205 protein-coding genes, 9 tRNA genes, 1 other RNA gene, 9 pseudogenes and 1 riboswitch (2 of these 225 running past the window's edge) are annotated in these 230686 nt (G+C 42.3%); of the genes and pseudogenes, 104 read left to right on the top strand and 120 right to left on the bottom strand.

The features are described from left to right. Window positions 1-307: the 3' portion of a CBS domain-containing protein gene (locus tag LZP46_RS02010; RefSeq protein WP_236094520.1), read on the top strand. 533 nt of this gene lie to the left of the window's left edge; the window shows 307 of its 840 coding nt (coding positions 534-840); the start codon falls outside the window, past its left edge; its stop codon occupies window positions 305-307. After that, window positions 304-1860: an apolipoprotein N-acyltransferase gene (gene lnt, locus LZP46_RS02005; RefSeq protein ID WP_236094519.1), complete on the top strand. Its 1557-nt coding sequence runs from the start codon at window positions 304-306 to the stop codon at window positions 1858-1860. Before LZP46_RS02010 ends, lnt begins: the two co-directional genes overlap by 4 nt. A gap of 112 nt (window positions 1861-1972) precedes the next feature. On the opposite strand, the gene gspG is transcribed toward lnt, so the two are convergent. Further along, a complete protein-coding gene (gene gspG, locus LZP46_RS02000) occupies window positions 1973-2407 on the bottom strand; it encodes a type II secretion system major pseudopilin GspG (RefSeq protein ID WP_236094518.1) in 435 nt (144 codons plus the stop codon). A gap of 76 nt (window positions 2408-2483) precedes the next feature. Next, a complete protein-coding gene (gene gspF / locus LZP46_RS01995) occupies window positions 2484-3689 on the bottom strand; it encodes a type II secretion system inner membrane protein GspF (RefSeq protein ID WP_236094517.1) in 1206 nt (401 codons plus the stop codon). A gap of 151 nt (window positions 3690-3840) precedes the next feature. Between gspF and LZP46_RS01990 the strand changes: the two genes are divergently transcribed. The 7 genes from LZP46_RS01990 to LZP46_RS01960 all read left to right on the top strand — a co-directional run bounded on the left by LZP46_RS01990 (window position 3841) and on the right by LZP46_RS01960 (window position 11392). Further along, window positions 3841-6063: a primosomal protein N' gene (locus tag LZP46_RS01990; RefSeq protein WP_236094516.1), complete on the top strand. Its 2223-nt coding sequence runs from the start codon at window positions 3841-3843 to the stop codon at window positions 6061-6063. Between the two features lie 72 nt (window positions 6064-6135). Then, complete coding sequence (locus tag LZP46_RS01985) at window positions 6136-7977, top strand: monovalent cation:proton antiporter-2 (CPA2) family protein (RefSeq protein ID WP_236094515.1); 1842 nt, start codon at window positions 6136-6138, stop codon at window positions 7975-7977. A gap of 50 nt (window positions 7978-8027) precedes the next feature. Next, the gene (gene hslO, locus LZP46_RS01980; protein WP_236094514.1) at window positions 8028-8903 is read left to right on the top strand and encodes an Hsp33 family molecular chaperone HslO; all 876 of its coding nucleotides are present in this window, start codon (window positions 8028-8030) and stop codon (window positions 8901-8903) included. Between the two features lie 234 nt (window positions 8904-9137). Next, a complete protein-coding gene (locus LZP46_RS01975; RefSeq protein WP_236094513.1) occupies window positions 9138-9602 on the top strand; it encodes a DUF2147 domain-containing protein in 465 nt (154 codons plus the stop codon). Window positions 9603-9858: 256 nt separating this feature from the next. Then, window positions 9859-10320, top strand: a complete 462-nt coding sequence (locus LZP46_RS01970; RefSeq protein WP_236094512.1) for a DUF2147 domain-containing protein — start codon at window positions 9859-9861, stop codon at window positions 10318-10320. A 382-nt stretch (window positions 10321-10702) separates the two neighbouring features. Continuing rightward, a complete protein-coding gene (locus LZP46_RS01965) occupies window positions 10703-11038 on the top strand; it encodes a chaperone modulator CbpM (RefSeq protein ID WP_236094511.1) in 336 nt (111 codons plus the stop codon). Between the two features lie 90 nt (window positions 11039-11128). After that, a complete protein-coding gene (locus LZP46_RS01960) occupies window positions 11129-11392 on the top strand; it encodes a YdcH family protein (RefSeq protein ID WP_236094510.1) in 264 nt (87 codons plus the stop codon). Window positions 11393-11679: 287 nt separating this feature from the next. On the opposite strand, the gene LZP46_RS01955 is transcribed toward LZP46_RS01960, so the two are convergent. The 7 genes from LZP46_RS01955 to LZP46_RS01925 all read right to left on the bottom strand — a co-directional run bounded on the left by LZP46_RS01955 (window position 11680) and on the right by LZP46_RS01925 (window position 27147). Next, window positions 11680-12918, bottom strand: a complete 1239-nt coding sequence (locus tag LZP46_RS01955; protein WP_236094509.1) for a magnesium transporter CorA family protein — start codon at window positions 12916-12918, stop codon at window positions 11680-11682. Window positions 12919-13141: 223 nt separating this feature from the next. Further along, a complete protein-coding gene (pnp, locus tag LZP46_RS01950; protein ID WP_171066628.1) occupies window positions 13142-15229 on the bottom strand; it encodes a polyribonucleotide nucleotidyltransferase in 2088 nt (695 codons plus the stop codon). A 261-nt stretch (window positions 15230-15490) separates the two neighbouring features. After that, window positions 15491-15760 (bottom strand): 30S ribosomal protein S15, encoded by a 270-nt coding sequence (gene rpsO, locus LZP46_RS01945; protein WP_004975922.1) that lies wholly within the window; start codon window positions 15758-15760, stop codon window positions 15491-15493. Window positions 15761-15981: 221 nt separating this feature from the next. Continuing rightward, the gene (locus tag LZP46_RS01940; RefSeq protein WP_236094508.1) at window positions 15982-17040 is read right to left on the bottom strand and encodes an RNA-guided endonuclease InsQ/TnpB family protein; all 1059 of its coding nucleotides are present in this window, start codon (window positions 17038-17040) and stop codon (window positions 15982-15984) included. A gap of 750 nt (window positions 17041-17790) precedes the next feature. Next, window positions 17791-19575, bottom strand: a complete 1785-nt coding sequence (gene recD, locus LZP46_RS01935; RefSeq protein WP_236094507.1) for an exodeoxyribonuclease V subunit alpha — start codon at window positions 19573-19575, stop codon at window positions 17791-17793. A 67-nt stretch (window positions 19576-19642) separates the two neighbouring features. Continuing rightward, entirely contained in the window at window positions 19643-23362 is a 3720-nt protein-coding gene (locus LZP46_RS01930; protein ID WP_236095156.1) for a UvrD-helicase domain-containing protein, read from the bottom strand. Between the two features lie 44 nt (window positions 23363-23406). After that, the gene (locus tag LZP46_RS01925; protein ID WP_236094506.1) at window positions 23407-27147 is read right to left on the bottom strand and encodes an exodeoxyribonuclease V subunit gamma; all 3741 of its coding nucleotides are present in this window, start codon (window positions 27145-27147) and stop codon (window positions 23407-23409) included. Window positions 27148-27383: 236 nt separating this feature from the next. Between LZP46_RS01925 and LZP46_RS01920 the strand changes: the two genes are divergently transcribed. Beyond that, a complete protein-coding gene (locus LZP46_RS01920; protein WP_374706589.1) occupies window positions 27384-27893 on the top strand; it encodes a hypothetical protein in 510 nt (169 codons plus the stop codon). A gap of 65 nt (window positions 27894-27958) precedes the next feature. On the opposite strand, the gene pap is transcribed toward LZP46_RS01920, so the two are convergent. Next, a complete protein-coding gene (pap, locus tag LZP46_RS01915) occupies window positions 27959-29377 on the bottom strand; it encodes a polyphosphate:AMP phosphotransferase (RefSeq protein ID WP_236094505.1) in 1419 nt (472 codons plus the stop codon). 246 nt (window positions 29378-29623) lie between these two features. On the opposite strand from pap, the gene LZP46_RS01910 reads away from it, so the two are divergent. The 14 genes and pseudogenes from LZP46_RS01910 (at window position 29624) to LZP46_RS01845 (ending at window position 45746) form a co-directional block, all read left to right on the top strand. After that, window positions 29624-30325 (top strand): FFLEELY motif protein, encoded by a 702-nt coding sequence (locus tag LZP46_RS01910; protein WP_236094504.1) that lies wholly within the window; start codon window positions 29624-29626, stop codon window positions 30323-30325. Between the two features lie 171 nt (window positions 30326-30496). Beyond that, window positions 30497-31441: a bifunctional demethylmenaquinone methyltransferase/2-methoxy-6-polyprenyl-1,4-benzoquinol methylase UbiE gene (gene ubiE / locus LZP46_RS01905; protein ID WP_236094503.1), complete on the top strand. Its 945-nt coding sequence runs from the start codon at window positions 30497-30499 to the stop codon at window positions 31439-31441. 11 nt (window positions 31442-31452) lie between these two features. Further along, entirely contained in the window at window positions 31453-32166 is a 714-nt protein-coding gene (locus tag LZP46_RS01900) for a ubiquinone biosynthesis accessory factor UbiJ (RefSeq protein ID WP_236094502.1), read from the top strand. Between the two features lie 13 nt (window positions 32167-32179). Continuing rightward, the gene (locus tag LZP46_RS01895) at window positions 32180-33799 is read left to right on the top strand and encodes an ABC1 kinase family protein (RefSeq protein WP_236094501.1); all 1620 of its coding nucleotides are present in this window, start codon (window positions 32180-32182) and stop codon (window positions 33797-33799) included. A 208-nt stretch (window positions 33800-34007) separates the two neighbouring features. After that, complete coding sequence (locus tag LZP46_RS01890; RefSeq protein WP_236094500.1) at window positions 34008-35087, top strand: patatin-like phospholipase family protein; 1080 nt, start codon at window positions 34008-34010, stop codon at window positions 35085-35087. Window positions 35088-35212: 125 nt separating this feature from the next. After that, entirely contained in the window at window positions 35213-35995 is a 783-nt protein-coding gene (gene hisIE, locus LZP46_RS01885; RefSeq protein WP_236094499.1) for a bifunctional phosphoribosyl-AMP cyclohydrolase/phosphoribosyl-ATP diphosphatase HisIE, read from the top strand. A 22-nt stretch (window positions 35996-36017) separates the two neighbouring features. After that, the gene (locus LZP46_RS01880) at window positions 36018-37520 is read left to right on the top strand and encodes a UvrD-helicase domain-containing protein (RefSeq protein ID WP_236094498.1); all 1503 of its coding nucleotides are present in this window, start codon (window positions 36018-36020) and stop codon (window positions 37518-37520) included. A gap of 16 nt (window positions 37521-37536) precedes the next feature. Next, window positions 37537-38909 (top strand): annotated as a pseudogene (locus tag LZP46_RS01875) (AAA family ATPase). 603 nt (window positions 38910-39512) lie between these two features. Beyond that, window positions 39513-42350, top strand: a complete 2838-nt coding sequence (locus tag LZP46_RS01870; RefSeq protein WP_236094497.1) for a monovalent cation/H+ antiporter subunit A — start codon at window positions 39513-39515, stop codon at window positions 42348-42350. Window positions 42351-42354: 4 nt separating this feature from the next. Then, entirely contained in the window at window positions 42355-42720 is a 366-nt protein-coding gene (locus tag LZP46_RS01865) for a Na+/H+ antiporter subunit C (protein ID WP_236094496.1), read from the top strand. Beyond that, window positions 42720-44528, top strand: coding sequence for a monovalent cation/H+ antiporter subunit D (locus LZP46_RS01860; protein WP_236094495.1), 1809 nt, complete (start codon window positions 42720-42722; stop codon window positions 44526-44528). Before LZP46_RS01865 ends, LZP46_RS01860 begins: the two co-directional genes overlap by 1 nt. 2 nt (window positions 44529-44530) lie before the next feature. Continuing rightward, entirely contained in the window at window positions 44531-45064 is a 534-nt protein-coding gene (locus LZP46_RS01855) for a Na+/H+ antiporter subunit E (protein ID WP_236094494.1), read from the top strand. After that, complete coding sequence (locus LZP46_RS01850; protein WP_236094493.1) at window positions 45061-45336, top strand: monovalent cation/H+ antiporter subunit F; 276 nt, start codon at window positions 45061-45063, stop codon at window positions 45334-45336. Before LZP46_RS01855 ends, LZP46_RS01850 begins: the two co-directional genes overlap by 4 nt. 11 nt (window positions 45337-45347) lie before the next feature. Then, on the top strand, window positions 45348-45746 hold the full coding sequence (locus LZP46_RS01845; protein WP_070154369.1) for a Na+/H+ antiporter subunit G: 399 nt from the start codon (window positions 45348-45350) through the stop codon (window positions 45744-45746). Between the two features lie 118 nt (window positions 45747-45864). Here the strand turns inward: LZP46_RS01845 and LZP46_RS01840 are convergent, their stop codons facing one another. The 10 genes from LZP46_RS01840 to tpiA all read right to left on the bottom strand — a co-directional run bounded on the left by LZP46_RS01840 (window position 45865) and on the right by tpiA (window position 53351). Further along, window positions 45865-46269, bottom strand: coding sequence for a ribosome-binding factor A (locus LZP46_RS01840; protein ID WP_180005814.1), 405 nt, complete (start codon window positions 46267-46269; stop codon window positions 45865-45867). After that, window positions 46269-48995 carry a translation initiation factor IF-2 gene (infB, locus tag LZP46_RS01835; protein WP_236094492.1) on the bottom strand — a complete coding sequence of 909 codons (2727 nt, stop codon included), beginning with the start codon at window positions 48993-48995 and terminating at the stop codon, window positions 46269-46271. The genes LZP46_RS01840 and infB overlap by 1 nt, the downstream gene beginning before the upstream one ends. 10 nt (window positions 48996-49005) lie before the next feature. Further along, window positions 49006-50490 carry a transcription termination factor NusA gene (nusA, locus tag LZP46_RS01830; RefSeq protein WP_236094491.1) on the bottom strand — a complete coding sequence of 495 codons (1485 nt, stop codon included), beginning with the start codon at window positions 50488-50490 and terminating at the stop codon, window positions 49006-49008. A 35-nt stretch (window positions 50491-50525) separates the two neighbouring features. Then, entirely contained in the window at window positions 50526-51050 is a 525-nt protein-coding gene (gene rimP / locus LZP46_RS01825; RefSeq protein ID WP_019836080.1) for a ribosome maturation factor RimP, read from the bottom strand. Window positions 51051-51372: 322 nt separating this feature from the next. Then, window positions 51373-51449: transfer RNA gene (locus LZP46_RS01820), tRNA-Met, on the bottom strand. Window positions 51450-51690: 241 nt separating this feature from the next. Next, window positions 51691-51767, bottom strand: a tRNA-Met gene (locus LZP46_RS01815). A gap of 185 nt (window positions 51768-51952) precedes the next feature. Continuing rightward, window positions 51953-52029, bottom strand: a tRNA-Met gene (locus tag LZP46_RS01810). A gap of 49 nt (window positions 52030-52078) precedes the next feature. After that, window positions 52079-52163: transfer RNA gene (locus LZP46_RS01805), tRNA-Leu, on the bottom strand. A gap of 53 nt (window positions 52164-52216) precedes the next feature. Further along, window positions 52217-52546 carry a preprotein translocase subunit SecG gene (secG, locus tag LZP46_RS01800; protein WP_004975868.1) on the bottom strand — a complete coding sequence of 110 codons (330 nt, stop codon included), beginning with the start codon at window positions 52544-52546 and terminating at the stop codon, window positions 52217-52219. Window positions 52547-52559: 13 nt separating this feature from the next. Next, window positions 52560-53351 carry a triose-phosphate isomerase gene (tpiA, locus tag LZP46_RS01795; RefSeq protein ID WP_236094490.1) on the bottom strand — a complete coding sequence of 264 codons (792 nt, stop codon included), beginning with the start codon at window positions 53349-53351 and terminating at the stop codon, window positions 52560-52562. Between the two features lie 278 nt (window positions 53352-53629). On the opposite strand from tpiA, the gene pilB reads away from it, so the two are divergent. Genes pilB through coaE form a run of 4 tightly spaced genes read left to right on the top strand, consistent with a single transcriptional unit; the run spans window position 53630 to window position 58077 of the window. After that, window positions 53630-55342 (top strand): type IV-A pilus assembly ATPase PilB, encoded by a 1713-nt coding sequence (pilB, locus tag LZP46_RS01790; RefSeq protein WP_236094489.1) that lies wholly within the window; start codon window positions 53630-53632, stop codon window positions 55340-55342. A gap of 30 nt (window positions 55343-55372) precedes the next feature. Next, window positions 55373-56599, top strand: coding sequence for a type II secretion system F family protein (locus LZP46_RS01785; RefSeq protein ID WP_236094488.1), 1227 nt, complete (start codon window positions 55373-55375; stop codon window positions 56597-56599). Continuing rightward, a complete protein-coding gene (locus tag LZP46_RS16285) occupies window positions 56599-57459 on the top strand; it encodes a prepilin peptidase (protein WP_268920074.1) in 861 nt (286 codons plus the stop codon). The genes LZP46_RS01785 and LZP46_RS16285 overlap by 1 nt, the downstream gene beginning before the upstream one ends. A 9-nt stretch (window positions 57460-57468) precedes the next feature. Continuing rightward, a complete protein-coding gene (coaE, locus tag LZP46_RS01770; protein ID WP_236094487.1) occupies window positions 57469-58077 on the top strand; it encodes a dephospho-CoA kinase in 609 nt (202 codons plus the stop codon). Here coaE and LZP46_RS01765 read toward each other — a convergent pair. The 3 genes from LZP46_RS01765 to ppnP form a co-directional block, all read right to left on the bottom strand. After that, window positions 58074-58952, bottom strand: coding sequence for a DMT family transporter (locus LZP46_RS01765; protein ID WP_236094486.1), 879 nt, complete (start codon window positions 58950-58952; stop codon window positions 58074-58076). The two genes, coaE and LZP46_RS01765, sit on opposite strands and share 4 nt — an antisense overlap. 94 nt (window positions 58953-59046) lie before the next feature. Continuing rightward, window positions 59047-59796 carry a 23S rRNA (guanosine(2251)-2'-O)-methyltransferase RlmB gene (rlmB, locus tag LZP46_RS01760; RefSeq protein ID WP_236094485.1) on the bottom strand — a complete coding sequence of 250 codons (750 nt, stop codon included), beginning with the start codon at window positions 59794-59796 and terminating at the stop codon, window positions 59047-59049. 189 nt (window positions 59797-59985) lie between these two features. Next, window positions 59986-60309, bottom strand: a complete 324-nt coding sequence (gene ppnP, locus LZP46_RS01755; protein WP_019836086.1) for a pyrimidine/purine nucleoside phosphorylase — start codon at window positions 60307-60309, stop codon at window positions 59986-59988. Window positions 60310-60801: 492 nt separating this feature from the next. On the opposite strand from ppnP, the gene recN reads away from it, so the two are divergent. The 4 genes and pseudogenes from recN to LZP46_RS01735 all read left to right on the top strand — a co-directional run bounded on the left by recN (window position 60802) and on the right by LZP46_RS01735 (window position 64498). After that, on the top strand, window positions 60802-62463 hold the full coding sequence (gene recN / locus LZP46_RS01750; RefSeq protein ID WP_236094484.1) for a DNA repair protein RecN: 1662 nt from the start codon (window positions 60802-60804) through the stop codon (window positions 62461-62463). Between the two features lie 111 nt (window positions 62464-62574). Next, window positions 62575-63129, top strand: coding sequence for a YqgE/AlgH family protein (locus LZP46_RS01745; RefSeq protein ID WP_026437983.1), 555 nt, complete (start codon window positions 62575-62577; stop codon window positions 63127-63129). Beyond that, a complete protein-coding gene (gene ruvX / locus LZP46_RS01740) occupies window positions 63122-63565 on the top strand; it encodes a Holliday junction resolvase RuvX (protein ID WP_019836093.1) in 444 nt (147 codons plus the stop codon). Before LZP46_RS01745 ends, ruvX begins: the two co-directional genes overlap by 8 nt. 150 nt (window positions 63566-63715) lie before the next feature. Beyond that, a pseudogene (locus tag LZP46_RS01735) lies at window positions 63716-64498 on the top strand (IclR family transcriptional regulator). Between the two features lie 89 nt (window positions 64499-64587). On the opposite strand, the gene LZP46_RS01730 reads toward LZP46_RS01735, so the two are convergent. Beyond that, the gene (locus LZP46_RS01730; RefSeq protein WP_236094483.1) at window positions 64588-65205 is read right to left on the bottom strand and encodes an alpha-ketoglutarate-dependent dioxygenase AlkB family protein; all 618 of its coding nucleotides are present in this window, start codon (window positions 65203-65205) and stop codon (window positions 64588-64590) included. Between the two features lie 142 nt (window positions 65206-65347). Between LZP46_RS01730 and LZP46_RS01725 the strand changes: the two genes are divergently transcribed. Then, window positions 65348-67150, top strand: coding sequence for an ABC transporter ATP-binding protein (locus LZP46_RS01725; RefSeq protein ID WP_236094482.1), 1803 nt, complete (start codon window positions 65348-65350; stop codon window positions 67148-67150). Window positions 67151-67199: 49 nt separating this feature from the next. Here LZP46_RS01725 and pgsA read toward each other — a convergent pair whose 3' ends face one another. From pgsA to uvrC, 3 genes are all read right to left on the bottom strand, one after another. After that, window positions 67200-67787 (bottom strand): CDP-diacylglycerol--glycerol-3-phosphate 3-phosphatidyltransferase, encoded by a 588-nt coding sequence (pgsA, locus tag LZP46_RS01720; protein ID WP_236095154.1) that lies wholly within the window; start codon window positions 67785-67787, stop codon window positions 67200-67202. Window positions 67788-67892: 105 nt separating this feature from the next. After that, entirely contained in the window at window positions 67893-68687 is a 795-nt protein-coding gene (locus LZP46_RS01715; RefSeq protein ID WP_236094481.1) for a thioesterase family protein, read from the bottom strand. A 224-nt stretch (window positions 68688-68911) separates the two neighbouring features. Continuing rightward, window positions 68912-70711, bottom strand: coding sequence for an excinuclease ABC subunit UvrC (gene uvrC / locus LZP46_RS01710; RefSeq protein ID WP_236094480.1), 1800 nt, complete (start codon window positions 70709-70711; stop codon window positions 68912-68914). 185 nt (window positions 70712-70896) lie between these two features. Here uvrC and LZP46_RS16345 point away from each other — a divergent pair, with 185 nt between their 5' ends. Beyond that, window positions 70897-71148, top strand: a complete 252-nt coding sequence (locus tag LZP46_RS16345) for a hypothetical protein (RefSeq protein ID WP_329608988.1) — start codon at window positions 70897-70899, stop codon at window positions 71146-71148. Next, window positions 71149-71961, top strand: a pseudogene (locus LZP46_RS01705) (AAA family ATPase). It abuts the gene before it with no gap. Between the two features lie 90 nt (window positions 71962-72051). Here the strand turns inward: LZP46_RS01705 and LZP46_RS01700 are convergent. Together LZP46_RS01700 and lpxO are read right to left on the bottom strand one after the other, a co-directional pair. Beyond that, on the bottom strand, window positions 72052-72468 hold the full coding sequence (locus LZP46_RS01700; protein WP_019836100.1) for a PH domain-containing protein: 417 nt from the start codon (window positions 72466-72468) through the stop codon (window positions 72052-72054). A gap of 114 nt (window positions 72469-72582) precedes the next feature. Then, complete coding sequence (lpxO, locus tag LZP46_RS01695) at window positions 72583-73497, bottom strand: lipid A hydroxylase LpxO (RefSeq protein ID WP_236094479.1); 915 nt, start codon at window positions 73495-73497, stop codon at window positions 72583-72585. 485 nt (window positions 73498-73982) lie between these two features. Between lpxO and fadB the strand changes: the two genes are divergently transcribed. Together fadB and fadA are read left to right on the top strand one after the other, a co-directional pair. Next, window positions 73983-76136, top strand: a complete 2154-nt coding sequence (gene fadB, locus LZP46_RS01690; protein ID WP_236094478.1) for a fatty acid oxidation complex subunit alpha FadB — start codon at window positions 73983-73985, stop codon at window positions 76134-76136. A 12-nt stretch (window positions 76137-76148) separates the two neighbouring features. Further along, entirely contained in the window at window positions 76149-77321 is a 1173-nt protein-coding gene (gene fadA / locus LZP46_RS01685; RefSeq protein ID WP_004975824.1) for an acetyl-CoA C-acyltransferase FadA, read from the top strand. Between the two features lie 145 nt (window positions 77322-77466). On the opposite strand, the gene LZP46_RS01680 is transcribed toward fadA, so the two are convergent. After that, window positions 77467-77739, bottom strand: coding sequence for a hypothetical protein (locus LZP46_RS01680; protein WP_070155466.1), 273 nt, complete (start codon window positions 77737-77739; stop codon window positions 77467-77469). 108 nt (window positions 77740-77847) lie between these two features. Further along, window positions 77848-78597, bottom strand: a pseudogene (locus tag LZP46_RS01675) (hypothetical protein). Window positions 78598-78850: 253 nt separating this feature from the next. Between LZP46_RS01675 and LZP46_RS01670 the strand changes: the two are divergent. Continuing rightward, complete coding sequence (locus tag LZP46_RS01670; protein ID WP_236094477.1) at window positions 78851-79552, top strand: DsbA family oxidoreductase; 702 nt, start codon at window positions 78851-78853, stop codon at window positions 79550-79552. 171 nt (window positions 79553-79723) lie between these two features. Here LZP46_RS01670 and LZP46_RS01665 read toward each other — a convergent pair. Then, window positions 79724-79924, bottom strand: a pseudogene (locus LZP46_RS01665) (dodecin family protein). A gap of 373 nt (window positions 79925-80297) precedes the next feature. Between LZP46_RS01665 and LZP46_RS01660 the strand changes: the two are divergent. From LZP46_RS01660 to LZP46_RS01645, 4 genes are all read left to right on the top strand, one after another. After that, on the top strand, window positions 80298-80462 hold the full coding sequence (locus tag LZP46_RS01660; protein WP_236094476.1) for a hypothetical protein: 165 nt from the start codon (window positions 80298-80300) through the stop codon (window positions 80460-80462). A 317-nt stretch (window positions 80463-80779) separates the two neighbouring features. Continuing rightward, complete coding sequence (locus LZP46_RS01655; protein WP_019836108.1) at window positions 80780-80959, top strand: hypothetical protein; 180 nt, start codon at window positions 80780-80782, stop codon at window positions 80957-80959. A gap of 10 nt (window positions 80960-80969) precedes the next feature. Next, window positions 80970-82466: a hypothetical protein gene (locus LZP46_RS01650; protein WP_236094475.1), complete on the top strand. Its 1497-nt coding sequence runs from the start codon at window positions 80970-80972 to the stop codon at window positions 82464-82466. 94 nt (window positions 82467-82560) lie between these two features. Further along, window positions 82561-83706, top strand: coding sequence for a hypothetical protein (locus tag LZP46_RS01645; protein WP_236094474.1), 1146 nt, complete (start codon window positions 82561-82563; stop codon window positions 83704-83706). A gap of 140 nt (window positions 83707-83846) precedes the next feature. On the opposite strand, the gene htpG is transcribed toward LZP46_RS01645, so the two are convergent. The 5 genes from htpG to LZP46_RS01620 form a co-directional block, all read right to left on the bottom strand. Next, a complete protein-coding gene (htpG, locus tag LZP46_RS01640; protein WP_236094473.1) occupies window positions 83847-85763 on the bottom strand; it encodes a molecular chaperone HtpG in 1917 nt (638 codons plus the stop codon). A gap of 94 nt (window positions 85764-85857) precedes the next feature. Then, on the bottom strand, window positions 85858-86202 hold the full coding sequence (locus LZP46_RS01635; protein ID WP_236094472.1) for a lysozyme inhibitor LprI family protein: 345 nt from the start codon (window positions 86200-86202) through the stop codon (window positions 85858-85860). A gap of 173 nt (window positions 86203-86375) precedes the next feature. Beyond that, a complete protein-coding gene (locus LZP46_RS01630) occupies window positions 86376-86981 on the bottom strand; it encodes an OmpW/AlkL family protein (protein WP_236094471.1) in 606 nt (201 codons plus the stop codon). A 572-nt stretch (window positions 86982-87553) separates the two neighbouring features. Continuing rightward, complete coding sequence (locus tag LZP46_RS01625; RefSeq protein WP_236094470.1) at window positions 87554-88930, bottom strand: Na+/H+ antiporter family protein; 1377 nt, start codon at window positions 88928-88930, stop codon at window positions 87554-87556. 90 nt (window positions 88931-89020) lie between these two features. Next, entirely contained in the window at window positions 89021-89911 is an 891-nt protein-coding gene (locus LZP46_RS01620; protein ID WP_236094469.1) for an alpha/beta fold hydrolase, read from the bottom strand. Window positions 89912-90032: 121 nt separating this feature from the next. Between LZP46_RS01620 and LZP46_RS01615 the strand changes: the two genes are divergently transcribed. Both LZP46_RS01615 and LZP46_RS01610 read left to right on the top strand, forming a co-directional pair. Continuing rightward, window positions 90033-90518 (top strand): DUF4442 domain-containing protein, encoded by a 486-nt coding sequence (locus LZP46_RS01615; protein WP_178318326.1) that lies wholly within the window; start codon window positions 90033-90035, stop codon window positions 90516-90518. A gap of 209 nt (window positions 90519-90727) precedes the next feature. Further along, complete coding sequence (locus LZP46_RS01610) at window positions 90728-91579, top strand: alpha/beta hydrolase (RefSeq protein WP_236094468.1); 852 nt, start codon at window positions 90728-90730, stop codon at window positions 91577-91579. A 102-nt stretch (window positions 91580-91681) separates the two neighbouring features. On the opposite strand, the gene LZP46_RS01605 is transcribed toward LZP46_RS01610, so the two are convergent. The 30 genes from LZP46_RS01605 to LZP46_RS01460 all read right to left on the bottom strand — a co-directional run bounded on the left by LZP46_RS01605 (window position 91682) and on the right by LZP46_RS01460 (window position 121063). Beyond that, window positions 91682-92038 (bottom strand): hypothetical protein, encoded by a 357-nt coding sequence (locus LZP46_RS01605; RefSeq protein WP_004975789.1) that lies wholly within the window; start codon window positions 92036-92038, stop codon window positions 91682-91684. Between the two features lie 109 nt (window positions 92039-92147). Continuing rightward, window positions 92148-92708, bottom strand: coding sequence for a hypothetical protein (locus tag LZP46_RS01600; RefSeq protein WP_154321134.1), 561 nt, complete (start codon window positions 92706-92708; stop codon window positions 92148-92150). Window positions 92709-92859: 151 nt separating this feature from the next. Next, window positions 92860-97059: a DNA-directed RNA polymerase subunit beta' gene (gene rpoC, locus LZP46_RS01595; RefSeq protein ID WP_236094467.1), complete on the bottom strand. Its 4200-nt coding sequence runs from the start codon at window positions 97057-97059 to the stop codon at window positions 92860-92862. Between the two features lie 157 nt (window positions 97060-97216). Beyond that, complete coding sequence (gene rpoB, locus LZP46_RS01590; protein ID WP_236094466.1) at window positions 97217-101305, bottom strand: DNA-directed RNA polymerase subunit beta; 4089 nt, start codon at window positions 101303-101305, stop codon at window positions 97217-97219. 308 nt (window positions 101306-101613) lie between these two features. Continuing rightward, complete coding sequence (rplL, locus tag LZP46_RS01585; protein WP_004975779.1) at window positions 101614-101985, bottom strand: 50S ribosomal protein L7/L12; 372 nt, start codon at window positions 101983-101985, stop codon at window positions 101614-101616. A gap of 48 nt (window positions 101986-102033) precedes the next feature. After that, the gene (gene rplJ / locus LZP46_RS01580) at window positions 102034-102540 is read right to left on the bottom strand and encodes a 50S ribosomal protein L10 (protein WP_236094465.1); all 507 of its coding nucleotides are present in this window, start codon (window positions 102538-102540) and stop codon (window positions 102034-102036) included. Between the two features lie 321 nt (window positions 102541-102861). Then, entirely contained in the window at window positions 102862-103557 is a 696-nt protein-coding gene (gene rplA, locus LZP46_RS01575) for a 50S ribosomal protein L1 (protein ID WP_236094464.1), read from the bottom strand. 3 nt (window positions 103558-103560) lie between these two features. Next, complete coding sequence (gene rplK / locus LZP46_RS01570) at window positions 103561-103989, bottom strand: 50S ribosomal protein L11 (protein ID WP_004975771.1); 429 nt, start codon at window positions 103987-103989, stop codon at window positions 103561-103563. A gap of 116 nt (window positions 103990-104105) precedes the next feature. Then, a complete protein-coding gene (gene nusG, locus LZP46_RS01565) occupies window positions 104106-104639 on the bottom strand; it encodes a transcription termination/antitermination protein NusG (protein WP_004975770.1) in 534 nt (177 codons plus the stop codon). A 7-nt stretch (window positions 104640-104646) separates the two neighbouring features. Next, window positions 104647-105087: a preprotein translocase subunit SecE gene (gene secE / locus LZP46_RS01560; protein ID WP_004975769.1), complete on the bottom strand. Its 441-nt coding sequence runs from the start codon at window positions 105085-105087 to the stop codon at window positions 104647-104649. A 73-nt stretch (window positions 105088-105160) separates the two neighbouring features. Further along, window positions 105161-105236: transfer RNA gene (locus LZP46_RS01555), tRNA-Trp, on the bottom strand. A 51-nt stretch (window positions 105237-105287) separates the two neighbouring features. Next, complete coding sequence (tuf, locus tag LZP46_RS01550; RefSeq protein WP_236094463.1) at window positions 105288-106478, bottom strand: elongation factor Tu; 1191 nt, start codon at window positions 106476-106478, stop codon at window positions 105288-105290. 150 nt (window positions 106479-106628) lie between these two features. Further along, window positions 106629-106703, bottom strand: a tRNA-Thr gene (locus LZP46_RS01545). Window positions 106704-106717: 14 nt separating this feature from the next. Further along, window positions 106718-106793, bottom strand: a tRNA-Gly gene (locus LZP46_RS01540). A gap of 36 nt (window positions 106794-106829) precedes the next feature. Beyond that, window positions 106830-106913 (bottom strand) — tRNA-Tyr (locus LZP46_RS01535). Window positions 106914-106968: 55 nt separating this feature from the next. Beyond that, window positions 106969-107044: transfer RNA gene (locus tag LZP46_RS01530), tRNA-Thr, on the bottom strand. A 98-nt stretch (window positions 107045-107142) separates the two neighbouring features. Continuing rightward, a complete protein-coding gene (gene trpE, locus LZP46_RS01525) occupies window positions 107143-108636 on the bottom strand; it encodes an anthranilate synthase component I (RefSeq protein WP_236094462.1) in 1494 nt (497 codons plus the stop codon). 166 nt (window positions 108637-108802) lie between these two features. Next, the gene (locus LZP46_RS01520) at window positions 108803-109474 is read right to left on the bottom strand and encodes a phosphoglycolate phosphatase (protein ID WP_236094461.1); all 672 of its coding nucleotides are present in this window, start codon (window positions 109472-109474) and stop codon (window positions 108803-108805) included. Window positions 109475-109536: 62 nt separating this feature from the next. After that, window positions 109537-110187 (bottom strand): FHA domain-containing protein, encoded by a 651-nt coding sequence (locus LZP46_RS01515; protein ID WP_236094460.1) that lies wholly within the window; start codon window positions 110185-110187, stop codon window positions 109537-109539. A gap of 69 nt (window positions 110188-110256) precedes the next feature. Further along, window positions 110257-112512 (bottom strand): type II secretion system secretin GspD, encoded by a 2256-nt coding sequence (gspD, locus tag LZP46_RS01510; protein ID WP_236094459.1) that lies wholly within the window; start codon window positions 112510-112512, stop codon window positions 110257-110259. A 60-nt stretch (window positions 112513-112572) separates the two neighbouring features. Then, the gene (locus LZP46_RS01505) at window positions 112573-113412 is read right to left on the bottom strand and encodes a type II secretion system protein N (protein ID WP_236094458.1); all 840 of its coding nucleotides are present in this window, start codon (window positions 113410-113412) and stop codon (window positions 112573-112575) included. After that, entirely contained in the window at window positions 113412-114152 is a 741-nt protein-coding gene (gene gspN, locus LZP46_RS01500) for a type II secretion system protein N (protein ID WP_179997326.1), read from the bottom strand. The genes LZP46_RS01505 and gspN overlap by 1 nt, the downstream gene beginning before the upstream one ends. Window positions 114153-114313: 161 nt before the next feature. After that, window positions 114314-114640, bottom strand: coding sequence for an H-NS histone family protein (locus tag LZP46_RS01495; RefSeq protein WP_236094457.1), 327 nt, complete (start codon window positions 114638-114640; stop codon window positions 114314-114316). A 160-nt stretch (window positions 114641-114800) separates the two neighbouring features. Further along, window positions 114801-115217: an acyl-CoA thioesterase gene (locus LZP46_RS01490; RefSeq protein WP_236094456.1), complete on the bottom strand. Its 417-nt coding sequence runs from the start codon at window positions 115215-115217 to the stop codon at window positions 114801-114803. Window positions 115218-115226: 9 nt separating this feature from the next. Then, the gene (locus LZP46_RS01485; RefSeq protein ID WP_236094455.1) at window positions 115227-116420 is read right to left on the bottom strand and encodes a heme biosynthesis protein HemY; all 1194 of its coding nucleotides are present in this window, start codon (window positions 116418-116420) and stop codon (window positions 115227-115229) included. Next, window positions 116421-117257 (bottom strand): hypothetical protein, encoded by an 837-nt coding sequence (locus LZP46_RS01480; RefSeq protein ID WP_236094454.1) that lies wholly within the window; start codon window positions 117255-117257, stop codon window positions 116421-116423. Beyond that, window positions 117254-118033, bottom strand: a complete 780-nt coding sequence (locus LZP46_RS01475) for a uroporphyrinogen-III synthase (protein ID WP_236094453.1) — start codon at window positions 118031-118033, stop codon at window positions 117254-117256. Before LZP46_RS01475 ends, LZP46_RS01480 begins: the two co-directional genes overlap by 4 nt. Window positions 118034-118054: 21 nt before the next feature. After that, window positions 118055-118975 (bottom strand): hydroxymethylbilane synthase, encoded by a 921-nt coding sequence (hemC, locus tag LZP46_RS01470; RefSeq protein WP_236094452.1) that lies wholly within the window; start codon window positions 118973-118975, stop codon window positions 118055-118057. Between the two features lie 122 nt (window positions 118976-119097). Further along, entirely contained in the window at window positions 119098-119838 is a 741-nt protein-coding gene (locus LZP46_RS01465; RefSeq protein WP_236094451.1) for a LytR/AlgR family response regulator transcription factor, read from the bottom strand. A 70-nt stretch (window positions 119839-119908) separates the two neighbouring features. Beyond that, a complete protein-coding gene (locus LZP46_RS01460; RefSeq protein WP_236094450.1) occupies window positions 119909-121063 on the bottom strand; it encodes a sensor histidine kinase in 1155 nt (384 codons plus the stop codon). Here LZP46_RS01460 and argH point away from each other — a divergent pair. Together argH and LZP46_RS01450 are read left to right on the top strand one after the other, a co-directional pair. Beyond that, window positions 121054-122484: an argininosuccinate lyase gene (gene argH, locus LZP46_RS01455; RefSeq protein WP_236094449.1), complete on the top strand. Its 1431-nt coding sequence runs from the start codon at window positions 121054-121056 to the stop codon at window positions 122482-122484. The genes LZP46_RS01460 and argH overlap by 10 nt on opposite strands. A gap of 14 nt (window positions 122485-122498) precedes the next feature. Then, on the top strand, window positions 122499-122771 hold the full coding sequence (locus tag LZP46_RS01450; RefSeq protein WP_004975738.1) for an oxidative damage protection protein: 273 nt from the start codon (window positions 122499-122501) through the stop codon (window positions 122769-122771). A gap of 567 nt (window positions 122772-123338) precedes the next feature. Here LZP46_RS01450 and phoU read toward each other — a convergent pair. Both phoU and LZP46_RS01440 read right to left on the bottom strand, forming a co-directional pair. After that, complete coding sequence (gene phoU / locus LZP46_RS01445) at window positions 123339-124061, bottom strand: phosphate signaling complex protein PhoU (RefSeq protein WP_019838121.1); 723 nt, start codon at window positions 124059-124061, stop codon at window positions 123339-123341. Window positions 124062-124511: 450 nt separating this feature from the next. Further along, entirely contained in the window at window positions 124512-125849 is a 1338-nt protein-coding gene (locus LZP46_RS01440) for a TolC family outer membrane protein (protein WP_236094448.1), read from the bottom strand. Between the two features lie 433 nt (window positions 125850-126282). On the opposite strand from LZP46_RS01440, the gene LZP46_RS01435 reads away from it, so the two are divergent. The 7 genes from LZP46_RS01435 to LZP46_RS01405 all read left to right on the top strand — a co-directional run bounded on the left by LZP46_RS01435 (window position 126283) and on the right by LZP46_RS01405 (window position 133065). Then, window positions 126283-127347, top strand: a complete 1065-nt coding sequence (locus tag LZP46_RS01435) for a hypothetical protein (RefSeq protein WP_236094447.1) — start codon at window positions 126283-126285, stop codon at window positions 127345-127347. A gap of 99 nt (window positions 127348-127446) precedes the next feature. Further along, window positions 127447-127594, top strand: a riboswitch (TPP riboswitch). A gap of 97 nt (window positions 127595-127691) precedes the next feature. Beyond that, window positions 127692-129587 (top strand): phosphomethylpyrimidine synthase ThiC, encoded by a 1896-nt coding sequence (gene thiC, locus LZP46_RS01430; protein WP_236094446.1) that lies wholly within the window; start codon window positions 127692-127694, stop codon window positions 129585-129587. Window positions 129588-129664: 77 nt separating this feature from the next. Further along, window positions 129665-130285, top strand: coding sequence for an NUDIX domain-containing protein (locus LZP46_RS01425; RefSeq protein WP_019838126.1), 621 nt, complete (start codon window positions 129665-129667; stop codon window positions 130283-130285). A gap of 10 nt (window positions 130286-130295) precedes the next feature. Then, window positions 130296-131102 carry a 3',5'-cyclic-AMP phosphodiesterase gene (gene cpdA / locus LZP46_RS01420; RefSeq protein ID WP_236094445.1) on the top strand — a complete coding sequence of 269 codons (807 nt, stop codon included), beginning with the start codon at window positions 130296-130298 and terminating at the stop codon, window positions 131100-131102. Between the two features lie 211 nt (window positions 131103-131313). Then, window positions 131314-131841: an RNA polymerase-binding protein DksA gene (dksA, locus tag LZP46_RS01415; protein ID WP_019838128.1), complete on the top strand. Its 528-nt coding sequence runs from the start codon at window positions 131314-131316 to the stop codon at window positions 131839-131841. A 2-nt stretch (window positions 131842-131843) separates the two neighbouring features. Next, window positions 131844-132773 carry a tRNA glutamyl-Q(34) synthetase GluQRS gene (gene gluQRS, locus LZP46_RS01410; protein ID WP_236094444.1) on the top strand — a complete coding sequence of 310 codons (930 nt, stop codon included), beginning with the start codon at window positions 131844-131846 and terminating at the stop codon, window positions 132771-132773. Between the two features lie 52 nt (window positions 132774-132825). Further along, complete coding sequence (locus LZP46_RS01405; protein ID WP_236094443.1) at window positions 132826-133065, top strand: zinc-ribbon domain-containing protein; 240 nt, start codon at window positions 132826-132828, stop codon at window positions 133063-133065. An 11-nt stretch (window positions 133066-133076) separates the two neighbouring features. On the opposite strand, the gene ftsW is transcribed toward LZP46_RS01405, so the two are convergent. From ftsW to LZP46_RS01380, 5 genes are all read right to left on the bottom strand, one after another. Beyond that, window positions 133077-134273 carry a putative lipid II flippase FtsW gene (gene ftsW / locus LZP46_RS01400; RefSeq protein ID WP_236094442.1) on the bottom strand — a complete coding sequence of 399 codons (1197 nt, stop codon included), beginning with the start codon at window positions 134271-134273 and terminating at the stop codon, window positions 133077-133079. A gap of 19 nt (window positions 134274-134292) precedes the next feature. After that, window positions 134293-135639, bottom strand: a complete 1347-nt coding sequence (gene murD / locus LZP46_RS01395) for a UDP-N-acetylmuramoyl-L-alanine--D-glutamate ligase (RefSeq protein WP_236094441.1) — start codon at window positions 135637-135639, stop codon at window positions 134293-134295. 171 nt (window positions 135640-135810) lie between these two features. Further along, entirely contained in the window at window positions 135811-136062 is a 252-nt protein-coding gene (locus LZP46_RS01390) for a DUF6587 family protein (RefSeq protein WP_236094440.1), read from the bottom strand. A 32-nt stretch (window positions 136063-136094) separates the two neighbouring features. Continuing rightward, the gene (gene feoB, locus LZP46_RS01385) at window positions 136095-137951 is read right to left on the bottom strand and encodes a ferrous iron transporter B (protein WP_236094439.1); all 1857 of its coding nucleotides are present in this window, start codon (window positions 137949-137951) and stop codon (window positions 136095-136097) included. Then, window positions 137948-138208, bottom strand: a complete 261-nt coding sequence (locus LZP46_RS01380; RefSeq protein ID WP_236094438.1) for a FeoA family protein — start codon at window positions 138206-138208, stop codon at window positions 137948-137950. Before LZP46_RS01380 ends, feoB begins: the two co-directional genes overlap by 4 nt. Before the next feature lie 185 nt (window positions 138209-138393). On the opposite strand from LZP46_RS01380, the gene xerD reads away from it, so the two are divergent. From xerD to thrC, 4 genes are all read left to right on the top strand, one after another. Continuing rightward, window positions 138394-139311 carry a site-specific tyrosine recombinase XerD gene (xerD, locus tag LZP46_RS01375; protein WP_236094437.1) on the top strand — a complete coding sequence of 306 codons (918 nt, stop codon included), beginning with the start codon at window positions 138394-138396 and terminating at the stop codon, window positions 139309-139311. A gap of 148 nt (window positions 139312-139459) precedes the next feature. Next, a complete protein-coding gene (locus LZP46_RS01370) occupies window positions 139460-140275 on the top strand; it encodes a DsbC family protein (protein ID WP_236094436.1) in 816 nt (271 codons plus the stop codon). Between the two features lie 199 nt (window positions 140276-140474). Continuing rightward, on the top strand, window positions 140475-141779 hold the full coding sequence (locus tag LZP46_RS01365) for a homoserine dehydrogenase (RefSeq protein ID WP_236094435.1): 1305 nt from the start codon (window positions 140475-140477) through the stop codon (window positions 141777-141779). 57 nt (window positions 141780-141836) lie between these two features. Further along, window positions 141837-142976 (top strand): threonine synthase, encoded by a 1140-nt coding sequence (gene thrC, locus LZP46_RS01360; RefSeq protein WP_236094434.1) that lies wholly within the window; start codon window positions 141837-141839, stop codon window positions 142974-142976. 120 nt (window positions 142977-143096) lie between these two features. Here thrC and LZP46_RS01355 read toward each other — a convergent pair whose 3' ends face one another. Further along, window positions 143097-144188 (bottom strand): serine hydrolase, encoded by a 1092-nt coding sequence (locus LZP46_RS01355; protein WP_236094433.1) that lies wholly within the window; start codon window positions 144186-144188, stop codon window positions 143097-143099. 215 nt (window positions 144189-144403) lie between these two features. On the opposite strand from LZP46_RS01355, the gene gacA reads away from it, so the two are divergent. From gacA to LZP46_RS01340, 3 genes are all read left to right on the top strand, one after another. Then, entirely contained in the window at window positions 144404-145039 is a 636-nt protein-coding gene (gene gacA / locus LZP46_RS01350) for a response regulator transcription factor GacA (protein WP_004975702.1), read from the top strand. Window positions 145040-145089: 50 nt separating this feature from the next. Further along, window positions 145090-146652, top strand: coding sequence for a sensor histidine kinase (locus LZP46_RS01345; protein ID WP_236094432.1), 1563 nt, complete (start codon window positions 145090-145092; stop codon window positions 146650-146652). Window positions 146653-146719: 67 nt separating this feature from the next. Then, window positions 146720-148153, top strand: a complete 1434-nt coding sequence (locus tag LZP46_RS01340) for a sigma-54-dependent transcriptional regulator (protein ID WP_236094431.1) — start codon at window positions 146720-146722, stop codon at window positions 148151-148153. A gap of 49 nt (window positions 148154-148202) precedes the next feature. Here the strand turns inward: LZP46_RS01340 and LZP46_RS01335 are convergent, their stop codons facing one another. From LZP46_RS01335 to lptF, 4 genes are all read right to left on the bottom strand, one after another. Further along, window positions 148203-149366 (bottom strand): S41 family peptidase, encoded by a 1164-nt coding sequence (locus tag LZP46_RS01335; protein WP_236094430.1) that lies wholly within the window; start codon window positions 149364-149366, stop codon window positions 148203-148205. Window positions 149367-149390: 24 nt separating this feature from the next. Further along, complete coding sequence (gpmI, locus tag LZP46_RS01330; RefSeq protein ID WP_236094429.1) at window positions 149391-150938, bottom strand: 2,3-bisphosphoglycerate-independent phosphoglycerate mutase; 1548 nt, start codon at window positions 150936-150938, stop codon at window positions 149391-149393. 145 nt (window positions 150939-151083) lie between these two features. Further along, window positions 151084-152154 (bottom strand): LPS export ABC transporter permease LptG, encoded by a 1071-nt coding sequence (gene lptG / locus LZP46_RS01325; protein WP_236094428.1) that lies wholly within the window; start codon window positions 152152-152154, stop codon window positions 151084-151086. A 1-nt stretch (window position 152155) separates the two neighbouring features. After that, on the bottom strand, window positions 152156-153256 hold the full coding sequence (gene lptF / locus LZP46_RS01320; RefSeq protein WP_236094427.1) for an LPS export ABC transporter permease LptF: 1101 nt from the start codon (window positions 153254-153256) through the stop codon (window positions 152156-152158). Between the two features lie 158 nt (window positions 153257-153414). On the opposite strand from lptF, the gene LZP46_RS01315 reads away from it, so the two are divergent. From LZP46_RS01315 to LZP46_RS01300, 4 genes are all read left to right on the top strand, one after another. After that, window positions 153415-154863 (top strand): leucyl aminopeptidase, encoded by a 1449-nt coding sequence (locus LZP46_RS01315; RefSeq protein WP_236095153.1) that lies wholly within the window; start codon window positions 153415-153417, stop codon window positions 154861-154863. After that, entirely contained in the window at window positions 154856-155263 is a 408-nt protein-coding gene (locus LZP46_RS01310) for a DNA polymerase III subunit chi (protein ID WP_236094426.1), read from the top strand. Before LZP46_RS01315 ends, LZP46_RS01310 begins: the two co-directional genes overlap by 8 nt. A gap of 46 nt (window positions 155264-155309) precedes the next feature. Further along, on the top strand, window positions 155310-155930 hold the full coding sequence (blhA, locus tag LZP46_RS01305; RefSeq protein ID WP_236094425.1) for a cell division protein BlhA: 621 nt from the start codon (window positions 155310-155312) through the stop codon (window positions 155928-155930). Between the two features lie 143 nt (window positions 155931-156073). After that, complete coding sequence (locus tag LZP46_RS01300; RefSeq protein ID WP_026438238.1) at window positions 156074-156292, top strand: hypothetical protein; 219 nt, start codon at window positions 156074-156076, stop codon at window positions 156290-156292. Window positions 156293-156399: 107 nt separating this feature from the next. Here the strand turns inward: LZP46_RS01300 and LZP46_RS01295 are convergent, their stop codons facing one another. The 7 genes from LZP46_RS01295 to glnK form a co-directional block, all read right to left on the bottom strand. After that, entirely contained in the window at window positions 156400-156945 is a 546-nt protein-coding gene (locus tag LZP46_RS01295; protein WP_019838149.1) for a VTT domain-containing protein, read from the bottom strand. 123 nt (window positions 156946-157068) lie between these two features. Beyond that, window positions 157069-157728, bottom strand: a complete 660-nt coding sequence (locus tag LZP46_RS01290; protein ID WP_019838150.1) for a riboflavin synthase — start codon at window positions 157726-157728, stop codon at window positions 157069-157071. 34 nt (window positions 157729-157762) lie between these two features. Continuing rightward, complete coding sequence (locus LZP46_RS01285; RefSeq protein ID WP_236094424.1) at window positions 157763-159055, bottom strand: DNA adenine methylase; 1293 nt, start codon at window positions 159053-159055, stop codon at window positions 157763-157765. Further along, entirely contained in the window at window positions 159052-160155 is a 1104-nt protein-coding gene (ribD, locus tag LZP46_RS01280; RefSeq protein WP_236095152.1) for a bifunctional diaminohydroxyphosphoribosylaminopyrimidine deaminase/5-amino-6-(5-phosphoribosylamino)uracil reductase RibD, read from the bottom strand. Before ribD ends, LZP46_RS01285 begins: the two co-directional genes overlap by 4 nt. Window positions 160156-160191: 36 nt before the next feature. Beyond that, window positions 160192-160650 (bottom strand): transcriptional regulator NrdR, encoded by a 459-nt coding sequence (gene nrdR / locus LZP46_RS01275; RefSeq protein ID WP_179991343.1) that lies wholly within the window; start codon window positions 160648-160650, stop codon window positions 160192-160194. Window positions 160651-160789: 139 nt separating this feature from the next. Further along, window positions 160790-162199 (bottom strand): ammonium transporter, encoded by a 1410-nt coding sequence (locus LZP46_RS01270; RefSeq protein ID WP_236094423.1) that lies wholly within the window; start codon window positions 162197-162199, stop codon window positions 160790-160792. A 62-nt stretch (window positions 162200-162261) separates the two neighbouring features. Beyond that, entirely contained in the window at window positions 162262-162600 is a 339-nt protein-coding gene (glnK, locus tag LZP46_RS01265; RefSeq protein ID WP_004650081.1) for a P-II family nitrogen regulator, read from the bottom strand. Between the two features lie 275 nt (window positions 162601-162875). On the opposite strand from glnK, the gene LZP46_RS01260 reads away from it, so the two are divergent. After that, complete coding sequence (locus LZP46_RS01260) at window positions 162876-163103, top strand: accessory factor UbiK family protein (protein ID WP_236094422.1); 228 nt, start codon at window positions 162876-162878, stop codon at window positions 163101-163103. A 69-nt stretch (window positions 163104-163172) separates the two neighbouring features. Next, a pseudogene (locus LZP46_RS01255) lies at window positions 163173-164033 on the top strand (YifB family Mg chelatase-like AAA ATPase); the annotation flags it as partial. A gap of 127 nt (window positions 164034-164160) precedes the next feature. Here the strand turns inward: LZP46_RS01255 and LZP46_RS01250 are convergent. From LZP46_RS01250 to LZP46_RS01175, 16 genes are all read right to left on the bottom strand, one after another. Next, a complete protein-coding gene (locus LZP46_RS01250) occupies window positions 164161-164529 on the bottom strand; it encodes a Mor transcription activator family protein (protein ID WP_236094421.1) in 369 nt (122 codons plus the stop codon). A 21-nt stretch (window positions 164530-164550) separates the two neighbouring features. Next, window positions 164551-164997 (bottom strand): gp16 family protein, encoded by a 447-nt coding sequence (locus LZP46_RS01245; protein WP_236094420.1) that lies wholly within the window; start codon window positions 164995-164997, stop codon window positions 164551-164553. 1 nt (window position 164998) lies between these two features. Continuing rightward, entirely contained in the window at window positions 164999-165220 is a 222-nt protein-coding gene (locus LZP46_RS01240; RefSeq protein WP_236094419.1) for a hypothetical protein, read from the bottom strand. Further along, entirely contained in the window at window positions 165217-165942 is a 726-nt protein-coding gene (locus tag LZP46_RS01235) for a DUF2786 domain-containing protein (RefSeq protein ID WP_236094418.1), read from the bottom strand. Before LZP46_RS01235 ends, LZP46_RS01240 begins: the two co-directional genes overlap by 4 nt. 72 nt (window positions 165943-166014) lie before the next feature. Beyond that, window positions 166015-166083, bottom strand: an RNA gene (locus tag LZP46_RS01230) — hammerhead ribozyme type II. Continuing rightward, window positions 166082-166405: an Acb2/Tad1 domain-containing protein gene (locus LZP46_RS01225; protein ID WP_236094417.1), complete on the bottom strand. Its 324-nt coding sequence runs from the start codon at window positions 166403-166405 to the stop codon at window positions 166082-166084. The genes LZP46_RS01230 and LZP46_RS01225 overlap by 2 nt, the downstream gene beginning before the upstream one ends. Then, window positions 166405-166677, bottom strand: coding sequence for an HU family DNA-binding protein (locus LZP46_RS01220; RefSeq protein WP_236094416.1), 273 nt, complete (start codon window positions 166675-166677; stop codon window positions 166405-166407). Before LZP46_RS01220 ends, LZP46_RS01225 begins: the two co-directional genes overlap by 1 nt. Window positions 166678-166690: 13 nt before the next feature. Next, window positions 166691-167311 (bottom strand): DUF3164 family protein, encoded by a 621-nt coding sequence (locus tag LZP46_RS01215; protein ID WP_236094415.1) that lies wholly within the window; start codon window positions 167309-167311, stop codon window positions 166691-166693. Then, window positions 167308-167988 (bottom strand): DUF2752 domain-containing protein, encoded by a 681-nt coding sequence (locus LZP46_RS01210; RefSeq protein WP_236094414.1) that lies wholly within the window; start codon window positions 167986-167988, stop codon window positions 167308-167310. Before LZP46_RS01210 ends, LZP46_RS01215 begins: the two co-directional genes overlap by 4 nt. Beyond that, window positions 167985-168266 (bottom strand): hypothetical protein, encoded by a 282-nt coding sequence (locus LZP46_RS01205; protein WP_236094413.1) that lies wholly within the window; start codon window positions 168264-168266, stop codon window positions 167985-167987. Before LZP46_RS01205 ends, LZP46_RS01210 begins: the two co-directional genes overlap by 4 nt. Before the next feature lie 9 nt (window positions 168267-168275). Next, window positions 168276-168485, bottom strand: a complete 210-nt coding sequence (locus tag LZP46_RS01200; protein ID WP_442863518.1) for a TraR/DksA family transcriptional regulator — start codon at window positions 168483-168485, stop codon at window positions 168276-168278. Between the two features lie 90 nt (window positions 168486-168575). Then, entirely contained in the window at window positions 168576-169751 is a 1176-nt protein-coding gene (locus LZP46_RS01195) for an AAA family ATPase (protein WP_236094412.1), read from the bottom strand. Window positions 169752-169754: 3 nt separating this feature from the next. Beyond that, a complete protein-coding gene (locus LZP46_RS01190; RefSeq protein ID WP_236094411.1) occupies window positions 169755-171497 on the bottom strand; it encodes a transposase in 1743 nt (580 codons plus the stop codon). Between the two features lie 2 nt (window positions 171498-171499). Further along, complete coding sequence (locus tag LZP46_RS01185) at window positions 171500-172381, bottom strand: DUF3102 domain-containing protein (RefSeq protein ID WP_236094410.1); 882 nt, start codon at window positions 172379-172381, stop codon at window positions 171500-171502. A 12-nt stretch (window positions 172382-172393) separates the two neighbouring features. Then, window positions 172394-172687, bottom strand: coding sequence for a MarR family transcriptional regulator (locus tag LZP46_RS01180; RefSeq protein WP_236094409.1), 294 nt, complete (start codon window positions 172685-172687; stop codon window positions 172394-172396). 175 nt (window positions 172688-172862) lie between these two features. Then, window positions 172863-173057 carry a DNA-binding protein gene (locus tag LZP46_RS01175; protein WP_236094408.1) on the bottom strand — a complete coding sequence of 65 codons (195 nt, stop codon included), beginning with the start codon at window positions 173055-173057 and terminating at the stop codon, window positions 172863-172865. A gap of 94 nt (window positions 173058-173151) precedes the next feature. On the opposite strand from LZP46_RS01175, the gene LZP46_RS01170 reads away from it, so the two are divergent. The 30 genes and pseudogenes from LZP46_RS01170 to LZP46_RS01025 form a co-directional block, all read left to right on the top strand. Continuing rightward, entirely contained in the window at window positions 173152-173622 is a 471-nt protein-coding gene (locus LZP46_RS01170; protein ID WP_236094407.1) for a helix-turn-helix domain-containing protein, read from the top strand. 14 nt (window positions 173623-173636) lie between these two features. Continuing rightward, on the top strand, window positions 173637-174002 hold the full coding sequence (locus LZP46_RS01165) for a hypothetical protein (RefSeq protein ID WP_236094406.1): 366 nt from the start codon (window positions 173637-173639) through the stop codon (window positions 174000-174002). Between the two features lie 80 nt (window positions 174003-174082). After that, on the top strand, window positions 174083-174580 hold the full coding sequence (locus LZP46_RS01160; protein ID WP_236094405.1) for a hypothetical protein: 498 nt from the start codon (window positions 174083-174085) through the stop codon (window positions 174578-174580). Window positions 174581-174658: 78 nt separating this feature from the next. After that, window positions 174659-175159: a glycoside hydrolase family 108 protein gene (locus LZP46_RS01155; protein ID WP_236094404.1), complete on the top strand. Its 501-nt coding sequence runs from the start codon at window positions 174659-174661 to the stop codon at window positions 175157-175159. After that, the gene (locus LZP46_RS01150) at window positions 175156-175578 is read left to right on the top strand and encodes a DUF7940 domain-containing protein (protein WP_236094403.1); all 423 of its coding nucleotides are present in this window, start codon (window positions 175156-175158) and stop codon (window positions 175576-175578) included. Before LZP46_RS01155 ends, LZP46_RS01150 begins: the two co-directional genes overlap by 4 nt. Continuing rightward, window positions 175571-175873 carry a DUF2730 domain-containing protein gene (locus LZP46_RS01145; protein ID WP_236094402.1) on the top strand — a complete coding sequence of 101 codons (303 nt, stop codon included), beginning with the start codon at window positions 175571-175573 and terminating at the stop codon, window positions 175871-175873. Before LZP46_RS01150 ends, LZP46_RS01145 begins: the two co-directional genes overlap by 8 nt. A gap of 6 nt (window positions 175874-175879) precedes the next feature. Then, window positions 175880-176170, top strand: coding sequence for a VpaChn25_0724 family phage protein (locus tag LZP46_RS01140; RefSeq protein WP_236094401.1), 291 nt, complete (start codon window positions 175880-175882; stop codon window positions 176168-176170). Between the two features lie 9 nt (window positions 176171-176179). Further along, a complete protein-coding gene (locus LZP46_RS01135; RefSeq protein ID WP_236094400.1) occupies window positions 176180-176746 on the top strand; it encodes a phage protein Gp27 family protein in 567 nt (188 codons plus the stop codon). Continuing rightward, window positions 176746-178389, top strand: coding sequence for a hypothetical protein (locus LZP46_RS01130; RefSeq protein WP_236094399.1), 1644 nt, complete (start codon window positions 176746-176748; stop codon window positions 178387-178389). The genes LZP46_RS01135 and LZP46_RS01130 overlap by 1 nt, the downstream gene beginning before the upstream one ends. Next, window positions 178389-179870 carry a DUF935 domain-containing protein gene (locus LZP46_RS01125; protein ID WP_236094398.1) on the top strand — a complete coding sequence of 494 codons (1482 nt, stop codon included), beginning with the start codon at window positions 178389-178391 and terminating at the stop codon, window positions 179868-179870. The genes LZP46_RS01130 and LZP46_RS01125 overlap by 1 nt, the downstream gene beginning before the upstream one ends. Then, window positions 179863-180027 carry a hypothetical protein gene (locus LZP46_RS01120; RefSeq protein WP_236094397.1) on the top strand — a complete coding sequence of 55 codons (165 nt, stop codon included), beginning with the start codon at window positions 179863-179865 and terminating at the stop codon, window positions 180025-180027. The genes LZP46_RS01125 and LZP46_RS01120 overlap by 8 nt, the downstream gene beginning before the upstream one ends. Next, entirely contained in the window at window positions 180020-181204 is a 1185-nt protein-coding gene (locus LZP46_RS01115) for a phage head morphogenesis protein (RefSeq protein WP_236094396.1), read from the top strand. The genes LZP46_RS01120 and LZP46_RS01115 overlap by 8 nt, the downstream gene beginning before the upstream one ends. A 120-nt stretch (window positions 181205-181324) precedes the next feature. Beyond that, the gene (locus LZP46_RS01110; protein WP_236094395.1) at window positions 181325-181828 is read left to right on the top strand and encodes a phage virion morphogenesis protein; all 504 of its coding nucleotides are present in this window, start codon (window positions 181325-181327) and stop codon (window positions 181826-181828) included. Window positions 181829-182070: 242 nt separating this feature from the next. Next, entirely contained in the window at window positions 182071-183096 is a 1026-nt protein-coding gene (locus tag LZP46_RS01105) for a hypothetical protein (protein WP_236094394.1), read from the top strand. Between the two features lie 8 nt (window positions 183097-183104). Continuing rightward, window positions 183105-183479 carry a head decoration protein gene (locus tag LZP46_RS01100; protein WP_236094393.1) on the top strand — a complete coding sequence of 125 codons (375 nt, stop codon included), beginning with the start codon at window positions 183105-183107 and terminating at the stop codon, window positions 183477-183479. Window positions 183480-183506: 27 nt separating this feature from the next. Continuing rightward, on the top strand, window positions 183507-184505 hold the full coding sequence (locus tag LZP46_RS01095; RefSeq protein ID WP_236094392.1) for a major capsid protein: 999 nt from the start codon (window positions 183507-183509) through the stop codon (window positions 184503-184505). 14 nt (window positions 184506-184519) lie between these two features. Beyond that, on the top strand, window positions 184520-184945 hold the full coding sequence (locus tag LZP46_RS01090; RefSeq protein WP_236094391.1) for a gp436 family protein: 426 nt from the start codon (window positions 184520-184522) through the stop codon (window positions 184943-184945). Further along, window positions 184945-185385 (top strand): Gp37 family protein, encoded by a 441-nt coding sequence (locus tag LZP46_RS01085; protein ID WP_236094390.1) that lies wholly within the window; start codon window positions 184945-184947, stop codon window positions 185383-185385. Before LZP46_RS01090 ends, LZP46_RS01085 begins: the two co-directional genes overlap by 1 nt. A gap of 2 nt (window positions 185386-185387) precedes the next feature. Then, window positions 185388-185576 carry a DUF7210 family protein gene (locus tag LZP46_RS01080; RefSeq protein ID WP_236094389.1) on the top strand — a complete coding sequence of 63 codons (189 nt, stop codon included), beginning with the start codon at window positions 185388-185390 and terminating at the stop codon, window positions 185574-185576. 2 nt (window positions 185577-185578) lie between these two features. Then, window positions 185579-186349 carry a hypothetical protein gene (locus LZP46_RS01075; protein WP_236094388.1) on the top strand — a complete coding sequence of 257 codons (771 nt, stop codon included), beginning with the start codon at window positions 185579-185581 and terminating at the stop codon, window positions 186347-186349. Continuing rightward, window positions 186349-186795 (top strand): DUF6631 family protein, encoded by a 447-nt coding sequence (locus tag LZP46_RS01070; protein WP_236094387.1) that lies wholly within the window; start codon window positions 186349-186351, stop codon window positions 186793-186795. The genes LZP46_RS01075 and LZP46_RS01070 overlap by 1 nt, the downstream gene beginning before the upstream one ends. Further along, a complete protein-coding gene (locus tag LZP46_RS01065) occupies window positions 186792-186980 on the top strand; it encodes a hypothetical protein (RefSeq protein ID WP_236094386.1) in 189 nt (62 codons plus the stop codon). Before LZP46_RS01070 ends, LZP46_RS01065 begins: the two co-directional genes overlap by 4 nt. 2 nt (window positions 186981-186982) lie before the next feature. After that, window positions 186983-190741, top strand: coding sequence for a phage tail tape measure C-terminal domain-containing protein (locus tag LZP46_RS01060; protein WP_236094385.1), 3759 nt, complete (start codon window positions 186983-186985; stop codon window positions 190739-190741). A gap of 79 nt (window positions 190742-190820) precedes the next feature. Next, entirely contained in the window at window positions 190821-191654 is an 834-nt protein-coding gene (locus LZP46_RS01055; protein WP_236094384.1) for a hypothetical protein, read from the top strand. Window positions 191655-191665: 11 nt separating this feature from the next. Continuing rightward, entirely contained in the window at window positions 191666-192559 is an 894-nt protein-coding gene (locus tag LZP46_RS01050) for a hypothetical protein (protein WP_236094383.1), read from the top strand. A gap of 11 nt (window positions 192560-192570) precedes the next feature. Then, complete coding sequence (locus LZP46_RS01045) at window positions 192571-194265, top strand: hypothetical protein (protein WP_236094382.1); 1695 nt, start codon at window positions 192571-192573, stop codon at window positions 194263-194265. Next, window positions 194262-195080 (top strand): phage BR0599 family protein, encoded by an 819-nt coding sequence (locus LZP46_RS01040; RefSeq protein ID WP_236094381.1) that lies wholly within the window; start codon window positions 194262-194264, stop codon window positions 195078-195080. The genes LZP46_RS01045 and LZP46_RS01040 overlap by 4 nt, the downstream gene beginning before the upstream one ends. 12 nt (window positions 195081-195092) lie before the next feature. Then, window positions 195093-198815, top strand: coding sequence for a hypothetical protein (locus tag LZP46_RS01035; RefSeq protein ID WP_236094380.1), 3723 nt, complete (start codon window positions 195093-195095; stop codon window positions 198813-198815). Between the two features lie 264 nt (window positions 198816-199079). After that, window positions 199080-199850 carry a DNA adenine methylase gene (locus LZP46_RS01030; RefSeq protein WP_236094379.1) on the top strand — a complete coding sequence of 257 codons (771 nt, stop codon included), beginning with the start codon at window positions 199080-199082 and terminating at the stop codon, window positions 199848-199850. A gap of 83 nt (window positions 199851-199933) precedes the next feature. After that, window positions 199934-200566: pseudogene (locus LZP46_RS01025) on the top strand (ATP-binding protein); the annotation flags it as partial. A gap of 118 nt (window positions 200567-200684) precedes the next feature. Here the strand turns inward: LZP46_RS01025 and LZP46_RS01020 are convergent. Then, entirely contained in the window at window positions 200685-201437 is a 753-nt protein-coding gene (locus LZP46_RS01020; protein WP_026438393.1) for a TorF family putative porin, read from the bottom strand. A 1140-nt stretch (window positions 201438-202577) separates the two neighbouring features. Between LZP46_RS01020 and LZP46_RS01015 the strand changes: the two genes are divergently transcribed. Further along, complete coding sequence (locus LZP46_RS01015; RefSeq protein WP_236094378.1) at window positions 202578-203888, top strand: OprD family outer membrane porin; 1311 nt, start codon at window positions 202578-202580, stop codon at window positions 203886-203888. A 99-nt stretch (window positions 203889-203987) separates the two neighbouring features. Here the strand turns inward: LZP46_RS01015 and ppa are convergent, their stop codons facing one another. Beyond that, window positions 203988-204524, bottom strand: a complete 537-nt coding sequence (gene ppa, locus LZP46_RS01010) for an inorganic diphosphatase (protein WP_019838157.1) — start codon at window positions 204522-204524, stop codon at window positions 203988-203990. Window positions 204525-204648: 124 nt separating this feature from the next. Beyond that, window positions 204649-205047, bottom strand: coding sequence for an MAPEG family protein (locus tag LZP46_RS01005; RefSeq protein WP_019838158.1), 399 nt, complete (start codon window positions 205045-205047; stop codon window positions 204649-204651). A gap of 104 nt (window positions 205048-205151) precedes the next feature. On the opposite strand from LZP46_RS01005, the gene LZP46_RS01000 reads away from it, so the two are divergent. After that, on the top strand, window positions 205152-205532 hold the full coding sequence (locus tag LZP46_RS01000; RefSeq protein ID WP_104852905.1) for a hypothetical protein: 381 nt from the start codon (window positions 205152-205154) through the stop codon (window positions 205530-205532). A 107-nt stretch (window positions 205533-205639) separates the two neighbouring features. Here the strand turns inward: LZP46_RS01000 and LZP46_RS00995 are convergent, their stop codons facing one another. The 7 genes from LZP46_RS00995 to LZP46_RS00965 all read right to left on the bottom strand — a co-directional run bounded on the left by LZP46_RS00995 (window position 205640) and on the right by LZP46_RS00965 (window position 214450). Continuing rightward, window positions 205640-207316, bottom strand: a complete 1677-nt coding sequence (locus tag LZP46_RS00995) for an AMP-binding protein (protein ID WP_236094377.1) — start codon at window positions 207314-207316, stop codon at window positions 205640-205642. 148 nt (window positions 207317-207464) lie between these two features. Next, on the bottom strand, window positions 207465-209684 hold the full coding sequence (gene parC, locus LZP46_RS00990) for a DNA topoisomerase IV subunit A (protein WP_236094376.1): 2220 nt from the start codon (window positions 209682-209684) through the stop codon (window positions 207465-207467). Window positions 209685-209858: 174 nt separating this feature from the next. Then, entirely contained in the window at window positions 209859-211178 is a 1320-nt protein-coding gene (gene niaP / locus LZP46_RS00985; protein WP_236094375.1) for a niacin transporter NiaP, read from the bottom strand. A 160-nt stretch (window positions 211179-211338) separates the two neighbouring features. Continuing rightward, window positions 211339-211983, bottom strand: a complete 645-nt coding sequence (locus LZP46_RS00980) for a trimeric intracellular cation channel family protein (protein ID WP_236094374.1) — start codon at window positions 211981-211983, stop codon at window positions 211339-211341. A gap of 65 nt (window positions 211984-212048) precedes the next feature. Further along, window positions 212049-212516, bottom strand: coding sequence for a YchJ family protein (locus LZP46_RS00975; protein WP_236094373.1), 468 nt, complete (start codon window positions 212514-212516; stop codon window positions 212049-212051). 141 nt (window positions 212517-212657) lie between these two features. Then, complete coding sequence (locus tag LZP46_RS00970; RefSeq protein WP_236094372.1) at window positions 212658-214241, bottom strand: TerC family protein; 1584 nt, start codon at window positions 214239-214241, stop codon at window positions 212658-212660. After that, window positions 214238-214450: a hypothetical protein gene (locus tag LZP46_RS00965; protein WP_236094371.1), complete on the bottom strand. Its 213-nt coding sequence runs from the start codon at window positions 214448-214450 to the stop codon at window positions 214238-214240. Before LZP46_RS00965 ends, LZP46_RS00970 begins: the two co-directional genes overlap by 4 nt. 124 nt (window positions 214451-214574) lie before the next feature. On the opposite strand from LZP46_RS00965, the gene LZP46_RS00960 reads away from it, so the two are divergent. Further along, window positions 214575-215195, top strand: coding sequence for a TIGR00730 family Rossman fold protein (locus LZP46_RS00960; RefSeq protein WP_236094370.1), 621 nt, complete (start codon window positions 214575-214577; stop codon window positions 215193-215195). 151 nt (window positions 215196-215346) lie between these two features. On the opposite strand, the gene LZP46_RS00955 is transcribed toward LZP46_RS00960, so the two are convergent. After that, the gene (locus tag LZP46_RS00955; protein WP_236094369.1) at window positions 215347-217233 is read right to left on the bottom strand and encodes a choice-of-anchor I family protein; all 1887 of its coding nucleotides are present in this window, start codon (window positions 217231-217233) and stop codon (window positions 215347-215349) included. 183 nt (window positions 217234-217416) lie between these two features. Here LZP46_RS00955 and mdtD point away from each other — a divergent pair, with 183 nt between their 5' ends. From mdtD to LZP46_RS00930, 5 genes are all read left to right on the top strand, one after another. Next, on the top strand, window positions 217417-218808 hold the full coding sequence (mdtD, locus tag LZP46_RS00950; RefSeq protein ID WP_236094368.1) for a multidrug transporter subunit MdtD: 1392 nt from the start codon (window positions 217417-217419) through the stop codon (window positions 218806-218808). 79 nt (window positions 218809-218887) lie between these two features. Then, a complete protein-coding gene (locus LZP46_RS00945; protein ID WP_442863517.1) occupies window positions 218888-219679 on the top strand; it encodes a glycoside hydrolase family 25 protein in 792 nt (263 codons plus the stop codon). A gap of 34 nt (window positions 219680-219713) precedes the next feature. Further along, a complete protein-coding gene (locus tag LZP46_RS00940) occupies window positions 219714-220691 on the top strand; it encodes an MBL fold metallo-hydrolase (RefSeq protein WP_236094367.1) in 978 nt (325 codons plus the stop codon). Between the two features lie 78 nt (window positions 220692-220769). Further along, window positions 220770-221825, top strand: coding sequence for a DNA polymerase IV (dinB, locus tag LZP46_RS00935; protein ID WP_236094366.1), 1056 nt, complete (start codon window positions 220770-220772; stop codon window positions 221823-221825). A gap of 463 nt (window positions 221826-222288) precedes the next feature. Beyond that, window positions 222289-222645, top strand: a complete 357-nt coding sequence (locus LZP46_RS00930; protein ID WP_070154775.1) for a RidA family protein — start codon at window positions 222289-222291, stop codon at window positions 222643-222645. A gap of 117 nt (window positions 222646-222762) precedes the next feature. Here the strand turns inward: LZP46_RS00930 and LZP46_RS00925 are convergent, their stop codons facing one another. The 7 genes and pseudogenes from LZP46_RS00925 to LZP46_RS00895 form a co-directional block, all read right to left on the bottom strand. After that, on the bottom strand, window positions 222763-223305 hold the full coding sequence (locus LZP46_RS00925) for a DUF2726 domain-containing protein (protein ID WP_167845692.1): 543 nt from the start codon (window positions 223303-223305) through the stop codon (window positions 222763-222765). Between the two features lie 344 nt (window positions 223306-223649). Beyond that, a complete protein-coding gene (locus LZP46_RS00920; RefSeq protein WP_236094365.1) occupies window positions 223650-226022 on the bottom strand; it encodes a YgiQ family radical SAM protein in 2373 nt (790 codons plus the stop codon). A gap of 194 nt (window positions 226023-226216) precedes the next feature. Next, a complete protein-coding gene (locus tag LZP46_RS00915; protein WP_236094364.1) occupies window positions 226217-227425 on the bottom strand; it encodes an MFS transporter in 1209 nt (402 codons plus the stop codon). A gap of 423 nt (window positions 227426-227848) precedes the next feature. Further along, window positions 227849-228655: pseudogene (locus tag LZP46_RS00910) on the bottom strand (MFS transporter); the annotation flags it as partial. Window positions 228656-228728: 73 nt separating this feature from the next. Continuing rightward, on the bottom strand, window positions 228729-229502 hold the full coding sequence (istB, locus tag LZP46_RS00905; protein ID WP_236093995.1) for an IS21-like element ISAba8 family helper ATPase IstB: 774 nt from the start codon (window positions 229500-229502) through the stop codon (window positions 228729-228731). Continuing rightward, the gene (gene istA, locus LZP46_RS00900; protein ID WP_004669933.1) at window positions 229502-230521 is read right to left on the bottom strand and encodes an IS21-like element ISAba8 family transposase; all 1020 of its coding nucleotides are present in this window, start codon (window positions 230519-230521) and stop codon (window positions 229502-229504) included. Before istA ends, istB begins: the two co-directional genes overlap by 1 nt. A gap of 87 nt (window positions 230522-230608) precedes the next feature. Then, window positions 230609-230686, bottom strand: a pseudogene (locus tag LZP46_RS00895) (MFS transporter) (its annotated part continues 471 nt past the right edge of the window); the annotation flags it as partial.

Raw genomic sequence — 230686 nt, 5'->3', positions numbered from 1 at the left:
TGTCGGTGAAATTGAAGATGAGCACGACAATATTGACGAAGAAGCAGAATACATCATCCCCGATAATGACCCAAAAACTGCAAATACTTGGTTAGTACAAGCACTTACACCAATCGAACATTTTAATAATGTTTTAGATGCAGATTTTTCTGACGATGAAGTAGAAACTGTGGGTGGTTTATTGCTTCAGAAAATTGGTTTGGTGAGTGATTTACAAGGGCAAGTGATTGTGATTGGCAATTGGGAATTCACCATTCTTGAAGCAGATGCCCGCACTATTCATCTGATTCGAGCCGTACGTCAATGAGGACTTTTTTTTCCAAGCTGTCTAATCCTGCAGAACATCAACAACTACCCTTAATTTATCCATTAATCATTGCTCTATTGGCTGGTGCAGTGTTTAGTTTTGCACTTGCTCCCTATCATTATTGGTGGATTGCCTTACTTTCTCCCGCTTTACTGTATGCGACCTTAAGCAAACGCACCCCGAAACAGGCCTTTTTGATTGGTTGGTCTTATGGGATCGGACTGTGGTTTGTCGGGGCTTTTTGGCTCTACACCTCTATTCATGTCTATGGCGACACCAATGCCTTTTTAAGCGTACTGATGATTGTCATTATGGCGCTGTTAATGGGATTATTTACTGCCATACAAACTTGGTTGTATCGTCGGTTTTTCCCTGAAACACCACTGACTTTTGTACCGCTCTGGGTGTTGTTTGAATGGGCAAAAACTTGGGTCTTTACAGGTTTCCCGTGGCTGTTTGCAGGTTATGCTTTCACTGAACGCTTTTTGGATAGCTATGCACCACTGTTTGGTATTTTCGGCGTGTCTTTTGCGGTCATCTTGCTGGCCTGTGCGTTGGTTGAGGTCCTTAAAAAACGCATCTTCTGGCTGATTCCATCGGCAATTTTACTCTTGGGTGCATGGGGGGCAGCACAACTCAGTTTTGTGACTGCAAAATCTGAAAAGCCACTATCGGTTTCTCTGATTCAAGGCAATATTCCACAAGACTTAAAGTGGCTCACCGAATACCAAATCAAGACCTTGGAAATTTATACCCGCTTAACCCGAACTGAATGGGGACGCGATATTATTGTCTGGCCTGAATCGTCCATTCCAATGTTCCAGACCGATATTGAACCGTTTTTGGATGCCATGAAAACACAGGCTGAAAAAACAGGCAGTTCGTGGGTGACTGGTATTCCGTATTGGGACTTGCCTGAATCACAAGTGCAGCAACATCCCATGTATTACAACAGCATTATGGCAACGGGAGATGCGGCAGAAGGATTATATAAAAAGCAACGTCTGGTGCCTTTTGGCGAATATATTCCGCTTTCAGGTTTACTCAGCTGGGTATTACCTGCGATGCAAAATGACCCATCCATGAGTGGCTTCTCACGTGGTGCATCTGAGCAAAAACCACTCGCAATTAAGCAGCATCATTTGGGGGCAGCCATTTGTTATGAAGTGGCTTATCCAAACCTGACCCGTCGCAATGCCAGCAAAAGTGACTTTTTGGTAACGGTATCCAATGATGCGTGGTTTACGGGTACTGCAGGGCCGTTGCAACATTTACAAATGGTACAAATGCGTGCCAAAGAAAATGGACGTTGGTTTATTCGTGCCACCAACACAGGGGTGACCGCATTTATTGACCATCATGGACATATTGTCAAACAAGCGCCAATGGATCAGGAGTTTGTGCTGCGTGGAGATCTGCCTGCCATGCAAGGTCAAACGCTGTACACTCAACTCAGCGATTGGCCTGTGCTGATTTTCTCATTGCTGTTGTTAATTATGGGGTGGATTTATCGACCACGTCAGGTAGATGTGTCGTTTAAATCACGTCGTTAATAGTACTGTTCAATAGCGGCTAGAAACGACCATTCATAAAAAAACCGAGCATTAAGCGCTCGGTTTTTTGTGGAGTTCACTAAATCAATATATAGACTCAGTTTATCTTCTATTAAGGCTGATAATAAATATCGGCATCGGTGCCTTCACCACCTTGCTGACCATCTGCACCAAAAGAATACAAGTCAAACGGACGACCTTCTGAACCTGGAATGACATATTGAATGTCATTGTCCCAACTGTCTTTCGGATAGCCTCCTTTCACATAACCGCCTAGTAACCAGTTTTTAGCCGAAGCAGGCTGATTCACTAAGGCATCTAAACCCCCATCTTGCATAGAGGGATATTTTTGATTATCGAGTTTGTATTGATCGAGTGCACCAGCCACACCTTTTAAGGTAATTACCGTGGTATCGACTTTGGCTTTTTCACCACGTCCCATTACGTTCGGTACGATTAAAGCCGCCAACACACCTAAAATTACAATCACCACCATGACTTCAATCAGGGTAAAACCTGACTGTTTGCTCGGTTGCTTCTGTTTCATTCAATCTCTCTCATTTATTGATATCAATTCGACATTTATTTTAGATTCTGTTTGAAGAACGATGCTTCAAAACGATTTAAATCATATTGTTCATATTCACAATTGGCAGCATGACCGCAATCACAATCACCAGTACAATACTCGCCATCAGTACCAACATCAACGGTTCCAATAGTGCCAAAAGGGTGGAAATAAGCGTGGTCACTTCACGGTCTTGCATTTCTGAAGCACGTGACAGCATACGGTCTAACTCGCCCGAAGCTTCACCACTTTTGATCATTTGTACCATCATCGGTGGGAAATAACCACTACGCTCCAATTGCGTCGCCAAGTTACCACCTTCGGTGACTTTTTCTGCCGCCAAATTGACTGCATCACGAATGACCCAGTTATTGCTGACCGCGGCACCAATATTTAGCGCATCCACCAAAGGCACACCCGACTGAGTCAAAATAGACAAGGTGCTGGCAAAACGCGCAGCATTAATCCCACGTGATAATTTTGCAAATAGCGGCAACTTTAAGGTTAAACGGTCAAAGGCATAATGCCCTGCGGTGGTGCGTAAAAAACGCGCCAACAACAATACTCCGACCACAGAAACCACCAGTAAAAACGGCCATGCAACACGAATAAAGTCACTGGCTTTCATTAATGCCACAGTGATCCACGGCAAGGCGTCTTTACTTTGATCAAAGGTTTTAACGATGTCAGGCACGACATAGGTCATTAGACCCATCACAATCGCAAAAGACATCAGCATTAAAATAATGGGATAAATCATCGCCCCTTGAATTTTTTTCTGCATGGCAAAACGGTTTTCGGTGTAATCTGCCAATTGTTCCAAAATTAAATCCAAATGCCCCGAACGCTCGCCTGCGGCAATGGTGGCAATATATAAATCTGGAAAACGCCCCGATTGTTGTAAAGCATTAGCCAATGAATAACCTTCCAATACTTTGGAACGTACCGACATCAGCAAATTTTGCACATGGGCTTTTTCACTTTGTTTACCCACAGCACGAACGGCTTCTTCTAAAGGAATCGCAGCAGCCACCAAAACCGATAACTGACGGGTAAGCAAAGCCAAATCATAAGCGGTGATTTTTCTCTTAAACCGCTGTTTACCACTGTGTTTATCTTTTTGTTCAACGGCATCGACACTGACAGGAATCCATTCTTTGTCGCGTAATTGCTGACGGATTTGTCGTGCAGAATCACCCTCTAAAACACCTTTTTGCTGCTTCCCTGAAGCGTCAATGGCCGTAAATTGATATGCTGGCATTGTAATGCTCTAATTTTCCAAAATTTCTTGCAACGCGGTTGCGTCTGACCACTAAAATCATTCATATTCTTAGATATAAATTCTGTGCTCACTCTAACACATGCCAAAGTCGAGCACGAAGCCATTTTCACAGGACGATACGACTTTTTCTATGCCAGATTCAACTTTAGACCGACAGCCTGTTTATCGTATTCGAGTGGCTGTGCCTGTGTATCTTTACGACTGCTTCGATTATATGCTCAGTGCAGTTCAATATCAGCAAGCAGAAGTGGGCGCGCGGGTCTTGGTTTCTTTTGGTCGGCAAAACTTGGTCGGGATTATTGTCGAAAAACTAGCACTCGATACTCCAATTGATCCACGTTTTAAACTCAAAGCCATTAGCGAACTGTTAGATGGGCAAGCGATTTTAGACCCTAAAGTTTTAACTTTGTTGACATGGTCGGCACAATATTATCAATTCCCGATTGGTGAGGTGATGCAAAGCGCCTTGCCAAGTTTATTGCGCCAAGCCAAACCCTATAATTTATTGGCACGCACTTGGAAATTATTGGATGCACATGCCGAAGCTAAAATTACACGTTCGGAAAAACAACAACAAGCCTATAAAATTTTAAAGTTGCACCCTTCGGGAACTTCTGAAAATATTTTAAATTTGGCAGGCATTGAAACCGCAACCCTAAAAGCCTTGGCAAATAAAGAAATTTGCGCATGTGTTTTGGAAGCCCAAGATTTTAGCCCGATGCCAGTGACTTTGGCACAAATGCCTTTAATCCCTAATCCAGATCAGAAAAAAGCAATTGACAGCGTACTTAAAGTACGACAGCAATATAAAGCCTTTTTGCTAGATGGTTTAACGGGCAGCGGCAAAACTGAAGTGTACTTACACATCATGCATGAGGTACTGAAACAGGGCAAACAAGTGTTGGTATTAGTACCTGAAATTGGTCTAACACCGCAAACCATTAGCCGTTTCCAGTCACGTTTTCACTGCCACATTGCCCTCTTACATTCAGGTCTAAATGATTCCAAGCGCTTGCAGGCGTGGCAAGCTGCACAAACGGGTAAAGCCTCAATTATTTTAGGTACACGCTCAGCCATTTATACCCCATTGCCAAATTTAGGCTTGATTATTTTAGATGAAGAACACGACCTGTCTTTTAAACAGCAGGAAGGTTTTCGCTACCATGCTCGTGATGTTGCACTGTATCGTGCCCATCTGGAAAATTGCCCCGTTATTTTAGGTTCGGCGACTCCAAGCGTTGACAGCTATGCACTAGTCGATCAAGGTAAAATGCAATGTCTAGAGTTAAATCAACGTGCGGGCACGGCACTCATGCCCAAAATCCACCTGATTGATTTAAAAATTGCCAAAAAACAGCACGGTATTAGCCAACAATTGATTGATGAAATCAAAAAACGTTTGGCTAAAAAAGAACAAGTTTTGGTGTTTTTAAACCGACGCGGCTATGCACCTGTATTGATTTGTGAGAGCTGTGCATGGCAAGCCAAATGCCCAAATTGTGATGCCAACTTTACCTTGCATCATCAACCTTATACACATTTGCATTGCCACCACTGCGGTACGATTCATCGTAAACCTGAGCAATGCCCAGCCTGCAACCATGCAGAACTCAAACCAATTGGCATGGGCACTGCCAAAGTCGAAGACAGTTTAAATGAGCTGTTCCCCAATGTAGATGTCATTCGGGCAGACCGTGACTCAACCAGTCGTGTCGGCAGTTGGCAAAAAATTTATGACCGTATTCAACGCAGTGAACCACTGATTTTATTGGGTACGCAAATGCTGGCCAAAGGGCATCATTTTCCGTATGTGACGTTGGTTGCAATTTTAGATATTGATTCAGGCTTACTTAGTGTGGATATTCGCGCACCTGAACGCACTGCTCAACTGATTGTGCAAGTGGCCGGACGTGCAGGGCGTGGTGAGCATAAAGGTGATGTTTATTTGCAAAGTGTGCGTCCCGATCATCCACTTCTCACCACGTTGGTCGAGGGAGATTACCGCAAGTTTGCCCAACAAAGTTTAAAAGAACGCAAAGCTGCACAATTACCGCCTTATCGTTACAGTGCGTTGATTCGCTGTGAATCTAAAAGTCAGGAATTAAACCAACAATTTTTACAACAACATGCACAATGGCTTAGAGAACATTCAGAACAATTAATTGAAATTTGGGGGCCGATTCCTGCGCCAATGGAGCGTAAAGCAGGACGTTTCCATGCACATATGGTGTTGTTGTCTAAAGATCGGGCACGCTTACATTTTTATATCAGGAACTGGTGGCAAAATATGTTGCATGAAAAGCCATCCAGCATGAAACTAAGTTTAGATATAGATCCGCAAGAATTTAGCTAACACCCTAAATTGAAACTGAGCTGCATCAGCACTTATTACAATAATCCACCGCTTTAAACTTTGGATGACCGCATGTCCTTATTGTTACAAATAACCATTTTTCTAGGCGCTTCATTGGTTTTGGTTCCCTTACTAAAACGCTTTGGTATTGCGACTGTTTTGGGCTATTTGTTTACAGGCATCTTGCTAGGGCCGAGCGTATTCAATATTGCCAGTGACCCCGATGCCATTCAGGATTTGGCAGAATATGGTGTGGTGTTTCTCATGTTTATTATTGGCTTGGAACTGCGTCCACAACGGCTGTGGGAAATGCGCAAACCTATTTTTATTTTGGGTAGTTTACAGGTCGGCATTACAGGCGTTTTACTGGCTGTGTTGGCATTTTTTGCCTTACAGCAAGGCATTGCTGCAAGCGTGGTAATTGGTTTTGCATTAGCGCTGTCCTCCACCGCATTTGTGCTGCAAATGCTGCAAGAAAAGCAACAACTCAATAGCAGTTATGGGCAGCAATCCTTTTCAATCTTACTGTTTCAAGATATCGCCGCAATTCCTTTAATTGCCATGATTCCCATGCTGGCAGGTGCTGAATCTACCCACCATGGTATTGCCTACTTTGCAGCCATTATTGCCACCTTTAGCGGACTGTTTTTATTTAGCCGTTATCTAATGCGTCCCTTCTTCCGTTTTGTGGCCAAAAGTGGTGCACATGAACTGATCACGGCAGTAGGTCTATTCATTGTGCTCGGCGTGGTCAGCATTATGGATGTGCTGGGCATTAGCACCACTTTAGGCGCATTTTTAACGGGTGTCTTGTTGGCCGACTCTGAATTTCGTCATGAACTCGAAGCCAGCATTGCACCCTTTAAGGGTCTGTTACTGGGCCTATTCTTTATGACTGTAGGTATGAGCACCCAGCTTTCCTTGTTGGTGGAACAGCCATGGTTGATTATTGGCGGTGCGTTGGGCTTAATGCTCATCAAACTGCTAACCCTAACGGCCATTGCACGTTATTTTGAATATTCTTGGCGCAATAGTTTGCTCTTGGCAACGTGCTTGGCTCAAGGCGGTGAGTTTGCCTTTGTGGTCCTCAGCGTTGCGCAAAGTGAAAGTGTGCTCAGCCAAGCCATACTGCAACCCCTGACCTTAATTGTGACTTTATCGATGGTACTGACCCCAATTTTATATTGGTTGATGAGCAGTCAAATTATTCCTCGCTTAGAACGTGAAAAATCGCCTGAATATGACGAAATTCCCGATACACATCACCCCATGATTATTGCGGGTTTTGGCCGTTTTGGACAAATCATTGCCCGTGTGGCGTACTTACAGCATCAGCACTTTACCGCAATTGACAGTAATATCGACAAAATTGATTTTGTGCGTAATTATGGCGGCAAAGTCTATTATGGCGATGCCACCCAACCTGAAATTTTACGTGCCGCAGGCATCGAGCATGCCCAAATTTTTATTTTAGCCATTGATGATATTGAAGATTCAATGAACGTGGCACGACATATTCGCCTGAATTATCCAGCGCTAAAATTATTGGTACGTGCCCGTGACCGCCATCACGTGCATTTATTACGTGATTTAGGCGTGACCCATATTTGGCGGGAAACCTATTTATCCTCCTTGGGCATGGCCTATCAGGCTTTGCGTGATTTGGGTATTAATGAAGATGATGCCTATAAAAGTATTGAATTGTTCCGTGATTATGATGAACAACTATTGGCACAGCAGCAGCACATTTATACCGATGAACAAAAAATTTATGAAACCCATCGTAATGCCTTGGCCGAATTAGAACACCTGTTTGAAAGTGATGCACAAAACCGTGAAATGCCCTTGGGTGTCGATTTAAAACGTGGCTTACATAGTGGTCATATTGATGTAACACGTGATGCAGCAAACTGACTTGTGTTTTACAATAATGCCACCATTAAAACAGGGTTATGGAGAATTTTATGTCTGATTTACGCCAACGCTTTTTTATTGAAGATAGCCCTGTTCGTGGTGAGGTAGTTCATCTCGAAGAAGCTTTGCAAACCATTTTGAAACAACGTGATTATGTGCCTGCAGTACAAGTGTTGTTGGGAGAAATGCTTTGTGCCACTGCCCTGCTGGCCAGTACCCTAAAAATTAAAGGGCGTATTAGCTTACAAATTCAGGCATCTGGCACATTTAAATGGGCCATGGCGGAATGTAACCACTTGGGTGAAGTTCGTGCGTTGGCAGAGTATGAAGAAGACCCACGCTTTTTACGTGCTGAAGACAGCAGCACCGTCCTGAAAAGTTTGGTCAGTCCTGTACTGTTTATTAATATCGAACCTGAATTTGGTGAGCGTTATCAAGGTATTGTGCCTTTGGACAAAGCCAATTTAGCTGAATGTTTAATGCAGTATTATGACTTATCGGCACAAATTCCAACCCGTATTGTGTTGGCAAGCAATGCCGAACGTGCGGGAGGTCTGCTCATTCAATTGTTACCGCGTAACAGTGAAGAAGAACAACAACGGGTCGATGAAGATTTATGGCCGCGCGTGACCATGCTCACTGAAACCTTAAAAGCGGAAGAATTGACAGATTTAGATGTCAATGAAATTTTGTACCGTTTGTACAATGAAGAACAAGTCCGTTTGCCAGAAGTTGAAGCCTTGCGTTTTGGTTGCACTTGCTCCAAAGAACGTTGTGCCAATGCATTAATTCAAATTGGCGTTTCTGCGGTACGGGAAACTTTGGAACATCAGAATCCAATTACTATGGATTGCCAATTCTGCAGCACACAATATAACTTTAGTGCCGAAGAAGCCTTGGGGTTATTTGGAGAACACCTAAGCTAATTTAGTGATCTAAACCAAGAAAACCATAAAAAATGAGCAGCCTTGACTGCTCATTTTTTATTTCTGCTTTAAGCATCGTTAAAAGCTATCATCCCTTTATTTTTCATGTGATTAATTTCACAAAACTTTCATACAATTACTAGAAAATACCACGGAAATTGGGTATAAATAATCCCATATTTTTTTTATGCCTTTATATGTTTTAGGCTGCTTCTTCTCTGGGATATTGATTTTATGAACACCCAGTTCTTCTCTCGTTTAACATTCATCAGTGCGATTTGTTATTCAAGTTTAGCTTATGCCGCCAATGCAGACCCACTTTTAGGCAAGTGGAAAACATTAGACTACCGCACGGGTTTTTCATTGTCTGACGTGGTCATGCGTAAAGACAAACAAGGCGCGTATGCCGCTACAATTATAGAACTCCGTGCAGTTCCTGGCGCGCCGCGTTTGGAAAATTGCACACTCTGCACGGGTAAAAATAAAGATAAGCCACTGTTAGGTTTTGTTCCATTAACTCACTTAAAAGCTACGCCAAGCTATCAAATTGAATTTTATGAAGGTGATTATTTAGACCCACGTACTGGTAAGCAATATAAAACTCGCGCTCGCTTAAGCAACAACGGCAGACATTTGACCCTCTACAATGTAGATATTTCTACCAATGCCAGCCGTAAAATGACTTGGATTAAATACTAAACGCTGTTCTTACCCCATCTCTTTTTAAGCGATAAGAGTCTGAAATGATTGATATATCCTAAATCGGACTTTTATCGCACTCATCAAAAAAATAGCTTCAAAAGCAAACTACAGTTTTAATTTTCACGTTTTTCTTGCGTATTTCTCTCTAAATTTAGCATGAGCAATTTGCGTCATCAGTATTTTCTTACTATAAAGCTCAAAATAGAACTTTTACTCTATTTTTAAGATTTTTAACGCATTTGAGGACACATTGATGAAAAAAAATTATAAAGGGATTTTTACAGGTCTGATTTTAGCCACACTTTCTAGTTTAAGTTTTGCTGAAAGTGATCCTCTAATTGGCAAATGGAAAACCATTGATGACCGTACAGGGTATTCACGTGCGGATGTAGAAATTCGCAAAAAAGCAGATGGTACCTATGAAGGTATTATTGTTGAAACCCGCAATGTTCCTGGCGCAGAAAAAATGGTGATTTGCAGCAATTGCCCAGGTAAGTTAAAGAACACACCTTTTATTGGCTTGCCGTTTATTTGGGGTTTTAAACATGATGCTAAAAACCCACGTGAATTTATCCAAGGCCATGTTTTAGACCCAATTGGCGGTAAAGTTTATAAAGGTAAAGCTCGTTTAAACGCTAACGGTAAGCGCCTCACCTTACGTGGCTATTTAGGTGTTTCGGTGATTGGCCGCAGTGTGGCTTGGGAAAAATACTAATTCCAAAAACTAAGATTTTGATTTACAGGGTTCTTATTAAAGAACCCTTTTTATTGCTAAATTTTGAAACAATCATTTTTAACACCGTACGACCGTTCAATCCAAAAAATTGAAATAAAGGGTGGCATTGAACAAAAAATAGACTAATATCTATAAGACATTTATACGCATAAGCCAAATTGACACATCAATATAACAGACATGAGCACAGCAAAGGATTGACTGAATTTCACCAAAGGAATACAAATAACAGATTCTATTACAGCGCATACAGGCTAAATTAAACAGAAGCGCTTATTAGATATCTACCAATTATTGATGTAAAGCAATCCCTCATTTCATACGAGCCAACTCGTTAGAATTCGATCAGAAGGAGTATGCCATGACCACTATTTTATATCGTGAAATCACTTCAGACGGACAACACACAGAAATTATTGAAGAATTTAGTCAGTTAGATTTAAAAAAATTTGCCGAAGCTTGCGGGCAAAGCCCTGAATGGGTCTTACAACTTTTAGAATATGACATCCTGCCTTCCCGCCCTGCCGAACGTATCCACCAATTTTTTGGTGAAGATGTCAGTCGTGCACGCCAAGCTTATCGGTTGCAACGTGATTTCGACGCTAGTTTTTCAGCTGTTGCTATGATGCTTGACCTGATTGATGAAGTGCAAAAATTACGCAAACAAGTTAAACATCTGAATTTTCAACATAGTTAATCCTCACGCTCTAGCTCTGTGCTTCATCACCTTGCTGGAGCGTTTTTCTTTTTATGCCCGTAAATTTATTTGATGAGAATGATCGATACAATGAAAACCAAAGACTGCAACAAGAAGATTAAAAATATGTTTCCTGAGTTTCGTGATTTAATTCAGGGTTTACGCGACAGCAATCCACATTTTTCAAAAATTTTTGAAGATCACGAACAGCTTGACCGTGAAATCAGCCAGTTAGAGCTTGATCCTGTGCATCAAATTAATGATGACATTGAAGCACTGAAACGCAAAAAATTAAGACTGAAAGATGAAATGTATCATTTGCTGCGTCATGCACAAAATGATCAATTGGCTTAAAAATACATACAGGTCTGAACTGCAAATCCTCATAAGATCAAATACAGGACACAGCAAGAAAAAACAAAAAGCAAAACAAGATGGCGTATTCAAGTCTGAAAACAGCATTCAAAAAACTGCCATCTTGAGCTAAGTGTCTGCCTATCTGGTTCAATCTGTGGATAAGCTTATCAGCCCTATGGATAACTCTTGAGCTCTGTGGACAACTTTTATCAACGAATTATCTTGTGACATATATTGGATGTGGAACTCAATTTATCACCACATCTGCAAGTCTATCTTCTGAATTATTTAAGTTTAGTCAGTTTTTCGACTTCTTTAATGGTGCCTTTCACGGTTTGCTTAATGGGTTCATAGTCTAAAAACCAAAATAAGCTCATGGTTTGGTCATTATGTTGTTGCGCCAACATATCAATCACACTTTTTTCACCCCGACCGACAAGGTGCCTACGATAGAAATAATACAGCAACAGTAAAGTGGTCATGATCATTACCCCAAGCATAATCCAAAAGGCCTGTGCATGTTTCAGTCCTGGCATAAACTCAAAGTTCATACCATAAACCCCTGTGAATAAAGTCAAAGGTGCAAAAACTGCAGTAATGATGGCTAAAATCCGCATGTTTTCATTGGTTTGATTGGCAATGGCAGAAAAATGTAGATCAATTGCTGTTTGCACTGCAGAGCGTAAGCGAATGGTATGCTTTTGAATTCGTTCAATATGACTGGTCAAATCATCCAAACGTACCAAAATAATATCCTGTCGTTCATTACGTTTTTTTCCACGTAAATGTGGGTAGTTATCGACAATTTCATCACGCAGTTCCTGCAAGGCTTCAATTTGCTCTTCACATAAATTTTCAACTTGCTGAAACGCCATATTTTCTTGCAGCAATTGATGCCAACGGGTAAAACGACGATGCCCCTGCAACAACTCTTGTTGCCAATATTCCACACGGCGGGTCAGTGGCATACGAATATCCAAATAATCATCCGCCACCAAATTTAGTAAACGCAAGGTTAAGTCTAACGGTGATGCTGCCAGTTTACGTGCTTTATTCTGTTCTTCAATCGGACGTTGTATTGCAGCTTCCACACGTGACAAATAGCTTTCTATAACTTTATTGCCTTGTTCCCGCACACTAATCAAAATCTGCGGTGTCATAATAAAGCTCATCGGCGTAGTAGCCAATCCAAAAACCCGTTCATTTTTCTCCCCGACTTGCTGCTCTGTTGCAATACGGTCTTCAGGTGTGATCAGTTTTCGAAAAATCAATAAGTCATAATCATCTAAAGTATCAAACGCACAAGGATGCTCTATATTTAAAATATCGCGCACATGATATTCATTAAGTGGTAATTGACTGTGCTGAAAAATCTCGTGTTGCCACTGTTCTGCACGATTAAGCACATCATCACGAGTGCAATCAATCCAGATAAATTCAGGTTCAAGCCCTTCAGTTGGCTGTTTTTGCACATAAATATTAGTTTTATGATTGGTATGCAGATAAAAATAATAACTTTGCATAGAACAGGCACTCTATTTTCAGTTTTTTTGTACGGTTTTTTGAGATTTTAAGATGTGCTCAGTTTAAGCATGGATTAGGCTTCTTTACAAATACATGCAGTAATTTATGCCGCTTTTCATACAACAAAGATGGTTTGTACGGTGCAACAAAATTTTTATCATAAAAAAACCCGCATTCAGATTGAATACGGGTTTTTGACCATTTCAGATCATCAACACAGCATTACGCTTGTTCGATGTCTTTCATGGTTAATTTGATACGACCACGGTTGTCTACATCGGCAACCTGTACTTTCACTTCCTGACCTTCTTTCAACACGTCTGCAACGTTGGCAATACGCTCATTTGAAATTTGAGAAATGTGAAGTAAACCGTCAGTACCTGGCAGGATATTGACGAACGCACCGAATTCCACAATACGGATCACTTTGCCTGTGTAAATTGTACCTGGCTCGATTTCAGCAGTTAAAGCCTGAATTTTTGCAACAGCAGCTTGCGCAGCAGCTTTGGTTTCACCAAATACGCGCACTGTACCGTTATCTTCAATATCAATTGCCGCTTTCGTTTCTTCAGTAATTTGGCGGATGGTTGCACCACCTTTACCAATCACATCACGAATCTTATCAGGGTTGATGTTAATCACTTGGAAAGTTGGCGCATGCATTGAAATTTCTGGACGCGCACGTGAAATCACTTGGTTCATTGCATTTAAGATATGCATACGACCTGCATAAGCTTGGTTTAATGCAACTTCCATGATTTCTTCAGTGATGCCTTCGATCTTGATGTCCATTTGCAGTGCAGTAATACCGTTGGCAGAACCTGCAACTTTAAAGTCCATGTCGCCAAGGTGGTCTTCATCACCCAAAATGTCAGAAAGTACAGCGAAACGCTCGCCTTCTTTCACTAAGCCCATTGCGATACCCGCAACTGGTGCTTTCAATGGAACACCTGCATCCATAAGTGATAACGATGCACCACAAACAGACGCCATAGAAGATGAACCGTTAGACTCAGTGATGTCCGATACAATACGAATCACATACGGGAAACGATCTGCCGCAGGAAGAACTGCTTGCACACCACGACGTGCCAAACGACCATGACCAATTTCACGACGTTTAGGGCCAGATTCACGACCCGTTTCACCTACAGAGTATGCAGGGAAGTTATAGTGCAACATGAAGTTGTCGGTTTTAGTACCCGATAAAGTATCGACCATTAAGGCATCACGTGTGTTACCTAAAGTCGTGGTAACTAAAGCTTGAGTTTCACCACGAGTAAACAATGCAGAACCGTGTGCACGCTCTAGAACGCCAACCTGTACATCTAGGGCACGAACGGTTTTGGTGTCACGACCATCAATACGAGGTTTACCAGACAAGATGTTGTCACGTACCGTACGGTATTTAAGATCTTCAAAGAGTTCATTCAAGTCATCTGCAATGCCAGTTTCATCATTTTCAGGCACAAATTGTGCAACCGCTTCTGCTTGAAGTGCATCTAATGCCGCATAACGGTCTTGTTTGATGGCAATGGTATAAGCTTCAGAAATTTTTGCTTCAAACGCTTCTTTTAATTTTGCACGAAGGTCTTCGTTTTTCTCTGGAGCTGTCCACGTTGACTCAGTTGCGCCTGCCGCTGCTGCAAATTCTTTGATCGCTTGAATTGCAATTTGCATTTCGTCATGACCGTAAAGCACTGCGCCTAACATTTGGTCTTCTGAAAGTTCTTTCGCTTCAGATTCAACCATCAATACAGCAGATTCTGTACCCGCAACCACAAGGTCAAGGTCAGATTGCGCCATTTGTTCAAAGTTCGGGTTCAGCACGTATTCGCCGTTAATTAAACCCACACGCGCCGCACCAATTGGACCACGGAACGGTGTACCTGCAATCGCAAGTGCAGCAGAGGTACCCAACATTGCAGCAATGTCAGCTTCCATCGTTTTGTCAGAAGATACAACTGTCGCAGTGACTTGAATTTCGTTGTAGTAACCTTCTGGGAACAACGGACGAATTGGACGGTCAATTAAACGTGAAATTAAAGTTTCTGCTTCAGAAGCACGACCTTCACGCTTACCATAACCACCAGGGATACGACCTGCAGCATATTGTTTTTCTTGATAGTTAACAGTCAGTGGGAAGAAATCTTGACCTGCTTTAGCAGTGGGTTGAGCAACAACAGCAACTAATACAGTCACGCCGCCCATGGTAATCATCACCGTGTTGGCTTGACGCGCTACACGACCAGTTTCCAGTACAACTTGGTGCTGACCAAATTGGAATTCTTTACGAATAATATTAAACATCGACATGTTTTATTTTTTCCTAGTTCTTGTGAACAATTATTCTCGTGGAGACCCCTAAGGTTTGGCATTCACAATACAATTGTTTAGGTAAATGACAAAGCTTAGAAGCCGACCTCACTCGAATGAAACACGAATTTTAAACACAAAGAAGGAGCGAATCATTCGCCCCTTCCACTGATCTAGCCACGGCTAGATATACTTTAGTTTTCAGTAATACAGCATTCAACATGCAATAGTCCGAAAATAAAAGCTTAAATCGAATTAACGACGTAAACCTAAAGCAGCAATCAATGCGCTGTAACGAGTCACATCTTTGCCTTTAAGGTAGTCAAGTAACTTACGACGTTGGTTAACCATACGGATTAAACCGCGACGGCTATGGTGGTCGTGTTTGTGCTCTTTGAAGTGACCTTGTAAGTCATTGATTTGAGCAGTTAAAAGCGCTACTTGAACTTCTGGTGAACCAGTGTCGTTTTCAGCACGAGCAAATTTAGCAATGATCTCTGCGCGATCTGCATTTGTTAAAGCCATTCGATTTCTCCGAGATGCTTAATAAAAGATTTGATACCGATCAATTGATTGCTCAATTGACTGCCGTGCATCACTACAGCAAGGGCATTATTTTAAGGTAAAAACGTTCCGATTGCAAAACAGAAAGACAAACACGCGCTTTTAATTTTGAGATGTCCCAATAAAAGTATGATTTATGCTAAGGGCATACACATCATGTTAGGTTTGACATCCTCCCCGACCTAAAGGACGTAGATTCCTACTGCTAGACGCTCATGCCCGAGCGCAAGAATATTCAGTGCGGAATTTACATCCCGATCATGGAGCGTACCGCACTCCATACACTGCCATTCTCTTATTCCAAGTCCTGCTCTACCTTTCGGACTACTACAGCGTGAGCCGCAGCACGAGCAAGTTTGGGTGGTATAGGCTTCATTGACTTCTTCATACCATACTCCTGCGTTCTCGCATTTATACTTGAGCATGGTTCTTAGTGTTGTCCAACTCGCATCTAATACAGACTTGGCTAGTTTAGTCTGTGCTAATGCTTTGGCATTCACATTACCAACGAAGATTGCTGCATGTTCATTCACTAACTTATGACTGAATTGATGCAGCATATTTTGACGTATATTTTTAATCTTGGCATGAATTGCTTTTACACGCTTTTTATTCCTAGCTCGTTGTGCAATTCCTAATTTCTGTTCATATTGACGATATATTTTAGGGGCTTTGAGCTTTACACCATCGGAACAGGTCGCAAGGTCTTTTAAGCCTAAATCTATACCGATTGATGTTTTTGCGGTCGTTTTTTCTGTTTTAACTGAATCAACGACTAGGCACACATACCAACGTCCACGACTATCCTCTACGAATGTGCCTGTTTTGATATTGTATTGACTTAATCCGTAGCTATCCCACAATCTGAATTGATGCTTGCCATATTGAACATAGCCATCAGCATATTTGATTGCAACTTTTTTGAATGGTATCCAACCTAGTGAACGTCTAGCTGATTTTTTGTTGCTGACACGCCATTTCAGTTTAGCTTTTTTGAATTGCTTACGTCTTGTGATCAATTCTTCTGTTATGGCTTGAACTGTTTGACTATGCAAATTACATTCTTTCGATGTGCCTTTCGTATATTTAGCAATATCGTAAGCTGAAAAGAATTGTTGTTTGCGTTGTAGATGTTTGAAACACAAGTCATTGACATAGTTCCAGACAAAGTTCACTTCTAACGCTAGTTGGTCTAGCACCTTGCAATGTTTGTCTTTTATGCGTAATTTGAGTGTCTTCATCCAATTATTTTAACAGTATTTTTCTTAATAGTGACTATAGTACAAGTATTTAAAACGACATTTCGTGTCGTTCATATGGTTTACTCCAGTCGCTTATATCCTCGTGCTGAACCACGAGGTTTTACGCTCCAGTGGATAAAGTATCCAAGGAAAATAAATATACAATTGTATATCATTGATAATATGTCACATTTTGCCAACTACTTTTCATCTACTGGAATATTTTGCCCTTAAAATAAAACAGCCCGAGCAGAGCTCGGGCTGTTTTTGCGCTGTAGTTTCTTGTCTTGTTATTCTTATTGTTTTGTTTATTGTAGTTATTTGCGCGTTTTCGCGTCTTTTTCTCTGAACATTCCTGTTCTGGGTTTCACTTCCTTGTGTGGTAGATTTTGCCATAATACAAAAGTCAAAGAAGTCGTATTTCTCGTATCTGTTTGTAAGCTTTTTCTTACAACAGCTAAGCATTGTCTGCATTTTGCAAGTCACCCAAGCTTACAGACATAAAAAAGCCCTGTAGTCTCTCCCAAAACTACAAGGCTTAGCGGCTGTAAGTTTCCTCTTTTCACTCACGTCCTGTAAGTTCGCTGTCGTTCGACAATTATCATTATTATTCTGCGATTGTGCTCAACTATCCTTATTGAGCTTTTTGTGTGAATTCATCTTCTCAAAAAGATCTTGAAATCTCTATGCGCAAATTTCTCGAATCGATGTAAGCTATTTCGTACAAAACTACCTCATGTTTAGTTTTTCTTAACAATTTAAAACGTCATCAATTCTGGCTAACAAACCACTGCTACGACGGGTGCGAATAGTCAAAGCTTGCTGCAAAGCTTGCGCATCGGCCAACAAACTCACCACTTTTTTAGCACGAGTAATAGCAGTATAAATGAGCTCCTTGCTCAGCAAGTTTTTTGCCGAAGCATCTAACACCACAGCGGTATGAGTAAATTCAGAACCTTGCGATTTATGAATGGTAAGCGCAAATGCAGTTTCAATATTCTTAGGCAGGCGAGTTGCAGGTACCCATTTGTTTAAGCTTGGAAAATACACTTCAAACTGGCGCTGATCATGCTGCGCTCGCATAAAACAGATGCCAATATCACCATTCGACAACCCCAGTTGATAATCGTTATAGGTCATCATGACCGGGCGTCCTGCATACCAGTCACCATGTTTTGTTTGTTTTAACTGTTGCAACAAACGTTTTTCAATTTGCACATTCAGTTGTTGTAAACCTAAATGTCCATGACGAATTGCGGTTAAAATACGGTAATCATCAAATACATTCACGACATTCTCAACATACGCTTGAAATGTTGTACTGGATTGTTCTAAGCCCAAGGTATGTGCTTTTAATACCGCCACATAAGCCTCATAACCATACATCAGCTGATCATAATAATGCGCTAAATTTTCCGCTGAAATTTGCCCATTTTGCTGAGGTAAATATTGCAGTTGTAGGGCATCTATTTCGACTTGCTTAAATTGAATTGGCTTTAATTCACCTGCTGCCACGACTTGCTGTTCAAACTCAGCCAAAACCTGTGCAGGAGAATGCTCTTGCTGAATGAATTTGGCCATTGCGCCAATTTTAGCCCCTTCGGTAAAACGGCGTGTAGTGACTAAATTGACACGGTTATTTGCGAGTTCAGGCACTTGCTGTAAATCAGCCAATACTGTACCAACATCGACTGAAGCCAATTGATTGGCATCACCCAACAGAATTAAACGCGCCTGCGCAGGAATAGCGGCCAATAACATCTGTGAAAGGCTTAAATCCAACATCGAAGCTTCATCGACCACAACCACATCATAAGGTAAAGGCTGTTTGGCGTGAAAGCGTGGCTTGCCTGTATTGCCCAAGCCCAATAAACGATGCAAGGTCATAGGTTGTAATTGACGCAAGGCATCGACATTAAACGCTTGTAAAGCTTGACTATTTAAAGCATTTTGCAAGGCTTCATCCATCCGCTGTGCCGCCTTGCCTGTCGGTGCCGCCATCGCAATTCGAATATTGGGTAAAGCTTGATTGAGCACCGCAATAATATGCGCCAAAGTATAGGTTTTTCCTGTACCTGGCCCGCCTGTAATAATGCTCAAACTTTGAGTTGCCGCAGTCTGTAACGCTTTTTGCTGCTGTGGATCTTGCAATAAATTAAGCTGATCGGCTTGTAATTCAAATGACAATGGCGGCTGCGCCTGAATCCGTAAAATATCGCTGGCGACCTGATGTTCTAGTTTCCAGTAGCGATACAAATACAAACGCTGCCCGTCAAATACAAATGGCGCAATTTGTGGATCAGGATTTAAAGCGCTACGCTGCAAGTTCATGTGCAAATGCTGCAATGCCGCCACTTGTTCTGCAGTTGCAGGAATACAGCTATCGCCTTGCTCAATGGCATCGAGTACCTGTTGCATCAAAATTTGTGCTGAAGCATCAAAAGCGACATTGCTAAACGGCTGCTGACACAGGTAATTCATCCACGCCTGCATTGGGGTTTGCTCTGAATTTAAGTGAATATGCTTGTTTTCCACACAGTTATCCTCAAAGTTATCCACAGGATAAGCAATTGTTTTATTAAGTCGATAAGCTGACTTAGCGTTATTTTTTAAGTTCAAAGTAACCCAATATCTGATCTAATTGCAGAATAAATTCCGCATCAGGCTGCCAATGACAAACCCCTTGCCCTGTTTGCCCTTGCATACCACGTAAATACAAATAGCTGGCTCCACCTAAATGTTGCCGAATATCATAATTTTGCAAACGACTGCCTAAATAACGGTGCAATGCCACCAAGTACAAGGCCGCTTGTAACCAATAACTTGATTGGGTCATGTTACGTTCAAGATTGGTTTTTTCATAATCGCGCTGATCGGCGCCCAAATAATTACTCTTATAGTCGGCAATGTGATAACGCTGTCCATCAAAATAAACCAAGTCGATTGAGCCTGTCAGATAACGCGCGGTGGCGGCTTCATTTAAATCTTGAATAGGATGTCCCGCATCTTCAAACAACTGTTGAATCGCTTGAATAAATAAGCGCTGATCTGCCAAGGCCAAATAGAATGGAAATTCAGATAAATAATGTGCAGTAGATAAGGCTGAAAGCTGGAAAGTATCGTGCAAAGGAGTATTCAACACATCCATCAGCCACTCGGTCATGTGCGTAAAAACATCTGTTTCATGCACAGTCGCGCTGCCTTTGGCAGTGTCGAGTTTTGCCAGCAAGTCTGCCAATAACACATCTGAATTAAACTCTTTATCGTTATGAAAACGGCGTTTAACTTCTTCTAAAATGTCGTCATGACTGGCTTGAAAGTCGATATATTCAAAGAGTTTATGTAAAAAACTTCCCGCTTGAGTACCACGCTGAAAATTAGCTTTGATCCATGCAATCGGCTGAGCCACCTGTACAACTTCCTGTTCCGTTTCAACAGGTTCCTGATTGATTTCATCGGCAGCGGCAGCCTGCTCCTCGCTGGCCAATGCCAAAGTGTCGCTACGCATGGCGGCAGGTAAATGTTGCGCCAAGCCACTAAAACTGGTTTTGGTCCATGGATAAAAGCGACGCTGCGGAAAATCTGCAGCTTCAATCTTAATTTCTTGCACTTGTTCAAGTTGTAATGCTGCCGCCAATTGTGTCAGAGGTGCTTCATCACAGCTCCACGCTGCAGCAATTTCTGCTGAATTTGGCGCTTGTAAACGCCAAACATTTAAACCAGCAGATTTTGGTGCAGCCTCTTTTTTACCTTCTTTTGCAGGCGTAGGCTGTTTTAGCATTGCATAGACCCGATAACTGGCGCGGGTGAGTGCCACATACCAAAGCCGATTCAACTCTGCCAAACGGCGCTCACTGTGCTGCTGCATTGCTGTGGCATCGATGTCTTTATGTTTAATGGCAATGATACGTTGTTCAATGCCTTGCGCTTCCTGTGTTGCAAACACCAAAGCAGACTTGTCAGATTTGGGCGGCTGATCTGCCGACATCAAAAACACGACTTTAAATTCTAAGCCTTTGGACTGGTGAATGGTCATCAGTTTCACGCCTGCCGCATTGGAAAGCTTTCGCTCAATTTCCCAGTCGCGTTTAGCAGGAGATTCGACTTGCTGTAAATACCAGTAATACAGCATATAAGCCCCTTGATGACGCTCACTTTGACGACTCAGTAATTCGGTTAAATGGCGTAAATTCACCACATGCCGTTCATTGTCAAAACTGCGTTTTGCCACCAAGTTTTCCCAAACTTTAAATAAGTTCAGACAGTAATTCCATGCGGTTAAAAAGCCTTTATTGACCCACATTTCACGAATGCAATCGAAGTCATAAATAAACTGACCCAAACCTTGTTGCTCAAGCTCAATCAACTGTTGCAGGTTATAGCCCAACAAACGTGTCAGCAAGGCACGCTTGACCTTGGCTTCATCATAAGGATGTAAAATTGCAGTTAAAATTGCCGCCACATCTTTGGCTAAAAAGCCTGTAAAAACACTGCGCTGACTACTTCTATTAACCTGAATTCCAATCCGTTCAAGCTCGTATTGGGCTTGGTCAAGCTTTTTATGACTGGTCGATAAAATGGCAACATCATCGGCTTGCAAAGCAACTTTGCCTGCAGCATGATCAAAATATAAATCACCTGCAATACCTTGATTTAATAACGCGCGAATTTTCCATGCAATTTGAATGGATTCATCCTGATCATGTTCCACCGTCACCCAACGCAGCGGTGCAGGATTGACCTGTTGCCGATCCATTAAAGCAGGATGAGGACGTGAACCTGCAATCACAGGTTCATAAATCACCTTCTCACCAAAAGCGGGTTGGCGTTGAAATAGCTCGTCCACCACACTAACCAGCTCTTTCACTGAACGATGATTTTGTCTGAGTGAGTAAATGCGACCTTGTTTTTTCAGCACGTCATCACGGGCATTGTTATAGGTCAGCATATCGCCACCGCGAAAACCATAAATCGCCTGCTTAGGATCGCCCACCATAATCATACAACCGCGCACATACCACTTCGGATTACGCCAAATTTGCGCCAGCATGTCGTCTTGGTCTTGGTTGGTGTCCTGAAATTCATCCACCAAAATCAGTGGATAACGGGTATGCACAAACTGTGCAAAACGCTGCCCGCGCTCTCCCTGCAAAGCTTCGGCTAAACTGCGAATTTGTTGGGCAAAAGTGGTTTCTCCTTTTTGCTGTAAAAGTTGCGGTAAACGCTGTTTGACGTGTTGTACCAAATAGAATTTTAAATTGGTATCCACCAATTCAATTTGACGCTCAAAATTAAGTTTGGCATCCACCACTGCTTTAATTTTACGGATCACAGGATGATCAAAAAAAGCATCTTGCACCTCTTGCGTACATGGTGCTTTCACTTTGTTAAAAATTGATTTTCTGAGCTTACCGTCTTGATTCAAATATATTGCAAAGACCGCATTAAACAATGCAGCAAGGTGTGAATTAAAATAATTTTCTAAAGGATTATGCTTAATTTTTTCAATCAGTTTCGGCAAAGTCACTGTAAATAGTGGCTGCAACCCCTTCTTGTCACTCCCCGCGACATAATGGGAAAAATTAAAGCTATATTCACCATCATAATATTCTTTTAATTCTTCAATTTGTGGGATGGTGATACTGGTTAAATTCTGCAACGCCTCTGCTAAATCTTGTACCTCCAATTGTGCCTGATCTATGCCCTGAATCTCTGCCGATGCAAAATTCAAACTGGTATTGACCAGACCCTCATAGTCTGCTGCAGATTTCAACCGCCCACATAACAGCATATAGTCCACAACATGCTGAGGCTGTGCCTGAATCCATTCACGCAGCACATCATGCAGCAATTGTTCGGTATAGACCGATGCTTGGTCGGTAATATTGGCACGCTCAATTTTGCCACTTTCAAAGGAAAATTCACGCAATAATTTTTGGCTAAAGCTATCCAATGTTCCTACAAACAACTCATCGAGTTGTGCAATCACCAACTTCAAACGTGAACTGGCATAGTCCAGTTTTAAGCAATATTCTTGCACAACATGTTTGAGTAAAGGGTCTTGTAGTTGTGCAATTTTCTCTGCAAGGGCGCGCTGATCTAAAGACTGGTTTAAACACAGGTCGATATATTGTTGGGTTTCAAGCAAGCGTGCACGAATACGACTTTTTAGCTCGGCTGCGGCGGCACGGGTAAATGTGGTTGCAATCACTTGATTAGGCAAATAATCTTTCAAAAAAATCCGCACCATCAAACTCGATAAAGTATAGGTTTTGCCTGTACCTGCCGATGCTTCAATCCAATGCAAACCTTTAAATTGCATCTCTTGAATTGGGTCATAACAAATTGGGAATGGGCTAGATGAGTTCACGCAGATTCCCCTTGTTTTTGAAGATTTTTTGCAGACTCATAATTTTCAATGATGGGCTGATACAGTCGATGGCTATATTGCTTAAACGCCTCAATCAACAACGGTTCAGTTTCACTGTCTTGAAAAATAAATGCCCAGTCTGGGTGGTTTTTCTCACTTTCATCAATAAAACCTCCCCAAGCACCGTCATGCCAATGTTTTACGAAGCTTTCCATATTCAAAACCTGATCGGACTGAGCTTCATCCCATTGGATTTCAAATTCTTTTTTATCTTTCATTTTTAAAACTAAAGCCGCAGGCAATAACACAGGATATTGCTGTGCATGTTTCCAGAACTCAAACCACTGGGCTAAATACTCGTGTGCTTGCTGTGCATTGATATTGGCAAAATGAATCACCGTATCTTTACACACCACAATCCGCTCTAAATCTTGTTGTTCTGTGTTCTGATAAGCCACCCAGAACAGATATTCCAACCACACTTCGGCATATTTTTTTGGCCTGGCACTTGCTGCCACCACACTACACCAAAGCTTTGTCGACTGTTCAGGCACTTGAATACGGATATGCAGATGAGGATTCATTTTCCAAAGCTGTTGCGTTGTTGTGGTTGCCTCGTCTGCAAACTGCTGCAGTGTGTCACGTAAATATTGCTGTTCTTGCAGTCCCGTTTGAAACGTGGCATTTAAGGTTTTGCCCACAGGCAAGGTATCTTGCAACAAGCTTTCTGCATCTTGCTCGCCATGTTGCAGTAAAAAATCACGCACACTATATTTTTCCAAGCCATTTAAAATTAGCGGCTCGTGGTTCATTGCAGCAGTGTCGGATTGTAAATTTTCGACCCCAATCGCTTTTAAATAGGCACGCGCAGGGAAACACACATCTCGAATCCATTGCATACTGTCGAGTACCACCACGTCTTGCGGCAATAATGGATACTCACCAAACCATGCTTCACGTGGTGTGGTTTCTTGCTGCATTTGTTTAGCAACCCGATACCATTGATCTTTAAAGCGAACTTCACGGCTTTCGGCAAAACGCAGCTGATCGAAAGGTTGCAAACTATGTAAATAATAAAGAGATTTCAATTGCGCAGGAATTTCGACACCATTCAAGTTTAAGCGTGAATCGCTAGCGCCATCAGGATCTTTCACAATCAACTCCAAATGCTGCACAAATTCCTGCACCACCACGGATGGATCACGTACCTCACCATCGCTGACATCAAAACCGTTATAAAATAGCCAAACACTGTCTTGCGCCAACAATAAACTGTCTAAAAACGCCCCTTGATCATCCTCAATACGTGAACGATCTCCCAGTTGTGGTTTTAATAATTGCATCAAATCAAAAGCCAATTGCTGATCACGACTTGGGAACACGCCATTATCCAAATTCAACATCACAATCAGCTTATATGGCAGTGGACGAATTGCACCAATTTGGCTAAAGGTAATGGCGCCCGATGGGCTGGCTTGTTCGAGTTGGGTTTCGAGCTGAGCAGAAATTTCCTGCAGAATATAATCGAGCGGTAAGCTTAATTGACGCAAATCTTGACCCGATTGCGCATCAAAATAACTGGCTAAGGTCAACATACGGTCATGTTTTTGCACCAAACTAAACACCGATGCCAACACCTCTACCCCAGCATCCTGAAACTCACTCAAGTCTTGCATCAGTTGCTTGAGCCAATATTCCACCGTTTTGGCTTGCCCCAATTCATGCTGAATCAGCCAATCACGGCGCTGTGCAAAATCCTGATAAATTTGAATCAGTTTAAAGATCAACTCAAAATCGCTGCTTTGCACATCAGCATAACTTAAAGTGTGTTGAACCACGCAATGCTCAGGCACCGCAACACCTAAAGCCAAACGATCTAAAGCAAACTTTAAGCTAAACCGATAATCTTGATCATCTGCACTCAGACTACGTTTTAAATGCTCGGCATCCAAACCACGTTTAAAACCCGCATTGGCCAACAACTCATTCATGCGCTCAATATTATTTAAATTCAATGCATAACGCTGTTGTGTCGCAGCCAAACTCAACCAGTCGCCAAACTCTTCAAAGCTAAAACGTCCTTGTACCAACGCTATACGCCCAACCACTGCTCGCCATGCATTATGAATATCTAAAGAGCTGATGCCTGCAATTTGAATAGGCAAATACACACTGTCTTGACTGAGTTGATGCCCTAAAGTGGCTTGATTTTGCTGTGCTTTTTGTTGTCCTTTCTGATAAAGATCACGTTCACTTGGCGGTGCAGCAAATACGCTGCGAATTAAAGACTCTTGTTCTTTGAGTTTCGGACTCAATACCAAAATATCACTGGCTTGGCGGCTGTCATCTTGTCCAAGCCATGCAATTAAACGATCTTTAAGTACCTCAAGCTGACGTAAACTTGAATGGCACACATGAATCTGCAGTGACTCATCGGCAGGGTCTAAGTCATACGCCTGCGCGGCTGGCTCAACCAAATTCAACACATCCGATTGAATTTTACCCAGTAAATGTTGCGGCTCTTCTTCAGGGAAAAGATCGTACCACTCGCCTTCGTCACCACTCGATAACGCCGCCAACAAAGAAAAGTGATCCCGCGCCTGTTTGCCAAAACGTGTTAGCAAGGGATGATGTGACTCACGCATATCAGCATTAAATTCACCATTATATTTTTTGATATACGCGGTAATATCATCATCACTTACCGTTTTATTTTGACTTTCCATCTCACGAATAAAACGACTTTTGATTCGCGCATCCATGTTTAATTTCCATTTAGGATCGACCATGTCTGCCCAATATTCTTGCGATGGGTTGTAATGCAGAATAAAAATATCCATATACTGTGCCAAACGGCGAATAAACCACAATTGACTTGGCGGCAAGTCTAATAAGGTAAAAATCACCAACTGTTTGGGTAATTTGTTCATACACGGATTTGGATTTTCAGGATCGCCCAAGGCTTGCCAAAATTGCTGGTCAATCTCCTGCATTTTTTCGAAATCGGCATGAAAAATATGCGACCATAACCAACTTTGCCATTGCTCTAATTCTTCGGCTTGCGCTTGAGTAAATGCGGCTATTTCTAATGCTGCTTGTTTTTCTTCTTCACTCGCAAAGTTTTGAGGGGTATAAATTTGCTGCTTTAAATTCAGACGTTTCTGCTGCCCCCAAACCGCCAACCAATTACTTTGGCATTGGCAGACACCCTCGCAGCCTTTTTGACAAAAACCACGATAAACCATGTAATTGCTAAATAAACGTGAAACTTTATCTGCCACCCAATACAGCATATTTTGCTTTTTAAGCTGCTTTTCTAAACCTTGTGACAATTGCTCTGCACTGTCATAAATTCGTTGGATCAAACGATGTAAAGCATGCTCGGCAGGAAGTGGATTTTGTTCATGTTGTATCCACGGTTGCAAGTTATAAAACACACGCCATTGCATCACAATACGTGGAATATTTGCCTGACGAACCCGATCTTTATCATCTAAAACTGCCTGATAAGCCGCCCATTGAAAGGCACGAATACGATGATGAAATTCTGTATTGGCACTAATGCCTTTTTGTTCAGCTGTTTTTTCCGTTAGCCACTTTTCTACAGCCACTGAAGGTACAATAAAATGCTGAGTTTGAAGGACCTGAAGCGGATTTGATGTCGGTTGACGTATGGTTTTCAACATTTCATTGACTAAAACTTCTATACGTTGACTTTGTATGACATGAATCGCCATCAGGTATCCTTTAATTTATTTTGAATAAGAATGTATTAAATGTACGAGAAGGCAGTTGATCTGTCACTCGCCTCAAGTACAACAAAAGAATAAAGATTATTGGCTATACACTTACAATGGTATATGCCACTTTACAAGCATACTTTTATTGCCTACTTTTTTCAAAAAGTGCTTTGAACAAAGTAGTTTAATTTAGCATACAGCATACAATTATCCGCCAATTTAAGGTTGTACCTATGATAAAAAGAGAGACAATTCCAGACAGCATTGATCCAAACCTAGACTTGGAAAAGATTCGTGCAGAATGCTTAGAACTGGTTAAAAAACGTGCCTATTTTTCAGCAGGGGCAGCAGTCATTCCTGTACCATTTTTGGACGTTGTCATTGATGTGGGCATTTTGTCGCAACTGGTTCCAGAAATTAATGCACGTTTTGGCTTATCTCCTGAGCAAATCAGTGTGTACGATCCTGAAACCCGAAAAGTCCACTGGAGCGAATTGCGTAAACGCGGTGTAGAATTTTCAGGTTTAGTCGTAGCGCGCACTGCAGTAAAAAAATCCCTGAATAATGTCGCAGCCAAATACATCGCCAAACAAGTCACCAAGTTTATTCCATTGGGTGGTCAAATGGTGGCTGCAGGGTTAGGTTATTTTATTATGAAAAAAATTGCCGAAACGCATGTTGAAGAAAGCTACAAACTAGCAAAAAGCATTCAGCTTAAACAAGCCAAAGTTGTGAATGCTTAATTTTTAAACTAAACAGACTCAAATTCAGCTGACTCAACACACAGACCTTACAGCCTCAAGGCAGATTATTCTGCCTTGAGTTGTTTTAAGATAGTTCTTAAAATTTCCAAACGTGCTGCATTTTTGTCATTACTTGGAATGATGTGCCACGGTGCATATTCAGTACTGGTACGTTGCAGCATATCTGCCGCAGCCACCAAATAATCATCCCAGCGGCTACGGTTACGCCAATCTTCATCTGTAATTTTAAAACGCTTATGTGGGGTTTCCTGACGTGCTTTAAAACGCAGCTCTTGCTCATCTTTACTAATGGCTAACCAAAATTTAATCACGACAGTTTGATGGTCATTTAAGTCTTGTTCAAAGCGGTTGATTTCGTCATAGGCACGCTGCCATTCCAGTGGACTAATCAAACTTTCTACACGTTCCACCAATACCCGCCCATACCAAGAACGGTCAAAAATATTGATTTTTTCTTCAGGCAGAATTTTCGTCCAAAAACGCCACAAATAAGGACGGCTGATTTCAAAGGCTTCAGGGGCGCTAATGGTATAAATTTCGTATTCACGCGGATCCAGCTTTTTTACAATCCGCTTAATCGCGCCACCTTTGCCTGCTGCGTCCATACCTTCAAAAACAAGGCTGACATTACGGTTATCAAAACGCAGTGCATCTGCCACTTTTTTAGTGAGTTTCTTTAACTCTGCTTTATAGTCATCATCACTGACCGATTCAGATACAGGGTTAAGTAAAACTTCAGGAATTTCTGCAGCTTGCCAAGTAATCCCCGAACTGGTTGGATGCACAGGACAATGCTGTAATGCACGTAAAATATGCTGTGCAAATTGCTGATCGCGGATGGTTTCATCTTCGCAATCAATCATAATCCAATCATCGGTAAAGCGTTGGCGCAGCTTCTGTAAGCTGTCATATTGTTTTTTATTGCGCCAATCCAAACCGTGCAATTTATGCCAATGCACTTCGCTCGGCTCCATATCATCCAGTCGTTTCTGTAATGATTTCCACGATAAATCGAACCAGATTTTAATGACATCCACATGGTTGTTTTTTAAGTCTTCTTCGTAAGCACGCATTTTTTCGACATAATTATCAAACATCGTGTCATCAATTTGTTTGGACACATGCATGGCTGTGCTTAATAAGTCACTATACCAATTGCCAAACATCAACATGATTTGACCTTCGGCAGGAATAAAACGGGCATAAGGCTGCCAAAATGTCTGTTTGGGATTAAACGGGTGTGGAGCATCGGCTTTTACCCTTAAATAACGCGGATCGACCCATTCTCTTAATTGTTTAACCGCCTCACCTTTCCCTGCCAACTCAATGCCACTTACTAAAATCAGCAAGCTTTTGGCATTTTTTTCACCTTTGGTATTTTTTAAAGCATATTGAGCTTCAATGAGCTTGACTGAAAGTTGTTCTTCTTCCATGAGTTTAAATTCAGTATTTGCTTTTGACATCATCTACCCTATTGTTGTGTTATTTAAGCTCTGCTGATCATTCATCTATATTTACGATATTAGAATGAGCGACAGACTTTGATCAGTATACGAATTTCGACCCATTTTTTAACAACTTTTGGCTTATTTTTGTAGATTCATCTCACACACTGACCTCTGCCATTAGGAATTCTGTGCAATTTGTCATAGCGACGAGACCAAACTCACATTAAGATTTGCCCATTCAACTCAATCATGAGACACCCTATGTCTAAACTTGCTGCTTTAGATGAGCTATTAGAACTGTATTATCAATTTAAATATCATAAAAATCCTGTGCTTTTTCAACGCCTAAAAGATGTACAAGCATGGCAAAAGCAGCGTATGCAACGCACCCATGCCACACAGTTTGCCGAAAAGCACAATGTCTTAATGGCTGAATATTTTTTAAATCGCTTATATGGCGGCCCTGATTTTGACGCTTTGGCAGATCAAATTGCCCGCCTACTGAAATATGCACATAAAGCTGAAAAAATCATTCCTGAAAATGCAATCAAAACAGGGACATCAGGAGTGAGTCTAGCGATTTTAGCGGTGCAGTTAGATGAACAAGTCGCGATCCAATTGCTGCAGGACTATCCTGAAAATATGCCTTTAAATGATGAGATGATGCGTCTGACTTATTTAAAGCTCGATCAAGGCGAAGCGCGCTTACAGCAATTAAATATGTTAGATGAATTGGGTAAAAACCTAGATAAATATATGCGCTCTTTTGTGGTCTATACCGCTTTCAAAATGTGTAAAGGCGCAGCGCAAAAATACAGTTTTCAAATTATGTATGAGTTTATGCAAGATGGTTTTTTAGCCATGAAACCATTAAAGTCTGCAGAGAAATTTGTGAAACAATTTACTACTACAGAACGTGAAATTATTGCCAAAGTGCATGCGGGTGATTTGCATCCATTTTAATAATCCAAATGTGTGAAATAACCAACACTTATGCCGCACACTTACGCAATCTTTGGTTTTTTCTGTATATTATTCATAACAATTGCATGATGATTACTGTACAAGTGCTTAGAATCTGTCATCATGCATACACTGCAGCCTTAAGCCTTTTTATCCTGAGGAGTGACTCCAATGTCGAATGAAAATCAAACGCCTACCGCTACTCCCGAGTCGGCACAAACAACAGACAAAGTGAGTCCATTCTTAACCGAAGCTCTACCACAAGGCGCTCCACAAGGTCAGCAACAATCTTTAGAACAAAAATTAACGGATACACCTGTCACGGGTTCAGTACCAAAATATAATTTGCCGCGCGGTGCTAATACAGGCAATGTCGGTGCAACCACACACTTCGGTTATCAAACCGTTAGCAGTGAAGATAAAGCCCACAAAGTCGCTGAAGTCTTCCATTCGGTTGCAAGCAAATACGACATTATGAATGACTTAATGTCATTTGGCATTCACCGTTTATGGAAGCGTTTTGCAATTAATATGTCAGGTGTACGCCGTGGTCAGCGTGTACTGGATATTGCGGGTGGCACAGGTGACTTAGCTAAAGTGTTTAGCCGTGAAGTTGGCCCTACAGGTCATGTCGTACTCTCAGATATTAACGAATCTATGCTGAATGTGGGTCGTGACCGTCTCATTGATGCAGGCTGTACCAATGTCGATTTCGTGTTGGCCAATGCCGAAACTTTAGAACCCTTTGAAGACAACAGCTTTGACTTGCTGACCATTTCATTTGGCTTGCGCAACGTGACCGATAAAGATGCAGCTTTGGCAGCGATGTATCGTGTACTTAAGCCAGGTGGTCGCTTATTGATTTTAGAATTTTCAAAACCTGTCTTTGAGCCATTCTCTAAGCTATACGATTTATATTCATTCACGGCATTACCACTCATGGGTAAAATTGTCGCAAACGACTCAGAAAGCTATAAATACTTAGCAGAGTCTATTCGCATGCACCCAGACCAACGCACCTTAAAAGGTATGATGGAACAAGCAGGTTTCCAAAACTGTGATTACCACAACCTGACTGGTGGTATTGTTGCCGTTCACCGTGGTTTTAAACTCTAAGGCGTACCGCAATGTGGTCAATTCTCGCCCTTGGTGCAGTTGAGAAACTGATTCATCATGTTATTGATTTGGATGCGATTACTCGCATCCAGCTCAACCAACTACACGGCAAAATGTTGCGTGTGGTGCTCGATTCGCCACAGCTTTCTGTAGATGTCTTTTTTGACGACAACAAAGTTCGTTTAGAACCTACTGCAACAGGTCACAGCGAGCAGCCTTCTATTTTTGAGCATGAGAAGCGCTCTAGCTTCGCAAGGTTTGATCAAGCGCAAAATATCAGCCCCGCAACGGCCACTTTGCATGTTAAAAATGTGGTGCAATTGCTCAAACTGTTGCTATCCGATGAAGTGGGCAATATTCCCCTACAAGGTGATTATCATCTTTTGCAAGATATACAGCGTATTATGCAGCAAGCTGAACCAGACTTGGCCGCACACTTAAGCCCGTGGATTGGCCCTGCTTTGGCGCATGAAATTGGCAAAATCCAGCTTGCACCCAAGCATTTAAAACGCAGTCTACACAGTCATTTGTTCTTTGCTAAAGATGTCCTTAAAGAAGACAGTGGTCTATTTGCCCCACGCTGGCAAATGGATGATTTGCAGCAGGATACCCGCATTTTTCAACAAAATTTAGATCGTACCGAAGCCAAAATTCGACAGCTACAAGCGCAGCTTGATGCACAGCCAGATACCGCTTCTGACACCTTAAATTCAACTCAATCCTAGGGAATAAGTCTTTATGATTCCGCATGTTTCACGTTTACTCGAACTTTGGCGCATTGCCGCGCACTATAGACTCGATACGTTGTTTCCTGCGGAAGAACTACCAGAAAAAGCACGTCATGCGCTCAGTTTTATTCGCATGCACCCTGCCGCTTGGTCAAGTAAAGAACGTAAAAACCCGCTGAAGCTCAAAGAGGCTTTAGAGGAAATGGGACCATTGGCGATTAAGCTCGGGCAATTGCTGTCTACGCGTCGCGACCTGATTCCACCTGAGGTTTTACAGCAATTGGTGTTGCTACAAGACCGTGTCAAACCATTCGGGTCTGACGTGGCACAAATGCGAATTCAGCAATCGCTCAAGGCAGACATCAACACCCTGTTTGCGCGTTTTGATGAGCAACCCTTAGCAGCAGCCTCTATTGCGCAAGTCCATACCGCGGCTTTGCATGATGGTCGTGAAGTCGTAGTTAAAGTCACCCGACCCGATATTCGCCAGCAAATTCTGCAAGATTTCGAAATTCTGGAATGGCTTGGCGCAGCACTTGAAAAACGTCTAGAAGCAGCACGCGCTCTACATTTATCTGAAATTATTCAGGACTATCGTCAAATTATTCTTAACGAACTCGATTTAACCTTAGAAGCCGACAACACCCGCCGCATGCGTCACTACTTTACGGGCTCAAGCATGATGTACGTGCCTGAAGTCTATTTGGACAGTAAAGATGTGATGGTGGCAGAACGCATTACAGGTGTGCCGATTTCCGACACGGCAACCTTTGATCGTTTGGGAATGGATCGCGCCGATTTGGCTGAAAAAGGTCTGACCATTTTCTTTACCCAAGTGTTCCGTGACAACTTTTTCCATGCCGACATGCACCCAGGTAACGTCTTTGTGGAAACCATTAATCCGAATAATCCGCGTTTTATTGCGCTAGATTGTGCGATTATGGGCGAGCTATCTAAGCATGACCAAATGACCGTAGCACGTATGTTGTTGGCGGTGATGAACAGCAACTTTATGCAGCTGATTCAAGTGGTGCACCAAGCGGGTTGGATTCCACCTGGCACGGATCAAGATGCCCTCGCCCGCGAAATGCGTCGCACTGTCGGGCCAATGGTGTCTAAACCGATGCACGAATTGGACTTTGCAGGCATCCTGATTCAAGTCATGGATATTGCACGCCGTTTCCATTTAGAAATTCCACCGCAATTGATGCTACTCCTGAAAACCTTGGTGCATGTTGAGGGCTTAGGCACAGACTTATACCCTGAACTGGATATTTGGAAACTGGCAAAACCAATTTTGACCGACTGGATTAAAGCCAATATGAATCCTGTCAAAAATGTCAAAGAAATTGGTCAGCAAATTCCTGACCTGTTACTAGGTGCGCAAGACTTGCCAAGTTTAATGATTGACAGTTTAAATGGTTTAAAAAACCAGTCAGCGTGGCATTCTAAACAATTGCATGAATTACAAAGCATGCGCTTGCAAATGGAACATCAGCAAAAACGCAGTTGGATTTTTGGCAGCATCATGGCCATTTTCCTATCCATTGCAATTATTGCACCGTGGTATGTGTCTATTGTTTTAATCGCGTTGGCAAGTTTCTTGGCGATTTGGCGTATAGCCAAATAAAGCTACATTGCTTGATAACAAACTGATTAAACGATAAAAAAATTAGAAAGCCTGTTTTAAAGCAGGCTTTTTTATCACGCTGATTTCCCCTAACTCATCCTAAAAAACCATAGTATGACTGATCAGTCACCAAGTGATGCCTCTCGCCATTGCTGCAAAAATCCCCACGCCTACAATTAATGCACATTTGTAGCGTTATAGATTAAGCATGACTCAGATTTTGCATAAACGTGCCCCTGCCCTCAGTATCCGTGCAGGACATTTGGCCCGCCAACTGATTGAACAAGAAGGTTTACACGCCCAACAGGTTGATATTATTCCTGGTGCAGCAGGTGGCCCCAAAGGCATTGGCATACAGGGCTTAGATCAAGCAATTTTTGGTGAGTTTTTTGCCCAAGCCCCAAAGCGCCGTACTGTGGTCGGTTCTTCCATTGGCAGTTGGCGCTTTGCCAGTATTTTGGCTTGGGGCGCAAAACAAGGTACTGAGCGCCTGTCCGATTTATACACCAACCTATATTTTCATAAAAAAATGTCACGCCAAGAGGTGGCTGAGATTTGTCAGAACATGCTGTTTGAACTGATTCAAGGACAGCAACAGCAACTGATTCAGCACACTGACTATCACCTAACGGTCATTTCAGTCAAAGCTCAGCATATTTTCCAAAGTGACCAAGCCTTACCTTTGCTCGCTTCTGTGGCAGGAATTATTGGTAGCAATGCCATTGCACGTAAACACAACCGCTTGTTTATGCAACGGGTCATCAGCCAACCTGCGCAAGGGCAACAGTTTATGGTTGAGGATGATTTTGTCACCCATTACCAGGCCCTAAATGAACACAATGTCGCACCGTGGCTACTCGCCTCAGCGTCTATTCCAGGGGTCATGTCTGCAATTCGTGACATTCCTGATGCGCCAGTGGGCAGTTATCGGGATGGTGGCTTAATTGACTACCATTTAGACTTACCTTACCAAAGTCAAGGTATTGTGCTGTATCCACACTTTACTGACAGCATTACCCCAGGTTGGTTCGATAAAATGTTGAAGCATCGTAAAGCCAATCCTGAAAATCAGGCCCGTACCCTCTTGCTGTCACCTTCGGCAGAATATTTAAGCAGCTTGCCTTTAGGTCGTTTGCCCGATCGTAAAGACTTCACTTTAAAAGGTTTAGATCAGGCACAGAGAATTCGCTTATGGAAACAGTCCGTAGCAGAAAGCCAGCGTTTGGGCGATGAATTTCTGGAAATGGTGGAAAAACAAAACTTCCCTCAATTGATACAACCGCTTTGACAGTACAAATCTGGCAAGATAATTTAGGTAAATTGTCCTGAATCACGTACACTATAGGGACGATGCAAAATCATGCGCTCAGAAATAGCATCCATACAATTTAAATTAATTTTGGTGAACAACTCATGAATAACTTGCAATGGCTCGATGAAGTAAAATTTAACGAACAAGGATTAGTGCCTGCCATTGCACAGCATCATCAAACAGGACGTGTATTGATGGTGGCGTGGATGAACCGTGAAGCATTAGCACTGACTGCCGAAAAAAATCAGGCGGTGTATTTTTCACGCTCACGCAATAAATTGTGGCACAAAGGCGAAGAGTCTGGACACTTTCAAACCGTGCATGAGATTCGTCTGGACTGCGATGCCGATGTGATTATCCTGCAAATTGAACAACATGGTGGAATTGCTTGCCACACAGGGCGTGAATCTTGTTTCTATCGCAAACTCACCGCCAATGGTTGGGAAATTGTAGATGCACAACTGAAAGACCCGAATCAAATTTATAGTGAACAAACCGCCAATGCTCACACCTTAGCCATGAGCCAATCAAAGGCACAAGCCGAACAGGTCGAAGTTTTGGCTTATTTAGGGCAAATGATGAGCGAGCGCAAAACCGCTAATCCAGACTCGTCTTATGTAGCCAAGCTATACCATAAAGGCTTGAATAAAATTTTGGAAAAAGTCGGTGAAGAAACCGTGGAGGCGATTATTGCCGCCAAAGATTTCAACACCGAAGCCAATGCCAACAACAAAAATGACCTGATTTATGAAGTGGCCGATTTATGGTTCCATAGCATTGTCATGTTGGGTTATTTCGATATTGAACCGCAAGTGGTGTTGAATGAATTGGCTCGTCGTCAAGGTTTATCAGGCTTGGTTGAAAAAGCCAACCGTAGCCACTGACGTAAAAAGCCAACTCTGATCTGTGTCTGTAATCACCAAGCCTCGCCCGACCTATGAGCAAGCCACTGCTATAGATAATGCACGTCTGGGCAAATCTTTTAAAGTGATTGCCTATGCAGGCACAGGTAAAACCACGACCTTACAAATGATCAGCGATGCTATGCCAGAACGGCGTGGCATGTACTTGGCATTTAACAAAGCCATTGCCGCAGAAGCACAAAGTAAATTTCATCGTCAGGTCGATTGTCGCACTTTCCACTCGCTTGCTTACCGCAGCGTTCCACGTGGAGTCACCGACAAATTACGTCTGCCACGCTTAAGCCCTAGCTTTATTGCCAAAGAGTACCGTTTAGAGCCAATTACCCTTAGACGGATGATGGGCGGACGTTATGAAAAATATGTGCTGATGCCAAGTCGATTAGCAAGCTTGGTCGCAAATGCAGTCAGTTATTTTTGCTCGACCAGTTCACAATACCCTGCCCCACGGCATTTACAAGCACCTAGTTGGTTGCACCCAGACGACATCGACACTTTACAAAAACATCTTTACCCTGCGGTAGAGCGACGCTGGCTGGAGTCGATTGACCCCAATCATCAGGCTGGTATTGGGCACGATATTTATCTGAAACTTTGGGCTTTGTCTGAACCGAACATTCCTGCCGATTATGTCCTGTTTGATGAAGCTCAAGATGCTGACCCGCTCATGTTGGGTATTTTACTCAAGCAACGCAATACGCAGGTGATTTATGTGGGCGATGCACACCAGCAAATTTACGCATGGCGTGGAGCAGTCAATGCCATGCAACAACTGCCCTTGCCTGAATCACGCCTGACCACATCTTTCCGTTTTGGTGAAGAAATTGCGCTGACTGCCAATGCCATTTTAGGCGGACTGAATGAAACCGTGCCACTCTTGGGCAATCCAGAACTACATTCAAAAGTAGTGAACAAGCCACACACCAAAATGCGTGATGCAATTTTATGCCGTACTAATGCACGCGCAATGGAATTACTACTGGCAGGTTTGGTGCATGGTGATAAAGTCAGTCTGCAAGCCGACCATGTGCGCTTAAACCGTTTTGTGGATGCTGCCGCAATGCTCAAACAAGGCAAACGTGTAACTGACGTTCCCGAACTGGCATGGTTTAACTCTTGGCATGATGTACATGAATATTGTGAAACCAACGATGGCAGCGATATTAAGCCTTTAGTCAAACTGGTGGATGATCATGGTACTGATCCACTCAAAAAGGCGCTGGCAAAAATCACCCCAATTGACCAAGCCGACTATATTATTTCGACAGCGCATAAAGCCAAAGGTTTAGAATGGAATCGGGTACAGATTGAAGACGATTACCAATTTAAACTGAACGACAAAGAACATAAAATTAGTGATGAAGAATTAAGACTGCTGTACGTGGCATGCACACGTGCTAAAGTCAGCTTAAATATTCATCATATTTACGATTTGGTACAACAACTGAAAATAAGAATGCCGACATCGTTACGCAAAGCGGTGGGGTAATAGCAGCAGGTGCGCTATGAAAATTGCATCGGTTCATTTCAGACACATCACCTATTTTACAGATCTAAAACTCGAACTCAATTATCACGACTTGCCCATTACGCTTATTTTAGCCGATCAAAGTGCAGGTAAAACCTCGCTGTTACGGTTTAGTTATCAAGCACTGACTTGGTTTGCTGCTCGCTATAAAGACTTACGCACTGCGGGTTTGGTCATGCAAGATCAAGATATTTTATTCAATCGCTTGCAAGCTAAAATTGATGTTTGTGTGGAAATTCCAGCAGAAATAGGCAGTTTGGCAGAATCAAGCAACACGCAAATTGAAAGCACCCAACATTGTGACTGGCAATTATATAAAACCCTGAATAGTAGCGGCGTAGGAGTAAGCAAAGCAGAAACCGCCAAGCTTGAAAAAATGGTGCAGCTCTATCAACACGCCATTAAACATGACCCGATGCAAGGTCTACCGCTGATTGCCTACTACCCTGCAGAACGCTTCGTGAATGAAGTTAATTTACTCAATAAAAATAATCCGCTGATTTTACAACCTGGACATGCCTACGAAATTGCTGCGATTCCATTCACGACATTTACTCGTTTTTTTGAATGGTTGCGGGAAATTTCCGATATTGAAAATGCCCAAAGTGCGCAGCTTTTACACAAGCTATATCAGCAACAACAAAGCGAACTCGCACAAACCCTGAATCAGTCCTTATTGCATGCCTATACCCAAATGCATGCACCGAGTTTACAAGCACTGAAAGATGCCTTACAAATCGTGCTGCCTGAAATTGAAGACCTATATCTACAACATCTGCCTAAATTACAACTCATGGTGCGCTGTCAGGGCAAAGATATGCTGTATCAGCAATTGTCGAACAGTCAGCGCAACTGGATTGCTCTGGTAGGCGATATTGTACGTCGCCTCTGTTTGCTAAACCCAAACAGTTTGTATCCGTGTCGCGAGGGAAATGGCATTTTGGTGATTGACTAAATGGATCATCAACTCGATCAACAACAGGCCGCACAAATACTGACCCGTCTATATCAAGCTTTTCCGCGCTTACAAATTATTGCCACAGGCAACCACAGCGAACCTCTGGAACAAGCGGAACGCTTTCAATGTTTAAAACTGGAACATCAACAGTGCATCCCATCGCATGGCAAAGTTTACAACCGCAATTTGCAGAAGTTTATGCCGATGTGCTAGAAACCACTCAAAGGGCAGAAAAAGTTAGCCTACAAGAACAAAATCAAACTCAATTAGGGACGGCTGAAATTTGGCAACAGATTCAACACCATTTAACTGCCGAACAAAAACAGGAGTTGCTACAACGCTTACAGCAATTGGATAGTGTGCCAGCGCCTGATCAATTGCCTGAATCTTAATTGCCGAAGTCTTTCAACGCATACTTGGGTAAAAAGCAAGGAAATACTTTATCCCGCCTATATCGGACGGTATATAATGACTTTGCTGTATGAAAAAAAATTGATGTTGTTTTATTCATGTAATAAAATCAGATTAATTTTGAACTTTTATAGTAAAATCCGATTTTGCTGTAGTGTCTAAAGTTGCGCAATACAACTTTTTATATCTTGAATAGTGTCTAATGACCTTTCAAACATGGTGAATGCTGTAAAAATGCAGCAGGTGTAGATCAACTTCATCCATAGTTCAACTAGGTTGTAAATTGACACATCTCAATATTTTTAACACAGCTTTAACCTAACCCAGCACAACCTAATTCGCTGCATCGTCAGTGAAAGATCAGCATATTTTTGCTGCTTGAGCCACCTAGCCATGTAAAATTATTTTTGCATGATCTTGTTTTGAGTTTAAGTTGCGACAATACGCTCATCAAAACAATTGACTACGTGTTGACTGACACGACTGATTGGCTTTCAAGATTGAATCTTTTGGATGGTGTGTTGCTGTCCTGTAATCCTTGGAAGATAAGATTCATCCTTTAGGTTTTCAACCTATTCACGACAATGGATATGAGTGTGCTACCGATTATTATATTGTTACCGTTAGTACTGGGCACAACCCTTGTCTCGTGGCTGAAACAATTTTCACGCGGGGTAACGGCTTTAGGGGCGATTGGCGTCAGTCTGAGTAGTCTTATTCTGCTCCTGACTCAAGCAAAAGCAGTCTTTAATGGCAAAACGATCATTCAAACATGGTCTTGGCTGCCACAATTGGGGATTGATTTAAGCTTTCGTCTAGATGCGCTTGGTTTATTATTCTCCTTGCTGATCACAGGAATCGGCACACTCATCTTTATTTATGCCTATTATTATTTAAGTCCGCAAAACTCGCTCAGTAAAATCTATGTTCTCCTCATGCTGTTTATGGCTGCCATGTTGGGAATCTCGCTCTCCAATAACCTGATTTTGTTGCTGACGTTTTGGGAACTGACCAGTATTTCCTCTTTCTTATTGGTGGGTTATTGGAGCAATTACGAAGCGGCACAACGCGGCTCACGTATGGCACTGACCATTACAGGCATGGGGGGACTCGCCATGCTCGGTGGTTTTGTGTTATTGGCGCAAATTACAGGCACCTATCAAATTGACCAAATTTTAATGATGACTGAACAAATTCAAAGCCATCATTTATTTGTGCCAACCTTATTGCTGATTTTACTGGGTGCATTTACCAAAAGTGCGCAATTTCCATTTCACTTCTGGCTGCCCAATGCCATGGCTGCACCCACGCCTGTTTCTGCCTATCTGCATTCCGCAACAATGGTCAAAGCAGGAATTTTCTTGCTAGCACGCTTATTGCCAATTTTTGCAGGCGCCGCGTTATATCACAACATAGTCACCTTTATTGGTTTGTTTACCCTGTGTATGGCGGCATTCTTTGCCATTTTCAAAGAAGATTTAAAAGGCTTATTGGCGTATTCCACCATAAGTCATTTAGGTCTGATCATGTGCTTACTGGGCATTGGTTCACCGTTGGCAGTGGCTGCAGCAATTTTCCACATCATCAACCACGCCACATTTAAAGCGGCACTGTTTATGATTGCGGGAATTATCGACCACGAATCAGGCACACGTGATTTACGTAAACTTAGTGGCTTATGGCAACTGCTACCCTTTACCGCCACCCTCACCATGATTACCGCGGCCTCTATGGCAGGCGTACCGTTAACCAATGGCTTTTTGTCCAAAGAAATGTTCTTTAACGAACTGATAACAAACTTATCTGGCCCTGTACTGTTGGTTTCTGCAATTGTTGCCACACTGGCGGGTATTTTTGCAGTGGTCTATTCAATACGTTTGGTACACGGCGTTTTCTTTGACGGCCCAATTGGTAAAGATGTACCCAATAAAGAAGCTCACGAACCCCCGTTTGGCATGCGTGCACCCGCAACTTTATTGGCGGTTTTATGTATTTTAGTCGGCTTGATGCCTGCCTTATTGGTCGAGCATATTGTCAATAGCACAACTCGTGCCAGTACCCAACTGTTACAGTTTGAAGGCACTCATTTAGCAATTTGGCATGGCTTTAACCTTCCTTTGCTAATGAGTGCAATTGCTTTGCTTGGCGGGATCATCTTCTATTTCTCGCTCGCCAAAGGTGGAAAAATCCGTGACATTGACCTCGATCCACATTTAGGTCAATTCCAAGGCAAACTGCTGTTTGAATTATTCTTAAAACATTTACTACAAGTTTCTCGCAAAATTAAACGCAAAACCGAAAACGGTTCACTTCAAAGCTATTTGGTGTGGATCATTGTTTTTACAGTTTTCATGGTCGCGCTACCATTATTCAATCAGGGCTTAACAACTGGTACACGTGAACTCACACATGCCCCTATGATTGCCATTGTTTTATGGTTGTTGCTGTTCTCTGCCTGTTGGATGATGCTGTGGTTCCACCATGAGCGCATCAAAGCCGTCTTAATCAGTGGTGCAGTTGGCTTGGTCGTCACCATGGTTTTTGTCGGACTGTCTGCTCCCGACTTGGCGCAAACTCAAATCACGGTTGATGTTGTCACCACTGTTTTATTGCTCATGAGTCTATCCTTGCTCCCACAATTGACCCCGTATGAGTCAAGCCGTTCACGTCGCTGGCGAGATGCCTTCATTGCGATTGGTGGCGGTATCGGTATCGGCTGGATTGCGTGGCTGGTGATGACCCGCGACCATAATTCAATTTCATGGTTCTTTAATCAGCAATCCATTCCACTCGGTGGCGGAACCAACGTGGTCAACGTGATTTTGGTAGACTTTCGTGGTTTCGATACTTTTGGTGAAATTACCGTCTTGGGCATTGCCGCAATTGGTACGCTGTGTTTAATGGATGGTATGCGTGCCCACGGCACCATCATGACCCAAGGTTTAACCTATCGCTTTAATCCTTCGCCGTTAATGCTACGGATTACCGCCTCATGGATTTTACCGATCGCCCTTGTGGTCAGTCTGTATATTTTCTTGCGTGGTCACAACTTACCGGGTGGTGGCTTTATTGCTGGCTTAATTACCTCAATGGCATTAATCATCCAATACATTGCGCTTGGTCAAGACCAGACCGAACAAATGCTCAAAGCAAAATCTGGACGTTTATACGAAATCTGGATTGGAGTGGGTTTAAGCATTGCAGGTCTGACAGGACTTGCTGCATGGTTCTGGGGACGTCCTTTCCTCACTAGCGCACATATTTATGTCAATCCTCCAATCATTGGTGAAATGCACCTCGCTTCAGCTGCCTTATTTGATGTGGGCGTGTATGTTACGGTGGTTGGCGCGGTCATGTTGATGATTTCGGTCCTGGGCGACTCCCGTCACTCAGGCATGTCTGGCCCACTTCCAAAGGAATAATGCAATGATTAGTATTGAGTTTTTAATTGCGTCTGCCATTGGAATGTTAGTCGCGACAGGAATCTATTTAATTTTACGTGCCCGTACCTTTCCGGTTGTTTTGGGCTTGGCCATGATTGGTTATGCAGTCAATATTTTCTTATTCAGCATGGGGCGTATTCAGACCAATGCGCCTGCAATTTTGACTGAAGCCACGAAAGTCACTGACCCATTACCACAAGCCTTAGTGTTAACTGCAATTGTGATTGGCTTTGCCACCACTGCATTTATTGTGCAATTGGCGCTGCGTAGCCGTTATGAAACAGGGACAGACCACGTCGATGCCAAAGAAGAACATCCACTGCTTGACCCACGTGAGGATGAGCCATAATGAATGATTTCCTCCAATTTTGGCTACAGCATTCACCGATCTTTAGCATCCTGATTCCAACCTTTACCGCATTTATTTTGGTGCTATTAGGCAATCCGGGCTTTGGTTCACTCTCACATGACTGGCGTCAGCCATGGCGTCGTGGAATTAGTCAGCTCTCTGCTACGCTAGGTTTAGTCACTGCGATCAGCTATTTAATTCAAGTCAGCAGCGGACAAATTATTATATATAATTTGAGCGAATGGGCGGCACCATTTGGCATTATTTTAGTGCTAGATCAACTGTCTGCCCTCATGTTGGTACTGACTTATTCACTTGCCTTGCCATTGCTTTGGTTTTCCAGCAAGAAATGGGATGAGCGTGGTCGCTATTTTCACACCATGGTGCATTTCCTGCTCATGGGACTTTGCGGTGCATTCCTCACAGGTGACTTGTTTAACCTGTTCGTTTTCTTTGAGGTATTACTCCTTGCTTCTTATGTGTTGTTATTGCACGGTCAAGGCAAAGCACGTTTTCAACTCGGGATTCATTACGTCACCATCAACCTATTAGCCTCTGCCCTCTTCCTAATTGGCTTAGGGATGATTTACGGTAGTGTCGGCAGTTTAAACATGACCGATGTGGCTCACCTAATTCCCCTACTCGATGCTGATGCACATAAAATTGCGGTGGCAGGTGGCTTACTGCTATTTGTGGTGTTTGGTATTAAAGCTGCCATGCTTCCTGTCGGTTTTTGGTTACCTAAAACCTATGCCGTGGCAACAACTCCTGTAGCAGCCTTGTTCACCATCATGACCAAAGTCGGTGTGTATGCTATTTTGCGAGTCAATGGAACCGTATTTGATGATGAGCTGAGCCATAAAATCTTACAAGACTGCTTACTGACGATTGGTTTGATTACTTCCCTGTATGGAGTCATTGGCGCGATTGGTGCTGAGCGCTTACGTCGCTTTGTCGGTTTTATGATGCTGTCTTCAATTGGTACCATCCTCATTGCTATTTCAATGCTGAACACACAGGCATGGTCAGCTGCACTGTATTACTTGATACACAGTACCTTAATTGCAGCGGCTTTCTATTTGCTGTGCGGTTGGATTACTTCTCAACGTGGTGCATTTAAAGATCACTTCAACATTGCCCCACAAATGAAGCAACATAAAGTACTGGCTATCACGTACTTCATGATTGCATTAATGATGGCGGGCTTACCACCATTTAGTGGATTTTTGGGCAAGGTCTTTATTTTGCAAGCTACTGCCAATATGGCACATCAAGGCTGGATTATTGGCATCATTCTCTTGGTCAGCTTGCTTAGTATTATTGCGTTCACCCGTGTCGGCTTTATTTTATTTTGGCGCGCGACCAAACCTGAAGATGATATACGCACTGAAGCCTATGATGAATATCAGAGATTACCTGCAATTGCTCCGCCCCGAAATGACCGTGTCATTTATTTACTTTTGACGGGTTTGGTACTGTACGTAGTATTTGCTAATCCAATTCAGCAATATATGCTGAACACTGCACAGCAAATTCAACATAATGCGGCCTATGAAGCTCTGATTCTGAAAAAAGACCGTACTGGAAATGTGATTAGCGTACAACCTTATGATCCATTGTACTTACCAGAAACCAAGTACGGTGGCGAAGCAATCGATGCCAACGCACATTTAATTCCATACGTGATTCATCCAAATACCTTGGAAGGCGAGCATATTTCTGACTATAAACAACGTCAGATTCAACAGCAAAATCGTGAGGAAGCGCAGCAACCTAGCGATACTCAACTCAAACCTGCGGAGCCCTAAACATGCAAAAAACGAGACCGAAAACTTCGTTTTGGGACAACCTGCTGCCACACCCGTTTGTATCTGTATTGGTGGCACTGAGTTGGCTGATGTTGGCGCATAGTGTTTCTGCAGGAAATCTGTTGATGGCACTGGTTTTGGCACTATTAATTCCCAAATTGATCCAGCCCTTTATCACACGTACACCAGATATCAACTGGACTGCAGCCATTCGCTTATTCTTTGTGGTGGTCTGGGATATTATGATTAGTAATATTCGTGTCGCAAAACTGGTGCTTGGCCCAACAGATCGCATGCAGCCAAAATGGTTCCGTGTCCCTCTCGAAACACAGCACGAACAGGTCAACAGTATTTTGGCGATGATCATTACCACCACACCAGGCACGGTCACGGCTGGTATTGACCAAGATCGTGGTGATATTTTGGTACATGCCTTAAACACTGAAGATGAAAGTGTAGATATTCAAGACATCAAAAATCGTTATGAAAAACCACTGATTGAAATTTTTGATGCGCAGTCAGGAGAAAAGCAATGATGATTCTGCCTTATGCACTTGGAATCTGCATGGTTGCGATCACGCTTTCCATGTTTATGTGCCTATACCGTCTGATTATTGGCCCTTCAATTGTGGACCGCCTGTTAGCCTTGGATACCTTATTTTTAAATGCAACCTGCTTGGTGGTAGTTTTGGGTATCTTTTGGACCAGTACCTCCTTTTTTGAAGGTGCATTATTGGTGGCGATGCTAGGGTTTGTATCTACTGCTGCACTGGCGCGTTATTTCACCAGCGGTCATGTGATTGATTAAGGAGAATGAACATGCAATTATTCATGGAAATTTTAGTGTCATTCTTTTTAATCATTGGCGCCTTTTTCATGTTGGTGGGCGGCATCGGCATGGTTCGCCTGCCCGACTTATTTATGCGACTACATGCCCCTACAAAATCCAGCACTTTAGGACTAGGCAGTTTCTTAATTGCAGCCATTATTTATGCGGCATTTGAAGGACGATTTGGCTTTCCAGAAGTCTTAATCACCCTATTTGCATTTATTACCGCACCTGTTTCTGCCAATTTAATGGCGCAGGCCGCACTACATTTACGTTTACGTTCGATGAGTGGCAATGTGCCTGAAACCTTAGATCGTCCATTACCGTGGCAACGCCAACGTCGTAATTTACGTCGATATGAAAAAAAATCTAATGATGATTTGGTCTAGAATATTAGTCAGGCATTAAAAAAAGCATCATATCCGATATAATCTTGATTACATTGCAAAAGCTCAAACATGATAGACAAAAAAATGCCACCCGAAGGTGGCATTTTTTATCACTGACTTATTCTTCATCTTGCTTAGGTGCTGCAGGAGGTAAATCTTTTACCGCTTCTGCAATCAAACCAAACATATAGTTACCATAGGCATTGGTTTTATCGTAGTGAAAACGTAAACGTGGGGTAATACGTGTCTTAATACGACGGCTTAACTCATGGCGCAAGAAGCCCGATGCTTTATTCAACACATCCAAGGTTTCTTTATTTGCCACTTCGCTTTGCTCATCGCCTAATTCACGTCCCATGACGGTCACGTACACTTCGGCATATCCTAAGTCTGGGCTCACCTTCACCGCAGAGATGGTCACCAGACCACCTAGGCGTGGATCTTTCAGCTCTTGGCGAATCAGTTCTGACAGCTCGCGCTGTACTGTATCCGCCATACGCTTCAGACGTTGACTACCCGCCATTAAAGACTCCGTTTAATCAATTGAACATCATACACTTCAATCTTATCAAGTGGTTTGATGTCTTTATAGCCTTTCACTGCAAGACCACATTCCATACCTGCGCGAACTTCTTCGACCACTTCTTTATAACGACGAAGTGACTCAAGCTCACCTTGGAACACCACCACATCATCACGCAATACGCGAATTGGTTTGTTACGGTGAAGTACGCCTTCAAGTACCATACAACCTGCGGCTGCCCCAAACTTACTCGAGTGGAACACTTCACGCACTTCTGCAACACCCAAAATAGTTTCACGATGTTCAGGTGCAAGCTTACCGCTCATTGCATCTTTCACATCATCAATTAATTGATAGATGATACTGTAGTAACGAATGTCAATGCCATCCGCATCGGCTTTTTGACGCGCAGTATTGTCGGCACGTACGTTAAAGCCCAGTAATACAGCTTCTGAAGATTCTGCAAGCGTAACGTCAGACTCGGTGATTGCACCTACGCCTGAACCAATCACACGTACACGTACTTCATCGGTAGACAACTCGCCCAACGCAACAATCAAGGCTTCCAAAGTACCACGCACATCTGTCTTCAAGACCACATTGACAAATGGAACATCTTTTTTGCCCATAGATGCCATGATGTTTTCAAGACGCATTGCGCTTTGACGCTCAAGACGTTTTTGACGCTCACGATCCATACGCGCATCGGCAACTTCACGTGCTTTCTTCTCGTCATTTACAACAAGAACTTCATCACCCGCCATTGGCGCTTCAGGTAAACCTAAAATTTCAACTGGAATTGAAGGGCCTGCAGATTTAATACGCTTACCGTTTTCATCAGTCATGGCACGAACGCGGCCATAAGATGAGCCTGCAAGTACCAAGTCACCTACATTCAAAGTACCGTTTTGTACCAGAATTGAAGTCACTGCACCACGACCTTTATCTACACGCGCTTCAATCACCACACCTTGCGCTGCACCTTCTTCAGATGCTTTCAATTCCATCATTTCTGCTTGAATTGAAATTAAGTCAAGAAGTTCATCAATACCTTGACCTGAATGCGCTGAAACCATTGCGACAGGTACGTCACCGCCCCATTGTTCAGGTACGATTTGTTTAGTGGTCAATTCATTCAATACGCGGTCTGGATCAGCTGACTCTTTGTCCATTTTGTTAATGGCAACAATGATTGGCGTACCCGCTGCACGCGCATGGTCAATGGCTTCTGCAGTTTGTGGCATCACACCATCATCTGCAGCAACTACCAATACCACGATATCTGTTGCTTTCGCACCACGTGAACGCATTGCGGTAAACGCTGCGTGTCCCGGTGTATCCAAGAAAGTGATAATACCTTTCTCGGTTTGCACGTGGTATGCACCAATGTGCTGGGTAATACCACCCGCTTCGCCTGCAGCCACTTTGGCACGACGAATACGGTCAAGTAACGACGTCTTACCATGGTCAACGTGACCCATGATGGTCACCACTGGTGGACGTGTTGTTTGAACACCACGTGCCTCTTCAGCTGCTTCAAGTAAGTTATCTTCAGCTTGCGTATCCGATACTAAAACTGGGTTATGACCCATTTCTTCAACCACAAGTGCCGCAACTTCTTGCTCAATCGCTTGATTTTGTGTAACTAACTCACCCATTTTCATGAGTGATTTAATCACCTCACGGACTTTAACTGCCATTTTTGCAGCCAAGTCAGCAACCACAATCGTTGCACCAATTTCAACATCATACACTTGTTTTTTAACTGGTTTTTCAAAGCCGTGCTTGTTGGCTTGGCTCGTTTTCAAACCGCGTTTATGTGAGTTTTGGCTGAAAGATTGCTCTTCCTGACCACGACGACCACCTTTTTTCGGTGAACGTGTATTAGTGGTACTGGTACCACGCTTAATTTCGCGGTCTTCTTTGGCAAATGAATCTTCATATGCCTGACCCACAAGACCAGCCGCCAATGGAGAATCATCTACAACACGAATGGTCGCGGTTGCATCTTCATTGGAGTATTTAGATGCCATCTGACGCATTTGCTCAAGCGTACGTTGCTGCGCTTCTTCAGCCGCTTTACGACGTGCGGCTTCTTCAGTCGCTTTCAACTGAGCTGCTTGCGCTTCACGCGCTTTCTTTTGCTCAGGTGTTTCAGTGACTTTTACTGCTTGCTTCACAATTGGCTTGTTGGTTGACTTACGTTTCACCACAACCGCAGCTTTCGCAACTTCTTGCTTAGCTGTTTCTTGCTTCGCTGCTGCACGCATTGCATCTAAAGCTTGTTTTGCTTTTACAGCACCTGCTTGAGGCGCATCTGCTTTCACTTTGCTCTTTTCTGTCACGGCACGAGCTTGCTGTTCTGCTTGCGCTTTTTCAGCTGCTTCTGCCTGTGCTTTTGCCAGTGCTTCCGCTTTAATCTGTTCAGGATCAGGCTTTGTAAATGTATGCTTTTTGCGAACTTGTACATTAATCGTTTTCGCTTTGCCCGAAGTACTTGCCACTTTAGCGGTACTGGTGGTTTTACGTTTCAACGTGATTTGTCCTGCTTTACCCTCTTGACCGTGAACCTTTTTTAAATGGTTCACTAGGGTACTTTGTTGTTCCGTGGAAATAATATCGTCAGCATTACGCTGTGGTAAACCTGCGTCACGAACCTGTTCCAGGAGTTTCTCAACTGGACGACCTACACTGAGCGCTAACTCTTTAATCGACTTGTCCGTCATATATTACCTCCTAGTTAAACCATGATTCGCGCGCTTTCATAATCAATTGACCCGCTTTTTCTGTACCTAAACCTTCAATATCTTCGATATCGTCAGTCGCTTGGTCAGCTAAATCATCAACTGTAATGACACCACGAGCGGCAAGCGCATAAGCGATCTCTTGTGTCATGCCTTCCATTGCTAGAAGTTCTTCACTCGGATCTTGGATATTTTCTTGCTGTTGCAATGCATCTGCCAAAGCCACTTCTTTGGCACGACTTTGTAACATTTCAACAAGTTCTTCATCTAAATCAATTTCGTCAAATGTTTCCGCAGGAACATACGCAATTTCTTCTAATGAAGTGAAGCCCATTTCTACCAATGCCATCGCTAAATCTTCAGCAATGTCTAGACGTGAAACAAACAAGTCCAAGTATTGTTGCGCTTCATTTTGCTGACGTGCGTGATACTCTTCTTCAAGCATCATGTTCAGCTTGTAACCTGTGAGTTCAGAGGCTAAACGTACGTTTTGACCTTGTGAACCAATGGCACGCGCTAACTGATCGCTAGTGGCGAAAATAATATCAGCAGTACGTTCTTCTTCATCGATCACAATACCCGATACATCGGCTGGCTCTAAAGCACTGGCGATATATTGTGCAGGATCATCAGACCACACCACAACATCAATACGCTCACCATTTAACTCTTGCTGTACCGCTTGGATACGTGTACCACGCATACCAATACATGCACCTACAGGGTCAATACGGTGGTCGTTGGTTTTTACTGCAATTTTTGCACGTACACCAGGCTGACGCGCTGCCGCTTTAATCTCGATGATTTCTTCAGAAATTTCTGGAATTTCTTTTTTCATCAAAGCAATCAGCATTTCAGGCTTAGCACGTGACAACAACAATTGAGCACCACGACCTTCACGGTTCACACTGTACAAAATTGCATTCACACGCTGCTTAGGACGCAAAATTTCTTTGGCAATCATTTCTTCACGCGCCAAATATGCTTCTGCATTGTCGCCTAAATCAATAATAAAGCCATCTTTGGTTTGCTTTTTCACTTCACCGTAAATCAGCTCGCCTACTTTAGCTTCATAAGCATCTGCAACCAACGCGCGTTCTGCTTCACGAATTTTTTGCACAATCACTTGCTTGGCAATTTGCGCAGCAATACGACCGAAGTCAATTGACTCAACTTCAAGTTCGCGAATATCACCAATTGACCACTTTGCAGGATCTACATCAGAAATTGCATCTTGGCATGCAGGCATTTCATGATCTTCATCTGCCACCACTTCCCACTGACGGAAAGTTCTGTAGTCACCTGTTTTACGATCAATTTCCACACGTAAGCGTGCTTCTTCTGAGTTTGTGCCTTCGTAGAATTTCTTTTTCGTCGCAGCAACAAGAGCCTGTTCAAGCGCCTCAAAAATTGCCTCACGACTTACACCTTTTTCGTTACTAACCGTTTCAACGACGGTAAGAATTTCACGTGCCATAAGTCACCTATTCGTTCAGATTCTTATTAATTTGATTAATCTTGGTAAATCAGGTTTGCTTTATCAATATTGTGACTGTCAATCTCCAATACCTGCTGTTTTTCCACTTCGACCTGAATGGTTTCATTTTCCAGATCTACAGCAACCAATTTCGCTTGAAATTTACGACGGTTTTCTACAGCACTGATTAAACGTAACGCAATGGTATGCCCAATATACGCAGGCAATTGCTCTAATTGGAAAAATGGACGATCCCAACCAGGTGATGACACTTCAAGCGCATATTCACCTGAAATTGGATCATGCACATCAAGCATTGCACCAACTTGCTGGGTTACACGTACACAATCTTGTACACCAATACCGCGACCTTGCTCTAATTCGCCATCTTCATTTAAGACAGGTTCTGCATTTTCATCGACAGCTTTGTCGATATAAATACGTAACAAAGAACGCTTACCTTGTGGAATAAACTCGATTCCCCAAAGATCCACATCACATGCTTGCACTGCTGGCGCAATTAAGTCCTGAAGTGCTTGAGTTTTATTTGATAGCTTCATTTACTCTCGTCATTCTGCTGCGGTTCAATGGCCTTATTTGACCACTACACATTCATACAAACTATAGTAGTAGTGAAACATGACACTTTGACTTTAGGCCGCACACGGCTTGTATCGACACTACACGATAGCCAATAAAAAAGGGCGTAATCGCCCCTATTCTTGCACAGTAAAACCAATATCCACTGTGCAAAAAGGCCCACCTAGTTGTGAGCCTCTTTAGAAACTTGGTTGCGGGGATTAGACTAAATCTAACCATCTTTGCTAGTTTATTGTGCTGAGTTAAATCAACTAAAACTAACGTACCACACCATTAGAAACTTGGTAGCGGGAGCTGGATTTGAACCAACGACCTTCGGGTTATGAGCCCGACGAGCTACCAGACTGCTCCATCCCGCATCAACGTGCATAAAATTATATACAAAAATGAATAAGTTTTCAATCAAACTTCTCATATTTGCCTGACTTAAGTTGCACCTTAGTCAGTATAAAGCGTAAAACTCATATTAGAGCATAATCACACTTTTAAAATATTGGTAGCGGAAGCTAGATTTAGCCAACCACCTTCGCCAAGTTATCAAGAGTTGAGCCCGACGGACAATCAACTAATCAAAACAGGCATTACCAAACCATTAAAAAATGGTAGCGGGAGCTGGATTTGAACCAACGACCTTCGGGTTATGAGCCCGACGAGCTACCAGACTGCTCCATCCCGCAACAACATGTAAATACTTATCTCAACCCTAAAAAAATTTAAGTCGCCTACGCTTAATTTACCAAAAGCTTAGGATTGATTGGTAGCGGGAGCTGGATTTGAACCAACGACCTTCGCCAAGTGATAAAGAGTTGAGCCCGACGGACAATCAACTAATCAAAACAGGCATTACCAAACCATTAAAAAATGGTAGCGGGAGCTGGATTTGAACCAACGACCTTCGGGTTATGAGCCCGACGAGCTACCAGACTGCTCCATCCCGCATCAACAGATTTGCTGCTTAACACCAACTTATGTTTTCTGGATTATAAGTTGGTGCGGAAGGGGGGACTTGAACCCCCACGCCCGAAAGCACTACCACCTCAAGGTAGCGTGTCTACCAATTCCACCACCACCGCAACTGTGACGCATTCTAGTCGCATCATGCGAAAAAAGAAAGTGCTAAATAAAATTATTCAGCGCTTTTAGGCGCAGTTGGTGAAGTTTCAGGCGATACTGGCTGTGCAGGAGCAGTCGTTTGCACAGTCTGCAAACTATATGCACCTGTGGTTTGTTTCTTGGCAAACACCGCTAAAGTTAAACTCGTTGCAAAAAACAACGCTGTCAAAATTGCAGTTAAACGCGTTAAAAAGTTGCCTGAGCCTGACGCACCAAATACGGTTGCCGCACCACCGCCACCAAAAGAAGCGCCTGCATCTGCACCTTTACCATGCTGAACCAAAATTAGTCCAATCATTAAAATGGCTAAGATAATATGTACTACCAGCACAAATGTTTGCATGCTGAACTCCTCATTATTGTGTATTTGCAAAGGCTTGCGCAATTTGATGGAACGATGCTGCATTTAAAGATGCACCACCGACCAAAGCACCATTAATGTCTGGGCAGGCTGCTAACTCTACGGCATTTTCTGGTTTTACACTACCACCATATAAAATCGGTAGAGTCACAGCATAAGCGGTGATTTGACTTAAACCTTCACGAATTTTTGCATGCATGGTTTGCGCATCTTCAGGTGATGCGGTCTTGCCTGTGCCAATTGCCCAAATAGGTTCATAGGCAATCACAATCTGTTGCCATTGCTTAGTCTCCACCACGGCAGCAATATCACAAATTTGTTGCAAAACAACTTGCTCTGCCTGACCACTTTCACGTTGTTGCAGACTTTCACCCACACAATAAATAACAGTCAAACCAGCCTGCAAGGCATTTTTAACTTTTTCATTCAAAATACTTGGTGTGTCTGCGAAAAGTTCACGACGTTCTGAATGCCCAACCAATACATAATTAATTTGACTGTCTTTTAGCAATTCTGCACTGACTTCGCCCGTATATGCACCCAAACCCGCAATACGAGACAGGTCTTGTGCAACGGTATAGATAGGACGTACTGCTTCACTCAATGCAGCTTGAATTTGTGTCAAAGCCAAAGTAACAGGTGCAATCCCCAAATGACACTTTTCAGCCTCTACAGGGCTGTCTTGTAATAATTTTTTAAATTCAGAAATAAGTTGCTGAGCATCGGCACGCATCGGATTCATCTTCCAATTGCCAACCACCCAAGGCTTAATCGTCGTAGCCGACATAGAATAACCTGCAAAAACAATTCATTTAATCGCGCACATTCTACACGCAAATCACATTTCTGCTGAGTTTTTTGTGCAAGCTTTGCATCAAACTGCTGCATGAAGTATCTTTTCATGGCAGGACTTACAATTTTTTTAGCAGATTAATGTAACTGGTTCATGCTTTTAGGCGATACTTAGGTGGTGACAGCACTTTCAGATATGGTATTTTTGTGCAACAAAAGTATAATTTTAAAGATACCAATTATAAACAATCTTGATTTTGAGGACGTTGGGGAATGTCAGTACAACAAGCTACACCTAAATTCACAGGTTTTATTCGACGTTTGGTCGAAGACGGGCTCGTTTCTGCTGAGACTATGCAAACCGCCATTAAAGCCGCACAAAAAGATAATGTAGATATTGTTCCCTATCTAATTCAGAACTTAAATATCGCGCCTTTAATCATTGCTGAAAAAATTTCCAATGAGTTTGGTGAACCTATTTTTGACTTAAGCGTGTATGATTCTGCGCTCATTGTGCGTGAAGGCATCGATGAAAAGCTTTTCAGCAAATATTGCATACTGCCTATTTTTAAGCGTAATCACCTGCTTTACGTTGCGACTAGTAACCCGACCAATATCGAAGCAATGGATGCAATTCGTTTCAACAGTAAAATGAATGTTGAAGCCATTGTGGTCGAACACGATAAATTGGTAAAACTGATTGAACAGAACTTTGCAAGTGAGTCTGCTTTTGAATTTGAAGATGATGACTTCGATCTCAACTTTGAAGATGGCAATAGCGAACCAGAACAAGCTGCAGAAGATGAACCGCAGAGTGATGAATCCCCAATTGTTAAATACATCAACAAATTACTGATTGATGCAATTCGCATGGGCGCTTCGGACTTACATTTTGAACCGTATGAAAAAACCTATCGAGTGCGTTACCGTGTCGATGGTGTATTACGTCAAATAGCCACCCCACCCTTACAGTTAGCCAACCGCTTGGCATCACGTTTAAAAGTGATGTCCCAAATGGACATTTCTGAAAAACGTGTCCCGCAAGATGGTCGTATTAAATTAAAACTATCTAAAAACAAGTCCATCGATTTCCGTGTGAACTCGTTACCAACCTTGTTCGGTGAAAAAATTGTACTGCGTATTCTTGACCCATCTAGCGCGATGCTTGGGATTGACGCTTTGGGTTATGAACCAGAACAAAAAGAATTGTTCATGGAAGCTTTAGAGAAGCCGCAAGGCATGTTGTTGATTACAGGTCCAACAGGTTCGGGTAAAACGGTATCGCTGTATACAGGCTTAAACATCTTAAACAGAGAAGATACCAACATTTCCACCGCCGAAGACCCTGTGGAAATTAACTTAGAAGGTATTAATCAGGTTAACGTTAACAACAAAGTTGGCTTAACTTTTGCTGCCGCCCTGAAATCTTTCTTACGTCAAGACCCTGATATTGTCATGGTAGGTGAGATTCGTGACCTTGAAACTGCAGAAATTGCAATTAAAGCAGCCCAAACAGGTCACATGGTTTTATCTACCCTACACACCAACAGTGCACCAGAAACTTTAACGCGTTTACGCAACATGGGGGTTCCCTCCTTTAACATTGCAACTTCGGTAAACCTCGTCATTGCGCAGCGTTTGGCACGACGCCTATGCCCGCATTGCAAAGCCCCTTCTGACATTCCAAGACAAAGCTTATTAGAAATGGGCTTCACTGAGGCCGATTTGAGCAATCCAGAATTTCAGGTCTATCAACCTGTAGGCTGTTCTGAATGCCGTGAAGGTTATAAAGGACGTGTTGGTGTTTATGAGGTGATGAAGGTCACACCAGAAATTTCTAGAATTATTATGGAGGATGGTAATGCCATCCAAATTGCTGATGCGTCAGCAAAATCGGGGTTTAACAATCTGCGTCGTTCGGGGTTACTTAAGGTCATGCAGGGGGTGACTTCATTGCAAGAAGTCAATCGTGTGACCAGTGAATAGTTGTAAAATTTAAAATAAGGATAAATACGCATGGCTGTCAAAAAAGCACAGATGATGCCCACCTTCGTTTATGAAGGGATTGACCGCAAAGGGGCTAAGTTAAAAGGGGAAATTCCAGCGCGTAATATGGCTTTAGCCAAGGTCACATTGCGTAAACAAGGGATTACCATCAAGACGATTCGCCAAAAGAAAAAGAACATTCTTGAAGGCTTAATGAAAAAACGGGTGTCGACCTTAGACATCACCATTTTCACGCGTCAGCTTGCCACCATGATGAAAGCAGGTGTGCCTTTGGTACAAAGCTTTGAGATTGTTGCCGAAGGTCTTGAAAACCCCGCCATGCGTGAAGTGGTTTTAGGTATTAAAGGTGAAGTGGAAGGCGGGAATACCTTTGCTGGCGCATTGCGTAAATATCCTCAATATTTTGACAATCTGTTCTGCTCTTTGGTTGAGTCTGGTGAACAATCGGGTGCCCTTGAAACCATGCTGGATCGCGTTGCGATCTATAAAGAAAAGAGTGAGTTACTCAAACAAAAAATCAAAAAAGCCATGAAATACCCTGCCACGGTCATTGTGGTGGCCGTGATTGTGACCATTATTTTGATGGTAAAAGTTGTACCCGTATTTGAAGAGTTGTTTAGCTCTTTTGGTGCAGACTTACCTGCCTTCACTAAAATGGTGGTGAACATGTCACAATGGATGCAGAAATACTGGTTTATTCTGATTATTGTGATTGGGGTCATCATCGCAGGTTTCTTAGAAGCTAAAAAACGCAGTAAAAAATTCCGCGATTTCTTAGACAAAGCGGCACTGAAAGCGCCTATTTTTGGTGACTTGGTCTATAAAGCCATTATTGCGCGTTATAGCCGTACTTTGGCCACTACTTTTGCTGCAGGTGTACCCTTAATTGATGCTTTGGAGTCTACAGCAGGGGCAACCAATAACGTGGTCTATGAAGAAGCCGTGATGAAAATCCGTGAGGATGTCGCAACAGGTCAGCAGCTACAATTTGCCATGCGTGTCACCAATAAATTCCCGTCTATGGCGGTACAAATGGTGGCCATTGGTGAAGAATCAGGTGCGCTAGATGCCATGTTAGATAAAGTCGCAACCCACTATGAAAACGAAGTCGACAACGCAGTAGATGGCTTAACCTCAATGATGGAGCCATTAATTATGGCTGTCTTGGGTATTTTAGTGGGTGGGTTAGTTGTCGCCATGTACCTTCCAATCTTCCAAATGGGTTCTGTGGTTTAATGCAAGAATTAATCGCGTACTTTATTCAAAATCCAACTGCGCTCTATATCGCAGTTGGACTTTTTAGTTTATGTATTGGCAGTTTTTTGAATGTGGTAATTTATCGCACCCCAAAAATGATGGAGCAGGAATGGCGTAATGACTGTCAAATGTTGTTACATCCTGAACAAGCCATTATTGATGAAAGTAAAATCACCCTGAGTAAACCTGCATCGACCTGCCCCAAATGTCATCACCCAATTCGTTGGTATCAAAATATTCCTGTGCTGAGTTGGTTGGTATTACGCGGTAAATGTGGCAACTGCCAAAACCCGATCAGCATACGTTATCCACTGGTTGAAGTATTAACCGCTGTTTGTGCCCTGATTGTACTTGCAGTATTTGGCCCAACCGTACAAATGCTGTTTGGTTTGCTGCTCACTTACACCTTGATTGCACTCACCTTCATTGATTTCGATACACAACTGTTGCCAGACCGTTATACCTTGCCTTTGGCTGCACTAGGTTTAGCGGTCAACAGTTATGCCATTTATACTTCGCCGACGTCGGCAATTTGGGGCTATGTAATTGGCTTCCTGTGTCTTTGGGTGGTGTATTACCTGTTTAAAATCGTCACAGGTAAAGAAGGCATGGGCTATGGTGACTTCAAGCTCCTAGCCGCTTTAGGTGCATGGATGGGGCCAATAATGTTGCCTCTGATTGTGCTGCTATCGTCCTTAGTCGGGGCGATTATTGGCATAATTCTGTTAAAAGTGCGTAAAGAAAACCAACCCTTTGCGTTTGGTCCGTATATCGCGATTGCGGGCTGGATTGCCTTTTTATGGGGCGAGCCAATCATGAAAGTATATTTGGGACAATAAGGACAGCACATGCGTTTTGTTTTGGGTCTAACAGGAGGAATTGGCAGTGGCAAGTCTGCAGCTAGTGCATGGTTCGAGACCCAAGGCATTGTTGTAGTCGATGCAGATGTTGTTGCACGCGAAGTGGTCGAAAAAGGACAATCTACCTTAAAGCAAATTCAACAACACTTTGGCGATTGGGTTTTACTTGAAAATGGTGAACTAGATCGTCGCGCCCTACGTGAATATATTTTCAAAGAACCAAGTGCACGACAAGCACTTGAAAAAATCACCCACCCTGCAATTCGTGAATCGATTATCCAACAATTAAATGCTGCCAACAGCCCCTACGTGGTTTTGGTTTCACCACTCTTGTTTGAAACCAATCAACATCAATTGACCCAACATACATTATTGATTGATGCCACTGAAGCACTTCAAATTCACCGTGCCTCACAACGTGACGGTCAAACGGTTGAACAAATTCATAAAATTATTCAGGCACAAATGCCACGTGCTGAAAAACAACGCCTGGCCAATGATATTGTGCTGAACGATGGGCATTTAGATCATTTGTATAGCAAACTTGAAGTATTGCATCAGCAGTATTTAAAGCGAGCGATGCAGCAAGCCAATTAATCTGACTTTTGTTTTTGCTGTTCAAGTTGGGCTTTTAAGGTGTCAGCTCGTGACCACCAACGCCAAGGTTGCAAAGCGCCAAACCCCATACCTATCAAGCCACATACAATTGCTAGACTCAACGGCTCACCTAATAATGGAACAGCAAAAACCGCAGCGATAAACGGCGCCAAGGTCACAATACTGCCAGTCTTGAATGCCCCCAAACGCTTAATTGCCTCAACATAGCTAAGGGTTGCAATGATCACCACAAATACCCCATGAAAAATAGTTTGCAGCAATAAATGAATCGGTTCGGGTGTGCTGAGTTGTTTCGGGAAAAACAGCAAGTAAATCGGGACATACACGATTGCCGACCAAATGGCGACACCCGCCATTGCATGCCAAGCAGAGAGCTTCCATTGTCTTAATAAAACCGTAAACACGCCCCACCAAATAGCACTGATAAAAAACAGTCCATCTCCAAGTCCAAAAGCAACGCCTGTTTCTTGGTACATTAGCGCACTCATACCCCCAATGGCGGTCAGCATAATTACAATACTGATCCAGGTATGGCGGTCAAAAGGCACTCGAAATAATACCCAAGCCGCAATGGCGGTACAAACAGGAATACAACCATTCAGAAAAATGGCAGCATGCGCAGCGGGTACATAATGAAAAGCACTATACGCAGTCAGGCAATAGCCTACTCCGCCAATCATTGCCAAAATAAAAGGCTCTTTTTTCCATAAAAATGCCGTATCTTTTTTCCAGATAAGAATCGGCATTAAAATACAAAAAGCCAAAGCAAAACGTAATGCGGTAATATCCCAAGCGCTGATCTGCCATTGTGCATTCAGCCGAGCAGTTAGGGTAAAACCACCCCATATGCACATGGTAACAAACACCAAGGCATAACCTTGCTTTTGGGGAGACAGACTAATCACTGTGTTGAAGACATCAATAGAATAGTAAATACAAAATTAGCAATTAAATCTGACGCTGACGGCAAGCTTCATACAATGCCATGCCTGTTGCAACACTAACATTCAGACTTTGCAGATTTCCTGCCATTGGAATAAATACTGTTTGATCACATTGTGACTGGGTAATTGGGCGTAAACCTGTATCTTCTGCGCCCATCACCACGCATACTGCTGTGCCTGTAAAATCAAATTGCTGAATTGGTAAAGCTTTTTCATCCAGCATTGTCCCTACCACGCGCACATTAAATTCTTGTTTCAAATGTGCCAAAGTACGTGCCAAATTAGTGACTTGGATAAATTTGACTTTTTCAGCGCCACCTGCAGCCACTTTGCGTGCAGTTGGAGTTAAACTTGCTGAACGATCACGCGGCACAATCACAGCAGCAACACCCATGGCAGCAGCAGTACGAATACACGCGCCTAAATTATGCGGGTCAGTGACTTGGTCTAGCGCCAAAAGTAAAGGCTTACTATCGGCCTGCAACAAGGTGTCCAAGTCTTTTTCATTCAGGGTTGGATGGGGGCGCACTGCAGCCACTACCCCTTGATGAAACGGCAAACCTGCCAGTTTTTCCAAGCTGTCACGACTGGCTTTTTGCACACTAATGCCAAATGGTTCGGCAAGTTCTAAAATTTTTTGTAAACGCTGATCATCACGTCCTTTTAAAGTAAAAAGAGTTAAAACTCGCTCTGGCTCAAGCTCCAATAATGACTCCACCGAATGAACGCCATAATAATATTCAGGTTTTGCCATGAACGACCTCTAATTAATTGCACCTATAAACCAGCGAAAACGAAAAATCCTGCAAAGCTGACTTCACAGGATTTCAATCAGATCTAGTTTAACCGATTCAGGTGAAAATTTGTTAATTCAATTCCGCTTGATTGGGTGCTCAAGCAGGAGAAAAATGAAATCTTAATTCAATACCCTATTATCGGCTGATTAACCTTCTAAATGGCACACGTAATCAAGCACTTCGTCGGTTTCGATGCTAAAACGGCTATTGCCAGGCACATAGAATGACTGACCAGCGCGGAATAATTCACTTTCTTCGCTATCGGCAATTTTGACACGACATTCACCTGAAATAATTTCCATACGTTCAGGCACATGCGTTTCGAAAATCAAGGCTTGTTCGGTCGGTAAAATTACCCCTAAGGTTTTTTTGGTACCGTCTTCAAATTGCACCGTATGACTGATGCATTGCCCACCAAAATAGACATTCGACTTTTTTACAACAGATACATGATCAAACTGAGCTGACATGCGTATTCTCCAGGTAACGCGTTTTTATATTTTTGACTGATGTAGTTTAATTCTGTCCTCAGAACTAATCAATCTGTGTTTACAGTGGGCTTTGTGTAAATTGAACAATGTTTCAATACGCAGTATGCAACACGCTAACAGCATAGTCTAAGCCAATGCCAAAGGCATTCAAAGCACTCTGCTCTAGATTCATCCCCACTAAAGTGCTAAATCTGAATGTGAAACAAATCACAAATAGTATGTGTATCATTTAAGTTTCACCCTATCAAGCAGCACCGAAAACTCCCCAAGCGAATATACTGCAATTTGATGACTATCAAATGAAATGGTCAACGAATCTTGCGTTTTATATAGGATGCTTATCGGGTACATTTTTTGTTGTTTGTGCTGCAATTTAAGCTAGAATTAAACAGACGAAAATAACAGCCTTGTTATGGCATTTCCAAAACTTAACTCTCTTTCACTGACACTTTTCGCAGCTTGGATGCGTTTATGCTGACTCATTTAACACTGATTAACTTTGCCCTTGCCGACCACTTAGCACTGGATATTGAAACAGGTTTTAACGTTCTAACAGGGGAAACAGGTGCAGGTAAATCCTTACTATTAGATGCACTCTCTGCCTGTTTAGGTGAACGTACCGATACCAATTATGTGCGTTTTGGCTCAGATAAAGCCGATGTGACTGCGAGTTTCAGTTATCAGGACAATAGCCCTGAAGCACAATGGCTAAAAGAACATGAATTAGATGATGAGTCTGGTGAAATCCATTTACGTCGGGTAATTTTTGCTACAGGACGCAGCAAAGCATGGATTAATGGACGCCCAAGCAGTTTGTCAGAGCTGAAAGAAATTGGACGCTTGCTAGTACAGCTATATAGCCAGCACAGCCAACAACAATTGTTGGAACCGCCTTATCCAAAGCACTGGCTTGATCGTTATTATAATTTTTATACCCCTGCCCAAGCAGTACGTGATGCTTATAGTACCTGGCAAAAAAATATCCGACAGCATGAGGCGGCGCTGGATGCACAGGCAACTCGCAAGCAGCGCATCGAAACTCTAAACTTACAGCTCGAAGAACTCGAAGAACTGGTACAAATCGATTATAAGGAGATTGAACAAGAGTTTGATCGCCTAAGCCATCATGAACATATCATGCAGGACTGCAGTTATAGCTTAAATGCCTTAGACGAAGCCGAGCAAAACATCACTCAGGAAATTGCTTCGATTATTCGCCGCTTGGAATCGCATGCGGGACGAAGTGAACAATTATTAGAAATTTATAACTCATTGTTAAATGCGCAAAGTGAATTAGATGATGCGACAGCCAATTTACGTCAGTTTATTGATCGTCAAAGCTTTGACCCTGAACGCATGGAAGAACTGAATCAAAAATTAGAAGTCTTTCATCGTTTAGCACGTAAATACCGCACACAACCTGAATTATTAAAACAAGAATTTGATACTTGGCAAACTGAGCTCACTGCTTTACATGAACTTGAAGACCCTGAAACTTTGGCAGAACAAGTCGAAGTGGCACATCAGGACTTTTTAGCCAAAGCACAACATTTAGATGACATCCGTCGTGAAGCAGCCGCACCACTTGCCAAACAACTGACCGAGCAAGTCAAACAGTTGGCACTGCCTGAGGCACATTTTGAATTTAAGTTTGAACCTTTAGAGCAGGTTTCTGCGGAGGGGTTAAGTTTTATTCAACTACTGTTTACTGCCAACAAAGGTATTCCTGCTCAGCCATTAGCACGTGTGGCTTCTGGTGGCGAATTATCGCGGATTGCCTTGGTCATGCAAGTCATGAATGCCGAAAAAACCGAAGCTGAAGTTTTGGTTTTTGATGAAATTGATGTCGGGATTAGTGGTGGTACTGCTGAAATTGTGGGGCGCTTGCTCGCAGGTTTGGCGCAACACGTTCAAATTTTATGTATTACCCACCAAGCACAAGTGGCTGCACAGTCTGATCAGCACCTTTTGGTGAAAAAGCGTCAGACCGACCCTGCCAGCAGTACCATTGTTGAATTAGAAGAAGATGCGCGTATTTTAGAATTAGCGCGTATGACTGGCGGTGTTGAAATTAACGACACCACCCTGCAACACGCCAAACAATTACGCCAATTGAAGTTTCAACAGGCTTAAAAACCAACGCTGTCACAAAAAGAGCTTGGTGAAATCACAAAGCTCAAGTAACGTGTATCCTAAAGGAATAGGTTTTTCTAGAAGCAACTGTTTTTAAGGAGAATTGCTTAGGTGACTAAACAATATCTGACGCATCGCTGTCTCATAGCCCCGCCCGATATGAATGATGAGTTTTTTGCAAACACTGTCATCTATTTGGCACGTCATGATGAAGACGGTGCGCAAGGCATTATTCTCAACCGTCCATCGGGTATCCAAATCAAAGAATTGCTCAATGATTTAGATATAGATGCAGATAATGTGCATCCTCACGAAGTTCTACAAGGTGGTCCATTACGACCTGAGGCAGGTTTTGTTTTACACACAGGGCAGCCAACTTGGCATTCATCTATCGCAGTGGGTGAAAATGTCTGTATCACCACCTCTAAAGATATTTTAGATGCGATTGCCCACAACGAAGGCGTTGGACGCTACCAAATTGCCTTGGGCTATGCCAGTTGGGGCAAACAGCAACTGGAACAAGAAATTGCCCGTGGCGATTGGCTCATTTGTGAATCGGACATGGATTTGATTTTCAATTTACCTTATGACGACCGTTGGGATGCCGCATATCGCAAAATGGGCGTAGATCCAACTTGGTTATCTTCAGAGATTGGTCATGCCTGAAACAACTCAAGCCCAAACCATTATGGCATTTGACTTTGGCACCCAAAAAATGGGCATGGCTGTGGGACAGGCACTGATTGAAAGTGCAACCCCACTCGCACTTTTCCCCATGAAAGATGGCATTCCGCAATGGGAAAACTTGCTAAAAATTATCAAGCAACATCAGCCGCAATTATTTCTAGTGGGCTTGCCTTTAAATATGGATGATAGTGAGTCGGAACTATCTACCCGTGCGCGTAAGTTTGCTAAACGCTTACGCCATCAAAGCAATATCCATACCCTAATGGTCGATGAACGCCTAACTACACGTGAAGCACGTGATGAGCTTGATCATTATCAAGCTCAAGGCCGTGGCAAAAAGCTCGCTGCCGACAGTCTTGCCGCAGCACTATTGATTGAAAGCTGGTATCGTGACCCTCACGGCGTTCAACCTTAAATCCTGTTTCTAAATAGATAACATCGACAAACGAAAGAATTGGGATATTGATCGTTAGAATGCCTAAGATCATCTTTAAAAAGTCTATTGGTCTGGCGATTTTTTGATATAAAGTGACATCATCCTTTTGGTGTGAATGGGTAAATCCGTATAGCACTGTCTAGCTTTGGCAAGATTCTCACAGTCTTAGACTTATATTCAACCGCACGTGCTGTCATTAATGTAGATACGATGAGTAAGTAACGCGGTTTATCTAAACCTACGAGTTACCGCTATTTAAAAGAGTTGGTTTCAGCAGAGTTGTTGCAGCGCATGAGTGGCACATCGGGAGATTACACCCTTGGGCCAAAAATTGCGGTATTGGATTTTATCTCTCGCACGACCGATCCTTTGGTCACCATCAGTATTCCGTTTATGAAAAAAATTGCAGAACGTACAGAATTTTGCTGTTTATTGACCCAACTCAATCAAGATTCCTGCATTGATGTGCATCACGAAATCTTTAAAGATACGCCTTTGCTGTCTTATGGTCGCGGCTGCCCACGTCCTGTTTATGTCGGCTCATCGCCAAAAATTATTATGGCGCATCTGCCTAAAGCTAAAATTTTAGACTATTACCAGCGTTTTTCTACCGAATTGGCACAAGTCAATTTTGCACAAGATGAAGATGACTTTTTGCAGCAAATGCGCAAAATCAAAAAACAAGGCTATTATTTTTCTAACGGCGAACTTGATGCAGAAATTGCAGGTTTATCTGTACCGATTCGTTTTTCATCGAAAGATGCGCCTTATGCCTTGACGCTGTTGGCATCTAAAAACCGTTTTGAATTTGTCAATTTGCAAAAGCTGATTGAAATTTTGCAGGACAATGCAGAGCAAATTGAAAAACAGGTGGAAGTACTGAATACCAGTTTTAATATAGAGCTCTCTTAAATTTTTAGGTTATCGACACATTAAAGCACTGAATTTAAATACAATTAAAATTTATTTCTGAATAAGGATTTAGAGTGCTAAATCAAGTCTTATTCAGTAGCCGCGTGAAAATAGCGAAAGGTCAGATTAATTCTGGGTTGTATAATTTTATTGGACTTCATTAAGGCATGTTTCCAATAGTGTTGTGTCGTGCCACGCATGACCAACAACTGACCGCTGTGCAACAGTAGCTCAACCTTGTTGGCGCGGTGTTTATGCTTAAAACAAAATTTACGGGTTGCTCCAAAACTCAATGAAGCAATGACAACGTTTTTTCCTAAATTCGGCTCATCGTCACTATGCCAGCCCAAGCCCTGCGTACCATCTTGATATAAATTGGCCAAACATGAATTAAAGGGATGCCCGACCCACTGTTCAACTTGCTGTTTCAGCCGCCACAAAGCAGGCTGCCATAGCAGTGCCTGCTTAACTGCACCCGAATACCGATATTGATACTGCTCATCGCCATACCATGCGACTTGGCGCTGTGTCCGATAATACTGACCAAAGAGCCGACCTTCATCAGGCTGCCATGCCAAATGTTGCAGAAAATACTGTAAATAACGCTCACTATGCTCCACACTCAGTACCAGACCATAGTCCTGCACAATGCCGTCATAAGGCAGTATGTTGTCACGAGGCTCAGGTGCAAACAACTCTAGATTCATGGTCATTCCTATGCTGAATAGCTTATTGTTTAATCTAAAACAAGGATCAGGACTGCTCACAAAATGGCACAGCTTTTTAGCTTGTGAGACCTGAAGTTCATCCTTAGACTTAAAATCATTGTGCTTATAACAATAATAGCTTATGAATTTATGGAATTTGTTTCAAAAATTGCGTCCCTTTGTTCGACCTTATCAGCTCTTGGTGATTGCTACCTTAGTTTTAACGCTCATCGGCTCATTAACAGCTCAAGTCAATGCACTCACTTTACAATATGCAGTTGACCGTATTAATGCCTTAATTGAAGCAGGACAAGGTCTGTCTGCAGGCTGGCATATTTTAATCACTATTTCAGTCATTTTACTGGGCAAAGAAATCATCAATGCCTTTGTGCAATTTGGACAGAAGTTTTACGGTGAAAAACTACGCATTTTTGTGTCACAAGATTTAGCTCAAGGCATTATTGAGAAATTTTTACGTTACCGTTTGGCTTTTTTTAATCAAGACAACAACCAAGCAGGCAAATTACAAACACGTATAGACCGAGGGATTGGTTCACTCACCCGTTTAGTGCAAATTTTCTTTATTGATATTTTACCGCTATTTACCAGTGCCATTGTGGCTTTAGGCTTAATGTACTATGCCAATGTATATGTGGGCTTGCTCGCGACACTCATTGTTCCCATTTATTTTTGGCTGACCTATCTGCAAGCGCAAAAGTTAGGCAGTTGGCGACGTAATTTACGTGATGGACGTGAGAAAAAAAGCCAAGGGATTCTTAGTATTATCAACTCAATCACCGTAATTAAATCATTTAACAGAGAAAGCATCGAAGCAGAAAAACAACTCACCCTGCAGAAAAAACTGACCCACAATCAAATGCAGACCCGCCAAACCAGTTTTTTATTTGATGGTTTAAAAAGCTTTATTGAACAAATTGGGGTGGTGCTGATTATTATTTTAACTGCTTATTTTGTATTAGATGGACAAATGAGCATCGGCATGATCATGTATCACGTGTTGCTGTTTGGCAATGTTTCTGCCCCCATTCGCTCATTGCATCGTATTTATGATGAAGTCAATGACGCAATGATCTATTCAGAAAGCTTCTTCCAAATTCTGGAAGCCGAGCATGAAATTGAACCAAGTGGTACGCTTAAACCAGTTATTCGAGGGCAGTTTGACCTGCAACAGGTAAACTTTTTTTATCCGAATGGACATCATGCACTCAAAGACATTCAGATGCAGATCCAACCCAATAAAATTACTGCATTAGTGGGATTATCGGGAGCGGGAAAATCTACGTTGATCAGTTTATTAGATAAATTCTATGAACCACAAAATGGTACGATTCAACTCGATGGAATAGACATTAACCACATCGACACCCAGTATTTACGTGATCATATTGGCTTGGTCTTACAAAAGAATCATATTTTCCAAGGGTCTATTTTTGAAAATATTCGTTATGGCAAAACCGATGCCAGTTTAGAAGATGTCATACAGGCTGCCCAAAAAGCCTCTATTCACGAACAAATTTTACAATTACCACAAGCTTATGATGCAGATGCCCTGATGCTTTCTGGTGGTCAGCAACAACGGATTGCCTTGGCTCGAATGTTCCTTAAAAATCCGCCAATTATTTTTTTAGATGAACCCACTGCAAGTCTGGACGCTATTGCAACTGAACAAATCAAGCAAAGCCTCGATGAAATCAAACAAGGGCGTACGGTTATCATCATTTCACACAGCTTATCGCAAATTATTGATGCCGATTACACCTATGTCATGAAGGAGGGCAGAATTGCAGAACATGGTGAACATGACACGCTTTATCATCAAAATGGGGTCTATAAAGAAATTTTTGATGCGATGGCAAAGAGCTTAAATATTGAAAAAATTGCCAAAACTTATGAAGACGATGCCGAAGAAGAAACTCATAGCTAATCAAAAAGTGCTTCAATCAGAAGCACTTTTTAATGAAGAATCACGATATTTAAGGCTGTTTCAAATAAGGCCAAGCGGCTTTTAAGTAAATAAACATCGACCAAAGCGTTAAAATCACAGCGGTATAAAGCAACAAATACGCCAACATTTCTAAAGGTTGCCAGTTCAATAAAAATACTGAAATTGCAATCATTTGAAATGCAGTTTTGTATTTACCCACTGTAGACACGGCCACACTTGTACGTGCGCCCAATTCGGCCATCCACTCACGCAATGCAGATACAGTAATTTCACGAGAAATAATTACAATCGCAGCAAAAGCCATTGAAATAGTAGGTTGCCACTGCACCAACACAATCAATGCCGCAGCCACCATCAGTTTATCTGCTACAGGGTCTAAAAAGCGCCCAAATGCAGAAGTCTGATTTAAAGAACGTGCCAAATAGCCATCAAACCAATCTGTAACAGCAGCGATCACAAAAATAGAAGTCAAAATAATATGACGTGTCATACCGCCATCGTAACCATTTACGCCCATTGCAGGCGGCCAATAAGCCACCAACAAAAATACAGGAATCAAGGCGATTCGAGCCAAAGTCAATATATTTGGAATGTTCAGGATACGACCTGTTGTCATAGACACCGCCAATGTTTCCCCTCTATACGCTGCATATTCACAAGTTTTTTGAGGATTTGTCATCGTGAATAGGCTTCACTTTATACGAAATGCTAGTAGGTGTCACTAGGCAAACACGGTGATGGTCTGTCGGGCAATTGCAATCAGACGATTCTGCTCATCCCATAAGTGCGCATATTCGGTGGCATAACCACCGCTAGCATGATCAGTAAATACTTTATATTTCATCCAGTCATGTAACTGATTTTGCAAAGGATTGACATAAGTCACATGCCACGTCAGTGAACTAGCAGGTGCAAGCTGCTCAAACATCGGCAATACCCCAGGTGGCCACATATCAAATGCCACCATTAAATCTGCAATAGTCATGGCACGATTCGTATGCTGTTTTGGCTTAAAACGCATCCAACCTGCAAAATCAGGTTTATGGCTGGCAGTAAATGGATATTGCCCTTCTGCCCAGACCAAATCCATTTGCTGAAAACACTCAGGTGCTAAAGGATGATGCTGTGTAACAGGCAATTCCGTTGCAGGTGGAAAATTGGGCGCAGTACGTTCTTGCTGCACCACAATACTAGATTCACGTGCCGCACCAAAACTGGCAATCAAAATGCTTTGTACGGCATCATCCTGCCACAAACGCACCTCAATGCTAGTGACTGACTTACCCTGCCGCAGAATTTCAGCTGTAAGACGTGCCCGACCTTGTTGTACAGGTCCAACAAAAGTCACGCTGCTACTGAGCAAGCGCTTTTCTGGATCGGCAATACAATGCTGAGCTTTTTGCATCATCAAGCCTGCCACCAAGCCACCATAAATGGTGCGTCCTTGTAACCAACCCTGTGGAATATCGATCCATTCTTGTTCGGCAATGGCCTGATAGGTCTGTAGCAACGACATGGTTTTTCCTTAAACAATGTTGTGGTTGATATTACAGGGTTTTGATCTGATGTGAATGTTCAATGACGGCAGAGTCAATGCACTTTTTTGCTATTTACCTTTGTATAAAATACTGCTTTTTATGCAGTAAATAGGGTCTGTTGACAATTCGTCTATGTTTGCGACGTGAGAGATATATCTCGCAAGATTTTTAGCTAATATAAGGCATGAGGCAGGAAATTTAGTCATTCATGCAGCACTTTATAAATCGTACGCGCCATCACTTCACCCAGTCCAGGCACTAAAGTTAGCTCTTTTTCTGAAGCTTTCAGTACACCTTGTATACCACCAAAATGAGTGAGTAAATCACGACGACGTTTTGGCCCCAAGCCTGGAATCACCTCAAGTATCGATGAACCACGTTTTTTATCACGTTTGGCACGGTGCTTGGTAATTGCAAAACGGTGTGCTTCATCACGTACCTGCTGAATCAGATGCAGCGCCTTATGATCTTCAGGCAACTGAATTTTGCTGCCATCAGTAAAATGTAGCGTTTCTAAACCAGGTTTGCGTCCTTCGCCTTTGGACACCCCAATCATAAAGGCATCCAGTCCTAATTCCTGCATCACCTCCATCGCCATATTCAACTGCCCTTTGCCGCCATCAATGAGCAATAAATCGGGCAACATAGCTTTTTTATAACGACGCGTCAAAGCTTGACGCATGGCGGCATAATCATCTCCTGCCTGAATATTCTGAATGGAAAATTGTCGATAATCACGTTTGCGAATACCACCACTGTCAAATACCACGCAGGACGCCACAGTGTCTTCGCCCATAGTGTGCGAAATATCAAAACATTCAATTCGATCAATGGGGCGTCCAACCACTTGTTCTAACTGATGAAAACGCTCATTTAATTCAAAGTGATTAGCGAGTTTACCTTTAATAGCATGCTGCACATTCATTTGCGCCAATTCTTGCCACTCGGCACGAGTTTCACGCACTTTATGTTTGATGTGAATTCTTTTACCGAAGTGTTGCTGTAAAGCTTGCTCCAACTCTTTGCAATCTGCCACTTCCACATTGACAATCAGTTCCACTGGAATTTCATCGGCCACCTGAAAGTAAAAGTTGGCAATAAAATCGGACAACAGTTGTCCCAAATCATCGCCCAACATATCTGGAAAATAACTCTTACCGCCCAGCATTTTGCCATTGCGCACGTGCATAATTTGCACACAGGTCACACCTGCCTGATAAGCAATTGCGATAATATCGGCTTCACCTTTGACTTTATAAATGGCTTGCTGTGCCTGTACATCACGCAGCAATGCCATACGGTCACGATAAAAGACTGCTTTTTCAAATTCCAACGCTTCGGCTGCAGCTTCCATTTTGGCAATCAATTGCTGATTCAGTTCTTTGCTATCGCCCTGTAAAAATCGAATCGAATTATTAACATCTTCTTTATATTCTTCGGGCGAAATCAATCCTACACACGGTGCCGAACAGCGTTTGATCTGATATTGCAAACACGGACGCTGCCGTTGAGCAAAATAACTGTTTTCACACTGCCGCACATTAAACAGTTTTTGTAACACCACCAAAGTATCGCGGGCATTGTACGCACTCGGATAAGGCCCAAAAAACTTGCCTATCTGATGCTTGCCTTTGCCGCGTCCACTGGCAATACGCGGATAAGGCTGATCTGCCGACACAAAAATATAAACATAGGACTTATCATCGCGCAGCATAATATTGTACGGTGGACGATGCAGCTTAATCAGATTTTGTTCAAGCAATAACGCTTCAGTTTCGGAACGCACCACCAAAGTTTCAATATCATAAATACGCGCCACTAAAGCCTGCGTTTTAGGATGCTCGATGGTTTTGACAAAATAACTCGACACTCGGTTTTTTAAATTTTTGGCTTTGCCGACATATAACAACTCCCCGTCTTTACCCAACATACGGTAAACCCCTGGCAATTGGGTCATATTTGCCAAAATTTTCTCGATATGCTCACCTGCGTTTGGGTTCACGAGTCATCCTATTCTTGCTACATTCTTTACATGATGTGCTGCTTTATCTGATTTTTTCAAGCTTTATCCTGTGGCATAGCGCATGATCTATCCACTAAAACGATCAGCTCAGTGCTAAAAACGATCAGTCGGCAACACAAGATTTGCTATGCTCAGGCATCTTGTCAGCAGAAGGAAAGTGCAGGATGACGACCGCACCACACGGCATACCGACCATTCAATCCGCAACGTCCCAGCCGATCAGTACACATCAGTATGTATCCGCCAAAGACCGTTTGATTGGCAAGCCGCGCTTTCATTTTGAACCTACACAAGTCATGCAATTGTTACGTCAACGGATTATTGGACAAGATGCAGCGCTGAATGAAATCGAAAAAATGCGGTATGTGGTCAAGGCCGATTTTTCCAGCACAGAGCGACCACTTTCAGTGACTTGAATGCTTGGCCCGACAGGTGTTGGCAAGACCGAAACGGTGCGCCTGATTGCCGAAGCCATTTATGGTCGCCCCGATGCCTTCTGCCGCATTGATATGAATACCTTGGCGCAGGAACACTATGCGGCTGCACTCACAGGCGCGCCTCCTGGCTATGTCGGCTCTAAAGAAGGCCATAGTTTATTTGATGAAACTGCGATTGCAGGTTCGCACACCCGCCCAGGCATTATGCTGTTTGATGAACTGGAAAAAGCCTCAAGCGAAGTGATACGTGGCTTAATGAATGTGCTAGATACAGGCAAACTGACCCTGACTGCAGGCACCAAAACCATCGACTTTCGCAATTGCATGATTTTTATGACCAGCAATGTGGGTGCTCAAGCCGCACAACAATACTTAGATAAACTCAATCTATTGCCTCAAAAAATACAACAATTGTGTTTAAAACGTATGCCCACACAACGGATCATTGAAAAAGTCATGCAGCGTAAATTTGATCCTGAATTTATAAATCGGATTGACCGTAGTTTGCATTATTAAGCGGTATCTGCTGATGCCCTGCCGCAATTGGTCGAAATTGAATTGGAAAAGCTAAACCATCGCCTGAAGCATCAACAGCGCCAAGTCGAACTGACTGCAGCAGCTAAAGTCTATTTTTATCAGTGACATGATATTCATTACGGCGCACGGCATTTGGGGCACAAAATCCGCACTGAACTTGAGCCCATTTTAGCCTTGTATTTTTTAAGTCATCCTGAAAAATCAGAAATATGGGTAGATTGCAGTGCAAATCAATTGCACCTCAAAATAGAATAAACCCGCGACTTATACTGCGTGAATCTTGAGAATGCCACTCTGCTCATCCTCAAAGTTTTGATGCTTATTTTTGCTTTAAAAGCCTAGGGATTAGTCGGTAATTTCCATTCCCAAGGCCTGACTAAATTTGGTCTGATCTTGAGGTGAAACCAATACAAATTTTGGCTGTCCCGCTTGAAGATAATCAATTTTCAAACGCTTCAGTGACAAAGCAGGTGACGCGACCGAATTATTGGTTTTAGATATTTTTTGAATACTGTCGCGTGGAATATCCCATTTTAAAAACATACAACGAATCTGCAAGCGTTCTGCATCGACCTGATAGCGCGTATTGAACACAGGCCACCACAACACAAAAATGGTGATGAAATACACTCCTGTGTGCACAGGAAATTCTGGCATCGTGCCTTTGGCGTACATCGTCAGCAATAACTGAATCAATAGACCAGACATACAAATCGCAAAAGCCAAAACCCACCAATCTTTTTTAGAACGAAACGTTTGCATAAAAATTCCCCTATTTGCTTCATTCTATACATAAAAATAGCCGGGAATTAAAGCGCGATGCTGAAATTGCTCAAAAATATCATAAAAAAACGCCCCGAAAGGCGTTGTGATGCTTTAAAACACATAAGGGCGAATAAAAATTAAGAAGAAAATCCCGAGCATCAAAAACCATTTTAAGAAGTAGTACACGCGACTATTTTTAGCTTTTAAGGCCTTCGCTTTTAAACGCACTTGATAGACATAGCCAAAGACTTTGTTTAAACCACCTGTCTGATCGCCTGCTTCATTCGGAGAACTTGCTGCGGTCATCACATTCTTACCAAACCAGCGATTAAACTTTTGCATCCAGCGAGATTTTAACGGACGCTCAACATCGGCAAAGAAAATAATACGGTTTTGAGAAGTACCATTTTCAGCATAGTGAATATAGGTTTCATCAAACACCACACTTTCACCATCACGCCATGAATAACGCTCACCATCGACATCAATAAAACAACGGTCATCATTGGGTGTCATCAACCCCAAGTGGTAACGCAATGAACCTGCATAGGGGTCACGATGGCGCACTAAACGACTGTCGGGCGCTAGTTCAGTAAACATCGCCGCCTTAATGCTAGGTAAAGTTTTTAATAATGCTGTGGTTTTTGGGCATAATTCTGCTGCTGATGGATGCGCGGAGTCATACCATTTTAAATAAAAACGCTTCCAGCCTGTTTTAAAGAATGAATTAAACCCCAAATCATCGTAAGTACTTGAAGCTTTAATACCGCCCTGTTCATATAAAGCTTTGGCTTCATCACGAATCATTTCCCAGTTGTCATCTAAAACTTTTAAATCTTGAAAATGCTGAGTGTCGATATAAGGTTGATTCGGCACTTTAGAAAATAAGTACATTAAATAGTTAATCGGTGCAAGAATGGTCGAATGGTCAAAAAACTGACGATAAAAACTATGACGCACCTTGCCGCGCTGTTGAATATACAACGCTGAAGAGATAAAAATCGCCAAAATAATCCACTTCAACATAGAACAACCTAAATTGCTGAAAACAGCTAAAATTCAAAATGTCGCATATTCTACTCAATTTCAGCGCATGATGTCATAGCCGAAAATAGAACACAGCATTGCTAGTCGCTATCCCCCCTACCCAGCTTCACGCTTTAAAACGTCACCATCCAAACGATGGATTTACTTTTCTGTCCAAAACAACCCACTGATAACATCTATTTATCAAGCTTTTCTAAATCGAAAATGCAATACAACCTGATTAAAAATAAAATATAAAACAATCAATTTCATCTTTCTTTAAAAATAGGATTTTAAAATCGGGTCAAAAAGCAATTCCGAGCTATGAGAAAAATCATGACCCTTGCGTCACGGCTTGATACAACTTGCTATATTTTTTTTCGATATAGTTATCGTAAGATTAGCGAGGCATATATGTGTGCAGAAGTATCGCACACGCTTCATAACATCAACTTAGAAGTCCTCCAAAACAAAGGAGATCAGGCATGATCCACGCTGGCAATGCCATTACCGTCCAAATGCTTTCGGACGGAATTGCAGAATTCCGCTTTGACTTACAAGGTGAGTCGGTCAACAAATTTAACCGTGCAACGATTGAAGACTTTAAAGCTGCGATTGAGGCTGTTAAAGCAAACAATGAAGTGAAAGGTTTAATCGTCACTTCTGCGAAATCAACGTTTATCGTGGGTGCAGACATCACCGAATTTGGCGCAAACTTCGCTCAAGGCGAACAAGCCATTGTGGATTGGGCATTGCCTGTTCACGACATCTTCAATGCTTTTGAAGATTTAGACATTCCTAAAGTTGCTGCAATCAATGGTATGGCATTGGGCGGCGGCTTTGAAATGTGTTTGGTATGTGACTACCGTGTGATGTCAGACCAAGCACAGGTGGGCTTACCAGAAATCAAACTCGGTATTTTCCCAGGCTTTGGTGGTACGGTTCGTTTAAGCCGCGTTATTGGTATTGACAATGCGGTTGAATGGATGGCAATGGCCAACCCTAAACGCCCTGATGCTGCACTCAAAGACGGCGCTGTAGATGCTGTGGTTGCTGCAGACAAATTACAAGCGGCTGCGCTGGACTTGGTTAAGCAAGCCATTGCAGGTCGTTTGGACTGGAAAGCAAAACGCCAAGAAAAATTAGACCCTGTAAAATTGAACCCACTTGAACAAATGATGGCGTTCAACACGGCGAAAGGTGCGGTATTAGCCAAAGCGAATCCTGCACAATACCCTGCGCCAAAACTCATGCTGGATTCTTTACAAGCAGGTGCAGGCTTGCCACGTAATGACGCGCTCAAAGCTGAAGCTGAAGGCTTTGCTAAAGCTGCTGTAACGCCTCAAGCAGGTGCGTTGATTGGTTTATTCATCAACGACCAAGTGGTGAAGAAAACCTCGAAAAAATATGAAAAAGGTGCACATCCTGTGAACCAAGCGGCTGTTCTCGGCGCGGGTATCATGGGCGGTGGTATTGCTTACCAAGCGGCAAGCAAAGGCACACCAATTATCATGAAAGACATTGGTAATCCGCAACTTGCTTTGGGTATGAAAGAAGCCAATGGCTTATTGACCAAGCAAGTTGAACGTAAAAAGTTAACACCTGCCAAAATGGGTGAAACTTTGGCACGTATCCGCCCAACTTTAAGCTATGACGAGTTTAAAGAAGTAGATATCGTGATTGAAGCCGTGACTGAAAATCCAAAAGTCAAAGGCATTGTGTTGGCTGAAACTGAGAAATCAGTTCGTGACAACACCATTATCGCTTCAAATACTTCAACCATTTCAATCACACGTTTGGCTGAAAACCTACAACGTCCAGAAAACTTTGTCGGCATGCACTTCTTTAACCCAGTGCACATGATGCCATTGGTAGAAGTGATTCGTGGTGAAAAAACTTCACCTGAAGCAATTGCGACCACTGTGGTTCTTGCTCAGAAAATGGGTAAAACACCAATCGTAGTGAATGACTGCCCAGGCTTCTTGGTGAACCGCGTATTGTTCCCTTACTTTGGTGCATTCGACCTTCTACTGAAAGATGGTGCAGACTTCCAGCAAGTCGACAAAGTCATGGAAAAATTCGGCTGGCCAATGGGTCCTGCATACTTAATTGACGTTGTCGGTATCGACACGGGCGTTCATGGTGCAGAAGTTATGGCAGAAGGTTTCCCTGACCGCATGAAGCCAGACTTTAAAGGCTCAATCCAAGTCATGTACGAAAACAAACGTCTTGGTCAAAAAAATGACGTAGGTTTCTACAAATATGAATTGGATCGCAAAGGCAAAAAAGCCAAAGTGGTTGATCCAACTGCATACGAGCTTGTAGCATCTGTGGCAACTGCTGAAAAACGCGAATTTGATGCACAAGAAATCATTGACCGTATGATGCTTGCGTTCTGTAACGAAACTGTTCGTTGCTTAGAAGACAACATTGTGGCAACACCATCTGAAGCAGATATGGCGATGATTATGGGTGTCGGATTCCCTCCATTCCGTGGTGGTCCATGCCGTTACATCGACCAAACAGGTGTTGCTGAATACGTTGCACTTTGCGACAAATACGCACACTTAGGTAAGGCTTATGAAGCGCCACAAATGTTGCGTGACATGGCTGCTAACAATAAAAAATTCTACGGTTAAGGAGCAACGTGAATGGCTACTTTAAATCCACGTGACGTTGTCATCGTTGATGGCGTACGTTCTGCAATGGGTAAAACCAAAAACGGTATGTTCCGCAATGTACGTGCTGACAGTCTATCGGCTGAATTGGTTCGTGCTTTAGTTGCTCGTAACCAGTTTGATGTCAACGAAGTTGAAGATGTAATCTGGGGCTGTGTGAACCAAACCCTAGAACAAGGCATGAACATTGGTCGTAATATTGCATTATTGGCTGATCTTCCAAAAACAGTAGCGGGTCAAACCGTAAACCGTCTTTGTGGTTCTTCAATGCAAGCAATCCACACGGCTGCAGCACAAATTGCAACCAATCAGGGTGATATTTTCATCATTGGTGGTGTAGAGCACATGGGCCATGTGGGCATGATGCACGGTATCGACATCAACCCTGCTGCATCGAAGCACTATGCCAAAGCATCAAACATGATGGGCTTAACTGCTGAAATGTTGGGTCGCATGAACGGTATTTCGCGTGAAGAGCAAGATGCTTTTGGTGTGGAATCACATCGTCGTGCATGGGCTGCAACACAAGAAGGTCGTTTTAAAAACGAAATCATTGGCATTGAAGGTCATGACGCAAACGGCTTTAAACAGCTATGCGACATCGACGAAGTAATCCGTCCAGATGCCAACCTTGAGGCGTTCCAAGCTTTACGTCCTGTATTTGACCCGAAAGGCGGTACGGTCACTGCGGCAACATCTTCAGCATTGTCTGATGGTGCATCTGCGATGTTGCTTATGTCTGCTGAACGTGCACAAGCTTTAGGTTTAAAACCACGTGCGGTGATTCGCTCTATGGCAGTTGCAGGCTGCGATGCAGCAATCATGGGTTATGGCCCTGTACCTGCAACTCAAAAAGCGCTTAAACGTGCTGGCTTGTCAATTGCAGACATTCAAACCTTTGAATTGAACGAAGCGTTTGCTGCACAAGGTTTGTCTGTTCTTAAAGGCTTAGGCATTTATGATCAGCAAGATCGTGTGAACTTGAACGGTGGTGCAATTGCACTCGGTCACCCATTGGGTTGTTCAGGTGCGCGTATCACCACCACGTTATTGAACGTGATGGAACAACAAGATACCCAAATCGGTCTTGCGACCATGTGTATCGGTCTTGGTCAAGGTATCGCGACAATTATTGAGCGTGTGTAAAAAGTCTTCGTAAGAAAAAAATCCTCGCATCATGCGGGGATTTTTTATTTTGTTGTTTTGAACTGTTCTGATTTTTAAATTTTATTCTTTTGCATTGTTATCTTGAAGACTAAATGGCTGATCGGTTGTGATTCACCTGCACGGCTTAAACCAACAACTCTCCCATCAACCAGGTCATATAGCGTTCTTTGTCCATAAAATCTGGGGCGCTGCCTGTATCCAAGCAGTAATATTGCTGATTAAATTCAATCACAATTTGTTCAGTCTGATGCCAATCTTCAACCAAACGAAAGTGCTGATTAAAGAAGTAACGGTTCTTGCCCCAATTATTTAAATTTTCGAGTTTCGGGTAGTTCTTATTTTCTAAGAATTGCAAATACAGTTGTTGAATATCATCAAAGACTTGAATGTTGTTCATATCGGACCTGCCTAGCTGAGCCATTAAATCAACAGGCACAGTTTAGGCAAGAGATTTGAACGACAGATGACATTCTTTTGACAATTTGATGTAAGGATTTGCTAGGCCTTATAACTTGCTTTCCAGTGCACGCTGATGCTGCTGACTGATCTCTTGCATTTGCGTATTGAGTTGCACCATCTCTTGATATACGGTATTAAATTCTTTCAAGGCTGCATCTTCATAAAACATAAAGGTATTGTTTTTGAGCTCCCATTTGTTGTTTTTTAAAATTGCAAACAACACATACGCCTTACCCAAATTTTTCTTTTCTAATTCAAATAATGCGTGTCCTTGGTCATTATGGCGGCTTTCTAGCAAAGATTCTGCTAAATGACGGCGCAAATTATGATTGATTTCAAGATTCTCAATTTGCTCTAGAGCCATCGCTTCATGCTGTTCTAAATGCTCCTGATACAGCTATACCATGGCACGCACTTGCACTAACATGGCTTCGGTATCGGCATAGTCTTGTTTTTTGTCTGCAGCAAGTCGTTGAGGATTTAAAAACTGATCCCAATTCAAGGCTTTTAATTCACGCAAATAACTATTACGCGCTTCGGCACTTTGTACCATGTGACTCAACACAAAACTTGCCATAATTTGATAGTCGCCATCTAAACGATTATCTTTTAAGTCAATTTGAATCGGTTTAGACCAATCCTGTGCCTGTACAAAAATCTGTTCAGCTTTTTCATGAATCACATTTTGATAGGCGTGCAATTGAGTGACTTGTTTTTGCTGCTGTTGATATTGATAAAACATCCCGCCAAAAATCAGCAGCGTTACACATCCAATGATTAGCACTATCCGTCGCATGAGTGCCCTCTTATTTTTTAGTATTTGCAATATCTTAGCGTGAAGCCTGTCACATTTGTATAGCATTTTATGCTTATTTTCTAATGCAGCCATTAGAATATAGTGAAATAAATCAATTCATTTATACCTTTATATGATTCTGTATCCATGACGCTATTTAACCAGACGCTCAAAAATATGTTTAGCATCGCTTTATGCTTTAAATTTTATGTAACATCCCCATCTTAGTAAAAAACAGAATTTGAGATTATTCATGCGCGTTGATATTTGGTCAGATATTGTTTGTCCGTTTTGCTATATCGGCAAAAAACGTTTGGAAGCTGCTGCTGAAGAGGCAGGTGTGGAATTAGAAGTGCATTGGCACAGCTTTGAACTTGACCCAGATGCACCACCGCGTCAGGAAGTATCTAATTCAGAGCGTTTAGCACAAAAATATGGGCGCAGCCTTGCCGAAGTAAAAGAAATGCAGCGTAATATTGCCGAAATGGCAAAAGCTGAAGGTATTGACTTTCAATGGGAAAATGCCAACTCAGGCAACACCTTTAATGCCCATCGCTTGGTGCATTTGGCACAAAGCAAAGGCTTGGGCAACGAAGCCAAAGAAGCTTTTTTCTATAGCTATATGACCCAAGGTTTAGCAATTGGCGAACGTGAAACACTCGAAGATGTTGCATCACGAATCGGGCTGAATCCTGTAGAAGTGGATGATGTTCTAGATTCTGACGAATATGCCGACTTTGTAAAATTTGACCAAGAAGTTGCACGTGAACAATTAAACGTTACTGGCGTACCGTTCTTTGTGTTTGATCAGCGTATTGCTTTAGCTGGTGCGCAGCCACGTGAAGTCTTTGTGCAAGTACTGCAAAAAGCCCTTGAAACAGCAAGTGAGCTAGAGGTTGAAGATGCAGCAAACTGCGATGCAGAACAATGCGATCTGCCTGAACCCAAAGCATAAGCTTGAAATACAGACAAGGCTGAATAGTGTTCTTCCGGCTGATTAGACGCACAAAAAAATCCCATTACGGGATTTTTTGTGCTTTTAAAATGGGTCAAAGTTCCAGCTTTGGCCCGCAACCATGCTTCGGTTAGTTGTCATCTTACTATGCTTGGTTAATGAAGCGAGGTGTTATTCAACCAAGAAGCTAATTTTTAAATTGACCCGATACTCCGTGATTTGATTGTCTCTAATCACTACTTTTTGTTCGTTAATCCACGCGCCTTGGACATTTTTAACCGTTTCTGTCACTTTCGCGATTCCAGTTTGAATCGCGTCTTCAAAACTTTTTTAACTACTTGAATTAACTTCAACTACTTTTGCAATTGCCATGATTTTCTCACTGTCCTTTATCGTTATTGAAATTCCATCATAGATTAAAAAAACCGCACTTTTAGGTTGTTTAACCAATCGCAGCTAAAACATTACACGAATTCACACTGTCAAAAATTGTCACCATTCACCCTCATTTCAGACTTATCCAAATACAAATTTTGCAGACATCTCAACCATTTAAGCCTGCAAAAAAACTAGAGCTAAAAATCTAATATATTGTTTTATATTGTTATTTTCAGAATAATTGCCGAAATAATCATTTTGTAAATTTTAAACTTTGTTATGATTCATGTGAATTTTTAATTTCGTTCGATCTCCCTACAATGTCTAGTCTTGTGTCTAGACATAAATACTTTGGATGGACATTCCCATGAATATGTTTAAATCTGTTTTGATGGTTTCACTTCTAGCAATTGCTGCCAATGTATCTGCTCAAATTGTGCATGTACCTGATTTTCCAACGCAAAAAGTGAATACAGAATCGGCTTCATCTGAAGCTGTTGTGAATGAGCCAACTTCGCAAAAAGCCGCCTAATTTTCTCGTTGTATCCACTTAATTAATCTCTCCCATTTCTCTCCCCAAACAGCAGTCTAAATCAGGCTGCTGTTTGTTTTTCTAGTGCTAAGTTTGCTTTAAATCGTCCATGCAACATCTAAAAACTGTGTTCTACCCAATTGCTAATACTTTTTTGGCACTGTGATTTAAATTTTTTTGATTATTTTCCATATAAAAAACGCATTTTTTGTCAATAATGTCTAAAAAAGCACAAAAGCTGACAATTTTGAGCATGTATTTTTTTATTAAATCCTTATAATTAAAGTGATTTGTTTTCATTGCTATAGCAGATGCCTATGCAACAACTTCAAGCACTTATACAAAGAAAAATTCCACCTCAAGCGATTGAGGTCAACCATTTAATCGAATTAGCCAAACGCTATCCTCAACCACAATCGGCAGAATATAAATTGATTGAATTGGCGCTGAATATTGTCTTGGCCGATTATTTAGAAAAAGCACAACAACATATTTAAGTATGCATGAATGAATACACTAGAAAAATCACTGTTGATTAAAGAATTACACGACTTAACCGATGCCTTAAAGCTTAAAAGACTCAGTCTGTATGAAACTGCTAAAGCCCAAGCGCGCATTAAAGACATTTTTATGCTGTGCGATGAACCGATTTTTCAAAAACAGTTGCTCACATTTAAAGCCTTACAAAATCCAATTCAAACTGCTGCAACTTTTGCAGAACAAAGTTTATATGCCCAATCTTTTCGTGGCGTATTTACACAACTTGAAACACTTGAAGCAGCACTTTATCAACAGCCTGAAACAGGTTGGGCGATTTTGTATCAACCTAGAGCAGGTTGGCAAATTTGGTTAATTCCTGCTGCTGAACGCACTGCTCTACTCAGCGAATTCCAAGATTTAGAGCAGGTCTATCGCTGGATGCTGCAACAGCAGCAACAATATCACTGCCTTCAAACCGATGCTGAACTGAAGCAAGCTGCTGTGCTAGAAACTGCTCAAACTCAGCCAGTCTTTGTCACTGCAGACTTGGAAGAAAATAAAGCTGCAGATCCGCCAATTCAATTTGACTTTATTAGAGACCACATCGCTACAGAAGAAGTTGCCTCGTCTGATACTCAAGTTTTGGACGTGGCTAAAGATGAACTTACAATTGAACCGACAGCAGACCAAACGATCATTTCCAACGCAATACTGAATACAACTCAGCCTGATGCAACGACAATAGATACTGCCCAGATGACGGCTGGCACACAAAAACCAAGCGTCAACCCAGCTTATAATCTATTGTTAAACCAATATAGCTGCCCAATTTCTGCGCTCAATCTTAGCCAAAATGAGTCAGCACAGTTGTATCGGGTCTTTTTGCCTGAAGCGCCAGAAGTCACGCAATATGCCGATGTATTGGTGCATTTGTCTGATCCTGAAGAAGACCAGGAACAGCTGTTGGCGCGTACGGTATATATAGCAGAACAAACCAATACGCAAGGGCACTTTATTAAATATCTGGTGTTGCTTGGCGCATTCGATCAAATGCAAGCGATTCGTTTGACTCAAAACTTTTGCCAACAGTTTGAACATGAAATTGCAGCAATACGTGAAATTTATTGGGAAAAATTACAAGAAAATTTATTTGATTTTAATCAGCTTTTTCAATGCTATAGTGTTGATGCTCAAATCGTGTGGCAACAAGTGCATTATTTTCCTTTCATTCCGAAACAACACATTCAAACTACCAAATTTATTCAGTTCGAAGAAAGTGAAGCACAGAGTCATACTCCTTTGATTTTACTGAAAGAACGACAAAAAATTCGTGTGATTCATGGTCAAAAGCGTTTACAACTGTCCCGTACAGAACAAGCTGTACCACATATTTTATTAGATCGGCAACAAGGTATGAGTTGGCAAATGATTCAAAAAGTCATTTCTCAATTACAACAACCGATTGATGCTATACAATTGTGGCAAGCACTTCAAATGTATCAAGAAAAAGAGATTTCTGCCTAAAAACTGCCGTTTATATTATGATTTTGTAGCCAAGTCTTGCTTTTATCTTATAGATTTTCAACACTAGCAAAAATGGCTTAAAGATCAGTAAATAATGTCAAGAATAAAGCACACATCGCCTTTTATATTAAGCTGTCTCTTAAGTGGGGTCGCAGGCACCGCTTTTGCACAAGAATCATCTCAAGAAGTGGATCAAGCTTATACGTCACTGCCACCTTATGAATTGCCTGTCGCTCCGCCAAGTGCAGTAGATAAAAACAGTTTTTATTACACCATTCCACGTTGGATTGATTCCACACCGACGGTGTTACCCGAACAATCCAATGAACCCATTGTACCTCCCACCGCAGAAACAGAACATTTAACCTGGTTCGATCAACGACAAAAAAATATTCGTAATTGGGCCGATAAAACGGCACTTAAACTGGACAACTGGTTTGGTGAACCAAGCCCTGAACAGCCTGCCTCAGCTACTTTACGGGTTTTGGTCGATAGCAGTTGGGACAAGCATAATGAATATGAAGTCAAACCTCGTATTCGCGGAAAAATCAAACTGCCTACGCTTGAAAATAAACTCAGTGTCGTTTTTGGTGATGACTCACTGGATAACGAATTGCAAAATAACATCGCTATTACTAACGAAAACCCAGCGCATGCTGCAGACAAAACTGTAGACAGTAAACGTAGCCGTGAAGACAACAGTTCTTTGGCATTACGCTGGTCTAACTTTGCCGATCGTCTGCCTTTTGAAACAGATGTCGATTTAGGGGTGCGTTCTGGCGATGATATATATTTGCGTTTAAAAGCCAGTAAAGACTGGGCCTTAGAAAATGATTTCTCTTTTCATGCCGAACAAATTTACCGTTATGGCATCGACAGTGAAAATTATCTCAGAACCAACTTGGAGCTAACACACGCCCGTCCCAATCAAGCGTTCTTGTCCAATCAATTTAGCTTGACCTATGCCGATGAACAAGAGGATGATTTGGTTTGGGACAACTACACCTTTAGACAACATCAATTCTTTGCAGGTAACCGTTTTAACTACGGCATTTATACAGGCGGTTATTATCACGATGATGACTTACGTTTAAATCGATGGGGGCCATTTGTCTCTTGGCGTCAACCATTTTTACGTGAATGGTTCTTTATTCAGGGCGATGTCAATTATTTAAATGATGATCGCGCAGATCGTAGTCATTATCTCGGTGCTTTAGTGCGTTTAGAAGCCATTTTCTAAACAGGTAACATCTACAATCAATCCAAATTAAAAAACCAAGTCTTGCGAACAGGACTTGGTTTTTTTGCAAGATGATTTTGCAAAATGACGATGCATTATTTGGACAACGCATCCTCAATCACGTTCATGCGAAAACAGTCTTACTTTAACAGCAAGCTATTAATACGTTTCACATATTCCGCTGGGTCTTCGGGCAAACCACCTTCAGCAATTACAGCCTGATCAAAAATCACATGCGCTAAATCATCAAATTGATTTGAGTCCTGTAATTTTTTCACCAAGGGATGCTCTGGATTGATTTCCAAAGTTGGCTTCATATCAGGTACAGCTTGTCCTGCATCCTTCAACATACGAATCAATTGTGGCGAGAGCTCACCTTCACCTGTCACTAAGCAGGCAGGTGAATCGACCAAACGTGTCGTTACACGTACTTCTTTGGTTTTACCACTTAAAGATGCTGACAATTGCTCGATCACAGGTTTAAATTGTTCTGCGGCTGCGTCTAAGGCTTTTTTCTCTTCGGCATCTTGTAGGTCGCCTAAATCGACTGCACCTTTAGACACGTTTTGCATTGGCGTGCCATCAAACTCATGCACAAAGTTCATAGCCCACTCATCTACGCGTTCTGCCATCAACAACACTTCAATGCCTTTTTTCTTAAATAGCTCCAACTGTGGAGAATGCTTTGCTGCGTTCAGGTTATCTGCAGTAACGTAGTAAATCGCTTTCTGGCCTTCTTTCATTCGCGCTTTATAGTCCGCCAATGAGGTACTGATGTCATCATTGCTTGAAGTGGCATAGCGTAATAATTTCAGGATACGCTCACGGTTACCAAAGTCTTCGCCTAAGCCTTCTTTTAAGACTGAACCAAATTCTTGATAGAATTGCTTAAATTTTTCTTGGTCTTTTTCATCTTCAGACTTGGCCAGATTATCCAACATGGTCAACACACGACGGGTATTGCCTTCGCGAATGGTTTTCACATCACGGCTTTCTTGCAATAATTCACGGCTCACGTTCAACGGCAAATCGGCGCTATCCACCACACCTTGCACAAAGCGCAGATAATTAGGAATCAGGTTGTCTGCCTCATCCATAATAAATACGCGTTTCACATACAATTTAATTCCCGCTTTGGCTTCACGGGTAAAAATGTTGTGCGGTGCTTTACTTGGTACATACAACAACTGGGTGTATTCAGTACTGCCTTCAACGCGGTTATGCGCCCATGCCAATGGTGCGTCAAAATCGTGACTGAGGTTTTTATAAAACTCGATGTACTGTTCTTCGCTAATTTCGTTTTTATTGCGCGTCCACAACGCACTGGCCGAATTAATCGTTTCCCATTCATCAGTTTTCACATACTGACCTGCTTTCGGTGTTTCACCTTCAGCGGATTCTTCTTGCTGCCATACTTCTTTCTGCATTTGAATTGGCAAACTGATGTGATCAGAGTATTTATTGATAATCTGCTTAACTTTGTAGCTTTCTAAATAATCCAGTGCATCATCACGCAAATGCAAAATAATATCAGTACCCCGTTCTGCTTTACGAATTTGCTCAACATCAAACTCGCCAGTACCCGCACTGCTCCAACGCACGGCTTCATCTGCAGCCAATCCCGCACGGCGTGATTCTACGGTAATTTTATCCGCCACGATAAAACCTGAATAAAAACCAACACCAAATTGACCAATCAATTGCGCATCGGCTTTTTGGTCGCCGGTCAATTTCGACATAAAGTCTTTGGTGCCCGATTTGGCAATGGTACCTAAATGCTCAATCGCTTCCTGTTGGCTTAGACCAATGCCGTTATCTGAAATGGTTATGGTTTTCTTGTCTTGATCTAAGCGAATACGTACACGTAAATCAGGATCATTTTCATAATATTCAGGATGATTGATACCCTCAAAACGTAATTTGTCGCAAGCATCTGATGCGTTAGAAATCAGTTCACGCAAGAAGATTTCAGGGTTGGAATAAAGAGAATGGGTCACCAAATGTAATAACTGCGCCACTTCGGCTTGGAAACTGTGTTTTTGGCTTTGCTCGCTCATTCATCACTCCTTAAATTCATACACATGGTTATTGTTGGATGTGTTAATGAATTGGAGTGATTGCCAGATTTTTCAAGCCTAAACCCAGAAAAATTTAAAAAGGCGCACGTTGATAGACCTGATTTAAATGATCCTCTAATTTCTGCTGACGTAAATTATACACTTGGGTTAAACAATCGACTGAAGCGCCACAACGATCACGCAATTCTAACCAGCGAAATTGTTCATCACGAATTTGTGAACGGGTCCCCATAGCGACCAAACGGCTGACGATACGATAGGTGGTGGCCATTTTCACATCGGCATCATTGACCGCACGATGTTCACAAATGGCATGTTCCGTTTGTGTTTTGGCTTTCTCACAAGAAAAACTTGCTGCATGCCCCGCAACACTTAGCATTAAACCAAGACACACTAACCAACCATATTTGATCGACATGAATGAATTCCTTATTTATTGTTCTTTACTTTATCTTTCAGACTGTAAATGAACATGGCATATGCTCTCAATTTTTTCATTCGCTACATTTGTTATTTTTTGCAATAAAAAAACCCCACCCTAAAGATGGGGTTGCGCTGATTTTTATTATTATAAAAAGCTACATTTTATAATTAGAATTTGTAGCTATAACCGATGGTGTACACCATTGGGTCAATGTCTAGATCAAACTTTTTAATTCCTAATGCTGCAGCAGTATCATCAGTTAACGTAACTTCTGGACTTAGTTGTGCATAACGTGCATCAAAGAATACACCCCAGTTTTTCGCATCAGCTGGTTGGAAGTTAAAACCGATTTGACCTGCAAAACCAAAGTCTTCTTTTACATCTTTAACAACACCTTCTTCATCCCATGCAACAAATACAGTACCACCTACACCAATGTATGGTGTAAAACGAGTTGAATTTTTAAAGTGGTATTTAGCAGTTAACGTTGGCGGCAAATGCTTAATCTTCGCACCATTTTCACCATTCACTAGCACATCGTGGCTGATTGGCGTAGCCAACAATAATTCTGCAGAGATATTTTCATTAAAGAAATATTCTACAGATGGTGTAAATGCATATTCATGATCAGCTTCTACCTTCACTGCGCCATTTAGAATATCTGTATCTTGTGTTGGAGAAATAACCGAGCCACCAACTTTAACTTGCCATTGACCTGCCATAGCAGAAGCAGATATTCCCATTAATGCTATTAGAGCAACTTGCTTTAACATTTTAAAACCACCTTTAGAATAAAAATCTTAACGCTTAATTAATATTAAACACGACCACTATTAATATGCAACACATATTAAACATAATATTTTAACTATTTTATAAGCTATTCATTATTATATAAATTTATTTTAAATAGACCAAATTACTTGGTTTTAAAACCCGAGTTAATTAATAAAGTTTATATTATTATTTCCCGACTATATTACTCAATTTTATTTAAAAAATAAATTAAAAGATTTATTTAAAATACATCTTATATTTATTTAAAAATTAAACAAATTTATTTTAAATTGATTAATTCACTCAGTTTTTATATTTTCAAAAAACAAAAAACCAATAAAAATTATTAAAATTAAATAAAGAGAATTAAAATCACCTTCATTCTAATATTAGAAGTTAATTACAACGAAAATGAATCATTCTGTTTGAAGATTTTAAATCGTGTATTGAGATTCAATCGGCAGATGCAAGGATGAATTTGAGAAAGATTCTTCTTGTCGTTTTAGCACGATGCTGCAACGTGCCCAGCCTATTCTGAACACGTGCGCTTACGCATTTTGGTGATGATTTACAGCACCATCGCTGCAATCCAACCAAAAATGATCAATGGGATATTAAAGTGAATAAAAGTTGGTACCACACTGTCCTTCATGTGGTCGTGCTGCCCATCCATATTTAAGCCCGAAGTTGGCCCTAAGGTTGAATCCGATGCTGGAGAACCCGCATCTCCCAAGGCTGCTGCTGTGCCAATAATTGCAATGGTCGCGGCAGGACTAAAACCGAACTGCAAACATAAAGGCACATAAATAATTGCTAAAATAGGCACGGTAGAGAAAGACGAGCCAATCCCCAAGGTGATTAACAAACCAATCAGCAACATTAAAAATGCTGCCAAAGCTTTGCTATTGCCAATCCATTCCACGGAAGCTTCCACCAATGCAGGTACTTGATTGGTGGCTTCAATCACTGCCGCGAAACCTTGTGCAGCAATCATAATAAAGCCGATGAGTGCCATCATCCGCATACCGGTAATAATCACATCATCCGCTTCTTTCCATTTGAAAATTCCTGCACAGCTTAAAATGGCAACACCCACCAAACCTGCCAGAATCATCGAATCTGAATACAATTGCACTGCTAAGGTTGCAATAATCGCAAACACTGCCATCCACAAGGTAAATTTAGCAATTTGTGGTGCTTGTAAGCTTGACGCGGCGGTATTTGCATTGAGTTCACTCGAAATGCTTTGAGTACGTTCTATTTGCACATCTAGATAGTGTCGTGGGTTGCGATAACTTACAAATAACGCGATCAATAGCCCAATAAACATCCCAAACACAGGAATAAACATGGCAGCAGGAATATCTTCATTTTGAATGGCAAAACCATACGGAGCACCAAAGGTGTTGATATTGTGCGCCAAAATATCATTCAGAAAGATTGCACCGAAACCGACAGGAACAAACATATAGGTGGCAACCAAACCAAAAGTCAGCAAACAAGCCACTGCACGACGGTCTAGGTTTAAATGATTGAAAACACTTAATAAAGGTGGAATCAATACAGGAATAAATGCAATATGCACTGGAATCAAGTTTTGTGAGAAGACCGCTGCTAAAGCCACGGTAAAATAAATCAGATATTTAACGCGGTTTTGTACCTTAGTATTACTGCTACCTGTTAAGGTGCGAATCAGTTTATACGCCAATAAGTCTGGTAAACCTGACCGTGCCAAAGCCAAAGCAAATGCACCTAAAATACCGTAAGCAAGGGCAATTTTAGCGCCACCACCTAAGCCATCATTAAACGCATCTAAAGTGCCTTGTAAACCTAAACCAGCCAGTAAACCACCTGAAACTGCGCCAATGACCAAGGCAAAAACCACAGGCACACGAGCCAACGACAATCCGAACATGATTGAAATGGCAGCAAGAATTGCGAACATAAGAGATGAAATTCAAAAAAGAAGCTATTTTATCAGAGATTATGCAGATTGGAGTTGACCATACACTCAACTCCGACAAGCGTTTCTGATTTAAATTACTGCAGCATGTGAATTTGAATGACCTAAGGCAAAGTCACGGATAGCTGTAGCAACAGCTTGTGGCTGACTAAGAATTGCCCAATGATTGGCAGCCAATTCTACACGTTGAAAATCATCTACCCAATGCGACATTTCATCAATCAATTCAATACCTACAAATTGATCATATTTCAAGACAATAGCTTGCACAGGGCAAATTGCGTAACGCTGCCGCGGCTTCAATAAACGTGGCATGAAATTAGCGCGATATAAATTGACGCCATATCGCCCATCTTTACGGATATTAGGATTGACCGGAATATCTTGATCACGTTCTAGACGCATCACTACCTGACGCCATTGTTCAGGTTGAAAGAACTGCCAAACTGTAGGCGCAAGTGCAGGAAGTTGAAAGGCAGCAATATACCAAGATTTACACATTTGTTTGAAAAATTTAATTTTATTTTCAGAAAACTGCTTACGCATCCAAAACGCTGCATGATCCAAACATGGTCCTGAAATACTACTGTAAGATAAAATTCGTCCTTTTAAATCTGGATCAGTTACAACTTCCCAAGACTGAATTGAACCCCAGTCATGAGCTGCCAAGTGAAATGCACGCTGCCCCAAAACGGCATTAGCAACAGCCATTAAATCTGCAGCCAATTGAGCCAAGCTATAGGCACGAATGGATTTGGGAATGGAGGATTGTCCCGCACCACGTACATCGTAACTCACCACATAAAAATCTTGTACCAACACGGCAATCACGCGTTCCCAGACTACTTGGTTATCTGGATAGCCATGCAGCAAAATCAATGCAGGTGCTTTTTTTTCACCCCAAGTTTTGACACAAAGCTGTTGTCGATCAGAGGTTTCAATCCATTGCGTTTGTGCTTGCATAAAGATCCTGTTGGTTTTTGTTGACATGATTGCTGTTGAGAATAATAAAATATGCCATTGGCTTGCTCAAATTTCATACTAATATAAAAGACAATCTACTCTAGGCTCTATAAAATTTCCCATGAATCTCATCAAAAAATTGCAGCAACTTCCTATCGTTTCTAAATACTTTTTAAATCGTTACCCTCCCTATCGGGGTGCAGGTATTGAAATTGATCAAATCGATTTAGCCAACCACCATGTCCGTGTCAAAATGCCACTCACCCGCAAAAATCAAAATATTGTCGGCGTACATTTTGGCGGCAGCCTCTATTCCATGGTCGATCCCTTTTATATGCTCATTCTGATGCATCACTTGGGTTCAACATATATTGTTTGGGATAAAGCGGCAACGATTCATTTCCTCGCCCCAGGACGCAGTACGGTGTATGCCGATATTCGCCTGAGTGCCGCTGAAGTCGAGGAAATCAAACAACTCGCAGAAGACTATGCGCCTGTTACACGTCAATATACGCTCAATATTGTCGATGAATCAGGCGTACGAATTGCAGAAGTGCATAAAACGTTATATATCCGACGTAAAAAGCCCAAAGCCGTAGCAACGTAATTTTTTAGCTCACATAAAAACGCAGAATCTAATGATTCTGCGTTGTTGGTAATATTATTTTAATCAAAAGACAAAAAGATCAATGTCACCGACAAACTTCTCTACTCTTTTTGAGCAGGTATGAATTAATTAACGTATTACAGTTGATACATCAGTGGATCATAAAAATTATAAACATTGATAGTATTTAAAATTAAAGGATTATTAAAATGAAAAAAAATCTTGTGCCAATCTTTTCCCTACTTTGTTTCTATTCATCGACATCCCTCCATGCTTTGGAGCCGAATACATTTACCAAAGTGCAGACTTTGAAAAATGTGGCTTATGGATCTCATCCTCAACAAGTGATGGATGTCTATTTCCCTGCCAAAGTACTCACAGATCAAACACCAGCCCCGCTCATGATGATGGTCCATGGCGGTGCTTGGAAAATGGGTGATAAAAATCATGCTGCTGTGGTCAAAAATAAACTGAGTTACTGGACCAAGCAAAACTGGATTTTTGTGTCTATCAACTATAGATTAGTTCCGGATGTGACCGTACAGCAGCAAACTCAGGATATCGCCCAAGCGCTTATTTATATCCAAAATCAGGCACCGCATTGGCATGCTGACTCAAAACACTTGGTACTTATGGGGCATTCCGCGGGCGCACACCTGGTCAGTCTATTAACCGTTCGCCCCCATTGGCTAGCACCCCAGCCACAGCCTTGGCGTGCTACTGTTGCTTTAGATAGCGCGGCTTATGATATAGAAAAGATAATGCAAACACGTCATGCACGTTTTTATGATCAAGCCTTTGGTGATCAACCTTCCAAATGGAAAGCCCTTTCTCCGATAGCTCAGCTACATCAAGCTTTACCTGCATTCCTCGCGGTGTGTTCAACCATCCGTACAGACCAACCCTGTACTCAAGCTCGACAATTTATTCAACAAGCACAGAAATTCGGAACTCAAACCCAGTTATTGCCTGTCCGACTTTCACATGCTGAAATCAACAAGTCATTGGGACAAAATAATGCTTATACTCAAGCAGTCAATCAATTTATCCAAACGCATTAATTTTTCAGCTTGCGTATAAAAAACGCAGAATCATAAGATTCTGCGTTGGATCTACTGAAATATAAGTACTTCAGTAGGATGGCATGGCTGTTCGTATTCAGATTAACGCTTTTGCTCGATGGCTGCACCAGCACCACCACCAACAGCACCACCGATTGCAGCGCCTGCATTACCACCTATCACTTCTTTACCTAAAATTGAACCAATCGCACCGCCAATTCCACTATAGGTTGCGTTACGGTTAGAACCATCTTGGGTTTTACTTCCAACTGCCGCACCTGCACCTGCGCCGGCTGCTGCACCAACACTACCACCTACGCTGTTACCCGCTGCGCCACCAACGGCACCGCCTAATGCTGCAGCACCAATACGTTGGTCATTAGAACTCATGCTTTCACAACCCGCCATTAACATGGTCGATACTGTGGCAATTGCCAATACACTCAATACTTTTTTCATCGCGATGTCTCCCCGCTGTTGTTGATTTTAAGTGTAGTGCATCTTGCGGCATCAACTTTGAAAAATCTGTTACCAAGCACAGTAAGATATGAGTATTTCTGTAAAATGCTTAAGGCATCATAAAGGATTCTGTACCCTCTTCTTCAAGTACCACCACATCACGTGTGGTTTTACCATCTTCAGTAAACACAGCATGAGAAACTGTTTCTTTGCTTTCAGGCGTTTTGACCCGATCCAGTTTTAATGTGCGATGAATTGGCGCCTGCCCCTGCTTATATTCCATGCCTTCTGCATCAATCGTTTTCACTTCAGAAATGACTTTACCATCCTGCTTTAGGGTTTTATTCAACTCAATTTTTGAGGTTGGTACAATCACCCCACCTTTTTGAATCACAGGAATACCCAATTGTTTCTCTGAAAACTGTGCTTGATCATCATCAAAAACAACTTCCTTTGCCACAATATCTTTACCCTGATTGCTCACTTCAAAAATCGTGGCTTCTACATGGCGTATAGGCTTTTCACCTGTCACTGTACGAATCACTTCAGTTTTTAGAATAGGCACAATGGCTTTGTCTTTCACCACAATGCTGTTTGGCATTGGTGCAGCCGAAACAGACACACTCAGTAGCATTGCCGATAAACACAGTGTCAGTCCTCTAAATTGCATAAGCTATCCCCTTAGTTTTCTTGATATTTTTAAATTGTTCTTAATTCACTATATGCAATATTGCGGCTTTATTAAAGCAAAATATGCAACTAAAACGTTGGCAAAAAAAAGACGCCTCGAAAGGCGTCTTTAAATGATGCTTTAAAACGAATTAGAGATCGTTGAATTCATCGCTAAATGCTTGGCTTAATGCTTGGTCTACATCAGAGAAGTCATTAACCAACGCGATTTCTGCAGCTTCAGCTTCCTGACGACGACGTTCCAAGTGGTACGCAAGACCAGTACCTGCAGGAATCAAACGACCTACAACCACGTTCTCTTTCAAGCCACGTAAGTCATCTTCTTTACCTGTTACAGCCGCTTCAGTTAACACACGTGTTGTTTCCTGGAACGATGCAGCAGAAATGAACGAGTCAGTTGAAAGCGATGCTTTGGTAATACCCATCAATTGACGTTCAAACTTCGCTGGGAACTTGTTTTGTGCAAGTACAGCTTGGTTTTCTTGTACCACTCGGATGTAATCCACTTGCTCGCCTTTGATGAAGCTCGTATCGCCACCATCAGTGATCTCAACTTTACGCAACATTTGACGTACGATCACTTCAATGTGCTTGTCGTTGATTTTTACACCTTGTAAGCGGTATACGTCTTGAACTTCGTTCACGATGTAATTAGTCAACGCCACTTCACCTTTCAAGCGTAAGATGTCATGTGGATTCTGTGGACCGTCAGAAATGGTCTCACCACGGTTCACATGCTCGCCTTCGAACACGTTCATGGTACGCCATTTTGGAATCAACTCTTCATAAATCTCAGAGCCATCATCCGGTGTAATCACTAAACGGTTCTTACCTTTGGTTTCTTTACCAAAGCTCACGATACCTGAAACTTCTGCAAGAATCGCATGCTCTTTTGGTTTACGTGCTTCAAACAAGTCTGCAACGCGTGGTAAACCACCAGTAATATCACGAGTACGTGAAGATTCTTGTGGTACACGACCAATAACGTCACCCACACCAATACTTTCGCCATCACGGATAGAGAGAATCGTGTTTTGCGGCAAGAAGTAGAATTGTTCACCACCATCCACAGTGTCTAATACGACTGCAGGACGTAAGTCTTTACCTGACGCAGGACGCGAAGTCACTGGCAAGATTTCAACTGTAGTCATACCTGTTGCATCATCTGTTTTCGAGGTTGCGGTCACGCCATCAGCAATTTGGCTGAAACGGATTTTACCTGCAACTTCGGTCACAAGTGGATGCGTGTGTGGATCCCAAGTCGCGACAATACCGCCAGCTTCTACCGCTTCACCATCTTTCAGCAAGATTGATGCACCGTATGGCAGTTTATAACGTTCACGCTCACGACCCAGCTCATCGGCAATACCAATTTCACCTGAACGTGAAACAGAGACCAAGTGACCTTTAGCGTGTTGTACAGTTTTTACGTTATGGAAACGTACGGTACCTTTATTGCGCACTTGTACGCTGTTCGCTGCTGAAGTTCGGCTTGCTGCACCACCCACGTGGAATGTACGCATGGTTAACTGAGTACCTGGCTCGCCAATCGATTGCGCAGCCATAACACCTACAGATTCACCTGGGTTCACCAAGTGTCCGCGTGCAAGGTCACGACCATAACATTTCGCACACACACCGAAGCTCGATTCACATGACACGACTGAACGTACTTTCACTTCATCAACGCCTTGCTCTTCCAAGAAGTTCGCAAGTTTTTCATCAATGAGTGTATTACGTGGGAGAATTACTTCGTCTGAACCTGCTTTCTTCACATCTTCAGCAGTTACACGACCTAATACACGCGTACCAAGGTTTTCAATGACATCACCACCTTGAATGAATGGTGTCATCACTAAACCGCCATACGTACCGCAATCTGGCTCTGTAATCACCAAGTCTTGTGCAACGTCAACCAAACGACGTGTCAAGTAACCTGAGTTCGCTGTTTTCAATGCAGTATCAGCCAAACCTTTACGCGCACCGTGAGTTGAAATGAAGTACTGAAGTACTGTCAAACCTTCACGGAAGTTCGCTTTAATTGGCGTTTCAATGATCGAACCATCTGGTTTCGCCATCAAACCACGCATACCCGCCAACTGACGAATCTGTGCCGCACTACCACGCGCACCAGAATCCGACATCATGTAGATCGAGTTGAATGATTTTTGCTTCTCGTCTTCACCCTGTTTGTTTTTCACAGTGGTAAATGACAAGTTGTCCATCATCGCTTTAGCAACTTGGTCGTTGGTACGTGCCCAAATATCGACTACTTTGTTATAACGCTCACCCGCAGTTACGAAACCTTGCTCGAACTGTTGTTCAATTTCACGAACTTCAGTTTCTGCTTTTTCGATAATTGCTTGTTTCTGTGGTGGAATAACCATATCTTCCATACCCACAGACACACCTGAACGCGTCGCTTGACGGAAGCCCAAGTACATTAATTGGTCTGCAAAAATAACAGTGTCTTTTAGACCCAATTTACGGTAGCAAGAGTTAATTAACTTAGAGATGTTCTTTTTGTTCATCTCAAGGTTAATTTGCTCAAAGCTTAAACCTTCAGGCACGACTTCCCAAAGCAAGCAGCGACCCGGTGTCGTGTCTACAACAATCGTTTGTTGCTCACGCTCACCATTTTCATTGATTACAGTTTGGTATACACGTGCTTTTACGCGAGCGTGTAAATCTACCTGACCTGTTGCAAGTGCACGGTTTACTTCGTGAGTATCCGCAAACACCATGCCTTCACCTTTGGCATTGATTGCATCACGTGTGATGTAATACAAGCCCAAGACCACGTCCTGAGAAGGTACGATGATTGGCTCACCGTTCGCAGGAGACAAGATATTGTTGGTCGACATCATTAACGCACGTGCTTCTAATTGTGCTTCAAGCGTTAATGGAACGTGTACCGCCATTTGGTCACCGTCAAAGTCGGCGTTAAACGCAGCACAGACAAGCGGGTGTAAACGGATCGCTTTACCTTCAATCAGGATCGGTTCAAATGCTTGCAGACCTAAACGGTGAAGCGTTGGCGCACGGTTCAACATCACTGGGTGTTGACGAATCACAGAGGCTAGTACGTCCCAAACTTCTGGAGTTTCGCGCTCAACCATTTTCTTCGCAGCTTTAATGGTGGTTGCTTGACCTGAAGCTTGTAGTTTCGCAAAGATGAATGGCTTGAATAATTCAAGTGCCATTTTCTTCGGAAGACCACACTGGTGCAGACGTAGGTTTGGACCAACGGTAATCACCGAACGACCTGAATAGTCAACACGCTTACCAAGTAAGTTTTGACGGAAACGACCTTGCTTACCTTTGATCATATCTGCCAAAGATTTAAGCGGACGTTTGTTTGAACCTGTGATTGCACGACCACGACGACCGTTATCTAACAAGGCATCAACAGACTCTTGTAACATACGTTTTTCATTACGTACGATAATGTCTGGCGCTGCAAGGTCAAGAAGACGCTTCAAACGGTTGTTACGGTTAATCACACGACGGTAAAGATCGTTCAAGTCAGAAGTCGCAAAACGACCACCTTCAAGTGGAACCAAAGGACGAAGGTCTGGTGGAAGTACTGGCAGTACATTCATCACCATCCATTCTGGCTTGTTGTTCGACTCTTTGAACGCTTCCATCAACTTCAAACGCTTAGATGCTTTTTTCAGCTTAGTTTCTGAAGTTGTTTGTGGAATTTCTTCACGTAAACGAGCAATTTCAGCTTCAAGATCGATGTCTTTTAACAAGTCTTGAACTGCTTCAGCACCCATTTTCGCAGTGAATTCATCCCCATGCTCTTCTAGCGCATTGAAGTATTCTTCGTCATTGAGAAGTTGATATTTCTCAAATGGCGTCATACCTGGGTCAGTTACTACATAAGATTCGAAATACAATACGCGCTCGATATCACGTAAAGTCATATCAAGTAATAAACCAATACGGCTTGGTAATGATTTCAAGAACCAAATGTGTGCAACTGGAGAAGCAAGTTCGATGTGACCCATACGCTCACGACGAACTTTTGCAGTCGTTACTTCAACGCCACATTTTTCACAAATGACGCCTTTGTATTTCATACGCTTGTATTTACCACACAAGCATTCGTAATCTTTTACTGGACCAAAGATTTTGGCACAGAATAAACCATCACGTTCAGGCTTAAACGTACGATAGTTAATGGTTTCTGGCTTTTTAACTTCACCGTGAGACCATGACTTAATCATTTCTGGTGACGCAAGACCAATACGGATGCGGTCAAACTCTACTGGAGCATGACCGTCTGAATCCGTCTTTTTGCGCATGATATCGAGCAAGTCTTTCAATTTTTTTCTCCGTGTGCTGGGAGGCTGTTTTCACATCCCAACTGGGTCACAAATATTGTTTTTTAACTGAGTTTTAATCCCCCTTAATCCCCCTTTTTCAAAGGGGGAAAAGTCCCTCTTTTATAAAGAGGGATTTAGGGAGATTTAATGGAGATGCTTAGTCACCATTTTTCAGTTCAATGTTGATACCTAAAGAACGGATCTCTTTGGTCAATACGTTAAACGATTCAGGCATACCTGGGTCCATATAATGGTTACCATCTACAATGTTCTTATAGATACGGGTACGACCTTCAACATCATCCGACTTCACAGTGAGCATTTCTTGAAGCGTATATGCAGCACCGTATGCTTCAAGTGCCCAGACTTCCATCTCACCGAAACGTTGACCACCGAATTGTGCCTTACCACCCAACGGCTGTTGCGTTACAAGTGAGTAAGAACCTGTAGAACGTGCGTGCATCTTGTCATCCACCAAGTGGTTGAGTTTGAGCATGTACATATAACCCACAGTCACTGGACGGTCGAATTTCTCGCCTGTACGACCATCGTACAACACGGTTTGACCAGAACGCGGTAATTCAGCCAATTCAAGTAATTCTTTAATTTGACCTTCTTCTGCACCATCAAATACAGGAGTTGCCAATGGAACACCTGCACGTAAGTTGCCAGCCAATACCAAGATTTCATCATCAGTTAAGCTGTCAAGATCTTCTTGCTCGCCACCAACTTTGTTATAAATCTTGTCTAGGAACTCACGTAGTTCAGCAATTTCACGTTGTTGTTTGAGCATTTTATCAATTTGCTCACCCAAGCCTTTGGCTGCCATACCCAAGTGTGTTTCAAGAATCTGACCCACGTTCATACGCGATGGTACGCCTAGCGGGTTCAATACGATATCCACTGGTACACCGTTAGCATCGTGCGGCATATCTTCTACAGGCAAGATGTTTGATACTACACCTTTGTTACCGTGACGACCCGCCATCTTGTCACCCGGTTGGATGCGACGTTTAACAGCAAGATAAACTTTAACAACTTTCAAGACGCCCGTAGTGAGTTCATCGCCTGTAGAAAGCTTACGTTTCTTCTCAGCGAATTTTTCATCAATTTCAGAGCTTTTCTCTTTCAAGAAAGTTTGAATTTGAGTTAAACGCTCAGCAATTGCTTCATCACTTGGTTGAATTTCAAGTAAATCAACTAACTCTAAACCAGACAACACATCTTCAGAAAGTTTGTCGCCACGTTTAGTTGTACCGCCACCGTTAGATTCTTGACCTTTCAATAAGCGGATAATACGTTCACGCGCTGCTTCTTCAAAGATTTTGTATTCTTCTTTCAAGTCTTTGCGATATGCATCAAGCTGTGCTTTTTCAATCGCTTGCGCACGTTCGTCTTTTTCTAAACCATCACGGGTAAAGACTTGAACGTCAATCACAGTACCTTTAGTACCTGATGGAACGCGCAATGATGAATCTTTCACATCTGCTGCTTTTTCACCAAAGATTGCGCGAAGCAATTTTTCTTCAGGCGTTAACTGAGTTTCACCCTTAGGCGTTACTTTACCTACCAGGATGTCGCCTGCAGTCACTTCAGCACCGATATAAACGATACCAGACTCGTCGAGTTTAGACAGCGCAGCTTCGCCCACGTTTGGAATATCCGCCGTGATTTCTTCCGCACCCAATTTGGTATCACGTGCAACACATGACAACTCTTGAATGTGAATTGAAGTTAAACGGTCTTCTTGAAGTACACGCTCAGAAAGTAAGATCGAGTCTTCGTAGTTATAACCATTCCAAGTCATGAACGCGACGCGCATGTTCTGGCCGAGTGCAAGCTCACCGCCATCTGTAGATGGACCATCAGCCAATACGTCACCACGGCCTACCTTATCACCCATCTTCACCAAAACTTTTTGGTTAATACAAGTGTTTTGGTTTGAACGTGTGTATTTGATCAGGTTGTAGATATCTACACCTGCTTCACCCGCAATCATTTCTTCTTCGTTCACACGAATGACCACACGCGAAGCATCGACATATTCAATACGACCACCACGATTTGCGATCACACATACACCTGAGTCATGTGCCACGTTCGCTTCCATCCCTGTACCCACAAGTGGTTTATCAGCGATAAGCGTCGGAACAGCCTGACGTTGCATGTTCGAACCCATCAATGCACGGTTGGCGTCATCGTGTTCAAGGAACGGAATCAGTGATGCTGCTACAGATACAACCTGTTGTGCAGATACGTCCATATGCGTCACGCGCTCTGGAGGCATACGAACGAATTCACCTTGGTGACGTACAGAAACGAACTCTTCTGTTAAATTGCCATCTTGGTCTACGCTTGAGTCCGCTTGCGCAATGATCGTGCCCACTTCTTCAATTGCAGATAAATACTCAACGTCATCAGTTACACGACCATCAACCACTTTACGGTATGGCGTTTCCAAAAAGCCAAAATTGTTACATTTGGCATAAACTGAAAGCGAGTTGATCAAGCCAATGTTTGGACCTTCAGGCGTTTCAATTGGACACACACGACCATAGTGAGTTTGGTGTACGTCACGTACCTCAAAGCCTGCACGTTCACGTGTCAAACCACCTGGACCAAGCGCAGATACACGACGCTTGTGGGTAATTTCAGACAACGGGTTGTTTTGGTCCATGAATTGAGACAATTGGCTTGAACCAAAGAATTCTTTGATTGCAGCAGCCACTGGCTTCGCATTGATTAAATCTTGCGGAGAAAGGTTATCAGTTTCAGCTTGAGACAGACGTTCTTTCACAGCACGTTCAACACGTACCAAACCAACGCGGAATTGGTTTTCAGTCATCTCGCCCACTGAACGTACGCGACGGTTACCCAAGTGGTCGATATCGTCGACTTCACCTTTACCGTTACGAATTTCGATCAATGTTTTAAGTACATCGGTAATGTCTTCGTTGGACAAAATACCTTCAACTTCACGTGACTTCTGGTCTGTACCCACTTCGTAAGGACGACCCAAACGACGGTTAAACTTCATACGACCAACTGGCGATAAATCATAACGCTCAGAAGAGAAGAACAGGTTATTAAACAGATTTTCAGCTGCTTCTTTCGTTGGTGGCTCACCTGGACGCATTACTTTATAGATTTCGACCAAGGCATCTTCACGACCAACAGTCGTATCTGCACGCAAGGTGTCAGCAACGAATGAACCACGATCAATGTCGTTTGTGAACAGAATGTTGAACTGTTTAACACCACCTTCTGCAAGTTTCACCATGATTTCATGGCTTAACAAGGTGTTTGCAGCAATCACATCGCCATCTTTTAGCTGGATGTCTTCAGCAGTGATACGTTCATATAAGTACTCATCTGGTACAGAAAGCTTCTCAAGACCTGCTGCTTCCATTTGACGTACGTGACGCGCATTAATACGTTTACCTTGCTCAACAATCACTTTGCCGTCAGCATCAGTAATGTCAAATTGCGCCATTTCACCACGCAAGCGTTCTGGTACAAGGTCAATTTGGTAGCTACCCATGTCTAAATAGACAGGTACTTTCTCAAAGAACAAGTCTAGGATTTGTTCATTGCTATAGCCCAATGCACGCAATACTACAGTCGCAAGCAATTTACGACGACGGTCAATACGCACATAAACAAGATCTTTGGCATCGAATTCAAAGTCTAACCATGAGCCACGGTAAGGAATAATGCGTGCTGAATACAACACTTTACCGCTCGAGTGGGTTTTACCTTTATCGTGGTCAAAGAACACGCCTGGTGAACGGTGCAATTGAGAAACAATTACACGCTCAGTACCGTTAATCACAAAGGTACCGTTATCCGTCATCAATGGCATTTCGCCCATGTAGACTTCTTGCTCACGCACATCTTTGATTGATTTCGTTTCACGATCTTTAATGATCAAACGAATTTTTACGCGCATTGGTGCCGCATAAGTTGAGCCGCGAAGAATACACTCACGTACATCAAACTCAGGCTTACCAAGACTATACTCAACAAATTCTAAAGCAGCATTGCCAGAATAACTTTCTATAGGAAAAACTGAACGAAATGCGGCTTGGAGACCGATATCTTCGCGGCTTTTTGGAGTTTTGCCATCTTGTAGGAAAGTACGGTACGAGTCGACTTGAATCGAAAGCAAGTACGGTGCATCCATCACTTGGGGCAATTTACCAAAATTCTTACGGATCCGTTTCTTTTCGGTATATGAGTATGCCATCTGGAGTCCTCGGAAAGTAAACTAAACCCGCCTGCAGAACGGGTTTAGAAGGAATTACGCAGGCCGATATGGCCACCACTCTTTACAAATGCTGCAATTTTTAGTGGTATTAAAACGCTTAACAATATTTTTAAATGTGGAAAAATATTGGTAAGCGTTTGATTTTTTTGATTTATATTGTTTTTGATGGTTTTTCCATCATTCAAACAAAAATCGAGCCGATAATTGTAACGCAAAAAGGCTGATGACCCAAGAGCCATCAGCCAATATTTGGAGCCGATTATAAAAAATCGACTCCCCTTAAGAAATTACTTAAGAGTAACTGTAGCACCAGCTTCTTCAAGTTTCTTCTTAAGCTCTTCACCTTCTTCTTTAGAAACAGCTTCTTTGATCACTGAAGGAGCGCCTTCAACGATGTCTTTAGCTTCTTTAAGACCAAGGCCAGTAGCTTCACGAACTGCTTTAATTACAGCAACTTTGTTCGCACCGAAAGAAGTCAACTCAACGTTGAATTCAGATTGCTCTTCTGCAGCAGCAGCGCCAGCGCCAGGAGCAGCAGCAACAGCAACAGCAGCAGCTGATACATTGAATTTCTCTTCAAAAGCAGAGATAAGTTCAACAAGTTCAAGAACAGTTTTTTCAGCAACTGCGTTTAAGATTTCTTCGTTAGTTAAAGCCATGAGAATAACTCCAAATGGAAATTGAATGGTGTGGAAATAAATTTAAGCTTATGCAGCTTCTGACTCGTTTTTCTCTTTGAGCGCAGTAATAAGGCGACCCAATTTCGAAATAGGAGCTTGAAGAACGTTTGCAAGCATAGTAAGCGCTTTTTCTTGGTTCGGAAGATTCGCAATTACGCTAACTTCAGCACCTTGATAAAGTTTGCCGTCAAATGCAGCAGCTTTAAGTTCAAATGCTTTGTTTGTTTTAGCGAATTCTTCGAACAAGCGTGCAGCCGCACCCATGTCGTCTTCAGAAGTTGAGAAAGCTAAAATTGTTGGGCCAACAAGGTTGTCGTTCAAGATCGTGAATTGCGTATCTTGAAGAGCACGTTTTGCCAGAGTATTACGTACAACACGTGTAGTAACACCTAATTTACGCGCTTCAACACGTAGAGCCGTTAATTGCTCAACGCTCATACCCTGATAGTCAGCAACAACAGCTGAGAACGCTTTAGAAGCAACTTCGTTTACTTCTGCTACGATCTGTTTTTTGTCTTCGATAAGAAGAGCCATTGTAAAACCTCCTAACGGTGATTTATGTGCTTACATGAAGCACACTCCCAATTCGTAAATTCATTGCTGAACTTACACGCGGAGGAGGAATAAATCACACCACCGCGTCTACCCAGGCTGGGATATTAAGAAAGCAGTATAAAACTACTCTCGCCTGAGGTCTTTGACGCTGATAAATTCTCATTTACCAATTCAAAGTCCGCCTGAATGTCCCCCTCTCCTGCTAGGAGAGGGTTAGGGAGAGGGTTAACCCTCATCCCGACCTTCTCCCAGAGGGAGAAGGAGACTTTTCAGGACTTTAAAATTCTTTCTAAGTCAGACTTAGTTAGAAACGTTTTGTACATCAATGATAAGACCAGGACCCATAGTAGAGCTCAAAGTGATCTTTTTGATGTATACACCTTTAGAAGTTGCAGGTTTTAACTTTTTCAAGTCAGCAACTAAGGTTTCAACGTTTGAACGAACCGCTTCAGCAGTAAAGCCAACTTGACCAATCGCAGCGTGGATAATACCTGCTTTGTCTACACGGTAACGCGCTTGACCTGCTTTTGCATTTTTAACTGCAGTCGCAACGTCAGGAGTTACAGTACCCACTTTAGGGTTTGGCATTAAGCCACGTGGACCAAGAATCGTACCCAACTTACCTACAACGCGCATTGCATCCGGAGCTGCAATCACAACGTCAAAGTCAAGGTTACCCGCTTGAATGCTTTCAGCTAAGTCATCGAAACCAACTACGTCTGCGCCTTCAGCTTTAGCAGCTTCTGCAGCAGCACCTTGAGCGAAAACAGCTACACGTACAGTTTTACCAGTACCTGCAGGAAGTGTAGTCGCACCACGAACAACCTGATCAGATTTACGTGGATCAACACCCAGGTTTACCGCAACATCCAAAGATTCTTTGAATTTAGCAGCAGGAAGGTTGTTTAGAACTTCAACTGCTTCTTCCAAAGTGTAAACTTTGTTTGCTTCTACAGCAGCAGCAATGGCTTTTTGACGTTTAGTTAACTTTGCCATGTCTTATAGCTCCACATCCAAGCCCATAGAACGTGCAGAACCAGCAATGGTACGCACACGTGCTTCTAAATCAGCACCAGTTAAATCTGGTTCTTTAGTAGTCGCAATTTCTTCTAATTGAGCACGAGTCAACTTACCAACTTTGTTTTTGTTAGGCACAGCTGAACCCTTTTGAATGCCTGCAGCTTTCTTAAGAAGAATTGCAGCAGGAGGAGTTTTCATGATGAATGTGAACGACTTGTCGTTGTACACAGTGATCACTACAGGAATTGGCAAACCTGGTTCAACTTTTTGTGTTGCAGCATTGAATTCTTTACAGAATGCCATGATGTTAACACCACGTTGACCTAATGCAGGACCAATCGGTGGAGATGGATTCGCTTTACCAGCTGGAACTTGCAGCTTGATATAGCCGTCAATCTTCTTAGCCATTTCAAATTACCTCTGGGTACAAACGCCGCTAGGCTCCCCAATATTTTAAGTAACGATACCGTTACAACAACAATGCCCGATTCATCATAAATCGGGCGTTTTCCAACCACTCAAACTTAAACTGATTTTTCGACTTGACGAAATTCCAGCTCAACCTGAGTAGGTCGATTAAATACATTAATTGTCAACGTTAAACGTGACTTCTCGTATTGAACTTCTTCCACCACGCCTTTAAAGTCGGTGAATGGACCATCAATCACAAGTAATTCTTCGCCTGGCTCAAACATCGTCTTCGGACGAGGTGCTTCACCAGTATTGCGTACACGTGCAAGAATCGCATCAGCTTCTTTTTGCGTAATTGGGGCAGGCTTTTCTGCTGTACCACCAATAAAACCTAAAACTTTTGGACATTCTTTAACAATGTGCCAAGTTTCATCGTTCATTTCCATTTCAACCAATACATAGCCTGGAAAGAACTTACGCTCTGACTTACGTTTCTTACCATCCTTCATCTCTACCACTTCTTCGGTAGGAACAAGGACTTCACCAAAGCTATCGGCAACAGCGCTACGCTGGATTCGATCATTAAGCGAACGCATCACTTGTTTTTCATAACCTGAGTAGGCATGAATAATGTACCAACGTTTCATAGCTCTTTTACCCGATAATTAACTTGATTGCCCAGCCTAACAAATAGTCAAAACACCACAATACAATTGAAGTGACTACAACAACAATCAACACATGCCATGACGTTGTTACAGTTTCCTGTTTAGTAGGCCAAGTGACTCGACGCAATTCAATGCGTGAATCTTTAAGCAAACGAACAAAGCCTTTGCCTTGATGGGTGGCGTATAATAAACCTAAAGCCACAACGATACAAGCCAAAATTACCCCAACACGCACCCAAATATCATTGGCTGGTGCCCAATATGCAGGAAGATGCTGATTCACCATCATCGAAGCGATGAATAAAATCAAAGCGATACCCCATAACACATAGTCTAATGGAGAACTCGATTGAACAACTTCAGCAGAATTATTTCTTTGAGGGATTGGCGCGTCGCTTAATGCGTCACGCGATTTATCATTCGACATTTTTGTACTCGTCGTAGAATTCGCGACTTATTATATGACTAGATTAGCCGACATCAAGCTTTTTTAAAAAAAGTGGCAGGCCAGGAGGGACTCGAACCCCCAACATTCGGTTTTGGAGACCGACGCTCTACCAATTGAACTACTGACCTACAAAACAGAACGAGAGCCAAAGCTCTCGACCTGTTCAACACATTCTATAATTATGCTGTTACTTTAGCAACAACACCCGCACCTACAGTACGACCACCTTCACGGATCGCGAAGCGTAAACCAGCGTCCATTGCGATTGGGTGGATTAATTCTACAGACATTTCAACGTTGTCACCTGGCATTACCATTTCAACGCCTTCTTTCAACTGTATTGCACCAGTTACGTCAGTTGTACGGAAATAGAATTGTGGACGGTAACCGTTAAGGAATGGAGTGTGACGACCACCTTCTTCTTTAGAAAGTACGTATACTTCCGCATCGAATTTAGTGTGTGGCTTGATTGTACCTGGCTTAGCAAGTACTTGACCACGTTGTACGTCTTCACGCTTAGTACCACGTAAAAGAACACCACAGTTCTCGCCCGCACGACCTTCGTCTAGAAGTTTACGGAACATTTCTACGCCAGTTACAGTTGTTTTAACTGTGTCTTTAATACCAACGATTTCAACTTCTTCGCCTACTTTCACGATACCAGTTTCTACACGGCCAGTTACTACTGTACCACGACCAGAAATAGAGAATACGTCTTCGATTGGCATTAAGAATGCTTGATCGATTGCACGTACTGGCTCTGGGATGTAAGTATCAAGCGCTTCAACAAGAGCAACTACAGCATCTTCGCCATATTGACCTGATTCACCGTTAAGTGCAGCAAGTGCTGAACCACGGATTACTGGAGTGTCGTCGCCTGGGAAGTCGTAAGTAGAAAGAAGCTCACGAACTTCCATTTCAACTAATTCGATTAACTCTTCGTCGTCTACGATATCGCATTTGTTTAAGAATACGATGATGTAAGGTACACCTACCTGACGAGAAAGGAGGATGTGTTCACGAGTTTGTGGCATTGGACCGTCAGTCGCTGAACATACAAGGATCGCGCCGTCCATCTGAGCAGCACCAGTAATCATGTTTTTAACATAATCGGCGTGGCCCGGGCAGTCTACGTGCGCGTAGTGACGAGTTGGAGAGTCGTATTCTACGTGTGAAGTATTAATTGTAATACCACGTGCTTTTTCTTCTGGTGCAGAGTCGATTGCCGCGTAGTCTTTCGCTTCACCACCGAATTTACGTGCACATACAGTTGCAATCGCAGCTGTTAAAGTTGTTTTACCATGGTCAACGTGACCGATTGTGCCCACGTTAACGTGTGGCTTATTACGTTCAAACTTAGCCTTAGCCATGTTCATCTTCCTCGTTTACGTCGAACACAATGCTGAGTAAAACTCTGCCCCGACATATCGCCTAAAAAACTAGACACCTAATACTTGAAAAGCAGACTAATAAGCCTGCTTTTTTAGAAAATCTTGTGCGAATAATCGCTAAACTGTATCTGGAGCTCTTATCGAGATTTGAACTCGAGACCTCTCCCTTACCAAGGGAGTGCTCTACCACTGAGCTATAAGAGCGATAAATCCTTCGATGGAGCGGGAGACGAGGATCGAACTCGCGACATGCAGCTTGGAAGGCTGCCGCTCTACCAACTGAGCTACTCCCGCATCTATGTTGGTAATTACCACTTCTATCGAAGTTAATGGTGGTGGGAGAAGGATTCGAACCTTCGAAGCTTACGCGGCAGAGTTACAGTCTGCTCCCTTTGACCGCTCGGGAATCCCACCATTTTCACACTTACTCAGTGTTCGTTCTTTACTCAACGACACAAACTCTCTAAGATGGTGCCGGCACACGGATTCGAACTGTGGACCTACTGATTACAAGTCAGTTGCTCTACCAACTGAGCTATGCCGGCGTTTCTTAGTGTTTCGTACGTTTCGTATCGGAACGGTGTGCAGTTTAGCAAAACTTGAAATCCGTGCAAGTGTTTTTTTTAAAAAAAACGCTAAAAACTCATAAAATCAACCCATTTGATGATAATTCAACCGCTTTGATCACTGCGCGAGCTTTTATCAGGGTTTCATTCCATTCAGATTCAGGGTTTGAATCTGCAACTAGACCTGCACCTGCCTGAACATAGACCTTATTGTGACGTATAACACAGGTACGAATCGCAATCGACATATCCATTTCACCATGCCAACCTAAATAGCCGACAGCGCCACCAAAAACACCGCGTTTTACAGGCTCTACTTCATCAATAATTTCCATGGCACGAATTTTTGGTGCACCCGAAAGCGTCCCTGCAGGGAAAGTTGCCTGAAAAACATCCAAAGCATCAACATCATCGCGTACCTCACCTTGCACGTTTGAAACAATATGCATGACATGCGAATAACGCTCGATCACCATTTGATCAGTTACTTGTACTTTACCAATCTTGGCGATACGTCCGACATCATTACGTCCTAAGTCAATCAGCATCAAATGTTCAGCAATTTCTTTCTCATCCGATAATAAGTCTTGCTCAAGTGCCAAATCTTCTTCTTTAGTTTTACCTCGCGGGCGTGTACCCGCTAAAGGACGCACAGTGGCAATACCGTTTTCCAAACGCGATAAAATTTCAGGTGATGAACCAACAATATGAAACGGTTGGTCATCACCCAAAGTTTTGCCTTGCACCAAGAATAAGTACGGCGATGGGTTTAGATGACGTAAAGCACGATAAACCTGCAACGGCTCACCATCGAAATCTGACACCATACGATGTCCAGGCACCACTTGCATGACATCGCCCGCACGAATGTATTCCTTGACGACATCAATGGTCGCCAAGAACTTTTCTTTGCCTGTGAGCGAGTCAAAATGTGGTGGCGTATGTTTTTCTGCTTTTAGACTAATCGGGGTTGCTAAAATTTCTTCTAGTACATCGAGTTGCTGCTGCGCCTTGTCATAAGCATCTGCCTGCATTGCATCGGCATGTACAATTAAGAACAAAGTATCTTTTAAGTTATCAAACACGATAACCGTTTTAGACAACATCATCCAAATATCAGGCAAACCGACAGGATCTGTTGCAGGCACGTTTTTTAAACGCGGTTCGATATAACGTACTGCATCGTAACCCAAATAGCCAACCAAACCGCCTGTAAAACTTGGCAATTCAGGCAAGTCGGTTTGCGTAGGCACTTTAAACTGGGCCTGAAAATCGCGGATATACTGAAACGGCTGCGCACAAGTTTGTTTTTCAATTGAACTGTCGGCATGCTGGATGGTGAGTTCACCCCCATTGCAAGAGAAAACTGTAGATTCACCCAAACCAATAATTGAATAACGTGCCCAGTTTTCACCCCCTTCTACAGACTCAAACAAATAAGCTTGTTGATGCTGCTTCAAACGCGCAAATACCGACAATGGGGTTTCGGTATCAGCCAAACGCTGGCGATATACTGGAATGAGGTTATAGCCTGCTGCTTTAAGTTGTTCAAATTGAGTCTGAGTGGTCATGTGAAGCTCTCTATATTTCGATGTAGCAATGTTTTCGATAAGACGAAGTGAAGGACGGTTGTAGATTGACTAGCGTCGCCATCGAAATACGGGCATTACAGCCTGACTCATATTGATATCCTTTATAGCTATAGCAATTTGCGTGAAATTATTTGATTTTTAAATCTTAAATATTTAACAGTTCAGTTAAATTATCCACGATTTGTTGCGGCTGACAATTGGCAATCGGTTCACCATGATTATAGCCGTAGCTGACTACAATACAATCAATCCCCGCTCGACGCGCGGCTTCAACATCATTAGAAGAATCACCAATCATCAAGACTTGACACTTCTCCACTTGATAATGTTCGACACAATGTAGCAATTGACGTGGATGTGGTTTACGTTCCTCAAAGCGATCTCCACCAATCACATCAGCAAAATAGTGTTGCATATCTAATGCTTCAACAATGGCACGAGCTGGTTGTTCAGGTTTATTGGTCACACAAACTAAGGTTTTTTGTTGTGCTTTTGCCCAGTCCAAAAATTCAATAATGCCCGGGAAGGGTTGTGTGTCGATACACGGATCGGCATTATAAATTTCTAAGAAGGTATTCAGTAGCTGTTGTTGCTGTTCAGGATGAACTTCGCCCATTAAGTGCGATAAAACACTATTGCAAAATACCGCAGTTCCCTTACCCACCCAAGTTCGGACTTGTTCCAGTGTTACCAAAGGCAGTTGCAGCGCATTTAAACTCATATTCATGGCGCGGTATAAATCTGTCGCAGAATCGACCAAGGTGCCATCTAAATCAAATAAAATGACTTGACGCGTATCTAGCTGAGCAATAGACATTCTCTCCCCCTAAATGAACAAAGGCATGCGATAGCATGCCTTGATTGTAAAGCAAAGGCTACTTATTTAAACAATAGCCAAGCCAAAACTGCCAAAATCACCAAGACAATCAGTGAAATCAAGCCAACAGAGGCATTTTTTTGCTGTTCTTTCTCTTGTTCCACACGAGAAACAGGCTGCTCGACAGGCACAGGTGTTGGCTCTGCTGGAGCTGCATGAATATCTACACCTTCTGGAATAGGCGCTGGTTTCGGCACAGCCACACCTTGCGGCATACCATCTCGGTTTAATTGCACAGAACTGTCACGTTGATTCAACTCAGGCATTCCCTGCTCATTCATTTGCTGTGCGGGTGTTTTTTCTGTTTGCGCTGTGACTTTATCTGCAGTTTCAGCAACATCAGCTGCATGCTCCAATTCAATCGCAGGCGCAAGTACTGAAAACTTTAAGCTAGCAAATTGAACGATATCACCTTCTTTAAGTAAGGTTTCATCGGCAATACGCAAATCATTAACAAAAGAGCCGTTCGAAGAATTTAAATCTTGCACATACAGCGCTTGTTCTTTGAGTAAAAAAGCCGCATGTTTACGTGAAATTTCTGCCGATTGCAGCACCAAATCTGCACTTTGATGGCGCCCCACCAACATATCACGGTCGATACTAATTTCTTGGCCAGTAAATTCACCGCTAATTGCTTGTATTTTCCAAGTCATAAATAACTTCTCTCGTGTGATTTGAAGACATCATAACACGCCCTCAACCACAATCTGCGCAGGATACGATTAAGGTGTAGCACGAATTGTGGTCGTGGTAACTGTATTTTTGGTTTTGCTGACTTCCTGCTGTGGCAAAACTACGTTTTGGCGCTGCACCGCAGGCTCAATCGCAACAGGAGTGCTCACCACCGTTGCTGTACGGTTTGCAGGCACTGCTGACGGCAGGGTTTGATAAGTTCCTGCTTGCGGTGCAACTCGAGAGACAGGCAAACGCTGCTGATAGACATCGCTAACATTTTCAGGCAATTTGGCAAAGCTACCATCGGTATCCATCGCCAATTGAAGGCTGTACAATTGACTATAACGCTGCTGCGAAATACGGCGGATGTCCTGACTATCCCCCACAATCGTTGGGTGAATAAAAATTAACAAATTACGTTTTTGATTAGATTGACCATCGGAGCGGAATAAACGCCCTAAGCCTGGAATAGCCCCCAAACCTGGCACAGCTTGACGACTATAAATCGAGTTATCAGAAATCAAGCCACCCAAGACAATGGTTTGCCCATGTTCAGCCAAAATAGAAGTTTTAATGGCGCGTTTGCTGGTGACTAAATCCTGCGCCTGACCTTTATTGGCTTTGACATCCGACACTTCTTGTTCGACTTCCAAGCGTAGTGTTCCACCCTCACCAATATGTGGCACCACTTTTAAAGTCACCCCGACATCTTTACGTTCAATGGTGGTATACGGATTTGCCACACCACCATTGGTGGATAATGAACCTGTCACAAAAGGAACGTTCTCACCCACCACAATATAGGCTTCTTCATTATCCATAGTCACAATAGAAGGGGTAGACAACAAATTGGATTTGGTTTTTTCCTTCAAGGCCTGAATCATCGCACCATACAGTTTACGGGAACCATCACGACCTTCACGATAATCCCCCAAAACCAAAGATGTGCCTGCACCAATCGCACTGCCTGCACCTGCTGCACCACCAGTCAAATAGCCTGCAGCAACATTTTTTAAACTTGCACCAATATTGTCAAAGTTAATTAGACCAATGCCGCTGCTTAAATCACCCAATGCCCACTGAACCCCCAATTGGTCGGCATCGGTGCCCTCTACTTCTATAATTGCAGCTTCAATCAAAACTTGTTGACGACGGGTATCTAGCTGCTGAATCGCCGATTCAATTTCACGCATTAACTGCGGATCGGCTTTGACCACCAAAGCATTTTGCGAGCCATCGGCAATAATACTGACACCATTGCTATTAAAACTCGTGATGTTGTTCTGATTATTGCTATTCGAGCTGCCACCTAAATTAATACTTGGGGTAGAAATGGTCGATGAATTACCTGTGGTGTTATTGTTGCTGCTTAAATTACTAGAACTGCTGTTGCTACTGTTGCTATTAGCATTAGTGCTGCTGCTCACCGCCTGCCCTGAAACCAGACCTTGCAATATTTCTGCTAAATTCTGCGCACTGGCATACTTCAAACGAAAAACCTTTAAACCACCCAAACGGTCTGCGGCAGGCACATCCATCATTTCAATCATTTGACGAATGCGTTTACGTGTTGCGGTGTCGCCTTTGATAATAATACGATTGGTACGATTGTCTGCCACAATGCGTACACGCGAACCTTTAATATCTTTCGCTGCCCCTGTCGAACTCATCGACTCAAGCAAGCCAATCACTTCTTCGGCCTGACTGGATTGCAGGCTAATCGCCTCAATATCATTCTGCCCCGTACCATCTAGGTTACGGATAATGCTTTCTAACTGATAAATGTTACTGGCACGATCTGACACGATTAAAGCATTGGTGCCCCCTACCGCTGATAAATGTGCAAATTGTGGCATGAGCGGACGTAAGGCAGGAATCAGGTCATTGGCATTGGTATTTTCCAGCCATATCACTCGCGTTACAATTTGATCACCACGCGCATTTTGACGACTGTCATAAGGAATGCCTGAGCTTTTAACATTGCTGTCAGGTACAAGGCGAATGGTATTTCCTGATGGGATAGCCACCACACCATTCACATTCAACACCCCTAGAAATAGGTCATAGACTTCATTTTTATTCAGGGCTTTGTTGGAAATCACCGTGACATTGCCACGCACACGCGGATCGACTGCAAAATTCTTGCCCGTAATATCTGCCACTTCATTAATAAATGCAGTTAAGTCCGCATCACGTAAATTAATTTTCCAGGTTTGCGCATGACTTGCAGTACTCACCATTGCAACAAGCGGTGCAGCAGCCAGTAATGCCCAAAATGGACGCTCATGATTCAATAAAGCCATAATCTACTGTGTTTCCTAACCCTAAATATGCCTCTGCATGTAGTTACGATGCCGATTCATTTAAAAATTTTGTTGTATGGTCATCACCTGATCACCACGTTTTATTTCTAATTTCACCTGACCTTCACGACGCGCTTGTTCAAGCAATTGTGCATCGTTTTGCCCTTGCCCGACGTTTTGTCCATTTAAAGACAAAATACGGTCACCTGGCTGTAAACCCAGTTTATTTCTTAAAGCGGCTGGCGTACGTGTGGTCACTTCATAACCATTGCCCGTATTTGCCTCAACACCCATCTCTTTTAAATATTGTTCGCGATCTTCCTGTATACGCTGCACTGCTTGTCCAATGGCGTTATTCGGTTGTACGGACTGGGTAGGCGCAGTTGCAGGAGCTTGGTTACCGCTTGAAATTAAAGGTGCAATGGGTTGATTTAAACCATTTTCAATACCCTTAAACAATACTTCACGCGTCGCGCCACTGCTATGACGTAAAACCACCCGATCCCAATAAACTTCTGCCAATTGGTACTGACTCGAATCAATCACATCGCCAACACGGTAGCGCTCTGCCACGTCATTCACTTTAATGACCGCAGAAGAAAACTGACTCGGTTGCCCAACCACCACACCTTGCAAGGTCATGTTTAATTGATCATCGGCAGTGTTGCTACGCCCAAGTTCTTGAAACAATGCAAAGGATGAAATATTCGGGATTTGTGGTTGCTGTGAACCTAACTCCACCCGATCCATTTGCATGACTTGGGGTGGCGCAACAACCCACCAAAATAAACTCGCCAGTTTCCAACACAGGTACAAAATCAAAAAAGTTAAAAGTACAGGCGCAGCACGATCAAACTGCTTCCAGTGCAAATTCCCTAATCGTTCAGAGAGTGTACGCATTAGAAACCTCCTTTAAATAGAGGTTGGCGAGTACTGATTACATAGGTATCTAAGCCCGCTTTACCCTCATAAGAGGCTATATTCATCAATAAGCGTTGCGTAAGTTGTACATCTAACATCAAGCTTTGATCAAGCGCAATATTCAGCATTTTTTGTTCACGTTGATCGCGAATATCAAATAACAGTTTGCCATTTTCATCAGACAAACTGCCTTTTAACGCAGGAATATTCATACGGTCTTGGCGCTGAGCAAAACGATACAGCAATTCGCCACCCGCCCACTGCAACTGTCCTTTGGCTTTGGTAAAACCTTGTTGTTTTTTAAAATTCAAATGAATATCTTTGAGTTGAATCGCATTACTTGGCCACTGCCAGTCCACAATACTTTTTAAGGTTTCTGGCGCAACTTGCCCATCCAAAGATTGCACCAAGACGCTACCAAAACGATAGCCAACAATGCCTTCGAGTTTAGTATTGCCACTATGCACTTCAACATCGGCAGCGACACGTAATAAAACTAAATCTAAAGGACGTGTATTCCAACTTAAAGAGCCACGTAACTGTCCTTTATGCCAATCGGCTTGTCCTTTCCAAATATTACCACTCACATTATGTAAGGTCTGATTATTTTTATAAAATTTTGAAATCAACCACGCTGCTGGAATTTGTAATAACACAAAAAACAAAAATGCAATGAGGGCGAAAATCCACCACGTGATGTATTTGGGTTTCTTTATCATGCCACCACGACCAACCTTACTAATTTTTCTATGAATGACTTTTATAACACTCACACATTATGCACACTTTTTCGGCGTCGCCAATTCATACCGATAAAAAAACCAAGCTGTATTGCTTGGTTTTTGAACTCTAAGTCAAGTCAATGACAAATTGATGAAGCTTAGATTAGAAAATCTTCAAGTTTTGCGCCTTTTTCTATTTCAGCGACTAACCAGCGTGGTTTTTTTCCACGACCCGTCCAAGTATCTGTAGGATTGGTTTTGCTACGATAACGTGGCGCTACAGTTTTACGTGGGCTTTTCTTACGCTTGCTTTCGCCAACTTCCAAAATCTGCTCAATGCTTAAACCCAAATTGTCTGCAATCGCTAAAATTTGATTATAGGCATCTTCAATCGCTTGATCTTTTTTTGTTGCAATTAATGCTTCCGCTTCCGCTTGTAAATGCTTTAACTGTTCTACAGACAAATTGCTAATATCAGGCATCATACTTACTCCAAAAACTATGCTTTTTATATTCAGTTATTAAATTAAGCAGATTCATTTTATTTTTATCAAACCCAAGCGTCAATAAAAAACCTACTACTCTACATATAAATAACAGTCGGACATATTATGAACTGATTATTAAGATTTAATCAAGAATATGCTATACAGTTTTTTCTATTTTATGAATACCCGCGCGTAGATTTTCAGGGATTAAGGTTTTTTGCATATTGACGCAATCCACACATACAATCACTGCCTCTGCCTCTGCCACCACCATTTGCTGTGCTTCACTATAAATTAAATAATGCATACGCATGGCACTATTACGCAACTCTTCTACCCGAACACCAATTTTTAAAATATCAGGATAAACCACGGGACGTATATATTTGCACTGATTTGAGGCAATTACAGTCAAAACATCTTGCTGTAAAATTTTTAAATGGTCCAAATAATACAAACGCGCATTTTCAATATAACGGTAATAAATCACATTATTGACATGCCCAAAAGCATCCATATCTCCCCATGCGACACGCTGCTCAAAAACAATTGGATAATCTGCTAATGTTAACACTACTCACCTTTAAATTTTAATTTCGACAAAATTAGAATTATTTTCAAAGATTAAATTTAACTGTTTTAATAATTCAGGCTGATCTTTTAAGTTAGATTTAACTCTTAAATAACTCATTAATACGTGTTCAGGATATAAATCCAGTAATTGTTCGGCTTCTGAATAACGTGCTGTTGCCGTAAAAATATGCCATTTAGCAAAACTAAATACAGGTAATACAGGATATTTCTGTTCCCACAAATTTATTTGCTGTTCAATTTTTGCATAATCAGGTTGCTGTTTTAACAACTGATGTTGGAACCATAAATAAAACACTTCCTGATTAAACTGTTCACTCAACATATGTACCGCAAGACGTTCATGTTGTGCAGCTAAATCAGGCAGACGCGATAACAACTTCAACCACAACACCTGAGTGGCATAAGGCTGACTGAAAATCTGCTCCCCTAAGTCACTATAACGCTGTTGCAAGGCCTGTAAATTTTCTGCATCGGTCTGCTCAAATTGTGTTAATAACTGAGTTAGCCACTTTTGTTTGGTGTCTGCATCTAAATGCCCGTATTTGGTCGAACGCAAATAATGCCAAGGATATTGCGTGGCAAACTCACCCCACAAAGCAACTAAACGCTTTTGATAAGCTGTTTTGACTTTAAATAACCACGGCGATAATTCATGCTGATTCAGAAACTCTAAATGTGTCAAAGCTTGTTCAGGTTGCTGCTGCGCTAAATAAATTTCAATACGCTGTATTTCTGCCAATTCAAACGCCATGGCACTACTTTGATTTAATGCAGTCAACGCTTGCGGATATTGCTGTTGAATGGAATACATACGTGCTTCTATCACCCCTTTGAGGAAGCCTGACTGGGCAAATACCTGTCGAATAAACTGGTGTTGATTTTCAGCAGCATCTAACAACCAAATGACCCCCAATTGCTCATAAGGATGCAGATTTTTAAAGTTAAATACGGTTTCAACCTTACGCTGCTCACGGCTAAAATAGCGTTTTAACAACAACCATAAAATTTGTAGCGAAACACTGATCGACAAGAAAAAAAACAACAACAACCAAATATTGGTTTGCAATTGCCATTCACGCCAATACACATAAACATAGCCTGAACCATACCCATAACTCAGTACACTCAGCAAAGCTATCAGTAGAATACTGACCACTACATAGGCGAGTAAAATCTGTTTCATTTATACCGCTCCCAATAAAGCACGCGTTTTTAAACTTGGCGTTGGAACGATATTTAAGTTTTTAATTTTTTCTAATTGCTGAACCAATTGCTGTACTTTCTGATCAGGTAATTGTTGTAATAACTGAATAATGTCATTCACTTCTTGTTGATATTGCACATATTGACCTTGCATAAATACTTGTCGAGCCAGCAATAGACGCAATTGTGCCTCTTTTAAAATAATCTGGCGCTGCATCAACTGTGTCGCAGGTTGCTTGGCCGATTCAATACTCAGCCATTTTTGCCAAAAATAACGATCATCGACATCCGCAGGGTTCAGCTCAGGTTGTTGAACTTGCTGTTTTATGTGTTGATCTAACTGTTGTAACAACTGACTCATTTGTTGATATTGCACATCGCGTGTTGTTATAAATTTTTGAATTTGTCTCTGATCTTGCTGAATAACTTGGTGCAAACTTTGTTTCAAAGCTAGCGCTAAAGCATATTCGTTTAACTCACGGTCTATATTTGCCAGCATTTCGGTTGCATAGTGAAATTGCTGTTGCTGTAAAGAAAATTCCACCAAGTCTAATTGCTGCGCCACCATCTCCATTGGCTGAATAGCATCTACTTGCGGCACTGCACTGGATACTGCGGGCTGTTCTGCTGCACCTTGTGTATAATTACGTCGCTGTAAAGCCACCAGTTGATCATTTAAATTGGCAATATTTTTTTCTACTAAATGCAAACTTTGACTGAGTTGCTGTTGTTGCGTCGAAACTTGCATCACATCAAAACTTAATTTAACGATCCAAATCAACGCAATCAACATCACGATCACAACCAGTTTTTTCATAGCTTTCCTTGCATGCGCATCATGTGCTGCAATATTAATTCTGTTTTTAAATGGGTCAACTTCAATACTTTATATTTTGCATGATGCTGCATTTGATAATCGAGTAAAATTTTCTCTAAACGATCACCCAATACCCAATAATGACCTCTGTTCAGTAAATCGAAATCCTGCCGAATCAAGCTCAGCCAGTTTAACCAACTGGCTTCACTGCTAATCATCATGATAAATTCTGAAGATTGTATTAAACGTGCGCGTACTGCCTGCATTTTTTCAATAGAACTGGCAGGACACTCCCGTCTATACAACACAAAATTATGGATCTGCATCCCCTGATCAAGCAGCGTTTGCATCATAAATTGCCGACCGCCCTCACCACGCCAAAAAGCAATTTGTGTGCCCACTTTTAAATTTTGCAAACACGGCAAACTCAGCATCCCTTCGGAGGTTTCAACCTGCGGGACTTCGCTATAAACACCATATCCGCGTAAAACTTCTGCAGTTTTCTCACCCACAGCCACCCAACGTATATGTTGCAAATCCTGCAAGGATATTTGGCTTTGGGTTAAATATTGCATCCCAATATCGACTGCAGTAGGACTGACCACCACAATAATATGTGTGTGTGGCAACTGGGCATATAAATTCGCCAGTTGCTCTGACCACGGCTGTGCAGAAAGCTGCAACAAAGGCAAGTCAATGACCTCAATATGCTGTTGTTGCAAAGCCTGAGTTAAGACCTCTGCACGATCTTGAGGTCGGGTATTAATGAATAGCATGGGCTTCTGGCGCAATATGGACTATTGATACAAGGCTTTCAGTAATTCACCCGCACCTTGTGCCAATAAAGCTTTTGCCAATTCTTCACCTAGCATTTCAGCCTGTTCAGGTGCACCATGTTGCACAGCTTTAAGAATGGTTCGCCCATCGACACTACCAACACGACCTTCAATCTGCAATTGACCATTCTGCAAAGTTGCATAGCCTGCAATTGGTACCTGACAACCGCCTTCTAAATAAGCATTAAAAGCACGTTCGGCACGTACACACACATTAGTTTCGGCATGCATTAACGGCAAAATCAAATCCAAAACCGCCTGATCTTGGCTACGACATTCAAGACCCAAAGCCCCTTGCCCCACTGCAGGTAAGCTCACATCAGGCTGAATGGTCTGGCGAATACGCTCTGCCAAGCCCAAACGCTTTAATCCTGCACTGGCTAAAATAATTGCGTCATACTGACCATCATCTAGCTTAGACAGGCGCGTGCCGACATTACCACGTAAATCAATAATCTCTAAATCTGGACGTGCTTTTAAAATTTGACATTTGCGGCGCAAGCTTGAGGTTCCGACTTTAGCGCCCTGAGGTAAATCTGTAAAACTGGCATAATGGTTCGATACAAAGGCATCGAACGGATCTTCTCGCTCACAAATGACCGCCAAGCTTAGACCTTCAGGCAATGCCATGGGTACATCTTTCATGGAGTGTACGGCTAAATCGGCACGCCCATCCATTAAGGCAGCTTCTAATTCTTTGACAAATAAGCCTTTCCCCCCAATTTTTGCCAGTGGGGTATCTAAAATTTTATCGCCCTGTGTGACAAAAGTCACCAACTCAACAGTTAAATCGGCATGCATCGCCTCTAAGCGGGCACGAATGTGTTCAGCCTGCCATAACGCAAGCGGGCTTTGTCGAGTGGCAATTTTCAGGGTTTTCATCATAGTGGCTAAGCAAGATAAATAAGTTCATCTAAACTTAACCTGATCCCCTAAAAATGCAAGCCTATTTCTTTACTGATTTATCAATCTGTTGCGTATTCATCTGCGATGAGAATGATCAATTAGAGTTTTTGGATGCGTTCTCGCAATAAAGGTAAATGTCGTCGACTAACAGCCAAACGTTCATCTAACTCGCGGCAACGCACCTGATACTGTCCTGAATTGACCACTTCTAGCCCCTCCAAAAACTGAATCGAGACCAAAGCATTTCGGTGAATACGAATAAATTGATCACCAAATTCGCTTTCTAAATCTTTCAGCGTTTCATCAATCAAGACACTGCCATTTTTATGACGCACCGTGACATATTTCTGATCGGCTAAAAAATAATAGATATTTTCTAGAGGCACCAACTCTACACCACGATAGGTTTTCGCAGCAATTTGGTGACGTTTTATTTTTAATTCGTCCATATTTTCTTTTTGTTTTAAATGACTCATCTGCGCTTGCGTGAGTTTTGTTAAATGATCTAAAACCTGTTGCAATTCCTGTTGCATAATAGGTTTTAACAAATAGCCTTCCGCATGGGACTTAAATGCCTCAAGTGCATGTTTATCGTAGGCGGTACAAAACACAATGGCTGGCGTTGGGTCAAGCTCACGCAAATGTTGAGCGCAACTTAAACCATCCATTCCCGGCATTTGAATATCTAATAATATGACATCCGGCTGATGTTCATCTGCCAGTTCAATCGCCTGTTGCCCATGAGCTGCCGTTGCTACTACATGATGCCCCAATTGAGTGACCAAACGTGATAATCGCTCTCTTGCTAGAGGCTCATCATCACAAATTAGGATGTCCATTTCCCCTCCTTATGATTTGAATACTTTATTTTTATCAAGTTAAGAAAAATTTGAACAATCACAAGTTTTTTTATTTATAGCGATATTGCAACACCGTTGTGTACATACCTTTCCCTGCATAACTTTGAAAAGCGACACTTCGTCCATAATAAGCCTGTAAACGCTGTTTCACGTTTTGTAGCGCAATACCGTGTCCTTGTCTTAAATTTATTTTATCGCTGCCATACGGATTTGTAATGACAATATTGACTTGGTTTTGCAATATTTCGATTAATATACTTATCGTACTCTTTGCTAAAACTTTTTCAACTCCATGAAAAATACTATTTTCTAACAAGGGTTGTAAAGTTAATAAGGGAATTTGTACCTGACTGAGCAGTTGCGGTTGTTCAATTTTCCATTCTACGGTCAGGCGTTCGCCTAAACGAATTTGCTCTATGTCTAAATATCGCTGGCAAAGTTCAATCTCATCTTTCAGGCTAACCAGTTTTAATTCTTGCAAACTGGCACGAAATAAACGCGATAAATTGAGCAGCATTTGCTCGGCTTTATCGGGATCTATGGCAATGAGACTAATCACATTATTTAAGCTATTGAATAAAAAATGTGGATGAATACGCGCCTGCATGGCATGTACCCGCGCTTGCAATTCACTGTGCTGTTGCTGAATTGCCTGTTCACGTACATAAATATACCGAAAGCAAAATGCGCCCAATAGCACGCCATAACTCAAATGTAGTCCGACCCCATGTAACAGATCATCTATACCAAATTGTTGTAGATGAAAGTTTTGCCCAAAATGCAATAAGGTATTTAAGCTAAGTGTGGTCAGCAACACGATGCCTTGCAGCAGCAAAAAACTGACCACAAAAGACAAACTCAACCCCATACGTAAAAAACGCGCCTGAAAAAACTCCACTAAGGCCGCAAAACATAACACCACCCAATTGATGTAGAGTACGTATTGCAGCACCCGAGCAAAACTTAATCCGTGCCAACCTTGAGCTTCAGCCAATGCCAAGACCATCGCCAAGGCATTACTGCCAATAAATAATTCAATTAAATATTGCCAACGTCCTATTTTCGTAAAAAAATACATTTCATGTTGTTCTGCCTGCGTATCAGCATAAGTTTGATTGGCTTGTTCTTCGGCAAGTGAATCTGAATTTGTTATACTCTTGTCCAAATCACCGCTTTTTACTTTATTGAGCCGATATGACCACATCTTCTAATTCCTCAAATCCGTCACAAGCCCAAACTTCGGGTATGTGGGGCGGTCGTTTCTCTGAAGCGACTGATGCTTTTGTTGCTGAATTTACAGCATCTGTTCAATTTGACCAACGCTTTTATAAACAAGATATTGCTGGCTCAATTGCGCATGCGACGATGCTTGCCAAAGTAGGCGTACTTACAACTGAAGAGCGTGACGATATTATTCAAGGTTTAAATACCATTCAGGCTGAAATTGAAGCAGGTCAATTTGAATGGCGTATTGACCTTGAAGATGTCCACATGAACATCGAATCGCGCCTTACGCAGCGTATAGGCATTACAGGTAAAAAACTACATACAGGTCGTAGCCGTAACGACCAAGTAGCAACCGATATTCGTTTGTATGTCCGTGACGAAATTGATGCCATTTTAGAATTATTAAAAAAATTACAACACGGCATTTTGAGCTTAGCAGCCAAAAATACGCATACCATTATGCCTGGTTTCACTCACTTGCAAACCGCACAGCCTGTGACTTTTGGTCATCACCTTATGGCGTGGTTTGAAATGCTGGTACGTGACTCTGAGCGTTTAATTGACTGCCGTAAGCGTGTTAATCGCATGCCGTTAGGTTCTGCTGCTTTAGCAGGTACCACATATCCAATTGACCGCGCTTTTACCGCAGAATTATTGGGCTTTGAAGCTGTATCTGAAAACTCGTTGGATGCCGTATCTGACCGTGATTTCGGAATTGAGTTTAACGCCGCTGCATCTTTAATTATGATGCACTTGTCGCGTATGTCTGAAGAATTGATTTTGTGGACATCGGCACAGTTTAAATTTGTGAATATTCCCGACCGTTTCTGCACTGGCTCATCTATTATGCCGCAGAAGAAAAACCCAGACGTGCCTGAATTGGTGCGTGGTAAAACAGGTCGTGTGTATGGTGATTTAATGAGCCTATTGACCCTGATGAAAGGTCAACCGCTTGCCTACAACAAAGACAACCAAGAAGACAAAGAACCTTTGTTTGATGCAATTGATACCGTGCGCGGCTCGCTCATGGCATTTGCCGATATGATTCCTGCTTTAGTGCCAAATATTGCAGAAATGCGTGAAGCTGCATTACGTGGTTTCTCTACGGCAACTGACCTTGCAGATTACTTGGTAAAAAATGGCGTGGCATTCCGCGATGCACATGAAATTGTAGGTAAAGCCGTAGCATTAGGCGTACAAGAAGGCAAAGATTTGTCTGAGCTTAGCCTAGAACAATTACAGCAATTCTCAGATTTGATTCAAGCCGATGTATTTGAAAAAGCATTGACCCTTGAAGCCTCTGTAAATGCACGTGATCATATTGGTGGTACGGCGCCTGCACAAGTTGCAGCGGCAATTGAACGTGCCCAATCGCGTCTTGATCAACTTTACGCATAATCAGGAAGTGAGAGATGTCTAAACAAGTATTTTGTCGTAAATATCAAACCGACATGGAAGCGATGGATTTCGCTCCTTTCCCGGGTGCCAAAGGTCAAGAATTGCTTGAAACGGTATCTAAACAAGCTTGGCAGGAATGGTTAAAACACCAAACGACGCTCATTAATGAAAAGCGTTTAAATGTGTTTGAGCCTGAAGCGAAAAAGTTTTTGGAAGAACAACGTGAGAAGTTTCTCAACAATGATGCCAGCTTGGAAGTCGCGGAAGGCTTAAAACCTCAGAACTAATCCAAGTACTGTTTTTCATTTTAGAAAATTCAAACCTTATTCGCATTACCATTAAAAGAGTCTTTACGAAGGCTCTTTTTTTATTCCATTTTTGATTATAGATTACAACAACAATGTTTTAAATAAATGAAAATAGATTTAAAAAGTTAAGCTGATTTCCTATTTTTATTTCTCGATTGAAACGTATAATATACAGTCACAACAAAACACTCAAAAATATATTAAGCATTGATTTTAAATACAATAGTTTTAAAAATAATCACACTAAAAAATAATGTAATTTGAAAATACATTTGTACATAAAACGCTACATTCCACTACAATAACCCACATGATTCTTGCGTGTGATTTTCCTATACTTATTTTGAAGGAGATAAGCAAGGATCTCTCGCTATAATAAATATTCTCGATTTCAATCTCAGATTTCCCCCAAAGTCTGAGATTTTTTTTATCCAAAATTCAGGCTGTTTCAGAATCTTAAAGATCAGCAAAAAATCTAAAAGACTCATTCAAGCCATAAAAAAAGCCCCATCATCCGATGAGGCTGAATATTCAAAAAAGCTAAACTTAGCGTTCCTGTACTTTTTCTTCAATTTCTTTGACGCTGGTATGACGTACGTCCAAACCTTTCACCATATAAATCACTTGTTCTGAAATATTTCGTGCGTGGTCACCAATACGCTCTAATGAACGCAAAACCCACATCACATTAATCACACGTGAAATATGACGTGGATCTTCAATCATATAGGTCATCAGGGTCCGTGTTGCAGATTGATATTCACGGTCAATATCAGCATCGGCAAGTAAAACACGTAGTGCTTGATCGACATCTAAACGCGCAAAAGCGTCCAGTGCATCATGAATCATGACACGCACCTGGTTACCAATATGACGTGTTTCCATATAGCCACGTGGTGAACCGCCTTCTTCACATAAGTTTTGAGCAATACGGGCAATTTTTGCAGCTTCATCACCAATACGCTCTAAGTCAGTATTGGCTTTAGACATGGCAATCACCATACGCAAATCAATTGCGGCAGGATGACGGCGCGCCAAAATTAATGTTAAGGCTTCATCAATTTCGGTTTCCATGCGGTTGACAGCATTATCTTGGAACTGAACTTCTACCGCCAAAGCTGCATCGGTATCCAAGAGTGCATGAATCGAGTTGGCAACCTGCTGCTCTACCAAACCACCCATGGTCATAAATTTGGTATTTACATCCTGCAAATCTTCATTGAACTGAGAAGAAATATGGTGACTTAACACAGGATTATTCGTACTCAAGGAATACACTCCACAACAAAAGGATAGACTGACGCAATAATTGAATATTAAAGCATAGCAATGATGACGCTTTTATGACATTTTCTCACCAAACTCTCAAGTCTGATCGTTTCCGTCTTTAAACAGCATAAGCCATTCAGATGACAAAATGACTTGGGTCTGTTGACACTTCGTCTATGTTTACAACAACGCATATTTTTTAGCTGATATAAGGCATGGGACAGGAAATTTAGTCATTCTAAATGACTGACTCATAACGCAATAGCAGCAAAAATATGCTTGTCCCCTTGCGCAGCAAACAAAGCAATGCTTTGTTTTTGCTCATGTGGCTAAAACTTTCTCAGATTGCGTTATGAAACTTGGCAACAGTCTCGCTATTCCTTGCATTTCATGCCTGATCTGCTCAGTTTTAGCCTACAGCGCAAGCCATTTATGAAATGTCAGCAGACCCTATATGGCTTTCTGAATCAACCAAGCATTCATTTCCTGTATATCTTGTTCGGTCAACTGCCCAACTGCTGCTTTTAGCTGTAGCACATGCTTTAAATAATCATATTGCGCATTGAGATAATCCTGTTTGGCAGAAAAGGCGTTACGTTGTGCCAACAGTACATCTACCATGGTCTTTAAACCTTCCTGATATTGCGCTTTGGATGCTCGTGCCACCAAATCTGCAGAATTCATTGCAGCTTGCCGCGCCTGCAATTTGGCTTGATCGGTTTCGACTTGTAAATACGCCTGTTTCACATCGGTATTGGCTTTACGAATCGCAGCATCTAATTCAGCTTCAGACTTTTGTACCAAAACCACTGCCTTTTGCACATTTTTATTGACCCGCCCACCGCTAAACACATTCCAGTTCATTTCAATCCCGACCTGATCGAACTGACCATCGGGCGACATGATACTTTCAGGGCTTTGCTTGGCATAACCATAACTGCCCACAGCTTCTACCTGCGGATAACGTGCTGCTTGCTCAACTCGACGTGCATCTTCGGCATATTGTCGCTGTAAACGTGCCTGCTGAATGGCCAAATTTTGAGTTTGTGCCAATTGTGACCATGCCTCTAAACTTTCAGGCACAGGTTTTTGAAATTGAAAGTCATCACGCAAAACCGCCAAACTTTCGTGATACGGTCCAATCAATTGTGCCAACTGCTCTTGTGCCAAAACCAACTGCACATGTGTGGCAATCCGGTTTGCCCGTGCATTTTGATACTGTGCATTGGCTTCACTAACTTCACTTTTCGCAACCAAACCCTCGCGCAGTTTGGCATTCATCATATTGAGCTGTTCGAACAAAGCATGTTCTTCTTGTAAATATGCTGCAGTTAAAGACTGTTGTCGCAGTACGTTAAAATACGCTTCTGATACATTCAAAATATGTTGCTGTTGTTGTAGACGTAAGGTGACTTCACTCAGGCTTAACGAGGTTTTGACTTGTTTCAGGGCTTGCCAAGCATCCCAACGAAATAAAGGCTGACGTGCTGTTAACGCGACTTGACGTGAAGTTGAAGATGAACTGCTTAAAAGCTCTGGCGAGGAACTGGCAATATTGACTCGACTCATTTCCTGACTTTTGCGGGTGATATTGCCTGACAAAGTCACCGTTGGTAGTAAATTGCCTTGCGCAAGCCCTAAATTCAATTGATCGGCCTGATATTGTAATTGTTGTGCGCGCCAAGTTGGATCGCTATTTTGAGCACGCTGATAGGCTTGCATTAAATCCAAAGCAAAAGCGCTTGAACTCATCCAACATAAGCATGTCACTAACATCATTTTTTTCATTATTATTCGATCAACCCACTGTGTAAATTCATCAATCCTACTGCAATGTATTTTTACACCGCCCATACTAAAGCGAATTTGCATTTTTTTCGTATGATTTTCATTAATTTTGAAAATTTTTCATATTATTTCAATTCATTGCAATAATTAAGCAAAGCCATACACATACTAACAATCGCTGCATAAAGTGGTACTTACTCACAGTCATGTAACCAAACTCTAGCAGAATACTACAATGTACTCCGTGGCTTTGACTTTACAATACAATCTCTCCCTTCGTCCTTCGATCCAAGTTTCTAAAACTGTGTGCTTCGCAGAGAATATTTGAAATTTAGAATTTTGGTATGAATGACTCATTTTGAATTTTTGGAATCCATTGTGCCTGAAATGAAGGTACTAGATGATGAATGAATACTCATGTTGAATTGCTGTAATGGTTAAATTTCTTCACGCCATTAAACTTGCCCTGCTGCTTGGGAGTTGTCTGTGTTTGCTCGCTTGCCAAAATTCAGATACACCTCCCGTACCTGAACCACAAAAGGTAGAGACCAGTGCTAGCGAACCTGTAGATTTGACCCAAATGTGTGAAAACATTCAGCACAATATGCAGCAAATTGACAATACTCGCACCACGTTTGCGCTAGAACAAATCAATCAGGATTTAAAAGTCTGCCTACCCTTGCTGCCTTTAAATGAGCAATTAAATTTGCTTAATCTTTCGACCCAAATGTATCAGCGTTTTTTGCATGTGGAACGCAGCGCTGCAGAACAAGCTGCTTTTGATCAACATGCTTTTGATATGGCACAGCATCCGACCATTCAGCAAAGTCATTTTGAAAACTTTGCTTTGCGTGATCAATATTTATTGAAACACAAAGGACAAGCCTATTTAGAGCTATACGATGCCGGTGAAGCACAATTGGTTTATCGCCGGAGCCCGCAATATTTAGCCATTATTTTTGCGCCCTACATGCCCGATGCCGAGCAGATTTTTATTGAAAGAATGGCTAAAGACAATATGCAGCATAGTTTGCGTGATGGTGGACTCACCCTTGATGCTACCGATTTGGCTGAACGCGCCTTATTTTGGGAAGATTACGTGCAGCGTTATCCTAAAAGTCACTTTATACGCGATGCACGTTATCTAGCCAAAGTGTATGCCATGCTACTGTTTAAAGGCACAATCAACAATCCTGTTTCACAGGACTATGTCGATGAATCCAGTATCCAACCCGCCGTATTATTTGAAGTTAAAAAACTGGTAAAGTTGCAAAAATCACCCTTAGCAGAACACGCGCGTAAATTTCTTGCCTTTTTATACATGAACAGTGAACAACGACTCACTGAAATTGCAGTACAGCCCACTGCACGTGAACAGCGTGAATACGGTGATTATGCCTTGGTCCATGCACAGTTGAATCAATATTTAAATTTAAAAAATATATCAATCGATGCAAAACGTGATTGCTTTAGCGACGCCATTTGCATTACTCGCTAATAATTCAAAGTCGCTTAAAGCTCAAATCCTTGTCCTTAGGCATCAAAGAATAAAAGCCACGTGAAGTCTGCTTTTATGCCGACAACGTGCTACTATTTATACAGCTTGACGGAGCGCGAGTAATTCCTCGCTGAGATTGTGTCCATGCTGAGTTTGTAGCCTAAAATCTGCAAACCAAGCTGTAAACTCAAGTACCGTTGAACCTGATCAGGTTAAAACCTGCGTAGGAATCAAGCCCATCTAAAAACATAGCACCCAAATTGTTCCCTTGTTCAAAACAGATCAGTTTGCCCTTGTTTTTGGTCGTGCTTGATTCGTTGATTTCATTCTTCAGGATCATTGCAATGAACCAATTAACGAATCTATCCCCTGCTGACATTTCTGCTCAACACGAGCAAGATGCCAAAGATTTAACCCGTATTTTGCCTGCATCAAAAAAAGTCTATATTCAAGGCTCACGCCCAGACATTCAGGTACCAATGCGTGAAATTGAACTGACCGACACCCCAACAGGTTTAGGCGGTGAGCACAATCCACCACTTATGGTGTATGACACTTCAGGTGTATACACCGATCCAAATGTTGAAATTGATCTAAACAAAGGTTTGCCAAACGTTCGCGAAAGATGGATTGAAGAGCGACAAGACACCGAGAAACTAGAAACCCTCAGCTCAGCCTTTGGGCAAGAGCGTTTACGCGATATCCGAACTGCAGAGATTCGTTTTGCCCATATTCAAAAGCCGCGCCGTGCCAAAGTGGGTAAAAACGTCACCCAAATGCACTATGCCAAACAAGGCATCATCACTCCAGAAATGGAATATATCGCGATTCGTGAAAACCAACGCCAACGCGAAGGTGTCGATATGCGTCAGCACCCAGGGCAAAACTTTGGGGCTAAAAACTTAACTGAAATCACGCCTGAATTTGTACGTCAGGAAGTGGCAGAAGGTCGTGCAATTATTCCTGCCAACATTAACCATCCAGAATGTGAACCCATGATTATTGGTCGCAATTTCTTGGTAAAAATCAATGCCAATATTGGTAACTCGGCACTGGGTTCAAGTATTGATGAAGAAGTCGCAAAAATGACTTGGGCGACCCGTTGGGGCGCAGATACCATCATGGACTTATCGACAGGTAAGAACATCCATGAAACCCGTGAATGGATTATCCGTAACTCACCTGTACCAATTGGTACTGTTCCTATTTATCAGGCACTAGAAAAAGTAAACGGTGTTGCTGAAGACCTGACTTGGGAAATCTTTAAAGACACCCTGATTGAACAAGCTGAACAAGGTGTAGATTACTTCACCATTCACGCAGGTGTGTTATTGCGTTATGTACCACTCACAGCCAATCGCTTAACAGGTATTGTATCGCGTGGAGGTTCAATCATGGCGCAGTGGTGTTTGGCGCATCATGAAGAAAACTTCCTCTACACGCACTTTGATGAAATATGCGAAATCATGAAAGCTTACGATGTATCGTTCAGCTTGGGTGATGGTTTACGTCCGGGGTGTATTCAAGATGCCAACGATGAAGCACAATTCAGCGAACTGCGGACTTTGGGTGAATTGACTCACCGCGCTTGGGAACATGATGTGCAAGTGATGATTGAAGGTCCGGGTCACGTGCCAATGCACATGGTCAAAGAAAATATGGACTTGCAACTTGAAGTCTGTAAAGAAGCACCATTCTATACACTCGGCCCATTAACCACTGATATTGCACCGGGTTATGACCATATTACTTCTGCAATTGGTGCAGCGATGATTGGTTGGTACGGCACAGCGATGCTGTGCTATGTCACGCCAAAAGAACACTTAGGCTTACCGAACAAAAAAGACGTCAAAGACGGCATCATCACCTATAAGATTGCAGCCCATGCGGCTGACCTTGCCAAAGGTCATCCAGGTGCACAAGCCCGTGACAATGCCCTATCTAAAGCACGTTTTGAATTCCGCTGGGAAGATCAGTTTAACCTGAGCCTTGACCCAGATACTGCACGCAGCATGCATGATGAAACTATGCCGAAAGAAGCGCATAAATCTGCACACTTCTGTTCGATGTGTGGACCGAAGTTCTGTTCGATGAAAATCACGCAAAACGTGAGAGATTATGCACAAAATCAAAATGCTGCGAACAAAACGGAGCAAGCGGATGCAGAGGTCGAATCAGGTCTCAAAGCCATGAAAACCGCTTATCAGGAACATGGTCAAAAATTGTACCATAAGCTCTAATTTGTTTAAAAAGCGTTTGTATTCAATAAAATCTCAGTTAGGATGAAATTATGCTTTGCTCATCCTGATGAGAATTTATGAAGATTATTCAACAAGCAACTTATGGACAACACGATGCACAGATTCACCAGCGTGAATACCTGTATCGTGGTTTTATTCAGGTTGAAAAAGTCAGCCTGAGTCATCGCTTGTTTAATCAAACCACATATACCCCAGTCCTTCAGCGTGAACTCATTCAACGTCCTGAAGCGGCTGGGGTACTCATTTATGATGCAGCACAACAAAAATTTGCCCTAATTGAACAATTCCGCATTGGTGCAATTGATGATCACGACTCACCTTGGCAACTTGAAGTGATTGCAGGGGTGCTAGATGGTGATGAATCACCTGAAAGCTGTATTCGTCGTGAAGCTTTAGAAGAATCGGGCTGCGAGTTAAAAGAATTACAACATTTATTCAGTTTTTATCCATCTGCAGGGGCATGCGCAGAATTGTTCCACTTATATAGTGCGAACACCACCTTACCACAGGAAGGTGGCGTGTTTGGTATGCCTGATGAAGGAGAAAACATTCAATTACACATTATTGATTATCGGGAAATTCCAAACTTGCTGACCAATGGTCGGCTAAAAAATGCACCTGTCATCATGGCATTGCAATGGTTACAACAACAAATTAAAACCGTAAAGGATGTCTAAGGGGTCAGGCATGACTTTAATCTCAAACAATCAGCAGCAACGCTGGACCATTGTACAAATTTCCGATACGCACCTCATGAATCAGGAAGATTTAGAGTTTGTGCATATGAATCCTGAACGTAGCTTTCATGCGGTGATGCATGATATTCAACAGCAATACCCGCGGCTTGATGCTATTTTCCATACGGGCGATTTAGCACAAATACCCGTTACTGAAACCTATCAGCGTTATTTGCAGTTTATGCAGACTTTAAATACACCGCATTTCCAGATTCCGGGTAATCATGATGATGCCGCAATTTTTCCATTTCATTTACAGTCCAATGAAGTTCATGCAATTGAGTTGGGTAATTGGAGTGTCATTTTACTCAATACTGCGGTCAAAGGTCGGATCGATGGTTGGATGGATGCAGCACAATTACAACAGTTAGATCAGCTTTTACAGCAACATGCCCATCAGCAGGTGATTATTGCCTGTCATCACCATCCTTTTGATATGCAGTCCCACTGGATTGATCAGCATAAACTTAAAAATACCAAATCCTTAATTGATGTCTTGGCACGACACAACAACGTCAAATTAGTACTGTGCGGGCATGTGCATCAAGACTCACTCAATGAATGGCAAGGGATTCAGTTTTACTCTACGCCTTCGACCTGTGTGCAATTTAAACCGCATAGCCAGCACTTTGCGCTTGGGCCTGAAGCACCAGGTTACCGTGTGTTACATTTGAATGCAGATGGCAGTTATAGCACTCAAGTGCATCGGGTTGAGCATTTCACACAACAAATAAATTTTGAAATTTCAGGTTATTAACTTTTCATTTTATTTTTTTTGCTTTACTTTATGCCTTCAACAAAAAATGCGATAACACATCCAAACATCAAAGACTATCCATAATCAAAAAAAGTCTATATGATGACGTCCCCCGAAGAAAGAATTCTTTCTGAGGGAGTGGATAAAAACACTTGCATATCACCATATTTTTCGCGTATGAATCTTACGCATATGATGAGGAATGTCCTACATGGCGAATGACAACCTAAATCAAGTCTTGGACGAACAAACAGATCTTGTAGAAGAAAAAGCTACAAAACGCGTGCGTAAGGCGAAGCCAAAGGCTTTAGAGGGTGGTTCTACAGCTAGCTTATTTGGTATTGCACCTTATCAGCCGAAAAAGAATGAAGAATACATGTCTGAAGGACAACTCGAACATTTCCGTCAAATTCTCATGGCGTGGAAAGAAGAGTTAATGTCAGAAGTAGATCGTACACTCAACACCATGCAAGACGAAAATACAGCTTTGCCTGATGTGAATGACCGCGCGACACAAGAAGAAGAATTTGCGATTGAATTACGTACTCGTGACCGTGAACGTAAATTGATTCGTAAAATTGAACAATCTATTGAAGCGATTAAAAACGATGATTATGGTTTCTGTGAAACTTGCGGTATCGAAATCGGTTTGCGTCGCTTAGAAGCACGTCCAACGGCAACACTATGTATTGACTGTAAAACTTTTGCAGAGATCAAAGAGAAGCAAAATAACGGTTAATTGTGACTGTTGAAAATTCCTTAGCGGAGCATGCTCCCCATGCGCAGCAGCGAGATCATATTTCGCTGACACGCTACTCAGGTCGGTTTGCACCATCGCCAACTGGCCCTTTGCATTTTGGCTCTCTTATCACTGCCGTTGCCAGTTATTGCGATGCCAAAGCTCAGCACGGCACTTGGTTGGTACGTATTGAAGATACGGACATTCCACGCATCTACCCAGGCAGTGAAAGCCATATCTTGCGCTGTATAGATGCCTTTCAATTTGAACCCGATGCCGAAATTATTTTCCAGAAAGATCGACTTGATCTCTATGCAGCCGTATTACAACAATTGCAGCAACGCGGCTTGGTCTATGCCTGTCAATGCACCCGTAAAATGCTTGGCTCCAATCATATTTATGCAGGGACTTGCCGCAATTTAGGCTTAGATTTTACCAATCAAGCGATTCGGGTCAAAGCCACAGACCAAGAAATTTGCTTTCAAGACCGCTTGCAAGACAAACAATGTTCCAACCTTGCACATGATTTGGGCGATTTTGTCCTGAAACGGCGTGATGGCATTATCAATTATCAATTGGCAGTGGTGGTGGATGATTATCTGCAAGGTATTACCCATGTGGTTCGCGGCGCAGATTTACTCGACAACACCGCACGGCAAATCTATTTGGGACAACTGTTAGGCTACCCTCAACTCAGCTACACGCACCTGCCTTTAGCCATGAATGCGCAAGGGCAAAAACTGTCTAAACAGAACTTGGCACAAGCTTTAGATTTAGCCCAAGCACCAAAGTTACTACAGGCCGCTTTAACTGCCTTAAATCAAGCCACTGTCGAATTAGACACGCCTGGACGTATGCTCACACAAGCCATTCAACAATGGGATATTTCACGTATTCCTGCAGGTACAACTTTACACGGCTATTATTTATAAAACTTAAAATTCAGTTATGCTCAAAGTGAAATGGATCATTTGAGGTTGTGTCATGTTTTTTATTTTTGGTGTGGGACCTAAAACCAAAGTAGTCGAGAAAAGTCAATTTAAATGCCCCGTTTGCCGCACTCGCAGTAACTATGAACTCAGACAGCAACGACAATATTTTTCCTTATTTTTTATTGCCTTGTTCCCTGTGTCTAGACAAAAAAATACTACAGTCAAGTGTTTACATTGTGGCACAGTCATGCCAAGCATGGTGTTGTACCATACTCAGCAAGAAGCGAAATAGAAGAATAAATTCTAGAAATTCGATTCCTCACGGCTTGGGTTAATCTCGTGGGTGTTGGCTTCAATTTTCAGAATCAAACTCACCATCACTGCACACATAATTAACGATGAACCACCATAACTAATAAAAGGCAGGGTCAAACCTTTGGTCGGCAACATGCCCATGTTCATGCCTGCGTTCACCATAATCTGCAATAAGAAAATAATGCTGATACCATAAGCCAAATACCCTGCACGTAAGTACTGGTTTTTTAGGGCACGATGACCAATTTTAATGCAGGCAATCAGCATGGCAAAAGACAAACTCAACACCACTAAAATGCCTAAAAAGCCAAATTCTTCACCCAAAACAGCCAACATAAAGTCTGTATGTGCTTCAGGCAAATAGGACATTTTCTGGATACTATGCCCCAAACCTACGCCTACCCATTCACCGCGTCCAAATGCCATTAAAGCATTAGACAACTGATAGCCGACACCCAAAGGATCATTCCACGGGTTTGAAAACGACATTAAACGCTCAAAACGATAAGGCTCAAATACCACCAAAAACACAAAGGCGGCAATAATCGCGCCAAAAGCAATACCAAACTGAATTAATGGTGCACCCGCTAAAAAGAACACCCCCAACATGGTCAAGGCAATCACCACTGTCGCCCCCAAATCAGGCTCTGCAATCACCAAACCTACCGTGACTGCCATAATCACTGCAAGACGAATCAGACCTTTAATGTTATTTCGCACTTCTTCGGCACGGCGTACCACATAGTCAGCGGTAAAAATAGCCATCATCACTTTAGCGACTTCGGACGCTTGCAAGGTAAAGCCTGCGACCCGAATCCAGCGTTTAGAACCATTGACTTCGGTACCCACCAACAAGACTGCAGCTAACAAGGCAATGGTCACAATCCACAGAAAAAAGGTGTTGTTAAACCAGGTATTCAGCGGCACTCGATAGGCAATCACGGCAGCGATTAATGCCACCACAATTGAAATGCCGTGACGCAATACATAGTGAAAGGCATTTTCATGCATACGCTCGGCATAAGGCATCGAAGCCGACGCCACCATGATTGAGCCAATACACAACAACGCCAGTACGCTAAAAATCAGTACATTGCGTACATTCACTTCCGCTGGCAGTTTGGGTAACCAGCGATCATAGACCTGATTGAGTTTATTGATTGTTGTCTGAGCAAAGCCAGCCATATCTCACACCTTATTGTTGTTATACCAGTGCGTTGACATAAGCAACGAACTTGTGACCACGTTCTGGATAGCCCGAGAACATATCAAAACTTGCACATGCAGGTGACAATAGCACCACATCATGCGCCTGTGTATGTTGTTGGCAGATTTCAACGGCTTGTTCTAAGGTATCTGCAGTTAAGAGTTGGGTTGTTCCTGCAACTGCTGTTTCAATTTTCGTGGCATCCTCACCAATCAACACCGCCAATTTGGCGTATTGTTGCAATGATTGACGTAGCGCAGTAAAGTCCTGCCCTTTGCCTTGCCCACCTAAAATAATCGCAACCTTGCCGCCTTGTGCCTGAATTGCTGCGCCCAAGCCATCTAAGGCCGCCAAAGTTGCACCAATATTGGTTCCTTTGGAGTCATTATAATAACGCACCCCATGTAATTCTTTGACGAACTCACAACGATGCTCCAAACCTTTAAAGGTTTTCAGCGTTTCCAGCATGCTGTGCATAGCTAAACCAATGGCTTCACCCAATGCCAAGCATGCTAATGCATTCGCAATATTGTGTGTACCTTGAATATACATCTCAGTACTTTTTAATAAACGCTCACGCCCACGTGCCAACCACATGCTGCCATCATCATCTTTTAACAAGCCATATTGATTTAAGTCAGGCGCGTTTAAGCCAAAACTTTGCATAGGAGTTTGATCTGGCACTAACGGACGACTTAAGGCATCATCACGGTTAAACACCACTTTTTTCACGCCCTGAAAAATACGATGTTTGGCTGTGTGATAACCCAGCATATCGCCATGACGGTCTAAATGGTCTTCACTCATGTTCAGCACTACCGCCACTTCTGCATTTAAATTCGAGGTGGTTTCTAGCTGAAAACTGGAAAGTTCTAAAATATACAGCTCAGGATTATCTTTGATCAGATCCAAAGCAGGACGTCCCAAATTACCCCCTACTGCGACTTTTTTGCCTGCTTGCTCTGCCATTAAACCAATGAGCGTGGTAACGGTACTTTTCGCGTTTGACCCTGTAATTGCCACTATAGGTTTGTCGGTCGCGCGACGTAAAATCTGAATTTCACTCACCACAGGAATACCCTGCGCCATCGCAGCCTGAATTTCAGGAAGTTTTGGATCTAGCCCCGGGCTAATCACAATTTCTTCTGCAGACAGCAATAAATCCTGATCAAACTGACCAAAGCGGGTTTCCACGTCGGCAGGAATTTGGTCATGCCCTGGGGGTGTGGGGCGAGAATCTGTCACAGCAACGCGGTAACCCTGATGATGTAAAAAATTAACTGCTGCAACACCAGAAACACCTAGTCCTGCAACGACTTTTAAACCACCACGTTGTATTAACATTTTTTCCCCATTTTGTGCGCTAATTTTGAAACAGACAAAATAGTAGCACTTTGCTGTTTTGAATGCTTTTTCTGTTTGCAGTTCCTGCAGTTTTTTTGTGTCAGTGCGTAAAAAAACCGTCATAATGCTGACGGTTTTTAAAAAGAATATCCCTACAGTGAATAAACAAGCCTATTTCCACTTCACCGCTTGAACTTCAACTTTCTTTTCTGCGGTTTGGTCTTGAGAATCACAACCACAACTACCACCACAGCCTGCCGCTGCTGCAGGTTTTAGCCACTTGGCCAAACCATGCCAGCCTTTTTCAGCACAGAAATTGGACAGTTTTAGAAAAACTGCGCTAGAGGTCTTGGGAAAGACTTTTTTAAAGACGACCACAGCACTCCACAGTACCAATGCAGCAACAATCAGAATTTCAACCATGTTCATCTACTCCTGTAGGTCAAGCATGTGCCTTAACCCAACAAATACGATGCCGTTTGATAAGTCAGAAATGACATGAAATAAGCCAAACCAAATAAATAGCAGGTCATAAAACTTACTGTACGCCATGAACCTGTTTCACGCTTTACGGTGGCCAAAGTCGCCAAACAATGCGGTGCATAAATAAACCACACCAATAACGACAAACCCGTTGCCAATGACCAGCCCAGTTCGCCACCGCCACTGATTAATGCGGCCAAGCCTTGGGACATGGCATCTTCATCCACTGCAGATAAGGCATAGACTGTGCCTAATGCAGCCACGACCACTTCACGCGCTGCCATAGCAGGAATCAAGGCAATCACAATTTGCCAGTTAAAGCCAACTGGAGCAAAAATCGGCTGTAATACATGCCCCAGCATCCCTGCAAAACTGTAGTCAATTGCAGGCAGGGTCGCACCTTCAGGCGGTTGCGGGAAGGTACACAAGAACCACAATAAAATCGACAGCGCAAAAATAATACCACCGACACGCTTCAAGAAAATTTTGGCGCGATCCAACAAACCAATCCACACACTTTTTAGGTCTGGAAAACGGTAGCTTGGTAGTTCCATCAGCAAGACATGCTCAGATTTATCTTTTTGCAAAAATTTAAGCACAATAGATACGCCTAAGGCACTCAAAATGCCCGCCATATACAGACCGAATAGCACTAGGCCTTGTAAATTAAACATACCCCAGACGGTTTGATTGGGAATGAATGCAGCGATGAGCAAGGCATATACAGGTAAGCGCGCAGAACAAGTCATTAACGGCGCGACCATAATCGTGGTTAGACGATCGCGTGGGTCAGCAATACTACGTGTTGCCATAATACCCGGCACTGCACAGGCAAAACTAGACAGCAATGGAATAAAGGCACGACCACTCAAACCTGCGCTAAACATCAGCTTATCGAGCAAGAATGCGGCACGTGGCAAATAGCCCGATTCTTCTAAAATTAAAATAAACAGGAACAAAATTAAAATTTGCGGCAAGAACACCACCACACCGCCTGCACCTGCAATAATGCCATCCACAATCAAGCTGTTCAGCAAGGGATGGCTAATGTTTTCGCCAATCACTTCACCTAGCCAGCCAAATAAACTTTCGATGCCATCCATAAATGGTGCAGCCCAAGCAAATACCGCCTGGAAGACAATAAACATCATCACCGCAAGGCTGACTAAACCAAATACAGGATGTAAAAAGATTTTATCGAGGAAGTCGGAGCGTTTATCTTCTTCATCTACAAACTGCACCACATCATGCAAAATAGTTTGAATACGCTCATGCTGAGTGCCTGTTAGGCCTGTCAATTCTGTCTGCGGAACAGAAAATTTGCCCTGATCTAAGGCGTGCATTAAATTTTGAATACCTGAATCACGCACCGCCACGGTTTCCACCACAGGCACACCCAAACGCTCAGACAATTTTTGCGTATTAATTTGCATGCCACGACGACGCGCTTCATCCATCATGTTGAGCACCAATAAAATTGGACGTCCCAGTGCAATCATTTCCAAAACCAAACCCAAATGCAGTTTTAGGTTGGTCGCATCCACGACACAAAGAAATGCATCTTGCTGACCTTCTTCAGCAATTTTGCCCTGAACCACATCTCGGGTAATGGCTTCGTCGGGACTGGTGGCTTCTAAGTTGTAAGTGCCAGGTAAATCTAAAACCCGCACCGCCTGACCTGAAGGCAAGCTGAACTGCCCGACTTTACGCTCTACAGTCACGCCTGCGTAGTTGCCAACTTTCTGACGCGTCCCTGTCAAATGGTTAAATAAAGAAGTTTTACCGCAGTTTGGATTCCCTACAAGTGCGATACGTAAGGCATCGCTCATGCAGACACTCCTTGCTCAATTTCTATGCGTTGAGCTTCTACTTTGCGCAAGGCAAAACGGGTAAATCCCACTTGAATTAAGATCGGATCTCCACCAAAAATACCTTTAGTGATCACCTGCACAGGCGTTCCAGGCACAAAACCCAGTGTTTCTAAGCGATTCGCAACCAAATCATTTAGGGATGTTGCACCATCGGCAGTACGTAATACCTGACGGATGATGGCTGTTTGTTTTGCTTTGAGTTCTGACAAACGCACCGTGAAATTCCTATACTATTTTGCCCATTATAACATGCAAATGAGAACAATTAACAAATAAGGTCAACTTACATTTGAATGTTTTATATCACATCGACAGCCCTGCTGAATTGGATTAGAGTAGAAAATAACGCTGCTTATTATCAAATTTCTCAATTAATTTTGTGATTTCGCCTGTGATGCCTATGCTGAACAAAAAACCTCGTATTCCTGCTGCAATATTAATTCCAGAAGCTTTGAGTTTTTTGGAAGGCTATCGCAACGATTTAATTGCACAAAGTGTTAGCCCGCATACTCGCAATGCCTATTTGTCCGATTTAATTCAGTGCAGTGACTATGTCAGCAAAGCTATGCCTGAATGGGATCATGACGATATTTCGGATGTACTCATCGAACTCACCAAACAACAAAAAAGCCCCCGCTCTATTGCACGCTGCCTATCTGCGCTACGTTCTTTTTATAAATTTTTAAGAGAACACAAACTACGTTCTGACAACCCTGTTGCTGCGCATAAAACTCCAAAATTAGGTCGTGCCTTACCCAAAGATTTATCTGAAGCCGATGTGGAAGCTTTAATTCACGCCCCAGATATCAACACTGCACTAGGATTACGAGATCGTGCCATGCTAGAAGTATTATATGCTTGCGGTTTACGAGTGACGGAGTTACTGAATTTACGTTTAGAATTGATCAACCTAAAACAAGGCTATTTACGAATTGTAGGTAAAGGTAATAAAGAGCGTTTGGTGCCTATGGGACAAGTTGCTTGTGAGTGGATAGAAAAATATTTAACCGAGTCACGACCACAACTGTATAAAAGTTCAACCGATTATCTATTTTTAACGGTGCATGGCGGCATCATGAGCCGTCAAAATTTCTGGTATGCCATTAAACGCTATGCCCTGCAAGCAGGGATTCAGGCCGAGTTATCGCCACACACATTAAGACATGCCTTTGCCACACATTTACTCAATCATGGGGCAGATTTACGCGTGGTACAAATGCTACTTGGACACAGCGATTTATCCACCACACAAATTTATACCCACGTCGCACAAATCCGTATGCAGCAATTGCATGCCCAACATCACCCACGGGCTTAAAAAAACAAAAACGACGTCGAAGCATAAGATCTACTGAAACTTCGTCTATGAACGTAAGCCATTTATGAAATAGCAACAGACCCTAACGATCATGAATATTTTTTGTTATGCTAACGCTCTATTTTTTGCCAACAAGAAAGGGTTGTTTATGACATTTACCCGCTCGACACTTTTGATTGCCTGCTCACTGGCAAGTGCTTTTGCAATCACCGCATGTTCAAATGCAAACAACGACGATAAAAAACAAACCACGCTCACCGCTAGTGCCCCTGCTACGGGTGAAGCATCAACCCTAATTGAACGCAATGCACAACAGCGATTAAGCACGACCTTGCAACAACATTTTAAAACCGCAGGCATCAACGCCAAAATTACCGACATTAAAGCCACGGAAGTTCCAAATTTATTTTGGGTGAGTCTTGAAGGTATGTCATCGGTCTACGCCACCAGTGACGGCAAATACATTATTCAGGGCGATGTGATCCGTTTAGGTGACAAAGAACTGCATAACGTCAGTGAAAACCTACAAGCAGGTGTGAACAAAAAAATCTTTGCTGAATTAAAGCAAGAAGATTTGCTGGTCTTTCCTGCCAAGGGCAAAACCAAACACGTCATTTATGTCTTTACCGATGTCAGCTGCCCATATTGCCATCGTCTACATGAACAAATGGATGAAATGAACGGCAAAGGTATTGAAGTCCGTTACATTGCTTGGCCACGTGGCGAACAGCACATGCCTGCTATGGAAGCGATCTGGTGTAGCGAAGACCGCCATGCAGCCTTTAATCAGGTCATGAATGGTGCACAAATTGCGCCTGCCAACTGCAAAAACCCTGTTCGTGCTCAATATCAATTGGGCTTAAATATGGGCGTAAATGGCACACCTGCAATTTATAATGCCGAAGGCATATATTTAGGCGGCTATCTGTCTACAGCCGAATTGATCAAACGCTTAGACAACTAAAAATAGCGGATCTGTGGATGCTGCATCATCCCAATACACCAAGACGTAGCATCTATGAAGCCAATATAAATTACGATTTCTTATGCATTATTTTACTTATTTTTATACTGTAAATATAAGTGCGATCTGCCCTAGAGTCAGCGCGTTTTTTTAGCTATGATCTAGGCTTGTTTAAAGTTTTTAAAATATGGAGTGTGACGTGAAACCAGTTCGTCTGGCAATCCTCGGTCTTGGTACTGTGGGTGGTGGTGCCCTTAAACTATTAAAAGAAAATGCTGCTGAGATTAGACGTCGCACCGGTCGTGAAATTGAAATCACTTATGTGGGAACACGTCGTCCGCGTCATGACCTAAACTTACCTGAATCGGTTAAGCAAAGCTCTGACTTGATGGACATTGTCCGTCAACCCGATGTAGACGTAGTGGTTGAAGTGATGGGCGGTATTCACCCTGCTTATGACGTGATCATGGAAGCGATGAAACACGGTAAACAAGTCGTGACAGCCAACAAAGCCCTACTTGCAGAACACGGTAATGAGCTATTTAAAGCGGCTGAAGACAATGCCGTACAAATTGCCTATGAAGCTGCGGTTGCGGGCGGTATTCCAATTATTAAAGTCATCCGTGAAGGTTTGGCTGCCAACAAAATTGAATGGTTGGCAGGCATCATCAACGGTACAGGCAACTTCATTTTAAGTGAAATGCGCGAAAAAGGTCGTGCCTTTGAAGATGTGTTGAAAGAAGCACAAGAATTAGGCTATGCCGAAGCCGATCCGACTTTTGACGTCGAAGGTATTGATGCTGCACACAAACTGACTATTTTGGCTTCATGCGCATTTGGTATTCCGCTACAGTTTGACAAGGTCTTTACCGAAGGTATTGGCAAAGTGACCGCACAAGATGTGAAGTATGCCGAAGAACTCGGTTTCCGCATCAAACACTTAGGGATTGCCCGTCGTACCGAAAAAGGTATTGAACTGCGTGTGCACCCAACCTTAATTCCTGAAGAAGAATTAATTGCCAACGTCAACGGCGTAAAAAATGCGGTCTTGGTACAAGCCAATGCTGTTGGCCCAACGCTATATTATGGCGCAGGTGCAGGTGCGGGCCCAACAGCCTCTGCGGTAGTTGCCGATGTTGTCGACATTGTCCGTGATATTTCTTATACCGAAGATGGTGCAGGTACGATTCCGCAATTGGCATTTGAAGCCTTAACTGACTTGCCAATTCTAAGCCGTGAAGAAATGACCACGGGTTACTACATTCGTATTAATGCCGAAGACCAAACTGGCGTACTTGCCGATGTCACCACAATTTTAAGCCGTGCAGGAATCAGTATTGATGCCATCATGCAGCAATCACGCTTAAAAGACCTTATTCCTATCGTGATTCTGACTGACCCAGTCCTAGAATCAAAAATGGATCAAGCGTTACAACAAATTCAAGCATTGCCAACCATTCATGGCGAAATTGTACGAATTCGTTTAGAATCGCTTGATAACTAATCGGGTGGAGGGGAATATTTCCCCTTGCCAAGCTCTACACACAATTGGAACATCATCATGTCGAATGCCAATCGTTATACTGGTTTAGTTGACCGTTATCGTGACCGTTTACCAGTGTCTGCAACTACACGTGCAATCTCTCTAGGCGAAGGTAACACGCCGCTCATTAAGCTTGAGAATATTCCACGCATTATTGGTAAAGATGTTGAAATTTATGTGAAGTATGAAGGCTTAAACCCGACAGGTTCATTTAAAGACCGTGGTATGACCATGGCAGTGACCAAAGCGGTTGAAGAAGGTTCAAAAGCCATTATCTGTGCATCTACAGGTAACACTTCTGCTGCGGCTGCAGCTTATGCTGCCCGTGCTGGCATTAAAGCATTCGTTTTAATTCCAGAAGGCAAAATTGCCATGGGCAAAATGGCACAAGCGATGATGTACGGTGCAATCACCATGCAAATTCGTGGTAACTTTGACGATGGTATGCGTCTCGTTAAAGAAGTGGCTGACCAAGCACCTGTAACGATTGTGAACTCAATCAACCCTTACCGCCTACAAGGTCAAAAGACCATCGCTTATGAAATTGTAGATGAGTTAGGTCGTGCACCAGATTACCACTGCTTGCCTGTAGGTAACGCAGGAAACATTACTGCGCACTGGATGGGTTATACCGAAGCAGTTGCCAACCAACCTGCCGATCAATTCGAGCAAGTGATCTATGACACAGCCACTGACAAATTCACAGGTCCAAACCCTGAAGGCCGTCCAATCATGGTGGGTTATCAAGCGTCTGGTGCTGCGCCATTCTTACGTGGTGCGCCTGTAGAACACCCTGAAACTGTTGCAACTGCAATTCGTATTGGTAATCCACAAAGCTGGAACCATGCTAAAGCAGTGGTACGTGATTCAGAAGGTTGGTTTGATGAGCTCACTGATGCTGAAATCTTAGAAGCTCAACGCATGCTGTCTATGTATGAAGGTGTATTTGTTGAGCCTGCATCTGCTGCATCAATTGGTGGTGCAATGCGTGACATCAAAGCAGGTAAAATTAAAGAAGGTTCTGTGATCGTATGTACTGTAACAGGTAACGGTCTGAAAGATCCTGACACTGCCATGAAACAATGTGCAGATGCTGTGATGCTATCTATTGATGCTACCATGCAACAAGTAAAAGACTCGATTCTTTCAAATATGTAAGTTTTGAATCGTGATCAAAAAAACCTGCATTAGCAGGTTTTTTTGTATTTGGAATCATGCAACTTTAACGGAAGTTGAGTCATACGATTGATAACTCAACGCTCCAAGCTGAATGTGATCTTAAATACGTTTAGGTAACTGACTTGCCCAGCTCATTAAGCGGGTGGCGTCATTGGTACGTGCTTGTGAAGTAGCTGCACCTAAAAGCACCACTACTGCAGGACGGTTATTCAAAGTGGTATGCATCACCACACAGCGCCCTGCTTCATTGATAAAACCTGTTTTAGACAGATTGATATTCCAGCCACCATTACGTACCAATGCATTGGTATTGTTAGATTTCAAAACACGATAACCCAAGTTAAAGTCATAGGTTGGCGTGGTTGAGAATTGGCGGATCAAACCATATTGCGAAGCGGTACTGACCAAAATACCCAAATCTCGCGCAGAAGATACATTACGCGGGTCTAAGCCTGTTGCTTCGGTAAAGCGAGTAGAATGCATACCCAATTCACGCGCTTTAGCATTCATTGCCGCTACAAAGGCATTTTTCCCACCTGGATAAGTACGTGCCAACGCGGCAGCAGCAGGGTTTTCAGATTTCATTAAAGCAAATAATAATGCTTCGGCACGGTTGAGCTTGTCACCCACACGTAAAGTCGAACTTGAGTTTTTACCTGCAGCACCTGCAAAGTCTATTGATTGTAAGGTAATTTGTTCAGACATATTCAAACGGGCATCAGAAGTGACCACTGCAGTCATTACTTTAGTCACTGAAGCAATTGGCAATGCTACGTTTGTGTTTTTGCTGTACAGTACTTCACCAGTTTGCGCATCCATCACTAAAGCCGCACGAGCATTAACAGAAGGCTGGCTGCTATAAGCAGAAGTATCTAAAATACGGACAGTTTTGGGCGTAGTAGACGCGGGTGCAACACCATTGCTGCTACGCACTGTTGTGGTAATTTTGGTTGAACCTGGCGGTGTAGGTTCAGCAACATAGCTCTCTGGCTCAGTCTGAGTGCTTGCACTTGTACTTTCTAGATCTCCATTTAAGAGTTGATCGGCTTGCTCTGAAGACCAACTTAAGGTCGCCTGACCGTCGCTCCCAGAGGAAGGATTGATGACAAGTTCAGCAAAACTGACAGAACTTAGGCTGAACATCATAGATGCGACCAGCACATGCATTAACGACTTCTTAGAATTTTTCACGACTGCTTACTCAACTCAGGGAGGTAAGATACATTTGCGTATTACCTCAAATATGCCTTACATTTAAAAATACAATAATGAATCGTTTTTGACACCATAGTGTGCAGAACTTTTCATTCTAGATTAAGAATAGCATTGCTAATTTTGTCGTTTCATTGCAAGCTAATTTTGCTTTATGTAACAAAAAAGATGATTTTTTCAAAGGGAGAGTGTAGGTGATCACAGTTTTAGTAGTCGACGATCATGAATTGGTACGTACTGGGATTTGCCGTATGCTCGAAGACCATGCCGATGTGCAAGTGATTGGACAAGCTGAATCCGGAGAAGAAGCGATTACTTTAGTGCGTCAGCATCACCCCAATGTAGTGTTGTTGGATGTGAACATGCCAGGAATTGGGGGTGTGGAAACCACACGTCGTCTATTGCAAACTGCTCCAGACACCAAAGTTTTGGCGGTAAGCGGTTTGGCAGAAGAACCTTACCCTTCTTTATTGCTGAAAGCAGGTGCAAAAGGCTATATCACCAAAGGCGCACCTGTCAGTGAAATGGTACGTGCCATTAAAAAAGTCATGCAGGGCGGTAAATACTTCAGTGCCGATATTGCCGAACAACTGGCTAGTTCATACTTATCTGACACACAACAATCGCCTTTTGATAGTCTTTCAGAACGTGAAATGCAAGTGGCGATGATGGTGGTGAACTGTATAAGCGCACAAGAAATTGCCGATAAGTTGTTTGTCAGTGTAAAAACCGTAAATACCTATCGTTACCGTATTTTCGAAAAATTAAATATTGATAGTGATGTCAAACTGACCCACCTTGCCATTCGTTATGGACTGATTAAACCCTAAATGTTCAAGAGTTTTCAACGCTGTTGATGCAAAAATAAGACCTTTATAATATGCCAGAATTAAAACAATATTCTGAGTTAAATCAGTATCATCTTGGCATGTGGTATGGTACTTACCGAATGCTGATTGCCTTTTGTTTGCTGCTGATTACCATACTCACCTTTCAGCAGCTTGGCACACAATATCAGTACCCAGGTTTATATCTGTACACCTTGGTTTGTTATTTTATTTTTAACTGCTTGCAACTGATCAGCTATAAATATATTCCTTTTAAAATCACGCAACAACTGACCCTATTTTTTGCTGTTGATATTATCGCGCTGAGTAGCCTGACTTTTGCCAGTGATGGCCCTAATTTATATTTAAGCCTACTGTTTGTGATCACGATTTTTGCGGCTTCACTCTTGCTGCAAAAGCGTAAAGCCTTAGCAATTACTCTAATCGCGATGATTATGGTGATTTATCAACACTTTGTTGGGAGTTTGCTGGACTTTTCATCACTCAATAATATTAGTCAAAGTGCGCTTTTGGCATTTTTATTTGGGGTGGTTTATGGCAGCGGACGTATTGCTGTACGACGTTTCCAAGTTTTGGAGAATCTAAACTTTTCACAGTCTTTGGAATTAAACCGCCTACAAAATATCAACCGTTATATTTTAGAACAAACCGAAATGGGCTATTTGGTTTTAGACGAAAATTGCCATGTCGTCCTTAGCAACCCTGCCGCCTGTCATCTGCTCGGAATTCATCCCAAATACGCACACGCGACTTATCCATTGTATAAAATTCAGCCCGATTTATTCGATCTGTTCAAATTTGATCAGTTGCAGGATGGAGAAAAGTTTCAATTCGAATCGCAACTGAGTCATTTTCATGTGCACATTCAGGTCCAAAAACTCAAAGTGCCACATCAAACGCTGACTTTATTGGCGCTGCAGGATGGACGTAAAATTAATCAACAAGTACAGCAACTCAAACTAGCCGCCTTAGGACAACTCTCTGCCAGTATTGCGCATGAAATTCGCAATCCTTTGGCAGCGATTGTACAAGCCAATAATTTATTTACAGGCAGTGACGCTGCCCAGCAACAATTGCTGTCCAACATGATCAGCAAACAAGCGACACGAATTGATAAAATTATTCATGACACGCTGAGCATGGTCAAAAACAAACAAACTACACCTGTCGCGATTCAGCTCAATCAGTTTTTGCCGCAATTCATTCAGGAAGATTTACCTGATGCAGCGAGTCAAATTCAACTTACACTGACCGAACAACTGAGCATTCTGTTTGATGAATCACAATTTCGCCAAGTGCTGATTAACCTGATTCGTAATGCCATTCGACACAATACTGCAAAGCAACCTATTGAGATTACAGTCTATTCGCAAACAACTTATATTTATATAGATGTGCGGGATTTTGGTGCGGGTGTCGCCAGTCAAGATCTCCTCTATCTATTCCAGCCATTTTTCAGTACCGAAATCAATGGAACTGGTTTAGGATTGTATTTATCGCATAGTTTTTGCGAGGCCAATCAAGCCAAGCTGAGCTATGTAGAACAAGAACAAGGCGCATGTTTCAGGATGAAATGTCTACGCGCCATTGAATAAACGATTGATATTGGATCAATCTTGTTGCTGTGGTTTTGATTTAATTTTGTGTGGTTTTGGGGAAAATATGCACGCTGTTCAACCTTTGGTTTTATTGGTCGATGACGAAGAAGACCTTTGTACCCTCATGCAGATGACTTTGGCACGTATGGGGATTCAAACCCATGTCGCGTATCGTTTAGCGCAAGCCAAGCAGTTATTAGCAGAACATCAGTACGATGCTTGCTTAACCGACTTAAACCTGCCCGATGGCAATGGCTTGCAACTGGTTGAATGGATTACCGAACAATATCCAAATGTGCCTGTTGCTGTATTGACCGCTTACGGCAATATGGATATTGCGATTGCTGCGTTAAAAGCGGGTGCATTTGATTTTGTCAGTAAGCCTGTCAATCAAATACATTTACAGCAACTCCTTGAAAAAGCACTGAACAAACCGTTCGACACCACCGATCATCACAGCCAAGATCAGCTTGAATATAAAATGTTGATTGGGCAGTCTTTGCCTATTCAGCAATTACGCAGCACCATCAAAAAAATTGCACGCTCGCAAGCGCCTGTGTTTATTACAGGCGAATCGGGTACGGGGAAAGAAGTTGTCGCCAATTTGGTTCACCGCTTAAGCAACCGCAACGAAGGGCCATTTATTGCAATTAACTGCGGCGCGATTCCCACCGAACTCATGGAAAGCGAGTTATTTGGACACAAAAAAGGTAGCTTTACAGGCGCGACTCAAGACAAACAAGGTCTGATTCAATCTGCACATGGCGGCAGCTTATTTTTAGATGAAATTGCCGAACTGCCACTGAGCATGCAAGTCAAACTGCTGCGTGCCGTTCAGGAAAAGCGCATCCGCCCTGTGGGTTCAGATAGCGAAATTGATGTCGATTTTCGGGTGATCAGCGCCAGCCATCAGGACTTAGAAAGTTTGGTTCAGCAAGGACGTTTCCGTCAGGATTTATTCTTCCGTATACACGTAATGGATTTGGTCTTGCCTGCCCTGCGAGAACGTGGACAAGATATTCTATTATTGGCAGACCACTTCATTCAAAAAGTTGCACAAGAGTGGGATATTCCTGCCAAACAACTGACGCCACGCGCCCAGCAATTTTTATTAGAGCAATACTATCCGGGCAATGTGCGTGAATTACGCAATATAATTGAACGTGCCATTACCCTGAGTGATGAGGATGTTATTGATCTCAAACACTTACAAACTGCACCCTTACGCCTATTCAGCATAAGCAATACAGCAACCACTGAACCACAGCCTACAGCAGAAACACCGCAGCACATCGTGACAGATGTTTTGTTAACAGGGCGTAAACTACCTGAAGAAGGCTTAGAGGCCTATTTGGAAAAAGTGGAAAAAGACATTTTACTGAACGCACTGCACCTGACCCACTGGAACCGTACCTTGGCGGCAAAAAAATTGGGCATGTCTTTCCGTTCTTTGCGCTATCGCCTGAAAAAATTTGGATTAGATACTGAAGATGAGTAAACGCTAAACAATGAAGACTGTTTAAAAATACGTTTTACTCAGATGAGGCTTAACGGCGGCTCAGCAGTAAATCTGCCACATGCTCAAGATAAGCCTCTTCTTTCATTTCAGGACTTTGAATATATTGCTGATTCGGCTGAATCCCGACCCCTTCAATCATCTGTTCACGTGGTGTGTAATAATGCGAAACTGTCATTTGTAAGGCAGCACCATCGCTGAGTGGAAACAGCTTTTGCACCACACCCTTACCATAACTTTTTTCGCCTATAACCCAAGCGCGTGAATGGTCTTTTAAAGCACCGGTAAAGACTTCAGCAGCAGATGCAGAGCGATGATTAATCAATACACCGACTTTTAAATTTTGAAATTCAAAGCTTGGTAATGCCTGAAATTGTTGATCGCCTTCAGAACGGCTTTTGGTCGATACAATCAAACCCTGATTTAAAAATAAATCGGCAGATTCTACCGCAGCAGACAGTAAGCCGCCTGGGTTATTGCGCAGGTCAATCAAGACGGCTTTTAAGCGTGGCGTGCTATGTTCTTCAATTAATCGTTTGATTTCATTGGCGGTATCTTGCTGAAACACACGTACTTTTAACAGCAAGACATGATTAGAAAGCATCTGCGCCTGAAGATCAGTTTCTACTTTTTTGTTGCGAACCAACATAATTTCAGGCTGATTAACCGCACGTTGTACGCTTACAGTCGATCCCACCGAGCCTGTGAGTAGGTTATTGACCTGATCTGGACTCAGCTTTTTCAGTTCTTGGTTATCAATTTTAAATAGGCTGTCGCCATTTTTTAGCCCTTGTTTAGCCGAGTCGGCATTGGTACTTAAGTTTTGAATGACCCAATGTTGCTGGGCAACATCATAGCGCAAAGTAAAATCAACCGAGGCCAAATCGCCTTCAGTATATTGTAAAAGCTGTTTATATTCTTCGGCAGTTAAATAGCGTGAATAACGATCTAAACCGCTCACCAAGCCACGAATGGCTTGCTGAAACAAGGCATCATCACTTTTTTCAGTCACATAGTTGTCTTTGACAATGCCATAAATTTGTACAAACTCCTGTATTGACTCTACAGGCACATCGACATAGTCCTGTTGTAATGTAGGGCCATCTAACTCCAAATCTGGTGCAGCCCAAACACTCAAATGACTGGCACACAACACGCTTGCCAACACAACCGCATAAATTTTGTGAGCCGTCATTCCATCACCTACCTGTATCGAGGGTTATGCCTGTAGGCGAATTAAGTTGCGACCTTGCATATCTGCAGGCACAGGCAATTGCATCAAATTCAATAAAGTTGGTGCAACATCTGCCAACACACCACCTTCCAAAATGGTGGCCGGCGTTGGGCCGACATAAATGAATGGTACCAATTCAGTAGTGTGCTGCGTATGTACCTGACCACTGTCATAGTCTTGCATTTGCTCGACGTTACCATGGTCCGCGGTAATAATCATGTGACCTTGTTTTGCCATCACCGCTTCATAGACACGACCCAAGCAAGTATCTACTGCTTCAACCGCTTTAACGGCAGCATCAAACACACCAGTATGACCCACCATATCCCCATTGGCATAGTTCACCACCAACAAGTCATATTCACCTGAGTTAATGGCTGCAACCAGTTCATCGGTTACTTCATAAGCGCTCATTTCAGGTTTTAAGTCATAGGTTGCCACGTTTGGTGATGGAATCAAGATGCGTTTTTCACCTGGAAATTCATCTTCACGGCCGCCACTAAAGAAGAATGTCACGTGTGCATATTTTTCAGTTTCGGCAATACGCAATTGCGTTTTGCCCAAGTCTGATAAATATTCACCAATCGAGTTTTTCAAGTCTTCTGGCATATATGCCACTGGCGCAGCAATGCTGGCTTGATAACGGGTCAGCATCACAAATTTAGACAATTGCGGCACAACTTTACGTTCAAAACCAGCAAAGTCTTGTTCCACAAAAGCTTTGGTCAGTTCACGCGCACGGTCAGCACGGAAGTTCATAAACACCACGCTGTCGCCATCTTGAATTTTGGCAATTTCACCAATACGAGTGGCTTTAACGAACTCATCGCTTTCATCTGCTGCATAAGCCGCTGCCAAACCTTCAACTGCAGTTGCCGCAGTACGTACGGCCTCACCTTCGGTAAGTAAACGATACGCTTGTTCTACACGATCCCAACGGTTGTCACGATCCATCGCATAGTAACGACCAATCAGACTGGCAATGCGTCCCTGATTTGGATATTGTGCAAATAATGCGTCCAGTTTTTCCAAAGAAGGCTGCGCGCTTTTGGGTGGCGTATCACGGCCATCTAAAAAGGCATGTAGATAAACTTTTGCACCTCGTTTTAATGCCAATTCTGCCATCGCCACGATATGATCTTCATGCGAATGCACACCACCTTCAGACAATAAACCAAGTAGATGCACAGCACCGTTGGCTGCTTTGGCTTTTTCTACCGCATCGACCAACACTTCATGTTCAAAGAAAGCGCCAGTACGAATGTCTTTGGTAATACGGGTAAAGTCTTGGTACAACACACGTCCTGCACCCAAGTTCATGTGACCGACTTCAGAGTTCCCCATTTGACCGTCTGGCAAGCCAACATCTTCGCCTGAACCAGAGATCAAACCATGCGGATGCTTTTCCTGCATAGCAATCAAATTTGGTCGTTTCGCTGCTAAAAACGCGTTGTCTTCGACCGCTTCGCGATGACCCACACCATCCATAATCACCAATACGTGAGGGATTTTGCCAGCAGTTGCATCCGCCATAATCAATACTCTTTTTCGTCTACAAATTAATCATGCTATCTTAACGAATTTTGCGTCAAGACTCTATGTTCAGAAGATGGGTTCCGTCACTGATTCAGATAGATTTACCCAATCACACGGAAAAAGTAGCATTATCGGCCCGCACTTAACGCGCACGATGCAGTAAATAACCGCCGATGACAAACATTAGAATAATAGGGATAAACACGAACCACGCAGGCGATGGTGCATAGACCAAGCTCGCATAGCCCAAGAAATCTTGCAAATAAAAGAAGGTTAAGCCCACAAATAAGGCAATTACCAGCCGAAAACCCATGGATTGCTGGCGCAACGGCCCAAAAATAAAGGAGCAAGCAATCACCACCAAAGCAATGAGAGCAAAGGGCGCACCAAGTTTTTGCCAGAACGCGAGTTGGTAAGTTTTTGGCACTTGACTGTATTCATGCATATAACTCATGAAACTCACCAATTGACTTGGGGATAAATCTTCAGGATCAATAGTGACCATGTGCACATACTTAGGTTGCAATGCTAAAGCCAAAGCCTGTTCGCTGTTTTTGGCTAAAGTAGCGTTACCCGCCTGCAAAATATCCATTTGTTCAGTTTGATTGAGCAACCAACTGCCATCTTTAACAAACTGTCCCTGATCTGCAGACAATGTGCCACGCAAGCGATAATGATCATCAAAATCGACCACTTGCACGTTTTTAAGCTGACCTTGAGCATTGGCATAGTCAATATAAATAAAACGATTACCTTCACGTGACCAATAGCCACGGACTTCGCCCAATTCAGCGACGCTGCGGTGACTTTTAACACTCTTGGCCTGTTCGTTGGTGTATGGTATCACCCACTCACTGAGTACAAACGACAGCAGTACCAATACCATGGCGGAACGAATGACCCATCCCACAATACGCCACAGACTGATTCCTGCAGAACGCATCACGATCAATTCACTGTTAGAGGCTAACGTACCCAAACCCAATACGGCACCAATCAGGGCTGAAATAGGCAAAATTTCATAGAGATAATTAGGCGCACCCCACAATACATACAGCAATGCCTGCCATGCACTATAGTTTTCATTGAGCGAGCCCAGTTCGCCCAAATAGCTAAATAACACCTGCAAACCCGATAAAATTGCGGTAGCACCAAACATCGCCAGTGCAGTGGTCTTGGTAACGTGTTTTGCAACTATACGACGTGCCAACATCTTAAGACCTCACTCGCTGAATTTGCTGCTTAATTTTAGGTGCCAATTTTTGTTTACGTGAGAACAAGGCTGCGGCAATGGTATAAGCCAACAACACCAACGGATAAGCAAGCATACCCATTTCTTGTTTGCTAACACGAGTTTTAACCGCCATGAGCGCCACAATCAAACTGGCAAAAATTAACAACGCAGGAAACAGTTTTAAATAACGTCCCTGACGCGGGCTAACTTCTGACAATGCCACGGCTAAAAATAACGCCACCACAATTGCAAAAGGCACAAAAATACGCCATCCGAGTTCACTTGCGACCACAGGGTCTGCACGGTTTTTCCACAGTTGCGAGGTGGTTAAGGCTTCTACTTCAGCACTTTCAAATTTGGCTTCTTTGTCATTCTCTAAACGTAAACGATAACTTTGGAATTCTGCCTGTGAATACTTGGCTGTGCCTGGAAAGATTTCATAACGACGCCCTCCAACCAAATCCACCACATTGGCAGGATCATTTTCCAATTCTACCCGTGTCGCTTCTTTTGCCAAAATCATCACATCGGGACGACCTGCTTTTTCTGCACGTTGATAAAAGAAAATATCTTTCAGGTTTTTACGGTCTTCGGATAGATCACCTGCGTAAATGGTATATGGCCCTGAAGAAATAAATTCTTTGGGTCGCACCAAGTCAAAACCTGTGCGTACCGCTTGACTGGTGGTCAGTGCTTCAAACTGACGCAGTCCCCACGGTGATGCCCACAGCATTAAAAAACCTTGGACGATCAGAAACACCAACGTCATTGGCACCAATAAACATGCCAGTTGATGCCGACTCACGCCACTGCTGTTGAGCACTGCCATTTCATGATCGACATATAAACGACCAAATACCAGCATCAAACCAATAAAGAAACCCAAAGGTAAGATCAGCGTTAAAAATTCAGGCAAGCGATAGCCAATGATGCTGAATAAAATACTCGCATCCAAACGCCCTTGTGCCGCTACACCAAAATACTTGATCAGTCGACCACCCATCATGATCAAAGTCAGTAAGGCAATCACAACCAAGGATGTCGACACAACTTGCTTGACCAAATAACGCCGAATAATCAAATTATTTCTTCCAAAATGTGAGGGAATCCAATTCGCGTTAGTTTACCTGAATGTTGAAAATATAAAACCTATCGCCTTGTTATACATTGAAACTCGAAGCATAAAAATGTTTCAATGGTTGTATAGTTTGCACATCTAGATAGGCATAAAATCAAGTGATTAAATTTAGCTTAAGTCCCGCATTCCAAGAACACAGCGCGAGTGAATCTTTGTCAATTTTAGTGGCTGCAGAACATGTGCTACAAGCAACTGCTGCTTATCAAATCAAAGATTTAGACAGCATTATTCATGCAACACAATTTAAAGCAGGCTTCAATGAAAGTTTAAGTTTGCTGGCTAGCGTTGCCGAATGTGCCAATAGTAACCTGATCGGTTTGGGCAAAACTGAAGAATTACCAGCCGCAAAGCTGGCAAAAATTGCACAAAGCATTATCAAATCTTCACAAAAAAAATTTAAACAGATCAGTATTGACTTGTCTGCCCTACCTAGCGAGCTGCATTATGTATTTGCTCTCAGCTTGACCCAAGCAGCTTATGCTTTTGATGAATATAAAAGCAAAAAGAATGAATTTCAGCTTGAACAAATCCACTTAATTGCCAACAACAGCCCACTCAGCGCAGATCAACTTCAATTGATTGAAGCCATGCAATCAGGTCAAAACATGGCACGCGACTTGGGCAACCGTCCGGGCAATATTTGTTTCCCTGAATATTTGGCAAAACAAGCTCAAGCACTTGCGGCAGAATATCCAGACTTACTCAAAGTCACCATTTTAGATGAAGCAGAAATGGCAGAATTGGGCATGGGCGCTTTCCTTGCAGTCAGTCAGGGTTCAGACCGTCCTGGGTGCATCATTAGCCTTGAATACCAAGCGCAGCGTGACGAAGCACCTGTGGTCTTAGTCGGTAAAGGGATTACCTTTGATACTGGCGGCATTTCACTCAAACCTGGCTTAGGCATGGACGAAATGAAATTTGATATGTGTGGTTCTGCTTCAGTCTTGGGCACCATGCGCGCACTGTGTGAAGCACGTTTGCCAATTCATGTGGTCGGTACGATTGCTGCAGCAGAAAACATGCCTTCAGGCAAAGCCACTCGCCCAGGTGATATTGTGACCAGTATGAGCGGTCAAACCATCGAAATTTTAAATACCGATGCCGAAGGTCGTTTGGTGCTGTGCGATACCCTGACCTATGTAAAACGCTTCAACCCTGCTTTGGTAATTGATATTGCGACGTTAACAGGCGCTTGCGTAGTTGCATTAGGTTCGGTACTCACAGGCATGTTTACCCCAGATGACCAACTTGGGGCGGAATTGGAGGCTGCGGGACACACCGCATTTGACCGTGTATGGCGCATGCCCGTGATTGACGATTATCAAGAACAACTGGATTCACCATTTGCCGATATTGGCAATATTGGTGGGCCTAAAGCAGGCGCAGTGACTGCAGCATGCTTCTTGCAACGCTTTACCCGTGACTATCGCTGGGCACACTTAGATATTGCAGGCACTGCATGGAATTCAGGTAGCAATAAAGGCGCAACAGGTCGTCCTGTACCGTTATTGATGCAGTTCCTCGCACAACGCGCAAGCAATAATGGCTAAAGTCAGCTTTTATTTGTTTGAAAAAAGTCCAGAGCGGCAGGTGGAAAGCACTTGCCGCTTATGCCGTAAAATTTTGCGGCAACAGGCACGCATTTGGCTGCATTGCCCTGACCCAGAGTTACAGCAAATATTGGATGAACGTCTGTGGAGTTTTGATGCCAGTAGTTTTATTCCGCATGGTATTAACCAAAAACAGGCTAGCGTATGTATTTCTGCCGAATTACCACAGCAATCGGACTGGATTGTATTTAATTTTAACAGTCAGGCACTTGAAGCCTATGCAAAATTTAGTCACATTATTGAGATTATTGAAAATCACGACGCAGCAAAAGTGCTTGGACGTGAAAAATTCAAACAATATCGACGTTTGGGCATAGAACCACAGACGTTTAAGCTTTGATTTTAAAATTTTTTTAAAAATACTGCTCGAAATAAGGAGAGATGCAGTGACTTTAAATGTCGGCTCAGATTTTAAACAGCGCTGGTTAACTGCGCCTCAGGCTGTGCGCCAGACATTTATGGATGATCTGCATCGAATTTGTGAGGTCTTGCAACCTGAAACACAATTACACCAGTGGATTGCAGAAGATCAGCGTGCTCAGCAACAATCGCAGGAAAAAATTGAACAAGCCTATGCTGACCTAAAAGCACGTTTGATTGAAGAAGCACGCCAACGTCGCCAATTGGCACTTGAACTCAAATTAGAACAGCGTCGTACAGAACAGGCCGCTTATGCTGCACAGTTACAACAAGATGAAGTACAACGCTTCGCAGAACAAACTCAAGTACTTGAGCTGATGCGTCAAAGTCTGGATCAGGAAATTTCAAACTATACGGCGCGTTATGAGCAAAATCCTGAATTACCTACAGTGACTTTTAACCAAGCCGCAACTGCAGTAAATCATGATAAAATTGTTTCTGAACTTGAAAGTGTACGTTTGCGTTTAGAGCTAGAAGCCGAAACTCAAATTGAGCAGGCGGTCACGGTCTTTCGTGCGCGACTGTATGCCGCAGCCCAAGAAGAAATTGACTATATCTTAAAAAATTCAAGTTTTTCTAAAGAATAAATTTACTTTTACCCCCTATTCGCGCATAGCCTTAAATCAAGTGTCATCAAAATGAAATAATTTTGTCTCATGATTGTCATCCAGAAAAAGTTGAATTTTCAGCTTTTATCTTCTTTAATAATTTTGACAATCTCGGGTTTCAAATGGATATCTTGACGAAAATTTCAGGCAAAATCGACCATCTTAATACGGGCGAACAGTGCAGTATTCGTGCTCAGGATTTATGGATCAGTCGTGCAGATTTCCAATCATTAAGCATTTATTTGTCTAAAGAAGCGGAAAAGGGTAAGTTTTCAATTCAAACAAACGATACTTTTAGCTCGCGCTTGGGTGGCACAGAATTAATTGTCACCAAACACTAAAACTGAACCAGACCAAAAGTCCACACGGTGGGCTTTTTTGTGGTCGTCAATCAGTTTTTTGAGTTATCGCTTTGGATTTAGAATAAGAAAATAGGAAACATTAGGAATTAAATCCAATCACCCAACCAAGACAAAATATTGCCCAAACCATAACCTATTGCCATTAAAGAAAAAACCCACACGGCAGCACCCACCACATTATAAAAACTAAAAGTCGCCAAAGGCATGTGCCCAGACCCTGCCGCAAAGGGTGCAAATGAACGTACAAACGGTATAAAACGCGCCATTAAAATAGTTTTGCCGCCATGTTTCATAAAATAATGGTTAGTTTTTACAATATATTCAGGTTTGAAATAACGTGAATGTTGATGAAAATACTTCACACCTAGAATTCGTCCAGTGTAATAGTTGACGCTATACCCCAAGACCGCAGCGACAAAAAGCAAAACCCCCATATAGTGCAAATGCACCACATCGGTAGTGGAACACAAGGCACCAATGGCGATCAGCAAACTATCGCCTGGTAAAAAAAACATGAACACGGAACCTGTTTCTGCAAAAATAATCAGAAACAAAATGGCATAAATCCACAGACCATAATTATCGAGTAATAATGGTAGCCAGTGTTCCAAATTCATTAAAAAATCAATCATCTACATTAAGCCAAAAGGGTGTTTATGATGAAAAAACTATCTATATCTCTTTAATTATCCCTAAAAACAAAAAAACAGTCTAATTTTTCAATCAGACTGTTTAAATTTCATTCGGCTCAGTGCTTATTTTAAAAAGCCATTTTCTGCCAAGAATTCCATGCTAATTTTAGACTGCTGCGTTGTTTCTGCCGCTTTATCGCCCAAGAGCAAACGCTCAATATAACGTGCCAAGACATCCACTTCTAAGTTGACCTTGCTACCAACTTTCCATGTGCCAATATTGGTACGCTCTGCCGTGTGCGGAATTAAATTCAGACTAATGACATTACCGCGTAAATGGTTAATGGTCAGGCTAATCCCATCAACTGTCACCGAACCCTTTTCTGCCAAGTATTTGGCAATTTCTGCAGGTGCGGTTACTTCATAGTAAATCGAACGTGCATCTTCACGTACCAATGTAATTTCACCGACTGCATCAACGTGACCACTTACGATATGCCCACCAAAACGTGTGGTCGGCAGCATGGCTTTTTCAACATTCACAGGCTGCCCCACTTTCCATGTGCCTAAAGTGGTACGGTTTAAACTTTCACGGGAAACATCTGCGGCATACCAATTGTCGCCCCATTCAATCACAGTCAGGCAAATACCATTGGTGGCGATTGAATCGCCCAAATGCACATCCGACATATCCAAATCGGTCTGAATACGCAAACGTACATCACCGCCCACACTTTGCAGGCTTTCTACTTTACCTAAACTTTCAATAATGCCTGTAAACATAATCTTTTCTCTCATTCACTGAGGATTTCTGGATTTACCACAACGCCAATTGGGTACTCACGCCTGAGGTGTCTACACCACCCAATTCTGCAAAGTGGTAGAGTTGTCCTAATAACTGGCGAATAGGTGGGCCGGACTTGGCATGCGTATCAGTAATCACAATAAATTCTAGTACGCGCGCCCGCTCGGACTGACGCTGTTTACTCACGCGATAACGCGGAACATCTTGCGTCAATAACGTCACTCGACCGCGTTTTAAATTGGCTTGCAACAAGTCTGTGGCACTAATATTACCATCAGTAGAATAACTGGTTAGAATAAAACGTGCATTAATGGTGTCCAATAAGGTTTCATACGCCTCTTTGGCGTACTTGGATGAGTTGTATGGACTTGGACGTTCTTTGCGCCATGCTCGATCAATACCACTTTTAAAACCTTTGGTGTCTGGGGTTGGTAAATCGACCTGATCCCATAAGGTTAAGGCATTTAAGACATGATAGTTGCTGCTATAAGCATGTTGATTATACGGTGGGTCTAAATATGCCACATCCACCTCAAAACCACTCATTTGATTAGCGAGATGCTGTGCATCGACACACCACATTTCTGCAGCAGGTTTATTCGGTTCGCCAATCTCACAAAAACGACTTGGCGTGAGCCACAATAACGATTCTATTCTTTCGAGCGCAGTTTGAGTTTTGCCACCCCAGCCATGGTGGAAGCTTTTAAACACTCCACTGGTATTACTGACAAAACTGGCAGAATACAGCAACGGTGCCAATAATGCTGACATTTCGACATCATCAATGGCACCCTGCGCTTGCCACGTGGCAATTTGCTGACGAATCGCATCTATGCGCATGCCGTTTCGACGTTTAAAGAACAAACGGTCACGACTTGGGTCATAAATCTCGTCATTGCGCGGACACAAATTATGCGTCACCCAGCCTTTTACTTCAGGCAAACGGTTCAAATAATCAATGGCTTTTTGATAGCCACCTAATTCTTTAAACGCAGGTGCTTCAGTGCAGGCCAAAATCGCATGGTTTAAGGCATGGCTGTACGGTTCCCAATCATTGGCAATCACTCGATAACCATTTTGGCGCGCCAAACGTGATACCACTCCTGAACCTGCAAAAAAATCGGCAAAAATTGGGGCACGACCATTTTTAGGATGCAGCGTTCCTGTCTGTTCAAGCGCTTCTAGAATCAGATGCAGCAAACGGCGTTTATTGCCCAAATAAGGCACTAACTGATGAAATAAATACTCATCAGTGGTGCGTGCCGCATGACGGCGTTTATGATAAACCGTTGACTCTGAACTCATAGTGTCTCTTGAGAAGGAATTAACCTAAGGCGCACGTCATCACCCAATTGAGTGACATCGTAAAGTTTAAATCGAAGTTGCTCTGACATCTGCTCAAATTCTGCATTAAACATGGTACGAGCCGAGCTCCCTAACAATGTAGGTGCCACATAGCTGATCACTTCATCTACCCAACCTTCCTGCAAGAAAGCAGTCGATAAGGTTGCTCCCGCTTCAATCAATACATCATAAATTTGATGTTGTTGTACCAATTGGGCAAGTAAGGTTGCTAAAGGCTGCGGTTCCAATTGTATCACGCCTAAGGCTGCCAACTCTGCACGATATGGTCCCATCACCATCACCGTTTCAGGCTGCTGCAAAATTTGTGCGCTCAAAGGCAAACGGCCTTGGCGATCTAAAATAATCCGTTTGGGTTGTACCACGCTGTGAGTGTCATCTACACTCGCTAAGTGGCGTACATTAAGCAGACAGTCATCGGCCAGTAACGTGTCGATACCCGTTAATACTGCAGCAGAGATTGCCCGCCAATGCTGCACATCAGCACGGGCAGCTGTGCCAGTAATCCATTTAGATTCACCCGAAGCCATTGCCGTGCGACCATCCAAACTTGAAGCTACTTTTAAACGCACATAGGGCATGCCCGTAGCCATGGCTTTTAAAAAGCCTAAATTTAACTGACGCGCTTCAGCTTCTGCCACACCGACATCAACCTGAATACCCGCATCTTTTAAAATTTGAACGCCCTTACCTGCTACCAATGGATTTGGGTCTGGACAAGCGACTACCACTTTGACCACGCCTGCATCGACCAACGCTTTGGCACAAGGTGGAGTGCGTCCATAGTGCGCACACGGCTCCAAAGTTACATAGGCTGTTGCACCACGTGCCTGTTCACCCGCTTGACGTAAAGCAAACACTTCAGCATGCGGTTGTCCTGCACGCGGATGATGCCCTTCGCCCAACAATTGTGCATCTTTAACGATCACACAGCCGACATTTGGATTAGGTTTGGTGCTGTATTGCCCCAAACGTGCCAATACAATCGCACGACGCATCCAAAAAAGATCATTGGGAGGTAAATTGGAAGTGAATTCAGTCATATTCAGATGTTGTCTGCTTTTTGCTGACATGAGAATTTATTGCTCACGTAACTGCATTTGTTCAATTTGACGGCGAAACGCTTCGACATCCTGAAAGTCTTGATACACCGAGGCAAAACGTACATAAGCGACATGATCCAATGCAAATAAAGCCTGCATAACAATTTCACCAATGGTACGCGATTTCACATCACGCTCTCCCAAACGGCGAATTTGCAGTTGGATGTCACTAAGTACCGTTTCAATTTGCTCTTGGGTCACAGGACGTTTTTGCAAAGCATGCATTAGCGAACGACGCAACTTGGCTTCATCGAAAGGCTCACTTTTACCATCGGATTTAATTACCCGAGGCATGACCACTTCATAACTTTCAAAGGTGGTAAAGCGTTCACCACAGCCAATACACTCACGACGTCGGCGAATTTGGCAGCCTTCTGCCGCCAAACGTGAGTCAATCACTTTACTGTCTGCAGTGTTGCAAAATGGACAATGCATAGCGGTTTAATTGCACAAATTTAAATGAAAATGCAGTGTAGCAAAATTTCCAAACTTTGTAGAGTTTTACGCAACATATAGAAAAAAAACAGCCCCGAAGGGCTGTTTTACACAATATATTGATTATGTGCTGTCTAGATTATTCTACACGTTCACCATGTTGGCTTAAGTCGAGTCCCATACGCTCATCTTCTGCAGCCACACGAATACCGATGGTTAGATCAATTACTTTTAAGATGATGAAAGTCAGTATAGCTGAGTAAGCAATGGTCGCTAACACACCTTCAACTTGCACCCAAAGTTGGCTCATCAAGTTGCTTGGTGCAGCATCGCCCATAATAAACTCGCTGGCAAAGAAGGCGGTTAAAATTGCACCGACAATACCACCTACACCATGTAGTCCAAAGGCATCTAGAGAGTCATCAGCTTTCAGGGCGCGTTTTAAGGCAGTAATACCCCAGAAACAGACCACACCACCAATTAAACCCATCGCTAATGCACCACCAACAGTCACAAAACCTGCTGCTGGAGTAATCACCACCAAACCTGCAACAGCACCCGATGCAGCACCTAATACCGAACCTTTACCACGTACCAGTTTTTCAACAACAAGCCATGCGATTGCTGCGGCTGCGGCTGCCACTTGAGTCACAACTAAGGCATAACCCGCTGCACCATTCGCGCCTAAAGCAGAACCACCGTTGAAACCAAACCAGCCCACCCAGAGTAAACTGGCACCCAGTACAGTCAAAGTCAGGTTATGCGGAGCCATAGATTCACGGCCCAAGCCCATACGTTTGCCCAACATGTATGCAGCAACCAAACCTGCAACACCCGAGTTAATATGAACAACAGTACCACCAGCAAAATCAAGTGCACCATCATTGCCTAACCAACCACCACCCCATACCCAGTGGGTAATTGGTGCATAGACCACGACCACCCAGATCGCGATAAAGGCAACAAAGGCACCAAACTTCATTCGTTCTGCAATTGAACCACTGATAATGGCCACAGTAATGATGGCAAAGGTCATTTGGAATATCACAAATAGAATTTCAGGAATACTGCCACTGAGCGCATCGGTACCAATGCCCGCCAGCATGACTTTGTCTAGACCACCAATAAAGGCATTACCTTCACCAAAAGCCAAACTATAGCCCACTGCGACCCAGGCAATACTGACCACGGCTGCTGCTACAAAGCTATAGGCCATAGTATTGAGTACGTTTTTCTTACGTACCATACCGCCATAAAACAGTGCCAAACCAGGAATGGTCATGAGTAAAACTAAAGCAGTCGAAACTAAAATCCAAGCGGTATCGCCTGTATCTAATACAGCTTCTGGTTCAGCAGCTTCAGTCGTGCTGACTTCTGCTACGGCTGCAACTTCTGTTGCATTTGGTGTTTCGATAGGAGATGTTTCGGCAGTTTCAAGCACTGCAACATCTGAAGTTGGTGCGGTGGCTGTTACGGCTTCTTCAGCCCAAGCAACAGAACCACCAAGAAGTGCGCCTGATAGACTCAGCGCGAGTAGCATTTTTTTCATTTGTGTCCCCCGACCTTTGTTTTTGTGAGTTATTAGGTACTCAGCAAACTTCATGCCATTTTTTAAACAGCGTCTGCACCCGTTTCACCTGTACGAATACGGATGACTTGTTCGAGGTTAGTCACAAAGATTTTGCCATCACCAATCTTGCCTGTACTAGCAACACGAGTGATTGACTCAATCACCGAATCGACCATTTCATCGCTAATTGCGATTTCGATTTTAACTTTAGGCAAGAAGTCAACGACGTATTCAGCACCACGATATAGTTCGGTATGACCTTTTTGGCGACCGAAGCCTTTGACTTCTGTTACGGTGATCCCTTGAACACCAATTTCAGATAATGCTTCACGCACATCATCTAATTTAAAGGGTTTTACAATTGCAGTTACGAGCTTCATGTGTGTTTTCCTTCGGCTTAATTCACCAGTAAGGTTTTATGTTCAAATTCCATGCCAAAGTTCTAAGGTCGGGGGAAATTAGAAACCCTGACATGAGTTTTCTTTATACCTTATTTTATACATTTATATGGTTTTGATCTTCAAAAAATAGACATATTTACTAGAAGATTTACGATTTTACTCATCGAATAAATCCATATTTCGTCTGAAATGCTATAGTCTATTCAAGACCAGTGCTACACTGCCTACCTTTCTCCATCTTTGTGGAAACAACAATGATTGAAACTTTATTACAAGCCATTTTGGAACAAATTGAACAACCTAAAAAAGATTTAGAACATAATTTACGTGCTTTGCTCAATGAAGCGGTCACAAAAATGGATTTAGTCTCGCAAGATGAGCTAGAACGTCAACGGACTGCGCTCAATAATGCCAACTTACGTTTAAATGAATTGTTAAAACAGGTTGAAATGCTAGAACAAAAGATCCAGATCAAAAAATAAGCACCAATTGAGTGCCATAAAAGACCAAACACCTATAAAAATAACGCACCAAAACGGATCATAATAAAAATGTCTTTTGCCAAAGTGTATACGCGGGGGTTGCTCGGCTTGCACGCCCCTGCAATTGAAGTTGAAGTCCATCTAAGTCAAGGTTTACCTTCTTTAACCATAGTTGGTCTAGCCGAAGCTGCCGTACGTGAAAGTAAAGACCGGGTACGCTCTGCCATTATTAATAGTGGTTTTCAATTTCCAACCAAACGTCTAACCATTAATTTAGCGCCTGCCGACTTGCCCAAAGATGGGTCGCGTTTAGACTTAGCCATCGCCTTAGGTATTTTAATTGCATCGGGACAATTGCCCGAACAGAGCACTGACGGTTTAGAATTTATTGGAGAATTGGCTTTAGATGGTCAATTACGCCCCACCACAGGCACACTCAGTATTGCGATTGCCTGCCAACAGGCACAGCATCGTTTGGTTTTACCTGAACAAAATGCACAAGAAGCTGCACAACTGCCAGACTTTGAAGTCTTTGCCGCCACACATTTAAAACAAGTTTGCGAACATTTGGCACAAAACCAGCCTTTAGATAAAGTCATCGCGACTGCACAGCCACAGTTATCACACTCCGCATTTGATTTGGTCGATGTGAAAGGCCAATTGCGCCCACGACGCGCTTTGGAAATTGCAGCAGCAGGTGGACATTCATTGCTATTCAAAGGCCCACCCGGTACAGGTAAAACCTTATTGGCATCTCGGCTTTCCAGTATTTTACCGCCATTGAATATGCAGGAAAATTTAGAAGTTGCCAGCATCTATTCTGTGGCGAATAGCCCGCATACGTTTGGACAGCGTCCCTTTCGTGCCCCACATCATACCGCTTCTGCTGTGGCATTGGTCGGTGGAGGCTCATATCCCAAACCAGGTGAATGATAACTAATAATATAAATAATAAAGAATGTTGAGATAATTGTGGGATTTTGCGGGATTTGATGGGATAAAGTGGGATGTGATTTGAAAAACCTTTTCAGAGGATGAAACTAGGATAGCATCCTATTTAATCCTCGAAAAGGTCTCTTTGGCGACGTTTCTTTTCAATTTCAGCCATGCGTTTTACGATTCTGTAGATATAGACCACAGTTAGATCAAATTTTTCAGCCAGTTCAAAATGGTTGTTGCCATTAAACTCATTATAAATTTGCAAGTCACGCTTATCGGCGTGAAATGCATGGTCTTTGCCAATATAGAGCATTTGGCCACCCCAGTGGCTGCTGATGTGCAGCATTAATTCATTGGCCACCTGCTCTGATTTAGAGTCGTCAATTTTAGCCTCTTTTAGAAGAGTAGCTGTATGATCCTTGAGATCAATAAGTAATGCACTGCCACGTCGACTAAATTGACCTTGGCGTTTTTCTGGCTTAGACATGGCAGCTCTCCTTATTCATCATTAAGTTTGTGGGTTTAAACGTTCTATGCCACAACGTTTGCACCATTGGCGTAGATGCGTGATGATCATGTCAGCATTTTTCGTACTCAAAAATTGAAGTGCGCTCACACCGACTTTATTTTCTACAAACTTTGCCAAAGCTTTTTCGCTGCTGTTACGGACTTGACCAGCCTCATGTAGTTGCAGCCATAAATGGCGGATTAATTTGCTCTGTGCATCACTGGCAAGGTTTTTTACGCCAGTTTTATCTTTTGATTCGACCTGAAAGCCGAGCAGTTTCATACGCTCTAATACAGCCTCAAGCTGTTTAATATTTAATAATTTGGAGCTGGTTTTGCCTGTACAACTCTCAAGTACCTCGCGATAAAGTTCATCATCTAAGCCTAACTGAGTCTTACCGATATGAATCAGCTGGATTAATTTTGTTCTTTTATTGAATTTAGCCATATCAAACACCTATTACCGCTTGGAACAAACCCAAAATCGCTAGAAACGCAAGTGATAGTGAAACGCCTATTTTTAATTTGTAGGCACGTTTTTCAAATGTCGTTAAACCTGTGTTGTTGCGTGTAATCCAGGCAAGTTTTGCCTCTTTAAAACAGCTCGCTAAACCCATAAAAAATACGGCAAAGTATGCAAGTACAGTTAACCAGTTCACTAACTCTTTCATGTTGAAACTCCTAATTTCGTTAATGGAGTACCACCATTCATTGCATTGTTTAATTTTGCATTTTTCCCAGCCTGCCGACCTGCGTGTAGGTCATTGTGATAACGGTCTGTGTTGGTGTTTGTCTTTTTATTACGGTCAGTAGGTTCACTATTACGCACGTTATGTTTTTGCTGAACGTAAGCTTGAATTTGATCCATCTCATCTTTGTTAGGATTTAACTCTGAGACCAGTTTGGTTGCTTCAAGCACCCAGCCTTCACAAAATAGATCAGCACGTTTAACTTTATTGGCTTTGATTTGAACTCGCTTTAAGTTTTCCGAAATAAAAACGCTGCGAGCTTTTTTTAGTTGACGGTACAAGACATCAAATGCATAGCTGGCAATCTCTGGTGCTGGATCAAAACCAATAAACGTCCAAGAGGCTACTTTTTTAAAATGCAAATCTTTTGTGATTTTGATATCACCGCTGAGAATAGCTTTGCAGCCCATCATTTTCGCAATTGAGTTTGCAAGTACTGCTTCAAATACAGTTGGTTTTTGTGAGCCGCTGCCTAAAATTGAGGCTTCAGCAATACCTAAAAGCTCTGGATCATTGGCATCAATTTTGTATTTCTGCATAAAAGCCATAGCTTGGCGTAAAGCAGCAGCAGCTTCATGCTGGTTAGCTGATTTACTTAGTGCTAAACACTTTTTAATTTTCTCAATAACGGCTTGTTTATTCATGGCACATCCTTAATTGCATCAATAACTTCTTGTGGAAGTTGTTCTTGATCTTCAGTTTTAATAATCATGTAAACCTCGCTGCTCATCAGTACCAGATCACGACATCTGGCAGACACAGGCACGAGTGCCTGTGTTTCGCTTAAGTTGTCGGTTGTGCTACAGCACGTACTAAGGCCATAATTCCCGTCTGAATGTCAGTCTTACCAATTGCCGCCCAACGTTGTGGTTCAGCCGACTTAAATCGGTTGAATTCTTGATACTCAACGCTGGAGAAATCATTTGGAGCACACTGAGAACGCTTTGCCTCTGCTTGTTTAGACTCAAAGTCTGTATCTAAGCGATTGGCTAACTCTTCTTGCAGTGCAAGTAGTTCGGCGCCTTTAGTTTTTATGCGATTCATTAAACCGACTTCTTCTAACGAAAGATCACGATAGCCTTTAATCATTTTGTGTTGGTTTTCCATTAGTTCACCGCCTCTTTAAGTACTTTGCCTGCTTTGAAAGTTGGAACTTTTGATGCAGCAATTTGAATTTCTGCACCTGTTTGTGGATTGCGGCCAGTGCGTGCAGCACGGTCAGTCACTTTGAATGTGCCAAATCCTTTGAGTTCCAAAGTTTCACCATTTGCGAGTGTGTCAGTTACACAAGTTTCAAAGGCTTGAAGTGCGGCAGTTGCTTGGGCTTGAGTTAAACCTGAAAGTTCTGCCATTTGCTTAATTAGTTCTGCTTTATTCATTGCGATTTCCTTTTTAGATAGTTGCTAAGTCAAGAGACATTGGAATGTATTCACCAGTCTCATCATTGCGTTTATAGAAGCGTAAATATGATTTGCTGCCAGCGATGTTGATGCTGTCAGAGATTGCTTGCATCGCATCAATCCACTTAGGGTGGTTAATTTCGATGCGCTTTAATCCAAGGATTTTTGTAGTGCTAATTTCTCCTTTTTTATCGACATTAAAAGCATTATTAATAATGGCTTTAATTTCATCTCGGCCATCTTCCGTCCACTCTTTGAGACATTCATCAATGAGTTGTTTAGCCGCCTGTAGGCGTTCATCAAAGGTGATGCGCTCTGCAATGTTGCGCTGAATTTTCAAGCGACCATCAAAAGTTAAAAGTTGTACATTACCTTTGGTACCACCAATTTTTGCGCCATATTGGTCGGCAGAGATTTGGACAAACGTGGCAACGTCAGCAAAAGCCTGGGTCTTGAACTTTTGCATTTCTTGATTTAATGCCTCGGCCAGTTCCCAAATACGTCGCACGGTTTGATCGCGTAATTTGTCAATCTCTTTAACATTGGATTCAGGTACCAGAGAGCCTTGTGAGTTTTCCCAATAACCTTCGGGGATTTGTAGTGGCATATTCATGCTGTTTTTCCTTCTTGGTTTTGTTCTGCGGCTTTTAAGCGGTCAAAACAGTCTTTGATTGATTCACCTGGTTGTCGGTTCTGATCGACATAGGCGAAAAGTTGATTTTGTGGAATTCCATTTAATGAGCTTTGTTCAATAACCTTTTTCTCTTCCATTGTTTTAGACATAAGTTCAGCCAAACTAAGTGCTGGTTTTTGGAATTTTTGACGTTCGTGCTCTCGCATTGACTGATCTAGTTCATCTTTGGTTCTTGGTACATAAGTAGGTTTAGAATCTGTACTTGGTGCAGGTGCATTTTCTGGTTTAAATGAGCTAATCACCTCGTATAAATAGCCATGGTTTTTAAGTGGTAATTGCAATTTCCCTTGGTCACGACGTTCCAACATGACTGTAATTGCCCACACCCATGCCGCTTTAGGCGCAGGATGCGTAAGGCGATTACGCTGGATAGACTTCGAGTTGATATCACCAGCCAACTCGTTGAGTAACTTTGCTGTGCGCTCAAATGTTAGATCACGATTTTCTGAACGAAACATTGCCAAGTACTTCACCAGAGGCTTTGCTAAATCACCTGTTAAATTAAGTGAAGCTAAAAATGCTTGGCTTGCGTCGCTATGACCAAGCAAGGCATCTAAGCTACAGGTAGCTCCGCAAGCTGGGCATCTTGTCTTCATGAGCAGTTCTCTTGATGGGTTAAAATTACAGGTACAAAAAGATCGAAAGTCACCTCATTTGCTGCTTGAGTCTGGGCTGCTGCAATCATTGCTTGATAACATTCGCGACGTTTTGCATTGGTATAAGCATGAACGTCTGACCCTTTAACAGGGTTCATTACGATGTGACCTGCGTTTAGCATTTCCTGAGTTGGCTCCTTGGGAACGAGCACATAGTTTCCGCTGATCAACTTGTCCAAATCTTTTGAAAACTGTTGGCGTTTTTGCTTGGTATTCATATTGGCTACCTATCTAAAATGCTTTTGTTTAGCTTCAAAATTGGTCTGACATTGAATACAGCGTGTCACACCGCCAATCGCTCTGCGTTGTACTGGAATTTCTGCAGCACAGTCTTCGCAGTACATTTCACTCACTGCTGTAAATTGCTGACGTGAATTGATTGATGCCTGCATCTGTTGAGCACGAAACTCTTCAGCCATATCGACTAAATCAACCATGGCAGCCTCCAAGCACTGCAACAAAAGCAGTGCAAAATACATAAACTGGAATATTGATCAGCATTGCTGCTTTAAATGTGAATACCATGTTTAAACCTCCATTACCAAGTCACCTGTAACAACAGGGACACCAAGTTCTGCAGCACCGTTTAAAGCACCTGTTAAAAGGTTGCCTACGGCCAAGGGGTACAAAAGGCTTTCGTGTTGATTTTTACGTCCAACATTGCGAGTCAACTTGGCACAAATGGCATCAAGCCCAGACTCATCAATGAAGTCACTCAGCTTGCGATCTGCAGCTTTGCAACGGTGCTGCAGATAATCGACTAACGTGGTTTGGGTGAACGGTTCAAGTGTCACGATTTCACAGCGTTGCACCACTTCGCGTACTTCCTGATTGTTTTCAGCCAACTTGATTTTCAATTCGTCCTGACCGATTAGGATGATGCTAAGCAAAGGTGTGAAACCATTCTTCAGCTCAAGAAAGCGCTTGAGATGCTTCAGCGTTGGAATAGGCAGGCTGTGAGCTTCTTCAATAATGAGTAAATGATGATGCCCAGCGCGACTGCTTTCTTTGAGCAGGTTATGAATCTGACGAAAACGTGCTTCAGGTGAGCGCTTAGCATTTGTACTTGGCGCCAATGCAGCAAGAATGGCTTCAGCAATATGTACAGACTTTAAAGTTTTGCCTTTAATGTCGTTATCTTCTGTGGCAAGTACATACGGTTCAATAATGACAACAGGTTCGCGTTCACGTTCAATGCGATCATGCAATTCTTCACGTAATGTTGATTTGCCTGCACCTGATTGACCCACCACTGCAATGAAAGATGAATTGCCTTTGGCTGCCTGCCACATGCTTTCACGCACATAATTAATGTCGTTGTTGCAATACAGCTCAGAAGCATCACGAATATCTTCAGCAAAAATGTTTTTGAACAATTTAAATTGTTTTTTTGCCGCTGGCGTTAATGTTTGTTTACGTAGTAGCATAAGTTGCTCTTCCTCGTGTTGAGTTGCTGCACCCGCTGAGTCTTGGTCGTCTTCAGCGTCGGGTGCGGCAGTTAATGCTTGTTGAATTTGATCTGTTGCAATCCCTTTTGCTTCAAGAAGCTCTATGAACTGCGCCTGGAATTGTTCAGGTTTCTTTTTTGGTCGTTGACCATGGTTCACAAAAAGATTGATTGTGGCTGTACTTACTCCCAGTGGTTTACAAAGAGAGCTTTGCGAAATGTCATTTGCTTTCAATAATTTTTTCAGTGCATTCATGCTTTACTCTCCAACTACTCGTAATTTCGGTTTTCCACCGCTGGACTGAATACGTTCAACCCAAAATGGAATATCTTCCTGTGGCACATTGCCGTCTGAATATGTGGTTTTCAGCATTTGCATGTGTTCAGCAGTCCATGCATCACCAACGAAGCCCTTGATCGCCTTGGCTGCTTGGATGTAGTTCAGTGGTGCAACTTCACGACGTTGTTGAGGTGTTGATATTTGCTCACCAGCGCGAGGAAGATAGGTCGGAACTTCAGTTGCTTGCACATCTGCCATTACATTGAGCTGACCGTCGTAAGCAGGCTGTTTCTTGGCAATAGCCTTATCTACTTGTTCTAATGTGTCTGCGTTATAAGCTTTCTTGATGATGCGTTTACGGTTCTCATCAATCGTACTTTGTGGTGCTGCTTTAATTTCCTCTCCAATAATTGCCGCATCTGGTCTAAAGCCCACCCAATCCACTTGTAATGGATCGCAGGTGTAAATCACCTCAGTACCATGTTCATCTTTAGTGATCACATCAATGGATGGCGCACGGTATGGGTTTACAACAACTTTCAGCTTGGCTTTTGGGTAGACACCTTCAACATGACGGACGTCATAATCATTCGAGCCGTAACCTTTGATTGCATAACTGACAGTAAGATTGGCTGCGACAGTGCGCTCTACAGGTGAAGTGCTCAGCAGCTCTTGGCAAAGTTCTAGTGGTGGTGCAATGCGTAATTGAGCAGGTGTAATGCTTTGCCAAACAGCATTACGTGAACGCTTAGTACGGCTGTGGATGTGAGTTTCATTCCACATCAAGCGCCACTTTTCTGCTGTAGCATTGAGCTGCTCTAAGCTTTCAATCTTGATGAAACGCAAGCGACCTTCAAATTGTGTTTCGACAATATTGTTGCCATTTTCCACTTGACCCTTCGCCCTGGAATTTCCTGTTGCGTGTGGAATAAAGGTCACGTCCAAGCGTTCAAGTAAGTTTCTAAATAGCCCAGAAGTGTTGGCACAGCCTTTGTCTGTATAAAGGATAAAAGGCACACCATGCATCGGCTCTTGCATTGAGCGTTTTTGAATACAATTCAAAAAAACTTCTGTCAGATTTTCTGCACTTTCACTTCCGTAGACATATTCATGATAGATCGAACCTGAAAAATGATCGGTAATGACGTAACGGATCACGCGGTCATTCTCAATTTTCTTCACATTGGCTGGCTTGTTCTTGTAGAACTTTTTCTCATCCATGACTTGCATACCACCGCGTGGAAGGTAAAACAAAACGCAGACAGAAGCATCGATTTGCCAAACATGGTTCGGGTGTAACGACTTTTGCTGAGTGTGTGCAGATGGCGTTGCCAACTGTTTTGGGTGACACATATTCTGTTTCATGACACGTGCTACTGTGGCGGCAGAAACATTAGGTGCTTTACCGTCAGCAATTAGAATGTCTAAGGCTGTGGTCACTGGCAGCGTTTTCTTACCATTTGCACGTGTTGCTACATGCACCATGCCACCTATGGTTTCTGCAACTTCAACAGACAGAATGGATTTGCCTTTATCTGAGCGTTGTTTGCGCTCAGTTTTAAAACCCACTGTCTCAAGGTCACGATAAAGTTGGGCTTTGCTAATTTGCAGGTGTTCACAAGCTGTTTCGACAATAGGGCCTTTCTCGCCAAACCCAGCACTCGTGAGCTTGGACGCTACATCGCGTAAATAATCCTGCACCGCTAAGTTTGGTTTTGACATGATTAAGACTCCAGTTCTGAAGCAGGGTCAAAATCGGACTGGACAGCTGACATCCATTCAGGATTTACCATTGCTTGAAAGTCGATTTGAATACCAAGTTCAACGCTGGTTTGTGCGATTTGCTGAAATGCAGCAACAACACTTGCTTCAAGTTGCTCTTGAATGTCATACAACTCATGCTCGTTGATTGTTTCCAGAATTGAATTCACATGATTGGTAAAGCGGACAGTGTCGTTATGCATCGTTAGACATGCGACATTGGCTTCTTCCAATGCTTTTTTTGCCAACTGTTGTTGCTCGGTTTCAGCACGCTTTTGAATTTCAACTGGACTGTTTGCCTTGGTCAGCTCTGCATCCAATTCATTAATTTTTTGGTCTTTCTTTTGAATGAGCTGATCTTTTGCAGTGTTGTCTGCTTTTGCTTCGCGTAATGCTTTTTTAAGCTCACGTACAGACATGGTTTCAATCGTGTCTAAGTTGACATCACCAATGCTTCCACCTTGTTCTAGAATATTTACTTCATCTTCATCAAGAACAATAAGTTCTAATAGTTTTGATTGCGTCTTAGTAGCCTTTAAAAGAGGAGACGTTTCCACATTTGAAAATTTCAACGTTGCTGTCATAAGTTTTCGGGCAACACTTCTATCAAAACCAAGTAATTCGACACGGTTGATAAACTCCCCATGCTGACATTGTTCTTTTAGAAGTAGTAAGCGTTTGCCTAACTCAAATAAATCTTCCATAGTTCTGCGTTGATAAAGACGAATTCCATCTTCAAGTGCACCTACAGTTAGATCACCGTCATAACCAAGCTGTGTTGCTAGTCCCACTATAGATTTTGTGTGAGGGTTGACGCTATCTAATGGTATTAATTCTTCGCTCATAGTAATAATCCTTTAAAATTGTGTTTCTAATCGCTGTTTGTACTCAGCAATTCGTGCTTGAACACGGTCATATTCTTCTTTACAGGCAGTGGAAAAACGAACCGCTTTTATGCTTGGTGCGTAGTTGCCGTTGTCTCTTTTCTCAGCCCAACCATTGGCTTCTAGTGTTTGTAGAGAGCGAGTAATTGAAGTAGGATTTTCGTTTAAACTTTCAGCTAATTGCTTGTTGCTTACTCCAAAAATGTAGTTACCACGCAAGGCGAATAAAACTTTGAGTACTTTTTCAGCAGATTTAATGGTGCTCATTTCCGTACCTCATGATTTGCATAAATTGAAAGTTCAGCACGCAGAATTTCATTGTCCGCTTCAGCCATGTACCATCCTGCAAAACTGAAAATGATGAGCGAAAATAAAACTACGGAAATTATGTTGTTATCACTCATAAATGGATTCCCTTTATTTGTTATGGTGCAAAAAGGTGCTATTCTTTTGCGGAAGGTTTTAAGCCAAAAAACACGGCAATGTCATGTGCGATACCAAAGTTTCCTTTGGTTTGGCCGTTGAGGACTTTGTAAACGTCTTGTCTGCGCCAGCCTTGTTGTTTGGCGACTGAGGCAAAAGTGATGCCTTTTGCGTTGTATTCAGCTTTGACCTGTTCAACGGTTTTAACAGTCATTTGTTGTGCTCCTATAGGTGCGTAAAAAAACGTATTAAGTTGTGTTAAATGAGATAGTAGTTATTCATTTGAATAACGTCAAGGTTTTTACGGTATGTTTTTGGATAATTTTTCTAGTCGATTGAAAGAAGAACGCATTAAACTTAGCCTTAGCCAAGCTGAACTGGGTGAGTTGTGTGGTGTTAAAAAGTTAGCTCAATTTAATTATGAGAAAGGCGAACGCTTTCCTGATGCTAATTATTTAATGCAAGCTATAAAGGTTGGAGTAGATGTTAATTACTTATTAACTGGTAATCGCTCGACTAGTGCATTGTCTGCAGATGAAGTCTTTATGCTAGATAAAATTCGTCAAGCTAGCTTTGAAACACGCAATAAAATTTTGATGTTGTTGCTAGGCAGTGAGGAAATGTCTGTTGGTAGCGTGAGTAATCAGAATAATAATGTTAGCGGGCAGCAAATTGGCGATAACAATGAGCAGACTAATAACTTTGGCTCTACTCAAAATTCAACAGTAAAAGTTAAAAAAATGCGTAAAGGAACTGTTGTTGGGATTAAGAATAGATAGCTGCGGAGATGGATATGGATCAAAATGTTGATATTTTTGTAGAGAAAATGCAGAAAAACAGCTCTATTGTGGGTGTTAAAAATACTCATAAGTACAATATTGATAGTTTTCAGGCAACATATACCGTCAATAATTATGGTATTTCACGTGTACAGATGCAGAATTTATTCGATTGGGTGATGTTCGGTTCTGGTGTAATTTTATTGCTGTCTATAATTTTGCTTTCTTTTTTTATGCACGATTATTGGGCAACAATGCTGTGCTTATTTATTTTTGGATTTGGGTTTGTATTGTTCTGCGCTGCTTTCTTCCCATTTCTTTATTTGGAGTACGGTGTTAAAAAAAATGATAAGTTGGGTGATTTAAATCACCTAAAGTAGAATGTTTTTGCACAAGCAACGCCCGCAAATTTGCGTCGGCAAGTGATGGAAATTTATAAGCTATATGTAAGGATGGGGATATGAAAAAAATAAGCATATTATTGGGTGTGGCTTTGATTTCTGGTTGTGCTCAAGTGCCACTCAATAAAACAACAACTTCTGGATATGCTGAGGGTGTATTTAAAGGTGCTCAATTAGAAGATATTAAAAATAGATTTGTGCATGCTTGTAATCAAAAGGGTCATGCTATTAAAGAGGCTAACAACAATAAAGTTGTGTGTAGCCGTACAATGGAAGGTATGAATGCTGTCTTGACCCAAGCTGTGATTGGCAATAAGTATTCAACTATTCCAGAGGAGTTGATTGTTTTTCAGCTTGCACGAGTAAATAATGATGTGCATGCGAGTGTTAGAACTTATAGAGAAACTCAAATGGCTTTGGGTCAAATGAGCCGAGTTGAAATTAAAAACAATAAAACTACTAATCTTATGCAACAATCTATGGATCGAGTAGTCAATGAATACAATACGGAACAAGAAAAACCACTCATGCTACAATCTGCACCACCGCCGATGTAATAACCTTAAACCAGTTTAAAAGACCTTTTTCACCCCAAAACACATACTGCCCTTAACATAAAAGTTAGGGGCTTTTTAATGTCTAAAAACTTTCAAAAGTCACTCAAACGAGTGCTTAAACACGAAGGTGGTTACGTAAACCATCCGTCTGATCCTGGGGGTGAAACCAATTTCGGTATTACGAAAAGTACAGCACGAAGCTATGGCTACCATGGTTCTATGCGCACGATTCCAATGACCGTAGTTGAAAAAATTTACAAGTCCCAATATTGGGATGCTATGAGCTGTGAAAACTTTGATTTTGCCTTGGCGTATCAATTGTTTGATGCAGCGGTCAATCATGGCTTATTGAACGCCCGAAAAATTCTACAACGAACGATTAAAGTGAAGGATGACGGCATTATTGGGGCTGTGAGTCTTGCTGCTATCCGTCAGCTAGATACAGCCGATCTCGTTCAGATGTTCAATGCTGAACGCATTTCATTTTATACCCGTATTTCTACATTCCCGACTTTTGGACGTGGGTGGATGAATCGGATGGTTGACAATTTACGCTATGCCGTGGAGGACTTTGCATGAAAAAAGTAGCTCGCAAAGTACCACAATCGGTCAAAGTGCAGAAAAAAGTGGATTTAGCTGTTCAGCAAGCAGTTGAAGATAAAAAACGGTTTTACAGTGGCTTAATTACGGCCCAGCAAAACCGACACAACCATGAAATTGAAGTGTTAAAACAGTCTATTTCCCAACAACAGTTTAGTTCGGGATGGGTTGTTCCAGACTGGCAAAATAGTTGGAAATGGTTTAGCAACATTGCTTTTGCTTTAATCATTGCGGTACAGGCATTTTATGATGCGCTACCGCCAGAACTCATTGCCACATTGCCTGCAGACACGCAATCAACAATCACTGCCATATTCGCCGTATTAGGTATTTTAGGCCGTTATATCAACCAAAAACGTCAACAAGACTTCTTGGATAAGGAGTCTAATCATGTTTGATTTTTTAAAACTTGGCTTTGCTGAGGTGCAATGGGTTGTGGTGACTGCAATTGGTATTTATGCATGGATCATCAATAAACATAGTGCATCTGCTAAAGAGTTGTTAGAGCTGCATGTGCGTGTGGTTGAGCTAGAAAATGCAGTGAAAGATATGCCCTCAAAAATTGATATTGCACGGGTTGAGGGTGAAATTAATTCAATGAAAAACCAATTGAACTCAGCAAACTCAAACATTGTAAGTGTTCAGCGCGGTGTTACCCGTATTGAAAATTGGCTGATGGAAAATAAGAAGTGAGGATATATGAGCTTTGAAAATCACTTAAAAGAAGAAATGCGCTTAGTGCTGCTTCGCTTGTTAAATGAATTGCCTAGCTATCGTGGCAATAGTTCAACACTTTACAGCCATTTAATTCGCTGGGGACTTAGCTTTAGCCGAGACCAAGTGAAAACCGAGTTGTATTGGCTTAAAGAGCAAGGCTGTATTGCCATTGAACTGGATGAAGCGGTCATGGTTGTGAAGCTGTTGCCTCGTGGTCAAGATGTTGTATTGGGTTACGCCAAAGTACCAGGCATTCAGCGCCCATCGGTATAGGAGCGGTCTATGTCATTCTTGAAAAAGCTTACAGAACCACAGCGCAAACTGATTGAGCGTTTGCTGCGTGAAGACCGTTTAACATTGAATGAAATGTTAGATGAAATTCGTGCAGAGTTCCCTGTCGAAAGTATTCCTAGCCGATCTGCACTGGGGCGAGCAAAAAAGAACTTTGCTGAACATGCACGTAGAATGCGTGAAGTCCAAGCCGCAGCTGAGGTTTTGGTCACTGAGTTAGGTGAAGATAAAGACGATAAAGCTGGTGCATTTATGGTTCAAGGTATCACCACCTTGATTAATAACCTTGTGTTAGATCGATTGGAAGGCAATCAAGAAGACCCTGATGGCTCAATTGAACTCAGTATTAAAGATGCATTAGCCCTAGCAAAAGCTTCACGGGAATTAATGCAAGCGCGTGGACTATCAACAAAGCAACGCTTGGAAGTTGAGGCAATTGCACGTCAGCGTTTGCTGGAAGAACAAGAAAAAAATCTGGACGATGCTGTTGCATCCAAAGGTATGACTGCAGAACAAGCTATGTTCTGGCGTGAAAAAGTCTTGGGGGTTGTACGCTAATGAGTGAACCAATCAAACCTTTGGGCGATACGATTCGCTCTGTAAGCTGGGAGGAGTTGCCACCTAGCGTCCGAACTATTCCAGACAATTTTGACCCACTTGCTGAAGGTGTTTTGATGAAGCACCAACGGGAGTGGGTATCTATCAAAGCCAAAATTAAGCTTTGTGCTAAAGGTCGACGAACAGGAATAACATTTGCTGAAGCTTTAGAAAAAAGTATTCGCGCTGCATCGCGTAAAGAAGCTGGTGGTGCAAATGTGTTTTATATCCCAGACGCCAAAGAAAAAGGTCTGGAGTTTATTGGTTATTGTGCGCGCTTTTTGAGAAATATTGCAGAAGCTCAATCTATGGGTATTTCATCCATTGAAGAGTTTATTTTTGATGACCAAAAAGAAAATGGCGAAACTCGAAAAATCACAGCATGGCGTATTCGTTTAGCCAGTGGCTTCCAGATTGTTGCCTTATCTAGCCGACCAGCATCTTTGCGCGGTTTGCAAGGGATCGTGATTATTGATGAGGCAGCATTCCACCAAGATGTGCAGGCCGTACTTGATGCTGCAACCGCACTTTTAATTTGGGGTGGTGAACTCGTCCTTATTAGCTCACATAACACAAAAAAGAATCCGTTTTATCAAATGCAGGAAGATATTCTGGCTGGACGGTATGGTGAAAATGCGGCAGTGATGATCATCACTTTTGATGATGCAGTGGCGAACGGTTTATATGAACGTGTCTGCATGATGAATGGTGAAAAACCTACAGCTGAAGGGAAAAAGGCTTGGTATAACGATATTCGTAAAGCCTATGGGCCACGTGTAGCTGCAATGCGTGAAGAGTTGGATGCGATTCCACGTGATGGTTCGGGTTCACGCTTGCCTGGAGTTTGGATTGATCAGGCCATGCCAGAAGTACGTCCTGTTTTCCGTCTAACATTAAGTGATGATTTCACGAATAAACCAGAACCCGAACGTCGTGCATTTGTGCAGGATTGGTTAGATAAGGACGTTTTACCAGTACTGAATACACTGAATAAGAGTTTGCGCCATGTTGCTGGGCATGACTTTGCACGCCATCGCGACTTTAGCCACTTTACTCCAGCAGAAATTGATCAATCGCTTAATCGAAATGTACCTTTTGTGATTGAAATGCACAAAGTACCTACTCGGCAACAAGAGCAGATTATTTGGTTTGTATTGCGTCGTTTACCAAATTTGAGCGCTGTTTCAATGGATGCAACAGGTTCAGGAGAAACATTAGCTGAATACACCGCAGACGAGTTTGGGCATGATCTTGTACACCAAATTAAAATTAATCGTGCTTGGTACGGACAATGGATGCCGAAATATATTCAAGCCTTTGAAGATGGCGCTGTGACTTTACCGCGAGATAACAATTTAGAAGAAGATCACCGTGCTATTGAAGAATATGACGGCATTCCAATGGTCAATAAAGCACGCTCCCAAGACTTAAAAGACCCTGATTTGTTCCGTCATGGCGATGGAGCTTCCAGTGGCTGTCTAATGTGGCATGCCAGTTTAAATATGGTTTCTACACAAACTCATATTTTGAGTAAAGGCTCCCGTACCGCTTCAAAATTACTTAGAGGCTACCAATCTGGACAAATGACAAGAGGATTCCGCTAATGAGCAAACAAGGTTTATATATTGGCGGTGACTTTGTCACCTTTGCAGAAGCAAAAAAAACCCAGCCAAACATTCAGCAAATTGCTTCACGTAGCACGGTGTCAGGCTATAGCTCATTAGGTGCAGTATTGCCAAACCCAGATACTGTACTGAAAAAAATGGGCAAGGACATTAAGGCGTATAAAGACATTAAAGCTCATCCTGTGGTCAAAGGATGTTTGCGTCGTCGCAAAGCTGCGGTCAAAGCCAAAGCGTGGCGTATTGTTCAAGATGACGCATCTGATTTAGTGGTTGAACGTATCAATAGCATCTTTAAAAAGCTGCAAACTAATAAAATTACTGGTGCTATGTTTGATGCCACGTTCTTTGGTTATCAGCCGTGTGAAATTACTTGGGCCTATACCGATGGTGCTTGGCTACCTGCCAATATTCAGGCAATGCCACCTGATTGGTTTTTCTTTGATGCAGACAATAACTTGCGTTTTAAAGATAAAAATGCAGGTCAAACCGGTTTGTTGGTAGAGCCAAGAAAATACCTTGTGCCAACCCAAGATGCGAGCTATGACAATCCGTATGGTGAGCCAGATGCGGCCTTAGTGTTTTGGGCAACGGCATTTCTGCAAGGTGGCATGGAGTTTTGGGTACGCTTTACCGAGAAATACGGCAGCCCATGGGTGATTGGCAAATATGGCAATAATTATGATGAAGCCAAACAAGAGACCTTGCTTAATAATCTGTATGCCATGGTGCAAGATGCTGTTGCTGTGATTCCAGACAATTCACAGATTGATATTATTGAAGCGGCTGGGAAGTCAGCATCGGCAGACGTATATGAAAAGTTTCTCATGTACTGTCGATCTGAAATTAACATTGCATTGTTAGGTCAGAACCAAACTACGGAAGCAGAGGCAAACCGTGCAAGTGCATCCGCAGGTTCAGAGGTCACTGCCGATATTGCCGACGGTGACTGTGAAATGACGGCTGAACAGTATCAATTGCTCATTGACTGGATTGTGGATTACAACTGGGGTGGACCATCGCCACAGTTTGAGTATTTTGAAGATTCTAACGGTGGTATAGAGCAAGCAGACCGTGATGCCAAGTTATATACGGCAGGTGCTCGTTTTAGTAATCAGTACTATGAACGTGAGTACGGCTTCCAAGAAGGTGACTTACTGCCACCGTTAGAACAAGTACCACCTGATGCAAGTTTTGCAGAGCATGCACGTGCATATCACCCAGTCGCACAAGACTTTGCTGAAGCGGTTGTGCCAACATTGGAACAAGCGGCTGCCGATCCACTGAATGACATGGTGAATCGCTTGCGTCGTGTTGTGCAATCTGCACATGGTTATGAAAATATCCAAGATGCAGTACTGGCTGAGTTTTCAGAAATGGATTCATCTGACATGGTTAAAATCATGCAATTGGCAATGACCCTTTCAGAACTTGAAGGACGTGCGGAGGTGACAAATGAGTGAAATTAATTCACGCTTGGCTGAAAGCCGTAAAATTATTGAAGAGTTTGAAAGTGTTGAAATGGCTGAATATGAATATATGGTTTCAGCCTCTTATTCAGACCCATATTGGATTCGAGTGAAACAAGCTATTTTAGATTGTGGAGCAGCCAATGAGTGACTTCCAGCTCCAGTTTCAAGAGCAGATTGACTTTCTGAGTCAGAAAATCAATCTGCCTACTGAAACACATAATGAAATCACTTCACGTCAGCATGACCGTGCTTTTGTTGTTGCTGGAGCAATGAAAGCGGATCTACTCAATGATCTACATCAAGCAGTCAATCAGGCGGTTGCCGATGGGCAATCGTTTAAACAGTTTCAGGATAGTTTTGATGACATTCTTGCTAAACACGGATGGCTGAATGATACCGACAAAGGTTATAAAGCTTGGCGTGCACGAGTGATTTACCAAACCAATCTGAGAACATCACATGCGGCAGGTCGTTATAAACAAATGACTGATCCTGTCGTGTTGAAGCGACGCCCGTACTGGCGGTATAGACACAATACGATTGAGAACCCTCGCATCCAGCATCAACGTTGGGATAATTTAGTATTGCCTGCAGATGCTCAGTTTTGGAAATTTAACTTTCCTCCAAATGGCTACGGCTGCAAATGCAGTGTAGAAGCAATTAATGAACGTCAGCTTAAAGCCATGGGTAAAAATGGCCCTGATGATGAACCGAGTTTTGACAGTGATCGGACTGACTTTGATAGTGCGCCTGGAGCAAGTTGGTTCCCTGATTTAAATAAATACCCAGAACCCATTGCCAAAGCATTTGTGGCTGAAAATATGCGTGATGGTGTATTTGAGCGTTGGTTACAGCGCATAGGTGGTCAGGTTGCAGAGTTGGTGGCTACAGTGGCATATCGGCATGCCTCTGAAGGCGATAAAGTGAAAATAAGGAGACGAATTGCACAAGGAGAAAAATACCCTGTCGCTGTTCTATCCAGTGATCAACAGGCAATGCTTGGTGTGAAAACACAAGTCGTCTTGTTTAGTGAAGATGATGCAATTAAACAAACTGTTAGCCGCCAAGGTAATACAGGCTTTGATATTAAAAGCTATTTGCATGTTCAAACTTTGCTTGAGCAAGCTGTTTTGATTGTGCGTCAAAATATTCAGCAACAGCACACGCTTTGGATTGAAGGTTTTGATCCTGATGGTCAGCGTTATATCGCAGTTTTGCATCAAACCAAGGACAACAAGGAGCTATTTTTAAAGTCATATCGCTTGGACAGCAAAACCGACTTAAGCAAGGAAAAAGAAAAAGGTGAGGTACTGTATGAGCGGTAAGGCTTGCGAGAAGCACTCCCCAACTTCTCTACTCAAACTTCCACGAACCTTACGGAACGGACGCAGCTGGGAGATTCACTGCCGTTTTGAACAAGCCTTAAATTTAATATAGGTTAAAACATGCTCAAATTCAATATACAGTCAGCTGTTGTAGTAGATGTTTTGGCTCAAACCGAAGCAGTGCTAGAAAACCCTAATGCTATGTACGCTGATATGGGTGAATATTTAACTTCAAGTGTCCAGGAGCGCTTTAGAACATCCACTGCACCTGATGGATCAAAATGGGTAGCCAACAGTGAAACTACCTATATCAATATTCTAGGTAAACAACACAATCGCAAAGATGGCAAGATCAATGCTAAAGGTGTGAACCGTGTCATGAGTAAAAAGCCTTTGGTGTTATCTGGTACTTTACGAGATCAAATCCACTACCAAATATCTGGCGATCTACTTTTAGTTGGTTCAAATATGATTTATGCAGCAACACAACAGTTTGGTGCAAAAAAAGGTGAATTTGGTAAAGGTGCTCCATGGGGCGATATTCCTGCACGTGAATATTTGGGTATTTCGATTGCAGACCAAGCTGAACTGCAAAATATCGTTGCGGATCACCTTTTGCCGTAATTTGCGATTTAAGCGCACTTCAATAGATTTGGCTAAAAAGATACGATTGCATGGCTGAAATTGATATTTTGGCGTTTATAAAGATTTATAAATCTATGTTGGTAGTGGTTAGCAAGCGAGCATGCAAATAAATGAAAAAATTGAGCGACTCAGTATCTAAGCAAAGTTTTAAAATAGTTTAAAAGACGCCTAGCGCGTCTTTTTTCATACTCAGGTTTCAACAGGTTTTAACTGAGTATGAAATGAAACCAATTAAAATTTTCAAGGTGGGTAAACACACCAGCATGCAAGGGGTCTCACAAGAATACACCCGTGACATGTTGGCAGATTGTGTTGCTGCTTATAACCCGCAGTTGCATGAAGCCCCATTTGTTTTAGGCCATCCAAAACATGATGATCCAGCTTATGGTTGGGCTGATCATTTAGAGCTTGATGCAGATGGAACACTTTGGGCTTATCCAAAACAAGTTGATCCTACTTTTGCTGAAAACACAAATGCAGGCAAGCACAATAAAGTTTCAGCCAGTTTTTATTTGCCAGACTCACCAGCCAATCCGACTCCAGGCAAACTTTACTTGCGTCATGTCGGGTTTTTGGGTGCCCAACCGCCTTCTGTTAAAGGTCTAGGTACTGTTCAATTTGCTGAAAATGAAGATGGTGTTGTGGACTTTATGAGTCCAACTTATGCCTTTGAACTCATTTCAGATATTTTCCGTCGTCAACGTGATGCATTAATCGAATCTATTGGTGCTGAAGAAGCCGACAAGCAGTTCCCAAACTGGGTGATTGACTCACTTAAGGAAGTTATTTATGCACCGATGGTTGAATCTTCTGAATCTGTTCAGCCCTCTTTCTCTGAGCATGCAAACCTTTCAGATTCAACTTCACAGACATTACAGACTAAAACCGCCCGTGAAATTGAACTTGAACAGCAGCTGGCAACGGCAACTGCGACGCTTGCAGCGCAAAAAGCTGCGGAACAGCAATCCTTGGCAAGCGATTTTGCTGAAAATTTAGTAGAGGCTGGACAGTTACCACCAAAGTTAAAGGAAAAAGCTGTAGCTCTTCTGATCTCTGCTCAACAAAACGAGCAAGTAGTGAACTTCTCCGAAGGCGAGCAATCCTTTGCTGAAGGCTTTAAAGCCTTGTTGTCTGACTTGCCAAAAATTATCGAATTTGGTGAACAAGACCCTAAACGTCGTGTCGATCCAAAACTTAACACCCCTGAAAACCCACTGATTGCTGACGCTAAATCACGTTCAGCCTAGGAGAAATCATGCCTACTTATACCGAACCCAAACATTTAGGTGATGTCCTGCTCGTTGAAGTTAAAGCTGGCTGGACCAAACAAAACGCACTTTTGTCTGCAACAAGTGTTGCACTGGCTATTGGCTGTGTCTTGGCACAAAAAGCCGATGGTGAGTTTACGCCAATTGATTTTGCAGCTGAAGCACCGTTAAACAAAGCCGCAGCGGTATTAGCTGCCAATGTTGATGAGTCAGAAGCAGCACAAAAAACCGTAGTAATTAAACGCGGTGCGACTGTAGCGAAAAACGAATTGATTTGGCCTGCAGGTGCTACCGATGAACAAATTAAGGCGGCACTGGTTGAACTTGAAGCTTTGGGCATTGTTGCTCAAAACGCACTTTAACTAATTTAATTTTAGTGAGAAAAGAACATGAATTTAGCTGATTTATTCACAGCCAGCTCTTTGACCAAGGCAATTAATGCATTGCCAAAGCCACCGTCAATGTTGGGCGATAAAAAGATTTTCAAAGTAATTCCCGTTAAAACCCTAACAGTCATTATCGAATCGATTAACGGCAAATTGGTATTGGTGAGCAATACAGATCGTCGTGGTGATCCAGCACATAAAACCAATCCAAAGCGTAAACGTCGTACTTTTGAAATTCCGCATCTGCCAAAAGCTGGCACTATTTTGCCAGATGAACTCAATGTTCAGGCCTTTGGTGATGATTCAAGTCAAGGTTTAGAACAAGCTAAAGTCATTAATGACAAGCTGCAAGGCTTAAAAAATGATATTGAAGCGACCAAAGAGTTCCATCGTGTTGGGGCAATTTCAGGTGTGATTTTGGATGCAGATGGTACAACGGTCATTTACAACCTGTTTGAAGAATTTGGTGTGCAGCAAAAGAACATCAATATTCAATTCAGTGTTGAAGCAACCGACATCCGTAAACAAGTGTTAGATGGCAAACGTCATGCCCAGAAAAAACTAGGTGGTGCTGTTGTGCGTGAATGGGTCGCTTACTGTTCTGCAAGCTACTTTGATGCATTAACTGCAAATCCAAAGGTTCAAAAAGCGTTTGAAAATTGGCAGGCAGCCCAAGACCGCATTGGTGGTGATATGCGTAGTGGCTTCTCGTATGCAGGTGTAACTTGGATTGAATATGAAGTTGAAGTCACTTCAGAAACAGGCAACCCAACTAAATTCATTCCAGATAATAAAGCACGTCTAGTGCCTATTACCGATGACTTATTTGCGACTTACTTAGGCCCTGCAAACTATAACGAAGCGGTTAATTCGCTTGGTTTGGAAATGTATGCCAAAGCTGAAGAACGCAAGATGGGCAAAGGTTGGGACTTAGAAGCACAATCGAACCCGTTATCTGTATGTACTGCACCTGATGCATTAGTGACATTCACTGCGACTTAATTGGGAGCATAGCGATGTACTGTACTGTTGATGATGTTCTAAAACTTGTGCCAGAACACACTTTAATCCGATTGACTCAGGATACGCCAGGTCATGAAAACTTTGATGAGTCTGTTGTCAGTGCTGCCATTAAATATGCCTCTGACAAGATTGATTCAGCAATTCGTGGCCGCTATCCACTTCCATTGCCCCAAAAAGTCGATTTGTTAAAAGAGCTGGCACTCGATTTGGTTCGTCATCGACTGTATAGCCGTCGTCCCGACGGTGGTGAACTACCTGATGCAGTGAAGGAAGGTAAAAAGTCTGCTGAAGCCGATTTGATGAAAATCCAAAACGGGCAGCTTTCATTGGGTATTGAAAACTCAAAAAAAGCAGTAGATGAAGCAGGTCCTTGGCGTATTAAAGTGCAAAAACGTCGTTTTGATGGAGGTATGCGCTAATGAGCCAATCCATCACACAAGACATTTTGGACGATTATGTTGAGCGCCTAACAGCAGCTAATACGAAACTCTCTGTGAGAGCAACGCCTGATAATCCATCTGCTTATGCCTTGATACATCCAGTCGGTGAAATTTTAGTTCAGTACACGGCCAGTGATTTTGCTGAACCAAATAACACGGCAGGTAATTATCTGGGTGCACCTGTTGTAGATCGCCCGCAAAAACGTCGCATCAATATTCAATTGACTTTAGTACTTCGCTCTCTGGGTGGAGCGGATGGTACAACTCAAGTTTTGGATCACGTCCGAAACAGTCTCAAGAAATTTCGTCCCCGCCATTGCCTAACCCAAGTTTACTTCTTAGGAGAAGGATTTATTTCTGAAAAACAAGGTATTTGGCAGTACGGACTTAGAACAGCTGTTGAGCTGTGGGAGCAATAACAATGTCTGAAAAGACCGTAAAAACAGCAAAGGTCAAACTGCTGAAAGATCATAAACATGGAGAAATGCGTTATAGCGCAGGTATGGAGATTGAATTACCTGAACATGATGCACAGTGGTTAAAAAATTTAAAAGTTGCTGAAGACATTAAAACTTCTGCAATGGTAACCAAACCAACAGAGGATAAATAATCATGAGCATGAAGGATTTTAGTTTTCAGGGACCCATTTATTTAGCGGACAACGTCAATGGCAAACCGCAAAATATGCGTTGGGTGGGTGACCAATCTTCCTTGAATTTTGCAATTGATGCGCAATTTGAAGAACGCAAAGAAAATTACACAGGCTTACGTACTACCTCTGTGCGACTCAAGCAATCTGTGGCGGTCAATCCAGAAATGGTGCTGCGTTACATTACACCTGAAAATATTTTATTGGGTGTGCACGGTAAATTAAGCAAACAAGTTGCTGGTACAGTCACTGGTGAAGTGCTTCCAAGTGATCTGATTGCGGATTCAATTGTGCTGTTAGACAAGGGTGCTATTTCTGATTTAGTACTGACTGATAGTACAGCTTATACTCCGACAACACTCGTGGAAGGTACACATTATGCAATTGAGTCAGCCACTTCTGGTCTGATTAAGATTTTAGATGTGGCGGCACTGACACAACCGATTAAAGCTGCATATAGCTATGCTGGATCGACCAATGTGTCCATGATGACAGCTGCAACGCCACCAGTGAAATATCTATATATGGAAGCGATTAACACCGTGGATGGTAAACGTGCGCGTGTACATCTGTATAAAGTACAGTTCAACCCATTAGCCAGCCTGCCGTTGACTAATGAAAACTTATCAGAATTCACCCTCAATGGTACCTGCTTGGCAGATGCCAACAACCGTTTACATGATGACTTAGGTCCATTTGGACGTATTGAGTGGCTTGATGAGGTGGCTCCATAATGGCGAAACGTGTGCAAGCACAAAGCCAAGAACCTTCAGCAGCACAAGCTGCTGAAGACCTTTCGGTTTTGATGCCAGACCAAATTATCCCCCTTGCTGGCCAGCAAATTACAGTACGTGAATATCCATTTATGACTTGGTTGAAACTCAAACCAATTTGTGGACCTGTAATTGAAGACTTTGCGGGTTTTCTATCCCGTGGTGACGATATAGAGCTAGATGAACTGCTAGAGAGTTTTGAAAATCATTTTCAAATTATGCAAAAACTTTATGCAGAAAGCATTCAGCAGCCGATTGAGTTTTTAGAAAGTCTGAAAGATGACGAAATGACACTTTTAATGGTTACTTGGTGGTCGGTCAATAAGCATTTTTTTCTAAAAAGTGCGTCACGTCTGCTACGCACGCTACAGAAACCGCCCGTTGGAGTGACATCTTTCAGTCCTTGATTAGTGCAGGACATGATGTAGCAGATATTCAAGGTAAATACACTCAACGACAGATTGAGCTTTATTTTGGAGCCATTCAGCGAGAGAAAAACCACCATAAAGCTAACATGATTGAAGCAGTCAACTACGGCTTTGGAGGTGGCAGTGAACTTAAAAACTACCTAAAAAAACTTAGAGGAACATAATCATGTCGGGCAAAAATTTAAAGGTCGCATTACAGGTCAAGGCGGATTTAGATCAAGCCCGTCGTGAAATTAAAGGCCTAAACCAAGATTTAAAGGATGTTTCTCAGACATCTCTATCAACAAGTACAGCTCAACAAAAAGTAAGTCGAACCGCAGTACTTACAGCTGCAGAAATGCAGAAAATGTCTGGTGCTACAAATTTAAAAGCGGGTATTAATCAACTTTCAGACTATGAGATTTGGCTAAAAAAAACGTCTATGGCCAACTTAGATGCAAGTCGAACCAGTCAGTTGTTTGAGAATTCAGTTAGGAGTCTTACTCCACACCTTTTATCACTCATTGGTATTTCTGGAACATTTGTAGGTATTGCTGTTGATACGTTGAATAAAGCAGCTGAATTGCAAAACCTATCCAACGTGAGTGGCATGAACGTTGAGCAGTTCCAATATTATGTTACAGGTGCAAAAAAGGTTGGAGTTGAACAAGAAAAATTAGCCGATATTTTTAAAGATACTCGTGACAAGGTGGGTGATTTTATTGCCACTGGTGGCGGTGAAATGGCTGATTTCTTTGAGAACATTGCACCTAAAGTTGGTGTTACTGTTGAGCAATTTAAAAAGTTAAATGGTCAGGAAGCATTACAGCTTTACGTAGACACTTTGCAGAAAGCAGGTGTTTCTCAGAATGAAATGGTGTTCTACCTTGAAGCAATTGCCAATGACGCTACTTTGCTTTTACCACTTTTAAACCAAGGCGGTGAAAGCTGGAAAAAGTACGGGGATGCTGCCCAATCTGCAGGTGCGATTTTAGGTCAAGGAACTGTTGATGAGGCAGTTAAAGCCAAACAAGCTCTTGGTAACTTGCAAACTAGTGTTTCGGGCGTGACCAATACTCTAGTTGCAAATGCAGCTCCAGCTATTACTTTTGTTGCGCAAAACCTTGATGTTTTAGTCAAGGCAGGTTTGTTAGTCGCTTCGGTTTATGCGGGAAAAATGGTGTCTTCGGTTGCAGCCGCAACTATTTCTTTTGTTGTGGGCAGAATTGAAGCTATACGCTACCAAATGGCTTTGGCAAATATGGCTGGTGTTGCGACTACAACAGCAGCACGACTTACTGCACTGAGTACAGTTTCCCGATTATTAACAGTCGCTGGCGGTTTGCCTGGACTCGCCATTGCAGCTGCAGGTGTGGCTGCAAGTTTCTTGTTGATGCCTCGTAGTTCAGATGCAGCAACATTAAGTTTAGATACACAAGGCTTATCTGTTGACGAGCTTCGTGAAAAATACGAGCAGCTGAGTGCTATTCAAAAAGATACTGCTATTCATGAGGTCAAGAATCAAATTGAAGAGCTGTCTTTAAAGTTTCGAGTAGCATCATCTGATTTATTTGCTTTCATGGAAGGTCTGCCCATTTCCGATGATAAAATCGCCACTTTCAGAAAGTTAAATAGCCAATTTTCACAAGGTAAAATTGATGCTGATACATACTATCAGAGCATCAAAGCCGTCAATGTTCTTAATGATGAACAAATCATTAAAGTGCGCGGTCTAATTGATGGTTACACCAACAGTAAATCTGCACTTGCGCAAAAGAATCTCGAACTTGATGTTTATACGGGTAAGACTGGTTCAGCTGCAACTGCTTCAAGTGGACTTTCTGGCAGTTTAGATGGTGTCGGTTCTAGTGCAGATGGCGCCACATCTAAAATCCAAGGACTATCCAAGGCATTTGAAGAATATATTAAGCGCACGAAAGACGGCATTGTGTCTAATACTATGCAAACGTCTCTTATGGACAAATATGGGTATTCTGAGTCGGCAGCAAAAGCCCTTGCAGATGCCCGAATTGCCAAAGGTGATATAAATGATCGTAGCCTTGATTTAACAGTCAAAGAGCGAGACTTGATTCTTGCTAACATTGCTGCTGAAGAAAAAAGAAATAAACTTGTACAGCAACGTAGAGAGGCTGAGCAAAAAACTACTAAGGAAAAAGAGAAACAAGCTAAATTCTCAGATTTGAGAATCAAGAGTTCTGAGGCGATTGCTGGCGGGAAAACACACCAAGGAACTATTGAACTAGCCAAATTAGTCCAAGAAACTTTTAATATTCGTCATTTTTCTGCATTTAATGATAAATACCACCAAGGTAAAGGTGGTAAGCATCCTCAAGGTCTGGCATTTGATTTTTCATTACGAAACCCAAAAGAAAGTTCAAGTGTAACCGCCTCAATCCGAAAAATTATGGCGGATGCAGGTGTTAGTGGTAGTGTTTTAGATGAATATAAAGCACCATCTAAAAATGCTACTGGTGGGCATATTCATGTAAGTTTTACCACTGCTACAGATGCTCATAAATTCATGAGTATGACAAAGCAATCAACAAATAAGTTGAGATTTTTAGGTGAAGATGCTCAAGATTTTAAAAAACAATTAGAACAACAGGTTGAAGAGGATAAGCAACAAAAGAATAAACGCATCACCTTACGTGAGCTCTACTATTCTGAGGAAGAAAAAGCCCTAGCAGAGCATAACAGACGCATTGCCGAGCTAAATAAGGCTGGTTATTCAAAAGCTGAATTAAAAGAACTTTTAGAAAAAGAGAATCAACGCTATGAGGAAGTAATCAGCAAACGCCCTGAAATTCTAAAGCGTGTTCAAGAGTCTATGTCTGCACTTGATGAAAGTTGGTTACGTGCGTCAGGTGAAGGCTTAGAAGCCGACTTAAAAGCTGTAGAAGAAAAATGGAAGCAGTCAAAAGCGGATATCGCCAGTCTAATGATGTCTGAATCTGACCCATTGCAGGCAAACCGCTACCAAAACATGCTGGTCAAGATTGACTTTATTATTGATAAGGAAAAATTAACACTGCAATTTAATGATGCCATGAAGCAGATTGAAGACCTTAAGGCACAACACGAAGAGCGTAAAAATGCACTGAAATTGCAATTTGAATCAGGTGAAGTGAACCAATTTCAATACGCTGAAAATTTACGTAATTTGGAAGCCGATTTGCGCCCTCAATTTATGAGCTTGATTGAAATGGCCCGTGAGTTAGCACTTCAATTGGATGACGCCTTTTCAGTTCAAAAACTGGATAATTTGGCTGCAGGTATGGAGCGTGCTCAAAGTTCAACAAAAAGCTTTATTCCTACGGTTGAACAACTAGCCGAGCGTTTTTCAGATGGTTTAACAAATGCTATTTTTGACTGGATCGATGGCACAAAATCAGCAAGTGATGCTTTCCGTGAGTTTGCATCATCCTTTTTACGTGAAATTGCCCAGATGATTTTAAAGCAGCTTATTTTCAATGCGACTAAAGCAGCTTTAGGTGCAATGGGCGTTGGCTTCAGTTCTGGTGGTTATACGGGAGCTGGTGGAAAATATGATGTCGCAGGTGTCGTACACAAAGATGAGTTCGTAATTCGTAAAGAGTCGACCAGTCAACAAGGGGCTAAAGAGTTTTTAAACTATTTTAATATTTATGGTATGGAGGCTTTGAATAAGTTTAGAGGATATTCAACTGGTGGTTTGGTTACTGCACCAGAAATTTCTATGCCACCGAATATTCAAACACCTCAGCTAACCAATCCTGCAGAAACGATTGCTCAATCTACAAGTTTTAATGCAAATCAAAACTTCTATTTAGTGGATGACCCAAAACGTATTTTAGACACATTGAACTCAAGCCAAGGGCAAGAAAATATTGTGGTGATGATGTCACGCGACCCAGCCAAGTTTAAGTCTGCACTTAAAATCGGCTAAAAAAGTTTTAAATCAGTTTAAAAGACGTTTTCCAGCATACCGCCAATAATGGCGGTATTGTTGTTTTTGGACTGTAAAAATGCCTCATGCAATTGGTTATGTGGATAACAGTGGCGGTACTCTTGCCCACTATAAAATGTTGGAAAAAATTCGTGATGTTGCAGTGGCTTCAGGGTTTTGGGAAGTCATGCGCTATAACACTGCAGTGGATGACCGAGAGCTGATTTTAAAGGGTAAAGGTTACACAGGTACTGAAGAAATTTATGTGGGTGTTAGAACATACCAAAACCCGAGTGCAGATTATTACAACTTATGCGTCGCAACATTCACAGGCTATGTACCTTCCAATACATTTGATACACAACCAGGCGTTCGTCTTTCTGGTGTGCCTGCACATAACCAACGTATTGATTATTGGCTTACGGTGAATCCGCAACGGATCGCCTGCTGTATGAAGGTGGGTACGCCAGTATATGAGCATTTTTATATTGGTAAGTTTTTCCCATACGCACGTCCTTCCCAGTACCCATATCCAATTGTTTGCGGCGGCATGCTCAATGGTGCTGCAGCAACTCGCTTTTCTGAAACCTCACATTCAATGCCTTATAAAGGAAATCGTGCCAATTTAGGCATGCGCTTTAATACAGGTGTGTATCTACAACCTGAAACTCATCCATGGAATAACACCTATTTGGCGGGAAATACCCAGCTTCGGGATACCAATGATTCTTATCCATTGCTGCCAATCATTCTGAATGATGCCAATGGCATTTATGGTGAACTCGATGGTGTGCGTTATATCAGTGGTTTTAACAATGTCGTTGAAAATACCTGTGGTCCAGATTGGGTGGTACTTCAAGATGTAAGCCGTACTGGGTTTATAGATTATATCGCTTTGAAATTAGACGTATAAGGAGAAGAAGAATGGCGTATTACAGTGGTCTTGCCACAAATTTTTCAGATCTTTTGAGTGCACTCAAAACGGCTTGTATGGCCAGTGGTTGGATTGTAAATGGAGATATATTTAGTAAAAACGCATGTTTTGTGAAATTAAGTGCTTTAACTGCTGAATTAAGAATTGAGGGTGGAACTGGAGCTAACTCAGGGAACTTAACTGGGGGACCTTCAGCAGATTGTTATTGCCGCATAATGAATTTTGGCTCACAAATAATTACTTGGCCTGTGAACTACAATATTCACCTGACAGATTCTGATGTTTTCTTATGTATTAAATACAATGTGTCTTGCTATCAATGGATGGCTTGGGGTGTAGCTAGTGTTTTTGGAAATCTAGGCACAGGAAATTGGTTTGGAGCAAGTGTGCCATTTAGAGTTCCAAATCCTCCAGGAATTAACATGGGGATAAATCCTATAGTTGGAGACAGCTACCAAGGTACGCCAGTACCGTTCTGGGATGGTGGGAATATGGGCGCAGGGCGTTTTAGATGCAGTTATATTCATGTTGAAATTGATGGGCTAAAGTGGCTAGGTGAGTCGCCTACCTCCCCAGCAGTTGCTACTATGGTTAACAGTGTATTTTTGGACCGTCAGCCAAATAGTTGGAACGGCGAAAGTATTTTTTTACCATTTTTGTTAAGTGTCGCTCGTGCTAGCTCAAAAATATCATGTGTTGCTGAACTTAATGATTGTCGATTAGTTAGGATTGAACATTATGAACCCGAGCAAATCATTACTTTAGGTCCTGAAAAATGGATGATTTATCCATTTTATAAAAAAAATATTTTGGCACCAAGCGGTGGTGGTAGTATCAATCATACAGGAACCTTTGGCTGGGCTATTCGATATGATGGGCCATAAGAGAGAAAACTATGGCAAATCTCAATTTCTGGCTATCCAACAGTCCGCTCAATCCAAACCATAACCCTTTAATCACTGTCGATTTTGAAGGCTTTACGGGTGAACAATGGTATCCCTACCATGAATCCATGGTGTCGGTTTCACCTGTATTTGCACTCACTACACATTACCCAGTTGAAGCCAATGGGCATGCCATTCAGCATGTCAAAACTCAAAGTTATTTTGATGATTACTACAACCGCATTCATATCTTCCCAGCAGCATTAGAACTCGGTAATGTGGCCTCAGAACAAGTCAGCCCAGTCAATCTGTGGAATGCGTACATAACGCCTAAAATTCTTCAAAGCATTGAAGGTGCTGAAGAAGGCTTAAATGTATCGGGTCAGCCAAACCCGCCTTTTACATTTGCTGCGCTACAAGAACGTGCGTGGAATGTCAGCATTTCACCTGATGGCCCGACCACGATTGATACCAATATTATTTGGCAATTTGGGGAAGACCAAGCAGCATTACATATTACAGGTACACGGATTGTCGCTTTTGGCTGGCTGGTGGATTGGTCAAAACCAGTGACTGAAACTTTGCAATGGTTGACCGATATTCTGCAAAGCAAAACAGGTCATGAGCAACGTCGTAGCCTGCGTTTATCGCCACGGATTCAGTTTGATGCGGAACTACTGCTATACGATGCAGAGCGCCAATTTTTTGATCTCGCTATGGTTGGATGGGATGCAAAAAACTTTGCGATGCCCATTTGGCCACAACAGCAATGGTTAAAAACATCTCACGCTGTAGGTGGAATGGTCATCTATTGCGATACGACCTACCGTAATTTTAAAGCCAATCGTTTAGCCATTTTACGTGGTCAGACTGCTTTTGATAATGAAACCGTCGAAATTGAAAGTGTCTATGCAGATCGCTTAATTTTAAAAAGACCTTTATTAAAAAGCTGGCCAGCAGGTACATGCTTTGCGCCAGCAGTCACAGCACAACTTGCCGAACAGCCAAACTTAATTAAACGCACGGATCGTATGATGCGTACTCAAGTTTCTTTTAATGTGACTGAACCTGTAGAGCATCCTGCACATTTACCATCTGCCACTTATCGCAGCTATCCTGTCCTAGAAGATGCACCCAACGAGCAAAAAGACTTAACCCATACATTTGAGCGCTTCTTTAATACTTTGGACAATAAAATTGCCCAACCGCTTAAACATGACTTGGCTAAAGCCGCCTTCAATTTATATCAGTACGCATGGATGACATACGGACGTGAACAGCAAGCTCAGTTGAAAGGCTTATTTTATGCACTTTCTGGAAGTCAAAAAGTAATTTGGATTCCAACGTTTAGTGATGATCTAACGGTTATTTCAAATCAAACAGGCACATCGAATGCATTAACCATTCGATGGTGTGGTTATGCACGCTTCGCACAAAATCAACTCGGGCGTCGTGATATTCAAATCCGTTTAAAAAATGGCACAACGCTATATAGACGCATCATTTCAGCCGCTGAAATCAACGCTGAAAGTGAGCAAATCGTACTTGATGAAAACTTTGACAATGTTAATCAAAACACAGTCTTGATGATTAGTTTTATTAGCCTTTGCCGCCTATCAAATGACACGCTCACCATCGAACATAGCAATGACAGTGATGGTATTGCAAAAGCTGAAGCCACTTGGCGTGGAGTACATGAATCATGAGTTTTTCAGAGTTTGAAACATCATTACAAAACGGACAACCTGTCCGCTTATACCAGTTTCAGCGTGGCCCAATTAAATGGGGCTATAACAATACGGATAGAAATATTAGTCATCAAGGTATCACCTTTAGATCAATTTTAGGTGGTGTCAGTGATGATGGCATACGCCAGACGGGTGATGCACAAGCAGATATTTTGACACTAACACTCGCAGCAAGTACGGACATTGCACAAATGTACCGACAGCTTGCACCATCGCAATCAGTATCAGTCACCGTTTTTGATTTGCACCAAGGCACAGATGGTTTTCTAGTCGTATGGATGGGCACAGTTGTAGGCGTAAAGTTTCGTGATGAAACGACGGCTAATATCCAGTGCCAAACCCTTTCTGCTTCACTTGAACGCACAGGACTTCGTAAAACTTGGTCACGTTCTTGCCCGCATCAACTGTATGACCAATCTTGCCGAGCCGAACGTGCAAGCTTTCGCGTAGATGGATTAATAGATCGTATGGATGCGGTCAGTATTGGCTTTGCTAATGCTGCAGCCAAACCAAACCATTGGTTTTCAGGTGGCTATGTGGAGTGGACTGGACAATTTGGCTTAGAACAACGTGGCATTGAAGCCCATACAGGCGACCTTTTGACTTTATATGGTGGGACCTATGGACTTGCTGTTGGTCAAGAGTTAGCAATTTATGCGGGTTGTGATCGTTCATTTTCAACCTGCCAAACAAAATTCAATAACAGTATTAATTATGGTGGTGCTCCTCACATGCCAGGCAAATCACCATTTGATGGCACGCCTGTATTTTAGGAGCTTTGTGTTATGTGGATTCAAATTGCATTATTCATTGTATCGCTAGTTGTTAGCTATGCTTTACAACCAAAGCCACAGCGACCTAAAGCAGCTGCATTTGAAGAGTTTGACTTTCCGACTGTAGAAGATGGGACACCGCAAATTGTTGTATTTGGTGATGTTTGGCTCACAGACTGGACAGTACTTGGGGTTGGAAATTATCGAACTTCAAATATTGTCGCAAAGCAAAAAGGTCTATTTGGTTCGAAAAAAACAACTACAGGTTATCGCTACCATATGTCACTACACATGGGCTTATGTCGTGGTATGGATGATTTGGTAGAAATCAAAGTTGGTGACCGAACCGCTTGGACAGGTTCTTTGGCATCATCTGGTGGACGTTTAAGTATTAAAAAGCCTGATTTATTTGGTGGCGATAAAGGTGAAGGTGGTATTAATGGCTCATTGATTGTTAGTTATGGCAGACCAGATCAGCATGTTTTAACTGAGCTAAGTGCAATTTTTGGTGTGGTCCCTGCATATCGTGGCGTTGTGACATTTTTTTACGACGGTTTGGTTTGTTCCAATTCACCGTATCCAAAGCCTTGGTCTTTCCGAGTTAGACGTGTGACTTCAGACTGGGATGGTGCAGTTTGGTATGCTGATAAGGCTGTGATTTGGCTAGAAGATAATAAAATTAAGGCAATGAATCCTGCTCATATTTTGTATGAAGTTCAAACCAATACTTTGTGGGGGCGTGGTTTTTCTGCTGGCCAATTAGACTTGGATAGCTTTAAGGCTGCTGCAGATCAGCTCTACAATGAAAAGTTTGGTGTCTGTTTGGCGTGGCGTAGACAAGACAGTTTAAATAACTTTATCCAGCAAATTCTTGATCAGATTGGTGCTGCACTGTATGTAGATCGGACTACAGGATTGTGGCGTTTAACATTGATTCGGGATAACTACCAATTAGAATCGTTGCCCCAGTACAGTTACCAAAACGGTTTACTGCGTATTGAAGAAGATAATAATGCCGCGCTTGATCTGGTCACAAACCAAGTAGTTGTCACGTTTAAAGACCCAATTAAAAATCAAGATGAAACTATACGTGCTGAGAATATTGCCGCGATTCAAAAGCATGGGCTTATTTCTGAAAATAAAAGCTATGCAGGCATTCCAACAGCAAACTTGGCTGGTCGTATTGCAGCGCGAGATATGAAAATTGCGCAAAGTAATTTAAAAAAGTTCAAACTGATTTTTGACCGACGAGCTTATGCGATGCAACCCGCTTCTGTATTTAAACTTGCTTTACCAGAGCGTGGTATTACCTCTATTATTGTGCGTGCAATTCGTGTAGAGCATAACGATGCTACAAATGGAGAGATTACAGTGACGGTTGTCCAGGACGTCTTTGGACTACCTTCATCTAACTTTATTCAGAGTCAACCAAGTTTATGGCAACCGCCAGATTTAACCGCTAAACCTGTTAGTCAGCAGCTTTTATATGAGGTTCCATTTGCAGAGTTATTGCGAGAGTTTTCAATACAGGAATTACAGCAAATACAAAATCAAAGCTATGTTGGTGTAGTTGCTCAGCAGCCAACCGCTATGCATTTAGATTTTGATATTTTTGCTAAGGCTTCAACGGATGCAGTATATATAGATGCAGGTAATGGTGAGTTCGGTTTTGTTTCGGAAATTGATGCGGACATCGCTCAAACTGCAGAGCCAATCACTTGTAATTTAAATCGTCCCATTGATGATGCTGTACAGGTGGGTGATCGCGCATTTTTAGGTAATGAAATTGTGCGTATTGAAAGTATCAACAGAGAAACCAACTCTTTAGTACTTGCACGTGGCTGTATTGATACAGTGCCATTCGCACATAACGCTCAAACCCTGCTTTGGGTGTATAGCAATATCGCTAGTGTCGCTGAAAGCACGTTTGCTTCTACACAAACTGTTGATATGAAATTAGTTACGCATGTTTCTCAAGATGTGCTTAATCAAGATTTAGCAACTGTGGCATCGCTTGCATTGAACAATCGTAAAGAGCGTCCTTATCCGCCAGCGAATGTAAAAATTAATAAAGCTTATTTCCCGCAAGAAATAACAGGTGATGTGAATGTGAGCTGGTCACATCGCAATCGGATGCAAACTGGATTAATTCCCGCCTTTACAACCATATCGAATACGCCTGAAGAAAATACAAAATACAATTTACGTATCTATGACGCAAATAACGTGAAGCTATTTGAGAGCACTGACTTAGACGTTACAGAATACACTTGGGCAGTCCCAAAAATATTTGCAGGCGAAATGGAGGTTGTGCTTGATCTACCTATGACTGGTGTCAATAACGGTACGGTCTTTAATGATGTGTCATCCAATCAGTTTGCTGTAAGCAATAACTTTAATGTGCTAACCAAAACAGATGTTGATGCTGTAGGTGGTAGTAGTGCTTATTTAGATAGAGCAGTATTAAAAACCACCGAGGAGCATCAAAAGTTAGATATTTATAGTGAAGATCACTGTATTGAATTCCGCGTTAAGACAGCTCATTCAGGTGATTATCTCGGAACTTATCCTGATATTTTATATTTGAGTATTTCACATCAACGTATAGGTTTTGAGAACATAAGTGTCGATTATCTTATTAGCATTCAGTCTTATGAGGATAAGATTACTATTGAAGTTACAGGCACAAAATTTACCTCAAATGATGGGAGATCTGGAACTGCTCTTATTACCTTCAATGCAGAAGGTCTAAACTCAGATACCTATTACGATATTTCAATTCAATGTACCAAATCTTCTATAGAAATCATTGGTGGTGCGGAGATTAAAAGAAACCTGATCCAGATATTTGTTGCTGGTGAAATGGTTCACTCTGGTGTTTTAGATACCCACTCACATGGTTACAAATGTGGCCTGAGACTCAACCTTTCAGCTAACGGGGATCATGGGGGGAAAACTGCTTTAAATGGGTTGAGAATTACTAAACGTTCAGGTGGTCGTTATAGTGGAAATTATATCCCTGCACAGTGGGCAGTTGGTTCAAGCGATCCATATTGGAATGATGTGGTTCTTCTACTTCCAATGACAGGTACAAACAATGGTCATATCTTCAATGATGTGTCTTTGAATCCAGTTACCATGACAGCAACCGATACAGTGCTGACCAAGAGTGACTCTAAAGCAACTGGAGGCTCAGCGACATATTTTTATAGACCTGCTCTGGTCGTAGAGTCACAAGAAATTCTAAATTTGAAAGACAAGAGTTTTATCATCGAAGGTCGTATAAAAACGGGCGAAGGCAATGTTTTTAAAATCACTGATTCTATGGATTTATCTGTAAATCAATATCAACTTAGACTTAGCAATTACGAAATGCCAGAACCACAAACCGTCATACTTAACTTGATGGCAGGTATTGATGCAGACTGGAGAGCTGATCGCTATTTCACTTTTAAAATTATTCGTGATGCTGTAACTGGAATAACTACACTTTGGTTCGATAACAAATATACGAGTGGTCAATTTAACCCAAGCTTTGTGCAAGCTCCATCTCTTGTTATATGCCCAAAAATCATTTCACATGAAGTTCGATTTAATGGTATTCGCATACACACTGCCGATGCTACTGCAGTACTTGTGCCTAATGTAGTGAATCCACTAAGGATTGAACTAGAGTCGCAGAGAGGCGCTTTAAAGAGCTATCAGATGTTTAGCACAACATTGCAGCTCAATTGATTTTTTAAACTAGTTTAAAAGAGTTGTTGAGCAACAAACCTTACTCTCAAGTTTTTAATTAAACACTTAGTTAAACAACTTGAGAGGTGCAAGATGAAATAGCGTACTTATTCATTAATAAAACCAACTAATACTGGGAGTCGCTGACTGCGTCAACAGATAGCGACTCTCATGACAGTCTGAGTGTCATAAGCAAGCCCAGCAATCGCGATCACGATTGCATAAGCATAAAAAATGAAAAGCTTTTGCACAAGGTGAAAATGAATGAAAACTAGCCCTATTATTCCTTGGATGGGTGGTAAGCGTAAACTTGCGTCGCACTTGATACCTAAATTCCCTGAACACAATTGTTATGTCGAACTCTTCTGCGGTGGCGCAGCACTTTATTTTTTAAAGCCAGAACAGGCAAAGGTTGAAGTAATTAACGATGTTGATGGTGAATTGATTAATCTTTATCGAGTCGTTCAAAATCATTTAGAGGAGTTCGTAAAGCAATTTAAATGGGCTTTAACAAGCCGCACAATGTTTAAATGGCTAAAAGAAGCACATTGTCCTGGCTTAACTGATATTCAACGGGCAGCGCGTTTCTACTACCTTCAGCAACATGCATTTGGAGCAAAGCGCACTGGCCAGAGTTTTGGATATGCTCCAAGTGGTCGACCAATCAATTTATGTCGCATTGAAGAAAACCTCTCTGAAGCACATATCAGGTTATCTGGGACTTATATTGAGCAACTAAATTGGCAGGATTGCTTTAAGCGTTATGATAGACCTTATACGTTCTTTTATGCTGATCCACCATATTTTGGTACCTGTGGCTATGGCGTTGAATTTGGATTAGATCAGTATGAAGCATTGGCTGCAGCAATGAAGTCGTGCCAAGGTAAAGTCATGGTGTCATTGAACGACCATGAAATGATGAGAGAGGTCTTTAAGGGCTTTAGAATTGATACAATGGGAATTAAATATTCTCTTTCGTCTAAAGTTGAAGCCAAGAGCAAGCTGTCTAGTGAGATAGTTATTTGTAATTGGTAAAATGAAATAAATTTACATGTAAAGAAAAAGTGTGACGAGGTAATTATCTCAAAAAAAGTGGGTAATTATCTCGTCGCGCATCAGGTGAAATTACCTTGGCACATTTAGGTGTTTTATTTTTAGATGAACTGCCTGAATTTGATAAAAAAGTGTTAGAAGTACTGCGCCAACCTTTAGAGTCCAAAGAAATTGTGATTTCCCGCGCCTCTCGGCAAATTACCTTCCCAGCCAACTTTCAACTGATTGCTGCCATGAATCCTTGTCCTTGTGGTTATGCTTTTAATCAGGATGTGCGCTGCCAATGCTCTACAGAAAGTATTAAACGCTATCAAAACCGTATTTCAGGGCCGTTGTTGGATCGTATCGACTTACACATTGATGTTCCACCTCTGCAAGCCCATGAATTACAGGACACCCGACCAGTGGAAAATTCTGAAACCGTGCGAAGCCGTGTCATTCAAGCATATACACGACAATTGCAACGCCAAGAGTGTTTAAACATGGCGCTCAGTCCCAAACAATTAGAGCAATTTGCACACTTAGATAATACTGCCCAAAATATTTTAGCCATTGCGCAGCAGCGTTTGAACTTATCGGCGCGTGCTTATCATCGGGTGTTACGCGTCGCACGTACTATTGCAGACTTGGCGCAAAGTGAACAGATTCAAAGTCCACATTTGAGTGAAGCGCTGTCTTATCGTGCCCATGAAGCCTGATTGAAAGTCTAAGAGATGAAAAAAAGCCCATTGCCATGCCTGACAATGGGCGAGTTGTTTTTATTGTTTTAAGTTTCACTCCAAACTGAAGCTTTTATTTATCGTCGTAGCCCTATCTTTAGAAGGCTTTAGTTAAAGTAAATACAGCTCCTGTTTCAACGCCACGCTTTGCCGCATGCGAAAAACCATCGGTATCAATATCAGTTCCTACAGCAGCCAATTCAGCAGATAAACCTTCAACTGAAGCAAAGTTATAGCTTACACCGACTTTCCAATCTACATAGCTGTCTTTTCCACCGCCAAAATCAAAGTCATCTGCTTGGGTGTAACCTAATCCAGCAACCCCAGAAAAGCCGGTACTTCCAATGGGTGCGGTATAAGTGGCATTGAAATACCAAGCATCGGTGTCACCACCTAAGAAATCATTACTGTAGTTAATGGCTGTTAATAAGCTGGCATCTTTAAACAAAACATCACTAAAACCTAATTTTGCATAAGCTTCGAGCCAGTTTAAATCGCTCTCACTTGGGTAGGCGTAATACCAAAAACCCACATCCAAAATGGGTTTGCTGGCAAAATAATCTAGGCTTGTGGTATAGCCCATATAAGGGTCAAGCTCTAAATGTGCCGTACCACCAAAATCGACATTGGAACCCCACACGCCTGCATACACGCCAGAATCATGGCTGAGAGCAAAACCTGCTTGCACTGCGGGATCATTAAAGGTTTGAGTTAAACCACGATAGCGATAATCACTGGTTAAGGCTGCTGTCCCGCTAAACGACATGCCTGTCGCATTTTCTGCAGCAAAGCTGAGACTTGATGTGGCTGCGAACATCGCCAAAGAAAGTGTTTGAAGTACGAATTTCATTTTAGATTCCCCCTGCATCGGATGAGATGCCTTTGTCTATTTTTTTTGACTCAATGAAGGAATTGCAAACTCTATGCCAACGATGAAATTCAGAACAGCAATTTTACGTTTAAAAGCAATAGATATAAATTTAAACTATTGTTATACATCAATTATTTTTAGTGTGTTTTTTGTTTTGATTGGAATGAATTTTGATTTGCATCAATACTCGTCTTATAACCACTGCACTTTAAACATGAATTTACACAGTGCTATGATTATTTTTTGCATCCTTGCATAGCAATAAAGCTAAATCACATACCTAAAAAAGTGCAGTCAAGAATCACAAGCCTATCCTGATCAAAAAATAGAAAGTCATGCCTATCCTCTGTTCATCCTTACGCCATCAACTATCAAAACTCAGTGAACAGACAGAAATCCTGTCCTAAACTGCACTAGATTTCTGCACCAAAATTTGACATCAATATACGACGCGACACTTCAATCTTCACATCAAAAATAATTCAATGACCAAAACGATAGATCAATTTTAATTTTCGCAAGCCAACGACCATATAAAAGTTATGTATAAAATATCTGCTTAAACAGTTCTGTTTTCATCGTAATGCCAAAACTAAACACCGATGTTTCACATGAAATCCGTAATAGCCAAAAGCTATTACTCAAAGCTTAAATAAAATGTAATTTTTATACTCTTAATTCAAATAAAGATTTATAAATTCATTTTCCAACTCACCTATCATCCAAAGTTAGACTCAAAAGATAACTGCATCACAGAAAAAATTTCACGCCATTTTAAGGCTTATGTTGTGTTTTACGACCTTTTATCACACTTTAAACTGTTGAAATATTAAACAAACTGTATTTTTAATGTGCGAGTTACAAAAAAGTTTCAGATGCGCTTCATTTTGGTAAATTACAGCAATTCAATAAATTTAAAATTATGTTTTTATTTTTACTAAAAATTAAAATAATTATTAAACTTTTAAAAATTCAATATTTTTAATGACCCTACAGTTTATCGAAAAAATGCTTAACTTTAGTGTCATAAGTGCTTTAAAAATGATATTTTCGCGCCTAAATAGCGATACCATTCGGCTACGTTTCAACTACACATTTACTGCATGAGGCCATCTCCCAATGCTGAAATCTAAAAAACTGACACTTGCGTTGCTGATCAACGCAGCGCTTATTTCAACTGCATTTGCTAGCGAACAAAGTGAATCTAAAGGCTTTGTAGAAGACGCAAACGGTTCGGTTTTATTCCGTACAGGCTATTTGAATCGTGATAAAAAAGATGGACTAACAAACGACACAAGCTCTGCAGCTCAAACAGCAATTATCAATCTAGATTCTGGCTTTACTAAAGGTATTGTTGGTTTTGGTGCAGGTATCATTGGTGATGCTTCATTCAAACTAGGTGAAAACAAAAATACTGGCAACCAAATGATTCCAGTCCACAACGATGGTTCTGCTTATGACCACTGGGCACGTGGCGGCGCTTATGTAAAAGCACGTGTATCGAATACCACAGCTAAATATGGTACACAAGTATCTGAAATTCCAGTAATTGCAAGCAATACTGCTCGTTTAACCCCTGAGTACTACACTGGTCTTTATATTGAAAGTAATGAAATTAAAGACTTGACCTTAATTGGCGGTAAATTTACTAAAAACCAATGGTCTAATGATATCAGCTCAGACCAACAAAATTTGGACAGTGCTATTTTCTGGGGCGCAAAATACAAGTTTAACGACCAAGTTAATGCCTCTTATTATGGGGTAGACGTTAAAGATAAATTGGAACGCCACTATGCCAATGCAAATTACAACTTTGCTGTACCGAACGATGCAAATGTAACCTTAGATGCTGTCGCTTATAACACACAGTGGGAAGTTGGCGCAGCCACAGGTTCACATACTACAGATAACCTTGCAGACCGTGAAAACACTATTTGGGGAGTTTCGGCAACCTACAATAAAGATGTTCACAATGTAATGCTGGCTTATCAGGATAATGCCGGCAATACAGGTTATGACTATGCATACAATGCAGATGGTCTACAAAGTATTTATGTACCGAACTCATACTTGTCTGATTTCAACGGCAATGACGAAAAATCAGTTGGCTTACAATACAACTATAACTTTAAAAATCATGGTTTACCTGGCTTGAACTGGACAAGTGCATTTGTTTACGGTTGGGATATTGATGTTGCGGATCGCAACAATCGAACTGAAATTATTGATCAAGCTGAAGAACATGAATTTTTCAACCAAGTGAAATACACCGTTCAATCTGGTGCATTTAAAGATGCGAGCTTACGCTTACGCTACTCTTACTTGCGTTCAAGTAGTAGCTACAATAACCAAAAAGTGAATAACAGCGAAGGTATTGGCTCAACTAATGAATGGCGTATCTGGTTAGATATTCCTGTGAAATTATTCTAATTTCTCATAATAGCCAATCCAATAAAAAAACCTGCACATATTCTGTGCAGGTTTTTTTATATTTCAGCTTTTATGTAAAAGCTGAACAGGCTACGCAAATTATGGATTTGCAGCTTTGTAGCCTTCAATTGAGTTCAATACTTCTTGTTTCGCAACATCAGCACCTTCCCAACCACTTAATTTCACCCATTTGCCTGGCTCTAAGTCTTTATAGTGCTGGAAGAAATGTTCAATCTGGCTAATCAATAATGGTGGAAGATCAGTATATTCTTGAACATCTTTATAAATTGGGGTTAATTTTTCGTGCGGAACTGCGACCAATTTCGCATCAACACCACCGTCATCTTCCATGTTCAATTTACCCACTGGGCGGCAACGAATCACAGAACCTGGCTCTACTGGGTGTGGCGTTACAACCAATACGTCAAGTGGATCACCATCAAGAGAAAGTGTATTAGGTACATAACCGTAGTTTGCTGGGTAGAACATTGCTGTACCCATAAAACGGTCTACGAATAATGCATCAGAATCTTTATCAATTTCGTATTTGATTGGCGCTGCATTGGCAGGAATTTCAATGATCACATAGATGTCATTTGGTGCATCTTTACCCGCAGGGATATTGCTGTAGCTCATAGCATCACTCTTATACAAGTTAAATCTTTTTAAAACCGCGTCAATTATAACGGTTTTCTGTCCTGAATTACTGCGCGATTATACATCTGCAAGGCAAAAATACATATTTTCACACCTGACTTGATCAGGTCAGTTTAATCACCATCAATAAAATACAAATTGGGCAAAGTAAAGACAACATCCAAACAATTGAACGCAGTGTCGCCCAATTGGCTAAATAACAAATTCCATAAATAATGCGCAGCACAATATAAGCAATACCAAACATCATCACCACCACTTGTGGGATGACCATATATTCCGCCATGAGCACTGCAGCAATAAACAAAGGTAGGCTTTCAAAGCTGTTTTGTTGTACGGCGTTGGCACGTGCAGCCAAACCTGTAGTTTTAGCTAAAAATTCACGTGGATTTTGGTTATCTTCACGTTTAAAACCGCCTGCCATTTTGGCCACTACGGTAAAAACATAGGGCAATAGGCATGCAATAATAATCAGATAAACAATTCCACTTATGCTTTGCATCAATTTTTTCTCATAAACTGTATTGAGAACTTATCATAACATGGCATTTCTGGAATAAATTTTGTTAAATAGCATGTTTTAAGCAATTGTATAAAGGATCCATTATGGTCAGCCCAGATCAAAAGGAAATGCTAGATGTACTTGAAAAGCAACGCCAACATCAACTGCGAGTGGATCGTGTTTTAAAAATTGTGTTGCCGATTGTGGCATTTTTATTGACGGTAATTTGTGCCAACATGAACGTATGGTCGACCATTTTTAGCTTTGTTGTGCTTTGGGTGGCGTTTTATGCGGTGGGGATTAAGCGTTTACCGTTATGGCACTGGATTATTGTGATTGTGGTGTACTGCTTAATTGATAATATTTTAAGTTATGGCAGTTTTAATCAATCAGGTTTTAGTCGCCAATTTGGTGCGATGTTTATTTTCTTAGGTATTGTGGGTGTTGGGCGTCGCTACTTTGACCGTTGGTTGATGAAAGAATAAGGTCTGGTGACACTTCATCTATGTTGAACAAAAAGCTATCAATTTTCTAAGCATATAAAAAAACGCCCCTGAGTTTTCAGAGGCGTTTTTTTTCAAAGCAGCATGAATTACGCTGTTTTACGCAAATCTTTACGCAAGATTTTACCTACGTTCGATTTTGGTAATTCATCCATAAATTCAACATAACGTGGACGTTTATAGCCAGTTAAGTTCTCTTTAGCGAATGCCAAAACTTCTTCAGTCGTTAAAGATGGATCTTTTTTCACAACGAATAATTTAGGTACTTCACCTGATTTTTCATCTGGCACACCAATTGCTGCTACTTCCAAGACTTTCGGATGCTTCGCAATCACTTCTTCAATTTCAGATGGATAAACGTTAAAGCCAGATACCAAAATCATGTCTTTTTTACGGTCTACAATTTTCACATAGCCGCGTGAATCCATGACACCAATGTCACCTGTACGGAAGAAACCATTAATCATCACTTTATCGGTTTCATCTGGACGGTTCCAATAGCCTTTCATGACTTGTGGACCACGGATTGAAATTTCACCTTGCTCACCCAGTGCAACTTCATTGCCGTCATCATCCAAAATAGCCACTTCAGTTAATGGCAATGGAATACCAATCGTACCACTAAATTCGTCAGATGTAGGTGGGTTAGCCGTTGCCACAGGTGAAGTTTCTGACAAGCCATAACCTTCAATAATGTTGGTGCCTGTGACTTTTTTCCATGCTTCAGCAGTTGAAGGCAATACGGCCATACCACCACCCATCGCCATTTTCAATCGGCTGTGATCAAGCTGTTTAAACTCTTCATTGTTCACAAGTGCATTGAATAAGGTATTCACCGCAGGGAAGAAAGTCGGTTGATATTTACGTAATTCTTTCATTACCGCAGGTAAATCACGCGGGTTTGGAATCAATACGTTTGCTTGACCTTTGTACATGCCGTAAAGCGCGCACACCATAAATGCAAAAATGTGATAAAGCGGCAACGCACAGAAAATACGATCATCTGGCTGACCATCTTGTGCACCAAATTTACTTTGGAAAATACCATCACATTGCAGCATGTTTGCCACAAGGTTGCGATGCGTTAATTCTGCACCTTTAGATACACCTGTTGTACCACCTGTGTATTGCAACACAGCAGTATCACTTAAAGTTAAGCTTGGGCGTTTGTAGTTGCTTGGGCTCACTTTGGAAATTGCTGCATTAAATTTAATGTGACCCGGAATGTTCCATGCTGGAATTTGCTTACGCACTGAACGTAAAACAAAATTCACCAAGGTACCTTTTAATGCACCTAACATATCGCCCACAGAAGCAACAACCACATGCTTCACAGGAGTTTTACCAATAATTGCCTGATAAACCGATGCAAAGTTTTCGATAATCACTAAAACTTCAGAACCAGAGTCATTTAATTGGTGCTCTAACTCACGTGAAGTATAAAGTGGGTTCACGTTCACCAATACTAAGCCTGCACGCAACACCCCTAATGCAACCACTGGATATTGAAGTACATTCGGCATCATCACGGCAACACGCGAGCCTGGTGCCAAACCTAAACTTTGTAAATAAGTTGCAAATTTACGGCTAGCTTCTTCTAGTTCACTAAAGCTTAAAACTTTATCCATAAAGATAAAGGCATCACGTGAACCAAATTTTTGGAAATTACGTTCAAAAATGTCTACGAGTGACGTATTTTCTGCAGGCAGTTCTACAGTTTCTGGAATTCCTGTCTTTTGGTATTCAGCAAACCAAATCTTATCCATAATGCCAATTTCTCCAATCAGTAATCCTTAGTTTTAAACTATTTTTCTCAATACAAGACGTCGTTGTTTGCTTGTTTATGCCCTGTATTGCATCCATTTTCACGAACACAAACCATATATAACGTATTTTGCTTAAAAAACGCTAGTATTATCTTTGAATTAACAGTTTATTTGCTTTTTGGTAACCACGTGGTAGGAGCTGACCTTTCGTGCCGCGCTTCGCCACATACTTCAGCAAATCATCACCTTTGAGTTTGAGTTGTTGCTGTCCTGCAAATACTTGAATTGTTTCATCTAAACTTAAAGGTAACATAGACACCAAATGATCTTTTTCCTCAAGTTGTATCAATTTATTACCTTTACCTTTATTCAAAACTGGCAATTCTGACAGCTCAATCACCAGTAAACGCCCTGCTGAACTGAGCAGTGCAACATGACTCGCGTGTTCAATCATTTGCAAGTTCATCACTGTCGATTGTTCAGGTAAAGACAGGAATGCTTTACCTGCTTTAGCACTGGTATCTAATTGTTTGGCCTGTGTTTTAAAACCATAACCTTTACTGCTGGCTGCTAAAATTTCAGCTTCATCATCGGCAATCAGCAATTGTTTAAACCCAACGCCACTGGCAGGGGCAAGTTTTGAACTTAATGGTTCTCCCAAGCCACGTGCCGAAGGCAAGCTATTAATTGGCAACGCATAACTGCGTCCCGTATCATCTAAAATATAAACGCGCTGATTAGACTTGCCTTGCGCATGACTGAGATATTGATCACCTGCACGGAAGTTTAGATTTTCCGCATCGACCTCATGCCCTTTGGCACAACGAATCCAGCCTGCTTCAGACAACACCACCGTTACAGGGTCGGCAGGTAGCATATCTTGTTCATTAATCGCAGTCGCTTCGGCACGCAATACAATTGGTGAACGACGATCATCACCAAACTTTTTCGCGTCTTCTTTCAACTCACTGATAATTAAATTTTTCAATGATTCAGGATTCGCCAATTGTTCACGAATAATGGCAGCGCGTGCTTCTAATTCTTCTTGTTCACGACGAATTTCCATTTCTTCAAGCTTAGCCAAATGACGTAGCTTTAATTCCAAAATGGCTTCAGCCTGAATTTCATCAATACCAAAATGCGCCATCAACTCGGCTTTAGGATGATCTTCTTCACGAATAATCCGAATCACGGTATCAATATCTAAATAGGCAATCAGCAAACCTGCCAAAATGTGCAATCGCTTTTCGATTTTATTGAGATGATATTGCAAACGGCGTGTGACGGTATTTTTTCGAATCTCAATCCATTCCAGCAAAATACGACGAATCGATTTCACCTGCGGACGACCATCTGCGCCAATCATGTTCATATTGACACGATAGCTCGATTCTAAATCGGTCGTGGCAAACAAGTGACTCATCACCGCTTCGGCATCAATACGGTTGGAACGCAGTACAATCACCAAACGGGTTGGGTTTTGATGGTCGGATTCATCACGCACATCGCTCACCAACGGCAGTTTTTTCGCCTGCATCTGATCAGCAATTTGGGTAATGATTTTTGAACCCGAAACCTGATACGGCAATTCGGTAATTACGATTTCATTTTTTTCGATGCTGTACACCGCACGCATACGGTAACTACCACGACCTGTACTTTGCATTTTCAGCAATTCTTCAGGCGGGGTAATAATTTCAGCTTTGGTAGGTAAATCTGGTGCAGGAATATATTCTGCGACTTTTTCATCGGTTAAATTTGGGTTACGAATCAGGGCAATTGTGCCTTTCACCACTTCACGCAAGTTATGCGGTGGAATATCGGTCGCCATCCCCACGGCAATACCTGTGGTGCCGTTAAGCAAAATATTCGGTACACGCGCAGGCAAATTGACAGGTTCTTTTAATGAGCCATCAAAGTTATCTTGCCAATCACAAGTACCTTGCCCCAATTCCGCCAAAAGTACTTCACTATATTGCGATAGTTTGGCTTCGGTATAACGCATGGCGGCAAAGGATTTAGGATCATCGGGTGACCCCCAGTTGCCCTGCCCTTCAATAAATGGGTAACGATAACTGAACGGTTGCGCCATCAACACCATAGCTTCATAACAAGCATAATCACCATGTGGATGGTATTTACCCAATACATCCCCTACGGTACGGGCCGATTTTTTCGGTTTGCCACTGTGTTTGAGTCCAAGCTCACTCATGGCGTACACAATACGGCGCTGTACAGGTTTTAAACCATCGCTGATATGGGGTAATGCACGATCCATAATCACGTACATGGCATAGTTAAGGTATGCACGTTCGGTAAATTCTGCTACGGAACGGTTTTCTGTTGCATGATGCGCAAGGCTTGTCATAAAACCTGTCGTCCTAAATCATTTGTTTTTGTATCAGTCGGCTTATGCTATGCCGCAGCAGCATCCTGCACAAGAGTTAGTAGGGATGCTCTGCGACAATTTGTGTCTTATGCCGTAAAAATATTCATTTTATAAAAAACAGCAATGCAAAATATACGATGGCTTGCAGTCATTTTACAAACCTATCGACTCTAAAGTTCTGCCTTTGGTTTCTTCACCCAACACCACAATCACCAAGGCAACGGCCAATAAAACCGCTGTAAACATCATAAAGACATAACTAAAGCCATTTTGCATAACCATCATGTGCGTGACCACCATTGGGGCGACAATACCGCCCATACGTCCAATGGCCGAGGCCCAACCCGAACCAAAGGCACGAATATTGGTTGGGTATTGTTCAGGAGTATAGGTGTATAGCACACCCCATGCGCCCAAGTTGAAGAACGACATCAAACAGCCCCAGAACATGATCATCGCCACGCTATCCGCCTGACCAAAGAAGTACGCCGATACGGCACACATGCCAATAAAACCTGCCAGTGTGGCTTTGCGTCCTAATTTTTCGACCAACCAGGCGGCTGCAATATAACCAGGTAATTGCGCCAAAATCATGCCTAGCACATATTCAAATGACTGTACGATGCTGTAGCCTTGCTGCACCAACAGACTAGGCAACCAAGTGAAAATGCCATAATAGGAATAAACAATACCAAACCAAATCAGCCACAGCATTAAACTACGACGCGCAAATGGCCCCGACCACAATTGGATAAAAGAAATATGCTGTTTGGCGGCAACAGGCTGAACTTCAATGTGTTCAATGACCTCCACTCCACATTGACACTCAAACTTTTGTACCAGTGCGTGTGCTTCGGCAATGCGACCACGATTGATCAGATAAGGGATAGATTCAGGGACTTTTTTCCAGATGACTAAGGCATATAAAGCAGGCAAACCACCAATTAAAAATGCTGTGTGCCAATCAAATTTTGGAATCACAAAATAAGAAACTAATGCCGCACACAACCACCCCAAGCCCCAAAAACTTTCTAGCAATACAATAAAACGCCCACGCACATGCGCAGGAATGTACTCACTGACCAAAGTGACTGCTACGGGAAGCTGCCCGCCCAAACCTAAACCGACAATAAAGCGAAAGACCAGCAACCAAGTTAAATTTGGTGCAAAGGCACAAGCGGCCGTGGCTAGACTGTAAATCACCAAGGTTGTAGCAAATACAGTTTTACGGCCAATTTTATCAGCCAGACCGCCCGAAAAGACTGCCCCAATGGCCATTCCGACAAAGCCAATAGACACTACCATGCCTTTTTCGGCAGGAGTCATGCTCCAGTCTTCTGCCATCTTTGCCAAAATAAAAGAGATGAGTCCTGTATCCATGGCATCAAACATCCAGCCCAGACCAATCACCACCAGTAGGCTATAGTGAAATTTCCCAATGGGTAGACGTTGCACACGTGAAACTAAATCCATAACACACTCTTTAAGTTGGCTAAAAGGATATGGGCTATGCCAAACACAGCTACTGTTGTATTTTTATACTATGAATTGGCAGAATGTGGATAGCATTAAAAAACCGATCTGGTGATCGGTTCACTTCTATTTAGATATTCAATACTATTCTTAAAACCTATTAGGTTTCATCTTTAGAAGATGCCGAGTGCTCATCATCGTCCTGATAAATAAATTTAGGCATTTCTAAGCCAAAATAAATCGCAATCAAACGTAAAGTAAAACCAAAAACAAGTGTTGCGATCACAGTTAATTCGAGTGATAAACCGATTTTGATACACAACCAATAGCAAATCACGGACACAAAAGAAATACTGGCATATAGCTCACGGCGGAACACCAAAGGCACATCGTTACACAGAATATCTCGTAGAATCCCGCCTGACACACCTGTTAAGACGCCTGCAACGGCAGACACCACAAAGCCATGCCCCATTTCCAAAGCAATTTGACAACCAATAATCGTGAAGCCAATTAAGCCTAAAGCATCGAGCACCAAGAAAATGGAACGTAAATGACGCATCCATTTGGCAATTAAAATGGTGATAAAAGCTGCAATACAGGTTAACACCAAATATTCAGGATGTTTGACCCAAGTTAGTGGATAATGTCCTAACAACACATCTCGCACCGAACCACCGCCCAATGCGGTGACACAGGCAATTAAGGTGACACCAAACCAGTCCATGCTGCGACGCCCTGCAGACAATGCGCCTGTCATCGCTTCTGCGGTAATCGCGATTAAGTAAATGACCAATAACAACATGGACTTGCCCTTCTTTCACTAGGTCAAAAGATGTGCGTTATCATAAGCGAAAAACCAAGATAAAGTTATAAAAATCGCGCACAACATTGCTTAAATTTTTTACCCGAACCACAAATACACGGCTGTTTCATGGTCGGCTGTTGCCCTGTGGTCGGATCCAAAAAATACCAACGTGCCTGATGTTGCACAAAATGGGAAACTTCATGGTGAATTTGCGCCTGCTTAGCATCATGATAATGGGCTTTAAATTCAACTTGGGCGTGGTTTTTATCTAGCTTTTCATTGCTATTCAGCACTTCGAGCTTTAACCATTGATTCGACTTGCTCCAATCTGCAATTGCGTCAACATCCAGACTTGCCTGTTGTCCTAGCGCAGTAGTTTGCACAATATAATCAATTTGTTGCAAGGCAAAAGCACTATAGCGTGAACGCATGAGTTGGCTCGCAGTTTCTGCATGTGCCTGCCCCACGTGTAAAGGTTGGCAGCAGTGTTGATAATCGCCCTGCCCGCACGGACATGCCAAGTGATGCATAGAAAATTCCAGAAATTTAAATCAATAATAGGGTCTGTTGACACTTCGTCTATATTTGCAATGGCAACAGCCCCAAAACAGCCTGACAATGCAGGCTATTTTAGCGGAAGCACAAGACTGAAATACAGTCTAGCATTCAGTTTATGATGCGCTTGAAGATTCCTGTTGAATCAAATGCACTTTTTCAATTTTATGTCCATCCATGGTCACAATTTCAAAAATATAACCATCGGAAAGTAGCTTCTCACCGTTTTCAGGCAAACGTCCCAAATGGAATAAAATATAACCAGATAAGGTTGAATATTGCTCGCTTTCATCCACCAAATCACGACCTAGTAATAAAGATACGTGGCGAATGTCGATGGAACCATCTAGCAATAATGTGCCATCTTCCAAACTTTCAGCACTGGCTTCGAGTGCATCTTCATCTGGAAATTCGCCCGCAATTGCTTCCAAAATATCAATAGGTGTGGCAACGCCTTCAATCGAGCCGTATTCGTTCAGCACTATTGCGATTTGCAGCGGTGCTTGACGTAATTGCTCCATCACCATCAAGACTTGGGCATTTTCATGCACAATCACAGGTTCACGCAAAAGTGTTTCAAAATCCAGCACCCCTGTTTCAATGTATTGATTCATAACTTTGTGGGTTAAGACAATACCTGAAATATTATCCAGTTCACCACGTGCCACAATCACCCGTGAATGGGTCATGCTTAATAACTGGCTACGAATTGAGGCTTCATCTTCGTCTAAATCAATCCATTCCAATTCAGGGCGTGGCGTCATGACCGACTTTACAGGACGTTCAGATAAACCCAATACCCCTTGCACCATCACACTGTGATAGACCCCATTTTCTTCGTCAAAGACTTCATCGGCAAAGGCGCGGGTAGCCAAAACATCTTCATTCACATGGCTGCTTTCTGCCGTGTTTTGGCTTTTGCCACCTAACATCCGCATCACAGCCGAGGCAGTACGGTAGCGTAAATCGGTGGTGGTCACGGTTTTTTCCTGATTTCTGCGGATAGTTTGGTTCAAGAATTCAATCATCACCGAGAAACCGATGGCGGCATATAAATAGCCTTTTGGAATGTGATAGCCAAAGCCTTCCACCACCAATGAGAAACCAATCATCATCAGGAAGCACAAGCATAAAATCACGACAGTCGGATGCTTATTGACAAAGTCCATGAGCGCTTTGGAAGCCCACAGCATAATGCCAATTGCGATGATCACCGCAATCATCATGACCGATAAATGCTGCACCATCCCCACAGCGGTAATCACGCTGTCGAGTGAGAACACCGCATCTAGCACCACAATCTGCACAATCACCATCCAGAAAGTCGCATGTACAGGATTTTCTTCTTTTAGTGCAGGTTTGCCTTCAATGCGTTCGCGCAGTTCCATCGTGCCTTTAAACAATAGGAATACACCACCAAACAGTAAAATTAGGTCGCGCCCAGAGAAAGGATGTTCAAAAATATGGAACAGTGGTTGGGTCAGGGTAACTACCCATGCGATAGATGCGAGTAATATCAGGCGCATGCCTAAGGCAAGAATCAAGCCCACGACCCGTGCAGTATTGCGTTGTTCTGGCGGTAGTTTTTCTGCCAAAATGGCAATAAACACCAAGTTATCAATGCCCAGTACAATTTCAAGCACAATCAGGGTCAATAACCCAACCCACGCAGCGGGGTCAGACATCCATTCAAAGATCATGCGTTCTTCTCCTGAATATCATGGGTCAAACGTGCCACACGGCGATGACACTGAAAAGATAAGTTTGCTTGCTCTGGTTGGCACAGCATGTAATTTAAAAATATTCGTTCGGTGCGACAACTGCCACTGTCCATGACGATTCTATAGTTGTAAGACAAGCCTTGAGTATAGGAAAGTTTGCGCTCAGATTCATCCCCTTTTTGCGACATCGTCCACGCCAATGCAGCACTTTCACAAATCTTTGCAAATTGAACACTGCATATTGACGGGTTTGTCATATTTGGGCACTAAGCTAGAGCCGACAAAAAGAACATGCTATGGTGAAGAAAATAAATGAATAGCGTATCAAGAATGACTCAATATATTAATCATCCCTCTCCTCAAACCTCCCAACCTTTGGTTGCACTGTATTGTGGTTCGCGCTCTGGCAATAACCCAATTTATCAGGAAAAAGCAGTACAACTGGCAAGAAAACTGGCCGAACAAGGCTTTGGCATGGTTTACGGTGGTGCGAGTATTGGTTTAATGGGTTTGGTTGCTGACACCATGGTGCAACACGGTGGGCAAGCTGTGGGAGTGATACCTGAATTTATGCTCGATTATGAAATTGCCCACAGTAATTTAACCGAATTACACGTAGTCAAAAGTATGCATGAACGTAAAGCGATGATGGCAGAACGTGCTAGCGCCTTTGTGGCGTTACCAGGTGGTTTGGGCACGTTTGAAGAGATTTTGGAGATAGCCACTTGGGGTCAATTAAATCAGCACCAAAAACCCATGATTTTATATAATGTAAATGGCTTTTATGATGCGCTGATTCAGCAGTTAGACCATGCAGTGCACGAAGGTTTTTTACCACCGCAACACCGGGCTAAACTAATTGTGTGTAACCACTCCCATAAAATTATTAATGCTTTAAAGAATTTGGATGCTCCACCTCATTTTGTGGGTTAAACTTTTTTAGGTACATGAAATAGCAATAAAAATGAAAGTGAAAGCGAGTCGGTGACTCGCTTTTTTTAATTCACTGTTCATTGGTTTTTACAGCATAAAAAAGAGAGCACTGAAGTGCTCTCTTTAATAGATTTCTAATTTTGCAATGCTGTTAGTTAAGCTTGATTTGGTACACAGCAGTAGTTCCGCTGACTTCATTACCCACAACCAAAAGTGGCTTGCCGTTAGGCGAGTCTTTGGCTGCAATAAAGATTAAACCTTCGGGACCGAGATTTGAATTTTCAACTGTAACCGCATTACCTTCTGCATCGAACGATGTACGGGTTTCACCAAACTTACGATCATTAAAATACTCAACAAATGATGCTTGTGTCGGCTGGGTAATGTCATACACCATAATGCCACCCATACGCTCCAACCCAATGAAGGCATAGGTTTTTTGACCAATTTTACCTAAAGCGATGCCTTCAGGCTCAGGACCTTTATTGTCACTACGATCATCTGCACTTAATTTTTCATGGTTGGTATTAAAATATTCTGGAAATAATTCAGCAGCTTTACGTTCAAATTCATTTTTTGAGTCCCAAACAATTTTCTTGGTTTTAGGATCTACAATACTGAACGAGCGACCACCATAAGCATATAATTTGTCATAAGTCATTAAACCATTGCTGTCTAGCACAGGCTCACCATTTGCATCTTTCTTGTAACCTTGCGTCCAAGTAATCGTTAAACGACCCAATTGTGAATCTTTAATCAAATTCTCTGCGCAGACTTCATTGGCATCGGTAGTAGTACATGCTTTAAATACGCTTGAATCAAGTTTTGCACCTTTAACCCCTGACTTTAATAGACGTAAATGCGCAGCATAATCGCCATTGCTACGGAAGCCTTTATTATTAAATAAGTGTTTAACACGAATTTCTTCTGCATAACCCTGAGTTATTTCATCCGTACCAAAATATAAGTCTTCATCAACCAACCATTCACGCGCATCGCCTTCATTAGCAGTGACCAAATAGCTTTGTCCATTGGCTTGATATTGCGCAATTGCATCTGGCATATACATGCCATATAAACCAGGCCAAGCTTGAATATTGATCATCCCCTCATCTTTAGCACAGGCTGTAATCGTTTTACCGTTATAGTCTTGTTTACCCACAACACAATCACGATCACCAGCATCTAAAGCATTTTCAGCTAAGCCAAAGTCTTTATAACCCAATGGGAAAATATCGACCACTTGGTCTTGAGTTAAATCAATCACAGCAATGGCATTGTTTTCTTGTAGACTTGCCCAAGCGGTTTTAGCATCGTCACTCACCGCAATATATTCAGGCTCTAAATCTTGTGCGACAGTCGCATTTGGCCCAAAAATGCGCACGCCCGCATCTAGCAATTCCTGTTTACGTGTATTCCATGCCTGAAAATCTGCAGTTTTTACAGTAGGCTTGGTGATGTCAGTCAGATTAATGATACTGATTGAACCTTCTGGATCAATCTCATAGCCTTCATTTGGCTCACCTTCATTAGCAACCAAAACTTTTTTGCCATCTGGAGTAAAAGTCAACATATCAGGCAATGCGCCGACTTCAACTTTGCTGATAAAGCTCAGGTCTTTGACTTTAAAGAATGCCACGATACCTTTATCTGTTTTAGGTGTTGCCTGAACAGCTAAAGCGACAATACCTTGATGTACCGCAACACTATTGACTTCAGAATTCGCTAAATGAGTCTTGGCATCCAAGCTATTCAGCTTAACAGGTTTACTTGGGTTGCTTAAATCAAGGACATCGACCACACCACTTTTCGCATTAACTACAAATAAACGTTTGCTTTGAGCATCATAAGCAGGAATTTCCGCAGCACTCGCACCAAAAACTTGTGCATCGTATTCCCCTAAACGCTGCAAACTAATTGTTGTTGGTGTTGCTTCTACCACTTCTTCTTTTACAGGAATAGGATCATTATCATCATTACATCCCACCATCCCCACAGATAATAAAGCCAACATTAATGCAGAAATTTGCGTTTTCATAAATTACTCATCATTTTTCTAAATGCACTCAACTTACAAACTCAAAGTGAATAATCGGTGACAAATAAATGACAATTTCATGGCATTTATTTGAATTTTCGAACACTTTTCATGTTTTTACAGATGCAATCCGTTAGATTGCAAAATGGTTTAAACTAGACCAAATGTCCATTTTGCCGAGTTATGAACCAAACACCGACCCATCAAGCCCTGCATCCTGAATACCGCCTTTTGGTATTTCTGGTTTCAATTGGCTTTTTTATGCAGGCGCTCGACACCACCATTGTGAATACAGCAATCCCTGCAATGGCGAATAGCCTGCAGGAAGACCCGCTACGGATGCACAGTGTGGTAGTGGCGTATGTGCTCTCGGTGGCAGCGTGTATTCCATTAAGTGGATGGCTGGCAGATCGTTTTGGAGTACGCAACACCTATTTTGCAGCGATTATTATTTTTACCCTTGCTTCTTTGGGTTGTGCCGCTGCGGCGAGCCTGAATGAATTACTGTTTTATCGGGTGATTCAAGGCATCGGGGGTGCATTGCTCTTGCCTGTCGGGCGCTTGGCGATGCTCAAAATTATTCCACGTAGCCAATTTTTATCTGCCATGAGCCTGATGAGTCTGGCGGGGTTGATTGGCCCCTTAATTGGCCCAACGCTGGGCGGTTGGTTGGTCGAAGTCGCCACATGGCACTGGATTTTCCTGATCAATATTCCGATGGGCATCTTGGGCTGTTGGATTTGTATCAAAGCCATGCCGAATGTGACTGAAACTGAGGTTAAAAACTTTGATTTACTCGGGTTTATTCTATTGGTTATGGCGATGGCGGGCTTATCTTTAGGCATCGAAAATTTTGCCAATCCACACCATAATCTACTTTGGAATTTAGCCTTAATCTTGGCTGGTGGTATTGCTGCAGCATGCTATGCTCGCCATGCCCACACCCATCAAAATGCCTTATTCCGCAGCGATTTATTTAAAAATCGCTTATATGCGATTGGTATTTTAGGTAACTTTTTTGCCCGTTTCGGGGGCAATGCCATGCCTTTTATCATGCCGATCATGCTACAGGTGGCTTTTGGTTTTGAACCGTTTATCACGGGCTTGATGATGATTCCGACTGTGCTTGGTTCTTTGGTATCTAAACCGATCATTCGACCTTTAATTCAACGTTTTGGCTATCGGCAGTTTTTGCTAACCAATACTTTATTGGTCGGTGCTTGTATTGCCAGTTTTGCGCTCACCACTGCCGAAACTGCGACTTGGTTACGTGCCTTACATTTCTTTATATTTGGGGTTCTGAATTCATTGCAATTTGTAGCTATGAATACCTTTACGCTCAAAGATTTACCTCAACAAGATGCCAGCAGCGGCAATAGTTTTTTATCCATGATTATGATGCTGTCGATGAGTATTGGCGTGGCACTAGCAGGTACTTTGGTGAATATGTTTAGTGCCTATTACGGTGCAGAACAGTTAGTGAGTGCCTTTCATGCCACTTTAATTTGTTTGGGTGTATTAAATATTTTGGCATTTTTAGTGTTTTGGAATATTCCTAAACACACGGCTGTTTAAGATGCCATTACCGAAAGCGCATGGTGCTACACCGCACTGCGCGTTATGATATGACATTGCCCCGCGAAGCTTTTCCAACATGCGCAAACCGTCCAATCGAGCTAAACACTCAGCTTTTACACCGCACTATCGTATGACCATTGCGGTGCTTGGCAGTGCTGTTTTGGCGGTTTTATTGTATTTGGGTGTGTTGCGCCAACAACCTGCGGCAGCCGAAGAATATCCGATTCAAGGTTTTGATGTATCACATCATCAAGGCGATGTTCAGTGGCAAAAAATTTCCCCACAAAAATATGCCTTTGTCTATTTAAAAGCCACCGAAGGAGGCGATTTTAAAGATCATAAATTTCAGGATAACTGGTTCAAAGCCCGTGAACATGGCTTTTTGGTCGGCGCCTATCATTTTTATCGCTTATGCCGTGATGGAGCAATTCAGGCAGAAAACTTTATTGCGACTGTTCCAAAAAAATCCGACAGTTTGCCACCTGTAATTGACTTAGAATATGACAGCAACTGCATCAACACTTACACCAAAGAACAGTTACTGCGCGAAATTCAAATCATGCATGATGCGCTATATCAACATTATGAAAAACAACCGATTTTTTATGTATCTAAAGCCTTTTACAATATGGTATTAACTGAAAGCTTTAAGCAAACACCACTTTGGGTCAGAGAATATCAGGGTAAACCACAACTGGCAGGTCAGCCAAAATGGTTATTTTGGCAACATACCAATCAGGGTCAAATAAAAGGTATTCACACCCCTGTTGACCTGAATGTTTTTTATGGCAATAGCAAACAATGGCAGCGTTTTTTAACAGACAACGCGATTCAACCCGCAAGACTTGAACTGAGCCAGAAAAAATAACAAGATAGCCGCATCACAATAAAAAAGTACCGTCATGAAAATTATTAAAGGACTGCTTTGGGCTGCGCTTACGCTCAGCATTTGTGCAGGATTCGCACTGCTTTACCTATTACAACCCGCAGGCAAACTAGAACAATTTTCCGCATGGCAATATTCAACAAAAACCGCAAATGCCAACTTAAAAGTACATTATTTTGGCGTATCTACCCTATTGTTTGATGATGGTGAAAACCAAATTCTGATTGATGGATTTTTTAGTCGCCCCTCTCTTGCACAAGTCATGTGGAACAAGTTAGACAGCCAACCAGCCTTATTGCACAAGTTGATTCAACAGCATCAATTACAACGCACACGTGCGATTTTGATCACCCATTCGCATTATGATCACACGCTAGATTTGCCATTTTTGGCGCAGCAACTCAAACACAGTCAAATCATCGGTTCAGAAAGTAGTTTGAACATTGCCCGTGGTGCCGCAATTCCTGAATCTCGATTAAGCCTTGTCAATCCTGCCCAACCAATACAGATTGGAAAGTTTAAGATTACGGCTATTCCATCACAGCATACCCCTGCCACCGCTGTGAATAATGATTTAGGTGAACAAATTCAACAACCATTGTCCTTACCTGCCCGTTTTTATGAATTTAAAGAAGGCGGCAGTTTTGATTATTACATTCAGCATCCTGAACAGAACATTTTAGTCAAAGCCAGTACAGGCGCGATTTCTAAACAATTACAACACTTGCAGGTAGATACTTTATTTTTAGGGATTGCACAGCTCTCTAAACAATCGGTTGCTTTTCAACAGCATTATTTAGATGAAACTGTGGGAACGTTGCGCCCTCGTGTCGTGATTCCAATTCATTGGGATAATTTTTTCCAGCCTTTAGCGCGCCCTTTAGAGTTTTTGCCTCGCATTGCCGACCATAGTCTACGGAGTTTACTGCATTTGATCGACTGTGCAGAACAACAATCAACACAAGCGATTTTACTGAATACCAACACGCCTTAACCGTTTGCTCCGATGCTACAACCGACTTCCTAAACGTGCGATACTGTTGAAATCTAAACGCTTCATCTAGTTTGTGCCATGCGGAAAATCATTCATATTGATATGGATGCCTTTTATGCCTCTGTTGAGCTGCGCAGTCGTCCTGAATTGCAGCATTTACCTGTGGTGATTGCTTCGCATCATCCTCGGGCTGTGATTGCCGCGGCATCTTATCCTGCGCGTGAGTTTGGTTTACGTTCTGCCATGTCGATGGCACAGGCCCGCAAACGCTGCCCGCAGGTGGTGGTACTCGAACCTAATTTTGCGCTCTATCGTGAAGTTTCTTCACAAATTCATCAGATTTTTCAGCGTTATACACCACTTATTGAGCCCTTGTCTTTAGATGAAGCCTATTTAGATGTCACCGAAAATTTACAAGGTATTCCAAGCGCAACAGAAGTCGCTATGCGAATTCGGGCAGAGATTTTTCAAAGTACAGGTTTAACAGCTTCGGCAGGTGTCGCACCGAATAAGTTTTTAGCCAAAATTGCTTCGGACTGGCATAAACCCAACGGCATTTGCGTAATTAAACCCAGTCAAGTGCAGCAGTTTATTCAGGACTTACCCTTAAAGAAAATTCCAGGCGTAGGTAAAGTCACGCAGGAAAAATTAAAAAGCTTGAATTTAAATACCTTGAGCGATTTGCAACACATTGAAGAAAACCTGTTGATTCATCATTTTGGTAAATATGGCAAACGCCTGTTTTTATTTGCCCAAGGGATTGATGAACGTCCTGTGCAGGCAGAACGTGAGCGCCAGCAAATTTCCAAAGAAATCACCTTTGATGATGACTTAAACTTAGCCGAATGTGCAGCTTACTGGTCTAGCTTGATTGATCAGGTTTGGCACAGTTTAGTGAAAAAACAATATGTTGCACGTGGCGTATCGGCCAAATTGAAACTCAAAAATTTTCAGGTCTTACAACATAGCAAAAGTTTTAAACAGCCTCTTGAAACTAAAAATGATCTTGAAAAAGTCCTGCAGCTTTTGCTTCACGAAATGCATATTCCCGCACAGGATCAATTCCGTTTAATTGGGGTCGGTCTGTATCAACTCAGCCCTGCCGATGAGCAAGCACAACTATCTTTGCTGTAAATATCACAACTCATAAATATCACGGATTTTAAAGCGGTAAACTTCCCGCTCTACATAAAACATACCTAGCCAATACTTGCCGATGAATACTAAAGCCAACTTTTGTATAAATTTCAGCCAAAAGAATAAAAATAAGACAATTTACCCTTCACAGTTGTGCTTTTTAGAGTAATCTATGCGCGCGATGTATTTATCCGTACATACGCTGAGATGTCAAAAATCACCATTACTTTTGGCATACTTGTCCTGTGATTGGCGTGACGATCAAATCCGAAGATTACAGGACAACTCTGCGCTTGGCACTTCGCCGCTTTAATACCGCATCTCTCTTTTCCTCATATTTTCCATTCAACTACTTTTTATTTTAAGCAGACTACTGCCTGCATATTTTCCACGTGCTTGCCTGCCTCTATAATACCTCACGCTTTTTATACCTAATCGCTTGGCGCGAGGATTACACCCAATGGCTGTTCAACGTCTACATATTCAAAAACGTTATTCTGAAATTGCAATTTCTGGAAATTTAGTCCATTTGGCAGGGCAACTGGCAGAAGACACACAACAAGATATTGTGGGGCAAACCCAACAAACACTTGCCCTGATTGATCGTTTACTGGCAGATGCGGGTACAGATAAAAGTCACATCATGTCGGTGATGATTTTTCTAAAAAACATTGAGCGCGATTATGCCGCAATGAATCAAGTTTGGGATGCTTGGGTGGCAGATATACAAGCTTTACCGCGTACCTGCGTAGAAGCCAAGTTATACCATCCTGACGTTTTGGTTGAGATGACTGTGGTTGCAGTCAAACCTGAATAGCAACCCAACGTAAAATAGACACGATTAAATCAAGAGTCACAGCCAATTAAAAAAATCAGCATGTCATGGCGACATGCTGATTCATATTGTCTATCTAGTGACTTTAGCGGCAAGCGTTTAGCCCAATACCTTCACTTTATGGCGTACAGAATGCGCTAAAAAATCATACTTTTTTAAGGCTGTATCCAAATCTTCTAAGTCTGCATACGATGACGGTGACTGCCCAAAAGCTTCACGCAATTCGTGATATTCAGGCACATCTTCATAACGCAGCACTTTATAACCCGCCAAACGCAGCAATTCATCTTGGTATTGCGCATTGCGGCTACGTTTCAGCATCAACAAATCATCTAAGGCTACAATTGCAACGACCTGATGATTAGCATCCAACACCACAAAATCGGCCATCATATTGCGGTATTTATGTCGAGTACGTGAAAATTTCGTGGTCAGCAAGGCATCAAAAGACACATGCGCCAAGATGATATGTTGAGGTAAAATTTCCTGCAAACGTGTATACGTCAGCTGTTCATTTAAGCTAAAAATTGCACGTTGCTTTAGTGCACTGTCCTGAGGTTTTTCTCTATTTTCCAAGCCCTTAACCGCCATCAAGAGAAAGAAAATCAGTATCAAAACCCCAATCAAAATATAAATGGTCATTATTCAATCCTTAAAATCATTTTTATAGTTGTTTCGGCTTCATGCCGATTTTTTCATCAAATCAGTATATAACACGCTTTTATATTTAAACGTTCCATTTAAGAAACTACATGAAACATTGACAAAACCATCATAGAAACAGAAATTTTGTTTCACAAGCCAGCCTTTTGTCTAAGTGCTGTAGCATCTAAGCGTGTTTTTATCATTAGATACGAATACTGTATAGCATGCAAAAAAATAACAAAGCAATGCTTAACAGATTCGATTGTCGGACAATTCCGATGAAATGAAAAGCAAACAAAAAAGGCGCTGCAGCGCCTTTTGATGGATCTTAACTTCAAGTACTAAGCTTTCGATTTTGGCTTAGATTTTTTGTGTGAAAATGGACGTTTTTCACCTGTTTCACGTGGCGGCAAACCTGTGTGCTGAGTCAATATCTGCCCTTTCTTCGGACGATTACTGTTCTGAGCACGATTACCACTTTGCCCCGTACGTTTTTGTGAATCACCCGCGACAGTCGAGTTTTTCTTACGTGCCGTTTGATACTGTCCATCTGTGCCTTGCGGCTGATAGGTTGGAATCAGGTGCTGTTTAGAGTTCCCGATTAAATCTGCACGTCCCATTTCTTTTAAGGCTTCACGCAACAACGGCCAGTTGTTTGGATCATGGTAACGTAAGAAAGCTTTATGCAAACGACGACGTTTTTCGCCTTTGACAATATCCACATTTTCGGTATAACGCGCCACTTTGGCCAGTGGGTTTTTACCTGTGTAATACATGGTCGAAGCGGTCGCCATTGGCGATGGATAGAAAGTCTGTACCTGATCGGCACGGAAACCATTCTTTTTCAGCCACAACGCCAAATTCATCATGTCGTAATCGGTCGTTCCTGGGTGCGCAGCAATAAAGTACGGAATCAGATATTGCTCTTTGCCCGCCTCTTTACTGAAACGATCAAACATTTGTTTAAAACGGTCATACGTACCAATACCTGGTTTCATCATCTTAGATAATGGGCCTTTTTCGGTATGCTCAGGTGCAATTTTTAAATAACCGCCCACATGATGCGTCACCAATTCACGTACATATTCAGGGTTCAACACTGCCAAGTCATAACGTAAACCTGAACCAATCAGAATTTTTTTAATACCTTTCAGTTCACGCGCTTTACGATATAACTGGGTTAAAGGTGCATGATCGGTATGTAAGTTTTGACATACGCCCGGGAATACACAAGAGGGTTTACGACAATTCTTTTCAATTTCAGGGTCTTTACAATGCAAACGGTACATATTTGCAGTCGGGCCACCCAAGTCTGAAATAATGCCAGTAAAGCCAGGCGCAGTATCCCGAATTTTTTCCACTTCACGCAAAATGGATTCTTCAGAACGGTTTTGGATAATGCGTCCTTCGTGTTCGGTAATCGAACAGAAAGTACAGCCACCAAAACAACCACGCATGATATTGACCGAAAACTTGATCATATCAAAAGCAGGGAAACGTGCATTGCCATAAGATGGATGCGGCAAACGTGCATACGGTAAATCGAATACATAGTCCATTTCTTCCGTAGTCAACGGAATAGGCGGTGCATTCAACCACACATCACGTTCACCATGCTTTTGCACCAAAGCACGCGCATTGCCCGGGTTAGTTTCTAAATGCAAAATACGGTTAGCATGCGCATACAGCACAGGATCATTCGCCACTTCCTCAAAAGAAGGCAAACGAATCACTGCCAATTCACGTGGGGGTAATTTGTGTTTAATTGCTTTTGAAGCAGGCTGCAATTGCACAATCTGGGTATCTGCATCTAGCTGATCACCTTCACGAACAATTGGATTGCTGACTACATCTTTCTGGAAATTTTGATATTGCGCGAGGTTGTTGCCCTTATCTTTTTCAATCTCACAACCGTCTAAATCTTCGGTCATCACATAAGGGTTGATGATTGGATCGACACGGCCTACGCTGTCTACATCATTGGATGCAATTTCAACAAATTGAGCTTTAGACGCGCGGTTATGTTTATTGATAATAAATGCTGTACCACGTACATCGGTAATTTGGTGGATTTTTTCGCCTTTGGCCAAACGGTGCATCACTTCAATAATCGAACGCTCACCATTGCCGTACATCAATAAGTCGGCTTTAGAATCCATTAAAATTGAGCGACGAACTTTGTCCGACCAATAGTCATAATGCGCAATACGACGTAGCGAGCCTTCAATCCCGCCAAGTAAAACAGGCACATCTGGAAAGGCTTCACGACAACGCTGACAGTACACCGTAGCCGCACGGTCAGGACGTTTATTCGGCTGATTGTCTGGCGAATAAGCATCATCAGAACGGATTTTACGGTCTGCGGTATAGCGGTTGATCATCGAGTCCATATTGCCTGCGGTAACACCCCAAGCAATGGTCGGCTTCCCTAAAACCCGAAAAGACTCCACATTGGTCCAGTCAGGCTGGGCGATGATCCCGACACGAAAGCCCTGCGCCTCAAGCACACGACCAATCACGCCCGATACAAAAGAGGGATGATCAATATAAGCATCACCACAAACCAAAATAAAATCACAGGCATCCCAACCGAGCTGATCCATTTCTTCGCGTGACATCGGCAAAAATGGCGCAGGCTCAAAACATGACGCCCAATATTTGTCGTAATCAAACAACGCTTTGGGTGCGGTCTGAGCAGTATAAGCAGTAGACATAGCTTGAAATTCTCGGCTGGGAAGTGGAAGATCAGAAGTCGATCAAAGATGAAAGCCGACTATTTTAGCATGAATTCCATTCATCTTGCTTGATTAAAAAACACACAAAATCAGCAAACTATTTTTATATCCTAAGTTTGTATCTAAATAAGAAAAGCGTAAACGGATATGCCAAAAGCAATAATCCTGAACGCTTATCGCAGCGCTGTTGGTTTGAGCTTTAAGCGCCACGCACCATAAAGCGCCACACCCAAGACTGCAGTCATCACCCATGTTAGACCTGACCAGCCCCATTGTTCCCAAATCAATCCGCTGCCACTGCCGAGCAAACTCGAACCCATGTAGTAGCTAAATAAATATAATGATGATCCCACTGCACGATACTGCAGGGCTTGAATCGACACCCAACTACTGGCAGTAGAATGTGCAGCAAAAAAGGCAAAGGTAAATAACACTAAGGCAGCCAATACAACAGCTAAATGTGCAATCGACATCAACCACAATGCAATCAACATCAGGACAATCACCATAGGCAACACTCGTTCACGCCCAATACGATTGCCCCAGCTTGCTGCGCGTGGTGAACTATAAATACCCGCCAAATAGGCAATTGAAATCACCCCAATCCAAACTTGGGAAAGCTCAAATGGTTTAGCTAGTAAATAATAGCTGATGTAATTGAAAATACTAACGAAACAACCCATCAGCAAAAAGCCCTGTAAAAAAAGGATTCTTAATTTACGGTCTGCTAAATTAGCAACAAAAGCGTCTCTAAACCGCGAGAAGCGAATCGGATACGCTGTAAAGTTTTTCGATGAGGGCAGTAACATATAAAAGGTGATTGCAATCAGTAAATTCAAACCACCAATAATTAAGGTTGCCGCTTGCCAAGAAATAAAATCGACCAAGACCCCAGCAATTAGACGTCCACCCATGCCGCCAATGGCCGTACCCGAAATATACAACCCCATGGCAAAACCAATGTCTTGCTGTCGAATTTCTTCACCAATATAAGTCATAGCTACTGCAGCAACACCGCTCACAGCAATGCCAATAAAAATTCGTGTGGTTAAAAAGAATGACCAGATTGGAAGTAAAGCACTCAGAATTACTAAAATGGCAGCTAAAAATAAAGCCAAAACCATAATGGGTTTACGCCCAAAACGATCTGAAATAAAACCTGTGAAAAGCAAACCGATTGCCAAAGCTACAGTAGAAAATGACAATGGGAAACTACTTTGAGTTGGTGTAACCGTAAAAAAATCGGCCAAAATTGGCATCATCGGTTGCACACAGTACAAAGTCGAAAAAGAAGCGAAACCCGCTAGAAACAACGAAAAAAGAATGGCTTTAAATGGCTTGGTACCATACTGAACATGAGATGCTACAGCTAAATCAGACATATTTACTCCAATCACGCGATCAGTATACGCCTGTTTATGCACAAAAATAAGCTCGGTATTTTATCGTTTGCTCAAAATCAGCGTCAGTATCATTCATCACTTTGTCAGTTTTTGCTTACATGCACTGAAGCAAAATGAGGCTAGGCAGTATTTTGAGCTTACGGTATTCTTTAAAGCATAAGGAGACAGGATGTTTCCCAAACAGAAAACAACAATAATAAGTTTGAGCACCAGGATCGTGAGGTACGACAGGAGTTATACCTAAACACGAAATACAAATAAACCCCGTCAGGATGACGGGGTTTCTTTTTATCTGTATCTTGAATATATAACTTTATCTATCATCGCTTTCTATTTATACACCCCATAATCAAAAAGTCCCCAAACAATGTTGAGGACTTTTGAACTTAACACATTACAAGTTTAAGCTTTGGCTGCAACCGCTTTGCCCGCCTTAATTTGCTCCGCTTCATCTTCACTCATAATCAAAGCAACCGCAATTGCAGTGATCAGCACTGGCAAACCTACTGCCATAAAGTTGAAGTGTGCAGGTAAATTCATACCCAATAAGCCGCCAATTAAGATTGGACCTACAATGGCACCCATACGACCAATTGCAGATGACCAACCAATACCTGTTGAGCGTACCGCCAGTGGATAATATTGTGCCACATAGCTATACAACAGCATTTGTGAACCAATAGATGCTGCACCTGCCAAGAATACTAAGATGTAAAGCAAGAATTGATTAGATTGGAAGCCCATGAGGCTCATCACCAATGCGCCCATGATTCCCAAGAACATCAATACAGGTTTTAAGTGGAAACGGTCTGCCAAAATACCACCGCCCACGATACCAACGACTGCACCCACGTTCATCACCATCATGAACATTAAGCTGTTATCCATCGAATAGCCTGCCGCCATCATCAGTTTTGGTAACCAGCTGCTGAGTGCATACATGGTTAATAGACAAGTAAAGAACGCTAACCAAAACAATAAAGTATTCACTGCACGACCACGTTTGAATAAGCTCACCACATTAGCAGCTTCAGGCACACCGACCTGATACAATTCAAAAGTGGTGTCTTGGGTAATTTTTAAATCTGGTGCTAAACGCGCCACGATTGGACGAGCTTGATCTTGCTTATTTTCTTTGACAATAAAAGTTAAAGATTCTGGCAAGAATTTCCAAATCACAGGTAATAAAAATAATGGAATCCCTGCAATGTCAACGGCATTCTAAAATTGACCCCTTTCACCTTACAAATGGCAAAGTAAAATTGACCCCTTTGATCTCGTATTAAATTTCAACCTGGGGCTGAATCCCAATTCTTTTTTTATCCTTCAAACGATAACTCTCACCCGATATTTGTACCACATGACAGTGATGCAGCAACCGATCTAACATCGCAGCGGTCAACGTAACATCATCCGCAAACGACTTAGACCATTGGCTAAAGGGTAAGTTACTCGTCAATATCGTACTGCCTTTTTCATAACGCTTGGCAATCACGTTAAAGAACAGATTCGCTTCTTCACGTCCAAACGGTAAATAACCAATTTCATCGATAATCAGTAACTTTGGTCCCAGTACCGCACGTTGCATATAGGTTTTCAGTTTACCTTGCTGATAGGCTGTACTGAGTTGCAGCATGAGATCGGCGGCGGTAATAAACTTGGTTTTGACATTGTTCATGATGGCCTTATAGCCTAATGCCATAGATAAATGCGTTTTTCCTACTCCGCTAGCCCCGAGAAACACCACATTTTCTGTTCTAGCAATAAAGCTCAGATTGAACAGTTCAATCACCTGTGATTTAGGGGCCCCTAGGGCATAATTAAAATCATAGTCTTCCAGGGTTTTGACTTGAGGCAGGCCTGAGAGTTTCATCAGTACCTGCTGGCTGCGCTGTTGCCTGGCAGCATATTCATGCGTCAAGATCGCTTCAACAAAGTCGGCATAACTTCCATCCTGACCTAATGTTTGTTGTGCATGATGTGACCATTGTGATGCGATGGCAGGCAGATTGAGCTTTTGGCAAAGCTGCTCTATACGGTCGTATTGCAGATTCATCAGGAAACTCCCAGCAACTGGTCATATACAGATAAGGGATGCTGCAAACTCTCGTAGGGCATGACATGCTGTGCTGCTGCAACAGGTACAGTGCTGGAACCTGTATCTGATTGCGGTAATGGCGTAAATTTTTGCTGCTCCTGTTGCAGTCGAACAGCCGGTTTTTCTTGCGTGGTGGCATGAATCCGCTGATTGGCGGTTTCATGCAGCCACCGGCCAATGTGGGCATTGGCGACATCAACATCTAACAGTAAACCCGAAGTCTTCAGGCTTGCTTTCAATGGCACAATAAAGCTTGATTTGAGGTATCCATTAAAGCGTTCAACTTTGCCTTTGGTCTGTGCACGGTAGGGCTTACATACGCGAGGACGAAAGCTGTATTTCTTGGCGCAGTCGAGCAGTTTGGGGTTCCATTTATGCTGCCCCTCCTGATAGGCATCCCGTTCAATCATGATCGTTTTAGCGTTATCAAACAGGATTTCTTGAGGTACTCCTGCAAAAAACTGAAATGCATTTTCTAGACCATCGATCCATGCATCCGTACGTTCATGATCATAAAATTTCACGAAAGTCGCTCTGGAATACCCTAATGTTGCGACAAAAGCTTTTAAAGTCGTGTTGTTGCGTCGAATTGTCGTGAAATCCACCTGCATTTGTTGGCCAGGTTGGGTTTCAAAACGAATGATCGGTTCTGGTTTAGCAACTGGTTTTAATGTTGCAAGATATTCCCTCAATATCCTGATCTTTCCTGGATATCCCAACCTTAAAATTTCCTGGTAGAGCACAACAGCAGGAATCCATTCAGGATGAGCTGCGTTTACACGTTGGAGTAAATAGGGTTTGTATGGGTCAAGGATACTTATTCTAGGCTGTATACGCTGATACTGAGGTGTGGTGTTTTGCCGTAAATATTTACGTACGGTATTTCTGGACACCCCCAGTTCACGACTAATGGCTTTAATAGATTTACCTTGTTGATGAAGTATTTGGATTGTCACTGCTTGCTCCAAAGTTAACATGTTGAGCAGTCCAAAATGACCGCTATATTAACCAAGGGGGTCAGTTTTTAAATGCCATTAGGGGGTCATTTTTACACTGCCGCTAACAGCAATAAAGAACATGATTTCCCAGCCAAAACTTGGGGTAAACCATGATCCAAGTAAGGCTGCCATTACACCACCTAC

Origin of the sequence: Acinetobacter sp. SCLZS86, assembly GCF_021560715.1 — a bacterium.
GTDB lineage: Bacteria > Pseudomonadota > Gammaproteobacteria > Pseudomonadales > Moraxellaceae > Acinetobacter > Acinetobacter towneri_A.
Note: the sequence above shows the minus strand (reverse complement) of the source record. Positions and strands in the feature narration are given on the sequence as shown.

Coding starts and splice junctions, on each gene's coding strand:
- lnt (WP_236094519.1), top strand. CDS start 304: ATGAGGACTTTTTTTTCCAAGCTGTCTAATCCTGCAGAACATCAACAA.
- gspG (WP_236094518.1), bottom strand. CDS start 2,407: ATGAAACAGAAGCAACCGAGCAAACAGTCAGGTTTTACCCTGATTGAA.
- gspF (WP_236094517.1), bottom strand. CDS start 3,689: ATGCCAGCATATCAATTTACGGCCATTGACGCTTCAGGGAAGCAGCAA.
- LZP46_RS01990 (WP_236094516.1), top strand. CDS start 3,841: ATGCCAGATTCAACTTTAGACCGACAGCCTGTTTATCGTATTCGAGTG.
- LZP46_RS01985 (WP_236094515.1), top strand. CDS start 6,136: ATGTCCTTATTGTTACAAATAACCATTTTTCTAGGCGCTTCATTGGTT.
- hslO (WP_236094514.1), top strand. CDS start 8,028: ATGTCTGATTTACGCCAACGCTTTTTTATTGAAGATAGCCCTGTTCGT.
- LZP46_RS01975 (WP_236094513.1), top strand. CDS start 9,138: ATGAACACCCAGTTCTTCTCTCGTTTAACATTCATCAGTGCGATTTGT.
- LZP46_RS01970 (WP_236094512.1), top strand. CDS start 9,859: ATGAAAAAAAATTATAAAGGGATTTTTACAGGTCTGATTTTAGCCACA.
- LZP46_RS01965 (WP_236094511.1), top strand. CDS start 10,703: ATGACCACTATTTTATATCGTGAAATCACTTCAGACGGACAACACACA.
- LZP46_RS01960 (WP_236094510.1), top strand. CDS start 11,129: ATGAAAACCAAAGACTGCAACAAGAAGATTAAAAATATGTTTCCTGAG.
- LZP46_RS01955 (WP_236094509.1), bottom strand. CDS start 12,918: ATGCAAAGTTATTATTTTTATCTGCATACCAATCATAAAACTAATATT.
- pnp (WP_171066628.1), bottom strand. CDS start 15,229: ATGTTTAATATTATTCGTAAAGAATTCCAATTTGGTCAGCACCAAGTT.
- rpsO (WP_004975922.1), bottom strand. CDS start 15,760: ATGGCTTTAACAAATGCAGATCGCGCAGAGATCATTGCTAAATTTGCT.
- LZP46_RS01940 (WP_236094508.1), bottom strand. CDS start 17,040: ATGAAGACACTCAAATTACGCATAAAAGACAAACATTGCAAGGTGCTA.
- LZP46_RS01930 (WP_236095156.1), bottom strand. CDS start 23,362: ATGCAATTTAAAGGTTTGCATTGGATTGAAGCATCGGCAGGTACAGGC.
- LZP46_RS01925 (WP_236094506.1), bottom strand. CDS start 27,147: ATGGCGATTCATGTCATACAAAGTCAACGTATAGAAGTTTTAGTCAAT.
- LZP46_RS01920 (WP_374706589.1), top strand. CDS start 27,384: ATGATAAAAAGAGAGACAATTCCAGACAGCATTGATCCAAACCTAGAC.
- pap (WP_236094505.1), bottom strand. CDS start 29,377: ATGTCAAAAGCAAATACTGAATTTAAACTCATGGAAGAAGAACAACTT.
- LZP46_RS01910 (WP_236094504.1), top strand. CDS start 29,624: ATGTCTAAACTTGCTGCTTTAGATGAGCTATTAGAACTGTATTATCAA.
- ubiE (WP_236094503.1), top strand. CDS start 30,497: ATGTCGAATGAAAATCAAACGCCTACCGCTACTCCCGAGTCGGCACAA.
- LZP46_RS01900 (WP_236094502.1), top strand. CDS start 31,453: ATGTGGTCAATTCTCGCCCTTGGTGCAGTTGAGAAACTGATTCATCAT.
- LZP46_RS01895 (WP_236094501.1), top strand. CDS start 32,180: ATGATTCCGCATGTTTCACGTTTACTCGAACTTTGGCGCATTGCCGCG.
- LZP46_RS01890 (WP_236094500.1), top strand. CDS start 34,008: ATGACTCAGATTTTGCATAAACGTGCCCCTGCCCTCAGTATCCGTGCA.
- hisIE (WP_236094499.1), top strand. CDS start 35,213: ATGAATAACTTGCAATGGCTCGATGAAGTAAAATTTAACGAACAAGGA.
- LZP46_RS01870 (WP_236094497.1), top strand. CDS start 39,513: ATGGATATGAGTGTGCTACCGATTATTATATTGTTACCGTTAGTACTG.
- LZP46_RS01865 (WP_236094496.1), top strand. CDS start 42,355: ATGATTAGTATTGAGTTTTTAATTGCGTCTGCCATTGGAATGTTAGTC.
- LZP46_RS01860 (WP_236094495.1), top strand. CDS start 42,720: ATGAATGATTTCCTCCAATTTTGGCTACAGCATTCACCGATCTTTAGC.
- LZP46_RS01855 (WP_236094494.1), top strand. CDS start 44,531: ATGCAAAAAACGAGACCGAAAACTTCGTTTTGGGACAACCTGCTGCCA.
- LZP46_RS01850 (WP_236094493.1), top strand. CDS start 45,061: ATGATGATTCTGCCTTATGCACTTGGAATCTGCATGGTTGCGATCACG.
- LZP46_RS01845 (WP_070154369.1), top strand. CDS start 45,348: ATGCAATTATTCATGGAAATTTTAGTGTCATTCTTTTTAATCATTGGC.
- LZP46_RS01840 (WP_180005814.1), bottom strand. CDS start 46,269: ATGGCGGGTAGTCAACGTCTGAAGCGTATGGCGGATACAGTACAGCGC.
- infB (WP_236094492.1), bottom strand. CDS start 48,995: ATGACGGACAAGTCGATTAAAGAGTTAGCGCTCAGTGTAGGTCGTCCA.
- nusA (WP_236094491.1), bottom strand. CDS start 50,490: ATGGCACGTGAAATTCTTACCGTCGTTGAAACGGTTAGTAACGAAAAA.
- rimP (WP_019836080.1), bottom strand. CDS start 51,050: ATGAAGCTATCAAATAAAACTCAAGCACTTCAGGACTTAATTGCGCCA.
- secG (WP_004975868.1), bottom strand. CDS start 52,546: ATGCAAACATTTGTGCTGGTAGTACATATTATCTTAGCCATTTTAATG.
- tpiA (WP_236094490.1), bottom strand. CDS start 53,351: ATGTCGGCTACGACGATTAAGCCTTGGGTGGTTGGCAATTGGAAGATG.
- pilB (WP_236094489.1), top strand. CDS start 53,630: ATGTCAGTACAACAAGCTACACCTAAATTCACAGGTTTTATTCGACGT.
- LZP46_RS01785 (WP_236094488.1), top strand. CDS start 55,373: ATGGCTGTCAAAAAAGCACAGATGATGCCCACCTTCGTTTATGAAGGG.
- LZP46_RS16285 (WP_268920074.1), top strand. CDS start 56,599: ATGCAAGAATTAATCGCGTACTTTATTCAAAATCCAACTGCGCTCTAT.
- coaE (WP_236094487.1), top strand. CDS start 57,469: ATGCGTTTTGTTTTGGGTCTAACAGGAGGAATTGGCAGTGGCAAGTCT.
- LZP46_RS01765 (WP_236094486.1), bottom strand. CDS start 58,952: ATGTGCATATGGGGTGGTTTTACCCTAACTGCTCGGCTGAATGCACAA.
- rlmB (WP_236094485.1), bottom strand. CDS start 59,796: ATGGCAAAACCTGAATATTATTATGGCGTTCATTCGGTGGAGTCATTA.
- ppnP (WP_019836086.1), bottom strand. CDS start 60,309: ATGTCAGCTCAGTTTGATCATGTATCTGTTGTAAAAAAGTCGAATGTC.
- recN (WP_236094484.1), top strand. CDS start 60,802: ATGCTGACTCATTTAACACTGATTAACTTTGCCCTTGCCGACCACTTA.
- ruvX (WP_019836093.1), top strand. CDS start 63,122: ATGCCTGAAACAACTCAAGCCCAAACCATTATGGCATTTGACTTTGGC.
- LZP46_RS01730 (WP_236094483.1), bottom strand. CDS start 65,205: ATGAATCTAGAGTTGTTTGCACCTGAGCCTCGTGACAACATACTGCCT.
- LZP46_RS01725 (WP_236094482.1), top strand. CDS start 65,348: ATGAATTTATGGAATTTGTTTCAAAAATTGCGTCCCTTTGTTCGACCT.
- pgsA (WP_236095154.1), bottom strand. CDS start 67,787: ATGACAACAGGTCGTATCCTGAACATTCCAAATATATTGACTTTGGCT.
- LZP46_RS01715 (WP_236094481.1), bottom strand. CDS start 68,687: ATGTCGTTGCTACAGACCTATCAGGCCATTGCCGAACAAGAATGGATC.
- LZP46_RS16345 (WP_329608988.1), top strand. CDS start 70,897: ATGACGACCGCACCACACGGCATACCGACCATTCAATCCGCAACGTCC.
- LZP46_RS01700 (WP_019836100.1), bottom strand. CDS start 72,468: ATGCAAACGTTTCGTTCTAAAAAAGATTGGTGGGTTTTGGCTTTTGCG.
- lpxO (WP_236094479.1), bottom strand. CDS start 73,497: ATGTTGAAGTGGATTATTTTGGCGATTTTTATCTCTTCAGCGTTGTAT.
- fadB (WP_236094478.1), top strand. CDS start 73,983: ATGATCCACGCTGGCAATGCCATTACCGTCCAAATGCTTTCGGACGGA.
- fadA (WP_004975824.1), top strand. CDS start 76,149: ATGGCTACTTTAAATCCACGTGACGTTGTCATCGTTGATGGCGTACGT.
- LZP46_RS01680 (WP_070155466.1), bottom strand. CDS start 77,739: ATGAACAACATTCAAGTCTTTGATGATATTCAACAACTGTATTTGCAA.
- LZP46_RS01670 (WP_236094477.1), top strand. CDS start 78,851: ATGCGCGTTGATATTTGGTCAGATATTGTTTGTCCGTTTTGCTATATC.
- LZP46_RS01660 (WP_236094476.1), top strand. CDS start 80,298: ATGAATATGTTTAAATCTGTTTTGATGGTTTCACTTCTAGCAATTGCT.
- LZP46_RS01655 (WP_019836108.1), top strand. CDS start 80,780: ATGCAACAACTTCAAGCACTTATACAAAGAAAAATTCCACCTCAAGCG.
- LZP46_RS01650 (WP_236094475.1), top strand. CDS start 80,970: ATGAATACACTAGAAAAATCACTGTTGATTAAAGAATTACACGACTTA.
- LZP46_RS01645 (WP_236094474.1), top strand. CDS start 82,561: ATGTCAAGAATAAAGCACACATCGCCTTTTATATTAAGCTGTCTCTTA.
- htpG (WP_236094473.1), bottom strand. CDS start 85,763: ATGAGCGAGCAAAGCCAAAAACACAGTTTCCAAGCCGAAGTGGCGCAG.
- LZP46_RS01635 (WP_236094472.1), bottom strand. CDS start 86,202: ATGTCGATCAAATATGGTTGGTTAGTGTGTCTTGGTTTAATGCTAAGT.
- LZP46_RS01630 (WP_236094471.1), bottom strand. CDS start 86,981: ATGTTAAAGCAAGTTGCTCTAATAGCATTAATGGGAATATCTGCTTCT.
- LZP46_RS01625 (WP_236094470.1), bottom strand. CDS start 88,930: ATGTTCGCAATTCTTGCTGCCATTTCAATCATGTTCGGATTGTCGTTG.
- LZP46_RS01620 (WP_236094469.1), bottom strand. CDS start 89,911: ATGCAAGCACAAACGCAATGGATTGAAACCTCTGATCGACAACAGCTT.
- LZP46_RS01615 (WP_178318326.1), top strand. CDS start 90,033: ATGAATCTCATCAAAAAATTGCAGCAACTTCCTATCGTTTCTAAATAC.
- LZP46_RS01610 (WP_236094468.1), top strand. CDS start 90,728: ATGAAAAAAAATCTTGTGCCAATCTTTTCCCTACTTTGTTTCTATTCA.
- LZP46_RS01605 (WP_004975789.1), bottom strand. CDS start 92,038: ATGAAAAAAGTATTGAGTGTATTGGCAATTGCCACAGTATCGACCATG.
- LZP46_RS01600 (WP_154321134.1), bottom strand. CDS start 92,708: ATGCAATTTAGAGGACTGACACTGTGTTTATCGGCAATGCTACTGAGT.
- rpoB (WP_236094466.1), bottom strand. CDS start 101,305: ATGGCATACTCATATACCGAAAAGAAACGGATCCGTAAGAATTTTGGT.
- rplL (WP_004975779.1), bottom strand. CDS start 101,985: ATGGCTTTAACTAACGAAGAAATCTTAAACGCAGTTGCTGAAAAAACT.
- rplJ (WP_236094465.1), bottom strand. CDS start 102,540: ATGGCTCTTCTTATCGAAGACAAAAAACAGATCGTAGCAGAAGTAAAC.
- rplA (WP_236094464.1), bottom strand. CDS start 103,557: ATGGCAAAGTTAACTAAACGTCAAAAAGCCATTGCTGCTGCTGTAGAA.
- rplK (WP_004975771.1), bottom strand. CDS start 103,989: ATGGCTAAGAAGATTGACGGCTATATCAAGCTGCAAGTTCCAGCTGGT.
- nusG (WP_004975770.1), bottom strand. CDS start 104,639: ATGAAACGTTGGTACATTATTCATGCCTACTCAGGTTATGAAAAACAA.
- secE (WP_004975769.1), bottom strand. CDS start 105,087: ATGTCGAATGATAAATCGCGTGACGCATTAAGCGACGCGCCAATCCCT.
- tuf (WP_236094463.1), bottom strand. CDS start 106,478: ATGGCTAAGGCTAAGTTTGAACGTAATAAGCCACACGTTAACGTGGGC.
- trpE (WP_236094462.1), bottom strand. CDS start 108,636: ATGACCACTCAGACTCAATTTGAACAACTTAAAGCAGCAGGCTATAAC.
- LZP46_RS01520 (WP_236094461.1), bottom strand. CDS start 109,474: ATGTCTATTGCTCAGCTAGATACGCGTCAAGTCATTTTATTTGATTTA.
- LZP46_RS01515 (WP_236094460.1), bottom strand. CDS start 110,187: ATGACTTGGAAAATACAAGCAATTAGCGGTGAATTTACTGGCCAAGAA.
- gspD (WP_236094459.1), bottom strand. CDS start 112,512: ATGGCTTTATTGAATCATGAGCGTCCATTTTGGGCATTACTGGCTGCT.
- LZP46_RS01505 (WP_236094458.1), bottom strand. CDS start 113,412: ATGCGTACACTCTCTGAACGATTAGGGAATTTGCACTGGAAGCAGTTT.
- gspN (WP_179997326.1), bottom strand. CDS start 114,152: ATGATAAAGAAACCCAAATACATCACGTGGTGGATTTTCGCCCTCATT.
- LZP46_RS01495 (WP_236094457.1), bottom strand. CDS start 114,640: ATGATGCCTGATATTAGCAATTTGTCTGTAGAACAGTTAAAGCATTTA.
- LZP46_RS01485 (WP_236094455.1), bottom strand. CDS start 116,420: ATGAAACAGATTTTACTCGCCTATGTAGTGGTCAGTATTCTACTGATA.
- LZP46_RS01480 (WP_236094454.1), bottom strand. CDS start 117,257: ATGAAAAAACTGGTTGTGATCGTGATGTTGATTGCGTTGATTTGGATC.
- LZP46_RS01475 (WP_236094453.1), bottom strand. CDS start 118,033: ATGCTATTCATTAATACCCGACCTCAAGATCGTGCAGAGGTCTTAACT.
- hemC (WP_236094452.1), bottom strand. CDS start 118,975: ATGAAAACCCTGAAAATTGCCACTCGACAAAGCCCGCTTGCGTTATGG.
- LZP46_RS01465 (WP_236094451.1), bottom strand. CDS start 119,838: ATGGACATCCTAATTTGTGATGATGAGCCTCTAGCAAGAGAGCGATTA.
- argH (WP_236094449.1), top strand. CDS start 121,054: ATGACCACATCTTCTAATTCCTCAAATCCGTCACAAGCCCAAACTTCG.
- LZP46_RS01460 (WP_236094450.1), bottom strand. CDS start 121,063: ATGTGGTCATATCGGCTCAATAAAGTAAAAAGCGGTGATTTGGACAAG.
- LZP46_RS01450 (WP_004975738.1), top strand. CDS start 122,499: ATGTCTAAACAAGTATTTTGTCGTAAATATCAAACCGACATGGAAGCG.
- LZP46_RS01440 (WP_236094448.1), bottom strand. CDS start 125,849: ATGAAAAAAATGATGTTAGTGACATGCTTATGTTGGATGAGTTCAAGC.
- LZP46_RS01435 (WP_236094447.1), top strand. CDS start 126,283: ATGGTTAAATTTCTTCACGCCATTAAACTTGCCCTGCTGCTTGGGAGT.
- thiC (WP_236094446.1), top strand. CDS start 127,692: ATGAACCAATTAACGAATCTATCCCCTGCTGACATTTCTGCTCAACAC.
- LZP46_RS01425 (WP_019838126.1), top strand. CDS start 129,665: ATGAAGATTATTCAACAAGCAACTTATGGACAACACGATGCACAGATT.
- cpdA (WP_236094445.1), top strand. CDS start 130,296: ATGACTTTAATCTCAAACAATCAGCAGCAACGCTGGACCATTGTACAA.
- dksA (WP_019838128.1), top strand. CDS start 131,314: ATGGCGAATGACAACCTAAATCAAGTCTTGGACGAACAAACAGATCTT.
- LZP46_RS01405 (WP_236094443.1), top strand. CDS start 132,826: ATGTTTTTTATTTTTGGTGTGGGACCTAAAACCAAAGTAGTCGAGAAA.
- ftsW (WP_236094442.1), bottom strand. CDS start 134,273: ATGGCTGGCTTTGCTCAGACAACAATCAATAAACTCAATCAGGTCTAT.
- murD (WP_236094441.1), bottom strand. CDS start 135,639: ATGTTAATACAACGTGGTGGTTTAAAAGTCGTTGCAGGACTAGGTGTT.
- LZP46_RS01390 (WP_236094440.1), bottom strand. CDS start 136,062: ATGGTTGAAATTCTGATTGTTGCTGCATTGGTACTGTGGAGTGCTGTG.
- feoB (WP_236094439.1), bottom strand. CDS start 137,951: ATGAGCGATGCCTTACGTATCGCACTTGTAGGGAATCCAAACTGCGGT.
- xerD (WP_236094437.1), top strand. CDS start 138,394: ATGCTGAACAAAAAACCTCGTATTCCTGCTGCAATATTAATTCCAGAA.
- LZP46_RS01370 (WP_236094436.1), top strand. CDS start 139,460: ATGACATTTACCCGCTCGACACTTTTGATTGCCTGCTCACTGGCAAGT.
- thrC (WP_236094434.1), top strand. CDS start 141,837: ATGTCGAATGCCAATCGTTATACTGGTTTAGTTGACCGTTATCGTGAC.
- LZP46_RS01345 (WP_236094432.1), top strand. CDS start 145,090: ATGCCAGAATTAAAACAATATTCTGAGTTAAATCAGTATCATCTTGGC.
- LZP46_RS01340 (WP_236094431.1), top strand. CDS start 146,720: ATGCACGCTGTTCAACCTTTGGTTTTATTGGTCGATGACGAAGAAGAC.
- LZP46_RS01335 (WP_236094430.1), bottom strand. CDS start 149,366: ATGACGGCTCACAAAATTTATGCGGTTGTGTTGGCAAGCGTGTTGTGT.
- gpmI (WP_236094429.1), bottom strand. CDS start 150,938: ATGGCGGATGCAACTGCTGGCAAAATCCCTCACGTATTGGTGATTATG.
- lptG (WP_236094428.1), bottom strand. CDS start 152,154: ATGTTGGCACGTCGTATAGTTGCAAAACACGTTACCAAGACCACTGCA.
- LZP46_RS01310 (WP_236094426.1), top strand. CDS start 154,856: ATGGCTAAAGTCAGCTTTTATTTGTTTGAAAAAAGTCCAGAGCGGCAG.
- LZP46_RS01300 (WP_026438238.1), top strand. CDS start 156,074: ATGGATATCTTGACGAAAATTTCAGGCAAAATCGACCATCTTAATACG.
- LZP46_RS01295 (WP_019838149.1), bottom strand. CDS start 156,945: ATGATTGATTTTTTAATGAATTTGGAACACTGGCTACCATTATTACTC.
- LZP46_RS01290 (WP_019838150.1), bottom strand. CDS start 157,728: ATGTTTACAGGCATTATTGAAAGTTTAGGTAAAGTAGAAAGCCTGCAA.
- LZP46_RS01285 (WP_236094424.1), bottom strand. CDS start 159,055: ATGAGTTCAGAGTCAACGGTTTATCATAAACGCCGTCATGCGGCACGC.
- ribD (WP_236095152.1), bottom strand. CDS start 160,155: ATGACTGAATTCACTTCCAATTTACCTCCCAATGATCTTTTTTGGATG.
- nrdR (WP_179991343.1), bottom strand. CDS start 160,650: ATGCATTGTCCATTTTGCAACACTGCAGACAGTAAAGTGATTGACTCA.
- LZP46_RS01270 (WP_236094423.1), bottom strand. CDS start 162,199: ATGAAAAAAATGCTACTCGCGCTGAGTCTATCAGGCGCACTTCTTGGT.
- glnK (WP_004650081.1), bottom strand. CDS start 162,600: ATGAAGCTCGTAACTGCAATTGTAAAACCCTTTAAATTAGATGATGTG.
- LZP46_RS01260 (WP_236094422.1), top strand. CDS start 162,876: ATGATTGAAACTTTATTACAAGCCATTTTGGAACAAATTGAACAACCT.
- LZP46_RS01250 (WP_236094421.1), bottom strand. CDS start 164,529: ATGTCTAAGCCAGAAAAACGCCAAGGTCAATTTAGTCGACGTGGCAGT.
- LZP46_RS01245 (WP_236094420.1), bottom strand. CDS start 164,997: ATGGCTAAATTCAATAAAAGAACAAAATTAATCCAGCTGATTCATATC.
- LZP46_RS01240 (WP_236094419.1), bottom strand. CDS start 165,220: ATGAAAGAGTTAGTGAACTGGTTAACTGTACTTGCATACTTTGCCGTA.
- LZP46_RS01235 (WP_236094418.1), bottom strand. CDS start 165,942: ATGAATAAACAAGCCGTTATTGAGAAAATTAAAAAGTGTTTAGCACTA.
- LZP46_RS01225 (WP_236094417.1), bottom strand. CDS start 166,405: ATGGAAAACCAACACAAAATGATTAAAGGCTATCGTGATCTTTCGTTA.
- LZP46_RS01220 (WP_236094416.1), bottom strand. CDS start 166,677: ATGAATAAAGCAGAACTAATTAAGCAAATGGCAGAACTTTCAGGTTTA.
- LZP46_RS01215 (WP_236094415.1), bottom strand. CDS start 167,311: ATGAATATGCCACTACAAATCCCCGAAGGTTATTGGGAAAACTCACAA.
- LZP46_RS01210 (WP_236094414.1), bottom strand. CDS start 167,988: ATGAAGACAAGATGCCCAGCTTGCGGAGCTACCTGTAGCTTAGATGCC.
- LZP46_RS01205 (WP_236094413.1), bottom strand. CDS start 168,266: ATGAATACCAAGCAAAAACGCCAACAGTTTTCAAAAGATTTGGACAAG.
- LZP46_RS01200 (WP_442863518.1), bottom strand. CDS start 168,485: ATGGTTGATTTAGTCGATATGGCTGAAGAGTTTCGTGCTCAACAGATG.
- LZP46_RS01195 (WP_236094412.1), bottom strand. CDS start 169,751: ATGAATGCACTGAAAAAATTATTGAAAGCAAATGACATTTCGCAAAGC.
- LZP46_RS01190 (WP_236094411.1), bottom strand. CDS start 171,497: ATGTCAAAACCAAACTTAGCGGTGCAGGATTATTTACGCGATGTAGCG.
- LZP46_RS01185 (WP_236094410.1), bottom strand. CDS start 172,381: ATGAGCGAAGAATTAATACCATTAGATAGCGTCAACCCTCACACAAAA.
- LZP46_RS01180 (WP_236094409.1), bottom strand. CDS start 172,687: ATGAGCACCATTAAATCTGCTGAAAAAGTACTCAAAGTTTTATTCGCC.
- LZP46_RS01175 (WP_236094408.1), bottom strand. CDS start 173,057: ATGACTGTTAAAACCGTTGAACAGGTCAAAGCTGAATACAACGCAAAA.
- LZP46_RS01170 (WP_236094407.1), top strand. CDS start 173,152: ATGTTTTTGGATAATTTTTCTAGTCGATTGAAAGAAGAACGCATTAAA.
- LZP46_RS01165 (WP_236094406.1), top strand. CDS start 173,637: ATGGATCAAAATGTTGATATTTTTGTAGAGAAAATGCAGAAAAACAGC.
- LZP46_RS01160 (WP_236094405.1), top strand. CDS start 174,083: ATGAAAAAAATAAGCATATTATTGGGTGTGGCTTTGATTTCTGGTTGT.
- LZP46_RS01155 (WP_236094404.1), top strand. CDS start 174,659: ATGTCTAAAAACTTTCAAAAGTCACTCAAACGAGTGCTTAAACACGAA.
- LZP46_RS01150 (WP_236094403.1), top strand. CDS start 175,156: ATGAAAAAAGTAGCTCGCAAAGTACCACAATCGGTCAAAGTGCAGAAA.
- LZP46_RS01145 (WP_236094402.1), top strand. CDS start 175,571: ATGTTTGATTTTTTAAAACTTGGCTTTGCTGAGGTGCAATGGGTTGTG.
- LZP46_RS01140 (WP_236094401.1), top strand. CDS start 175,880: ATGAGCTTTGAAAATCACTTAAAAGAAGAAATGCGCTTAGTGCTGCTT.
- LZP46_RS01135 (WP_236094400.1), top strand. CDS start 176,180: ATGTCATTCTTGAAAAAGCTTACAGAACCACAGCGCAAACTGATTGAG.
- LZP46_RS01130 (WP_236094399.1), top strand. CDS start 176,746: ATGAGTGAACCAATCAAACCTTTGGGCGATACGATTCGCTCTGTAAGC.
- LZP46_RS01125 (WP_236094398.1), top strand. CDS start 178,389: ATGAGCAAACAAGGTTTATATATTGGCGGTGACTTTGTCACCTTTGCA.
- LZP46_RS01120 (WP_236094397.1), top strand. CDS start 179,863: ATGAGTGAAATTAATTCACGCTTGGCTGAAAGCCGTAAAATTATTGAA.
- LZP46_RS01115 (WP_236094396.1), top strand. CDS start 180,020: ATGAGTGACTTCCAGCTCCAGTTTCAAGAGCAGATTGACTTTCTGAGT.
- LZP46_RS01110 (WP_236094395.1), top strand. CDS start 181,325: ATGCTCAAATTCAATATACAGTCAGCTGTTGTAGTAGATGTTTTGGCT.
- LZP46_RS01105 (WP_236094394.1), top strand. CDS start 182,071: ATGAAACCAATTAAAATTTTCAAGGTGGGTAAACACACCAGCATGCAA.
- LZP46_RS01100 (WP_236094393.1), top strand. CDS start 183,105: ATGCCTACTTATACCGAACCCAAACATTTAGGTGATGTCCTGCTCGTT.
- LZP46_RS01095 (WP_236094392.1), top strand. CDS start 183,507: ATGAATTTAGCTGATTTATTCACAGCCAGCTCTTTGACCAAGGCAATT.
- LZP46_RS01090 (WP_236094391.1), top strand. CDS start 184,520: ATGTACTGTACTGTTGATGATGTTCTAAAACTTGTGCCAGAACACACT.
- LZP46_RS01085 (WP_236094390.1), top strand. CDS start 184,945: ATGAGCCAATCCATCACACAAGACATTTTGGACGATTATGTTGAGCGC.
- LZP46_RS01080 (WP_236094389.1), top strand. CDS start 185,388: ATGTCTGAAAAGACCGTAAAAACAGCAAAGGTCAAACTGCTGAAAGAT.
- LZP46_RS01075 (WP_236094388.1), top strand. CDS start 185,579: ATGAGCATGAAGGATTTTAGTTTTCAGGGACCCATTTATTTAGCGGAC.
- LZP46_RS01070 (WP_236094387.1), top strand. CDS start 186,349: ATGGCGAAACGTGTGCAAGCACAAAGCCAAGAACCTTCAGCAGCACAA.
- LZP46_RS01060 (WP_236094385.1), top strand. CDS start 186,983: ATGTCGGGCAAAAATTTAAAGGTCGCATTACAGGTCAAGGCGGATTTA.
- LZP46_RS01055 (WP_236094384.1), top strand. CDS start 190,821: ATGCCTCATGCAATTGGTTATGTGGATAACAGTGGCGGTACTCTTGCC.
- LZP46_RS01050 (WP_236094383.1), top strand. CDS start 191,666: ATGGCGTATTACAGTGGTCTTGCCACAAATTTTTCAGATCTTTTGAGT.
- LZP46_RS01045 (WP_236094382.1), top strand. CDS start 192,571: ATGGCAAATCTCAATTTCTGGCTATCCAACAGTCCGCTCAATCCAAAC.
- LZP46_RS01040 (WP_236094381.1), top strand. CDS start 194,262: ATGAGTTTTTCAGAGTTTGAAACATCATTACAAAACGGACAACCTGTC.
- LZP46_RS01035 (WP_236094380.1), top strand. CDS start 195,093: ATGTGGATTCAAATTGCATTATTCATTGTATCGCTAGTTGTTAGCTAT.
- LZP46_RS01030 (WP_236094379.1), top strand. CDS start 199,080: ATGAAAACTAGCCCTATTATTCCTTGGATGGGTGGTAAGCGTAAACTT.
- LZP46_RS01020 (WP_026438393.1), bottom strand. CDS start 201,437: ATGAAATTCGTACTTCAAACACTTTCTTTGGCGATGTTCGCAGCCACA.
- LZP46_RS01015 (WP_236094378.1), top strand. CDS start 202,578: ATGCTGAAATCTAAAAAACTGACACTTGCGTTGCTGATCAACGCAGCG.
- ppa (WP_019838157.1), bottom strand. CDS start 204,524: ATGAGCTACAGCAATATCCCTGCGGGTAAAGATGCACCAAATGACATC.
- LZP46_RS01005 (WP_019838158.1), bottom strand. CDS start 205,047: ATGCAAAGCATAAGTGGAATTGTTTATCTGATTATTATTGCATGCCTA.
- LZP46_RS01000 (WP_104852905.1), top strand. CDS start 205,152: ATGGTCAGCCCAGATCAAAAGGAAATGCTAGATGTACTTGAAAAGCAA.
- LZP46_RS00995 (WP_236094377.1), bottom strand. CDS start 207,316: ATGGATAAGATTTGGTTTGCTGAATACCAAAAGACAGGAATTCCAGAA.
- parC (WP_236094376.1), bottom strand. CDS start 209,684: ATGACAAGCCTTGCGCATCATGCAACAGAAAACCGTTCCGTAGCAGAA.
- niaP (WP_236094375.1), bottom strand. CDS start 211,178: ATGGATTTAGTTTCACGTGTGCAACGTCTACCCATTGGGAAATTTCAC.
- LZP46_RS00980 (WP_236094374.1), bottom strand. CDS start 211,983: ATGTTGTTATTGGTCATTTACTTAATCGCGATTACCGCAGAAGCGATG.
- LZP46_RS00975 (WP_236094373.1), bottom strand. CDS start 212,516: ATGCATCACTTGGCATGTCCGTGCGGGCAGGGCGATTATCAACACTGC.
- LZP46_RS00970 (WP_236094372.1), bottom strand. CDS start 214,241: ATGATCTTTGAATGGATGTCTGACCCCGCTGCGTGGGTTGGGTTATTG.
- LZP46_RS00965 (WP_236094371.1), bottom strand. CDS start 214,450: ATGTCGCAAAAAGGGGATGAATCTGAGCGCAAACTTTCCTATACTCAA.
- LZP46_RS00960 (WP_236094370.1), top strand. CDS start 214,575: ATGAATAGCGTATCAAGAATGACTCAATATATTAATCATCCCTCTCCT.
- LZP46_RS00955 (WP_236094369.1), bottom strand. CDS start 217,233: ATGAAAACGCAAATTTCTGCATTAATGTTGGCTTTATTATCTGTGGGG.
- mdtD (WP_236094368.1), top strand. CDS start 217,417: ATGAACCAAACACCGACCCATCAAGCCCTGCATCCTGAATACCGCCTT.
- LZP46_RS00945 (WP_442863517.1), top strand. CDS start 218,888: ATGCGCAAACCGTCCAATCGAGCTAAACACTCAGCTTTTACACCGCAC.
- LZP46_RS00940 (WP_236094367.1), top strand. CDS start 219,714: ATGAAAATTATTAAAGGACTGCTTTGGGCTGCGCTTACGCTCAGCATT.
- dinB (WP_236094366.1), top strand. CDS start 220,770: ATGCGGAAAATCATTCATATTGATATGGATGCCTTTTATGCCTCTGTT.
- LZP46_RS00930 (WP_070154775.1), top strand. CDS start 222,289: ATGGCTGTTCAACGTCTACATATTCAAAAACGTTATTCTGAAATTGCA.
- LZP46_RS00925 (WP_167845692.1), bottom strand. CDS start 223,305: ATGACCATTTATATTTTGATTGGGGTTTTGATACTGATTTTCTTTCTC.
- LZP46_RS00920 (WP_236094365.1), bottom strand. CDS start 226,022: ATGTCTACTGCTTATACTGCTCAGACCGCACCCAAAGCGTTGTTTGAT.
- LZP46_RS00915 (WP_236094364.1), bottom strand. CDS start 227,425: ATGTCTGATTTAGCTGTAGCATCTCATGTTCAGTATGGTACCAAGCCA.
- istB (WP_236093995.1), bottom strand. CDS start 229,502: ATGAATCTGCAATACGACCGTATAGAGCAGCTTTGCCAAAAGCTCAAT.
- istA (WP_004669933.1), bottom strand. CDS start 230,521: ATGTTAACTTTGGAGCAAGCAGTGACAATCCAAATACTTCATCAACAA.